We start from the raw sequence: 214,793 nt of genomic DNA, 5'->3' as shown, positions 1-214,793 counted from the left end.
TGAACTGAATTTTCTCCTTTTTGCTCTCATAGTTCCACTAATTTAAGATTAAAAATTAAATTTTAACAGTGGCCCTAATTCTGGGGAGTATTATATTCGGTCATAGTGTGTTATTAAAAAGGGACGTCGCTGTTCAAAAGCTTAATCCATTGTCAGAAGGATTGAAACCCCCTTCTGTGATGAAGTGAGTACGCCAACCTACACGGTTCAAAAGCTTAATCCATTGTCAGAAGGATTGAAACGCTCTCCCGCGTTTTTGCGGGATCGGCAAGCCAATTTAAATGCATATTCCATTGCTAAATAATCTGAAATCGCTCCCGCATCCTGCGGGATGGACAAGCCAGTTCAAAAGCTTAATCCATTGTCAGAAGGATTGAAACCGGAAAACTAGAGTTACCATTACAGTCAGTCGATTAGCGTTCAAAAGCTTAATCCATTGTCAGCAGGATTGAAACATGGGAGCAATGTGACCAATAATAACATATGGGCTGAGTTCAAAAGCTTAATCCATTGTCAGAAGGATTGAAACAAATACACACACTATGTCAGTAAGGGCAACAGATTTGTTCAAAAGCTTAATCCATTGTCAGAAGGATTGAAACGCTCTCCCACGTTTTTGCGGGATCGGCAAGCCAATTTAAATGCATATTCCATTGCTAAATAATCTGAAATCGCTCCCGCATCCTGCGGGATGGACAAGCCAGTTCAAAAGCCTAATCCATTATCAGAAGGTTTCAAACACCCTCCCACATCGACAAGCCACATAAAATATTTATGCCCTAAATTGCTACTCCCTAACACTCAATCCACCGTCCATTTCTCCAGCAACTTCTTGGTGGTATTCGCCACATAGCGATTGGGGTCCGATAAAAGTCTTTCCAAATTTTTATAAACAATAGGATTGGCCATGTTCGGAGCCGAAAATAGCTTATAAACATAACCCAAGGCTGTGGCATTGAGCTGCCCGGCTTGGTAGTAGCCCAGGAGTTGGATTAGCACTTGGTCGTATACAGTTTCGGCCTCTGCCAGTTTCCATAGCATGTCCAGCTTTTTTAGATCGTCCAACTGGGGTATCTGGTTTACGAATGCTAGTTGGCTTCCCTCCTTGCTGAGAGCCTGAGGGTGTATCGCTTCCATCGCCAGACTGGCCACTGTTTCGTTTGAGGAGGTCAATTGGGTCAATAGCCGATCGAAGAAGGGAACGGAATTCCCAGGATGATCCGCCACGTAGCCCAATGCCCATATGGGGTATATCGAGTCCTCGTTAGTCAATGCCAACCTCAAATAAGCCTCGCTGGCCCTTTCGGCTATTAAGGCTTTGATCCTACTTTGGGTGGGTCCGTAAACGATATGCCATAAGGTATAACAGGTATAAACCGCCTCACTGACTACATATTCACTCAAAGACTTCTGAGTCGCTCCTGTTTTACCATCGATGGTTTCGTCTGTTTCCACCACCAAGTCTTCCATTCCCAGCTCCCTAAAAATAGAATTCGCATCGGCTAAAATTCCGTTTAACTTGGCGTAATCTTCAGAGTCAAACGAGGTATGGTCTGTTTTGGTTAGGGGCTCGTTATCGATCAATTCAAAACGTTGATAGTTACCCACTCCATCCCAGAAAAGCCGGATATTCACCATCTTGCATTGCTCGGAGGTGCATACGGCCCTATTGACGTCCTGACTAAACCAATTTGAAAGTCCATTTTCCGACTGGCTTTCGGTAATAGTTATCTTCTCCAAAGAGTCTACAGGGTTAATAAAAACGTGCGTTAACAGCAGATCGTTTCCCGCAAATCCTGGAGAAATACCCATGTAATATAACAGAACAAGCCTTACCCATAACGGGGTGTCAAGCTTTTTAAGAAAACCATCGTACCATTTCATTTTAGCGTTCCTCTCTCTATTGAACATATTATTTCATGGCTCTCTTGATAACAGATCGATTTACAACGATTACAGACTCCATTTTACTTCTGCCCAATCTACTTCTTGAGGCAAGCGGTTAGAACCTGCGGCCATGGCGCCCAGTCGGCCTGCAGCTTCGCCCATCACAACCGAATTGCCCGTTACCCGATAGCTAGAGTGAGCGATAAAATCACCGCTGATACAGCGCCCAGCCATCATAAGTCCCTCCACATCCTTGGCAATCATGGCCCTTATGGGGATATCGTAGGGAACTGCCTTTACACCTCTATTATACTTCTTATTATTTTCATCATCTTTTTTGACAGAATGCACATCCACCCCAAAAGTAACCCTACACACTGCATCCTGATGCCGTGCTCCCTGTATGAGGTCCTCGGCTGTAACGGTATATAGCCCATGAATTCTACGACTCTCCCTCACACCAATTTGCTCGGCGGTAGATACAATTCGAAAATTCTGCCAGATACCACCCAATGAACGCAACCCATTGACGATTTGATGTACTTCGGCCCGGGCTTTAAGGGTGGCTAGGCTAATCTGCTTCGCATCATAGCCCAGATACCCATATTCATGATTGGCCATTAACATAAACAAATCCTGGTGTATGGGGTACAAACCAGGCAGACTATAAGAGGGCTTCACACCACTACGAATGATTTCGGCCTCGAGTCTTTTTTTGGAGGGCGACCGTAATTTACTATCCTGGGCATCGCGCACAAAGGGTTTGATATCCTCATAATGTACCCCGCCCACTAGGGCTAGTAGGCTCATGGGCTGTCCTTCGCCCTCACTACTGCCATAGTCATACCCACAGCCTGCCTGCTGTGCCACATCTCCATCACCTGTACAATCTATAAAAATTTTTGCTGCCCAGGCCTCCCGTCCCGACTTCGACTCGGTAAGCACATGGGTAAGTCGGCCGTTTTGCACGGCTGTAGATACCACTCGGGTATGTAAACGAACCGTGACGTCCGCCTCCACACAATAGGCCTCCAGGATGGCCTTCATGATTTCGGCATCAAAGGCATAGCTCGATCCACTATCTACCGTCCCTGCCCCTCCTAGCTGAGCCAAATCCCTTTTAATTTCGTTGATGAAGCCCGATTTATTTTGGTTATCGAGTATCCAGGTCAGGTTACCGGCGGTCCATACACCTCCGAGGCAGCCATGTACCTCTAGTAAGAGGGTCTTGGCTCCATTTCGTCCGGCCTCAATGGCAGCAGCTACGCCAGCTGGTCCGGCACCACAGACGATCACGTCGTAATCGCCCGCTATGGGAATGGTTCGCTGTGGCTCTACCAGCCCTTCCTTTTTTACTTCAGCAATGGCCTCACTGAATGGAAGAATAGCACCGAATAGTGCAGCGTTAATGAAGGTTCTTCTTTCCATGATGGTTAGGTCGTTTTTGTACTATTGGTTTGCCAGCAATCCTAAGGTTGAGGATTGAACTTTAAAAAACTTACTTATTTCCATGTTCACAGCTGATATCGTTTATACCTTCAATGGAGACCGAAGGAAAGTCCATCATCAGCGCAAGCGTAGAACCTATTGGGCAATGCTATCCTGGAGATTTTCAGAAGAAGTCATAAAAACTATTTAAAAAAAACAGCTTTATGACTTCTCTGAACACGTTCTATTTACACGACTTCATTCCATTTCACGGCCTTGGGGAGTCGGTTTGTTGCCGTCGCTTTGGCAGCAACTTTACCGGCTGCTTCCCCCATGGGCACGGCGTTCCCGGTAACTCTGTAGCTCGCGTGGGCATAAAAATCACCACTAATGCAACGGCCCGCCATCATCAAGTTATCGAAATCTTTGGCGATCAGGGAGCGCAAGGGGATCTGGTAGGGTTTCATTTTTACTCCTGAATTACTATACCCGCCCCCCTCGATCTTTTCAAGGGCATGGACATCGACGGTAAATTTAACATCACAGACCCCGTCCGGAAACTGAGCGCCCTTTAGCAAGTCTTCCTTCGAAAGCATATACAGGCCATGAATCCGCCGTCCCTCTCTTATCCCTATTTGGGCCGCGGAGGTGGCTATTCTCACATTCGACCATATTCCTCCTGTAGCTCTTAACCCTGCAATTACCTTATTAATTTCATTTCGCGCTTCCATGGTCGCCTTAGAAATCGCATCGGCATCTATGGCCGACACCCCATATTGGTGGTTCATCATAAGGGCTATGGTATCGGGCCGAATGGTAAAGAAACTCGGCATGCTGTAACTGGTGTCTATGCCAATTTTCATTATATCGGCATGTAACTTTTTCTTCCCTTCGGTGGTGGGCGATCCATTTCTTCCCAGGCCTCTTATATACCCTTCTTTTAACAGATCTGAATCTTTTAACCCACTCAAAATCACCATCAAAGACATCGGCTGAACCCTTCCTGTCGTGGGCTCTCCCATGTCGAATCCGCAGCCAGCGGTAGCGGCAAGGTCACCGTTACCAGTGGCATCGATAAACACCTTGGCTTTCCATGCCTCACGCCCTGAAAAGCTCTCGGTGGTAATGAAGTCGATTTGCTTATTTTTGTCTGAATATGCACCTGTTACCCGAGTATGCAGCCTTATCTCGACACCGGCCTCCCGGCACATTTCTTCCAAAACCCATTTCATTTGTTCCGCATCGTATTTCTTGGCGGTAAGTTGGGCGTCGGTCTGGTCTAGGCGATAGATAAGCTCCTTCATGATCCCACTCTTGTTTTCATGGTCAATGATATTGCTCAACAGACCTGAGGTCCAAATTCCTCCTAAACAACCATGCAGTTCAATCAAGGTCGTTTTGGCACCCGATCGAGCGGCACTTAAGGCCGCCGCAAACCCAGCAGGCCCCCCACCGCACACGATCACGTCGGTGTCCCGAACAACCGTCAGACTTTTCTTGGGTTCCTCCACCATTCCCTCTTTATTTTTCCGGGGAGTGGGCGATGCTCCTAATCCTATATTTTGCAAAAGCATGGGGCCAAATAGGCCTGCCTTAATTAGATTCCGTCTTTTCATCATTTAAGTCATTTCAAAAGTTGATACTAAATCAAAACCCACAAGATTAATCTTCCTATTCTATCCGCATTAGCGCTGGGATAGAAGCGACTGTATCGTATTATTTAGCCCAGAATACTTTGGTTCGGGGTTCCAGAGCCGAAATATTGTCAATATCGGTGGGTGTATTGATGTTACGGGTAATTTCTGTAACGGGGTATGGAAGGCGGGTGGCACTACCTGTGGGGTCGGTTACTTCAAACACCCCTGTCCTTCTTACGTCATTATACATTTCGATCGGTTGAAACTGATATAAGTAGATATACTTCTGCTTAATAATATCGGCTAAGGTAAGGGCATCACTTCCAGGGAATACTTTAGGTAAAGCCTTATAGGCATCCATTTTCTCATCACTCAGGCTTACCGACGGCCGGTAGTCGCCGGCATGTTTCAGGGCTAGGTCTACGGCCATTTCATAGGCGGCGTTGGCCTTCGTTTTATCCCCAAGCCGTAAGTAAGCCTCACTCTCTATGAATTTGAGTTCGACGAAGGTTAATAAAGGCATAGGGGAATCAAAATATTTCATAAGTTCGGGCTTAGAATAATAGGCTCCGTCCAGCCTCGGCTCACCAAAATCGGCTCTTGCCGTTCCGTTAGGAGCCGATATTATCGCCCCATTGACCTTGGTGAACCAAATGGCGGCACGTGGGTCATCGTCGGCCTTTCCACTTTCCCCAAAGCTGGCCATGCTATTGTAAATTCCATTTCCTACACTCGAGCCCGGCTGGCTATTATTGACCACCGAAAATGGGTTTCCATTGGTCTGGATATCTGCAAATTTTGAAAATATGAGACTCTCCGAATCACTATTGAATGACTGAGATATCGCAGCCAGGGCATTGTTGGCGGAGGTGGTGCCATCCAGATTACTGAGCCGATTATATAGCCTCGCTTTGAGTCCATAGGCCGTTTTGATCCATAAAGTTTTATCCCCTTCAAAATACATATCATCCATTTTGGGCACCAAGGGTCCAGAGTCCTTGCCGAGATTGACAATAGCCTCATCCAATATTTTTTGTATTTCGGCATATACCTGTTGGGATGGATCGAAAGACGGATTAATGATGTCGTCGCGAAGGGCCTCCGAAAAAGGGATATCGCCAAATAGATCCGTTAAAGTGGCCAGGTTCATGGCCCGTAACACATCGGCAATGCCTGCATACGTATACGCTTCGCTTTCAAGCGCTCTTTCTTTAATGATCGACAGATCGTTCAGCGCCAGATACCCCTGGTCCCACACCTGAGAGCCTAAGCCTTGTACATTTTGAAGTATATTATTCCCTAAAACGAAGGTATTGGCTTCCGATAGGTAATAGGAGTTCAGCGCAGTACCCCCACCGGCTACTTCAGTTACGTAGCTCATCTGCACCTGTGGTAGGATCGTTTTTAGCGGGGCGTCATTGACCTGATTAGGGTTCGTATCAATATCGTTCAATACCGCATCGCTACAAGAAGCAATAAAGAACAAGCTCATTACAATAAATATCTGTATTTTTTTCATCTTGATTCAGTTTTAAAATTTCAACCGTATACCTGCTCCATAACTTTTTGTTTGAGGTATTTGAGACACTTCAATACCTTGTGAATTTGGGTTGGCATAGGACCCTTCGGAGATATTCACCTCAGGGTCAGTGAATGCCTTGGTGATTATAAAGAGATTTCTCCCCGTGAAATAAATGGAGGCGTTGCTAATCTTGAGGTTCTTGATCCATTTAGATGGCAAATTATAGTTGAGGCCTAATTCCCTAAATCGGATAAAAGAGGCATCACTCAAGCTCGCTTCGGTATTGGGCCATAATCTGTTGAAGTAGTTAACATCCTTCTTGATGAGTATGTCGTTATCGCCTACAATTTCCACGGCTCCGTTGGCCACTGTGCCTTTCTTACCTTCGGGTACAAATTCCGTCTCCCGATCTCTTGTATCGCCGGCCAACCCTCTTCTTCTCGACTCGTTAAGCGAATGGTTGTATATCAGTCCTCCTTTGCGCCAATCGACTTGGGCGGTCAATCTAAACCCTTTGAATGAAAGGTTATTGATAAAGCTCATTTCAAAGTCAGGCGTAGGGGTACCTATTACTTTTTGTGTATTATTGATAATAGGCAAGCCGTAGTCTACCTTCGTTTGATCACTTTGATAGACGATCTGATTGCTTTCGGGATCTCTCAAATAGGAAGTACCTACAAACTGAGGATATACGCTGCCCACTTCCGCGACTAGCGTAACTACGCCACTCGAAATATTCACGCGCTGCGTGCCCCCATAAAGCTCCAATACCTTACTTTTATAGGTAGTAAAATTGGTGTTAAATTCCCATTTAAAATCTTTACTTTGGATGGGTATCAGCGAAAGTACCACTTCATGACCATTATTACGGATCTTACCGCCGTTCCTGATTTCATTGGAAGCACCGGTGGTTATCGCGACTGGCACATTAAATATTTGTCCGTCCGATTTGCCATCGAAATAGGTATAATCAACAGTAACCCTATCGTTAAAAAATCTGAAATCTCCACCTATTTCGAAGGTACGGGTATTTTCAGGTACTAAGCCGGGGTTGATCCGTGTAGCGCTTTGGGTCCAGCTTACTAATCCTTGGTAAGGAAAAACAAATGAACCTGGCCGGTTGGTAGTAAAACCCCTGCCGTTTACATAAATGGGCCCAGCCTGGCCAACCTCAGCCAGGGTCGCCCTTAGTTTGGCAAAAGAAAATACCGCTTTGGTTTGAGGTAATAGCTCCGTCACAATCGCACTGGCCCCTATAGAAGGATAGAAAAACGACCTGTTTCCAGTGGGCATATTGGATACAATGTCATTCCGGCCCGAGGCATTCAAATAGATTTTATCATTCCAACCAATGTTAATGTTCGAGTAAAACCCGACGATCCGTTGTCTGCTGGTGCTATTACTGCCTGTAATTAAAGTTGCATTGGCCAGATTGGGCCAGTTGCCCACTACCAGATTAGACCCCGTGGTATTAACACCCCTGTAATTGCTATCGTACACTTCATTACCGATGATGGCGTCAATATTCCAAACCTTATTGATCACTTTGTTATAATTCACAAACAAATTGGAATTCAATTGATTGGAGAATTTTGTATTCATATACAGATCCCCTCCGCTGGGTGGGTTGGTCCTACCGCGGGTAGCGAAGCCAAGCTCTCTGTAATCGTCGCTTATGGTGGTGTAATGGTCTACCCCTACGCGGTAATTCAAAGCCAAGTCGGGAGTCACCTTATAGTTGAGCAGGATATTCCCCATGGTCCGTTTGGTGTTTTCATTCCTAAAGGTATTATTGATGACCCAGTAGGGGTTATTTTGGGATACCCGGTAGAATATCTGCTGGTAGGGATCGCTAGGATCGGCATAGGGCTTACCCGCAAGGTTATAGGAAGGAGGTGTCTCGGTAACGCCCCTAAAAATATTATCATTGCCACCCAATTCCGGAAAATCGTCCACCTTGAGATCAGAATAATTAAAAGAAATGGAGGTGGTTAAGTTTTTCAGCAACTTCAAGTCCCCGTTGAACTTAATATTGTTTCGGGACATGGAGGAGTTAGGTACAATACCCTTTTGATCGTTTCTGCCTATGCCAATCATGAAATTCCCATAATCACCCGAATTCGAAAAGCTCAGATTTGAATTCATGGTATACCCATTTTGGAAAAACGCCTTATCATTATCATACACCGCCGGTTCTTCCTGTTGGCCTAGCTGGTTGGTATAGGTGGACATGGTGCTTATCCTAGGCCCCCATGTAAAAATAGAATTAGGGTTAAAGACTCCATTATCCCCCTGAGCGAACTCCATCTGGAGGTCTGGTAGCATGCCAATCTGATCGACACTGAAATGCGTGTCGAAGCTAACGGTAGGCTTTCCATTGCTCGCCGAACCATTTTTAGTCGTAATCACGACCACCCCATTGGAGGCCCTCAATCCATATAAGGCCGATGCAGCAGGCCCTTTTAGCACGTTCATGGTCTCGATATCATTCGGATTCAGGTCGATCACCCGATCCCCACCCGAAATCGGTAGGCCATCTATCACATACAGGGGAGCATTATTCCCTGACAATGACCGACTTCCCCTAATCCTAATTCCAGGCGACTTTCCCGGCATTCCACTATTAAGACTTACCGTTACACCGGCAACCTTTCCTTGAAGCCCTCCCAGTACGTTGGGATTCCCCGCACCAGACACGGCTTGCCCAGTGATTTGTTGGGTCGAATAAGTGAGGGACTTTTGCACCTTCTTAATACCAAATGCAGTGACGACCACTTCATCAAAAGTCTTGGCGTCAATCGCCAATTTTACTTCCACAAAGCTTTCTGCCCCGACGGTCACATCCTTGGAAATGTACCCTACAAAAGAAAATGTTAGAACCGCATCCTTGTCGGGCACCTCTATGTTAAAGCCACCTTCCACGTCGGTAAGTGTTCCTATCTGGGTGTTTTTTACCCGAATACTCACACCGGGCAGGCCCTCTCCCTTTTCGTCGGTCACACGCCCATTCACTACTTTTTTGGGAGCCTCTGTGGCAGGAGGATCGACTTTGGGAGCCGCCGTTTTGGGTTTGACGACGATCGTCTTATCTACGAGCTCATAAGTGAATGGCTGCTGGCGAAAACACTCCTCAAGAACGTCCTCAATGGACCCTCCTGTCACATTCATGGTCACAGGTTTGGCTTGTTTTAGCAATTCATCATTATATATAAATTGATAGCCACTGCGCTTTTTGATCATTTTAATCACCTGTTGCATAGGCGCTTTCTCCACAGACAGGGTTATTTTTTGCGAAAGTGCCGACCCGCTAACCTGAATACAGACGATCATAAGTAAGAGAGCAGATAATTTCATTCTGAGTAGCAGTTTAAGTGAAAGGGGAGTTTGTCTCCATCCACTTTTGAAGTGAAACTTTTTATTCATAGTTTTACATGGTTTGGGTTTAAAAATGTTTATGGTTAGCACTATATATTAATCTACAGGCCCATACTTCACCGATAGCGTTGCACCGCTATCGGTTTTTTTAGGTCTACAGTATTTTAAATCAATGTTTTTTCTCTTGAATAGAAACTTTGTTTCCTTCAATTTTAAACTTCAACTCTCCCGATAATTCTAACATTCTAAGCACATTCGACAGGCTCGTATTCCTAGAGATATAGGCCGTAAAATGTGTGTCAGGAATGGCATGTTCGTCTTCAAGTTCGATGTCATACCACCGTTTCAACTGCCGTAAAATCGACTCCAGACTTTCACTTTCGAACTGGAAATACCCATTCTTCCAGGCAACGGCTTGGTCGGGATCAATATCGATCACCCTAATATCCCCACTTCCTACTGCTTGCTGCCCAGGTTTTAGGGTTCTTTTATTAGCACCACTGCCCACTTTTACCGCACCTTCTAGCAGGGTAGTCCGATTGGCTCCTTCATTGGTATAGGCCATTACGTTAAAGTGAGTCCCCAATACCTCAATATCCGTCTGTAACGTACTTACTAAGAAAGGCTTGTTCGAGTCATGTTCTATTTCAAAATAGCCCTCTCCAGTCAACTTCACCACTCTTTTAGGGCCGTTAAAGGCGGTGGGAAAATATAGGGAAGATTCCGAATTGAGCCATACCTTGCTTCCATCTGGGAGGATCACATGGTACTGCCCGCCCACAGGCGTGCGGATGGTGTTGTAAGTTACCGGAGCTTTCTCCTCCACATTCAGCATTTCATACACCACCTGCCCCTGCCTTTTACTGATGCGTATCCCACCTTCCTGCTTAACCGTACCATCGGTCATATCCTCCAGCGAAAGGACCGATCCATCGGCTAGGGTTAAGGTGGCGTGATCCCCTCCAGGCAGTACATCATTTTTAGGTTCTGGGACCTGCTCCTGCGAAATATCAGAACGCTCCTTAGTATACGTATTTAAAACAAAAACGTAGCTAAGTACCATCAGTAGCACTGCGGCGGCCGCATATTTCCAGTATTTCCAGATACTCCATTTACTTCGATCGGAAGCCGTATGGAGCTCTTTAGAAATATTCTCCCAGGCTTGTGTTTTGTCGACGGTAGAAAAAAAGTAAAGGTCTTTGGACAAAGTCTCTTCATCTTCCAGCTCATCGAGCAGCCGCTGGTTATTAGGATCTTCTTCTAACCAGTTGCGCAGCTCCACTTGCTCGCTAAAGGTTAATTCCCCTTTTAGGTACCGAGCAATCATCTGTGCTTTTAAAAATTCATTTTCCATTGACCTTTCAAATTCTCTTACACTCCTAAGACGACTTCAAAATGAAAAGGGGTGAAAGACAACTATACTTTTTTTGTTTTTTTTTGAAGAATAAGAAGAGCGATCATCCTAGAATCAGTTTTAAGCTGCAAACGTCACGCCTTTATATATCATTTTGAGAGATAATTTTTATGGTATAAAGTACCATCTGATTGACGTTTAAGTTAGCGCTGTTACAGCGCTCCTGCAGCGCGTGAGCTAACCGGCCGAAGCACTGTCCTGCGGAATCCGCAGACTACAACTCAGCGGGTAGTATTTGCAAAAATACCAACAAGGCACTAGGTGCCAGCTTGAGTCTTAACAGTTGAAGTGCTCGCTGTTTTTGTGTCTTTACCGTATTGACAGACACTCCCAGTTCTTCCGATATTTCCAAATTTTTCTTTCCTTGCCAATAGCTCATTTCCAATACTTGCCTACATCCTGCGGGTAGATTCTCGATGGCATTGAAAATTTCGGACAATACCTCCGAACGAATTATTTCATTCTCTACCAACCTATCGTCTATCGGGTCGGCGTCCAACTGATCTCTATGCTTTTTAATCACCGTTCGGTGCTTCAACAGATCCATGCATGAATGGCGGACAGTCGTATATAAATAGCTCTTTATGGCATTTAACTCCCCTTGTACAGTATCTCTACCCTTCCAATAACTGATAAATGCATTTTGTACGATATCCTCCGCTTCTTCCTTATCCCCGATGAGCTTAAAGGAAAAATACAACAAACCCGGATAATTTTGGTCAAACAAAGTGGCAAAAGATAAATCATGCACTACACCGCCATTTGAACCTATTGGCATATCGTCCAATGAATTCATGATAGACAAGGTTTAAGAATAGTCGAGCAGCGATTTCAGCCTTCCACGACATCCCATCATTAATATATCTATAAAAGTACTAATTTTTATAAATATAACAACAAACTATTCGATATTACGTTGTCCGCCAATATTTAACCAAGGTATCACTTATCAGTACCACCATTCACGAAGAAAATACGTCCTTACCCCGTTCCCCTGGGGTAATGTCTGCTTACCGATACACAAATATGCAGGTCCCCCTATGCTTTTAGGGCTCACTCCTTCAAACGCTTCAAATCATATTCAAACACATGACCTAGATCGTCTGAGAAAAAAATAAGATAAGGATCGGAAGCAGAAAAGGCGGACTTACTGCTTGTGAGGTCCCCATTTTTACCGGTCGTATGCGTCTTTAGCCGCACCAACTCTTTAAATTCCCAGTTTTCGTTATTTCTAGTCACCTCATTGACCGAAATATGATATAGCCCATTGCTACGGTCTTTTACGGAGTGCATGGCATATATCCTTCCGTTTCGGATATGGTTGATAATGGGTCGGGAGGGCTGCTGGGGCTCAACAAGCGCTTGGTATGGAATATTGGACCAGTTCCCCGATGGAGAGCGGTAGCGGAAAACGAATTGAGGCTGGTGTACCTGATCAACGCTGTTCTTGGTAACCAGGGCCATGCTTCCATCCTCAAATACGGTGGCATTCAGATGATCATCTGCATTCTTATCGCCTTGCTCTATGACGATAGGCTTCGACCAGCTATTCACGGGATCCCGGTCCATATGTACACGTTCCATCATCGACTCAGTCTTTTGATTGGACCATATGACCGATATTTGATCTTTTAAACTTACGACTAGCGAAATATCGTCGGCATCTATATCCTGAGCCAACGGCTGCGGTGCCGACCAGGTAGCCCCATCCGCCGAATGCCATACCAGAATACTTTCGTTCCAATCGGAGGCCACCCAATACCGGCCATGAGAATCGTGGGTGATGGTGGCCGTCTCTATTTCCCGACAGCCAGCGGGCATTGGCAGGGTCGCAATTCCTTCGTGTATGTATTGTCCCTTAGCCTTGGAATAGCGCAGGTGGGCTACTTTCAACGCACACGCACCCACCAATAGCACATGCGCATCATCGCCATGAACATACACGTCGGCCTTGTTGGGCTGCCCCTTCCAAAGCGTATTGACCGACGACTGGGCCCGCCACTTGCTATCCTCTTTTTTCCAGAGCACGGGCCCCGCTCCATCGGCCACCACCAGCCACGACTGCCCGGCATGGGTCCACGACTTGGATTGGGGCTTGTCGGCGGTAGCATCCCCAAAGTTTACCGTTATGATTGGTTCCAAAAATATTTCAGGGACTTGATCCTGAGACAAACATGTCAAAAAAATAAGGAATAGCCCAATAGGCTGCAACAAAAGCGTAATCATTGGATAGGTCTAAGGGTTTTTAATAAGTAGTATAGTTATATACTCCAAATCGATCGATTGATACCAGTAGCCGATCCTTTACTTTTCAGACACCCCAACCTCCAGGCTCGTAGCCACCTGTAGTTGATACCAATCCCCCCCTTTCTTCATGACCATATTTCCTAGGTTCATGTAAAATGTTAGCCTACTCATGCATAGGAATGGAAAATCTCACGAGTATTCCTGAAGTTAGTAGAAGCAGACGTCAAGCAATTATATAACAACCAGATGACCAGGGCCATTACAGCCGATAGCTATTAGTAACGGAACCAGTCAGCTATAGTTCCTGTAATCAATCCTACTTCAATATGAAAAACCTCGTACTAGCGCTATTCTTTATCCTTCCTTATTCTGTTTACTCACAAGGTTTTATGCCAGGCTTCGATCGATTTTCGGGAAGAAAGACGGCCTATATCACCCTAAAAGATGGTCAAAAAATTGAGGGAAATATTAAGAAGATCAAACGAAAAAAGGGAAGCTTTCGGAAAATAAAAATTCTGAACGAAGGTAAAAAAGTGGAGTTTTCTCCAGATAACGTGGCTACTATGTACCTACCCGCCGATGGCCTCGAACGGCTCGCCCAAAGGCTGGATTATCTCGATAATGCAGCTACCTATAGCAATATGAGTTTGAATATGAAAACCATTAGTGAAGGATATGCCTATTTCGAAAGTACCGAAGTGATGGTTAACAAAAAAAAGACGCGACACTTAATGATGCAGCTGGTGAATCCGCATATGGGTAGTAAAATGAAAGTTTATTTTGACCCCGTAGCCAAAACGACCATGAAGGTAGGAGGTGGCATAGGACCGTCATTCGGTGGCGTAGATAAATCCTATTATTATAAACTGGGAGATGCCCCAGCAAGAAAAGTTCAAAAAAAGAATTATAAAAAAGAACTCAAAACAATGTATGGTGACTGTCCTACACTCCTTTCAAGGCTATCAGAAAAGCTTACCTGGTCAGGACTTGCAAAAGATGTAGATGAATACAGTCGCTGTGGTAATTCGGATGTCGTTTCGAAGTAAATACTACTCTGGGTGACGTGCTGTATGCAATCCTTGAAAAGGGACCAATTGGCACCATGGTCGCAATAAAAATGGATAGCCAACAGATATTATGGGAATACCTTTTGGAATCTTCGAGCGGGGGTTATTATCCAGAAACCATTAGAAATTTAATGTATGCACAAAATATGGTCCTGATTGACCAATCGGCAGGGATCGTGGGTATTGACGCCCAAACGGGTAAAGTAAGTGGTGTAAGCATCTATTTCGATGGTTTACTGGAAGGTCGTTGTATCGTGGTACTGAAAAGTGGTAAAACCATTCCGGCTCAATAGGGATCGATACGGATATCGACGCCGATACGATCCATTCAGCTCGGTATGCACTGAAAGTTGATACATGATTCAACGCCTTTCCTTATCGGTTTCTAAACAGCTTAAAACTAGCGTAGGAAATTACAAAGCCAGCGAGGCCTGCCAGCATGGCCAGGGCGGTGCCCCCTATAAAGTATTGAAGAAAATTAACATGAATCGATTCCAAGGTTAGGTCCTGAAAAGTGCTGAGCTGGACGCCATTTTTATAAAATAGCCCCCCGAAGCGGTAACTTCCATAAATGATCAGCGGAATCATGGGAGGAAGGCTGATATTGGCGGCAATCAGGAAGAGCACTTTATTCATCCTGAAGTAAATGGAAAGTGGAATTCCTAGTAATAACTGGAACCCCCAAATGGGCAGTATACCTATAAAAAAGCCGAAGCCGATAGAGATCGCCTTATTGAAGCTACTCTCCTCGGGCTTAAGGGCCTCTTGACGAATCATGGACCAAATGCCCTTTTCCAGTACGGTCTTTACGAGCCTTTTGGGCAGATAATAGAGTAAAGTAAGCGTTACCAGATATGTATTCAAAATACTGATCCGGCTAAAGTCCCGGAAAGGCCTGAAATGCGACACCCGCTCGTCCTTATCGTAGATAACACGTATATCGACCGGCACCACTGGTACATCTTTCCAAGCCAGCTTGACGATCACCTCTATTTCGGTTTCGAACTTGGAGGTATAGAGCCTTGTCGACTGCAGGGGTTTGAGGGGGTACAGCCTAAAGCCCGTTTGGGTGTCAGGGAGGGTGATGCCTGTTTCAACTTTAAACCAGAAATTGGAAAACTTATTGCCGAACGAGCTCTTGCCTGGAACCCCCTCCTGCTGCATATTTCGGGCCCCCATCACCAAGGCCCCAGGAATGGCCTTGGCTTTTTGAATAAACAAAGGGATGTCGTCCGGAATATGCTGCCCATCCGAATCGATGGTAATGACATTATCGAAGCCTTGCCGAATAGCCTCCTCGAAGCCCAGGCGTAGCGCCCTGCCCTTGCCCTTATTGACCTCATGATGTAGAATCGTGATGTCGGGGTGGAGCCCTTCTAATAGGGCCAAGGTACGGTCCGTGGAACCATCGTTGACCACGATTACCTCCGCATGGTCGGCATGCTGAAGCACTCCATCGAGTACCCGAAGTAGCGTAAGCTGGTTGTTATAAGTAGGGATCAACACACAGCACCTGATATCCTTGAGGCTCATGGGTAGGAGTAATAATTAGGGCATTTAAAATAGGACTGCAGCACGGATCCTAAACGTACGACGATTGCATTTTGAAATAAACCGTTTCACCATAGACGCCGGCAGCAGAAACTTCCAAAAATTCGCCATCGTTAAAGTTGATTTCCAGGTTTAAAACCGGTGTCTCAGTGGGATTTACAATTTGCAAAAACTTACAGGTTTTCATCGATTTCATTCGAAGCTTTCTGCCGAGCTGTTGTTGCAATGCTTCTTTGACAAAGTCCATCTGCACCACCCCGGGCGTAATGGGGTTACCAGGAAAGTGGCCCAGATACACCGCATGATCGGCATTGAGCCTTATGCTCGCAGTAAGAGAGGTATCCGTTCCCGCTAGGTTTTCGATACTATATAGGTGATTTAACAGGGTATTCATGGTGTATTGTGTTTATAGAAACATGGTCCGTAGGCGCTAACAGCACCCCTTAAAAGTCGTTAAAAAGCCGTTCCTCCACGGGTCTGTTCGTATGTTGGTCATAAAATTTCATTTCTCTGCTATCTCCTCGACTTTCTAGAAAGGTTAATCCCTCTAAAATACCTGTTTTTTTGTTAAAGAGCAGAGAAATTTCCTTGTAAACTGACTTTAGGCGTTTATTTTTAGGGAAAAGCTTTACCAAATAGTTGGTAGAATTCTCCAAATAGGTCTTGTCAAACCCCTTGTCTTCAGTAAAATCCCCATTGATCAATCCCAGGATTAGCGAACGAATTTGCTGTGCCATCCGCCCTCCTTCCATCGATTTCTGTTTGGTACCATCTTTAATTTTCACCCTATCCCCATTGATCAAGATCGTGTAGCTGGTAGGGCTTCGTTGCTCCCAGCGCATACGATCCTTCTTTTTAAAATAAAATACACCGCTAGACTTCTGCGTTCCCTTTAGAAGGGCTATTTGTTTTTCCTCGGTAAACTTAGCCTCGATGGTATTGGTCTTTTGTGCCGAAGCTTTTAGGAAAGCCACCAATTGCTGAGGGTTTTGAGCAGGCTTGTATTGTTGTGCCCAGCTGGGCAGGCACAGCAATAACAAGCCAAAGATCCAGATCTGCTTAAGATACATAAGGGGAAGTTTTGGTAACCCAGTCTAGGGTTTCTATCGCTATTTTTTTCTGTTCGCAATGCGCTACAATATCGTCAATGGCATCGGCCGTCACCGCCCTGTCGTCATGTAGCAAAATGATGTCCTTCTTTTTGATCTTGACCAATATCCGTTCTATCAACGCATATTTATTTTTGGCCTGAGTGTCGAGGCTCCTTAGCGACCAGCCTATCGAGAGCATCCCCATATCCTGGAGCACATCGGCATAGCGGGGGTTGGTGACCCCGAAGGGGGGTCTAAAATAATGCGGTACCTTGCCGGTTATCTGCTCTATTACCGCATTGCACCGTTCCAGATCGGCACGCAGGCGTTTTCTAGAAAAAAAGCCTATCAGATAATGATGACTATAAGAATGGTTGGCCACTATATGACCTTCGTCCACCATCTGCCTAATCAGTTCGGGATGCTGCTCGGCTTTTTTACCAATAACGAAAAAGGTAGCCTTCACTTCCTGTTCTTTGAGGGCAGCCAGTATTCGGGGCGTCTGCTCCGGGTCGGGACCATCGTCGAAGGTCAACGTCACGGAACTCCCTTTTCCTTTATGAATGGAGCTCAGGAAATAATTGGCCTCAATATTAAAAACTCCATAGACGGTCAGCGCCACATAGGCGACAATCACCGCCGCGAGGATATAATACAGGAATTCCGACTGCCAAAAGACAAATCCTAAGACAACCAATGTGGCTGCAAATAGAAAGGTAAATATATTATGCTTCACAATTTTTGAGTAGTATAAGCCCCAGACTGTTAGCGCTTAAATTGTTGATGATCAATGTATACCCTATCCGACGATCCATCTGCATCATATCTATGGCCATATGAAACCCGAAGGCGGAGGCGGAAGGATACAAACCACTATAATCGAGATAGGTGTGCTGCCGAGTACCTGCAAAAACCTTGCCAAAGGAGTCTAAACCCTGCTGCTGCATGGACAATGGCGTCATCAACAGGTCGATAGCTGGATAAGACAAATCATGTTCCTTTAAAAAATCGAAAACAATAGCTCCTCGGTCTTCTGCTCCAAAGTGAACCTTTACATCGATAATAGCCACAGTGGCCTCGGCCACCCTGGTATCTAGCATAAAAAAGCTAGCCCCCGATGTCAACACGGGCAGGCTTGCAGTAAGCAAGTTCCGAGACACTTCTTCCAAGAACGGGATGCTTTCGTCGGCCGCTCCCACCAGTACTAATTCCTGCCCTTCGTCGAGCAGTAAGCGGGCGTCGATAAGGGCATGTTCGAATGACAGGGTATTTTGAGTATGGGTCATGTTATACCCGTGGTTCTCCAAAATAAGCGATATTTGGCCGGCGATCGTATTATGCGTCGACTGGATAAACGCCGTTGGAGGTAGCATTCCCGTCAAGGTTAATGTATTTGTCAAAAATTTCTCCGTTTCCAATAGGCACCCCAAACCAGTACCCACTACTATGCTGTTGGGCTGGCCAGCGTCGGCCTGTAGGATCACGTCCTTGGCTGCTGCTACAGACATACGAAGTATCTTGCCCATGCGCCGCAGCAGGGCTCCTTCAATATATTCCTTATAATTGGGAGCAATGACCTCCCCAGCAACAGACAGCGGCGAAAGATCGGCCGCAAATCCCTTTTGCTGAAAACTGGGCTGGTGGGTTATTGATGAAGCGGCCTTTATATAATGCACAGTATCCTAGATTTATTCTGGTTCATGGCTTTCTTTTTATAGACTAAAATCCCCGAATTCACCTTCCTTAAGCCATGAAAGGTGTCTCCTTCGCCTCTATCAAAATTAGTGATGTTTTTGATTGTCTCCTTCCTCCAAAATTATCTTTTTGTTCTTTTTAACTATAAATAGTCTCCTCAAGCCGCTCAATACCCATTACTAGAGAATACCAAGGAAGAATTATTACCCCCAAAGCCAAAGGAATTGGAAAGCACCGATGTCAAATCCTGGCCGGTTTGCAGTTCAACGATTGGAGACAGCCCTGTCTCGGCCAATGGCGTGCTGAAATTGAGGTTCGGCAACAGCATCCCGTCCCTTAGGGCCAATACCGAATAAACGCCTTCTATGGCGGCGGCGGCGGCCAGGGTATGGCCCGTATAAGCCTTGGTAGAACTAAAAGGAGGCAACTTATCGCCAAAGATATTTTGCATCGCTATCGACTCCGACAGGTCGTTATTCTTGGTACCAGTACCATGTACATTGATATAGCTCACCTCCTCTGGGAATAGTCCAGCCTTTTGCAACGCTTGGCCAATGGCCAGAGTGGCACCCTTCCCATCGGGAGATGAGGCCGTTTGATGATAAGCATCGGCAGCATTGGCCCAGCCTGTCAGCCTACAAATGGGTAATCGGCCCGTAATTTCAATACTTTTTTCATTTTCGAGTACCATAAATGCCGCGCCTTCTCCCAAATTCAAGCCTACACGCGCGTCGTCGAAGGGCTTACACCAGGCCTCATCGTAGATCATTAACGACCTAAAGCCCTGGATCGTAAACATCGACAGCGGGTCGACCCCTCCTACCAGCACCCGGTCGAGACGGCCCTGCTGCAGGAGTCGTGCACCTAGCATAATGGCATTGGCACTAGAGGAACAAGCCGTGGAAATGGTGTTAACATAGCCCGTAAGGCCTAAGTCCTGGGCTATGACCTCCATCGTATAACCGCTATCATGGGTAATGAGGCTTTTGAAGTCCACCTTACGCCCCTGAAGATACTGCTTATAAAACTGCTCCGTCTGGTCCATCCCTCCTACCGAAGTAGCCCCAATAAAGCCTGTACGCAAGGAAGGATGAGACGACTGCCCATCCCAGGCTTCTCTGGCGGCCACCATCCCTAAGAGACTGGTGCGCGAATAGTAGCCATTGGGTAAGCGGAGGCGCTGTAGCAACTCCTGATCGCTTTGCTTTACCGCCCCCACCAAAAGGCCTTCAGGAAGGGTTTCGGAATAGGTCGTCCCTATACCACTTTGGCCTTCCACCAAAGCCCGGCGGTTTTCTTCCACTCCGCAGCCTATGGCCGACACGATCCCTAATCCTGTAATACTAATTTTCGCTGCTGGTACCATGAAAGTTACTGGGCGGTTTTCTGCTGAATATAGGCGGCCATAGTATCTACTGACTTAAAGGCCGTCTTGCCTTCTTCGGGATTGACAACCTGTATTCCATAGAACTTCTCCAGAAGCACGATGAGCTCCAGCGCATCGATAGAGTCCAATGCCAGTCCATCAGAAGCGAATAGCAGGGTATCATCGGCGATATCTTCGACGGCTACATCCTCCAAATTCAGTTGCTCAATAATCTGCTTTTTTAATTCTTGTTTTATCTGATCCATGATCGGTACGTTATAATTTCGATATTGAAGGCATAGGCTGCCGGTAAAGTTCATTTATGGCGGCCAAAGGAAGGGATCCCCCTTTACCCGTCGATTCCTCGGCTTCGGCAAGGAACAAAAACACATCGGTTTCCGTATCGGTTACTTCCAGCCACCCTCCTATTACGGCCTGGCATCCTTGCTGAATATGGCGCTGGGCATATTGGATAAAGAAATCGGGATCGAAGGCTGGAAGAACCACAAAGATATGATCCCCATACCACTTCTGCTGAATGGCTATTTCTCCCAACACAATATTGGGAAGGGTATACACGAATAATGCTGGACTAGGGGCGGCATGGTCGGCATAGCTGGCCTGAAAACGCAGATCGGAACCGGCACTAGCATGGCGGTTGGCCAGCACCAAGTCGACCCCTTCCTCGGAATAGTCCATGGGCAAGTCCCCTTCATGCTTCAAAAGTGCCAAGGCCAACACTCCGGCCTGTGCGAGCTGATCCATTTTATGGAATTTGGGATAGCTAAGCCCTACGAAATTGTAGATCTGACGAAGCCAGGAATACTCCGGATCGTCTGTTTTGGCAAGAACCGGCTTTCCGTTCACCCAACAGTCTTCTTTATTTATATGGCAATAACCCTTTATAACAGTCATAATTTCCGAACGATTAAGGCGGCATTCCCCCCTCCGAATCCAGAGGCCGTTTTGATAAAAGTGTTAATGGGTCCTTTACAGTTTTCGGTGAGGATAGGTAACGGCTTAGAGGTACCCAGGTTTTCGAAGCCTTCGCTACGAACCATCAGTCCGTGGCGCATCATTTGCATGGTGGCGGCCGTTTCTAACACCCCGGCGCAGCCTAGGGTATGGCCAAAGTAACCTTTAAGACTCAGCGTAGGGCACTCCTGAAGCCCCAATCGGTTAAAGGCAATGGCCTCCATTTCGTCGTTATAGAGGGTAGCAGTGCCATGGGCCGACACTAGGTCGATATCCTCGGGCTGGCAACCTTGGCGCATTAGGGTGCGTCGTACGGCCCGCACCAGCCCTTCTCCGGTACGCGAGGGACCCGAGATATGGTTGGCATCGTTAGACGAGCTCCCTGCTAACAGCTCCAAAGGTGCTTCGGCAAAAATACTGCGGTCGTTACCCACCACTACGGCGGCACAGCCCTCCCCCAGGGTGATGCCCTTTCGGGCGGCATCGAAAGGCCGACAAGGCTTGTCACTAACGGCATATAAGGACTGAAACCCATTAACGACAAAGTCGGTTATCAGATCGACCCCGATGACGATCACCTGGTCAAACTGGCCGGCACCGACCAATTCATCTCCAAAATTGATCGCCTGAACCCCTGATATGCAGGCATTCGAGACGACTATAGGCTGATGAGCCAGTCCAAAATGAGTTTTAAACTTATTAAAAACGCCTCCAAAGGGATCGCGAATATCGGTATCCACTGCTCCTTTGGTAGCACTTACCACTACTTGAGTACGGGCACTCAGCATGATGGAGGGGTCCAGTTTCAACGCTACCTGCTGCATCCCTTCATATAATAGGCTCGTAAAGCGTCGGTCTTTCTCGATGGGATGAAACCGTGCCAAAAACAAGCCCTGGTGGTGCAGGCCGGCACCTGCCACCCAGGAAATTCCCGAACGGTTTTCTTTCAAAGCCGACCAGTTTTCCTCTGTGGTCGACCCCAAAGGGCTAATCATCGTTTCAGCGCCTATATAAATCATGGATATCGGTAGGTGGTTTTAGGACAAATGCTTTAATTTCCAATCTCTGTAAAAATCGGGGGTTAGCAGTTCCAACTCCCTGGTATTTTTGTCCAAGAATACTTGCATGGTACTACCGATGGCGCATATTTGCCCGGTTGTAATATTGATCACCTCATAGGAAAAAAGCACTTTGGCCGATTTAGCGGGTAGGTATTGTGTGATCACTCGTATTTTTTGGCCGTAATATACCGGAGCCTTATGCTCTATCTCCGACTTGACGATAGGAGTAAAATAACCTTTATCAAATATGGTGAGGTATTCAAGACCATATTCTTTTCCAAAAGCCTCTCGGCCATCTTCAAAAAATTTCAAATAATTCCCATGCCATACAACACCCATGGCGTCGGTTTCACTAAAGCGTATATCAATTTCTATCTCGGAAGAAAGCATCGTAAAGTTCTATAAAACGTAAGAGGTAAACAAGAATAGGCATTTTTTCTAAGTACGCCTATTATTTCGCTTTAAAAAAACCTTTCTAAGCAGCTACTTCGACAGCACTATTTTCATTTCACAACTTAGCAGGAGCACCTCCCCTACAAAGCTACTCCCCTTTACCATCACTATATTGTCTAATCGGTGGGTAGGCTCTACGATGGTTCGGATCGTCTGGCCCAACTTCGGCAAACTATGCACCTCAACCCGGGTGATCGATCCGATGTATCCCATTTTGGGCTCTCCTCCTGCCGCTGACTCCACCATGGAAAAGCCAGCTGCGCTGGTTTGTGCCACATTCTCTATCAAGGCACTCTCTCCTAGCACGTCTTTGCTAAGAAAAATATTGTCCGCCTCAATCAGGAAGGTGGATTCGAATCGGTGGGCTTCTACCGAAGTAAGGGCGTCTACCATTACAAAAGGAGCCCGTTGTGGGATAAGATCCGTAATATTCTTACTATCAATCATTTACTCGGTATTCAAAATAATTAAACCACTGTTCCGGATACGCTTGTACCTTTTCCTCCAGGGTTTGGACGTACAATTTAGCAATTTCTTCTGGTTTCATCTGCTGGTATATCGGTGGACTGGCACTCAGATGATAATGATATGGACCATTTTTATTGGCAAAAACGAAGGTTACGGGCGCCTGAAACTTGGACGCTATCAGGAAAGGACCTAACGGAAAACGAGCTTTGCTGGCCAGAAAATCCATCTCGATACATTTGGCACCTTCCAGATAACGGTCGGCATGAATGGCTACAAATTCGTTCTTCAACAGGGCATTACGGATAGATATGACGTGAGAAAGATCGTCTTTGATGGGAATCAACTGAAACTTAGGCCCTCCGGTCCGTTGCTTCATAAAGCGTTTGATACTCTCCACTTCTGCGTCTAGCATCACAATATGAATCATGGGGGTTATACGTCCTTCAAGGAGATTTCCGGCCGTTTCCCAGTTGCCCACGTGGGCGCTGAGCAAAATCCCCCCCTTGCCTGCCGCCAACATATCGCGGAGATACTCCTCGTTTTGGAAAATATGCTTAAAATGCTTGGTTTTATTTAATAGAAAGGCGGCTCGATCCACCATGATCTGGCCAAAGATATAGAAATTGGTGCGGGCCAGCTTCCTGGCTTCGCCCGAAGAATACTGAAGAAACTCTCTATAAAACCCCTCAATGGCCCTTCTAGGTTTTCGGGCGAAAACATAATAATAATAGGTCACCATCCGTAACAAGGCGTATACTACGGAAAGTTTGGTATGCTGAATAAAAAACAGGAATATCTGATAACCTGCCAAAAAACCTTTAGTCTTACCGTCCCAACGGCTCATGCCTTAGCGTCCTAGTTTCTTTTTTACAAGGTCGAAAAAATCGCCAAAAGTTACGATATCTTTAAAGTCCTCTCCCGTTACTTTGATGTTCAAATTTTCTTCAATTAGCACGACCAGGTCTACATAGTCGAGGCTATCCAAGTCGAGGCTATCCTTCAGGTTATTCTCAGCGAGAATAACGGCCGGGTCGACCTCGAACTCCTCCGATAGAAATCCACGGATTCCTTCAATCACCTCGTCGAAAGCTACTTTTTCATCATTTAAATACATGGCTGTAAAATTAATTTATTCTTACTAATAGTTTCTATCCCACATTAACTTTTACGGATTATTGTATTACAATCCTCGGAAAAGTTAATTTCTAGCCTGATTCGCTCCTTTGCCAATCAAACAAATAGCAAAAATACTACATTTCACCCCGATTCTTTAAACCGTTTACTCATTTATCTCATACATTGGCTCTGAACTACGACGTCTTACTCAGGCCTTCTTAACGATCAGTGTTGAATTAGTACCACCAAAACCGAAGCTATTGGACAAGAAACAATCGATTTTCTGTTCCTGAGTTCGGCTAATGATATTAATTTTGGCCGAGTCCTCATCGGGATTTTCAAAATTAATATTGGGTGCTACAAAGTCATTTTGCATCATCAGCAAGGTATATACTATTTCGCTGGCACCGGCCATCCAACATTCATGTCCCGTCATCGATTTGGTGGAACTAACCGGCACCTGGTCGCCGTAGACTTCGAATATAGCCTGTGCTTCACTACTATCGCCAACGGCCGTTGAGGTGGCGTGGGCGTTGATATAGTCGATCTGCTGGGCGGTTACCCCGGCTTGTTTCATCGCCATGCGTAAGGCCCGTACCTGGCCATCGATATTGGGGTTAGAGATATGCTCCCCATTGGAGGAGAAGCCATAGCCTATAAGCTCGCCTAAAATTGGCGCTCCCCGGCGCTTTGCCTCTTCATAGGACTCCAAAATAACGGTTGCCGCACCTCCACTCGGAATAAGGCCGTCGCGATCCCTATCGAAGGGCCTAGAAGCCCTTGTAGGCTCCGACTCTCGCACCGAAAAAGTACCAAGCCCATCGAAGCTACTCATGGCCTCTTTGTTAATTTCCTGCGCTCCGCCGCAGATGACCCTATCCTGAAGCCCCTGGCTGATCATCAGATACCCCATGCCTATGGAATGAGACCCTGAAGCACAGGCGGCACTAAGGGAGAAATTGATCCCTTTAAGTTTCAGGATCGTCGAGAGGTTCATATTTACGGTACTATTCATATTCTGAAAAATAGCCCCACTGCCTATCAAGGTCGTATCGCCTTTCTCTCTCACTTTGTCGTTGGCCTCTACCACTGAGGCAGCTGTACTATCGTTTCCAAAAATAATTCCCGTTTCGGTTTGCTCCAGAAAATCGACATCTAGCTGTGCCTGCTCCAAGGCCTCTTTGGTAGCCATATAAGCATACTCAGCAGGCTCATGCATGCCCATGCGCTGCCTTCTGGAAAGGTAAGGCTTTAGGTCGGGCTTGGGGACCATGCCTGTCAATGCCGACCGATAGCCGAAGTCCTTACGTTGCTGATCGAACACGATACCACTTTTGCCCGCATAAAGCGCCTTAGCGACCTCATCTAAGTTCGTTCCTAAACAGGAATAAATCCCTATGCCCGTAATGACTACCCTTTTGCTCATATTATGAATAAATGCCTCCGTTAATATTGATCACTTCGCCTGTAATATACGCCGCTTTTTCCGATACTAAAAAACTTACTAAATGGGCTACTTCCTCGGCCTGGCCAAATCGATTCATAGGAATCATCTGCTTAAGCTCTTGTTCGTTAAGCTCCTTGGTCATATCGCTCGTAATAAAGCCCGGTGCTACCGCATTGACGGTAATCTTCCGCTTGGCTACTTCCTGTGCCAAGGCTTTGGTGGCCGAGATGATGGCCCCTTTCGCCGCCGAATAGTTGGTTTGTCCCGCCACTCCTTTCATGCCCGACACCGAGGCCACGTTGACGATACGCCCTATCCTTTTCCTGAGCATCTGTTGAATGGCGTTTTGAGTGACATTAAATAGTCCCTTCGTCGACACGTCCATTACCTCATCCCAGTCGCTCTCGGGCATCCACATAAAGAGGCCATCGCGGGTTACGCCCGCGTTATTGACCAATACATGGATGTGTTTGTCGGGATTATTGGCCTTCCAGGCATCCAGAGCCTGATCGACCTCCTGCTTATATTGTACTTTAAATGGCAACAGCTCTCCATCACCACCTTGTTCCCTGATCTGCTGCAGGGTTTGCTCTGCAGCCTCCAGGTTACTGGAGTAGTTGACCAGTATATATAATTGGTGATCCATAGCGAGCCTTAGGGCAATAGCCCTTCCGATCCCCCTAGATGCACCCGTAATTAACGCACAATTCATAATTCAAAATGGGTTTCCTTAATCATTTCATATACTTCGGCAATATACTGCGCCTGGGGAGTGTCTTCCACTACAAAAGCGGCTTTGGTTCTGATCATAGCATACACCTTCTGTGCCTGGCTCGACAGACGCTCCTTTTCGTCGGCCGCTAGCAGGTCGATGGCCTGGCAAATCGCCATCAGATGAATAGACATCACCTGAAAGGAGTTCTCGATAACTTGCCTGGCCATAACGGCACTATTGGTTCCCATGCTTACAATATCCTGGTTATCGTTATTATTGGGAATGCTGTGCACATACATCGATCCACATAGGGCCTGGTTCTCGGCAGTAGTCGATGTCGCCGTAAACTGTACCCCTTGAAAGCCAAAGTTTAGCCCCCAGGTACCGGCATTCAAAAAAGGTGGAAAGCGGTTGTTGAGTTTGCTGTTCATCAAGAAGTTGAGCTGCCGCTCCATCAACATGGTCAGTTTGGTGAGTACCAGCTTCACCTTGTCCATTTCCAAGGATATGTAATCGCCATGGAAATTACCTCCATGGAAAACATTATTCTCCTCCGGGTTGACTATCGGGTTGTCGTTGGTGGAGTTCAGCTCATCTTCGACTATCTGTTGGGCATAATTCAACGTGTCGATGACCGGGCCGATTACCTGAGGAACACAACGTATCGAGTAGTACTCTTGAATTTTCCTTTCAAATTCACGTTTCTGTAGGGCAGTATCATCTTTAAAAAGCTCTTCACGATTCCGGATAAGGCCACTATCCCCTACGAAAGCGCGCATTTGGGCCGCCACCCAGCGCTGCCCTTCATGAAGCTTTACGGCATTCAGCTCCTTAGAGAAGGAGTCGTCGAATGCCTCTATGACCTCACTGAGCATGGCCGATGCCGCTACGCCCCAATGTACCAGCCGTTTGGCGTATATCAGGTTGATAGCCGCAATACCCGTCATACAGGACGTACCGTTAATAAGCCCCAGCCCATCGCGGAGTTTCATAGCTAGGGGCTTAATACCGAGCTGTTCCAAAACCTTAGCCGTGGGCTGGCGTATTCCTTGGTAGTACACATGCCCTTCGCCGATCAGGTTAAGACCCAGGTGAGAGAGCTGTACCAAGTCGCCACTCGCGCCCACGCTTCCGTGTTCGAATATTTCGGGAACGATCCCTTTATTGATAAAGAGTAAGAGCTGCTCCACTACCGCAGTGCTTACCCCTGAGTTGGCTTGCAAAAAAGCATTGAGCCGGGCAATCATCACACTACGTGCATAGGTTTCGTCCAAGGCTTTCCCTATCCCACTAGCATGGCTACGAATAAGGTTGTACTGTAGATTGTGCAGCTGGTCGGAGTCGATACGGTACTGAGCCATAGGACCAAAACCGGTATTGATACCATATATTATTTTATCTTTAGAAAATTCGGTTAGAAAATGAAAAGACCTGGAAACTTTATCTAAGGCATCTTCCGCCAGCACAACTTCCTCCTTATTAATGGCATACCGCTCGATATGAGCTAGGGAAATTTGATTCATTTATTCTTTCAAGTGTTAAATATGGCGTAAAATAAATCTTTTTTTACCGCTTTGTCAAACCAATGGCTCATTGGTCATGGTACATTAATAAGTTGGCGGGCCACTTACATTTGTTTAATTTTGCTCCGAACGCTCGACTATACATTTCATGCTTGGAGAACTCTTCGTAAAGTTAAATAAAGTATTATCCCAAAACAGACTCTCATTTTTCCTAGGCCTTTCGTTGCTTTTGGGAGTATTAGGCTGGGGAATGACACGCCTTCGTGTCACCGAAAGTATTTTTGAAACACTCCCTAAAGGCCAGGCGTTTCAGGAGTTCAACCAGCTAGTACAAACAAAGCATTTCATCAATCAAATTGTATTTTCTTTAGAATGGGAGCCCAATTCGGACCTTTACGAGGCTGAGGCCCTACTGACCGAGTTAGCCGATTCTCTGAGCCAGTGTACCTTATTGGCAAATATACGGACCACTCGACCAGAAGCACAGGAAAGCGTCTATAACTTTACACAAACAAATTTCCCACTACTCATCGACAGCGCCTATTACAGCGGCATAGTCGACAAAATACAGGAAGATACCGTATATAATGCCCTACAGGGGGTCAAAAATCAACTATTGGCTCCAGGAGGCGATTTTGTTAAAACATTCATGATTAACGACCCCTTGGGAATTGGCGCGAGCTACTACCAAGCCCTCAATAAAACCAATAATTCTGGCCAGGTGATTGTGGAAGATGGGGTGATGCTGACCGCCGACAGGCGGCAGATCTTGCTGACAGCCACCACTGCTTACGAATCGGGAAACTCCCAGCAGGACCTAGTCCTTCACCAATACCTACAGGAATTTTCTAAAAACTGGAAGGCCAACCATCCCCAGCACACCTTATCTTACTTTGGCACCTTTGAGATTTCGGCACGCAACGCTAGCCAAGTCAAAACCGACACGACCGTAACGGCCATTCTCTCGGTGATACTCATTCTTATCCTGCTTTTTGGTTACTATCGAATAAGATCTATCCCCCTATTGCTCACCTTACCAGGTATTTTTGGCGCTATGTTTGCGCTCGGGGTCATCGGTTTTATCAAGCCCAATATTTCGGGTATCTCCTTGGCTACCGGGGCCGTCATTTTCGGGATATTACTCGACTACGCCATCCACTTCTTTACGCATTACCGCCACGAAAGATCCATACCCCAAGTCCTGCGCGACATCAGCGCCCCCTTGCTCACAGGGAGCTTCACCACCCTTATGGCCTTTGGAGCCTTACTTTTCGCCAATTCTATCGTACTTCAGGATTTTGGCCTCTTTGCCGCCTTGGGGCTCTTTGGGGCCGCCCTGTTTACCCTAATAGTCCTGCCCATAGTGGTATCGGTTGTCGATATCGATTGGCCCGAACGAAAGCAGGCTACGCAGCCCTTATGGCTCCCCAAGCTACGCCCTGTCCCTACCTTGGGACTCCTTTTTCTGGGGACCCTATTCTTTCTTTATCATGCGCGCCACATCGAGTTCGATGGTCACTTTGATAACCTGAGCATCCAAGATGCCGACCTACAAGTTCGGGAAAATCAATTGACAGGCCTGAACCCGGAAAAAGAAAAAAGAATTTATCTGTTTGCCACCAGCTCAGACCCACAGCAGGCTGCCGAAGCCAACTATAGGGCCTATCGGAGACTTTCGGCGCTCAAGGATAGTGCCATCATCAGCAGCTTCCTTTCGGCTGGGGCGTTCATGATACCCGATAGCATTCAAAACCGCCGAGCGCAGCGTTGGAATAACTTTTGGAACTCAGCTAGAAAAGAACAACTATTCCGACAAATAGACCGGAGCTCCAGCCAAGTCGGATTTCAAGCAGAAGCCTTTCAAGATTTTAAAAACTGGATCGATAAGCCAGCAACGCGGATCCAGCACGATTCTATTTTGGTGCAACTAGGCCTAGACAATCTGGTAGACAAGCAGGCGGGAAAAACGACTTACATCACGCCCATTGTCGTCGAAAACCAAAATCTGCCATTCATCAAACAAGAGCTACGGAACCTGGCGGGAGTCACCGTTTTTGACCGGGCCGAACTAGCCGAAGACCTCGTGGCCATGGTAAAAGACGACTTCAACTACTTGCTAGCCCTTTCGGCATCCATTGTGTTCATCACTTTACTGCTGGTATATGGGCGCATCGAGCTGGCTCTGCTTACCTTTTTCCCTATGGTGATCAGCTGGATATGGATCCTGGGCATAGCCTCCTTGCTGCATATTCCCTTCAACTTCGTGAATGTGGTCGTAACTACGTTTATCTTTGGCCTCGGCGACGACTTTAGTATCTTTGTTACCGACGGACTTTTACAAAAGTACCACCACCGGCGCAACAGCCTACAGTCCTATAAAAGCGCCATATGGCTGTCGGGATTCACCACATTGATCGGTACCGGCTGCCTGATACTGGCCAAGCACCCCGCCATTCACTCCATAGCGCTCATCAGTATGCTGGGTATCGGTTGCATCCTGTTCATGTCCTTTATCGTACAGCCCGCCTTATTCCGACTGTTTGTCCAGGACCGAATCGAAAAAAAGAAGCCCCCCATCACCTTTTTACCCTTTCTGATCAGCGTGAATAGCTTCTGTTATTTTGTGGTCGGGTGTCTGATTTTACATTCTCATTTGGTCACCATACTATTGCTTCCCATCAGCAAGAAAAAGAAGCGTAGACTAATGAACCAGGCCTTGTCATTTTATGCTAAAACGGTAATATATTCTGGTCCCCATGTGCGAAAAAACTTAGAGGGGCTGCAAGAAATCGATCCGCAGAGACCCGTCCTGTTTATTGCCAACCACAGTTCCTTTCTGGACATACTGCTCACCATCATGATCAACCCCAGGCTCGTTCTGATGGTGAAAGGATGGGTTTATAAATCACCCTTTTTTGGCCCCATCATTCGATATGCTGGATACCTCTACTCCGACAACGGGCCCGAAAAAAACTTACAACAGGCCAGGGCTCTGATAGAGGACGGGTATTCCATTCTCATATTTCCGGAAGGTACACGTTCTAGCAACGGAGCCATGGGGCGTTTCCACAAGGGCGCCTTTCATTTGGCAACAGAGCTGAACATCCCCATTCAACCCATCCTTATTCACGGGGCATCGGAGGTTTTACCCAAAAACGATTTTCTGATTCGCTCTGGCACCTTAAACGTAAAGGTGTTACCGCCTATTCATCTGCAGGAGTCTCAGTGGGGTAGCTCTTTACGAGATAAAACGAAGAACGCTTCACAGTTTTTTAAGGAAGCACACCAATTGTACGCCCAAGAAAAGGAAACAACTACCTATCTTAAACCCAGGATATTCAGTAATTATGTATTTAAAGGGCCAGTTCTGGAATGGTACTTTAAGGTAAAATGGAAGCTGGAGGAGAAAAACTTCAGCTATTACAACTCCTTAATCGGAGACAGACGGCAGATTTTAGATATTGGCTGTGGATACGGTTACTTATCATTTTATTTGCATTACAAAGACCCTACCCGTACAATTTTGGGCCTGGACTACGACGCCGGGAAGATCAGTACCGCTCTGAATGCTTATAACAAGACGGACCAGTTGCAATTTGCCGAAGCCGATATCATGCATTTCGACTTGGGACAACGCGATGTCATTTTTTTGAATGATGTCCTTCACTACCTATCGGCCGATAAGCAACGGATTCTTTTGGAGCGTTGCCACCAGGCCCTCAGCCTCGATGGCCTGCTCATCATCAGAGATGGTATCACCGACCAGGCCGATCGGCACAAAAACACCAGCCGTACGGAACAGCTCTCGACGGGATTATTTGGATTTAACAAAAAAAGTGACGAATTCCATTTTTTCCATTCTCAAGTCATTAAGGACTTTGCCAGTAGCCATGGTATGGCAGCCAGTATGGAAGCCCATTCCAAGACTACTTCCAATGTACTTTTCGTATTGAAACGTACCAGTTACTAACTATTTTGAGCTAAATATAGGGTAGTATGTATCAATCCGTTATATTGAGAACCTAATCACAGAATTCGGGAAAGGCTTTTTGCCTTGAAAAATATGGAAGAATCTTTATCAAAAGAGTATGACTTCGTCATAGTGGGGAGTGGCTTGGGAGGGTTAGGCTGCGCTTACCTACTCGCCAAAGAGGGGAAGTCTGTAATCGTGTTAGAAAAGAACCATCAAATAGGCGGGAACCTGCAGGTATACAGCCGCGACAAGTCTATCTTTGACACTGGGGTGCATTATATTGGAAGCATGGATCCTGGGGAAAACCTATACCAGTTTTTCAAATATTTCAATATCCTAGACGAATTAAAGCTGCACCGACTCGATCAAGAAAAATTTGACGTGATACGGTTTGCCGATGGAAGTACCTATGAATATGCCCAAGGACATGATCGATTCCAGGAAAAGCTTATAGGCTATTTTCCTCAGGAAAAGGAGGCCATTACCAAGTACTGTGAGAAGATCAAAGAGGTTTGTCTGCATTTTCCTTTGTATAACCTGAGGGCCGATGGCGCCAACTATCAGTTCAACGAAGAGCTACTCCAGCTAAATGCCCACGACTATATTGCGGGCCTGACCGAAAACCCACGCCTCCGCAATGTATTGGCGGGCTCCAACCTGTTGTATGCTGGCTATAGGGACACCACCCCCTTTTATGTGCATGCCCTCATTATGAACAGCTACCTCTGTGGCGCCTACAAATTAATAGATGGAGGCTCCCAAATTGCCATCTTACTCAGTAGACGTATAAGGGAAATGGGGGGCGTGATTTGTAAGCGGAAGGAGGCTGTTGGTGCTTCTTACCATAGCAATGGATGTATTAGGGCCGTCAAGCTCAAAGATGGACAGGAAGTAAGGGGAAAGAACTTCATCTCTAACGTTCACCCTTCCAACACCATCGACATTTTTGGCGAAGAACGCTTCCTGAAGATGTACAAAAACCGCATCCGCAATTTGGAAAATAGCATTTCTACCTTTTTAGTACATATAGCCTTTGAGAAACGCTCCTTTCCGTACCTCAATTATAATATTTATCAGCATCATCAGGACGATGTATGGCAAGCCACTGAGCCTCAGCAGGACCTTTGGCCTGAGAGTTATTTCATATGCACACCTATGTCGCGAAAGGATCCTGAATACGCCGATTCCATGACGGTAATGACCTATATGAAAACCGAGGAAACCAGCAGATGGCAGGAGTCCTTTAGGACTGTGGCCGAATCGGGAGAGCGGGGAGCAGGCTATCAAGAGTTTAAAATTGAAAAAGAAGAACGGGTGCTTCGACATTTGGAAACCGTTTTCCCTGGTATTAGGAGTAAGATAAAATCGATTCATAGTGCCACCCCTCTTACCTTTAGGGACTACCTTGGCAACAAGGATGGCAGCCTATATGGGATCCGCAAAAGTGCCCTTAACCCCAGTCGAACGCAGATTAACACCAGGACAAAAATTCCTAATCTGCACCTGACAGGTCAAAATATATCTATGCACGGGATATTGGGTGTCACGGCAAGCGCCTTCGTCACTTGCTTTTCATTTATAAATAAGGAAAAACTCATTGATCAAGTAAAACAAGCTTAATCATGCAAGAAATAGATGTTCTAGTCATAGGGGCAGGACCCGCCGGTACGGTAGCGGCTTCCTATTTGGCCGGCAAAGGCTACAGGGTCACTATTTTAGAAAAGGAAACATTTCCGCGATTTCAAATTGGGGAGAGCTTACTTCCCTGTTGCATGGAGCATCTACAAGAAGCTGGATTGTTAGAAGCCATAAAAAAACTCGATTTTCAAAAAAAAACTGGGGCCGCCTTTATGCGGGGATCTCAGCGTTGCGAGTTTTATTTTACTGAACAATATACCAATGGCTGGAGCTGGACCTGGCAGGTAAAAAGGGCCGACTTCGACCTGGCCCTGGCCCTAGAAACGGAAAGAAAGGGTGTACAACTGTTGTTCAACTGCTCCGTGGAGACCGTTAGCTGCAGCGAAAAAAGGCAGCACATCCAATACCGCAACCCCGACAACCAACTTATTGACTTGGAGGCCCAGTTTGTGATCGATGCCAGTGGCTATGGAAGGGTACTTCCCCGCCTATTCAACCTGAGTCGCCCTTCGTCTTTTGTGCCCAGGGGAGCTATATTTTCACATCTACAAGACCCCCACAGGTCTACGGCCGAGAGCCAAAATATTTTCGTTCATGCATTTAACGACAATGAAGCCTGGCTATGGGCCATTCCTTTCTCCGACGGCACCACCTCGGTAGGCATTGTGAGTGAACAGGAGTACATCCGTTCCCTGTCAGCCGATCAAGGAACCGGGTATTGGTCCATTATTCGTAACTTCCCCGACCTTCAAGGGCGTTTTTCCGATGTCGATATGGTATTTGAACCCAAGGCTATTCTAGGCTATTCGGTAGGGGTAACGCGTATGTGGGGGCCTGGCTTCGTGTTAGCTGGCAATAGTACGGAGTTCTTGGATCCCATCTTCTCATCGGGAGTTACCTTCGCTACCTCATCGGGTCTTAGAGCCGCTAAGCTCACCCACCGCCAGCTGCAAGGAGAAAACGTCGACTGGCAAAAGGACTACGAAGAGGTGATTCAGGATGGTATCGATGTTTTTAGAAGCTACGTGACGGGTTGGTATAACGGAGACTTCCAGACCATCGTTTTTGCTAAAGAAATTGACCAGGGCTTTAAACAACAAATATGTTCGGTTTTGGCTGGCTACGTTTGGGATCAATCCAACCCCTTCGTCAAAAAACATGACACCATTTTAGCCACCTTGGCCAAGGTTATCCGCATCAAAGAAAGGATGCCCGACCCCTCCAATAGCCCTAAGCCCTCAGACCGATTGCAGTAGTTGTAACCCATGTTGACATCCCAGATAATGGTTGTACACCAATACATACTTAGGCGACGCTTCGGCGGCACGGCCCCTATTCAGCCAAGGGGTAGGAAGCTTGCAGCCTATCAACAGCTGCGTGGCTAGCCAGCAGGCATAGGACGACGAGGTAGGATACTCCCCTACCCTGTTTTTATACACATACAAAGGGAGCTGAGGGAAGCGTTGCTCATATACTTTGGTATACAGTCCATCGGTTCTTATATCGCCATTATTACCAAACACGAGGGCATCGATCTGGGTGGGCAACAGGTTGTTTTTTTGAAGAAATGCGTCTACCCACGCTAGCAAATCGGCTTCAGGCAAGTAGCAGGTCGCCTCTACATCCATAATAGCCGCCTTAGCGCGCTCTGTAGCCTCGGCGGCTAGTACGAACCAGGCAGTGCCCTCACCCGCTACCGTACCTGGAGTACCGCTCTCCAGCATATCCTCTGCCGATACTGCTTCCGTCTTGAAGCCACCTCTGAGCAGATCTATATTATAATTATAATCCGATATCTCATCGACGGCCCCTAATAGCAACCGGCTATTGTCCCCTGCGTCGAATCGCATGAGGGCATCTAGTATGGCATTCTCGAAGGCGATCCCTTCGTGGACGTGGGTAATATTATAGCCGGTAGTTTGAGTAATCAGGGCCAGGTTACCCGCTACCGCATTGGGGGTGCTCTGTACAAAATTGGTAGGCGTTAGCGTCCCCTCTTTGTACTCGACGATCTGATTGAGAAACTTCAGACAATCGTCGAGTCCACCATTGGCGGTAGCCAATATCACCGCTTCTACGGGCTCATTACGCTGTTGCAAAGTAAGGCCCATTCCCACACCCATACGCACCGACTTGCCCATGCGGCGCAACTGCCCCGAAGGGATAAGCCCAGTATAGGCAGGCTCCTGGGCTATAAATCGTCCCCCCACCTGTAAGTTGGGAATAGCATTTTCGAAGGACTCTCCGTCAACATGGTTGGGAGAGATACACCCCATATCCTCAATATAAATCATTATATGCCGTAATTTCTAAATTTCGGATGGCCCTGCCAATCCAGCTTCCTTTATAAAACCTTTTATCAGCTCACGATACGAATCGACGTTTCGAGTGAGCAGGGCGGGGCTCCAGTCCAATTCCTCGCCTATCAGCTGGCCTACCTGGGAAGCAACTTGCAGGCAAGCATTCCAATCGAGGAGTTCCAGCCTGGTCCTGCGTGCCAGATAATCCCGGATGTTGACCACCATTTCATGACGAACACAGTAAGGAATTTCTGCTAATATAAAGGGATATTCTGGATGAATCCTTTCTTTCCACTCGGGGCGGCTCACAGCGAGTTGAGCTACCTCCGGGCCGAGCATCCCATATTTCTGTGCCAAATGTTGTGCTACAGAAGGCTCCAGTCCATAATTCGTGGAAATATCCTCCCATATTTCGTAAGAATAGCCGTTGCCACCTTTCAAGATATGGCGTTCTGTAGTACAGGCTCTGGGATGCCCTAGTTGTCGGTCCACCTCGTCGATCGCGTCCTTGGCCATCAGTCGGTAAGTGGTCCATTTCCCACCCAAAAGACTGACCAAACCCGAGTCGGAATCCACCTCCACCTCATGATCCCTGACCAGGGTTTTGGTCGACTTCGCTTCTTGGGCCGATAGTAATGGGCGCAAGCCCCCAAATCCTGCCTGTATATCGGCTAAGGATACGGGTTTTTCCAGATATGGACTCAATGTATCAGCCAAATACTTCTTTTCCGATTCCGTCAATAGTGGCTCTTGGTCCAAATGGGTATACTCCGTATCGGTGGTACCTAGCATGGTTACGCCTTCAAAGGGAATGGCAAAAACCACTCTCCCATCGCTGGTCTTGGGTATAAGCATCGCACAGGAACTATTCAAAACCGCTGCGGGCAGGGATATATGAACGCCTTTGCTAGGCCTTAGCCGCTTTGCTAAGGATGGATTGGCCATCTGGCGTATCGAATCGGCAAAGGGACCCGTGCAGTTTATAACTTTTGCGGCATGGATTACGATATCCTCCTCAGTAAGCATGTCCCGGGCTACGACCTGTTGAAGCTTCCCGTCCAGATCTTTCTGAAAGGCCTGCACCTGCACATAATTGGCCGCTACAGCTCCAGCGTCCGCCGCCGACTGGGCCAGGGCGAGGCAATACCGTGCATCGTCGAGCTGGCCATCATAATACTGCACCGCACTATGTAGTTTTCTTTTGTTTAATGTAGGCATCTTTTGGAGTACCTCTTTTTTATTCAACCACTTGCTCTTTGGCAGGCTATCATTTACGGCAAACTGGTCATAGAGCCGCAAGCCTATAGTAAAGTACAGGCCCTCCAACCAGGAATTTACCGGAGTGAGCAAGGGAAGTGGACGGGCCAAATGCGGCGCATTACTTAAGACAATATGCCGCTCCTGAAGTCCATGACGCACTTGTTTTAGCTGCCCCAGGTCCAACTTTTTGAAGGCCTGATCCAAATAACGCACCCCGCCATGAATGAGCTTGGTGGAGCGGGAAGAAGTCTGACCGGCAAAGTCCTCCTGATCGATTAAGGCTACTTTGTAACCTCGCAAAGCGGCATCCAACGCACATCCAGTACCACTGGCCCCTCCCCCTATAATGCACAGGTCAAACTGTTCTGATTTCAAAAGACTCACTGCTGATTTTCTGTTCATGCGAAGATAGGGTTAGGGGGTTGGATGCGTCTAAGCAGCAAAAGTACTAATCCAAACCAGGTAACAGTTCTAAAAAGCCGAAAAAAAGGCCAATTTATAAAGTTTCGGAACTGCGAAATGGATTAAAGGTTCAAAATTGTATTAAAAAAGTGGTGACGGAGGTGATAATTCACCGTCTGTTCATAGGAAAGCTCGAAAAAAAGTATACTTTTGGATCGATCAATACTATTATTAATCAATTAAACCACACAACTAAAACATGGGCTTATTATCATTTTTAAAGGGCGTAGGAGACAAAGTTTTCAAAAAGGAAGAAGAGACCCCTACTCCGGCTACCGAACCGCTACGTGCCAGTGCACTACTTGCACATGTAAAATCCCTAGGATTGCCCTATAATGCCCTTACAGTCAAGACAACCGGCGACACGGTCACTTTAGAAGGTGAAGTAGCGGCTCAGGAAGATTCTGAGAAAATCTCGTTGGCAGTAGGTAATGTAGAAGGCGTACAAGTGGTAAACAACTTGTTGACCGTCGCTACTCCGGCTCCTGAGGCTACTTATCATACAGTGGAGAAGGGTGATACGCTTTCTAAAATCGCGAAAACAGTGTATGGCGATGCAATGAAATACCCCGTTATTTTCGAAGCGAACAAGCCAATGCTGCAACACCCCGACAAGATTTATCCTGGCCAGGTGCTTCGTATTCCTGCCTTGTAAGGAGAAATTTAAGTATAAAAAAAAGACGTCTAAAAAGACGTCTTTTTTTTATGCTATCCTAATAGGCTTACTGATTGTCTTCAGCGGCCATTACGTTAACAGCCAAAGTATGTTTCACTTCTTTATGAAGATCTACAATGGCGGTATAGCTACCTATCGATTTAACATCGTCGACAGTAATTTTCTTACGGTCGATGTCAAAACCTTTAGATTTAAGAATATCGGCTACCTGTGTATTGGTAACACGACCAAAAATACGGCCGCTTTCTCCTACTACGGTACGAATCTCAATAACCATTTCTCCGATAGCTGCAGCGATATCTTCTGCATCTTTCTTCAATTTTTCGGCTTTGTGAGACGCTTGGCGAACGTTTTCAGCCACAATTTTACGGTTCGACGCATTGGCCAACAATGCAAAACCCTGCGGGATCAGGTAGTTACGACCGTATCCTGCTTTCACAGAAACGATATCGTTTTTATAACCCACTCCGGCGATATCTGTCAATAATATGATTTCCATTTTCGTGCTCTTTCTAATTATTTCAATTGATCAGCAACGAATGGCATTAAAGCCAAATGACGTGCTCTTTTAATTGCTTGGGATACTTTGCGCTGATATTTCAAGCTGGTACCGGTAAGGCGACGTGGAAGGATCTTTCCTTGCTCATTCACCAATTTCAACAAGAAATCAGGGTTTTTGTAATCAATATATTTGATACCAGATTTCTTGAAACGGCAATATTTTTTGCGGTTGATATTCTTTTCAACCGGTTCGTTAACTAGTGACATAACTTAGGCTTCTTTAGTTTCGGTTGCTACTTCTTTCTTCTTACCAACAAGACCCTTGCGCTTTTTATCATTATAAGCCAATGCATGCTTATCCAAGGCAATGGTTAAGAAACGCAATACACGTTCATCACGACGGAATTCAGTCTCAAGAACATCCACTACTCCACCTTCTGGAGCAGAATATTCGAAAACCTGATAGAAACCTGAATTTTTCTTTTGAATAGGGTAGGCCAGCTTGCGCAATCCCCAGTTTTCTTCATGTACCATTGTACCACCATTCTGAGTGATAATCGTACTGAATTTTTCAACGGCGTCCCTTGCCTGGGCCTCAGACAAGATGGGAGTTAGAATGAACACCGTTTCATAATGCTTAGACATACGGTAATTGATTATTTGTTAAAATTACTTATAGCTCACTTCCAAGAGAATTGGAAACGAGGGTACAAAAATAGGGCTTAGAAAAATGATTTCCAAGCCCTATTGCATATTTCCTTGACCGTCAAGTTATTTCACCTGAAAATCGGCCTCTCCTATTTTAAAGCCTTCGCTATAAATCTCGATCACATATTTACCCGACTTCATGGGAATCCCCCCACGCCCATAGTAGATATCGACATTCTGGCCTGTATTATTGAACAATACTGTTTCCTTGGAGCTGTATATAACCTCCTGGCCGCCATACTTAAAGGCACCCGATCCGGTGGCCATATCGGACAAAACAGCCCCATCGGGATCTAGAATCCTCAAAAACACATCTTTCTGATTCTGCTTAGCTACTGCATTTTTAGATAAATTAAAACTCACCTTCAGCTTGTCGATACGCTTGGACTTGTATTTGCCTCCATCTCTCTCCTTGCCTTTCGACGACAGCGCATTGATGGAGATATTTTCGGCCCTGAGTGCCGAGGCGATATTCACCTTCTCCCGCAACTCCCTATTTTGTACCGAATAACTGGTAATCGAATCGGCTAGTTGCTGTTGGCTAGATTCTAAACCGGTCAGCTTTTCGGTGAGCTCTGCATTCTCCGACGTCACAACGCCCAACTGCTCTTTCAGCTGACTGATCTGCAAATCCTTCTCCCTTAAAACTGACTCATAAGACTTAATTTTTTTATCATAACTCGATGCTGAGAAATTAGCCAAATTCTTGATTTCCTTTTTATCACGTTCCAGCTGCCCTTTCAGTACCATCAGAGAGTCTACACTTCCTCCCAACTGCTGAATTTCGGCAATTCGTCGATCTAGCTCCACAGAGATAGAATCCAGCTTGGTTTTCACCAAAAGCACTTCCTCCGTTTTGGCAGTGATGATTTCATCTTTTACCTTATTTTCTCGCTTCTCGTGATATATAAAGTACACGAGTACCAAATTAAGGATCAACAAAACCGCCAGTGCCGCCCATAAAAGGGTTTTTCGATCTTGCTTTTGTTCCTGATTATAGTCCATAAAAACGATTATTTAAAAATTTATACTGGTAAAAGAACGAGGTTTTATTTAATTTGAAAAATCGCATGCATTAAAAATGCAATTAATGAGTAAAATTACAACTATAATAATCTATTTATCATATAAATACCATAATTTTAATGCCAGACATTGCCAAAAATATAGCTCAAATATGCTCAGAATTGGGGGGAAATACTAAATTAATAGCCGTAACTAAGACAAAACCGCTCCAAGACCTGTTAACAGCTTACGAGGCCGGATTCAAGAGATTCGGAGAAAATAAGGTCCAAGAGCTATGCAGCAAATACGAAAGCCTACCCAAGGATATCGAATGGCATATGATTGGACACCTTCAATCCAATAAGGTAAAATATATTGCCCCTTTTGTAAGCCTAATCCATGGTGTCGACAGCTTCAAACTCCTGAAGGAAATAGACAAGGAGGCCCGAAAAAACCAACGGGTAATAGACTGCCTCTTGCAAATTTATATTGCCGACGAGGATACAAAATTCGGCTTGTCTCCCCAAGAGGCTCATGAACTTATCCTTTCCGAGTCCTTCGCTAACCTAAGCCATATTCGGGTGATAGGCCTCATGGGCATGGCTTCGCATACGGACGATAAGGAAAAAATAGCCCAAGAATTCCAATCCCTCAAGGACTTATTTGAGGTCATCGCCCAATTACCCAACCTTCCATCCAACCTGAGTATGCAGGAGCTTTCGATGGGAATGAGCGGTGACTATCCCATTGCCGTAGCACATGGAAGCACCTTAGTGCGGGTGGGCAGTGCCATATTTGGTAGCCGAGCCTAAAACCTACCGGGCAGTGGCAGCATCTGAGCCGCTATTGCCCGGTGGCATTCTAACACGGTCCTTCTATGAAACCCTATCGCCCCACCAATAAGGCGCTATCCAAGACAGGCCTTACGCTTTCTCTAACGAAATCGAAACTCATAGCGGAACAGGGTTGCCCTAACTCTTTTATAAAAGTAGCGTTAGACTGGTCCCCATAGCCCCCTGAATAGGGGTTATAGTCCCCAAAATTGTTCAAAGCCCCCATCAGTAGGAGCCCAGGTACCCCCAGCGCATTGGCTAAGTGCGAAGGCCCACTGTCGAGCCCTATAAAATAAATGGCCTTTTCGATCACTGCGGCGGTCTCCAAAATCGACAGCTGCCCGGCTAAATTGATATAACGATCGGAAGTTACAGTGAGGTTACTCCTAAGGCCAATTTCTATGATGGTAATGTCATAATGACTCAATAACCATGCTAGTAATTCGTTCCAGCGCTCTGCCGGCCAATCCTTAGGGGCATAGTTCGACTGGCAATGCACCACCATATATTGTTGGGGTAGCCCCAATGAATCCCTCTTTTGCCAATGGCGAGGCTGTAGGGCCAGCCGGGGCTGATCGTCGATAGGGAAGCTTTCATTCCGTTCAAGCAAACCACCACACTGAGCAAACACTTGGAGTAAGTTGCCATATTCGAAGTAATTGCCCACGTGAATGTTGCGTGCTAAGGCTACGGGATTATCTCGAAACACCTGACACTTACTGCATTCATTATTGTTTTTGAACTGTAGTTCAAATACCCGATCAAAAACCGATGAGCCTAGTATAACCTTCCTTTGCGTCACACAGAATTCCTCAAAAACGGCATCTACCTGTGCATTCACTTCAACGAGCTCCCTGAATACCGGTTTGACAAACCACACCACATAGGCATGGGGATATCGCTGGCGCACCAGCCGGCTGATAGGCTCCGCCGCCACGATATCACCGAAGTGCTCGGTCCGGACAATAGCCACCAAGGGACGCCCTTTGGGCAACCTTTTTTGTAGTAACCAAAATTTAAATACCGATTGGTAACCATGAAGATAGGCCTTTGATATATGCAGATATTTATGATAGCGATGCGTCCAAAGCTGTTTAAATCTTTCTATAGTCATTTTTTGTCGTTGAAATAACGATTAACCTTAAAAACCCAATACAACCATTAGGAAGCTTTTGATCTGGCTATTAACTTTACCACCAAGCTAGCCAAGCTAAGGATATATTGACCACAAAGATTGAATAATCATCCCTAATATCCATTGCAAAACATAAATTGGCTAAAAAAACTATTAACCGTACTTCCCATTTATGAAATTTTTCATTCAGGCTGGAGGCCTGGTCGGGGCATTGGCCGTAGCCTTAGGAGCCTTCGGCGCCCATGCACTAAAAGCCATGCTAGAAGCCTCAGGCCGATCAGAAACTTTTGAGACAGCCGTTAAGTATCAATTTTATCATGCTATTGCATTAGTACTCATAGGTCTGCTATTACAGCGATCGGGCCCAGATGCCGCCAAATTATTAGGCTGGTCAGGAAATGCTTTTATGATCGGAGTGGTCATATTCTCAGGATCCCTATACGCCATATGCTTTACGGGCATCACCAAGTTTGGCGCCATTGCTCCCATTGGAGGGCTATTACTAATAGCAGGATGGATATTGCTCCTGCTAGCTGCTAGCAAAATTGCCTAAAAGCTTGTGGGCTGAAAAATAATTTCGGCCCACAAGCCCTAGCCCCTTGACAATGTAAACGGTCGCTGGGCATCTATTTTCAGAAATACGAACAGCAGTATGGAGAAAGACCATAAGGAGGAGCCTCCATAACTAAAAAATGGCAAGGGAATCCCAATAACCGGCATAAGGCCGATGGTCATCCCGACATTGATCATAAAGTGAAAGAAAATAATACCTGCGACACAGTAACCATACACTCGGGCAAAGCGACTTCGCTGCCTTTCGGCCAGCACCACCAATCGGCAAATTAGGGCCACAAACAGCGATACGACGATGAGCGTTCCTATGAAGCCATGCTCTTCGCCAACGGTACAAAAGATAAAATCGGTGCTTTGCTCGGGAACGAAATCGAACTTAGTCTGAGTCCCCTCTAGGAAACCCTTGCCTTGAAGCCCCCCCGATCCTATCGCAATTTTCGATTGAATAACATTCCATCCGTCGCCACGAGGGTCGGAATCAGGGTCGAGCAAGACCATAATACGGCCGCGTTGGTGCTTCTGTAATACGTTGTTCATAAAGAAATCTACCCCAAACACGAAGCCGATCATCAGTCCCCCCACCAGGAGCGTAGCCATAAGCCCCCCATTCCGTCGCGACAGCGTTGGCATCATCCAGATCACCCCTAGGGCAATTAACGTGATGACCCCAACAATATACCATTTGGCAAATAGTAAGGTAAGTATTAATAAGGCAGCGAGTACGATGCCAATAGCCGGAATGATCCCCGGCATTCCTTCCCGATACAGCACAATGGCGAAGGAGGCAAAGACAAGCATGGAGCCCGTTTCATTGGATAGCAAAATAAGCAGGGCGGGTAGGCCAATGATCCCTAGAATAGGATAGTAATCCTTGATACGTCGGGAGAGGCTAATAGCCGGATCACTTAAGTATTTGGCAATGGCCAGGCTAATTGCAAATTTAGAAAACTCCGCCGGTTGCAAGGAAAAGGCCCCTATCTTAATCCATGAACGCGAACCATTGATATTAGACCCTGCAAACAGTACCACCACCAACAGAAAAATGATAATGGCATATATGATAAAAGAAAAGGTTTCATAAAACTTATAATCGATCACCAAGATACAGATAATAAGCAGGGCTGCCGTACCGATCCACATCAGCTGTTTCCCAGCATTATTGGACAAGTCGAACATACTCGTCTGGGTCTCTGGATTATACACGGCCGCATATATATTAATCCAGCCTATAAACAGGCAAGCAATATAAATGAGTAATACCACCCAGTCTACATTTTTGGTAATCGGCTTACTTTCAGCCATATGCTTTCAGATTTCTATTTTAGTACAAAAATGCGTTAAGGAGTTTGCTTCTTGAGGGAGTCCGTCGCTACTGGCTTTTTCGCTACAGGCTTCTTAACTCCCGGCAGTATCACCTTTTTTATAAAGTTAGCATTGAGCATGCTCGTCTCTAGCGCTTTATTGGTGATGGTCCCTCTCAAATATTTTTCAATCACCAAATTGGCAATGGGGGCGGCAGCCGCGCCACCCGAGCCCGCATTTTCGACGAATACGGCAATGGCAATTTTGGGGTCGTCTACCGGAGCGAAGGCAATAAATATGGAATGATCGTCCCCCACCCGGTTTTGGGAAGTTCCCGTCTTCCCGCCTATGGTAATCCCTTCCACTCTGGAGCGACGTGCCGTTCCCGACTCCACCGCACCAATCATCCCTTGTATAACCGGCTCAAAATGCCGTGCCGCTATACCGGTTTCCCGCCGAATGGTGAAGGTAGTATCAATGGTATGGTTATCACCAACACTTGCTACCACATGCGGGGTATAAAAATATCCTCTATTTGCAATAATAGCGGCCACATTGGCCATTTTGATGGGGGTTATCAGAAGTTCCCCTTCTCCAATACTCAAAGAGTATATATTCGAAAACTTCCAGCGCCCCTCTCCTATTATCTTATCATAGTAATCCTTGTTAGGCAGGTTACCCCTGTACTCACCTGTAATATCAACGCCAAGTCGTTGTCCAATGCCAAACTTGCTCACATAGCCATACCACCTGTCCAGTCCTACTGCCGAAGCTTTGTAAGTATTTTTAATGTCATTATTATAAACAATGCGCCTAAAGACATTGTAAAAATAAGGGTTACAGGAATGCGCTACTCCCATGGCTACCGTCCCAGTAAATGGGTGATTATGGCATTTGATGGGTGATCCGGCATGCGAAAAACCACTGCTAGGCGTAATCACCCCCTCCTGTAGCCCTACCAGGGCTTGGATCAACTTAAAAGTGGAACCTGGCCTGTAGCTAGCCATTACCGCCCTGTTAAACAAGGGCTTGTAGGGATTCCTCGCTAAAGCGGCAAAATTTTTAGAAAAGTAACGACTAGCCAATAGATTAGGATCGTAAGAGGGCGCACTTACCATGGTCAGGATCTGTCCGGTCTTGGGCTCAATGGCCACAACCGACCCTACCTTGTTCACCATCAGGCTGTCGGCATATTGCTGAAGGTCCAGGTCGAGCCCAGTATGGAGGTTATCGCCGGCCACGGCCATCGTATCCAGAATCCCCCCTTTCCAGGGCCCCTTATACACTCCACTCACATTTTGCATGACAAACTTAATACCCCGCCGGCCCCGCAATTCTTTCTCATAGACTTTCTCGATGCCATTCTGGCCGATATAGTCTCCTTGTCGGTAATATTTCACCTCTTGTTTCTCCAGTTGCCTGCCGGTGATCTCACTTACATATCCGAGGGTATTGGCCAAAGTTGGGGTAGTATAGGTTCGTAAGGAACTCTTCACGAAGGCGAAGCCCGAATAGTCGACCATGATGTCCTGGATAGAAGCAAAATCCTCCTTAGAGAGCTGCCTTAGGAAAAGGGAAGGTTTCCTTCGGCTATAGGCGCTAGCAGCATTCATAAGGCTATCGAATTCGGAGCGTTCTAAACCCAACACCTGGCAAAAACGTAGGGTATCCGACACCTTAGCCTTATAAGGGGTCACTACCAGATCGTACACAGGGGTGTTGTATACGATTAACTTACCGTTCCGGTCGTATATCTGACCACGAAACGGTATTTCTATGACTCTTTTTATGGAATTACTAGATGATTCAATGGAATAACTCTCGTCCAAGACCTGTAGGTAAAACAAGCGAAGGAGGTAAAGAATACCTACTAAAGCAAAAAATCCAATGATGACAAAGCGACGATTTTCAAGCATTCTGCACTTACTATTCCAATTCTCTCAAAATTACACGAAGTTCGTGATATCGACAAACAATTCAAAGGCTTAACCAGACAAACGAGGGGGCTTTTTTCTAATAAGAAAATAACCCTAAGAAAACATGAAAACTTACCATGAGTCAACCGTCCATCGTCTGAGCAGCACTAAGGCTTAGGTACCACCAACACTACCTTTTCCTTATCCAATACCACGGCTCCATCGGGCATTCCCTTAGGTTTACGTACATATTTCTTTGGCGTCACTATAACCGGACATAAGCTGTCCGATTTTCGTTTAGAATGATAGGCCGCTATTTCGGCCGCACGTTCTATAACCGGTTCGGGGAAGTTTTTACCAGGCTGATACTTAATCACCACATGGCTACCCGACACATCGCGGGCATGGAGCCACAAATCTTCCTTAAAAGCGTATTGTTTGGTAAGCAGATCATTATTCTTCGCATTCCTTCCTATCAATATGGTAAAGCCCATAAACTCCACCTTTTTAAAGAGCTCCACCTCATCGGCAGTATGGACCTTTCCAGTCAATAATTGTTCATTCTTGATATAGGTTCGAAGCGCTCGGAGCATATCGATTTCATTGATCTCCTCAAGCTGACGTTGAAGCTTCTCCAACTCGCCTTGCCGATGCATGATACTGTCGTTCAGTCGATCGAGTTCTATTTTCTCATTTTTGGACTTACGGTAATATCCTTCCGCATTTTTCTGTGGACTCCAGTCTTTCTTTAGTTTAATTTTGATGGGTTGATCCCGGTAAAAATCATACAACTCCACCTGCTCCGTCCTGGGCGGAATTTGGTGTAAATTGGCCATGAGGATATGACCAATCTCCTCATTTTTGACCCCTTCTTCCAGCCGAACTAACTTCTCAAAAGTATTTTCAAGGTAATTTTCAGTTTGAACGATCCGCTTTTTTATCACCCGAACAATCTCCCCTTTCTCCTTATCGATCCCATTGAGTCGAACTTGCCGATAATAAAATTGATTTAAGCCCTCCAAGGGATCGTCATAGTGAACGCCTTCACCAGCCTCAGGCAAGGCAATCAGCGAAAAGGTGGGAACCATATCCACATCATAAATATAGTAATGGCCCTGCTCCATCTCTGCCAATAGGTTCTGCACCACCTGCCACTGTTGTAATGGATCCGGTATTCCTGCTAGCCTTTTTTTAAGAACGGCATTCACTAGCTTCCCAAAAGTTGGAAACAAGGACTTAAGCTGCCTGTCGGACTGCAAAAATGCCTCATAATCTTGTTCTAATGGGCGGTCTAAAGCCCCTAGTTGTATATTCTGATCGGCTATGAGTCTATTATTAAAAAGGCTGGTAACATTACCTTGATTACTGAATCCAACGATATTGGATCGGTTTCCAAACAATTTGAATACCAACACGGCGCCGGAGTCGCAGTCGAAACGAAGGGCACGCTCATTGAGGCAGACCCGAACCCGCTCGATCCGCTGGTTTTTGAATTCGTTGAAAAGGTTGACACTATTCCTCCGAGCCCGGTCAAACTTTTCAGGGAAACTAAGGCATGAAAAATCGGGCCGGAAGGTCGCTTTAATGAAGAATGGGTGGGTCAGTGTATCGCCATCCGGACCATCGCCAAAAACGACCAATAGTTCATTTTTTTCCTGACTAAAGGCCTCAATAAAATATTTGCCCGACAACTGTTGATGCAACTTAGGGGCCAACTTTTTTAAAAAATAATAATTCTGATGCAAGGTAGTACGAATGAATAAAAAGCGAAATCAATGATTTAATTTGTCTTCTAGGAGGTCCATCTCACTCATTACACGCTCTAGCAGGCCTTTTTCTCGTAGCCATTCGTCGTTATAATAGGTATTGAGGTAGCGCTCTCCCGAATCGCATATAAGGGTAACGATAGAACCCGTTTCTCCTTGCCTGCGCATATTTTCGGCTAGTTCCAGCACCCCACAAAAATTGGTACCCGTGGAGCCGCCAACCCGACGGTTGAGCTTACGGGAAAGCACCCGCATGGCCGCAAAACCGCTACAGTCTGGGACATTGATCATATAATCGACGATAGAGGGAATAAAGGACGGCTCTACCCGAGGGCGTCCTATGCCCTCTACCCGTGAGGCGGTGGGGCAAGAGGCAGCAGCATCGCCCGACTTCCAGTAGTCATAGAACACCGAATTCTCGGGATCCACCACGCAGAGCTTACTGCTATAGCGCTCATAACGGACATAACGGCCTATGGTCGCGGAGGTTCCCCCTGTGCCAGCCCCTACGACGATCCAGCTAGGAATGGGATGCGGCTCCCTGCGCATTTGCAAGAATATCGATTCCGCAATATTATTGTTTCCCCGCCAGTCGGTAGCCCTCTCGGCAAAGGTAAACTGATCCATAAAATGCCCCCCGGTATCGCTGGCGATCTGCCCCGATACGGCATAAACCTCAGAGGGGTGGTCTACAAAATGACAGCGTCCTCCATAAAATTCGATGGCTTGAATCTTATCGGTACTGGTGGTAGCAGGCATAACCGCTATAAACGGAAGCCCCAACAATCGGGCGAAATATGCTTCAGAAACGGCAGTAGACCCACTGGAGGCCTCAATAATAGGGGTGTTCTCCTTAATCCAACCGTTGCATAAGGCATATAAAAAAAGCGACCGAGCGAGGCGGTGTTTGAGACTGCCCGTTGGATGCGTAGATTCATCTTTGAAGTAAATGTCGATTCCTTCGAAAGCCGGCAGCTCTAGGGTAATAAGATGGGTATCGGCCGATCTTTGATAATCCGCCTCTATTTTTTCAATGGCTCCAACGACCCATTGCTCATTATTTTTTGGTTTCTGATTCATTTTCATGGTTCTTCGCAAACTCAAAGGCCCGATTATGGCTATTAATTCGAAGCAATTTAGTCGAATTCGTGCAAAACAACGATTTTATAATTACGTTCCCTCCCATTGTAGCGCTGTTTTGAGACCCATGGGGTCGGTATCGGGCACGATTGTAATACCAAACTAAAGTGCTCTTCCTGGACATATTAGAAGGTACAAAAATGGTAACATCAAAGTTTTTGGTCTTTATGATCAAGGGGAAGGGCATTTTCACTATCTTGACGACGAAACGTATTATTGACTACCTAAATTGAATTCGACCATAATGTTAGCTGCAAAAAAAGTTTATTGGGCATGTATCCTCATCTTTAGTTCTTCTGTTCTGTTTTCCTGTGACACACAAAACACAAAAGATGAACTAGTAGAATCGGATTCGCTAACCAACCATATAGCCGACTCACTCATGTTGGACGCGAAGACCAGGGACCACCTGTTATATAGGGCTACATTGGATTCCGTATACCAGTCTAACCCCCGTAATGTACTTACGGCGCTGATGCTTGGTAATGAACGTTTCAGTCAAAAAACCGATTTTTTACGCAAATCGGAGGAAGTTATTCCTGACACCGCACTCAGGAGAAAGCCCTTTCTGATATTGACAGATATAGACCTTCCCAGCTCATTGGAAAATATATTTGACCTTAACGAAAAAATGTTTTTGCAGGTGTCGAGTCCCGCTTGCCTTACCAACCCCAAACAAATGGCCGTTATGGAATATGCGGTTCAATATGCAGGTACTAAGGTCATTATGATATTGGCTCATAATAATAGTAAAATAATAGGTGCAGCCTGCGACAACGTGCAAACGGGCCTCTTTCCTTATATCACCAAGGAGCTTCAAAATGCCATGACCACCACCCAGGAGTTTGCCGATCGCTCCTCAGCCAATAAAGATTTTGTGGACCATGTAGCCAAAAACCAAGCTCAAATTTCGATCACCCAGATTATGTCTCAAAGTCCTCTCCTGAAGCAATTGGTCATGGACGGAAAAGTAGTAGTACTCAGCGCTTTTTATAATGATAAGACCGGAGTAGTAACCCCCTTAAAAGACAATAACCCACTCAATTCTCTGACTAAAAATTAATACGTATGGCTTTGCTTCTAAATGCGGAGGGGATGTTTCAACTCCCTCTTAGCAATCCAGTACTGATATTCTCATTGGTTCTGTTTATAATCCTTTTCGTGCCCCTTTTGCTCAACAAGCTTAGAATCCCTTATGTAATAGGATTGATTTTGGCGGGGGTAGTAATAGGTGAGCACGGGGCCAACTTACTGCGGCGCGACAGTAGCATCGTCCTATTCGGGACGGTAGGCCTTATATATATCATGTTTTTGGCCGCCTTAGAGATAGACATGAAGGAGTTCAAGAAGAACAGCGCCAAGAGCCTGGTCTTCGGAATCTTTACCTTTGCGGTACCCATGATCGTCGCTACCCCTGCGGCACGTTACCTGTTAGAGTATAGCTGGATGACCAGTATACTTTTTGCCAGTATGCTGGCCTCGCATACCCTGATCGCCTACCCAGTAGCTGCCCGATTCAATGTGCATAAGATCATGTCGGCAACCATCGCCGTGGGAGGGACCATTATTACGGATATCCTCTCCCTGCTGGTATTGGCGGTGATTGCCAAAATGAGTCAGGGCGAAATCAACCAAGCCTTCTGGGTGCGACTGGGCATATCGGTCGTTATTTTCGCTCTAATTGTCTGGTTTATATTCCCCATTATCGCCCGATGGTTTTTCAAGAGATTCGACGACAACATTTCCCAATATATTTTTGTATTGGCCATGGTATTCCTAGGCGCCTTCTTAGCCGAACTAGCCGGGATAGAGGCCATCATTGGGGCCTTTTTGGCGGGTTTGGCACTTAATAGACTAATACCGCACCATTCCCCATTAATGAACCGTATCGACTTCGTCGGAAACGCTCTTTTTATCCCCTTCTTTTTGATAGGCGTAGGGATGCTGGTGGACCTAAAAGTACTATTTAAAAGTCTGGACTCCCTGAAGGTGGCCGGTGTAATGACAGCCGCCGCCTTACTTTCGAAATGGCTGGCGGCCTATATTACCCAGAAAATCTACAAAATGAATGCCAACGAACGTACCCTGATCTTCGGCTTGAGTTCGGCCAGGGCAGCCGCTACCTTGGCAACGGTGCTGGTGGGGTATAATATCATATTAGGACAGAATGAGCTGGGCGAGCCCATGCGCTTGCTCAACGAAGACGTCTTAAACGGATGTTTGATCATGATCCTGATTACCTGTTCGGTTTCGTCAGTAGCTACCGCAAGGGCCGCGGCCAAGCTAGCTCAGGAGCAAGATGCTGGCAAAAAAGAGCCTAGCGATAAAGACACCCGCAACATTCTGATAGCGGCCTCTAAGGCCGAAACCATAGATCCCATGACCGAGCTCGCATTGCTGATGCAGCCTCGAAAACTTGAACAGAATATATTCGTATTGTCGGTAATAAGTTCGGACACCGACGACCGAGAGGCCGAGGAACGTAGATTCAAGACCTACCAGGATAGAATGGTGGCTACTGCAGCCGCTACAGACGTTATCCTGAACACCCTGATACGTTACGATGTCAATTTCGTGTCCGGAATTCAACACACCCTCGAGGAAAAAAGAATCCATGAAGTCATTATAGGTCAAGATAAAAGTAAATACGACGGCCTGTCGGCTACCGGGATCAAGTCTCAACGGTTACTAGACCGATGCCCACAGATCATATACCTCATACATGGCGTTCAACCCCTGAACACCATTCATAATATGACGGTGGTATGCCCCGACCAAGCCGATCTGGAGCCATCGTTTTTTATCCTAATGGAGCGCATTACCACCATTGCCAAGCAGCTCAACTGCGACTTACATTATTATGGAACCTCCCGTACCCTGGAGGCGCTCCGACGCCTCAATGAAGGCTTTAAGGGCCCGGAGGCCAAGTTTACCGAGTTCGACAACTGGAACGACTTCCTGATTCTTTCTAGGGAGATTAAGGCGGAAGATTTCTTCGTGATCATGTCGGCTAGGCCAGGCAACGTGAGCTATCACCCAGGACTGGCGGAGGTGCCTCGCTACCTGGCCAAATACTTCGGCAAATATAATTATCTGCTCATGTACCCCGACCAACGCTCCGACTTTTCTCAAAGCCCTTCCAATGAGTTTGAGCGCACAGGAGAGTTCCTACAACAGGGTATCACCCAGTTGGGTAAGACGGGAGATAAGCTGATAAAAAATATATTGAGACCGGAATAAGAAACGGTATAGCACTTTGGCCTATAAAATAAGGGCTAAAGCGCTATAACCAGCCCATCATAACCCAAGCGAACGTTTGGTGGGAGCTCTTGCTCCACCTCGGCATGCTTTCCCAGTTTATGGCTCATATGGGTAAGATATACCTGGGGGATGGAGAGTTTCTCTACCAAGGCCAAGGACTGAGCTAGCGTAAAATGTGATAAATGAGGTTGCTTTTGTAAGGTATCGAGTACCAGCACTTTGGTACCCTTTATTTTCTGTTGTTCTTGCTCCGAAATGTAGTTAACATCGGTGATATACGTAAAGTCACCAATCCTAAATCCAAAAACGGGAAGTTTATGATGCAGTACATCGATCGGGGTGATCGTCAGCTCTCCGATAGCAAAGGGATGATTTTGGATAGGATGCATTTCAAACTGCGGGACGCCGGGATATCGATATTCAGAAAAAGCATAGGCGAACTCCGTCCTAATCTGCTCCAAAACACAATCCCTTCCGTATAAAGGGATATCCATTCCCTGGAGGTGGTTAAAGGCGCGGGCGTCGTCGAGGCCAGCGGTATGATCCTTGTGGGGGTGTGTAAAAAGGATAGCGTCCAGCCGCTTCACTCCTGCCCGCAGCATTTGTGTCCGGAAGTCGGGGCCTGTATCGATCACCAGCGACTTGCCTTGGTGTTCGATCCATACCGAAACGCGAAGCCTTTTATCGCGCGGGTCCTCCGATTGACATACAGGGCACTCGCAGGCGATAACGGGTATCCCCTGCGAAGTGCCTGTTCCTAATAAGGTAATCTTCATGCAATTGCTCCTCCCTATTCTGTCAGATGTGCTACCACTTCTACCAAACGATCGAAGTTAAGCGGTTTCATTAGGGCGTCGTCGAAGCCAGCCTCTTTAAAGTCTTCTTCTGAGTAGTTTTTTGCATTTCCGGTAATAGCAACTATAGGAGTTTTGGCCTTTTTGGCATCAGAAAATCCACGAATGGTCCGTGCACATTCCATACCATCCATAATCGGCATGTTGATATCCAAAAGGATAATGTCAAAATCTTCCTTTTCAAGCAGCTTAATCACCTGCTCGCCATTTTTTACGGAGGTTATTTCGTAGTGTTGGAATTCAAGAATCTTCCTTGCCAGGTTTTGAATTACTGAACTGTCTTCGGCAATGAGTACTCGTTTTGTGTAGGACATATGATGAATCAGGTATTGGTTTTTAAAAATTTGCCAGGACAATTTAAAGATTTTTCAATCAACAACCCAAATCCTTGGCGGTATGATCTCAAAATTAGAACAAATATGTAAATAAATTTTCTATTGCTTCTCAAACCTAGATTTGAAATGTAAGTTTGCATAAAAATAGCGAATAATTCCATTAATATGTTTAAGAATAAACTGATCCGATACAGCACTGTGGCCATGGTGCTCGCCATACTGGCCTATTTTTTCGTTGAAAATTTTACAGGAAGGACCTCTGGCGACTCTATGGACGAACTTTTAGCGACCAACCCCCAGGCCTACGTTGATCAGATAATGAAAAAAAGAGCTGAAAAAGACGAACTTTTTAGAGATGGCGACGACTCCCCTATCGCCGACAAAGCGGCTTTTCACGGCCTACATTACTTTAAGGTCAATCCCGAATACCGGGTAAAAGCCAATGTAGTTCCTTATACTGGCGATGATCGGACCCTCAAGGTGCGCTATACCGACGGTACTGAAGATAATTATGAACGCTTTGGAATGGCTAACTTCACCATCAATGGCCAACCATTAAAACTGATGATACTGAAAAACGAAGGGAGCTTATCTATCCTCTTCAGAGATGAAACCAGTGGCAAGGAGAGTTACGGTGGTGGCCGCTACCTCGATTACCCCTTATCGAATCTACAAAATAATGTACTCACCATCGATTTCAATGAGGCCTACAATCCTTATTGTGCCTATCAGGAGAGCTTCGCCTGCCCCGTTCCTCCAAAAGAGAACACCCTGCCAGTGGCCATTTTTGCCGGGGAACAATACGAAGAAGCGATGCACTAGTAATGCCAAACGCATTGCCGTTGGTGAATCTATGCAAAACAATCGATGCGAGTCAGTACCAGTTTATGGTCAGAATAGCTAAATTTGCAAGAATAAAGTGTCACTAAAATAAGTTTATCCAAATAATTAATGACATCGTGTAGCGTCTGTTTTCGAGTCAGATCCAAGCACCCAGGATGTCTATGATTTAGAATTAAAAATGCATGAAAATCTCATATAAGTGGTTACAGGAGTTCGTTGATTTTAAAGAGTCACCAGAGGAAATAAGTAAAATATTGACTTCTGCAGGATTGGAAGTGGAGGGCATCGAGGAGATAGAGTCTATAAAAGGAGGACTTAAGAATGTAGTCGTCGGACAGGTGCTCACATGTGTAAAACACCCACAGGCCGATAGACTGAAGCTTACCACCGTCGACACGGGCCAAGGATCCCCCTTATCGATCGTATGTGGGGCTCCCAATGTAGCTGCCGGACAAAAAGTACTCGTAGCCACCATAGGCGCCGAACTCTATCCTTCGGGCAGTGAGACGCCATTGGTCATTAAAAAATCAAAAATTCGTGGGGAAGTATCCGAGGGGATGATTTGTGCCGAAGATGAACTCGGCTTGGGCCAGTCGCACGACGGCATCCTGGTACTACCCGAAGAAGTAGAAGTGGGCACTCCTGCTTCTACCTATTTGAGTATTAGCTCCGATTTTCAGATAGAAATAGGACTCACTCCTAACCGTGCTGACGCAGCCTCTCACCTAGGAGTGGCACGAGACCTGAAGGCGGCCTTAAACAAGCCTTTGACCCTTCCCAATATCGAAAACTTCACTATAGCACGCACCGACGCCCCAGTGGCCGTCCGTGTAGAAAACGAAGAGGCCTGTCCGCGCTATGCTGGCCTGACGATAAAAGGGCTGAAAGTGGGTGAATCACCTGAATGGCTACGCCAACGCTTACAGACCATTGGGGTAAGGAATATTAATAATGTAGTGGATGTTACCAACTTTGTTCTTCATGAACTTGGCCAACCCCTACACGCTTTCGACCTGGCCAAGGTGACCGGCAACGAGATCATCGTAAAAACCTTGTCGGAAGGAACCCGTTTTACGACCCTCGACGAGCAAGAACGTAAGCTAGCGGCCACCGACCTGATGATCTGCAACCAATCGGAGCCTATGTGCATAGCCGGGGTATTTGGCGGACTAGAGTCGGGCGTGACCGAAAGCACTACCGATATCTTTCTGGAATCCGCTTATTTCTCCCCTATTTCGGTGCGGAAGACGGCCCAGAATCATAGTTTAAAAACAGACTCTTCTTTCCGTTTCGAAAGAGGAACAGACCCTAACATGCCGATTTTTGCCCTAAAAAGGGCGGCTATGCTCCTGATAGAGGTGGCGGGTGGCGAAGTATCTTCGGAAATTACCGATCTTTACCCCCATCCCATCATGGACTTCCGGATTCCTGTATTGTACCGGCATATAGACCGCCTGATTGGCAAAGAACTAGGAAAGCAAACAATTTTGGACATTCTAGAAGGACTAGACATTACCGTGGCCGATACCACAGAGCTTGGCTTTACGGCTATAGTACCTCCTTATAGAGTGGACGTTCAGAGGGAAGCCGATATCATCGAAGAGATTCTCCGGATATATGGCTTCGACCAGGTGGAACTTTCCGACGCCTTGAGCTCCAGCTTTATTTCGGAATTCCCCACCAACGATCCTGAAAAGCTTAAACTTAGAATTGCCGAACAACTCGCTGCTAAGGGGTATATAGAGACTATCAACAATTCGCTCACTAAGCCCGAATGGCAGGCGTCGATAGCCGAAAGTATGCCTGGAGAGCCTGTAAATATACTAAACTACCTGAGCGTGGACCTGTCGGTAATGCGTCAGACCCTCCTCTTTTCGGGCTTGGAAGTCATAGCGCATAACGTAAACCGTCGACAAAAAGACCTTAAACTTTTTGAATTCGGGAAGATATATTTCCAGAAAGGAGAAAAATATTCTGAAAAAGAACAACTCAGCCTATTCCTTACCGGCCATGCAGGGGAAGAAACATGGATAGAAAAATCCAGAGACGTGGTATTTCATGACCTCTCGGGTATGGTAAGCCAGGTATTGGCAGTAATGAAAGTGAAACAATTGGAGCAAACTCCCGCCGACCCCAATATATTCAGCTATGGTCTCACTTACACGCTCAACAAAAAGCCCCTCGTTTCATTTGGGTTGCTTAAACCGGCCATCCACAAATTGGTAGATGTAAAAGTTCCCGTTTTCATGGCGGAGTTCGACTGGGACTTGCTGTTTAAGCAATACGACGGCATGGTCGCCTTCCAAGAGGTAGTCAAATTCCCAGAGGTACGGCGCGACTTGTCGGTAGTGGTCGACAAGCAAGTTACCTTCCAACAGTTAAATCAGTTGGCACGCAAAACAGAAAAGCAGTTGCTTAGATCGGTGAACGTGTTCGACGTTTATGAAGGAGAAAACTTAGGGGGTAAAAAATCCTATTCCTTGAGCTTTATACTACAAGACGAAAAACAAACGCTGACCGATAAGGTAATAGAAAAGACGATGCAACGTTTTATCACTACCTTTGAAAAAGAGCTACAGGCCACCATTAGAAAGTAACCATTGCTAAGCTGCATTTTTTCGTATGTATCTTGAGTTTTATTTGGAGAACCCTTTGAGCGCCATGTAAAATAAAAATGTACCTTATGGAGCCCAATCATCCACGTATTCTGGAGCAGAAATTGTCAGAATTTGAAAAGAAACTGGCCATCTTAATCAACATCAAAGAGACCCTTGATTGGACGGTACATGAGCTACAACGTGAAAATGCAGAGCTAAAGAAATCAAATCAGAAACTACAAGAAGAAACTAAAAATTTAAAGAAAAAATACAGTAGTTTAGAAAAAGACTTTAATAAGTCTAAAAGTTTCGCTAAAATTGTCACTAGTAAACTGACACCAACAGCCGGCATGGCCGAACTGAAAGCAACGGTTGAACAATATATTGAAGAGATAGATAAGTGCATATTAATGCTTGAAGATACCTTATGAAAAAGAACAGCATTTCAAATCCGGATGTTTCTGTTTTTATCAAATTCATGGATAAAGGCTTCAAATTGAGTGTCCCAGCGGACCAAGAACGCTATTATCGTGAAGGTTACGAGGTATTCATAGAACGTGTAGAACAGCATAAATCAAAGAAAAACGGATATGATGATATCGAGGCAATTGGATTAACGGCAATAGAATGCTTGGTAGCCCTACAGCGCATGCGTGAAGAAATGGACGGCCTTACAGAGGCCTTTCAAGGACGAATGGAGCGCATAGAAGAGACAGTTACCAGCGCCATTGAAAGTTAATATTTGATTTTGTAGTAATATAATATCCACGAATGCTAAGATATTTTTAGTCTAAACAATTCTCTTCTTGGTTCAATAGCTCCTTCAGCTCGACATGAATAGGCTTCTAGTCGGTTTATCCCAACTATTTGTAAACACTATTTAAAATGTCAAGTTCAATTATTTTCATTCTATTACTATCCGTTATCATCGCCGTCGGCGTGGGTATTATGGCGGGTAAATACATATTCAAGAAGTCCTTTGACCACTTGGAGAAAGAAGCGACCGATAAGGCCGCCGATATTATCCGAAATGCCGAAGCCGCCGCCGACAATATTAAGAAAGACCGCATCTTAGAAGCCAAAGAGAAGTACCTGCGATTGAAGGGTGAGTTTGAGGAAGAAGCCAACAAAAAAAGGAATATCCTGCAGTCGAATGAGCAAAAACTCAAGCAACGGGAACAGAACCTCAACCAAACGATTGAGCAAAATAAGAAGCGGGAAAACGAGCTAGAATCGCTTAAAAACGGCCTGAGCCAACAGTTAGAAGTAGCTAGCAAGAAAAAAGAAGAGGCCGAAAAACTTTTGCAACAGCAGGTTTCGCAGCTAGAAAAAATCGCTAACCTTACCGCCGATCAGGCCAGGGAACAGCTTGTAGATGCCTTAAAGGCCGAAGCCGACACCAGAGCCGGATCGTACGTAAAAAGTGCTATGGAAGAGGCACGCCTGACGGCCACCAAGGAAGCCAAGAAAATCGTGATCGAAACCATTCAACGCACAGCCGCGGAGCATGCCATAGAAAACTGTGTTTCGGTATTTAATATCGAAAACGACGACATCAAAGGAAAAATAATAGGTAGAGAAGGTCGCAATATCCGCGCCTTGGAAGCGGCCACGGGTGTGGAGATTATCGTCGACGATACCCCAGAGGCCATCGTAATATCAGGCTTCGACCCTGTAAGAAGGGAGATCGCCCGGCTCTCTCTCCACCGTCTGGTTCAGGATGGCCGTATTCACCCCGCCCGTATAGAGGAAGTGGTAGCCAAAACACGTAAAAACATCGACGATGAAATCGTTGAAATCGGCGAGCGTACCGTTATCGATTTAGGAATCCATGGCCTACACCCCGAACTCGTGAAAATGATAGGACGCATGCGCTTCCGGTCATCTTATGGCCAAAACCTGCTTCAGCACTCCCGTGAGGTAGCTAAGCTTTGTGCTACCATGGCCTCAGAGCTAGGATTGAACACGAAGCTAGCCAAGAGGGCCGGTCTACTCCATGATATCGGAAAAGTGTGGCCCGAGGAGTCGGACCTTCCACATGCTATCCTGGGTATGGAATTGGCTAAAAAGTACAAAGAAAACCACGAGGTCTGCAACGCTATAGGCGCTCACCACGACGAAATAGAAATGACCAGCATGCTGTCGCCGATCATCCAGGTTTGTGATGCCATATCGGGATCTCGCCCAGGGGCACGCCGCGAAATGATGGAGTCCTATATTCAGCGGCTACGCGACCTTGAGAATATGGCGATGGCCTTCGACGGGGTAGAAAAATGTTATGCTATACAAGCCGGAAGGGAACTCAGAGTGATCATCGATTCGGAGAATGTTTCCGATGAAAAAGCAGGCATGCTCTCTTTTGAAATTTCTCAAAAAATCGAAAAAGAAATGCAGTATCCCGGCCAAATCAAAATCACCGTCATCCGCGAAATGCGCTCGGTGGCTTATGCACGTTAATTAGAACCAACCCACATGAAATACTCACAGCTGACCAGTTCTCAGCGACTGGCCATAACCACGCTCGGCGAACTAAGAAAAGCAGGTTATTACACGATTTCAGTAAAGGAAGAGTTACGGCAAAACTTAATATCAAGGATCCGAAATAAGGAAAATAATTTCCCCGGAATATGGGGCTATGAGGAGACGGTCATCCCAGAAGTAGAAAGAGCCATTCTTTCTATGCATAATATCAATTTCTTAGGACTAAGGGGTCAGGCCAAAACACGTATTGCCCGGATGATGGTGCAGCTACTCGACGAGTATGTACCCTATGTGGCGGGATCCGACATTCACGACGACCCCTTGCACCCAATCTCCTATTATGCCTTGGCCCAGGTGAAGGAGCATGGCGAGGATACCCCTATTGCTTGGCTGCACCGGGACGAGCGCTATACCGAAAAGCTCGCAACCCCCGATGTGTCGGTAGCCGACCTAATCGGCGATGTCGATCCTATTAAGGCCGCTACCCTGAAGCTCCCGTATTCGGACGAAAGGGTGATACATTTTGGGTTGATCCCAAGATCGCACAGAGGAATATTTGTCATTAACGAACTACCTGATTTGCAAGCGCGTATACAGGTAGCCCTATTTAATATTTTGCAGGAAGGCGATATCCAGATTCGAGGCTTTAAGATCCGCCTACCTTTGGATATACAGTTTGTATTTACTGCCAACCCCGAAGATTATACCAATCGGGGCAGTATAGTCACTCCCCTAAAGGATCGGATAGAAAGTCAGATCGTCACCCACTACCCTAAGTCCATAGAAGTAGGGCTCAAAATTACCCAACAAGAGGCCTTTGTAAAAGAACAACAGTCCGAAATGGTAGAAGTGAACGACCTCTCCAAGATCTTGATTGAGCAGGTCGCTTTTGAAGCCAGAGAAAGTGAATATGTAGATGCTAAAAGTGGGGTATCGGCCCGACTAACCATCTCGGCCTACGAAAGTCTGTTGAGCACGGCCGAAAGAAGGGCACTGCTTAATGACGAAACCAAGACCCAGGTTCGTATTTCTGATATTTACGGGGTGGTGTCAGCTATCTGTGGAAAGGTAGAGCTGGTATACGAAGGCGAGGTAGAAGGCCCCGTGATCGTGGCTCAAAACCTCATCGGCAAGGCTTTAAGAACTCAGTTTTTAGCCTATTTCCCGGATCCTGAAAAAGCCAAAAAAAGCAAGATTAACCCCTATGCCAAAGTGGTAGAATGGTTTAGCAATGGCAATACCATGGAAATGCCCATGGACATGACCGACAGGGAATATGCCGCTCGCCTCCGAACCATCGATGGGTTGGACGACTTCGTAGATCTATTAAGTATTTCGGTACAAGAATCGGACCGACTGTTTATGATGGAATTTGCACTTCACGGCATGGCCGAATTCTCCTTGATTGGAAAACAATCTATGGACGAAGGAATCAAGTTTCAAGATTTGGTCAGTAGCATGTTCTCCGGGCCCGACGACGACTATGATATGGATGAAGACTCGGACGACGACCTCTTTTAAATAATCCTACTCGCAAAAAAGGCTCAGAATTCATTAGAATCTGAGCCTTTTTTAGGTTCTATACTTTTTACATTTTATTCTGGCTTGCCATCATCGTGAACGTTAGGCTCGCTGGTGTCTATTAGCAAATCGGGCACATTATTGACCTTAGCCCTCACCTTCGCTTCAAGTTCTTCCATCAGTTCAGGATTGTCGCGAATCAGCGCCTTTACCGAATCACGGCCCTGCCCGAGACGATTGCCGTCGTAGCTAAACCATGACCCCGATTTTTTGACGATTTCTAGCTCCACAGCTAGGTCAATGATTTCGCCTACTTTCGATATTCCCTCTCCGTACATGATATCGAATTCCACCACCTTAAAGGGAGGAGCCACCTTGTTTTTCACCACTTTTACGCGGGTACGGTTCCCTAGGATAGCGTCGGCACTCTCTTTTATCTGCCCTATTCGACGGATATCAAGGCGAACAGATGCATAGTATTTCAGGGCGTTACCCCCTGTTGTTGTTTCAGGATTACCGAACATTACCCCAATTTTCTCTCTTAATTGGTTAATAAAGATACAGCAGCATCCTGTTTTATTGATCACGCCAGTCAGCTTTCGCAGGGCCTGAGACATCAGCCTTGCTTGTAGCCCCATTTTACTATCGCCCATCTCGCCTTCCAATTCGGCTCGGGGTACCAATGCCGCCACAGAGTCAATTACGATAATATCGACGGCTCCGCTGCTAATCAGGTGCTCAGCAATCTCCAAGGCTTGCTCTCCGCTGTCGGGCTGCGAAATAAGCAAATTACTGGTGTCGATACCTAGCTTTTCGGCATATATACGATCGAAAGCGTGCTCAGCATCTATAAAAGCTGCTAGGCCTCCAGCCTTCTGAGCCTCCGCAATAGAGTGCATGGCCAGGGTGGTCTTACCCGACGACTCAGGACCATATATCTCTACCACCCTTCCACGTGGCAAGCCGCCTACGCCAAGGGCCAAGTCCAAGCCCAATGACCCTGTAGAAATAACGGGGACGTCCAAAACCTTGGTATCGCTCAGGCGCATTACGGCTCCTTTACCAAAGGTTTTATCGAGTTTCTCTAAGGTGGTTTGTAAGGCTTTTAGTTTGTTTTCTTTATCTGATGCTTGTGCCATATATGGTCAGGTGAATTTAGTTTGTGTAAATTAATTTCCGTATACATAACATCCAGTATCAGCACGTTAGGCCAGATGGATGCAACTGTAAATTTATTCCTTTTAATTGTATATTCAAGGCTATTCGGATATTAATAGCCAATTTTGATTCAAAAAATATCAATCATGGTAGGTTTTTGGATATTTTTAAGATCATAAAACTCTTTAGTTCTTCTAGGTAGGCTTTCCATGCTTTGCTAAGGCATTTCAGGTATTGGGCTGACGTCCATCATAATTTAAATATTCGGTCCACTTTAGCTTTGCACTCAATATTTATTTACTACCTGCCAATATTCATGATCATACTTATTTTCTTTATTGCACATTGGTATCTGTCCTTGCTCATGCAAACTTTCTTTTTACACAGATACGCTGCCCACAAAATGTTTACCATGAGTCCTTTCTGGGAGAAAACATTTTATATAGCCACCTGGATCTTTCAGGGCTCTTCCTTTTTGAGCCCCTATGCCTATGGCGTCATGCATCGCTTACACCATGCATATGCCGACACTGAAAACGACCCTCATTCACCTAGCTTCTCCAATAGTGTGATGGATATGATGTGGAAAACAAAAAACTACTATAATAAGATCGTCCACAAGACCGACACCATCGACCCTAAGTTTAAAAAAGGTGTGCCTAACTGGGTCCCTATGGAAAAACTTGGAGATATGTGGGTATCACGAATCGGTTGGGGCGTACTTTATGTGGTGTTTTACCTGCAATTTGCTACGGAATGGTGGATGTTTTTGCTATTGCCCTTTCATTTCCTGATGGGCCCTATCCATGGCGTAATTATCAACTGGTATGCACACCGCTATGGGTATGTAAACTTTAAAGTAGACGATACCGCAAAGAACTTACTTCCTTTCGACTTTTTGATGATGGGCGAATCGTATCATAACAACCACCATAAATATGGTGGCAGGGCCAATTTTGGATTCAAATGGCATGAATTTGACCCTACTTATCCGTTTATTTTATTATTAAATAAACTTAAAATTATTAAGCTGAAGCCTAATAATGACCTGAACTATATGTAATCCATAAAATAACGACTAATTTGCTATCCAGAGTTTAGAGCGTCGCTCTAGGCTCTGGATTTTTACTATAAATTAGAATACATTGAAGAAAGCATTTTTAGTCTTGGGTGTTTTACTCATTGGGTCGGGCCTCTATTATCGGGAACTACTGAGCTATGGTTACATGCAGGCCAAGGGACAATTAGACATCATCTGGAATGTGGTACCTGTGGAAGAAGTTCTTCAGGATCCGAGCTTTCCGGATTCACTAAAAGCGCAAATTCGACTGATCGAGGAAATCAAGCAATTTGGCGTGGACTCCTTGGGCCTTACCCCTTCCGACAACTACACGACCTTCTACGATCAAAAGGGCAAGCCACTGATATGGCTAGTGACCGCTTCTGAAAAATACCGTATCAAAGCATACAAATGGCATTTTCCTATCATAGGGAGTTTCCCTTATAAGGGCTATTTCGATTCTACCAGAGCGGTGTCGGACGAACTAGTACTCAAAAATAAAGGCTATGATACTGATATTGGGGAGGTATCGGCTTGGTCTACACTAGGATATCTTAAAGACCCCATTCTATCGAGTATGCTTACCAAAAGTGAGGGAAGCCTGGCCAATTTAATCCTCCATGAACTAACGCATGGTACGTTATTTGTAAAAAGCAACTTAGAACTCAATGAGAATTTAGCAAGTTTTATTGGTAATTATGGGGCTGAACGGTTCTTGATCTTTAAATATGGACCCGACTCTAAGGAACTTAAAAATTATAGATTTAGTAAAAACTATAATGAAGCCTACGCCCAACATATGCTGCGAGGCAGTCAGATTCTGGATAGTTTATACGACAGTTTTGAAACACAAAAGTATTCGGAAATCACAAAGGACTCCTTGAAACACAGCGCCATTGCGGCGATAGTATCGAATATAGATACATTGCTAAATGGAAAAATGGCGTTATATAGTCGTAAAAATAACGAAACGAGGGAGCTGCCGAATAATGCGGTTTTTATTTCCTATAAGACATACAGGTCCCAACAGAAAATATTTAAGAAGGAATTTGAAGAAAAGTATGACAGTAATTTTAAAACTTACCTCAATCAGCTCAAATCCATACACGACTCACCTTAAAGAAATATAATGAAAAGATTAAGTATCATCGGCCTACTGGTTGTCCCTATACTGTGCCTGTATGCCTTCACGCAAAGAGACGAATACCGCGTGGTACCTAACAATAGCTTCGGTACTGGCGAAAGGGTAGAATACCGGGTGCATTATGGCTTTATCAATGCGGCGGAAGCCAAGGTCGACATCGCAAAAAACGTGTCTACGGTGAGCAACCGACCTTGCTATCGGATCAACGTATTTGGCAGAACTGTAGGGGCCTTCGACCTTATTTCACGGGTAAGAGATACTTGGCGCTCCTATGTAGACACCACGGCGATTTTACCCCTGATGTTTCAGCGCAATATCCAAGAAAACAAATACCGAAAAGAGGAAACCGTACTATTTAACCATGGTAAAGACTTGGCTATTTCGACCATTAAAAATGAAACCAAGACCTACCCTGTCCCCAATAACGTTCACGACCTCATCAGTGGGTATTTCTTTTTGCGAACCATCAATTTTGACCGGGTAAGCGAAGGGGATATTATTGAGATGCCCACCTTTTTCGATGGCAAGACTTATAAGTTAAAGGTGCGGTATGTTGGGAAAGACGTGATTAATACCAAATTTGGACGAACCAAGGTATTACGCCTCAACCCTCTGATACCCGACAATAAGTTTTTTAAAGGTGAAGGGGCCATGCGATTATGGGTATCGGACGACGAGAACAAAATCCCACTAAAGGCCGAGGTAGAACTCGCCATTGGTTCCTTGGAAATGGATATCAAGGCCTACAAAGGCTTGAAAACCGACCTCAAGTTCCAGTAAAATGCCCTTCGCCATCGCATGAGTGTGGGAATAGGGAATGACATCCGGTTATTAGAAATCTTAATAATAGGAACTGCTTCGGCGGCAAAGCTTGCATAAAAACTGGAAATAGAAGCTATCGGTGGAGATTCGAAATCAAATAGTTTTAGGTCTTTGGAATTCCTTTGCAGATAGCGATCGATCAGAAGGGTACGGGCGTTCCCCCTCCGGCCCACTGTGTCGGAGGCGTTAAATAGGTATATGGCATGTCCCATCGATTCGACAATCAATATACCGGCATGGATCTGCCCCGCTAGGCATGCATATTGAATACTGACACGCACCTTTGCCAGACTTACAATGCGCCGCAACGACTCATAGGCCCGAGGATGTACGCCTATGGTCGGGGCATGATATTTCTTAAACAGTTCGATGAGTGGATTCATATCGGTAGAATCTACTATGGACCATCCATACCTATTTGCGCTCCTTAAGTTTCTGCGGCGATCGGCAGTATATAGGCGCCCGCTGCTCCCCTCAGCGATACGCAGCCAATGCGTATGCTCCAATTCCACATTTCCTACGAGTAATGAGCGTCCCTTTTCGGACGCAAGCGCTGCTCCATGGTATGGAGAAAAGGAATAGCTAGAGATATAGGAATAATGACGGACCATAGCCGATACGAATTGCTTCAAAACATCGGCTGCTATGGCCTCTTGAGCGAAGACACCCAGATATTGGCAGAAGTAGGGTTGAGATACCACCCAATGCCCCCATTTTCGTCTTAAGGGTATGGGCATCACCAGGGAATATCCTGTCGAACCACCGACGACCAAGGCTTCCCAGCGCTCACATACCCGATCCAAATACCAGCTAAAGGCATATAGGACTCCTTGCCGGCTATGGGAGATTAACCGATCCCATTGGGCGTCGTCGATTGCAGCTCTAGGTACCCTTCTGATATCCATAACTACCCCGGGTTATTCCCCTCACAGGGGCGAGTACTCATCTTACTAAAGATTACTTAAAGTAGCTGCGAAGTTTTTGTAAAGTTTCGTCCACATCGGGGGTTTCATCCATAAGTAAGTTGATACTCTGGATGGAGTGAATCACCGTACTATGATCGCGGCCACCAAAATGATAGCCAATCGATTTTAGAGGCAATTCAGTATATTCTTTGGCCAGAAACATCGCCAGCTGACGCGGATATACTACTTCTTTTTTGCGGCTCTTACTCTTTAAGTCGGCAATAGATATTTGAAAATAATCGGCGATGACCTCCTGAATGGTGTCGATGGTCACCTCTTTATTTTCATTCATAACGATATTCTTCAGCGTATTTTTCGCTAGCTCCACGTCAATTTCACGCCGAGTAAGGGAGGCCTGCGCCATCAAGGATACGATTACCCCTTCCAATTCTCTAACATTAGAATTGACACTATGGGCAATGTACTCGATCACGTCGAAATCGATCGCTATGCCTTCCGACTGAATTTTTTTCTGGATAATGGCTATCCTCGTTTCGTAATCCGGCGTCTGCAGATCGGCCGTCAAGCCCCATTTAAACCGTGACAATAGACGATCCTGCAGGCCTTGCAATTCTCTAGGAGGGCGATCACTCGTCATGATGATCTGCTTACCTAGCTGATGCAAATGGTTAAAGATATGAAAGAAAGTATCTTGTGTCTTCTCCTTGCCCGAGAGGAATTGTACGTCGTCGATCGCTAGTACGTCCACCTTCATATAGAAATCGGTAAACTCCTGTAAGGTGTTGTTTTTGATGGAGTTTATAAACTGATTGGTAAACTTTTCGGAAGAGACATACAGGACCATCTTGTTGTCAAAATGATTCATAATGTAATTTCCTATGGCCTGAACTAGGTGTGTTTTCCCCAATCCTACCCCACCATACATCATCAAAGGGTTAAAGGAGGTAAGCCCAGGGCGCTGTGCTACGGCAAAGCCTGCTGAGCGTGCAAGGCGGTTACAATCTCCTTCTATAAAGTTATCAAAAGAGTAATTGGCGTTCAAATAGGTATCCAAATTCATCGAATCTTGGTCCTTTCCCGAGCCATTGACTCCTTTACGGGGGTCGGTACCAAAGTTATCGGGCCCGGCATAATGAGCAGACTTAGGCGCCGATACGTTCATCGTGAGGGGTTGGTGACTATCGTTGCCCTTATCGACAATGATAGAATACTCCAATAGGCCATCCCGGCCAATGGCATAGTCCAACGCCTTGCGCAACAAATTTACATAATTATCCTCCAGCCATTCGTAGAAAAACTGGCTTGGAACCTGAATCGTCAACACTTTACCAATGAGTTTTAACGGACGTATGGGCTCGAACCAAGTCTTAAAACTTTCTTCGGGAATGTGTTGCTGGACTACCCTTAAACAGGCATCCCAGATCTGATCAACTTCTCTATATGTAGTTACTCTTTCCAATGTATGAATTCCAAGGCCTTGATGTTAAAACTTAAAAGGACGGCAAAGATATAAAATACCTGCATGCCAAGACGAAATGATTTTCAATTTAACATGCTGAACGGGCTTAAACAAGTTTATTTTTTGTTTGTATCGGTACGCTAGCATCAATTTTTTCCTAAATTAGCCCCATGACCCGCATAAAAGTCAAATATTACTTTTTATAATACCATTGCCGATCTAAGGAAATATTATATTCATAAGCTCAATAACACGATTTATGTGTTTAGATTCATCAATAAGCGAGTTTTCGGTACCCAATCCCGGAGATTGGCAAAAAAAAGCCGAAGCGGAATTGCACAAACCCCTATCTCAGCTTACCCCCTGGGAGATTGGTAGCGGCGTGCTCTCCGATCGTTACTATAAAAAACTATTCCTGACCGAAGCCCAGCTACATTTTAATCAACAGGCGCAAAAAAAAACCAAGGGTCTGGTTCAAGTGATTCCCGTCCGTAGTTTTGACATGGCAGTAATACACCTGGAAAATACTCATATGACGGAGATGGGTGGATTATGGCTAGACTATACCACTTGGTCAGCCGAGCAACGAAAGACCTTCCTCGAGAAGCGTAAGGCTATACCACACCTCACGGTGTATGCTCTGGCTAGCGAGGGCCATGAAGTATGGATGGGCACCGAGCTCCCCACATCGTCGCCCGGGGGCCATGCGATAGACCCTTTGGCACTGTGGATGAGCCAAAAAACTCCCCATTTGTCGTACATGGACAGGCTGGCACAGGCGCTAAAAACGAAACACCCACCGGGCTTTTTCAGCTTTATGATCGATGGGCAAATATATGAAGCCGCCGGAGGCGATCCGGTTTTGGAACTAAGCCTGATTACCGCTGCATTAGTCTTTTATCTCGACTTTTTTACCGACCGAGGCATCCCCCCACAGTCGGTTCTTGAGGCTGCATTCTTTACGATATCGATAGGGCCAAATTATCTGTCAGAAATAGCCAAAATCAGGGCTTTAAGAGTCCTGGTCAATCAAATAGGCCGATACTATGAAATTCCGCCGGCAGCCATCAATCCCTATATTGTCGGGTCATGCTCGGAACGTTACTATAAAGCTTCGGAGTCCTATTTGAACCTGGCAAGGATGACTACCCAAGCCATGAGTATCGCCATGGGCGGCTGTGATGCCATCTTGATGCCCGCTGCACAGGTCGAGCCACCATCAGCCGGACTGACGTTACCTCAAAATATCCCCTTGCTCTTAGGTTATGAGGCAAAAATTGGCCACATCGTCGACCCAACTGCTGGCGCTTACTTGTTTGAGCAAATGACCCAAGGAATTAAAGAGGCTGCATGGAGACAATTTTTGGACTGGGAGTCCTACGGCGGTATCCTGCAGGCCTTCGACTCGGGCCTAGTGCGTGCTAAGCTCGATGAAGCATGGGAGCGACAATTATCGGCGTATTCGCCCGACTCCTCCACGATACCGGCCCCTAAACCCCTATCCCAACAAAAGCCTCACAGTATATACCTAGTACCCAGGAGCTTTTCTTCCAAGACTACAAACCTATGAAACCCGATTTTCGTCACGACCCATTCCTATCATCATCGGAGCCCAAAGACGGGTATAGATTAGCGCCTAGGTTAGCATTTGCCTGCTATGATGCGGGTATCCCGCCTTACCTACGAGGCCCCTATGCCTCCATGTATATAGAACGCCCCTGGACCATCCGGCAATATGCTGGTTTCTCTACGGCAGAAGCTTCCAATACTTTTTACAAAAATAATTTGAAAGCGGGTCAAAAGGGACTTTCCGTGGCCTTCGACCTCCCCACGCATCGGGGGTATGATTCCGACCATCCACGTGTGCCGGGCGATGTGGGTATGGCAGGGGTGGCCATCGACACCGTAGAGGACATGAAGATTCTCTTCCAGGACATCCCCTTGGACGGCATGTCGGTATCGATGACCATGAATGGTGCCGTAATTCCCATTATGGCTTTTTATATCGTGGCCGGAATGGAACAGGGTGTAGCCCTAGAACGGCTGACGGGGACCATCCAGAATGACATCCTCAAAGAATTTATGGTCAGAAACACATACATCTATCCTCCCGAGCCGTCGATGCGCATTGTAGGCGACATTTTTGCTTATTGTACCCGGTTCATGCCACGCTTTAATACCATCAGCGTGAGTGGGTATCATATGCATGAAGCCGGGGCTCCCGCCCATATGGAGCTGGCCTATACCTTGGCCGATGGTTTAGAATATCTGCGTGTAGGCATCAAATCGGGCATGAAAATCGATCAGTTCGCCCCCCGTGTGTCCTTCTTCTGGGGCATAGGCATGAATCATTTCGAAGAAATAGCCAAGCTACGGGCGGCTCGACTGCTATGGGCCAGGATAGTGAAACAGTTTGACCCCGAATTAGAGAAGTCCATGGCCCTCCGTACCCATTGCCAAACGAGTGGCTATAGCCTTACCCAACAGCGCCCTTTCAACAATATTGCCCGTACCACCATAGAGGCCCTGGCCGCTGTGATGGGCCACACCCAGTCGCTACACACCAATTCATTCGACGAGGCCTTAGCCCTTCCCAGTGAATTTACGGCCGAAATAGCCCGTAGCACCCAACTCTACCTACAAAATGAAACGGACATCTGCCGGGCGGTCGATCCATGGGGAGGCTCGTATTATATGGAATCGTTAACCGAAAAGCTAGCGTCACAGGCTTGGGAGTTGATAGAAGAAGTAGAAAAAATGGGCGGGATGACCGCCGCTATAGGGCTGGGAATCCCTAAAATGCGTATCGAAGAAGAGGCTACCCGAAAGCAAGCCCGTATAGATAAAGGCGAGGAGGTCATAGTAGGTATTAACGAATTTCAATCCACCGAAAATAACGCCTTCGACCTCTTGGACATTGACAATAAATCGGTGAGAGAAACCCAGATCAAAGCGCTCACCTCCATCAAAAACAGCAGAAACAACCAAGAAGTCCAACGCGCCCTAGACGAACTCACCCGAGCCTGCGAACGCTCAGGGGGGCAGGACATGACTTCTAATTTACTATATTTAGCGGTGGAAGCAGCCAAAAAAAGGGCTACTTTAGGAGAAATATCGGATGCCATGGAAAAACGATTTGGGCGATACCAAGCTACCACCCGAAGTGTGTCGGGGGTGTACCATTCCGAGCTTCAACAAGACAAAGACTACCAAACGGCTTTGGAATTGGCCAGTAAATTTGCCCGACTAGAGGGTCGGCAGCCCAGGATACTTGTGGCTAAGATGGGCCAGGACGGCCACGACCGAGGGGCTAAAATTATTGCCACAGGCTTTGCCGACCTAGGCTTCGACGTCGACATTGGGCCGTTATTTCAAACTCCGGCCGAGGTAGTAAACCAAGCCCTGGACAACGACGTCGATGTAATTGGCATTTCTAGCCTCGCTGCAGGCCACAAAGCCATGATTCCCGCCCTAATGGAGGAGTTGTCGGCTCACCATCGAAAAGACATACTCGTCGTATTGGGAGGAGTTATCCCCCCTGGCGACTATGAATTTCTATACAAGCTGGGTGTAAAAGGTATATACGGACCAGGCACGGTCATGACCCTTGCAGCGACGGATATCCTGCAACAGCTGCTGCTGTCAGAATAGGCCTAGGACTTACGCCCGGGCCCGACCCAATAAAATAGAGGTACAATTCCCACCAAAACCGAAAGAATTGGAAAGTGCCCAGTTCAGGGGCAAGGCTTGGCTCTGCCCGCGCACCAAAGCGGTTCCAATACCAGCTATGGGAGCCTCGGTATGAAGACTGGGATATACCTCCCCATGACCTAGTGAGAGCAAACTAAAGATAGCTTCAATAGCACCAGAGGCTCCTAGGGTATGTCCGGTATAGGACTTGGTAGAGTTAAAGTGGGGCAAGTCGCCAAATAAGGTTTGCAAAGCATGTAGCTCTACCTCATCGTTGTTTACGGTTCCAGTACCATGGCTATTGACGTAGTCGATTTGCGGCGCGGTGAGTTGGCCTACTGCCAAAGCCTCTCGCATGGCACGCAAGGCCCCCACGGCCTCCTCCGACATGGCCGAAGCATGATGCGCATCGTTGGCATTGCCATAGCCGGCCACCACACCATAAGTCCTCTTGTCGGCCAACACCGAAGCGGCTTCGAGTACCAGATAGCCCGCACCTTCTCCGAGGTTGAGGCCATCTCGGGACTGGTCGAAAGGCTTAGTAGGCTGCGACGACAGTATTTTAAGGGCATTAAAACCATTGACTGTATACTTGGCGAGGCTATCCACCCCACCTACAACGGCACGCTTGGCTCGGCCTGAGCGTATGAGTCGCGCACCGAGCATAATGGCGTTGGCAGAGGACGAGCAGGCTGTGTTGATGGTATTGGTAAACCCAGTAAGCCTGTGTTTAGCGATTATTTTCATGGCATGGGCCGACCCACTATATGAAGCTAAAAAGCTCGACCCAGACGACTGTAGATTGGCGTCGGCATAGAGCTGGTCGGTAAGGCACATCCCCCCTACTGTACTAGCCGAAATAAAAGCGGTATCCGAATGGCTAAGCCGCTCTGGTGATAGGCCTGCGTCGTGTACGGCCTCCTCAAAAGCCAGCTCGGCTAGTAAACAGGTACGGGTATATCCCATATTTGAGCCTATCTTGAGGCGTTCCATCAGCTCTTGATTAGAAAGAGGCACTTCGGCAAAGGGCATATCTTCTACAAATACCGACTCGAAATACCGAGCCTTCCCTATCCCCGACTGTCCCAATTTCAACCGCTGGTGATTGGCCTGTACATCGGTCCCTAGGGCAGTAACAACCCCCATGCCTGTCACCATTACCTGCTCCATCATCAGACCGTCTTTGAATGAGTCATGATGTATTCGGCCATATGATTGACGTCGACCAATATTTTTCGTCCTTCTGCAGGATTGGTAATTTTGATACCATACTCCCTTTCTAAGAGTACTACCAGCTCCAAGGAGTCGATGGAATCCAGACCAAGCTCACCACCAAATAGGGGCTCGTCGTCTTTGATATCTTCTGCTTTGATATCGAGAAGGTTAAGATAGGTCACTATTTGACTCTTTAGTGCCACCTTTAAATGATTTACGTCCGTCATATTTAAATATCGCTTTTCTTACTAAATGAATGATAAGGTCCAGACCAGAAAGGCCTGGAGGTTAGATTATTTTATCAATTTTCAATTTTAAAAAACTCCCTAATTGGCAAGCTACAATAAACCCTCCCAAATACAAGACTACCGACTGGAGGTCCTGCCAACTCCCTCCTTTCAGAAAGAGTACATAAAAACCCTCTAGGCACCAGTGCAAGGGAGAAAATTTAGCGGCCATCTGCATATAGCTGGGCATAACAAAAATAGGAACGAGTATTCCGCCAATAGCTCCCAAAATAATGATCGATACCGCCCCAAACCCATTGGCTTGTTCCTGGGTTTGAGCCCATGAACCTATTAAAAGGGCATAGCTTACCGCAGCCAGGCTACTCATCAACACCACCACCCCTGCCGCTATAATATTGTCGGGAAGTGCCAGCGCAGGAAGGTCTATCATGGGTAGCAGATACATTCCCATGCCAAAAGTAACTAATACCTGCAAAATGGCAACTCCCACATAGACCACAATTTTGCTGATCATCACCAAGGCGAATGACGTTGGCATGGTTCTTAACCGCATAAAACTCCCATTATTTCTTTCTTTCACCAGGTTCGACCCTAGTGATACTACCATAAAAAACATGGCAAAGATGGTCCAAGCAGGTACATTATGCTGGGTAGCATTGGGAACTACGGTACTATTTCCGTTCATGGCCACTATAGGCTCTATTTGTACCCTGGTGCTTTTCATTTTTTCCTTGAGGCGGCTTTCCTTACCCGCTATGTCCATTGCTGAGTACATTTTTGACACCATTAGGGTGTTTTCAATCTCTCCCATAAAGGTATAGAGCATCCCTAGTACCGATTGGGCATAATTTTCTTGTAGCACCGGATCATGAAAAAATTGCAAGGTAGGCAAGGCGGTGTCCCCTCTATGAAGCGAGTCGGAATCCAGCCCCAAATCCTGTAGTAAAATTTGACTCACCTCATCGGCGTTGGCCTGTAGCCCAGCCGTAAATCCTGTGGGGATATACAAGGCCAACATTTTTCCTCCGGCGAGCAGTTCCTCCCTTACCGAAGCTTGAGTGACTCCTACAGGCTCATCGATTTCAAAAAGGCCCGACTCCCGAAGCAAGTGCACCAACTGTTCGCCCTGAGCACCATGGTCGTCATTGACTACCACCATTGGGATTTTGTTTTCATTCACCACCTTATAGGCACCATCCTGAATGACGGTAATGATTCCTACCAACAAAAGGGGCATCACAAAAAGTAGCATGAGGCCAATCCTGTCGTTTATTAGCAACAAAAACTCCTTCTTTAAGGAGGCGTATAATTTGTACAGACTCATTGGTCGCGGAAGGCAGCGCCAGTTAATTGTAAAAATAATGCTTGTAAATTGGGGGCTTCATGATTTTCGAGTAGACCTCCGGTAGTACCTTCGACAACCAACCTTCCATGGTCGATCAACGCAATTCGATCACAGATCTCCTCAGCCTCTGCCAAATGATGCGAAGTATATATGATGGTAGCCCCCCCTTGTTTTAATGTTTTCAAATAACGGACAATCGCCTCTTTACTTTGGACGTCTACCCCTACAGTAGGCTCGTCTAAAAATAAATATTGGGGGCGATGAATAATCCCAATGGCCAAATTGAGACGACGTTTCATCCCTCCCGAAAAAGTGGAAACGGCTTTATGGGCCACCGTCGAGAGCCCCAATACTTCTAACAGTTCGTCGCGTCGAGGTCCCAAATATGCGGCTGGTATGTTGTACATAGCGCCAAAATAATCGAGATTCTGCTTGGCTGTAAGCTCTTCATAAAAGGCAAAATCTTGGGGAACAAACCCAATCACCTGCCTTCTCTCGATTTCAGAAATTGGCTGGCCCTGGTCAAAATATCTTATACTTCCGGTAGTGGCGGGTATTATACCACATAATATGGATATCAGGGTGGTCTTACCCGCCCCATTGGGCCCTAATAGCCCATAGACAATCCCTTGGGGTATGGACAGACTCAGATCCTTCAGGGAGAAGGTATCACTTTTCGGATACAGTTTACATATATCAGCTAATTCTATTCCCAGATGATTTATCATGCCCCCCCTCTCAGTAACTTAATTTTAGCTTTTGAAGGCGCTTAAAAGCCTCCTTTTCTACTTCCCGGATTTCTAGCAACCTATCGGCGATCTCCTCAAAATCCTGCTGCTCCGTGAGACGACCTTTGTACACACCGGCCATTTTTATGGCACTGCTCCTCCACAAATCGCCCGATAAAGTAAAAGCTTCGGATATCTGAGACACACGGTCGTCGTGCAGGATAGCCCCAGCTTGTTCTAAAAACGCTCCATACAGGAATCGAAACCCTCCTCCACCGGTGCCGATTTCCTCTTGCATACGCACGATTTGCCCCAAGTATAAAGAGGCCTTGCGCAGCCCCAATTTATTGCGCCATTTACGAATTTGATTGGATGTATGCCTAATGCCATCTACTCCAGCTACGCTGCCAGGAATGTACAACATATCCCGTACGTTTCGTTTAATCCCCTTCACTACAGCCTTACGGATGGTAGCGTCCGAGACGATGCCCACCCGTTCGGGATAATAGATATGTCCTTTGGGTGCAAAGGTACCTTTGGCGAACCGTACCTTGGTCAGTTCCTCCTCGGTCAAGGAAGTAGTAATTTCCATAACGGGGTCACTCACCAAGAACCGCCCATCTTCCTTCCCAAAAACGATTAGATTATGGGCATTGAAATGAAACCGGTATTCTTTGGGAAAGTAAGGTAAATGAAATACGCCCACCTGGCACCCTATAGGAATATTGTCTTGGACTTTTTGGTCTAAAAAGGCTTGTGCCTTCTGTTCGGAACTAAACTTCTTGTGGGTAATAGGAACGCCTAAAGCCTTACAGGTCCGCTTAAAAATGGCCCCTGGCATGGTTCTAAATGAAATTGCCGGACCATTATTGACGGTTAAAAAGGGAATCTGAATATAAAACAGACCCGACCCCATACCAAAAGCCAGGGGTTCGGTCATAAAATCCAATCCATGATGCCGAAGCAATGCGGTAGTAACGCCATTCTCACAATGAGCCGCCTGAACGTGTTGAAATGCGGGGCTCTCTAAATCAGTTTCCAATAGACTATCCTTTAAAATTCTTTAACTCCTCCAATGAAATTTCAAATGCTTGGGCATAACGGGCTAGCTTCTTATCGCTCATACGCCCAAATACCGAGGGTTTCATATGTCGTTTGATAAAGAACGGCCAAAAGCCGGTGTAGCCTGATAGAACGGTAAGGTCCATCAATTTTAATTCCATAAAGTATACGATAGGGCTAGCCTCTCCTGCTGCCACGGCCTTGCGGGCCGCTTCAATTCGGATATTGACTTCATCCCAGGCACTATCCAAGGCCTCTTTCTTAACGTCCCATCCCCTACTGAGTGCGACTTCATACTGGCCCTTGTCGTTCTTAACATAGTATACTTCCCGGGTAAACTGGTCCAGGGCACTGGGGTCTTGGGGTACCTCGTCTTTTTTCATATACACACAAATTTACCAAATAATGAGCCTACCAAAGAACGTCGCCTACGATGGACTTCAAGACGTATCCGTAGCTAAGGTACTAACAAACGGTCAGCAGACAGAACATATAAGAAAAACGTGAACTCTCAGGCACGGCCAGCAATATTTTCTCGCCCTTCTTCAAGGCGCCGCTATTAAAGATGGCTTCCAGCATCATATAGATCGATGCAGCACCGACATTCCCTACTGAAGCCAGGTTGGTAAACCATTTCTCTTTAGGGATGGGGATGCCATTCTCGGTAAAGAAATCATCGATTTTATTTTCGAAGAAGTAACTAGACAAATGGGGTAAAAAGTACGCCACATCCTTCATGTCCACACCCTTCTCAATCAATATTTCCTTCAATTTTGTAAAACCAAGTTTCACAATTTTTTCACCCAACAACTTTACATCTTGCTTAATACTCAAAATAGACTTCTCTATTAGCTCGTCGGACGGAATATCTTTATAACTCTTTAGCGTTCCATTACTCCCTTTTTCGGCTCCCATATACATACAAGCCTCTTCGGTATTGGCATAGGAACATCCTTCTATCCATTCTATTTTGAGGGAAATCCCATCTGGATTTGGCTTGTTTTCTACGAGGAAGGCCCCTGCTCCATCGGACAACATCCAGCGTAAAAAATCTTTATCAAAGGCGATTATCGGGTTTTGCTCCAGTCGGATCAACTGCTGGACCTCGTCTTCAAACTGATCGGCCTTCAGCACGGGCGATAGGCGCTCTGAGGCACAGGCTACCGCCTTTTTTTTGTCCCCAACTTTCACGGCCATATAGGCGTACTTAAGGGCATGCATCCCTGCACAGCACACTCCCGATGGCGACACGACTTCGATGGCGTCTAGCTCGGGCAGATACCCATGGACCATTACTGCATGCGAAGGCATGAGTTGGTCGGGGCTCGAGGTAGCACAGCATAGCAGGTCCACCTCTCCTATTTCTTTTGACTCCGGCTCAAACAGGCCTTTCACTGCCGCGGCAGCCATTTCTGCATTGGTATGGGTAGGGTTACCTTCCCGATCCAAAGCATAAAAACGTCGTTTTATCCCGTTATTTCGAAGAACAATCGACTTGGACTTGGACGCCTTGCCATTGATATAGCCCAAATAGGTCTCCATATCTTCGTTTAACACCCCTTCATTTGGTAAAAACTGAGCAACACGGGTAATATATGTATCTGACATTCTTATTTCGTTTCTAAACCTAAATAATAGTTTTTCCTCCTATTAATGGACTTCTGCGTCCAAGGAGCAATTAATAGCCGATAGATGGTCACCAACACGGGTGCCACCATAAATAAAGCGACTAGCAGGTAATATTTAAAAAAATTGACCCAAAACTTTCTTTTTTCAGGACTACTACCCTTTGTAATGATCAGCTTGGCCCAAATCTTAAATAATTTTTTGGCGCGCTCTTCTATAAAAAGGATATCAGTCGGGATCTGGATGTCCCCTTTCTTCAGTAGCTGGTCCTGCATCCCATCAAAATTACCTATTTCTAGTCGTTTTTCTACAATAACACCCAATTCCTTTGCAGACGCTATATCTAAATCGCTGACGCCCGGTTTAGGAAAAATCCCCCATTTACGATCCTTCCGGCCGGTCAACATCCAATGAAGTATTGTAACAACGCTCACAAGATTAGCTGCACGGTCCATAAGCGGTATATTGCCAATAAGCCGCCCCCCAGCACCTTTTATATGGCTCTTTACGCTTTCTTGCGCATTAAGCCACATGTTCCTACCAGCAATAAGGGTTAGGATTGGGGTATTTTTGACGAGGGATTTAAAACACTCGGACTTCAATACGGCCGTCGCTGGTAATGATGGAGACAAGTACCATGGCTGATAGGCCAAGATAATTAAATCGTATTGTACTTCCTTGGGGCTATAGGGCTTTATTGCTATCTCATCTTCCAAGACGCAAGCCGGCATGAGATCGAAAAATTCATCCTGAGTCCATGGGAATGGATAAGGCTGCAGGGGCTCAACTTTCCAGTGCTCGATTTGACTGGTACCAAAGGCCGACAAGAATTGCCCTAATATCTCATCCATCTGGCCCGACTGTGTATAGCTAATAGCCAGTATTTTACGCATTATACTCTAAGATTTATACCCTACGGCCTTAATTCGGCCTTATTTAATTGTTTAGTTTGGTCAGCATAGTCCATTATAATGGATTGCATCGATCGATCTAAAGATGAAAAGCCGGAAGAAATGACCTTTGCATCTTCATCGATATTTTTATTATATTTCAATATAGCCGGAGCATGCTCCTGAACCGTTAGTCGTAAGAAACGCAGCTCCACCTCTTGGGGATGCCCGGCAATGGCCGCTTCAAGAAGCGCCCTTCCTTGTTTAAACATCTTTAATTTCGCTCCAACGGTCTTTTCGAAATCGGCTTGCTTCATCAGTAAGGCTCCTCGATAGGCATCTTTATGGGTTAAGCCCTTTGAGGCGCCGAGTGTGTTCAGCATTTTTTGCATATCCTGAACCCGAGGTCCCGACAACACCTCATAATATGCTAGCTTATTGAAGGAGGCCTGTCCAACTACATACGAACCTAATACACAAAGGAGCACTATTCCGACTATCAATCGCCTAAAAATACTCATTTTAGTGTTTTATTTTACATTCCAGGATGGTATGGTAGCTATCGCCAATAAGCGGGTAGGTTTCTACCACTTCAAAACCTGCAGTGTCGAGCAGTTCTTTCATATCGTTAAGGCGATACATCTTGCTATTGCCGTTAGCCATAATGGTAAAGTATAGAGAAGTGGCCACCAGGCTGTATTGTGCCGCCGGGAAATTTTGATTATCGAAAAATGGCTCTAAAATATACAGGGTGGTATCCGCTGTGGAGGCTTGATGCGCGTTTCTGAGGATGGTTAAAATCTGCTCTTTTGAGAAACAGTCCAAAAACTGGCTCATCCATATGGCATCGGCACCAGGGGCAATTTTCTGGGCGGAGTCTAGCAGGTCTATCTCCCGGAAAGAAATCCGGTCGGACAAATCCTTTTCTTGAACATTTTGCTTGGCTACGGCCACCTGAACCGGTAAATCATGAATGGTAACATGCACTTGGGGGTCGAATTCCGCGCAGGCTATGGACCACTTGCCCGTATTACCACCTACATCGTACAGATTCCGATGTTTTTTCTTAAAAACAATCTTCAAAGCCTCGGGGAATGCATTGTCGGAATAATAGTGATCGAACTCGAACCAGGACTTCTTGGCAGGCTCGGGGAGTTTAGAAAGCCCCTGATATATGGTAGGCCAGTCGCCTAGGACCTTCAACCCTGCCGGTTTCTCGGTCTTAAAGCTTTCGGTCATTTCCTTAGCCCCCAAATAACACACATCATTCATAAAGTTGGTGTTTACCCGGGTCATTTCATCTTTCAAGAAGAAGAAGCCAATTTTTGAGATACGAACTATCGTCCCTTCCACCTCGACTACGCCAAGGACCTCCGCCGATTCGATCAGCAACGTAATGGTGTACTCAGAAAGATCCATATCCCGAATAATAGACGCTATCTCGACGCCCTTCCGGTGTGAGCTGATGTACTCCAGCACGCCAAGGTCCCGCATGGCTACCATGGCTTGAAAATACATAGGTCCAAAAGCGATCTTTTGGGCCTCAAATTTGGCTTCAATTGCCGATAATTCCTTTTTCATTTATTATTGACTAATACTATTCGTTCGATACTGTTCTGTCCTTAAAGCGACGTTGAAACTTCTTTTTCTTGAGATCTTCCCGGTGCCAGATGATATTTTTACCTAATGTTCCTCTAAACCGTTCAAAGAAATTCTCTTTTTCAGACAATTTTACGAAATCCTTTTTAATTGACCTCATAGAATCTATACAGGGTTCATAAGTATCCATTTTTCTGATGGTATCTATAACCATGGGTAAGCTGGCTATAGGCAGGTCAAATTTCTTTGTAAATTTCTCCATAAAACTGTTCTGGAATGGGTCGGTGGCCAATGCCACGTGCTGGAAGCCCAGCTCTTTGGCCAATCGATAAGAATAGTACACGTTTTCGGTACTATGCTCGGCTTGGCTTTCCATGAAAATATGCTGTGGATCCACTCCCAAGCCCTCAGCATAGGAAGCCATTATTTTGCTTTCCACAAACCTAGTCGCCACTGCCCCACCCGAAAAAATAATATTATCGGCATATCCTTTCTGGTACAGGAAGTTGGCCCAATGGATGCGCAATTGCAGGATTCTATTCCATGAAGTCCCCGAGTAGGGGTATCCTGGCACAATAATGGCATCATAAGGGCTTTCTTGACGATGTTCATGGAAGGATTTTGCTGCCCGTTTGTACAGGATTTTGGCACAGCTGGAGCAGTAAAATAATAGCAAAATTAAGAGTATACTTCTCATGGCCCTTAATAAAATAGACTGTGAACAGAATGATAAATCCGTCCACAGTCTTGACTTAATAAATCAAAAAACTCAGCAAGGTTTAGTCCCTGCTCAATTAAATTGTTTGCTCCATTTTTTATAATTTGAACCAATCTCCTTATTAAGGTTGTATACCGCCCCGGCCCAGTAATTTCGGAACCCGAAGCCACCAGCTTTCCCTTCCATATGTTCGGTATAGATCACCTTCTTAGTGCTGAGATCAATAAAAGTTACCCAGGCAGTCAATCGCTCGTCGGTTTTGCTCAGATTTTCGGCAATATACACGACTCCAATACCCGACTTTTCACTTAAGTTATAACCGGCTACGGCTTTTTTAACTTGGTCTTCAGTAATCGTATGGGCCTCCTCGGTGATGTTACCCTCTACCTCTGCCGATTTGTTAAATGCTACCATATCTTCTACTTTCGACTGATACTGATCCGACTTTAGTTTCAGGGGTTTTTCGAGGGAAAACTTTTTGGGCTCCGCTTCAATCAATAAATTCCAGCTATTGATATGCTGGTTTTTAATGGCAGTAGGATCGGTAAAACCGGCTTTACCAACATATTTGGCATGTGTAAAATCCACTCCTAAAAATACCACATTGGCCTTTCCATTAAAAAGGTCGGCCATGGTGGACTGAGCAAAAAGCTGTGAGGATACTAGTAAGGCGGTAAGAATAAAGGAAAGCTTTTTCATGGTTTTCATTGCTTCTTGGTTGTGAATAGTAGTATTAATTTAAAATATGCATAACCATCATTTCTGGCACTTGTGTTGGTGCTTCCCCGCAATCTGGCTGGGCCATGCTAGGGAGTTCTGATGGTAATCAAAGATAAATCAATTTTTCAGGTTTGCGTTTCTCCTGTTTGTATAATCTAAAGGAAAGTTCGTCAGTGGTAATAAATGACAGATAAGGGGTAACTCGCAAACGCGATTTGAAGAGAGAAAGTAACATATTGCGAAAGTCATCTCGCTGCAAGTCCATAGAGAGTAGGATGGTAACCTCATCGTTACCATAATTATCTTTACTCACCACGATCTGGTAGAGGTCTATTTCCTTGACCATGTCGAGCACGTCGAATAGCGCTGGCGGAAAGATGGTGGTTCCTTTGAATTTGATCATCTGTTGCTTTCGGCCTACAACAGGACCCAAACGAGGACCGGGACGCCCACAGCTGCATGGACTATAGTGAACATGGCATAAGTCTCCAGTCCTATATCGTAAAAGTGGCATGCCCTCTACGCCGAGCGTACTGACCACTACTTCCCCCAAGGCTCCATCGGCCACCGGTACCCCATAGTCATCCACTACCTCCAATACCAGCAGATTAGGATTCAAATGCCCCCCCTTTCCTTCGGCACACTCAGTAAATGCGGCACCCATTTCGGTAGAGGCATAGGTAGAGAATAGCTGTACATCCCATTCGCCGGCGATACGTTTCCCCAATTCGTTCAACGAAAAGTCGGCCTGACGGATGGGTTCTCCTATGCATATAATGGCCTTTACACTACTATTTTTATAATCTATGCCGTTTTCAACTGCATAGGCAATCAGCTTGGGGATAAACGATGGAATGGCGATGAGCACGGTAGGCGAAAACCGCTGAATAGATTCCCATTGCAAATAGGGTGCCCCCGGCCCTACCCGTACCATCCCGGCCCCTAGCCTCCTGGCACCCATCCAATAGGCTAAGCCAGCCATAAACCTTTTGTCGATGGTAGTCATGAGTTGATAGATGTCCTTTTCCGATCCACCGGCACAGTGGAAAGATGCGGCCTCATTATTGGCTAGTCGTTCTATGTCGGCATCGGTCAGGTAAAAGGCCACAGGGTCGCTCAAGGTGCCTGAGGTAGTCACAAAATCGGCTACGGCGGTCTTGGGCACACATAAAAAGTCGTCGTTATACCTCGCCAAGTCGTCTTTGGTAGTAAAGGGGAAGTCCGACAATTCCTCGAGGGTAATGGGCCGGTTGCTATCCAGCTGGAATTCCTGAAATATCCGGCGATAGTATGGTGATTCTTTTCCCAAATACCGAATGAGTTCATTCAATTTTTGGGTCTGTTGGGCTTTATAATCTCCTATATCCATGTTTTCCTAGAGTTTTGATAGGCCTAAAGTTTTTCTTTACAAGCGAGGATCTTCTCCCGAATAGTTGCCGTTTCATTGGCCGAAGACGTTTCGTAATTCAGAGCGTGGGAATAAAATTTTTCTGCTTCAGAAAACTGTTTTTTAGCATAAAAATAATCACCTAAAGCCAGGTAAGTCAAGAAACTATTCGGGTTTTGATCGATAAACTGCCGTTGCTCTTCCGGACTAAGTTCGAAGGCCACGCCCATATTGGCCAGCCGGTTTATTTTGTGTCTGGTCGCCTTGTTTTCCTCGTACTGTTTGAAAGCCTCTTGATTTAAAAACGGGTCGGAAGGAACCGTCAAGGAATTATCTAACAGCTCCCCTTCGGCTTTTGAAAACACCTTTTTCAGGTCGTAAGCCAAGTATGCTCCTAGCTGATAGGGCGAGCTAGAAACCCAAAAAGTATGCTGGGTAGGCTTAAACACGATAGAATGATGAGCAATGAGTTGGTTAAGGGCCTTAGGATTGCCATATCCTATAAATTCGTCATTCAGCCCATTTTTATCGCGAAGGATATGGGTCGCTTTTTCAACATCGATCGGTACCGATCCATCCAGTAATTCCTGCATTCTTTTAAAGCGGTAATTGGAATCACTCGATCGGATGTTTTGGATATTAGCCGAATCTCTTCTGAAAGTTTCGCTTTGGTAGTGATTGGCACATACCAAAAGGTCGTCCGACGTGTCGTATACCCCCATTTTGGAGGGCGACTTTTCGATAATCACCGTTTTGTTGTCTTGAGCTGAGGCCACCAAAAGGGATTCGGAAACGAATGTCTCTCTCTTTTGGGCAATAGCCACGGCCTCCTCGATATTGGCGGCATACTGAAGTATCTCCCTGGCCAATAAAGAGATCGGGTCTTTGGCACCATAGGGTATATCCGACTTGGAAGCATTTAAAGTCACGGCCAATCCCTTTTCATTCATTCCGGATACCACACCAGTAAGCCCAGCCCAAGCATAAGAAGCGAAGCCATACCCCTTGTCGGGCTTAACAAACACCAATAACTTATCCTCGGCAAAGGCATCGCCCATATAAAAATCAAAGTTTCGACCTACCAACAAGCTAGAATCCGCCGAGAGGGCATTATTGACAGAGAAGGAAGTACAACCCACCATATTAAGGTCGGTGAGCGCATGGCCGATGTCGTGGGCGGCATGGTAGTTGAGGATACGGTAATACTTGGGACCAATATAATCGAATCGATCCGAGAAGGACTGGCTTACACCATATATTTCGTCGAGGTTTTCTTGGGGTACATATTTATAAATATCCTTATTGAACCATGCTACAAAGCCTTTCAACACCTGTAAAAAACCTGAATTCGGAATTAGTTCGTTGATTTGATCGACAAAGGCGACTTCCTGTTTCTCCATAAGCTCTTTGGCCAAAATTCCGTAAATGAGCCCTCTTTCATAGGGAGCTCCCTCCAGATACATTTCCCAAACCCCATACTCATTTTTCTTTAGCCAATTGGGGCCTATAGCATAATGGTCGGGACCTATGCGCTCCCGCTTATAATCTTGTAGTCGCTTGGAGGCATCGATCGTAGGAGTTGGCAAATGAACCCGCCAGATAAAAAGACCAAAAAGAAGCCCTAAGCTTAGCACAAAGACGAGCAAGCCCAGGAGTATTTTATTAAGAAGTCTATTTTTTGGGGACGGCATCATTATAAGTTAACAGCAAGATTTTAGCAATATGACCAAGTAAACGGTTGGAGTATTTAATATTTACTTACTTTAACGGTAAAATTAAGAATAAAATGGCAGTGACCTTCATTAAGAAATTGGGAAACACTTCCCTTTTGGGTTGTTGGGAAATTGAGGAAAGCTTGTCACAACTCAAAGAAGGGCTATCCCAAGACGCTCTCGCCGGCTATATGGATTCTAACAAATGGTCTGAAAAACGACAACTAGAATGGCTATCGGTCCGGCAGCTTCTGAGCCAAATGACAGCGATGCCTGAAACAATCCTTTACGACCAACACGGCCGACCGTACCTGGCCAGTGACCGGTACCATATATCCATTTCTCATTCGGCTCACAAAGCCGTTGTGCTACTGGGGAAGACCCGTCCTGTTGGCGTCGACGTTCAGATCATGAAGACGAATACGATACGCGGCAGTCATTATTTCATTAACGACCAAGAAAGGACTTGGCTAGGCCCCAAGGATGCTATAAGTCATCATGTGATATGGTCGGCCAAAGAAACTATTTTTAAGTTTTATGGTCAAGCTGAGTTGTCAATACTTAGCCAAATAGAAATATGTCCCTTTCAACCGGAACAATTTGGCCTACTATCGGCTTATATTCATGATTCGATTCATAAAACGAAGTTACACATTCATTATGAAGTGATGGGTGAATATGTCTTAACCTATATCCTTTCTTAATTCGATCGAACCTATTTTAAATACTCCACATAAAGCAATTGCAAGCAATGCAGAAACGATTCCTGACGCTCTTATTTAGCTGCCTCATCACCTCTCTATCGGCACAAACTCCCCCCGGTGAAATTTATCAGAACATAAAAAAACTCAATGTATTAGGCTCCGCCTTGTATATAGCGGCCCACCCCGACGATGAGAATACCCTTATGTTAGCCTATCTGGCGAAAGACCGTCTCGTACGCACAGGCTATATGTCCTTGACGCGCGGGGATGGGGGCCAAAACCTGATAGGCTCCGAGCAGGGCTATAACATCGGGCTGATCCGCACCCAGGAACTGCTAGCAGCGCGTAAGAACGACGGCGCCGAGCAGTTTTTCTCTAGGGCATATGATTTCGGATATAGCAAAACCAGGGAGGAAACGCTTAAGTTTTGGGATGAAGAAAAGGTTTTGGGCGATGTGGTATGGATGATTCGCAAGTTTCAGCCCGATGTACTCATCACCCGTTTCCCACCCGACCCCCGAGCAGGGCATGGGCATCATCAAACATCGGCCTATTTGGCAGAAAAAGCCTTTACCCTGGCTGCTGACCCCACCTCCTACCCCGAGCAATTGAAGACCTACCCAGTATGGCAAGCCAAACGCCTGGTATGGAATACCTATACACCGGGCTTCACCAATCGCAAGCCCTCCGATACGGAGCAGGACTTCATCGGCGTCGAGTTGGGCGATTACAACCCTTTACTGGGCAAGGCATATACCGAAATTGCGGCGGAGAGTCGTAGCCAGCACAAAAGCCAAGCTTTTGGTGCCGCTCCAGCCCGGGGACAAAGAGCTGACTACCTGCTACATACCAAAGGGGAACGGGCAAAAACCAATCTCTTTGATGGCATCGACCTCACTTGGAACCGAGTCAAAGGAGGAGCAGCGATTGAAAAACTGGTTCAGAAAGCCCTTGACGGATTTGACATAAGCGCCCCAGAAAAATCGATTCCTCAACTGATAGCCATTTATAAAGGCTTGCAAAGGCTCGATGAGGGGGACAAATACGTCAACCAGAAGAAAGAAGAAGTAAAGGAATTGCTAGTACAGTGCCTAGGGCTTTGGTTCGAAACCAACCCCACGACCTACTCCGGCGTAGCAGGCAAGCCTGTAAATCTTAAAATGACCGTTGTAAAACGATCGGCATATCCGGTGCAACTGTCCAAGGTTTTTTGGACCGGTATGAAAGCCGACAGTGCGATAAACCTGTCTCTGGCCAACAATGAGCTGGTGAGCTTGGAGCGTACTACCGTTCTGCCCGTAAACCTGCCAATCTCTCAGCCCTATTGGATAGAAAAACCACTAGACAAGGGGATGTTCAATATTCCGAACCAAAAAGATATAGGTTATCCCGAAAATCGTTCCAAGACGATTTCCACCTACACTTTCATGATAGATGGGCAACCATTCACTTATCAAAAAGCTTGGGAATATAAATTCACCGACCCTGCCGAAGGTGAGATCTATCGTCCATTCGAAATACGGCCTTTGGTTACCGTCAACCTGGCCGATCCAGTAATCGTTTTTCCTGATGCGAGCCCCCGAGAAGTTCTGGTAACCGTTCAAGCTCAGGCGAAGGCAGTTCAGGGAAAAGTTTCGCTGACACTTCCTTCTGGTTGGAAATCGACCCCTGCCGATTATAGTTTCGACCTTCCTGAGCAGTACCAGCAGGCTTCCTATAGCTTTCAGGTGAGCCCTACCGACCAGCAGCAGAACACCTTTTTGAAGGCTCAGGCGACAGTCTCTGGCCGCCAGTACGACAAATCTATTCGGTCGATATCTTATAGGCATATCCCTACTCAGACGTTATTTCCAGAGGCAGAGGCCAAATTGACGAAGATGGATATTCACACCACTGCTAAACATATCGGCTATATAGCGGGAGCCGGCGATGAAGTCCCCTCGGCCTTGCGACAAATAGGCTGCCAAGTGACCATGCTCGATGAGGCCGAGCTATCCAAAGACCTGTCCATGTACGACGCCATTGTGGTGGGGGTGCGTGCCTATAACACAGAGACTCGCTTGGGCCACTATCAGGCGAAGTTGATGGAATATGTTAAAAATGGGGGAACGATGGTGGTTCAGTATACCATTCCGTCGGGTCTTAAGGTATCGGAACTAGGCCCTTATCCACTGACGACGGGAAGGGACCGGATCACAGAAGAGGATGCCACCTTACACTTTTTGAACCCCAAGCACCCTGTATTAAATATTCCCAACAAAATTACTCAGAAAGATTTTGACGGCTGGATTCAGGAGCGAGGGCTATATTTTGCTCAGACCTGGGACAAGCAGCATTATGAGCCTATCCTTGCTGGGCACGACACCGGTGAGGGCGACTTAGACGGCGCACTCTTATATGCCCAATACGGCAAGGGAGTCTATATCTATACCGGCTTATCCTTTTTTAGGGAGCTTCCTGCAGGGGTAAGCGGAGCCTATAGGCTGTTTGCCAATATTATATCGGCAGGCCAGCCTTAAGTCGGCAGCAGGCGGAGGGGTATTATTTAATATTCTTCCGTCTGTTTCTTTGAAAATCCTCCAACACAAATCCCCCCAGACCGTCGAGGTTACTATAATAAGCCCGCCCGTTATTCACCTTAGTAAAATCCTGAACGAACTGCTTCAGATAAGGGTCGGAGGCGATCATAAAAGTAGTGACAGGAATATCTAGCTTTCTGGCCTGGGCCGCTAGCGTGAGGGTTTTATTGATAATCTTACGGTCGAGCCCGAAGCTATTCTTATAATATTTGATCCCTTCTTTGAGGCAGGTGGGTTTTCCATCGGTGATCATAAAAATCTGCTTGTTACGCGTTTTCTTTCTACGTAGCAAATCCATGGCCAGTTCCAGACCCGCCACGGTGTTGGTATGATAGGGCCCCACCGACAAATAAGGAAGGTCCTTGAGTTGAATCTGCCAGGCATCATTTCCAAAGACGATGATATCTAGCGAGTCTTTCGGGTACTTCGTACGTATTAACTCGGCTAATGCCAAGGCAACTTTTTTGGCCGGGGTGATCCGATCCTCCCCATACAGTATCATCGAGTGACTGATATCTATCATCACGACGGTGGAAGTCGTCGATTTCTGGTCTTTCTCTATCACCTCCAGATCGTTTTCTAGGAGCATAAAGTCGCCTATCCCATGATTGACTTGTGCATTTTTGATAGACTCCGTCATGGCAATTTGATCGAGGGTATCGCCAAACTGGAAGGAGCGTATCTCACTACTAAGCTCATCGCCCACCCCTGTAAAGGGAGTCTGGTGCCTTCCACCATTTTTGGAGCGTTTTAGCTTTCCAAATATTTCTTCTAGAGCGCTTTTCCGGATACCCTTTTCGGCCTTTGGGGTCATTACCAGCATCCCTCCATCGCTACCCTGTTGCTCACGGATATACCCTTTACTCTTGAGGTCTTCGAAAAAATCGCCTATCCCATACCGATCATCCGTTAGGTGATGCTGCCGGTCGAGTTCGCTGAGCCAGGCCATCGCTTCGCTCACCTCCCCAGAAGTTAGCAACAGTAATTGCTGGAAAATTTGATACAACTGATCGAATTTGGAGTTACCTCCTGCCGGACTGGGCACAAAATTGGAAAATATATGACCTTTCATAAGATAAGATGGTAATGCGAAGGATTGGAAATGCATACGGCTACCCTCAAATATAAGAAAGTAGCCGTATTACCAAAAAATAAAAGCGCTTAGGCTTCTGTAGCACAATATTCTTCAAAAGCCATTTGAAGGTGTTGGGCAATCATTTCGGCCGAGCGACCTTCTATATGATGACGCTCTACAAAATGGATCAACTCCCCATCCTTAAACAAGGCGACTGCTGGAGACGATGGTGGGTATGGCAAGCAATATTCTCTCATTTTGGCGGTAGCTTCCAAATCGGCACCAGCAAAAACGGTAGCCAATTGGTCGGGCTTCACTTCACTGCGTTCCAATGAAGCTCTTACACCTGGACGTGCAGCACCAGCCGCACAGCCACATACCGAGTTGATCACAACCAAGGCAGTACCTTTCATATTCTGCATGAAATTGTCCACCGCTGCTTCTGTCGATAGATCTTGAAAACCGGCATCTACCAATTCGGCCTTCATAGGGGCTACTAGTTGGGGGGGATACATATTTTTGCTTATTTATAGTTAAAGAATTATTTTTTTGATCCGTGCCTAGGCAACGGACGTTCTTGTAGTTTGGAGATACTATTATCACATAAAGCCAAGCTCCAACTTGGCCTCTTCCGACATCATTTCTGTCGAATACGGCGGGTCGAAGGTGAGCTCTAGACTTACATCGTTGACGCCAGGCACCTCCCTAATCTTTTCTTCTACTTCTCCAGGAAGCGTACCCGCAGAGGGACATGAAGGGGACGTCAGAGTCATCGACACATAGACGTTATTGACGGGAAAGATTTTCAAATCATAAATCAACCCCAATTCGTACACATCTACAGGGATCTCTGGATCATACACCATTTTAATGGCTTTAACGATCTCTTCACGTAGTTCAGCTTCTGTCATTATATTTTTAATTAATTAGTGCACTCTAAGACTACTCCACAGCCTGGAAAGCGTAGGCATATGCCCGCATTTGTTTCACCATGGACGCCAAGCCGTTGGACCGGGTCTGGGCTAGGTGCTGATGCAAGCCTATCTCTTTTAAGAAATACAGATCTGCCTTGGCGATATCCTCCGGACTCTGATCCGACAATACCTTTACCAACATACTCACCAGTCCACGAACAATAATGGCATCGCTGTCGGCTACAAACTGCAAACGGCCATCTTTCATATAGGCATGAAGCCAAACCAAAGATTGACAACCCTTTATGATATTCTCTTCAGTCTTGTATTGGACGTCCATGGTAGGCAACTGCTTTCCCATGTCGATAATATATTCATATTTGCTTTCCCAATCATCAAAAAGCTCAAAATCTGAAATTAACTCGTCTTGTACTTCTTTTATGGTCATATTTTATAAATTCTAAATTTGAGGAAGACCCGTAACGGTCAAATGGCCCAAAGTCGGCTAAAGCTTACCCCAGCATTCGTTTCACCTTATGCAGGCCACTGATTAGGGCGTCTATTTCCTCAATTGTATTATAAACAGCAAAGGAGGCCCTGGAGGTTCCAGATAATCCAAATCGTTGCATCAATGGCTGCGTACAATGGTGGCCCGTACGGATAGCTATACCTTGCTGGTCGAGCAAAACGCCAATATCCTGATGATGGATACCGTCCATTACAAAAGATAATACACTTACCTTTTGCTTGGCTTGGCCCACAATACGTAGCCCAGGAATATCGGCCATGGCTTGTGTGGCATAGGCTAGCAACTCATTTTCGTAAGCCGCAATATGCTCTTTTCCTAACTGATTCACATAATCGAGGGCAAATTTGGATGCCACGGCGTCGGCGATATTAGGGGTACCCGCTTCAAACTTATAAGGCAATTCGTTATAAGTGGTTTTCTCGAAAGTTACCTCCTTTATCATCTCCCCTCCCCCTCTATAAGGAGGCATGGCTTCTAGCAGGCTTCTTTTTCCATACAAGGCTCCTATGCCTGTAGGCCCATAGATCTTATGCATGGAGAAGGCATAAAAGTCGCAGTCCAGGGCTTGCACGTCTATCTCCAAATGCGAACAGGCCTGGGCCCCATCGATTAGCACCTTCGCACCCACCGTATGGGCCTGGTCAATAATCTGTTTAATAGGATTGATAGTCCCCAAAGCATTAGAAACATGCACGACCGACACCAGCTTGGTATTTTCACTGAGCATTTGCTGATAGGCCGCCATATCCAACTCCCCTTCTTCATTGACAGGGATCACCTTTAGTATACAGCCCTTCTCTTCGCAGAGCATCTGCCAGGGTACAATATTGGAATGGTGTTCAAGGGTACTAATGATGATTTCATCGCCTTTACCAAGGAAGGAACGACCGAAGGTTTGAGCCACCAAATTGATACTATCGGTAGTCCCATAGGTGAATATGATCTCGTCGGACGAACTGGCATTTACAAATTGCTGCATGGCCTTTCGGCTATCTTCAAAAGCCGCGGTAGCCTTTTCGGCAAGGTGGTGAATGCCTCTATGAATATTGGCATTATAATGCCCATAATACCCCGCCAAGGCATCCAATACCTGCTTTGGTTTCTGAGTCGTAGCCGCATTGTCGAGATAGACCAACGGCTTGCCGTTAACGACTTCGTTCAGTATAGGAAAATCGTTTCTTACGGCAGTTATATCGAGCGTCTTAAGCATCCTTATGGTATTTTAGTAAGAAACCCAACCCAAAGAATCAGGTTGGGTTCAATTATTTTTATCCACCCGGGGAAAACAGAAATAATACCTCCAGGTTTTATTTGTTGGTCAACTTGTCCGAAATAACTCCTTCCAAGTACTCCCGGATCGAATCTATTTTGATTTGCGACACGACGTCGGCACAAAAGGCAAACATCAACAACGACATGGCCTCCTGGCGCGATATACCCCGTGATCGCATATAGAATAAGGCTTCCTCGTCGATCTGTCCGGTGGTAGTACCATGGGTACATTTTACATCATCGGCCCATATTTCCAATTGAGGCTTGGTGTTCATCGTAGCCTCTGGCGAAAGCACGATATTCTTACAGGACTGGAAAGCATTGGTTTTTTGGGCATCGGGCCTTACAAATATTTTTCCATTAAATACGCCTTTAGACTTATCCCTAAGGATCCCCTTATACAACTCATTACTTTCAGAATTGGGCTTAAGGTGATCGGCAACAGTATGGTTATCGACATGCTGGGTGCCATCGGGGAAGTAAAGGCCATACATATGGGCATCGCAATGCTCGCCATTGATACGAATATGAAGGTTGTTCCTTACGAATTTGCCATTAAGGGTCACCGTAGCGGCATAGAAATGGGAGTTGTCGAGCATAATCACCTCGGTGGTACCGACATGATAGGCCTGATCGCTCTCATTTTGCACTTTATAGTACTCCACGTGAGCATGTTGGCCCATATGAATTTCGGTCACTACGTTCGTAAAAGAACGCTGCTCCCCAACGGTTCTAAAAGCCTCAGCAAACTTTACCTGGGCGTTTTCGCCTACGGCAATGATATTGCGTGGCTGTGAACCTACGTGCTCCTGACGTGCATCGGAGATAAAACGCAAAATTACGGGATGTTCTACCACTTGTCCTTTAGGAACATGGATAAACACGCCATCGGCCGCAAAAGCCGTATTTAAAGCAGTAAAGGCATCGGAATCCCCTTCTACAGCGCTAAAATAGCTATTCACCATTTCAGGGTCCTTTTGATAGGCTTGCTGAAGGGATGAAATGACGATCTTGTCGGAAGTAGAAATAATCTGCGAAAGGTCGGCATCGTAATGCCCATTCACAAAATACAGAATATTAGCATTCTGATCGGGGATGTTCAAGGAGGCCAAGTCTTCGGCCGTCAGTGTGCTTGGCGCATTGAAATGGTAGCTTGCACTGACCAAATCCTTCACATTGGAGTATTTCCATTCCTCATTTTTACGAGTGGGAAAGCCCAATTGATCGAAAACTGCTATGGCTGCACGTTTTTTCTGGTGAAAGGCCGTAGAAGCCTCGCCATTGATCGTGGCCTCACGGGCATGAAAATCGGCGACCAGTCTCGTTTTTAAATCTATAGTATCAGTACTCATTGGAATTCTAAAATTGTATTGGTTGAAAACAGGCAGACATTCGAGGGATATGGCATCCCTACTGGAAACCATGTTATCCTAAAGCCTCCACTTCTTCCTTGATCCAATCGTAACCCTTTTCTTCCAGCTCCATGGCCAATTCTTTGGTACCCGACTTTACGATCCTTCCTTTGTACAATACATGAACGTAGTCAGGGACGATATAATCCAGCAGACGCTGATAATGGGTAACTACAATGGCCGAGCGCTCCGGCGAACGTAGGGAGTTTACTCCTTCCGCCACGATTCGAAGGGCATCGATATCCAAACCAGAGTCGGTTTCATCAAGAATGGCCAGCTGAGGTTCTAATACTGCCATCTGGAAAATTTCATTTCGTTTTTTCTCTCCACCCGAAAAGCCTTCGTTGAGTGCTCTTTTGAGAAGGGAGTCATTCATGCGTACCAATTTGGCTTTTTCACGAACCATTTTCAGAAATTGCGCAGCATCTAAAGGATTTTCCCCTTTATATTTACGAATTTCGTTTACAGCCGTTTTCAAAAAGTTGATCGTCGTTACACCCGGGATCTCTACAGGGTATTGAAAAGCGAGGAATATCCCTTCTGCTGCCCGTTCTTCAGCGGCCAATTCCAACAAATCGACGCCGTTGAAGGCTACAGAACCGGCTGTTACCTCGTACTCTTCCCGGCCTGCTAATACAGAGGCTAGGGTACTTTTTCCCGAACCATTAGGCCCCATGATGGCATGAACTTCACCGGGTTTCACTTCCAGATTGATTCCTTTCAATATTTCTTTACCTTCTATAGAGGCGCGCAATTCATTAATTGAGAGCATAACTTATGTTGTACTTGATATATAGTTCTTGGTAATTTACCGCAAAAGTAGCAACCTTTGGTCGTAAATTAAAATCAGAGAAATTAACTACTACTACCTTTCAGTCAAAAGTTAAACGGTAAATACCTCCGCTGCGTTCCCCATTCGCTAGATATTACCGAGGGAAGATGGTAGTAGAGCATTAACCAGCAGGCCAGTCGGAATCAATTGAGCCGGTCGCGACCTGCTTTCCTATATCCCTACTGGAGTGGTGCATAAAAAACACTTCGCTGTTAGCCTATTAAATTTCAGCACCGATAGCGGAGCTTTTTTTCCTGGAATTAATAAATTCAAATACCTTAGCATCCTGAAGTATAAAGTTCGTCGCTCATGAAAACTGCTAAAACCCTAAAAGAAAATATAGGCATTACCTCCGAAACGGGTACCCTACGCAAACTTCTAATCCATAGCCCCGATAGAGGCCTGGGCAAGGTGGTCCCTTCCAAGGCTCAGGACTGGCTCTTCGAGGACATTGTACACCTGGACACCATGAGGAGGGAAGAATACGACTACTATGTTAAAGTGCTCCTCTACTTTTTGGATCCAGAGAAAGTGAAGGGAAAGCTTAAGGATATCGACTCCGACGAGTCCCGTTCTTTCTATATCCCGGGGTCTAAGGATTACTTTAATTCTGACAAAGTTATTGACTTTCAAAAACTTTTGGCCGACATTCTTACCGACCCTACTACCCGCAGCAATCTTACCGCCGCAATCTGTGGCATAGAAAAGTGCACCTATCTCACCCAACAAAAATTGCATGAATACGACCCCATAGAGTTAGCCACCATTTTTATTTCTGGATCCCTATCCGATAAAAAAATGCTATTCGCTCCATTGCCCAATCTTATTTTTATGCGCGATATCGGGATCGTGATCAACGACCATATACTTCTGAATAAACCGGCAAAATCGGCCCGTACCCGGGAGTCTATTCTCGCCCAGACGGTATTCTTCCAGCACCCGATGTTTGAAAAATATAGGGATAAGATTATCGAGATCCCCGAAAATGAGCGCCATTTCCTTTTGCCCGACGACGAAAAAGCCAGCGATTTTCAGCGTTGTACCCTGGAGGGTGGCGACATCATGATGGTAGCACCCAAACATCTGTTGATAGGCTGTAGCGAGAGAACTTCCATATTTGCCGCCCAACAGGTAATGAAAATTCTTTTTGAAAAAAATGTTGTGGACACCATCACGATCATAAAAATCCCTAAGAAAAGGGACTTTATGCATATCGACACTATTTTCACCCAGGTCAAAAAGAACATTTGGGTATTACTGAGCAGCCTGGCGCGAACGGGGGATGAAGCCAAAAAGAAGGATGTATTGCATTTCTTCGCACAAAAAAAAGAGGATCAAGAATTCAAAATATTGCAATTCTTTAAGGGCCTGGAGAATAAACCAATAGAGATAGACAATCTTGAAGACCTGCTCACCGACATCAGCCGAAACGACCTGGGTTGCGACGAAGAGGTAACCTTTATTTATTCAGGAAACAGAGAATTCCCCTTTGGAGAACGAGAGCAATGGACCGACTCCTGTAATTTGCTGGCCATCAAGGATGGGGTGGTGATCGGCTATGACCGAAACGACAAGACTTTGGAGGCCTTTAGGGACAAGGGCTTTCGCATTATTGCAGCGAAAACACTGCTCGAAGCTTTCGAAAATGGAAGCCTTACACCAGACACACTCACCAATACTTTTATAACCCTACCGTCGGCCGAATTGTCGCGTGCTCGTGGTGGCTCGCATTGTATGAGTATGCCCCTGCTGAGGGACTAAATTATTTGCAAAGGCAAAATTAAGCTAGTAAATTGCAATACGTACTGCCCCTCAGCCCACTGCCGCTAGTAGCCGTTCCGGCAAGCTCAATTTACCAATACCTTTTCTCTGACTAAACATCCATTTATATGCGCCATATATCGTCTACAGCACAGATTCAACCACAATCTACCTCCCGAATTTTAATGATTCGGCCGACCCAGTTTGGCTTCAACCAGCAAACGGCCGATAGCAACGTATTCCAACACCAGCAGGCAGGGCAACGGACTCAAGAAGAGATTAGCACTTTGGCGCAAGCAGAATTTGACCTGATGGTATCTCAGCTACAGATGGCGGGCGTAGAGGTGAAGGTTATCGACGAACTGGAAGGCGATAGGAATCCAGATGCCGTCTTCTCTAATAACTGGATAAGCTACCACCAAAGTGGCCGTGTGGTGCTCTATCCCATGTTGGCAGAAAATAGAAGATCGGAGCGAAGGTTGGACATCGTTGAGCAGTTGCGAAGCGACTACCATATAGAGGAGGTCATAGACCTCACTCATTTTGAAAAAGACGGCAAATTTCTGGAAGGGACCGGGAGCATGGTCCTCGATAGGCGCTACAAAATCGCCTACGCCTGTCTCTCTCAGCGAACACACTTAGAGGTTCTACAGGCATTTGCCGAAAAGCTAGACTATGAGGTAGTTTATTTCCATGCTACCGACGACCTAGGAAGGCCCATTTACCATACCAACGTAATGATGTGCATAGGCGATATCTTTGCGGTAATCTGTCTGGAAGCCATCCACAACCCCGACGAACGGCAGCGGGTACGCCAAACGCTAGAACAAACCAACAAATACCTGATTGAACTCTCCTTGGAGCAGATCAAGCATTTTGCTGGGAATATGCTGATGGTACGCAACCGCCGCCAAGAGAAATTCTTGGTCATGTCCACGGCCGCATACGATATACTCACCGATCGGCAGCGTAGCATTTTGAACGACTATGCCCGGATACTACATACCGATCTGAGCATTATAGAACGCTATGGGGGTGGCTCGGCGCGCTGTATGTTGACGGAGAATCATTTGCCACGTTCTTAAACACAAAAAAGCGGATCAAGTGATCCGCTTTTTTGTGTTTCTAACCCTTAATCCTAATTAATCCTCCAAATCTGACTTTACTTTCTCTACTTTTGCCTTCGTATCTGCCTTAAAAGCTTCCCATTTATCGGCAGTTTTTTCTTCTAAGTTATCCCAGGAGTCTTTAAGCTCGGCCTTTTCTTCGTTCAGTTCGGCTTTCCGTTCTTCCCATTTGGCCTTTTCTTTGGCTGTGGCCTTGTCTATTTTTTTATCTACCTCTTCCAGCTTGGCATCTACATCGTCCATAGCATCTTTCAAATCGGACTTTAGTGATTCCTTGTCTGCTTTCATTTCGGCAGTAAATTCGTCATGAGCATCCTGCATATCGTCACCGGCATCTTCCATAGTCTCTTGAGCCGAGTTTTTGGTTTCTTGTGAACAACTGGTCATGGTTAACATACCAGCAAATAATATAGTCGAAACAAATAAGGTTAACTTTTTCATTTTTTCGGTGTTTAGTCAAACGTATGAATCTATCTTAGATTCGTAGATTTGATAAAAAAGGTAAAAAAATACGGCCAACCCGCTTTTGCCCCCTATATCTGGGGAAAATGTGGCATCCCGACCCCGAATACTGTGGGAGCGTCGCACACATAATGGGAAAGAAAGGGTCAAAGCAGCCTGTGAGGGCCGTCGATAGGGAACAAAAGTTGATACTATCCGGATTTATAGGCAATTTTACCGGATAATACTTCTACTCTACTCATGGCTCACTCCTTTTTAACTCAAATAACCCCATTACTGCTTTTTGTACTTTTAAGCAATAGGTCCTTCGCTCAAACCGACACCCTAGCTACCACCCATCACCTCGAAGAGGTAAAGGTTCAGGCCTTTGCCAGCAGTTCGAGCCCCCTGCAAACCACCGCTACCGTGGGTATCTTAACTTCAAAAACGTTTTTACGACTACCTGCCAATACCTGGGTGGCTGCAGTAAACACTGTACCTGGCGTACGCATGGAGGAGCGCTCCCCCGGAAGCTATCGATTTTCTATTCGAGGTAGCTTGATTCGCTCCCCCTTTGGTGTTCGTAACGTCAAATTTTATTGGAACGGAATTCCCTTTACCGATGCCAGTGGTAACACCGCCATCAATTCCCTAGACTACGGGGCCATTAACCATATGGAAATAATAAAAGGGCCAGGCAGCAGCTTATATGGGGCCGGAACTGGCGGGGTAGTGCTGCTTCAGAGCGAGCCCAGCGGGACTGATAACCACCTTAGTCAAAGCCTACAATTCGGGAGATATGGATACCTCAACAACAGTACGGAAATCCAGTTGGGAGCTACTACGATTCAATATGGCCATACCCAACAAGAGGGATACCGCAGCCAAAGTGCTATGACCCGCGATGCCCTCCGCATTAATAGCAGCTTTGATGTAGGCCAAAAGGGCCGCCTATCGATTTTGGGCATGTACTCCGACCTCCATTACCAAACACCGGGCGGAATTAACCTTACCCAATACCAAACCGACCCAACACTCGCTAGGCAAGCAACGGCCACCATCCCTGGCTCAGAGAGCCAAAAGGCAGGCATTTATAGCAAAGTAGCACTTTTGGGATTTAATTATCGGCTCAGCTTGGGCAAACAATGGACACAAAGTTCGGCGTTGTATCTGAGCACCACCGACTTCACCAATCCTTTTATCACCAACTATGAAAAACGAAACGAGGTAGGTATCGGAGGAAGAAACTTGTGGCAATACCGTCGGGCCATAGGCAACGTAGAATTGGCCTGGACCAGTGGCTTTGAATGGCAGTATGGAAAATCGGCTCAAAAGAATTTTGATAATGAAGCAGGAACTCCTACTCAAATACAAACTGCCGAAGATATTGGTAGCAAGAATTTATCGGTATTCACTCAGTTAGAAACCGTGCTGGGCCACGGCCTCACCCTGAATACCGGACTAAGCTATAATTACAATCAGTATTTGTACGAAAAATTCCATCCCCTCCCTTACGCCAACGAGCAAAAAACAATAAAGGGCATATTTGCCCCTAGGGTGGCACTCAATAAGGTAATCGATCGGCAGTGGTCGGCCACCTTATCCTATAGCGAAGGCTTCTCCGCGCCCACCCTGCAGGAAATCCGCCCTTCGGCCGGTGGCTTCCGTGCCGACCTCAACGCCGAAAAAGGATCGAACTTCGAGCTCAGCCTAAGAAGAGAAGGGAAAAAATTATCGGCGGAGGTGAATGCCTATCATTTTGCCCTAAAGGAAACTATTGTCAGCCGCAGCGATTCCACTGGTTCCGAATTTTTTGTTAATGCCGGCAACACGAGGCAGAATGGGATAGAGTGGCGCGTCAGCTACTCGCTTTTTGAGGGCAAATCCGTCCATCTACAACTCTGGACGAGCGGAAATGGCACCCATTACACCTTTAGGGATTATTCCCTTGGTGAAAGCTCATACCATGGAAACAGGCTTCCAGGCGTACCGGCACTGACCTTGACCTCCGGATTAAATGCTAGCCTCCCATTTGGTTTCGCTGTGTTTGCAACGCATCAACATGGAGGGAAAGTATACCTCAACGACGCCAATACGGTAGAGAGCACCCCATATGACCAGTGGATCGCCAAACTAACTTGGAAGAAAGAGTGGGGAAGGCATTTGAGCACCGAATGGTCCGCCTCTGTTGAAAAGGTATACGCTGATATATACAGCTTAGGTTACGATTATAATGCCTTTGGAAGTCGCTATTATAACAGTGCACCAAAAAACAATTTCTGGACTGGCCTTAAATTGGGCTGGCGATGGTCCAAAAAATAACCCGATATTCCATGCATATCTACATCCATATTCCTTTTTGCAGACAGGCCTGCTACTATTGTGACTTTCATTTCAGCACCAATCAGCAGTCGAAGCATGATATGGTTAAAGCCATCATCAAGGAATTAAGGCTACAGAAGCACTATCTACCGGCTACGCCAATTGAAACCATTTACTTTGGCGGGGGCACCCCTTCCCTGCTCAGTGCCAGCGAAATAACAGAAATCCTGGATGCGATAAAGGAAAACTTTAACCTAAGAGAAAATCCTGAAATCACCCTGGAGGCCAATCCCGACGACCTTACTCCAACCAAATTATCGGAGCTAGCCACCACCGGCATCAATCGCCTTAGCATAGGTATTCAGTCCTTCTTCGACCCCCACCTGAAGTCCCTCAATAGGGCACACAATTCATCTGAGGCCCTCAGTAGCGTTCGATTGGCCCAGCAACTGGGCCTTACCAATATTTCTGTAGACTTAATATATGCCATCCCACACCCTAGCCACGAGGTGCTGTACCAGGACCTACAGCAGGTTATTGGACTGGGTATTCCTCATATTTCGGCCTATTGCCTGACGATTGAGCCGAAAACTACTTTTGGCAATTGGTTAAAGAATAAAAAAATGAGTCCGATCGATGAAAGCTATGCCGCAGAGCAGTTCGAGATATTGGTTCACGAGCTTGACCAGCAGCATTACCAACAATACGAAATTTCGAACTTCGCTACCAAAGGGCATTATAGTAAGCATAATACGGCCTACTGGAAAGCGGAGCCATATTTGGGCGTAGGGCCCAGTGCCCATTCTTTCAATGGCCTGTCCCGTAGCTTCAATGTAGCCCATAATACCAAATTCCTACACGCCATACAAAACGGAGAGATACCAGCAACCACCGAAATCCTGTCCTCGGCCGACAAAACAAACGAATACCTGCTTACAGGCTTAAGAACCATGTGGGGAGTGCGTTACGACCGGCTTATGCAGCTATCTCAAGGACAATTTATGCAAGAAAGAGAAGGTAAACTCGCCCAGCTTTTAAAGGAGAACCTGGTGGAAGAAAAGGAATTGGGGATAGTAATAACGCAAAAGGGCAAATTATTTGCCGACAGAATCGCCTCTGAATTATTTATAGATTAAACAAGTAAGGGGCCGACACCCCATGTATCGACCCCTCCTCAAATGCCTACCGTCTGAAGCTTATTAGGCTAGTAGCTCGGCCGACAGGGATATTTCGGCATTTAGGACGGCTGAAATAGGACATTCTTTTTTGGCCTTTTCAGCTATTTCTGAGAATTGTTCCTGCGAAATCCCCGGCACCTTCGCTTTAAGGTCGATATGGCTTTTGGTGATTTGGCCCAAGGATGGATCTAACGTCACTGTTGCGGTAGCATCGAGTTCATCGGCAGTAAAACCCGCTCCATTCAGCTCAAAGCTCAGCTTCATAGCAAAGCAGCCAGCGTGAGCCGCTGCGATCAATTCCTCAGGGTTGGTACCCTTTCCATCGGCAAATCGGGTGTTGAATGAATATTGTGTCTTGTCTAGAACGGTACTCTGGGTGCTCAGTACGCCAGTACCTTCCTTTCCTGTTCCGTTCCAAATGGCAGTCGCTTTCCGGTTGATCATAGGTCTAATCGTTTGAATTATGGTTTGATTGATCTCTCTAAACAAAGATAAAAGCTTGGGAGATATACCCAAGGTTAATTTTTTACAATTTCTATGCCCAATCCTAAACCCCAATGTATAAATTTGTCGAAACAGGATGGAATAAAGACATTGGTATCATTTTTTGTTAACGGACGTTAAGCAAATTAAACAAATGAGACGCAAGACCGTCCAACCTGCGTTATTGAAAGGATTTTCTCACCATTATTCACTACAGTCATGAACAAAAAACTTATCCCATTGCTCGTTATAATTGCCGCAATCTTTCAAGCCTGCTCGGGAACTCAGGGACCAATTGGTCCGCAAGGACCTCAGGGAGAACCCGGCGACGCTTATTTAGGCCAGGCATTTGATTTAACAGGAGTGAACTTTAATGCCAATGAAAACTATACCTATGGCATTCGCTATGCCGACGCCCAGATCAACGTTCTAGAATCAGATGCCTTGTTGATCTATATCCGCTGGGATGACGTTGAAGTCGATGGCCAGATGCTTCCTACTTGGAGACTGTTGCCTCAAACCGAATTCGTAGACAACGGCACCTTGGTGTATAATTTCGATCGTACCAAGGTCGACTTTTCTATTTTCCTCTCGGCCAACTTCAATCTTAATACCCTATCTAGTGTATGGACCCAAAACCAGACCTTCAGGGTAGTAGCCATACCTGCCGACTTCGCTTTGCGAACTTCAGAAGCTTTGGACTACTCCGACTATGAGGCCGTAAAAGAAAGGCTTCAATTGGATGAAAGTAAAATCCCTACGGTAACGGCGCTCTAATTCTGAAGTAGCCTATCGCTGATTTCATAGCAAAAAACTGCTGATTCGACTCTGAACCCGTAGTTTTTTGCTTTGAAGAGTAAATTACAACTGGCCCAAACCCCATAAGAATGACCGCTAAACTCCTTTCCTATAAGAAAATCCCGGGATTGATCCTCATCATTGCACTTTTTGTTTCTGCCGCTGCGATGGGACAAGACTTCCAGAAGCAGATTGAGACCCACCGGCAGGCCTATCTGAAAGCCTTTCTTACCGACTCAAACTCCCCGCTCAGGAAAAGAGATTTAAAAAAAATACATTTCTTCGAACCCGACAGTACCTTCCGGGTAGAGGCGACTTTTTACCCTAGCGAACTAGCCACCCCTTTGTCCATACCCACAACGGCCGGTACCACAAAGGATTACATTCCTTATGGAAGGCTAGAATTTGAGCTTCAAGGACAAACCTATAACCTCACCGTCTACCAAAGCTTAGCCTTAATACGTAAGCCGAAACTAGGCGGATACTTATTTCTGCCGTTCAAAGATGCAACTAATGGAGGCCTGTCTTATGGAGGTGGTAGGTACCTAGACCTAGAAAAGGAGGATATTAAGGATAACCGTTTTGTGCTCGATTTCAACAAGGCATATAATCCCTATTGCGCGTATCAGTCGGGCTATAGCTGCCCCATTCCGCCAAAGGAAAACCATATGTCGGTAGCTATATTGGCTGGCGAACAAAATTATGGCAAAGCCCACCGCTAGTTCAGCGGCGGGTGGGTCACGGGCTTAGTGGGTTTTAAGCCAGCCTGTGATACTCATGCGCGGTTGATGACTTAGTAACACTTCATGCTCTAGCTCGCAACTTCTAAAAAAAACGCACTTCCCATTGGTAGGGGTTATGAGTTGCTCAGTATGAGGATGATACACACAAAGTTCGCCACCGTCGCCCGGTTGCCAACTCTCGTTGAGGTAGGTTATCATCGAAAATGCCCTGGTATTATTATCCTTAAACTGATCGAGGTGTCTTTTATAAAATGCCCCTGGCTGATACAGCGCATAATGGAATTCGTATCCAACGATACCGGTATAGCAGGTCCTGTTGAGAAACTCGATGTAGGTGTCCACCAAATCCAGAAAAGCATTCTCATCTTGATTTTGATGGCTCCTGTCGAGCCAATATATCTTGTCTCTCCGGCGCTTTTTATCTTCAACTAACTTGGCATTATTACCTACCCCGGCATCCCGGAGGCGGTTTTCCTCCTGCAAATTCAGTAGGTTGTTCTTCATTCTCAACGCCAAGTCAGGGTCAAGAAAGGATTCCACGATGCCGACTCTTTCTTCCAGAAAACTGTCGACTAAACGTTCAAATTTCGACTGCAATAAATCAACGAATAACCATCTGGCGACCTGCCAAATATGACGCAAGTTATGCTTTATTTCAATTGAAATTTCATCCGGAATCCGCTTTATTTTCAACCTGGTTTTCAGCCATCGTCACCGATGTTCCAAATATAAAATTGCGCGTTGGGAACCCACCATAAATCTACTAGTCGGCTAGTTTCGAGAATCCTATAGGCATTTCCGAAAGCTTGGTTCCTCCTTTAATACCAAAATCCAGCGTACGGATAGGGAAAGGAATCATAATACCGTGTAGATCATAGGCTTCCTTAATGCGTATGATGGCCTCCGACCCTACGTGCAAATAGACCATTTGCTCGGGAGAACGCACCCAAAGTCGAAGGGCAAAATTAATGGAACTATCTCCAAACTCTTCATAGAAAAAAGTATTATCAGTAGGCGTCATCAACCCCTCAATATCTTTTACGGCCTCCAGGGTTATTTCTTTAACACGACGCAGATCTTCCCCATAGGAAACCCCTATACGAATGTCCATTCGCCGCTTACCCAGCAGGGAATAGTTCTCAATAGGGTTTTGTAAAACTTCTTTGTTGGGTATTATTACCATTTGCCCTTGAAATGTTTTGACGATGGTGTCCCTCAAGTTCACATCTTCAACCCTACCCATGTACCCCCCTATTTTAACGATATCACCGATGACGAGGGGACGCCGGAAGGAAATAAAAACACCTGAAATAAAGTTGGCTGCTACATCTTGAAAGGCGAAAGCCAGTGCCAAACCTACAATACCAGCCCCTGCCAATACGGAGGTTACGGCCTTGTCCAGGTTAAGTACACTTAGGACCGTAAAGAGGGTAACGCCTATAAAGAAAACCTGCACCATAGACGAAAAAAGGCCTGCTAAGGAGCGATTCGGGGATATCCTTCGAAATAGAGATTCGGTCATTTTTTTTAGCCATTTAGCGACTAAAAAACCTAAAACCAAAATTATAGCTGACAAGAACAGATTAGGCATCATTTTGACTAATCCATTGAACCAAGTGTTAATCTTTTTTTCAACTAAATCAATAGCCGATTGTAAATCTAAGATAGAAAGGAATAGTTTGTTCATAATAAGTGTAAGTATAAAAGGTATTCAGCTACCAAAGCTTGGAAGCATCAAAGTGACCTATGGGCCCCAAGAAGGCATTTGCACATCTGGCATTCAAAGCAAATAATATAAACAAATTATCTTAAATTTATCTCATTAGGCATCGAAACTAATTACAAAAGTAGTACCAACTCCTAGCTTGGAGCGGACATCTAACCGTCCCCGATGCGCATGAACGATATTCATGGTGGTAGCCAAGCCTATTCCCATTCCATTTTTTTTCTTGGTAAAATATGGCTCGAATATTTTGTCTAAATTCTCTTCATCGATCCCCGAGCCATTATCAGTGAATAACACTTGAATGCTCCCATTTTGATAGCTAGTCTGAATTTTGAGTAATCCTTTTCCTTCTTCCATGGCTTCTACTGCATTGGTAATCAAATTAAGGAAAGCCATTTGTAACGAGATCTTATCGACGGGAAGGATTATATCACGCTTATGGAAGTTGTTTTCAATGGAGATTCGCTTGAGTGTCATGCGGTCGTGAGCGGCAGAGAGGGCTTCTTCCAATATTTGATGTACCGAATGAGGCTCCAAATTGATATCCATCATGTTGCTAGGCTGCAACAACTGGCTGATCAGGTCATTGATACGCGTACAATTGCGCTTGATGATCTGAGTATAAAATTTCTGGTCTTCGTCTTCCAATTCCATTTCGAGCTGCTCGGCCGATAGGTTTACATTGGTGAGCGGATTACGCACCTCATGGGCAAGCATTCGCACCAGTCGACCCGTTAGCGCCATTTTTTCGACAAACAGCTTCTCCCTTTCCATCTGCTTACGGGCGGTAAGGTCATGTAGCCGGCCTTGTATATAAGGTTGACTACCATTTGCCTCCAAAGAGGCAGAAAACAGGCAGATTTTTTTTTCGGTCTCGCTGTCTGCATGCAGTACTACTTCCCTATCTTCTACAAATCCATGAGGGATTTGCGTCCAGATGTCCTCAAATTGCTCATCGGCAATCAGATCTCGAATATTTTTGGTACGTAGTATATCCCCCTTCATGCCCGTTAGGGTGGACGCTGCCGGATTACAGTCCGTAATATTCCCTTGCAGATCCGTTAAGAAGAGGAAATCATTGGATTCTTCAAAAATCCTACGGTAGCGTCGTTCGCTGAGTCGAAGTGCTGAGAGTACCGCAGTACGTTCTAAGGCATAGCGGATACATCTCTCTAATTTTTCAGCATCCAGTTCGCTTTTTACCAAAAAATCGGCAGCACCGAGCCGCAGTGCTTCCACGGCCACCTGGGTATCACCCCGCCCGGTGAGCAAAATGATGGGTTGCTCGCAACCAATTAATTGGGCATGGTTGATCAGATCGATACCCGTATATTCGCCCAATAGATAGTCGAATAGATAGATATCATAAGCCGTTTCGTCCAGATGTTTCTCGGCTTGCTGGTAGGTTTCACACCAGGTAATATTAAATTCCCAATGTTTTAGGGCCTTCAGATATTCGCTCGTCAGATAGTAATCATCTTCGTCGTCGTCGACCAAGAGTATATTTATGATTGGGGCCATGCTGTAATGGGGTACTTAAAACAATGAATTAATCCACTTCGGTGCACTATAGAATATGTAGGAACCAGCACGCACCTGATCCACCACTTGGGTGAATAGACTTAGGCTTGTCGGTTTGGTAATATCACCTCGAAGGTCGCTCCTTGGTTGGGCACCCCCTGGGCCGAAATCGTCCCATGATGTCTCTCCACCACTTTCTTACAAACCGATAGCCCTATTCCGGATCCTTCAAATTCAGAACGGCCTCTTAGCCGTTTAAAAATCGTAAATATTTTTTCTGCATGATTATTGTCAAAGCCTATACCATTATCTTCCACCACAATTTTGTAGTAAGTGATTCCCTTCAATAATTTCCCCTCACTACTACCCAATTCAGGCAGCTTGGAGCAAGCTATCTTAATGTGGACAGGTACCTCGGTCTTAGAAAACTTTAAACCATTATTAATCAGATTAATAAATAGTTGGGACATCTGTGTGGGAATTGCCTCAATAGTCGGTAAGGGTTCTATCTCAACCTTGGCATTTTTCTCTTGGATCAAAAGTTCCAAATCGTTCAGGGTGTGCTTAACGATTTCGTTCAGGTCGGTACTTTGATAGGCATCGGCAGCACTAGATACGCGCGAGAATTCCAACAAATTATTGATCATTTGTTGCATTCGCCTGGTGGCGTTCAATATTCTGTCCAGATAGAAAATCTTTTCTCTGTCACTTTCCTCTTGCGATGAAGCACTGAGCCGTTCTCCAAAGGACACGATTTTCCTGAGGGGCTCCTGCAAATCGTGAGAGGCCACATAAGCAAACTGCTCCAAGTCCGCATTGGAATGGTTAAGATCGGCCACCTTCCGCTCGAGTTCACCCTGGATCTCCCTTAAAGTTGAAACATTGAAAATGGTCGCCGTGGACACCCGGTTTCCGGTATGCTCATCGGTATTGGTATACCCTTTCAGATAGAGGTACCGCTCCTGCCCATCCACCCCCAACACCCTAAACTCTAACATATAGTCGGCATCATAACTGGGTAGCGCTACTAATAGGCGCTCTACTATGTCTCTATCGTCGGGATGGATATGACTCATAAAAAACGAACGATCTGCCGGTAAAAAGTCGGATTGATAACCTAGCAATTGATAAAGGCCATCGCTCCAGACCATCTGATCCGTTTCAAAATCCCACAACCAGCCTCCAAACTGCATGGTTTCCTCTGCCAAAGACCATACTCCTTTCCAGGCACTATCCGCCAGCTTTGACTGCGGGGTTACCTCGATTTTTTTAATCCACACCACGAGTCTGCCTCCTATTAACTCGGGCTTGGAGAGCCCTCCTCTGAGTCCTGATGACGGGAAGTCAAAGGTAAAGAGTTCGTCCGTGGTCCATTCCCGTTCTAAGTAGGATGGTGGGCATAGTAGCTTAGCCGACAAGCCTTTTAAGGATTCTATCCCCCAAATCCGCTCTGCGGCTTTGTTGGCATACACACATTCCCATGCCAAGGCATCGGCCGACTTTTGAAACACCACCAACCCTTGATTGGCCACGTCGATCGTCTCAAGCAATAATATGGGGTCAAAAGTATCGTTCAAATCGTTCCTAATTTATGCATTAAAAATAATGGACTGTCCTATCCAATCTTGATCAGATATCGAACTGTTTCATTTTATTGTACAAGGTCTTTCTATCAATATTGAGTAAACGGGCTGCCTTACTTTTATTGAAATTTACGTCTCGTAACACTTGCATAATCATATCATATTCGGCCTCACTAGCCACCGTTTTTAGGCTTGGCTTGGAGTCCGCTGCATCCACTCCATAGTCATCTTGTGGTAGTGTTTCGGTGGTAGCAGTGCTGGAGGATATGGATACCACATCGTCCTCTAAAACCTGTATTTTCTTAAAGTTTACAATTTCGAAGGGAAGGCTTTTTTCTTCTATCAACTCCCCGTCCGACAACAACGTAGCTCTCTTGATAACGTTTCGTAATTCGCGAAGGTTACCTGGCCAGGTATAGTTCATAAAGTCCTGAATGACCTCCTTGGAGAACCCTTGGATATTTTTATCGAGCTCCTTGTTAGTAGCCTTTAGGAAACCCTCCGCAAATAGGATCAAATCGTCCTTGCGATTTCGTAGGGCTGGAACCTCAATCGTGAATTCGTTGAACCGATAGTATAGGTCTTCCCTAAACTTACCATTTCGGGCGGCATCGAGCAGGCGTTCGTTACTGGCCACGATAATACGAACATCGAGATCTATCTCTTTTGACCCTCCTATTCTCCTCATTTTTCTTTCTTGCACCACGCGTAGCAAGGCAACCTGAATGTCGTAAGATAGATTGGATACCTCATCCAAAAATAGCGTTCCGCCATTGGCCAACTCGAAATGCCCTACTTTGGTTTGAAGTGCCCCTGTAAAGGCCCCTTTTTCATGACCAAAGAGCTCACTGCCTGCCAGGTCCTTAGAAATAGCCCCACAGTCCATAGCCACGAAAGGCATATCTTTTCGTTTCGATCGGTTATGGATTTCGTGAGCAATGGCTTCTTTACCCGAGCCACTTTCCCCATAAATAATAACGCTAAAGTTGGTGGGCGCCACCAGATCGACCTGTTTGAAAAGGTTATCGGAAACGGCACTCTCACCCATGATATAGCCAGGCTTAGTCCGGGCCGACATTTTACGGGTAGTCCTACCCGACGGCTTATTGGTAGGAGAAGGTTCCGACGGCTCATCTGTAAACTCTTGCTGGTGGCTTTGGCCTACATCTTCTAAGGCTTTGTTGACGGTCACGAGTATCTCATCGGGAAACAAGGGTTTAGTGATATAATCGTAGGCCCCTAGTTTCATTACATTGACTGCGATTTTGATATCGGAGTAGCCAGTAATGACCAAAACCGGCATTCGAGGGTTCTTACTTTTGATGCTTGTCAATAGCTCGGTACCCGTAATGTCGCCAAGTCGAAAATCGGTCATGACCAGGTCCGGTGATACTTTTTCAATTAAGGCCAAGCCATCCTTACCGTTATGTGCCGTTTCGACCAAAAAATTATTTTTGGACAGAAACCGCTTCAATAAGAAACAAATATCTGGTTCGTCATCTACTACAACTATTTTTTTCATAAATGTTAAGTAAAGTATATGGTATGGTTAAATGGTAACCCTCAAACGGGCCGTTGGTATATTGAGCTGTTCCCTATATTTGGCCACGGTTCTACGGGCCACGGAATAGCTCTTTTCTGCTAGCATGTCTGTTATCTGCTGGTCGTTATAGGGATGACGTTTATCTTCTGTTTCCACTATCTCGCGAATCGCCTCCTGAATCTCTCTATTCGAAACTTCCGTTCCGTCTTCATTAGTAACCCCTTCGGTAAACAAATCCTTGAGTAAAACGATGCCAAATGGCGTCTGAACATACTTATTAGTGGTCACTCGGGACACAGTCGATATGTCCATATTTATGATTTCGGCCACATCTTTAAGAATCATAGGTCTTAATTTCTTAACGTCACCTGTCTGGAAATACTCGAACTGTAGCTTGACTATGGCCTTCAAGGTACTTAGCATCGTATTTTCTCGCTGCTTTATGGCATCAATAAACCATTTGGCCGAGTTCATTTTATTCTTAATAAACTGGTTGGTGGCTTTGTCACGTTGCTCAGCAGGCATTTCAGTAAAGACCTTATTCAGTCTTAACGCTGGACTGTTGCCCCAGGTAAGTTGTACCTCTATCTCGTCATTATCGCCATACCAAAGCATAAAATCGGGCTTGATACTCTCATTCACCAAAGAATCGTTCCTTAGTCCAGAGGCCGGTTTGGGATTGAGGGTCGTAATGACGTGCAGGGCTTGTTTGAGGGTATCTTCATCGATGGAATGCACTCTCATTATTTTATCATAATTCCTAGACCCAAGTTCATCAAAAGTGTCTTTTAGAATTTGATAGGCATACTTCCAAGCCTCATCATGATTCTCAATTCTCGATAGCTGAAGCAGGAGGCATTCGCGTAAGTCGCTAGCGGCTATTCCGGCAGGGTCGAGCTGCTGAATCACCTTCAGCATCGACTCCACTTCTTCGGTATCGATAAACATACTATTGGCGAATGATATATCGTCGGCGATCACATCGCAGCCTCGTCGCAAGAAGCCATCCTCATCGAGGGAGTCTAGTAAAAAGTCGGCAATGAGCTGTTGACGATCGTCGAGTTTAAGGAAATGGACCTGCTGCTTCAGGTCATCTCTGAAAGAAATATACTCCACCATAGGCCTGGTATAGAGCTCATTATCTGCCGATTGGTTGTTGGCATACGTTTTATAGTCTGGTATATCATCGTCCCGGAACTCATCCCAATCGTAATAATCCTGCACGGAAACTTCTTCGCCACCGGTGGCTTCTATCTCGAAGTCGTCGGTGGGCTCTTCTTTGGTATTCTCTTCCTTACCCTCTTCCAGAATTGGGTTTTCTTCTATTTCTTCCTTAATTCTCTGCTCCAGCTCCATGGTAGTGAGGTGTAGCAAATTCAACATTTGAATTTGAAGCGGGGAGTACTTTAGCGTTTGTTTTTGCGTCTGTGTCTGTCTTTGCATAAAACAATTATAAAATTTTGTATTAATCTATTTTAATGCTGCCCATTTGGCTTACCTGATCCGCAAGGCTGTCGTCCTCGCCTATTACTGGGCTTTATCTTCTCTAAATTTACAACACTTTGCTTTATCAACTTAATCATGCCCCATATAAATATCCTAAAGTGGGAAAAATTATCTACAGCGTGCGCAGTTTGTTGCCTTCTCTAAAATGCTCCATTTTACCCAACCATTCTTTCCTAGTTATATCATTTAAGACAGGATCATGATCGGTCGTGCTGGGCCTTAACCCCATATATCTGTCTAACAGACAGGCAGTGTACTGGGATGGAACTATATAAAATCGACAACCACCAATGCTCTGCCATTTTTACAAAATAATGTACTAATATCGATTGCCCAGTACAAGCGCTTAGAAGGAACTCTATGACCTAACGTGGCTTTTCGATATTATTAGCGTATATAACAAAATACTTGCCACCCGTCCGGCACCCGCTTCCGAAGGTCAACCTGTCAGGCCCTGTCCTACTCACTCCACTTCTTCGAAATCGAATCGATTTAACGGCTTGATGCCACATAAGGGTACCTTGCGAATCGGTACAAGTACAAAGATGAGTTACAACAGAAATCCCGAAAAGCATTAAAAATGCATATATTTGTTGGCGACAAAGCCGCAGGACACCTTCATTTATTAACAGTTTAGTAAATCACCATATGAACGAGAGGCAGATTTTAATGGCAGATGACGATGCCGACGATCGATTTTTAGTCCAGGCTGCCTTAGAAGACATTCAAATAAAAAATCCGCTGGTTTTTTTTGAAGATGGTGAAAACCTTTTAGAGTATTTGCTAGAAATAGAGCCTGACCAATACCCTGCCCTTTTACTTCTAGATCTTAATATGCCTAAAAGGGACGGCAGAGAGGTATTAAAACTACTTAGGACCAAAAAAGTCTGGGATGATATCCCGATCATCATTTTCAGCACTTCCAACGCTCCCGACGATATCTATTCGGCCTATGAGTTTGGTGCTAATTCCTATTTGGTCAAACCGTCGAGTTTCGAAGGACTGAAGAGTATGTTGCGTGCCATATGCAAATTTTGGCTTGCGGTACATTGCCAAGATGAATCTTCAAAAAATGCCTAGCTGAGATTTCTAGTACTAAAAAAGCAGCCAAATTTGATGTTTGACTGCTTTTTATATTTCCCTAAAATGAATTTCCCCTATGCTTTAGAAAGTAAGCTAGAAGCATTTTTATCAATAAACCACAGCAAGTTTCCACGCTCCGGGTTAATAATCTGTGAGGGATATTGGGTCCTGTTAGGCGGCCCTTCTAGCACTTCCTTTAACGCTGGAGCTTTACCCGCTCCCGCCAGGGCGAAGGCCACGGTAGCCGCTCGATTGACGATAGGGGCCGTCAAGGTGATCCTTACCATCTGTTGAGGCTCCAAAAAATAGCTATCCACCCATTTATCTTTTTCCTCTATGACCTCGGTACCAGGAAAAAGCGACAAGGTATGGCCGTCCTCTCCCATACCCAGAAGTACCAAGTCGAAAGTAGGCCCAGTTTCTTTAAAATAGCCTTTTAATACTTGGGTATAATCGGCAACGGCCTCTGCGGGAGATAGCTCCGTTTGCATGCGATGCACCTGGTCGGGCCTTACAGGAACTAGGCTTAATAGTTCGTCGAACGCCATTTTTGCATTATTGCGCTCGTCGTTATACGGAACGAACCGTTCGTCTCCCCAAAAGAAATGAATTTTTTCCCAAGGAATGCTATTTTTATAAGGCTCGTTGGCCAATATTCTAAAAAGTTGTTTTGGCGTGCTGCCACCCGACAAAACAAAGGTATAAATTGGTTTTTGAGCCAGAACGTTTTTAATATCCTGGTCTATAAAAATAGCCAAAGCTTCGTTAAGGCTTGCAGTATCTTCAAATGTTTTAATATGCTTCATTTAGGCATTGTTTTGTACGGTATTGATCCAGCTATGCCCATCGCGAGCCAAAAGGGCATCGGCGTCGTCGGGCCCCCAGCTATCGGGAGCATAATTTGGAAAATCCTGAGGCTTGCGACCTTCCCAAGTTTCTAGGATAGGCATTATTACTTTCCAGGCCGACTCTACCTGATCGGCTCTCATAAACAAGGTGGCATCCCCCTCCATCACGTCCAACAATAAGGTTTCATAGGCCTCTGGTGCATGCTCGCCTCCAGATTCCTCATACCCAAACTTCATGTCGACCGGATCCAGGTTCATACTCTGGCCGGGTCGCTTTACCTGAAAGCGTATGCTGATATCCATATTGGGTTGAATGCTGATCGTCAACCTATTGGACCTCCAGCTATCGGCCGACTCGGACGGAAAGGCATAATGGGGAGCTGGCTTGAATTGGATGGTAATATGGGTATCCTTTTGGTTCAGATACTTCCCTGTCCGCACATAGAACGGGACCCCTTGCCATCTCCAGTTGTCGATATAGAACTTGGCGGCGGCAAATGTCTCAGTGGAAGATTGCGGGTTGACGCCATTTTCTTGACGATAGCCTACTACCTCGTTCCCCTTTTTCCAGCCAGGCCCATATTGTCCTCGTACGGCAAAGTCGTGGACCTCGTGGTGTTGGATTCGGCGAATGGCATTGAGCACATCCACTTTTTTATTTCTTATTTCGTTGGCTTCAAAGGATACGGGCGCTTCCATAGCCACCATACAGAGGATCTGCAAGATATGATTCTGAACCATATCCCGGAGTGCCCCCGAATGCTCAAAGTATCCTCCACGCCCCTCCAAACCTACACTTTCGGCTGCAGTGATCTGAACATGGTCGATGTAGTTACGATTCCACACCGGCTCAAAAAGTGCATTGGCAAAGCGCAGTGCTAGGATATTCTGAACGGTTTCCTTACCTAAATAATGATCGATCCGGAATATCTGTTCCTCGGCAAACATACCGGTTAGCAAGGCATTCAGCTCATGCGCACTCGCCAAGTCATGCCCGAAGGGCTTCTCCACGACGATGCGAGTACTGCTGGTGTCGGAGCAGATTTTGAGGGCTCCTAACTTGGAGGCGATAGATGGCACCAACTGAGGAGCGACGGCCAGATAAAAAATCACATTCGGATGGATTCCCCATTCTAGTTCTTTCTCTTTGACCATATCGGTGATCAGATGGTAGGCTTTTTCGTCGTCGCCGTCCATTTGTAAATAGCTCACATGCTCCTTGAAGTCTTTCCAGTGGCCATTTTGTTTTCCCTTTCGTCTCGAAAATTTAGTAATACCTTCCAAAAGGTGCTCTCTATAGGCGTCATTGGAATAAGGGCTACGACCTATCCCCGCAATGGCGAAGTGATCGGGCATCCAGTCATCCAAGAATAAGTTATAAAGCGCAGGAGTAAGTTTTCGATAATTAAGATCGCCACTACCTCCAAAAATAAACACGATGGACGGGCCTGGGCGTTTGTTGGTTTGCATAGTCATTGTATGTTACTTTCCCCATTCGGTATGGAAGGAACCTGATATATCGGTACGTTGATAGGTATGAGCTCCAAAGAAATCTCTTTGAGCCTGTACCAAATTCGTTGGCATTTTCTCGGAACGATAGGCATCGAAATAGGCCAATGAGGCCATTAATGCACTGGTAGAAATTCCGGATAAGGCGGCCTGAGAGACCACTTTACGCGTATTCACTACGGTACTATTGACGATATCGGCGAGTTCTTGGTCCAACAAAATATTGGAAAGCGTTGGCGATTTGGCAAAGGCCTTGCCAAAGACTTCCAATAAGGAGGAACGAATAATGCACCCTCCACGCCAAACATCCACCACTTTAGGAAGCGGGATATCCATCTGCATTTCTATAGAAGCTTGAGCCAACATGGCCAGCCCTTGAGCATAGCTCAATATAGTACCAAAGTACAAGGCATCTTGTACTTGATTAATCCATTCTTGGGTAGAAGCGGGTGACGATTTGTAAGGATCGGGGTACATCGTCGAAGCCGTTGTTCTTTCTTCTTTATAACTCGAAATAGTCCTCATGGCGACCGCCGCATCAATAACGGGTACCGCCACGGGCAGTTCCATGGCATCCTGAGAAGTCCATTTGCCGGTCCCCTTACTACCCGCCTTATCAGAGATTACATCTAGGAGCCTGCCAGAGCCTTTGTCGTCGTTTTGCAAGAAGATTTCGGTCGTAATTTCGATTAAGAAGGATTGTAGTTTGCCTTCATTCCATTCTTTAAAGACTTCATGTAACTGGTCGTTATCTAACCCACCATGCTTCAATAAGGAATAACTCTCACTGATGAGCTGCATAATGGCGTACTCAATCCCATTATGGACCATTTTCACATAATGTCCAGCACCCTTTTTGCCCAAATAGTCAACACAGGCTGTGCCGTCTACCTTTGCTGCAATGGCCTCTAACATGGGACGTACCAGGTCGTATGCGGCTGCATTACCTCCAGGCATCATACTAGGGCCGAATCGTGCACCTTGTTCACCACCGGAAACACCCATACCCATAAACTGTATGCCTTTATCCTGAAGGTACTCTACCCTCCGTAGGGTATCGGTATGATGCGAGTTTCCCCCATCTATGATCACATCGTCGGTGTCCAGCAATGGAAGTAGCGACTCAATAACATCATCTACTGGCTTTCCCGCAGGAACCAGCATCATAATTTTACGAGGAGTCTGCAACAGACCGATCATTTGTTCCAAATCCTGTACTCCTTTTACCGTAGTACCAGGAGTGGCCGATTGTTCCAATGCCTCATTTTTGGATTGATCCTTGTCAAATCCTATTACCGAAAAACCATGATCGGCCATATTAAGTAACAGGTTACGGCCCATTACACCTAAGCCAATCATTCCAAAATCATACTGCGTATTTGCCATAAGGGGAGATTGTCAGTTAAAAGAATTGCAATATTATCATTTTCATATGTAAATTGAAAAGTATCAACTCACTATACGTACCATAATATCGATATTTGCTAAAATATTAAAAAGAAGATATTTTATGTCTTTACAATATTAAAATAATACAATTTATAAGTTTTATTCTACTAATCTTAAAATCGATTTGTAAGAGATGCAATCAACTATTTAGGGATAGCATCCTTATCTATTGGCTAAAATTCTGAAGCTTTTGGGACCAATCGTAGGCAGCGTAATCCAATGAATACCCACGCAGATCTTGTTCCATCACCTTAGAAATAATATCAAGGATCCCCTTTCGCCCACTAAAATCTCCCTGGTACCAATAAAGTATTTTATTGGTAACTACTTTCTTTTCCTTCTCCACGATGGTCGTTTCCGATAGCAAGAAATTCTTCATGGCTAGGTTCAATTGCTCCTCAAGTTTGTCGGCAGTATAGTAAGCGATGGGCGGACAGCTCGCGGCTCCGCAGTTTAGGGCAAAATGAATTCGATAGTCGACCCGCTCTACGGCCCATTTTTTGATAGGCTTTCCCACAAACCATTTAGGCAAATAACCCTTAGCCCATTTGACCCTATATTTCCTAAGTATGCCATGTTCTATATCGTCCAAACTTAGGGGAACGCCCGCTATATAAATGGATTTACTCGTAAAGATGGTAGGATTACTTAGTTTTTCACGACTGGCTAACAGCTGGAAATAGGCATTATAAATATTTATCCAAAACACTTTTTTGGCGGTATCGTCCTCCAGTTCGGCCAAAATCGATGTTTGAGGGAGATCTGCCAATGTTATTTCCAGTCCCTTGGTTTCCTGCTCCGTTTTTACTGCAAGTAACAGTTTTCCAGAAAGGGCCAAAAGATGCGATGGCTTTTGGAGGTTCCTAGCCTCGGAGCGCATAGTGACCAACCATAAACAGAGAAACAAGGCTCTGTATAATCCATAACGACGAGGCAGGATTACATACTTTGTAAAGGCTATATGGTCACTTAGTTTCATTGCTATTACCAACCATAAAAATAAGTTCTAGGTTCTCAAACTCCCTTTTTTAGCTTTTTTTTATTCCCTTAGAGCAAATTCCGCAAGAAGATTGATCGCCCCCATCTAGGAATAGCTAGACGGGAGACTTGTGTATGTTCTAACTAAGGATTGGCCGCGAAACTGCCACGCATCGCTACCGATCTATCGAGTATATCGGTAGCTTGCAGGATTTTCTCTTTCAAAAAGAGTGGATAATTGGGGTTCTCCGCTAGGAATGCTCGGGCCAATAAGGAAGCTTCCTTGGAGGAATGCCCACCAAAGGTGTGGTCCATCCATCGGGTTGGAAAAAAAATGTCTCCGGTAAGCTGGATCTCCTCTAGGAGCTCCATGGATGGAGTAATGTATTGGAGCGCAGCCTGTTGGCGCAAGGGATGGTGTAAGTAGCCCAGAGCCGCCAACACCCATCCTTCTTTTTCTCTGTTCTTGGCCTGTTTCAAGGATTCAAAGAAGGCGTCTCTTACGGCAGCATCAGGGTCTAAGGCTGGCATCATAAACTGCAACTTACCCCTTCTATCGGCGTTTTCGACCTTCGCCAATTGAGTCTTAAGTATGTCTCTGGCCCTAGGCTCGTCCAGCAATGCTATTTGACAGGCGAGAAAAATAAGGTTATCCTCCGAAAGTACCAGGTCCTGAACGACCAATTTACCATTCCATAGGGCAGTTAACTTACCCACCGCGTCTTTGGAATAAGCCATGTTTTGATATTTGCTAAAGAAAGCCTTCTTCAACCCTTTATCTTCCGCTTTTAACATCGACGACCAAAGATTGGATTCGAGTTTCACTTGCAATGCCAGGCGCTGGTCCTCCGTCAAGAAATTCCACCAGGTGGTAGACAGAACCCCTAGGGCATAATCGATCAGCAGTGGGTCCTTTTCCTGAGCAATTACAGTCAGCAGCCCTTCCGCCATTGGTACGGGAGCCAACCCCTGCCCCCTCAGGAAGCCTTCCCATATATTGATCATGGTGGCGCCACGAAAAACGGGATCCTTAAATTCAGAATAATGGTTCAGGAAGAATTGAGTACTCGGGGTGTCGATAGGGAAATACCCATAAGCCTTGCCATCGGCATTCGGATACGTCAGATCACCCTGCTTAGCCGGCCAAACGGGCTCTCCTCCCATGATAAGGTCAAAATCCAGGATCTTTGAACCTTCTAAACTCCGGATATTCGTTTTGAGCGGTTGCTGCCATATCCGGCTGTCTACCGAATCGGGCACCTGGGCAAAATGAACCTGGCCATCGCCAACCTGTAGGCCATACTGTGGCATACCGCTGGTTTTGACCCACACCTGGCTCCATGCTTGCATGTCCAGTGGAGTCTTTTTATCGATAATCCCTATCAAATCGTCCCAACGTGCATTGCCGAAGGCGTATTGATGGAGGTATTCGCGCAGGCTCTCCCGCATCAAGTCCTCACCGATTTTCTGTTCCAACTGCTGCATCACAATAGGTGCTTTGTGATAAATAATAGAGCCATACAGGGTCCCAGCATTTTTTAGGTTACCCAAGTTTTGCATGATCGGGTTAGCACCTTGGCTACGGTCTACCTGATAAGCTGCAGGAAAATGTGTCAATAAAAACTTTAACTGATGGTTTATCTCGGGGAAGGTGGGATGAACGATCTTAGCGGCCATAAAGTTGGCAAACACCTCTTTCAGCCAGACGTCGTTGAACCAGTCCATCGTAACCAGATCCCCGAACCACATATGTGCCGACTCATGGGCTATTACATTGGCTCTAGCAAGCTTTTTAGTTATGGTAGCATTTTCATCCAAAAATAGGGAAGACTCATTATAAAAGACTGCACCAGGGTGCTCCATTCCTCCATATTGAAAAGAAGGGATTAGGGCCAGGTCAAATTTGGAAAATGGATATTCGATTCCAGTATACTTTTCGAGCCATTGTAAGGATTGGTCGTGTAACTCAAATATCTCTTGTAGGTTTCTAGCCACTTTCACCGAATCGGTTTCCCGGTAATACATCGTCATTTCACGTCCCGATAGGGTCCTGGTAGCCTTGCTAAACCGGCCAGTAGCAAATGCCAGGAGGTAGGAACTAATGGGCTCCGTCTCCTCGAACTGATAAGTCCATTCGGTATTTCCTTGTTTCCGCTTTTTTAGGGCTTCATTCGCCACTGCTTCCCATCCTGCAGGCGTATGCAACGTAAGGGAGTACCGGGCTTTTAGATTGGGCTGATCGAACAAAGGAAGGCAAGTAGAGGCTCTATCGGGTACCAAGAGGGTATACAAATACTCCTCATTCCGATTGAGGGAGAGGTCGCCGGCTGTAAACGCTATCTCCACTTCATTTTCACCTTTGTTAAGTTGTCCTTCTTCTATAATGATATGACCATTTTCAACCCGATAACGCAAGTCCTTCCCCTCTTGCTTAACGCTTTCGACAAAGTTAGGATCCTGGCTAAAATCCAGTACCAACGGCTTAGACTCATCCTTCATCAGAAAATCAACTTTTAACATTCCCCGGATAGAGGCCTGTAGGCTGTCGGGAATCCACAGTTCCACCCCATAGCGAATACTATCCAATTGCCGTTTCCGCTCCTTTTGGAGCTCAAAAGACACCCCTTGTTCGGGGAGTTGAACCGCTGAACGATGACAACCGAATACTACTAATAATAAGCCAAAGCCAGCTATAGTACGCAAGGACATAGGAAATAGAATAAATAAATTTTCAAAAGAAATAAATCACGAATATCCGCATTCCCGATTATTTCGCCAGCATAAAACCCCAATATATTATCGGAATACTTACTTGTGAGAGCTCCTTGAAGCAATGCGTGACGCCCCCCTCCCCTCGATTCGCTTATACAAAAAACCCCCGATTCAACCTTTGAACCGGGGGAGAATATCACAGATAGGTGTTTACTCCTTACTCGGAGTCACCTCGGCATTGGTGGATTGTGTAAATAACATTTGTGTAGGATACGCAAACTCAATGCCACGTTCTTCAAACGCTTTGAAGATATCGAGGTAAATGGCTTGTTGCTTATCCATATAAACGCCATAATCGGGACTTAGAACGTAATAGACGAATTCGAAGTTAAGGCTGAAGTCTCCATAACTAGAAAAATGCCCCCTATCGAACTGAATAGCATCCTGCCCTTCAATGATCTGCCTCACGATACCTGGAATCGCCTTCAACTGCTCATGTGTGGTTTGATAGGTTACGCCCAAGCTGAATACGATTCGGCGGCGTTCCATCCTTTTAAAGTTGTGCAGCCTCGAATTGGTCAGATCGGTATTAGAACAAACGAGCTGCTCCCCACTCAGGGTTTTGATTCGGGTCGTTTTTATACCTATGGCCTCAATAACCCCATTTTTATCGTCGACAACTACGAAATCGCCAATTTCAAATGGCTTATCGAAGAATATCACAAAATAGCTAAAGAGGTCGCCCAGAATGGCCTGTGCCGCCAAGGCTATGGCAATACCCCCAATCCCCAAACCGGTGATCAGTGTGGTGGCATCATATCCTAGATTATCTACAATAAAAATCCCTCCCAAGACCCAGATCATCGTCGTCACGATGGTTATGAGCCCACTGGCTTGTTTTCTCTTGGCTTCACTATTGTCTTTGGTATCCAAAAAGGTATAAACAAACCTGCGGAAGGTGGCACCGATAGCGCGTAACACGAAATAAGCAAAAGCTACCAAATAGGCGATATAGGCGATCTGCTCTACTCTTTCAGGTAACTTCAAGGAAGTAATGGCGACGTAAACCGCCGATATATATAGAATAGGCACTGCGGAATCGCTCACTTGCTTTATTAGGAAGTCGTCCCAAGTGGTGGTAGTGAGTGCCGACCACTTTCTTAGTCTGCTTAGAATATAAAGTTGAAAAATTTTTATAACCAAAAAACTAAGTGCTAAAAGTAGCAGCACTTTCCCTAATTCCATGACTGTGTTACCCCAAACCAGGGTATCCATAAAGTTGTTCATATGTACTTGTATAAATTGATATACCGACAAAATCAGACCGTCGGAAATATTAATAAAGGTGATAAATTCAGCAATTCGAACAGTTTATACGCCGTGTCCACTCCTAGGAATGCACATCGCCGTAATATACGATTAGAACTACTACTAGGAAGGGCGTAAAAACTATACCAAAACCCTGTTAACCTAGGACATTTCCCATATACCCATACAGATTCTTATAAAAGTGCCAGTATTTATGGTATCGTCAGGAAGTCATCGCCGAATCTGCAACCTTGTCAGTCCATGTAAACTTAGCTCCAAATCAAGTTTACTGTTTACCAACCAACATACTTGGGGGGAGCAATACCCTGTAAACGGAGATAAACAATCATTTGCGCCCTGTGATGGGTAAGGTGATCGTTAATTAGAAAGAAGATTCTCCTTCTGGTCATCTTTTGTCCTGCAAAATCAACTTCTTCGGAGAGTTTATCCGCTGGGAAGCTAGCAAAAGACGCCTGGGCATAATCGAAGGTCTGATTGACCAATTGAATGAGTTCTTTTTTCCCCTTCCCATTATAATCCTTGGCAGAGAAAGAGGCAGGCTTCTGGGCTATAAATTTGGAGGTTAGCCAGAGGATATTATCGGACAAATGCACTATTTGAGCACTGAAATCCATTTCTTCAGCGACGGGTTTAAAGCCAAATTCGGATTCGGGCAAGGCTTCTACAACGGCTAAAGTATAATTTCGGGCATTTTCCCATCGCAATAGCTCGTCTTTAATAAAGGGGTCAGAGGGGGGCTGTTGTGCCAAAGCGGGGAATGCAACTAAGAAGAATAGGGCTAGAAATTGATACATCATCAGGATTTAAAAGGTGTTAAATCTATTCAACAGGATTCGATGTAAGGCAAGTTCAACTTAGGGGCAAAAAAGAGCGTTCAAAATAAAAAGCAGGTGCAAAGCACCTGCTTTTATATAATTAACCCTCCTTTATAAAGCCCAACTAGGAGTTGGACCTATATAAACCTTAGACTAGAGCATGTTAGATTGGTCACAGATTATTTTTATCTTTTTGTATTTTTTTTCTTCACACCCTCTTTCTTTTGACATGGTATTGCCGATCGCTACGGGACCAAATAGCCTATTTCGAACAGCCGAAGGTATTAAAGTGTCATCTACCCATTCTTTACACCAATTCTGAGTTCAAATGCGCAATTTATTTTTTTATTTGTTTTTACTGGGTATGTTACCCCTTCATGCACAGCCCCCGGTGCAGCCGGAGTTCACCCAGGAGGTAGCCACCCATTTTACAACGATGGGCGAGCAACCTGCTGGAAGCGTAGCGCGCATCCAGACCACGCCTCACCTTGTGGCTGATGCCAACGGACAGGTGTATAAGTTCGAAACTGGCAACTGGATCCTTATACCAGGACAGGCTGCACCAAAAGAACCCAAAGTATCCAGTAAGGAGGGGGAGATTTTAGCGCAAACCACTTATCGAGGAAAAACGATTGTGGGCACTCCCAAAGGACTGTTCTATAATGAAAAGGGACTCTTAACGCGGATACTACCTTCCGACGAACGTTATAGTTGGTCGCCACGGCAAGTGGCCGCCCTAGTAGTCGACGTTCACGGGGACCTTTGGTTTGGCTCTCAGGAGGGTGTTGGCAGGCTATCCGATGGAAAGTGGTCCTTGTTTACGGGCAAAGAGGGACTACCTTATAATCAGTTCACTTGTGCTAGTGCTAGCCCCGACGGATCGGTTTGGTTTGGTACCAAGAGAGGAGTCGTAATAGCCAGAGGGGACACATTTGCCTATCGAGCCAGCCAACGTTGGCTTCCGGACGACTATGTAAATGACCTGGCCATCGACCAACAAGGAACGGTATGGATCGCGACGCGGCAAGGAATTTCAAGGATCGAATTCATTCCGATGAGCTACGAAAAAAAAGCAGAATATTTTACCAATCAAGTAGAAACGCGTCATAATCGAATGGGCTTCATTGCCCAAAGTGAACTCCAAGAGCGTTATAACCTAGCCACATCACAATTGGCTATTTCTGATAATGACGGCATGTATACGGCCATGTATGGAGCCGCCCAGGCGTTTCGATATGCGGTGACGGGCGAAGCCGAAGCTAAGGAACTCGCCGTTCGTAGCTTGAAGGCTTGTAAATGGCTGAGCGATATTACTCCCGAAGCGGGCTTCCCGGCAAGGGTCATAATCCCTACTGATTGGCGCGAACCCGTTAATGAGCAATATAGTAGAGCGTACAACGCTAAGAAGCAACTATCCGACCCGCAGTGGAAAGACATCTTCCCTCGCTTTCCTAGAAGCAAAGATGGTAAATACCTATATAAATGCGATACCAGCTCCGATGAACTGGCCGGACATTTCTTTTTTTATGGAATTTATTATGATCTGGTTGCCGAAACTGAAGCCGAGAAGCAGGAGGTAAGGGCGGTAGTTGGTGATATCATGGATCATTTGCTTCGACATGGCTACAAACTCGTCGACTACGACGGGAAGGTAACTCGCTGGGGCGATTTCTCACCAGAATACTTCCACTCCGTATATGGTTACGACCAGAGGGGCCTCAACTCCTTGATGATGCTTTCCTTCCTGAACGTTACCAAGCATATTACAGGCGATTCCAAATACGAAGATGCCGCCAAGGTGCTTCGTGATCGGCACAATTACCATATTTTTGCGCTACATCCTAAGGAATACTTCCCAGCCGAAAACGTGGTGCCCTGGGATAATAATCTTTGCTTAATGAGTATGTACGGGCTGTTTAAATATGAAACCGACCCTTCGTTACTATTGATGTACAGACAATCGCTAGAGAATGCTTGGCTGCATATGAGCAAACAAAAAAATGCCTTTTGGGATATCATTTACGAATCGCAGGCCAATCGTTTCACTGATTTGGTGGATCAAAAATTATTTGACAGAAAAGACCTGTTCACCAAAAATCACCTTTATGCTCCTTCGGTGGTTAGGGACTATTACCGAGCCTCCAACCACAACCCTTATATCGCAGAGAACCTAAAGAAAGTGCCGTTGGACCTGATTGGCTATGCCATGCCCAACGATCATCGGCTCGACGTTACCCTGGATCCCACTCCGGGCCAAGGACCCAAAAAAGGATGGCGCAGCGACGGTTTTGCCCTAGCTATCGATGAAAGAGGCCATGTGCGTCAGGATCGGGATGCCTTCGACCTTAATTTGACCGAAGGAGACGGCTATTCCGAGCATGAAGGAACCTTCTATTTGTTACCGTATTATATGGCACGTTATCACCATTTGCTAGGAAAGTAAAGTCGCTGATGGCCTTATTCGTAAAAAGCCTCTATTCTGTTGATAGGAATAGAGGCTTTTTGTCTTTATTTTTTTGTGAATCCTAACTAACCATTCCATCTCACCCCGCTTACACAATACATTTATTACCAAATATATAGCATTTTCAGGGTCGAAAATAGTCTTTTAATTTTCATAAAAAGAATTAGAATCAGTCAAAATTTTATCCAGAAGCATTTCGTAATGCACTGGCAATTTCTATATTTACGAAATATTAATTTCTTAACTAAATCCTTACGTGTACGCATGAGCAATATTACCTATTTAGTACCTGCATTGGGCTTAATTGGCTTGCTGGTAATGTTTTTTAAGAGAGGTTGGGTAATTCGACAAGATTCGGGTGACCCTACCATGAAAGATATATCGGACGCTATTGCCGCTGGTGCATTAGCGTTTTTGAGGGCCGAATGGCGCGTACTCATCATTTTCGGTATTATAGTCAGTATATTGCTAGGGTATAGCGGAACCTTGGTAGCTAATTCCAGCGTATTTATAGGTGTTTCCTTCCTTGTTGGAGCCTTTATATCCGCTTTTGCCGGGTATATGGGTATGAACATCGCCACGAAGTCGAATGTACGCACCACCCAAGCGGCGCGGACCAGCCTTAGCAAAGCCTTAGATGTCTCCTTTACTGGTGGATCGGTCATGGGTATTGGAGTAGCGAGCTTAGCAGTACTAGGACTGGGCGGCTTATTTATCATTCTATATTATGCGTTTGTTGGCGACAGTACCGACGTCAATGGGCTGGCCATGGAAAAAGTACTGGAAGTTTTGGCAGGCTTCTCTCTGGGTGCGGAGTCTATCGCCCTATTTGCCCGGGTAGGCGGAGGAATATACACTAAAGCGGCCGATGTCGGTGCCGACTTGGTAGGAAAAGTGGAGGCAGGAATTCCGGAAGATGACCCTAGAAACCCCGCTACCATTGCCGACAACGTGGGAGACAACGTTGGCGACGTGGCTGGCATGGGTGCCGACTTATTTGGCTCCTACGTCGCTACCATACTGGCTACTATGGTTTTGGGCCGTGAAATCGTCTCTCAGGGCGACAATTTTGGAGGAATTGCCCCCATTCTCCTGCCAATGGTCATAGCCGGTGTGGGTCTGATAGCATCCATTATCAGCATGCTTTTCGTTAAAATCAGCTCTGAAACAGGGAATGTTCAAGGAGCCCTTAACCGTGGCAACTCGGGTTCCATACTCCTTACACTAGTCATTTCGTATCCCTTGGTGCTTTGGATGCTTCCTGAATCCACCATGACCATTCGCGGGGTTGAGTTTACGGCCATGGACGTTTTCTATGCCATTTTGCTCGGTTCTATTGTTGGAGCTATCATGTCGGTAGTTACGGAATACTATACCGCCATGGGCAAACGACCTGTGCAGTCCATCGTCAATCAATCGTCCACGGGTCACGCCACCAACATTATCGGTGGGTTGTCGGTCGGCATGGAGTCGACGGTCATACCCACTTTGGTTCTGGCAGCAGGGATCTTTATCAGTTATGAGTTCGCAGGTTTGTATGGGGTGGCAATCGCCGCAGCTGGCATGATGGCCACCACGGCTATGCAGCTCGCTATAGATGCCTTTGGCCCAATCGCCGACAACGCGGGAGGAATAGCCGAAATGGCACACCTGCCCGAAGAGGTACGCGGCCGTACCGACATCTTGGATGCCGTCGGGAACACCACTGCTGCTAGCGGGAAGGGCTTCGCTATTGCTTCAGCGGCCCTCACTTCCTTGGCCTTGTTTGCAGCCTTTTGTGGTGTTGCAGGGATCAACTCTATTGATATTTACAAGGCCAATGTACTGGCGGGCCTATTTGTGGGAGCTATGATTCCCTTTATATTCTCCTCCTTGGCTATAGCAGCCGTAGGCCGAGCCGCCATGAAAATGGTAGAAGAAGTCCGGAGGCAGTTCAGAGAGATACCCGGTATACTAGAAGGTACCGCTAAGCCGGAGTACGATAAATGTGTAGATATTTCTACTCAGGCATCTATTAGAGAAATGATAGCCCCAGGGCTTATAGCGCTCATCGTCCCGGTGCTGGTAGGCTTTATCTTTGGCCCCGAGGTGCTGGGTGGAACCCTGGCCGGCGTAACTGTTTCTGGAGTACTGATGGGTATATTCCAAAATAATGCTGGAGGGGCTTGGGACAACGCCAAAAAATCTTTTGAAAAGGGAGCAGTTATTAATGGGGAAACCTTTTACAAAAAATCGGAACCTCATAAGGCAGCCGTTACAGGAGATACCGTAGGCGACCCCTTCAAAGATACCTCGGGCCCGTCTATGAATATCCTAATCAAACTAATGTCGATCGTATCTTTGGTAATTGCTCCGCATATTGCCATAGAGGGAGGCCACCAAGCCGAGGTCCTAGAGGTACAGCCTACTATCATGGCTACGGAGGGCCGCATTTTATCGGTGAATGGCCTTCAGCTTAATATGGCCTCCGAAGGACAACCTGTAGAAGAAAGCCTGGTCAATTTCATTACTTCCGATCAGGAAGTTGACAAAGAGACTTGGTTCGAGTTCGACCGTTTGCTTTTCGAAACGGGCAGTGATCGACTAAAACCCGAGTCGGAAGAACAGCTAGAGAACGTAGCTGAAATATTGCGCGCCTATCCCACTACAGAAATAAAAATTGGTGGGTATACCGATAATACTGGCGACGCCGTCTCCAACCTAAAGCTGTCTACCGATCGTGCCCGCTCGGTAAAAATGGCCCTAGTCGATCTGGGAATCAAGAATTTACGGATCGAATCGGAAGGCTATGGAGAAGAGCACCCAGTGGCTTCTAACGAAACCGGCGATGGCCGAGCCATGAACAGAAGAATTGCAGTACGTTTAACCAAAAAATGATATTTGTTAACTATGCACCACGGCCCCGTCATCGATCCGATGGCGGGGCTTTTTTTGATTCCTTATAGATATCAAAGATAAAATAGTACCGATCCTATTTCCCACAAAGAATGTGCCCATCTGAAGTAGAAAACGGAATTTTGTAGGAACGAAATAGCTCATTATCAAGTTAGCTGTCTATAATTTTGAATAAAGACGCACATGAGCAACAAACGATATTCCTATATCATCCTAATACTTGGAATCTTAGCAACCATCAGTCCTTTTTCTATTGACATGTATCTTCCTGGATTTCCTGCGATAGCAACGGATTTAGGAACGACCATAGAAAAAGTACAACTTTCACTTACCAGTTATCTTATTGGAATTAGCGTTGGTCAGTTGATTTATGGCCCCTTGCTCGATCGTTTTGGACGGAGAAACCCTTTGATAGGCGGATTAATTATTTTTGTTTTGGCCTCTATCGGCTGCGCTTTTACACATTCGGTAGAGTCCCTGATCCTTATGCGCTTTTTACAGGCCCTTGGAGGATGTGTAGGCCTGGTAGCTTCACAGGCCTTGGTTAGTGATATTTTCCCAGCTGGCAAAAGGGCTGAGGTTTTCTCTACCCTTACTTTGGTCATTGCCGTATCCCCCATGATAGCCCCTACCCTTGGTGGCTACGTTACCGTGAGTATGGGATGGCACTGGTTGTTTATCATCCTAGCGCTATTGGTTAGCCTAGTGATCGCCGCAATCTATTTTTTCCTACCCAATGGCAAGTTAGCCGACCCATCCGTGTCGCTTCAACCTAAGCAAGTACTTAAGGGCTATGCTACCGTCATAAAGCAACCACAATTTTTGGTTTACACCCTTGCAGGGGGCTTAGCTACGGCCGCACCTTTTGCCTATATCGCCGGCTCTTCCGACGTGTTTATGAACCAATATGGCCTCAATGAGGAGCAATATGGTTGGGTATTTACGCTGCTTGCCTCTGCAATGATTGGGGCAACCCAGTTAAACCGATTTATTCTGCGCAGATTTACCAGCCAACAAATCATCCGGACGACCCTGTATGTACAAGGTACCATCGGGGTATTTTTGGTAATAGGAGTATGGGCGCATTGGTTCAATTTGTACGGACTTATTGGAACGATGTTTCTATTCCTGATGGGGCAAGGGCTGACAGGCCCTAATACAGCGGCCTTGGCCTTGGCACCATTTAAGAAACACACGGGCAGCGCTTCGGCCTTGTTGGGTAGCTGGAGGATGGGCGCTGGTGGGTTTATTTCGGCCAGCGTAAGTATGCTGCACAACCAAACAGCCCTGCCTATGGTAGGCCTTATGGCCCTGTGCTCGCTGGGTGGACTGGCTATTCTTATGGCGGGCAACCACTCCTTACAATCCAACCATACCGTAAGTTCGATGAACATTTAAAGGGCAGCCGAACATTTTTATAGGCATTTAAAAAGCTGTCATATAAAGCATAGAAAAAGGGACTACCGATCGTCAAGATCCATAGTCCCTTTTTTTATGCTACCAGTGAAAGGCTAAAACCTATATAGTCCCACTCACTTAAAGCCTGATGCTTACTTGGCCTTGTATTTCTCTTGATACTTTTCGTAAAGCCTCTTTTGCTTATCATCAAGATTGACCTTTGCACCGCGAATAAAGGCCATTTCGATGCCATTACCACGCATGTCGAGCAAGTCGCCGGTAGATACCAAAAGGCTGGCGTCTTTGCCTACCCCTAGGGTTCCTACCCGTTGTGATACTCCGGCAATTTCTGCTGCATTTTTTGTTATTAATTGTAAAGCTTCTTCGGAACTCATATCGCTAAAACCAGCGGCTGTGCCGGCCAAAAATGCCAGATTCCGCGTTCTCCACCATTCACCAGCATAGGTGATCGCAACTTTTACGCCGGCCTGATGTAATTTGCCAGGCAAAGCATAGGGCAGATACACCGGTTCGTCTGGATGGCCAGGAAGCCGATGCGTAGGGTTAACGATCACTGCCACGTCGTTTTCTCTTAAAAATTCAGTGATCTTGTAGGACTGATTCCCTCCAGCGATTACAATGCGCTTGATACCATAACTTTGGGCAAACTTCACTGCCTCGATGATATCTTTTGCCAAGTCGGCCCTAATATACAAATTGGACTCGCCTTTTAACACGGGCTTCATGGCTTCTAAACGCAGGTTCACTGGCATGGGGGCCTTCAACTCGGCATAGGCCTTGGCTTCAGAGAATGTTTGCTTTAGTAGGTCCACAACCCCCTGCCGCCGTTCATTGCGCTTGGTTAGTTCCGACTGATCTTGAGTATGTATGGCCGTCGAAGCATACGATGGCCACGACAACCATACCCCGTCGTCCTTACGAAGTACAGCGTCCTCCCAGTTCCATCCATCGGAATAAAACAAGGCGGAGCTGCCTGAAATGATTCCCCCTTCGGGAACCGCTTGTGACAGCAAAATCCCATTTGAACGCAGCGTTGGGATGATCTCAGAGTCGGTATTATAAGCCACCAATGCACGAATATGAGGATTCAGGTCTCCTACTTCATAATAGTCGAGCGTAGCCCTAACCGATGCTACTTCTTTTAATCCAACGCTAGTATTGAGCGATATGATACCCGGATATATTTGCTTACCGGACACATCTATTTGCTCCCCTTTTTTGGCGCCGGTCGCATTACCTATATAGGTGATTTTTCCATTTTCAAAAGTAATAGCGCCTTTCTCAATGACGGTCCCATCCCCTACATGAATGGTCCCCCCTACTAAGGTCGTAGCTCCTTTTTGTGTTATACCCGGGGCGGGATTCTGTGCCCAAGCCCCCGTAAACAGCCAACTGGCTATCATGAGGTGACAGGTTGCCCAAATTTTTGCTTGATATTTCATTATAACATTTCTTTAAAATTCTCTAGAGTATATACTTGATGGTATTTCAAGGGCTATTCGGCCGCTTCATCCAGATCTTCACAATGCCACATTTTCGGTTTCACCATTTGAGGTTTCTGAGTGGCTTTGCCCTGATCCTTATCTGCCATCATTTTTTGTGTTATTCTGGCTCTTTCCGTATCCATTTCGGCTTGTTTAGCCTCATCGAGCTTCCGATCAAAATAAAAGGCCCCCTCTATCATGGTGAAGTCGGGGCGTGCATAGATCGATAATGGATGGTCGTTCCATAGGACCAAATCGGCATCTTTACCCACTTTCACGCTTCCCATTCTGTCGTCCAGATGTAGCAGTTTGGCGGGGTTAAGCGTCACCATTTTCCAGGCCTCTTCCTGGGGGACGCCTCCATATAACACCGTTTTGGCCGCCTCTTGATTGAGCCTACGGGCCATTTCGGCGTCGTCGGAGTTAATGGCTACCGTCACTCCTTCGTGGTACATCAAGGCTGCGTTATAGGGAATAGCCTCTTTTACTTCCATTTTATACGCCCACCAGTCGGCAAAAGTAGATCCTCCGATTTTGCGATCCGCCATTTTGTCGGCGAGTTTGTACCCCTCCAAAATGTGTGTAAAGGTATTCACCCGAAAGTTCAATGAATCTGCTACATGCATCAGCATATTAATTTCGGACTGCACATAGGAGTGACAGGTAATGGCGCGCTCGTCGGCCAATATTTCGGCGAGGGCATCTAGCTCCAGATCGCGACGTGGTGCTACGACCCCATCCTTTTTGGACAGTTTATTATAAGCATCCCATTGTTGTGCATACTCTTTGGCCCTAATGAAATGATCGAAGTACACTTGTTCTACCCCCATGCGGGTTTGTGGGAAACGGTAGCGCTGAACGTCTCCCCAGTTCGACTGCTTGACGTTTTCCCCTAAGGCAAACTTGATAGACTTCACCTGTGGCAATAAAAGGTCCTTGAGGCCCCCACCCCATTTCAGCTTAATCATGGCGCTCTGCCCGCCTATCGCGTTTGCTGAGCCATGAAGTAGCTGGGAGGCGGTAACCCCACCCGACAGCTGGCGGTAAATATTCACATCGTCGGGGTTGACAACGTCGCTCATCCTTACCTCTGCTGAGCTACTTTGCCCCCCTTCATTTACAGAAAATAAGGCGATATGGCTATGTTCATCGATAATACCACTGGTGAGGTGCTTCCCTTTTCCATTGATAACTTTAACGCCAGAAGCTACTTGTAGCCCTTTTCCTACTTTGGCAATTTTTCCGCCACGCACCAATACGTCCGTTTCTTCTAGGATCCCTTCTTTTTCATTGGTCCACACCGTAGTGTTCTGAATAAGGACATCCTGTGCCTGGGGGACTTCAAGGTTTCCATATCCAGCTAAAGGATACCAGATGGCTCCCGTAGGTGTTGTAGCTGGCTTTGTTGTATCTTTTGGGGCTTCAGCCTCAAACGCCGATACCAAAGGTGCCGACCAGGTGATGGTCTTTCCATCGGCGGTAAGGCCCTCGCCAACGAATCCCTTAGCATCTTTCCAACCCGTTAGCCTTACGGATTGGTCTTTTCCATGCTTGAACGACAGGGTTAAAAGCTCGTTTTTCAGCTGTACTTTGGGAGTGATTTTCGAACTATCCAGGGTAGTAATGCTGTAGTTCGGCTGCTCAGCCTTTCCACCAATTTTCAACTTTCCGCTGGGCTGGTTGTCTATCACGAGGTTGTACGTCCCGCGGATATCGGCTAGGTCAGTAGGAGTCAAAATATAGCGCTGGCCCTGAATCCAGTTTTCATAAATAATAGTACCCGACTCGAACAGGTCGGATGAGGTTACCAGAAAACTAGCTATTTTTCCTTTTTCTAGGGTTCCCAGTGATTTTTCGGCTCCTATGAGCTTGGCAGGCTGAACGGTCAGCGCCTCTAAAGCTACAGACTTGCTCAGTCCCTGATCTATGGCCAATCTTAGGTTTTTCCAGAAATCTGATTTTTGCTTGAGGCCCTGCATAGTCAGTGCAAAAGGGATTCCCGCTTCGGCAACATAAGCCAGGTTTTTTGGGGCCAACTCCCAGTGCTTGAGCTGTGCCAACGATACCATTTCTGAATCCCAGGGGTCAGTCAGATCGTAGGCACTCGGGAAATCGACCGGTAAGAGTAAAGTAGCTCCGGTATTCTTTATTTCTTCTAAGCGCTGATATTCGTCTCCGCTTCCTTTAATAATATATTGGATGCCAAATTCATCCCCAAGTTTATCGGCCCTTAAGAGGCTATACTTATCTGTGGTTTCAAAAAAGGATGGCAGTTTCTTGATTTGATTAAAAGCCTTTAATGACAAATTGTCTCCTTCATCCCGCTGGCTCTTTTCGTACCATTGGGCATCATAATAAGTTTGGCGCAACAAGGCTGTGGCTCCCATTACCGAAGAGGGATAAGTTTGGGTGGAACTTCCTTTGCTAAAAGAGAAATGAGCCGACGCTTTTTCCTGTAGCAGCACCTTGGTAGCGGGCAGGTCTGCCAGTGTTACTAGGGCGCCACTCCCTCTTACGATACCATCATGAGCATGAATAAGAGCGGTTCCAAATCCTAATTTTCGCAAACTTTCCGCTTGCTGCTGGCTAGGAACAAATTGCAGACTGGCATCTATCTCGGGTTGAATGGCCTGGTTCCAACCGAAGGCCCCCTTTTTGTTGGACTCCAATTGAGGCGTTTGCCTACCTCTGGACCGGGCTGGCATCTGTACGGCTGGTAATCCGTAATCGGAATCCAGGTCGATCAGCGAAGGGTAAAGGAATTTTCCTTGCAAATCGACTACTACGGTTCCTTGAGGTATAGCTACCTTTGGTCCTATAGCCTTAATGACTCCTCCTTCTATCAGGAGCGTCCCATTTTGAATGGTCTGTTGCGGGTTTACGATAATTGTGGCATTGGTGAAGGCATATCTTCCTGCACGTTCATCGTAAGCTCCATTTCTTGGGAAGGTTTGCTGTCCATAGCTATATTGCATCAGCAAAAAGCAAAAGACTAACTTTGATAAATGTTTAAACATGTTCAAAAATTTTTATTTGGTATTTGGGTGACAAGTTAGTACGAATTGTACAAATTAATTCCTAATCTCGTACGAAAAATATTGTTTTCTTCGATTGTACTTTCAATTTATACTTTTTCCATCTTTTCCTTTTATTATATTCATACCTATACCCGGTAGATTAGCTGATATGTCGACTCAAAGCCAAGAAAAAGAATTAGCCGCCAAGGCTGCGGTCCAATTCATAACCAATCATCAGATCGTAGGACTTGGTACAGGGTCCACGGCCTATTATGCCATTATGGAGATCGGCCGTTTGGTTCGTAATGGTATGAATATCAAGGCCATTCCCACCTCCAAGCACACCCAACGCCTCGCCATGGAGCAGGGAATCCCATTAGTGGAAATAGCGGCGTTGAGCGCTATTGACCTGACTATAGACGGCGCCGACGAGTTTACAGCTGAGGGCCTGCTAATTAAAGGAGGTGGTGGCGCTTTACTTCACGAAAAAATAATCGCTTCCCTTTCTAAAACGAATATCATTATTGCCGACTCCTCCAAAAGAGTCGATAAACTGGGTCAGTTTAGGGTGCCAATTGAAGTGATTCCGATGGCATGTGGTATGGTCCTAAACAAACTACGGGCACTAGCCGGTCGAGGAACCCTTCGCCAGACAAACGGGACGACATTCTGTACCGATGAAGGCAATTATATTCTCGATGTTGATTTTGGGTTGATCGACGATCCATGTGCTTTAGCTCAGGAACTCGATGGCCTAGTAGGTGTTGTAGAACATGGCTTGTTTTTGAACACTACTACTACCATTTTGATGGGACAAGGAGACTCCGTATTACGCTTCGACCGCCAAAAGAAGTAAATATCCGCCCCCCTCCGACTTGTTTTTCCTGAATGTAACCCGTTATTTTAAGCTTATAATAACCATTCTATTTAGACCATTATCCCATGACATTCGACGAATTTAAGGCTAGTATGACCTCCTCCACTCCTCCTGCCACCTTACCTCCATTATTAAAAGCCTTATGGCACGATGGGAATGGGGACTGGGAAGCTGCCCACCAAATAGCCCAGAGTAAGGAAGGAAATCCTTCTTATGACCGTATCCATGCTTACTTGCACCGCGTAGAGGGGGATGAATGGAATGCCGGATACTGGTATCGCCGTGCTGGATCGAAAGTTTTTGCCGGCTCGCTTCAGGAAGAATGGACGGCTTTAGTGCAGCAGCATCTACAATAGACTGTCGAAGGGGGTACAGGAGGATCTTTAGCCCCAAAACATAAGGTTATTTCCTTATATCCTTACTACATTAGAAAAAAACCTTATATTGTATCGACATAAGCTAATAACCTTATAAATCCCTGTTAATCCCCCACCGCATATGGCCCATAAATATGCCGTAATAACCGCCGACATGGTTCATTCCACTCAGTTTAGCTCGGAACAAACAGGGAGCTGGCTTGAGGAGCTCCTTACGATACTAGGCCAACTCCCCCAGCTGGACTGGGCCTTAAAACCAGAGATATACCGGGGCGATAGCTTTCAAGGAGTATTAAGGAAGCCCCACCAAGCCATGCATGCGGCCTTAATAGGAAGGGCTTATATGAAAGCACGAAAAGCCAAACAGGCCAGTCTCGATCTTCGAGTAGCCATAGGGATCGGCCCAATAGACCATCTCACCGATCGCCCGGGAAGCTCAGATGGAGAGGCCTTTAGGCTCTCAGGCAAATTGGCCGATGAAATCAAGAATCATCAGGCACGGATAGGCCTAGCCACACAGCCCAGCCAACCCCTTCTACAGGTCATATCCACCCTCCTGGAACCCATAGTAGAAAGCTGGACCGTAGGACAGAGTGAACTGGTATTGGAATTATTACAAGGACATACCATTACCCAAATTGCCAACAAGCTGGGCATTAGCCAATCGGCAGCTAGCCAACGAGCCCGTGCAGCCAGCTGGTGGGCCATAGAGGACCTTTTAGAGCGACTCCCCGCATTATTCCCCCTGAAACCGACAAGCCTATGACCGAGCTCTTAGCCTTATTAGCCGCCCATATTTTGGCTGATTTTTACTGGCAACCCACGACATGGGTCGTTCAAAAACGAGCCAAAAGCTTTAAGTCTCGTTTTTTTTACTACCATATTGGAGTAGTACTAGTCGCCTCATACGTGCTTTTGGGATATTGGGCCAACCCATGGCCCGCTATTGGCCTAGCAATAGCCCATGGAATAATCGATCTGGTCAAACTGCATTTCGACAGGACTTCCAGCACCAAGTGGTTTATAGCCGACCAAGTCCTTCACTTGCTCAGTATTCTCACTGCGGCAGGGATACTCACAGGACATACCCAGCTGGCAATAAACAACTTAATGGAATGGTATAGGCAACCCACCTACTTGGCCATACTTGCCGGGGTGCTGCTCTGCCTGAACCCGGTCTCTTTTTTAGTAGGGATGCTTACGAAACCCTGGCGGATCGAATTGGAAAGGCTCGTCCCTGAAGCCGACGACAATTTGGCCAATGCTGGTCGATGGATCGGTATGTCCGAAAGATTATTAATATTTATTTTCGTACTCATCAGCCAGTTTTCGGCCATTGGTTTCCTTATTGCCGCCAAGTCCCTACTTCGCTTCAACGACAAAGCGAGCGAAAGCATCCCAAGTGCTTATATCACCAAAAAATCGGAATATGTATTGGTAGGCACCTTGATGAGCTATACCTGTGCGATCATTTTGGCCCTACTGACAAAAATATTTCAAAATATTTAGTGGGGACATTAAACCAATGTGCACTAGCCTCCTCTAACCCTACAAGAAAACTAAAAATAAAAACCGATGAAAAAAGGATTGATGATCATCATGCTTGCCATGGCCAGCATGACCGCATTTGCACAACGCCCAAACAATAGTGGAACTGCCGAAGAAAGGGCCGAAGCTCAAACGAAAAGAATGACTGAAAGCTTAAAACTTTCAGAGGACCAACAAAAGCAAGTGTATGCTTTGACCCTAGACCGGATGCAGTCTATGGAAGAAATGCGCAAGTCTCAAAGCATGGACCGCGATAAAATGAAAGCGTCCAATGAGGCGTATCAAGCGAAAATGAACGAGATCTTAACCCCTGAGCAGCAGGAGCAACTAAAAACTATGAACAGCGACAGACAAGGACAAGGTGGAGGCCGCAAGGGTAAACCCAGAAGCTAACATTCCGTTCTATGCTCAAAACGTAAAAAAAGCCACTAAATGTGGCTTTTTTTACGTTAATACCATTCAAATTAACTATTTCTGCAGTTGAGGTTTCTCTGAGCCACTCAGTAAAAGAGCAGCACCTATTCCCAATGGAACGAGCAAAGCGGCCATACCAAAAAATGGAACATAACTAACTTTGGTCATCACAGGAACCAACCAGGTAGTCACTAAAACCCCCAAAACGGCACTCGTACCGCTAATACCTGCGAGCGTCCCCACCGACTTCCCTGAGAAGAAATCTGAAGGCAAGGTTTGTATGTTTCCAATAGCGATTTGAAAGCCCATTAAAGCCACAAAAATGGCTAGCATAGCTTCCTCGGCAGAATGCACGAACGCACTGGCAATTAACGCGGGGAGCATGATGATCCCCCCCAAGGTGATACATATCTTCCGGGCCTTAATTACGGGCCAGCCCTTACGGATCAATAAGCCCACCAACCAGCCACCACCGAGGCTTCCTATAGCCGCCCCTACATAAGGGAACCAGGCGAAGGCACCAATTTGCTTGATATCGAACCCAAACTGATCGTGAAGGTAAATGGGCAGCCAGCTAATAAAGAGCCACCAAATAGGATCTAAGCAGAAACGAGAAAGAATAACCGCCCATGACTGTTTGTACCCTAACATTTCTTTAACAGAGAGGGCCTTTTCCGTGTCTTTTACGGCAGGTGCCTGGCCATCGAGAATATACATCCTCTCCGACTCAGAAAGCCAAGGGTGCTTATCGGGAGTGGCCTTGTTAATGATCCACCAGGGGATCACCCAAAGCAATCCTAAGGCACCAATTAAAAGAAAAGTACCACGCCAGCCGATACTTTCGTAGAAATAGGCTATTAAAGGAGCGGAAATAACCGCTCCCAATGATGCACCTGAATTGAATAATCCCTGAGCAAAAGCCCTTTCCCTGACAGGAAACCATTCGGCATTGGACTTGGTAGCCCCCGGCCAGTTGCCCGCTTCGCCCAAGCCCAATAGGGCTCTAAAAAGGGCGAAACTTCCTAGACCTCTAGCTACTGTATGCAAGGCCGCGGCTATTGACCAAATCGTGATAGAAATAACAAAACCAACACGGGTGCCTACTTTATCGAACAGCCGCCCCGATATACTTTGGCTAATACCGTAGGCGATCATAAAAAACGATACGACTACGGCATATTGCTCCTTATCGAGTTGAAGGTCCTCAGCAATGCCGGGCCACATAACGGCCAAGGCGTTCCTATCGATGTAGTTGATAATGGTGGCAATAGCAATCAGCGCTATGATCCACCAACGTAAGCCACCCACCTTTTCTTGTGTGCCTTCCATGGGGGTTGGGGAGTCAGTACCAGGATCGGTAGATGTTACATTTTTCATTGAGAGAGAATTAATTGGTTAAAGAATTGCTTTTTTCGGCCTCTTCGACAACGGGCATAAAATCTTCCCGGATAGGACTAAATACATCGATAAGCACCCCTACGGAAGTACATACGGCACCATGGGGCGCATGTGGGGGAATATAAAACGCATCCCCTTTTTGTAGGACTTTCTTTTCGGAGTCGATCGTTACCTCGAACGAACCACTCTCTACATAGGTAACTTGGCTATGAAAATGATCGTGGATAGGGCCAATACTCCCTACCTGGAACTCCACTTTGACCAACATAATTTGATTATCGTAGGCCATAATTTTCCGCCGTACACCTTCTCCTACTACTTCCCAATCCAACTCCTGATCGTTGATAAACTTATCGCTTTTGTAATTCATGATTAATATTGATTAAATTGTTTTTTATTAATAACCTGGATTTTGTGCTATCAATCCGTTTGTAATATCGAGCTCCCGTTGCGGAATAGGATAGAGGAGCCTAAAGTCGGCCACGTTCACCGAGCGACCAATGGCTACAAAATGCTTTTTCATAGCGTCCAAAGCGATCCCCCAACGTAATAAGTCGTACCAACGGTAATTTTCGAAGGCCAGCTCTACGCGTCTTTCGTTTTGTATAGCCAGTCTACGGGCCGTCTGATCGGGCAATTGCTCCAAGGTATAGCTTTCCAGACCCGCTCTTTTGCGAATGGCATTCAGGTTGCTTAGTGCATCCGTTGGACTGGTACCGAGTTCATTCAATACCTCCGAGTACATCAACAGTACATCTGCATAGCGCAGTACGATCCAGTCGGTTCCTGAGTCGCGACGGCTTCCTGAGTTGGAAGCATCTGGAAACTTATTGACGAAAGCCGTAGCACCCGTCCCTGTAATGGAAGTGGTATATCGTACCGCATCCGACGAAGAATACATGCTTAAAAGATCGGTCTTGGGCTGTAAACCTCTGGTGGCTCCATCCTTAGAAAAATCGTAAGAGAACCCTTGACCTTCTCCATTGGCCGATGAACGGTAGCGAATGGCGAAGATAATCTCATTGTTCATTTCCATCCCCGAGCTAAATACATTGGCATAGCTAGCCAATAAGCTATAAGACTTTGAACTAATCACTTTTTCTAAAGACGTTTTGGCCGAAGCGTAGTCCTTTTTGGTCAGATAAACCTTGGCCAGTAAGGTCTGAGCTGCTCCCTTGGTGGCTCTACCCAGGCTAGCGGCTTCCCAGCTCACGGGCAGATTGGCCTCTGCGAGTTGAAGGTCGGCAATTATTTGCTCATAAACCACATCTTTGGATACCCTTTTAAAAACTTCGGTATCATTGACGAGTACAGGCACTAAGGGCATGGGAATGTCGCCGAATAAACGTACCGAATTGAAGAGAGTCAGGGCTCTGACAAATTTGGCCTCTCCTTCAAAAGCCGCCTTTTTAGTGGCATCCGTTACGTTAGGAAGGTATTTGAGAACGATATTGCAACGGGCCAAGGTCGCATAGGAAGTCACCCAAAAAGTATTCACAAAGTCATTGGAAGCCGTTTCACTAAAATTTTCGATGGCCGCCCACTCCCCCTCCAAATTGGCTGGGGAGATATTATCGCTACGTAGTTCGGTAAGCTGGATTTCGGCAGGGGTAACGAGTTGCAAGGCACTGTAAATATTCAATACCCCAGTTTCTACTTCCCCAGTGGTTTTAAAATAATTTTGCTCTACCAAAGACGACTCGGGCTTTAGGTCCAAAAATGTTTCGGTATTACAACCCCAAACCAGCAATAAGGTTACAATATTGATTAGAGATATCCTTTTCATATTGAGTTTGTTAAATTGTTCTTATTAAAGATCGATATTGATTCCCAAGGTAAGGGTGCGTGCGATGGGGTAAGCCCCTTTCTGCCAGCCCTTTTTAAGAGGGTCACTTTCAAAATCGGGAGATATCCCCTCTGGGTTGAGACTGGTATAGTCCTTAGCCATGCTGAATATTAAGTTGGAAGAACTCGCATAAATGCGCAAGCCACTCAGACCAATTTTCTTTGAAACTTCCACAGGCACCGTATAACCAATATTAAGGTTCCTCAAGGCCACATAAGAAGCATCCTGAACATTGTAGTCGGTCTCCGTTTTGACCCGGGTAAATGCCTGCTCTTCGGGCGTATAGTTTAAGTAAGACGACACAGAAGCGGTAGCATATTGCGTTTCATAATAGTTGGGGTCTATATTATAAATTTTAGCCCCATGCGATCCCTGCCATACCATACTCATATCGAAGGCCTTGTACTTTATGGTGTTGGTAAGCCCCCAGGTAATTTTCGGATAAGGGCTACCTAGTACTTTACGGTCATTGACGTCAATCACCCCATTTCCATCGATATCCTTCACGAAAATTCGTTCGGCGGCAACCCCTATTGGCCAATAGTCAGTACCTTTTAGTGAAACTTCCTTCACGGTCTCATAGCCATAGAACTGTACCAAAGGCTCTCCTACCCGCGCTAAGAAATAATTGTTCCGTTTGGTATCCCCGTTACTAATCAACTGCTGGCTGCCTCCAAAGTCCTTCAATTCATTCTTCACTTTGGCGGCCACGACATTCGTAGTCCAGGAAAAATTGGGCTTTGCAATGATACGACCAGTAAGCTCTAGCTCCATTCCACGATTGGAAACCTTACCACGGTTCACCCAATACCCGTCGAATCCGGTAACTCCTGAGATTGGTAAATACAAAAGTAGCTGGTCGGTGGTGGATTCGTACACGTCGACGGTAGCCCTAAGCCGATCGTTGAACAATCCAAGATCTATACCCCCATTGACCGAGAAAGTTCGCTCCCAACCCAAATTGGAGTTGGCATAGGACGATACGTTGAACCCAGGCACTACGGCTTCGTTGCTTCCCAAAATGGCCCCACTAGGCGAAACGGTAGCAAAGGCTCTGTAGTTGCCTATATTATTATTTCCAGTAGCACCATAGCTTGCCCGAATCTTCAGATCACTAACAGTTTGGCTGTGGACTAAGAATGGCATCTGGCTTACCCTCCATCCTAAAGATGCCGAAGGAAAATATCCCCAACGGTTGTCGGCTCCAAATCGCGAGCTACCATCCCAACGGGAACCAATAGAAACCAAATAGGTATCATTAAAAGAGTAGTTTACCCTTGCCAATGCCGAAAGCAACCTATTTTGTTCTCTTAGGGTAGACAAGGCCGTAGCCGTTCCCGCATTTAAAGTTTCTATATTGTCGGTGGCAAAATTGGACGCCGACGCCGAGGCAGTATTAGTTACCGTTCCTTGAGCAGTCCAACCCGCTATCGCATCGAATTGGTGTTTTCCTATTGACTTTTTATAGCTAAAAACATTTTCGTTAAGCCAGTCGATGATACGACTGTTGCTATATTGGCCTAATGTACTAGCCTTTGCAGCCGCAGTTCCTTGAATCAGTTCATCCACTCGTGCCCAGGAGGTCCTGTAAAAGTAGTTATCCAACTGACGGGTGTACACCCCTAAGGACGTTCTGAAGCTTAAACCCTCCAGGATATCCCAATTTACAAAGGTGTTGGTCAGCGTTCTTAATTCAGTATTGTATTTGTTCTGACCCTTTATTTGTATATACCCGTTGTTATCGCCGGTAGCCGACACATTCGCCAACCCTGTTGCCTTATAGAAACTGTTACGAGTGGGGTCAAAATCGCGCTGGTGGAAGTTGGAACCTACTGGTTTACCACTCACTAAGGAAGTTGCCTCATTATGGTAAAGGGGCATCCAAGGGGCTATAGAGCGGATACCATCGTGGATGGAGATAGGTGTTTCGTTTTGTTTGGCGTAGGAAGGGTTGATACTTACCCCCATTTGAACCCTATTACCAAGCTTAAAATCTACATTTGCCCGCAGGTTAAATTTGGTATAATCATTACTCAAGACGACGCCTTTATCCTTAAGCACTCCTGCAGACACATAGAACTTGGCGTTATCATTACCTCCACGGGCGTTGACCTGATAATTCTGAAAGTTCCCCTTCCTAAAAATCAGATCCTGAGGATCGGTATTGGCATCGTACTTTTGAGCCAAGAGGATCTTGTCGGACAACACCTCATTATTATCTTCTTTTACAAAATTAACCCATTCGTCCAAGCTAGGAATATCGAGCCTTTTCACAGTCTCTTTAGTACCCCCACTTATATTAAAACTGATTTTTGTTTTACCCGACTTACCCGATTTGGTAGTTACAATAATGACTCCATTGGCCCCTCTAGAACCATAAATCGCCGCAGAAGCAGCATCTTTTAGGACTTCAATGGATTCCACATCGTTCATATCGATGGCCGAAAGGTCAGTGGGAACTGGGTATCCATCCACCACTATCAGCGGGCTGGTACCGGCCGTAATGGAGGCTGCTCCCCTAATCTGAATGGTAGGAGCCGAGCCCGACTGGGCATTGCTTGTCTGAATTTGAACCCCAGCCATTTTCCCAATCAAGGCTTGGTCGGCCCGGGCTACCGGAATTTGATTCAGGTTTTCATTTGTAACCTTGGCAATAGAACCAGTCATATGGGACTTGCGCTGGGTACCATACCCCACCACCACCACTTCGGACAGCGTTTGGTTTTCTTCAACCATTTTAATCTCAAACTGAGACCGATTCCCCACCAGCATTTCCTGGGTTTCGAATCCAATATAACTAAAAACTAGGGTAGCATTTTCGGAGACTCCCGCTAGCTCAAACTTACCTTCGGAGTCCGAAGAAGTTCCTTTAGTGGTTCCCTTACTCGTAATGGTTACCCCCGGTAGCGCCTCTCCCAGCGCATCGGTAACTTTGCCAGTAATGATACGATCCTGAGCGGAGGCCATCAAGACCTGCAACACCCCAAGGATAATCAAACTTAATAGGCGAATTGTACAATACTTTTTCATCGGTAATTGCATTTAGTTCGTAAAAATTATTTAGCACAGGTTTTACTAGTATTCTTTCAGAGTAGGTTGAGTTGGTAGTAGCCCTTCCAGCTGAGGGTGCCGTCGGGCAGGCTAAGACTATGCGACTGTCCGCTGGCAGCATCGTTGTTAGCGACGGCAAGTCTGATTTTATGGCCAGAATTCAGCCATACGTCTACCACCGTAGCCACGGCAGTGTCGTATATTATTTTCGCTTCTTTGACGTTACTTTCGGCTCCTGAGGCGGTTTCGGCCGTCGGGTCAAAATGACCGTGAGGTTCTATCACCGAAAGGAAAGTCCCACCTTTGGCCCACTGTTGCCGTACGATCAGGGCCGGCTCGGGGCGAAGATTGAAGTCGGGGTCATTAGCCCCCACCCTTGCCAGTATGACTTGTGTGGCCGTGTCGGTGGCTGTTGTGACCGAATAAAACCGACTGTCGTTCAGCCAAGTGAGGGTAAATGCAGAAGCATTGGGCTTGGCCTCGGCTTGCTTCCATAAGTGCTGGTATCCATTGCTTTCTCCTAACGTGGTCTGCACCTTGGTAGCGGCCTGATAAGGTAAATTCGTTTTGATTAACTGTCCTTTATAGTAAAAAGGAAGATCGTATTGATGCTTTTGAGCGGATAGTACCCTAAAGAGGTCCAAAACAATAGGCTTGTCTAAAGTACTGTCGTTGAGCATCAACAGCGTCCGTTGCAGCGTCACATCTTTGTACGCTGTTGCCGCTTTGGCACTGATAATCTGTTGGTTGGCATCGCTAAGATCGGCAAAATACAGCTGGCCCGATTCCTTTTCGGCCACCGCCTCCTTACCTCCAAAATGAGAGGCTTCATCCACCACCACCGTATTATGAGCAATAGTCTGCATGGCGAAGCTGTGATTTTCGGGCAGGTATCGTCCGCCAAACTTGGGCTCTACATTCAAGAAGCGAGCCGCTCCATAGTCGGTCAATATTTCATTTCCATCATCATAAAGCGCCAGCATCAACTTGTCGTAATGCCCATGAGAAAGGCCATGTCCTGTAAATTTGAATACTAGGCTCGTCTGTTGCTGTTGCACGCCATTGCGTAAAATGGCTATTCCTCCGTCTCGGCCCATAGGGCCATCCGAAAATATCACCGATTTACGCTCAAAATGAGGCGATTCCGACCCCAATTGTTTATCCAACTTGGCAATCGCCAATCCACCTTTATTGAGCAGAACCCTACCCTGTTGGCGGATCATATCCAATAAAGTCGCATCGGCACCGTACCTTTGGAACACAATGGAAGCAGCCGTTACTAGCTCTCTGGTATCCCAGCCTTTTTCCTTTAGGGCATCATTGATGGGTATAAATTTACCGTCAGAATTAGTCTGTTGAAGCGCTGCATAAAAGGCTTTTTTAAGGATTTGATTCCGGTAGTCGAATATCTTCCTTTCGGGTTGGTTCATCTCAATCGCCTGAGCAAAGAGAAAGAAAGGCAAAAGGGCATAGCGGACGTAATAGGGACCTTCCGTGTAATAACCATCGGGCGAAAAAAGCGTATTTAGTTGGGCTAAAAATCCTCCTTTTCCGTCCTTTTTGGTTCCCAGGATCGCTTTTTCAACGAGCTCCTTATCTTTTAAAACGAAGCCAGTCATGCCTACCGCCGAAACTGCCCATACCCCGTGATTATGCACTAGGTTAAACCATGACTCAAGATCTCTGGTGAGAAAGGTAGCCAATGGACGAAAAACGGATGATTCTATTTGGGACCTTTCCGCCGGAGTCAATTCACTATAAACAGCATCATACCCTTGTACACTATACGCAACCCAATTACAATCATTTAAAGCCTGATGAAAGAGCCGTCCTGGAGACGATCCTTTGGCTTGTGGATGATTTTTAAGCGTGGGTATTAGCCTGCTATATTGCAACAAAATATCCTTGACAAACTTTACATACCGCTGATCCTTGCTCACCGAATAACATATTCCGGCGGCTTGAATAGCCTGATAGTTTCGTTTATGCTGTTCATGCGAATAACCTCCGGCGGGGTCCTTAGGAACGGGTACATCCATAGGCTGGGCAATGGCCCCATCGGCCAATTGCTTGAGGTCCTCATAACTCTTATCCAAAAGCGCAAACTGGCCCAAGGATTGTTGTATTTGAGAGGCATCCGAAGGATCCATCAAAACAGACCCTCGCTGTGCTACTGCACCACTCAAGCCCAAAAGCATACAAAAACCTAAATAGAATAACCGCATTTCCTACAATTGTTATTTATTAAAACACTAATTCAGGGCATCCTTATATAAAGTAGGTACCCCCATTGATTTCCATAGAAGATCCGGTTACGAAGCTAGCATCGGAAGAGGCCAAAAATAGTACCAATTGAGCAACTTCCGCCGCCTGACCTTCCCTACGCAAAGGAGTCATTCCGGCTACTTTCTCGCGAACTTCCGATTTGGTAAAGGTATCGTGGAAAGTGGTGGCAATCATCCCTGGCGAAACAGCGTTAACCCGAATGCCCTTAGGCCCTAGCTCCTTGGCCAACCCTCGTGTGAAGGTCAAAACCGCTCCCTTGGCTGTTGCATAGGCAATGGCACCAGGCCCACCCCCATCGCGGGCTGCTTGTGAAGAGAAGTTAACGATAGAGCCACCCTTACTCATAAACGGAACGGCATACTTGCTGACCAAGAAAGCCGATTTTAGGTTTACATCCATTACAAAATCCCAGAACTCCTCATCCATTTCTTCAATGGTCTTGCGGGCCACGAGTCCCCCAACCACATTGACAACGATGTCGATCTGCTCGCCAAAATGCTCTACACAAGTGCTTACCATTTTTTGAACTTCCTCGGCATTGGTCATATCCCCTTGAAAGGCAATCACCTCTCCTTGAGCGTCCTCTATGGTTTTTTTGGTTTGGTTCGCCTGATCGTCCGAACCAAAATAGTTGAAACAAACTTTAGCTCCAGCTTGTGCGAGTAATATAGATACTTGACTACCTATGTCACGACCGCCACCGGTTACAATGGCTACCTTACCTTTTAAGTTATTCATCTTTATAAATATAAATTGTAAAAAATAAAATTCTCAGAAATTCTCTATTAACACCCCACCCGATATTACGCCGATGTCCTTGCCATCGGTGGCGCCTCCTATCAAAATGGAGGGCTGCTTCAGGCGATAGTCAAAGGCCTTAGGGTTTTCGAACTGCGCCGGCACCGAAGTGATATGATGCTGCGGAATCGGGTAAAAAGACTCGATACGGCCCGCTTCATAAAAATTGCAATTCGAAAGGGTATTGATCGCCCATCCATAATCTTCGTAGCGAATGGCCCGTCCAGCTCGTCCACTATTATTAAAAATACTATTGCGTATATCGGTACATTGTACCCCCATCACCTTAAGCACATGCCCCAGTTCTACATTCCCTACGGCATCGAAAGTACAATGGTCTACGGTTAAAAATGGGCCTAAGGTACTTTCATCGTTGCCTCCCCGATACAGATCCAAGGCACCCGTCAAAATATTTTTAAAGAGACAGTTCTCGATAATAACGTATTCGGCATTATAAATACCCTTATCATCCTTTTCAGAAGCCAAACTCAGCACATCGCCCGAAATATTATAGAACTGGCAGTTTTTGAATTGAACGGTGTCAGCATAAGTACCTTTTGTGGCCCTAAAAGCATTTTTTCGGCTATCTGCCAAGTTTGCAAAGGAACAATCTTCCACAAACAAATTGTAATGCTCGATCATAGGCCCGTCGCTGGTGCGTATAATGCAGTCGGCCACGCCGCTATCAGAAGTCCCATTAAAAGATATCCCTTGCATGTTCAAGTGCCCCTTGTTTTCGATAATAAAGAAGGCAAAATTTCCTCCTTCCCCTTCAAAACGAACTTCGGGCCGAGTCTTATAACCAACCTTTGAACGTAGGGTTAAGGATTTATTGACTTTGATACTTTTTGATAATCGGTAAGGACCATTATCTGTAAGCTCTATTATATCACCATCGGCTGCCTCACCAAAAGCGTGATTCAGACCATCGGCTGTGGTAGACAAAACGGGAATGATACGTGCCTGCTTAATAGCTACGGGTCTGTCTTTCTTAAACCAACCGGGACCGACCGAATTCAGGTTGAATGAGGCTGGCAGATCCTTTACAGTCCCAGCTCTCAGGACGCCAGGCAGATCAGCAGACTGACGTTTTTGACCTGTCAAGTCCGTTTCTACCTCTTTAAATGAATTAAATGACGCCAGTTTTTTGTCCGGAAATGGGAAAAGCAGCCCATCGGAATTCTTCACTAGCTTCATATTGCTCGCCTCTATTCCTTTGGCAATTGGCTTCCCCGCAGTTTGAAGGAGGTTACCACTAAAGACAATACCCTTGATATCGGTGTAAATATGGAATATTGAGTCCGCCTTAGGCGCATAAAAAACGTTATTGACAAACCTTACCCCCTCCGGATCGGCTATTCTTTCCAGGTCTTTACCCGCTCCAAGCTCTATATGATCGCAGTTGACAAAGGTGTTGTAGGCGATCGTTACATCTTTTACCTGGTGGTAGCGGTTTATTGGTGAATTGGGAACTGCATTCATAATGGTAAGTGCCGAACGGAACCTGTCCCCTTTTAGGTCTGCAAAATAATTATTCGTAATGGAATGGCCAGCATTGATCACCCGCACGCCACCGGTATGTGGCTTATTATTTCCTAAGAAGTAATTGCCCTCTATCCGATTTCTATTCCCATGGCGTAACACCAGCCCCCCTTCGCACTCCACGAATCGATTGCCCCTCACCACATTATCGCAGGACTTAATGGATACAATTTCTACTTCGCCGTTACAACGGTAAAAGTAATTATCTTCCAATATGGTACGCGAAGAAGTCAACGAATAGGTAGAAACACCAATACGGATCGTCTCCCCACCATTAGACCCCAACCTGGGTCTGGGTCCAAAGAAATTATGATCGATCCGATGGTAATTATTCTGATTTCTCTCATCATTGAGGTTTACCGCCATGGTAACCCCACCGTTTTTCTTTCCTGCTATATAATTATGATCGAACCGGTTGTGTTGGCCATATAACTGAATCCAGGTATCCTCGTCGAACCGATCGGGCTTGTTATACTCCTCAATCACACAAGCGGTTACTCTGCTATTGAAAGCTAGTTTATTAGCGTTTTCTCTAAACTCAATAACACTTCCTTTGGAGGCATAGCCATTGCGGAAATATAATCCCGAAACCACCAGGTAATTGCCCGACAGGCGGAGGGTCGAATTTCCCTCCATAAAAACCTGACCCATTTTCTCGGCCATTAATACGATGGGCTGGGTGGCTGTGCCCGTTGCGCTCAATACAAGGGCGGCATTGGACCATACTCCTGCTGTCATCAACAAGGTGTCGCCTGGCTGTAAGGACTTGGCTGCCTTATTATAGGAGTCTATATCGGTTACACGAATCGACTTGGTGAAGCCAACACCGGACTTCATCAGCAGCAAAACAATAAATACAGTAGTAGCTAGACCTTTCATATATAGTAAAAGTACAATTTTTCTAAAACTTTTCCCTCACTCCTCTATCCTTTGTATAACTTAAAGCTAGTAGGCAAACATGACTTTTCCCAATATTTATTTGTTTTATTTCCATCAAATCAAGGGAAATTCTACCGAGAACGTTTCCGGCAACGTTCTCGGTAATGAATTTTTTTTCTAAAAAAAATATTATTTTAATAACAACTTATCTCTAAAAGATCATACCTTGCCTAAAGGAGCAATTTGACAGTATCGTCAAGTGGCCTAACTTTCGTGACTACTCTTAGAATAATACTTAAAATTGTGATATTTGTATCAAGAATAAAATCCATTCAATATGAACCGATCAGGATACCGCCCCGACAAACCGGCCACGATTAAGGACGTGGCCCGAGCCTTAAATATTTCCATCTCTACGGTATCGAGGGCATTGCGGAATATGCCCGACGTGAATCAGGACACCCGACAGGCGGTCTTGAGGAAGGTGGAGGAACTCGACTACCAGCCCAATCAGATAGCACTTAGTCTGATCACTCAAAAAACCCATACAATAGGCGTTATCATTCCTAACTTGGACTATTTTTTCTCTATGGCGGTGAGAGGGATAGACGATATGGCCTTAGAAACAGGCTATACCGTGATGATCTGCCAGTCCAATGAATCCTTTACCCGTGAGATGGTCAATACACAAAGACTCATGAAGGGGCATGTAGATGGGCTTATTGTCTCTAACGCGAGCGACTCCATCAATACTGAACAATACGAAAGGCTATTGGCTAAGAATTTCCCTATTGTATTTTTTGATCGTGCGAATGCGCAACTCAATGCTACCAAGGTTATTCTCGACAATATATCGGGTGCCAGCCAGGCGGTAACCCATCTGATAGAGCAAGGCTGCCGCCGGATTGCCTATCTGGCCGGGCCGGCCAACCTTTCCATTAGCCAACAGCGAATGATTGGCTACAAGGACACCCTGCAAAAATTTGGTTTGACCATTGACGAGTCTTTAATTGTCTACAGCGAGTTTGATAGAGATTTTGCTTATCGGTCCACTTTAGCTTTATTGGAACGCCCTGACCGACCCGACGCGATCTTTGCTGTGAGCGACAGATTGATCGTAGGGGCATTATTAGCCATAAAAGAAAAAGGAATAAAAATACCTGAAGACATTGCGTTGGTCGGCTTTAACGATGAGCCAGTGGTTAGCTTACTCAGCCCGCCTATTTCCAGCGTAGCCCAATCGGCATTTGATATGGGTCGGTTGGCTGCCAAATTACTCGTCGATCAGCTTAATAGTGATCATGTTCTACCCCCACAAACCATTATGTTGAAACCGACCCTTAAGAAACGAGCTTCCTCTATCAGGCGTTTCGACCCGCCTATAGGTTGAAACTAATAACCAGATATCCACATTTGTAAAGCCGTATCCTATTGAAAATTTAGAGGAGATTTTAAGTATAACCCAACGGTTTTAGACTTTGGAGTCCCTAATACTGAATAAGCCAACACCCAAGGTCTCAGTACCGATTCTTTGGGAAGGCCATTCTGTAACTATCCTCACCACTCTAATCCAAACGGCAGCTTATATGTCTATCGATCTAAATACTTATGAGATCTGGTTTATAACCGGCAGTCAGGACCTATATGGCGAATCGACCCTAAAAGAGGTGGATCGGCATGCACAGATCATCGCTCAGCACCTGCACGAACACCCTCAAATGCCCGTTAAGGTGGTGTACAAACCTGTGGTAACAAACCCTGAACAGATCGTATCGATATGTAAACAAGCCAATGCCACGCCAAAATGTATCGGGCTGGTCGCTTGGATGCACACTTTTTCCCCAGCAAAAATGTGGATTGCCGGGCTAACCGCCCTCCAACTCCCCTTGCTACACCTGCACACCCAGTACAATAGAGATATTCCATTTGGGCAGATCGACATGGACTTTATGAACCTGAATCAGTCGGCTCATGGAGACCGAGAATTTGGATTTATGCTCTCTCGTATGCGTCGCAATAGGAAGGTAGTGGTAGGGCATTGGCAAAGTGACTCGGTGGTGGAGCGGATCGATGTTTGGGCTAGGGCAGCAATAGGACGCCATCGGATGCAAACCATGAAAATCGTACGGTTCGGCGACAATATGCGCCATGTGGCCGTTACGGAGGGGGATAAAGTAGCGGCAGAAATTAAATTTGGCTTCAGTGTCAACACGCATGGTGTTGGCGATTTGGTACGTGTGATACGGGACATCAGTGATGAGGCGGTACAGCGTTTGCTACAGGAATACGAATCAAGCTACCAGCTTATGGATAGCCTAAAAAACAAGGGAGCTATGCGTAGTTCCTTAGTAGAAGCCGCAAGAATCGAACTTGGACTGAAAACCTTTCTGGAAGATGGAGGCTACTCCGCCTATACCAATACTTTCGAAGACCTGCATGGGATGTGCCAACTTCCAGGTATTGGTTCACAGCGCATGATGGCCGCTGGCTATGGCTACGGTGGCGAGGGTGATTGGAAAACGGCCGCCATGGTCCATTTGGGCAAGGTCATGTCCAGTGGCAAGACCGGCGGCAACTCTTTTATGGAAGATTATACCTATCATTTCGACCCTGCCAACCCCATGGTGCTGGGTTCACATATGTTAGAAATATGCCCGAGCATAGCTACAGGAACCGTCAGCTGTGAAGTACACCCACTAGCCATTGGGGGTAAGGATGATCCGGTTAGGCTGGTATTCAATGGATCCCCCGGCCCCGCCCTCAACGCCTCCTTGGTCGATATGGGCAACCGTTTCCGATTGATCGTTAACGAAGTAGAGGCGCTGCCTGTGACCGTACCATTCCCCCACCTGCCCACGGCTAGGGCCCTTTGGAAACCACAGCCGAGTATGGAAGTAGGGCTTCAGGCCTGGCTATTGGCGGGCGGCGCACACCACACGCTCTACAGCCAAAACCTGACTACCGAATATTTTATAGACCTTTCGGAAATGCTGGACCTGGAACTAGTAACGATAGACCAAAAAACGGAAATAGAATCGTTTAAGGATAGACTAAGGATCAATGAGCTTATTTATCGCTAGGCCGTGTTTGCAAGCTCTACTTTTCAGGACATTCCTGAAGGTTGCGAGCTAGCCCCATTGGATCCATAACCCTACCACCGCAATCCCTAAACAAAGCGGGGAGAATAACCGAGTATCTAATCTTCCAAAGTCAGTATGCTTTACTTTTTTAAATAATCCGACATATTTAAAATCGCCAATGGCCCTCATGAGAAATACCCATGGGATAATCCATCCTACATTGCGGGAAACCCAGGTAGGGAGTCCTAGTACGGAAAGTCCACCTTCTAACCAATAAAATATCCCAAAGGATATCAAAGCCGTACCGACTAGGGCACTATCTATCTTTTTGGGATTTAATACTCTTTCTCCCGTTTCTGTTGTAGGCAAAGAGGCAGCATAGCCGAAGGTCCCACCGAACACCCAATGGAAATGAATGGCGCCTAAAAGGAAGAAAACGATACTAAGAAGTATACTTAAAATCAAAACGATAGCGTGTAGGTATTGACCAAAGTTACAAAGATGACATGGCATGCACATCTAAAATAACCTCATATACGAATCATTCAATATTTTAACCAAAATAACATATAATTATAGTAGTTCAGGCATCCCCCAGGCTTTATTGCTAAAATCATTCCTTGCTCCTATATGCTCAAATACTTACTACCAAGCCTAGCACTTGTCTGCAGCCTGACTGCCCATGCTCAAAAAGGCATCCTGATAGAGGCAGAAAGCTTCCAAAGTCAAACTAAAGCCGAACAACGCAAGTGGACATTGGTCCAAAATGACGACCTCAATCCTAGTGGCGGGGCCTACCTCAAATGCCTCCCCGACACGCGAGTGACCCATGACGATAAACTGATAGTCGGTGAAAACTTCTCCAACCAAGCCGGCGCCTTAGCTGTATTGACCTATCAGGTCAACATCGATGAACCCGGGCGGTATTACGTGTGGGTGAGCGCCTACTCCCAAGGTACCGAAGACAACGGGATCCATGTGGGTATAAACGGTCAGTGGCCCGCGTCGGGCCAAAGAATGCAATGGTGCGAGGGGAAGAACCAATGGACCTGGGAGAGCAAGCAACGGACCGAAAAGGTCCATTGTGGAGAGCCTTTTCTCATATATCTGGACATAGAAAAGGCCGGCAAACATACCATCCATTTTTCTATGCGTGAAGATGGCTTCGCTTTCGATCGATTCCTTTTGACTAAAGACAAGGACTATAACCCTGGCAATATTTAATATTTACCCTGAGACAATCAAGCCCCATCAAGCTAGCCGTATCCTAGCTTGATGGGGCTGAGTATTGCCTAACGGTACACTTAAATAACAGGCCTTGAGTAGCCATTCAGCACTACTTGGTAACTTTTCTCGCCGCCTTTTTCAGCTTTCCTGCGAAGGATTCACTGACGGAGTCGGGACGAAATTTCAACTTAGAAGGCGATTCATCAAACAGTACTGCATACCATACCAGGCCACCAAGATAACATCCAGCTTCATTGGCATGATTGGCATCCAAGGCTAGCTTTTTGTCCTTGTCGTACCGATAGCCCGAATGTAGCGAGTTGGTTTGATCGGGAAGGGAAGGATATTGTGCCTCTGAAAAGTTAAAGGTAGGATCGGGCTTATAAGCCGTTTTGGGATCGGAATTCACCTTCCAAAAAGCATCCCCAACCGGGAACAGCTCCACCCCCAACTCATTAGCTACCGTATGATACGATGCCCTCGATTTTTGCCACATCTCTAGGGCATTCTGTGCATGCTGTTTATCGGCTATTTGTGTGAATTTTTTGGCATCGGTACGGTAAGGCCAGGTCTGCTGCATAACGACCCGGGCATTGGGCTGTATCGATTTGATCAGTTCATACAGGTTTTTTGCATAGGGGCGATAGGTGCTAACATCCCCGGTGTTCATGGAGTTTTGTTGAATGGTAACCACATCCCATGTTCCTTCAGAAAGCAGCTCCCGGAGCGACTTGCCTCCATAGGCTTTTCCTTTCGGATCTTGCGGATCTTTTTCGGCGGCCGCGGCTATCTCCCAATGACGTTGCAAGGAGCACCCACCGAGTTCGGCACGACCAATTTTCAAAGGGTGGCCTCCTTCGGCAGCGAGTTGGGGAAGATAACGGGTAGCATTTTGAGAAAAACTATTTCCAATCAAGAATAAACGAAGTGTATCGGTGTTACTTTTACCCCACGGGCTTCCAAAACTTGATGCCGACAGAAATAAGCCGAGTATTGTAATGAGGAAAATTAACTTTCCTGGTTGTTTTTGATAGAGTTTTGAATTCATTGGACAAAATTAAAGACTGAATACTGATAGCTTAATCAAGAACCTAACTGCATAAATCTACTTATTTTAACTTATCAGCATGACCGACCCTATGGGCTAATGGGGGATATTGGGCCATCGAAGCTACCACTAGATCGACCATCTCGACTTACGCCACTCAGTCTGCTCCTCCTTGGTTAAAAACGTCCAAGCTACTAACCGAGTCGATTTATTGCCCGTACCCATGGGAATGGTCTCGACCTGTACGGCTCCATATTTATCTAAGTTGCTATAAATACCCTTCAAATTGGATTGTTTGGACACCAAAGTCGAAAACCAAAAACAATTTTTGGAATACTTAGCACTTTCACGAATCATATTATGTACAAACTTGTACTCCCCACCTTCGTATATCAGTTCGTTACTTACCCCTGCAAAGTTCAGCTGGGGAGTGCTCACTTGCTTGTTGGTAAGGTTCTTTAGTTTTCTTTTGGTTCCTTTGGTAGCCTCTTCAGCGCTGGCATGAAAAGGAGGGTTGCAAATAGAGATATCAAATTTTTCTTCTTTACCAATAACCCTAAAGAAAACATCTGTTTTGTCGGTTTGGAGCCTGCATTCGATTTTACCTTGTAGGGAGGCATTGGCTTCAACAATTCGCTGTGCTGAATCGATAGATTTCGGATCAATTTCGGATCCTATAAAATGCCAGTCATACTCCGTAACCCCAATAATGGGATAAATACAGTTGGCCCCTACCCCAACATCGAGGCAGGTGAAGTTTTGTCCGACCGGAATTCTACCAAAATTGTGAACGGCCAGCAAATCGGCCATATGATGGATATAATCGGCTCTTCCTGGTATAGGAGGGCATAAATTCTCTTCCGGAAAATCCCAATAAGTCAGACCATAATAATGGTAAAGAATAGCTCTATTCAATAGTTTTACGGCCAAGGGACTAAAAAAGTCCACTGAATCCTGTCCATATTTGTTAGGAGCAATATGATTTTTCAATTCGGGAACACAAGCCAATAATGCTTCTAAATCATACCTTTCTTTGTTTTTGTTGCGGGGGTGTAATCGGGCTTTTTCTTGCTGGCTTTTATTGGCGGACATGCGGCTATTGCTGAAGTAAATGATCGGTAAAAAATCTTTCTTTTGAAGAATACAAAGTGTAGACAAAAGTAAAGCTAATAAAAAGGAACGGCACTTAAACCAATCGCCCGTGGCAAAATTAGGAATTGGCTATAGCCTGATGGCGGGAAGCTCCCTCTCTCCTAGGCGATTGCAAGGATATCTACCCCTTATAAATCTCCCCTCCTTTCCTTGTTTTCATCGACTCTATGCCCGCTATGCTATAGAGAGGGCTATAAATAGCCGTAGCCAGGCCCCCAGGAATCGTAAAGACGACAAACCCTGAAAAACCCAGCTACATGACCCCATTGGAGGAGACGCTATATCTTCCTTTATAAACGCTCTATGTATACATAAAAGGCAGAATAAACCTCTTCATTTTGGTCGATCATATAAGAGTACATATCAAAATCACCCTTCGGGAGATCAACCTCAAAGCGGGCAAATTGCTGCTGATCATCCACCTTTTTCTCTAGTTCTCTATCACCTATTTTGATCTTCATCTTCTGAATGGCCAGGGCCTTTCCAGGTTTGTAAGGACTTCCGCCTGGCACGGCTTGGCCGGCGGGAGCCACGGCATTCACCGCCAGCGAACTCTCCTTAGGATATCTACGAAGCTCTATTCTGTAACGACCAGCCTCATGACTTTCCAGTGCCCAAAAGCCGTTTCCACCCTTTGCCGCACGTACCATATTCTGGTTCCATGCGGGGTACGGCTCATCCCCTACGTGGAGGTCATGAGCCGTAAGTGCGGTTACTTTTTCGTAGGGTGAGCCCACAATTACCCGACTAAACTTTTCGGCCCGTACAGATACCCGTTTCCACCATTGCTCATAGGCTTCTTTTAACTCAGCAACCTTATCGGGAAACTGGTCGAAGAGATTGTTACTCTGTCCCGGATCTTCCTTAATTTTATAAAGCTCCTTGCCATTTACAAACCTCCAGTCCTTGGTCATCACTGAATACTGCTTGTATTTCACTAAGAACTCCTCGCGTTGCACGTCGGAGACCATCACACGGTCGGGCCAGTTGGCTACCTGCCCCTTCAGCAAGGGCACCAGACTTTTACCATCGATATTCAATCCTGAAGGCAGTGGGACCTTAGAAAGCTCAAGCAGGGTGGGTAGCACATCGGTATAGGAGGTAAGTTCGGTAATGCTACGTCCCTGAGCCAGGCCTCCCTTGGGCCAATGCATATAAAAAGGTACCCTATGGCCCCCGTCGTAAGGAGAGCCCTTCGTTCCGCGCATCTGGGCATTAAAGCCAGATACCACCTCCTGGTTTTTACCAAACTTTACCCCTGCAGCGGTGCCGTTGTCGGTCATAAATATAAAAATGGTGTTGTCATATAATCCTTCCTTCTTAAGCTTATCGATGAGCTTACCAACCTGCTCATCGATATTGGTAATCATCCCATAAAAATTGGGATTGGGGATCTCCGGATTATTACGGTATGGCTTACTATACGCATCGGCCACATGATATGGACCGTGTGGTGAATTGGTAGGTATATAGCAAAAGAATGGCTTCGTTTTATTGTCCATTATAAACTTACTGGCTTCGCCAAACCAGATATCGTTACAATAGCCTTCAAATTTTTTGGGGGTACCATTATGGAAATAGACGTCATCGAAATAGTCGTTATTCCAATAATCGGGAGCCTGGGTAACGCCCCCTCCTCCGTGGATCAGCACCTCATCGAACCCACGATCTTGAGGTCGATAGGGATAATTATCACCCAGATGCCACTTTCCAAAAATACCCGTTTTATACCCAGCCTGTTGTAAGAGCTGAGGGAGGGTCGTTTCTTCTTTGGCTAACAGCTGTCGCCCCAATATGGTATGCCACACACCCACGGTATTACAATATTTACCCGTAAGCAACCCCGACCTAGAAGGGGCACAAGTGGTAGCCACATGAAAATCGGTGAACCGTATGCTATTTTCGTATAGTTTATCTAGATTAGGCGTTTTAATATTTTTGTTGCCATGGGCCGCTATGTCACCATACCCCTGGTCGTCGGTGAGCACCATGACAATATTGGGCTGCTGCGCCTTGACCAGCACATTTGTTAGCAGCAGAACGATAAGTAATGGATAGGCAATCTTCCAAGTGTTTAGACGCATGTTAAATAAAATTAGTTAATACTCCTGAATACTATATTATTCCTTAAAGATGATTTTCTTTTCGTCTCTGACAACCTCTACTTCCAACAATTCAGACATCGTTTGCAATAGTTCGTCGAGATTATTGGCCATAAATGAGCCCATCAACCTTCTATTGCCGAGTGACTCGTTATATATTTCAACTTGTACCCCATAGGTATCTTCCAACATTTTCCCTACTTCCGTCAAACTTAAATGATCAAAAACGAAACGTTTCTGGTCCCAGATAGATTGGTTTGAGCTTTCAATCGATTTGACGGGAGGCTGGTCCCCCTTAAACATCACCAGCTCACCGGGAGCCATCAACATTTCTTTATGAGTATTGTCGACCTGATAATCCACCCTTACCTTCCCCTTCTTAAGGGCTACCGTTGCCATTTTTTCCCTAACCTCTACCGAAAACTCGGTTCCTAATACTACTACTTCAAAGTCCCGTTCCGTCTTTACCACAAAAGGATGATCTTCGGGGGTATGTTCCACTGCAAACCTTGCTTCGCCAGCTAACTGCACCTCCCTTAGTCCTCCTTGGAAGCCCCAGCGCGGGAATTGCACTGACGAACGTTCTAAAAGTGTAACATGGCTGCCATCGGGGAGTACAAACGACTTCTGCTCCCCCGCTTCGGTCGTATAGCTCTGATAGCGAATTTGATGCTGCAATAAAAGTATAGCTACCGACGCCACTAGCAACACAGAGGCTACCCACTTCCCATAGATCGGCCAATTGGAGCCGGGCACCACCGTTGATTCCTCCACGGCTTTATCTCCACCAACAGGGTTCTGTCGGATAAAGTCTTGATAGATCATCAAATCTTTGTCTGTATTAGGCGTATAGATGGCCTGCTGCATTTCCCATTCCTCCAACCACCGGTAGTAACACTCCTGATTCTCTTTCGACTTTAACCATAGGTCTATTTCCCTTCTTTGGAAAGCTGTAACCTTATTGGCAAATTGTTGGAAGATTATATCCTTTGTAATGATCATATCCTAAATTCAAACGAAAAGCCAGACTTATAACCCCAAATTGAATACCCATAGCAGACAAACCCAGTAGTCGGCCATGCCCTTTCTTATCATCCCCAGTCCCTTGCTAATATGCGATTCAATGGTTTTGGTAGACAATCCCAGTTCTAGCGCAATTTCTTTGTACCGCTTCCCTTCGAACCTGTTCATTAAGAATATTTTACGACACTGAGGAGGAAGTTGGTCTACAAGCTCCTGAACCCGATTATAAGTCTCTTCATATTGGGTAATTTCGTCGGGCTGGACCACTTTCATCAAATCTTGATAAGAGGTAAAATCCATATGGCTTTGTTGGGTAAACTCGGTCCTTAACTGCGTGTAAGCTTCGTTTCTAACACTTCTAAACAAGTAATATCGAAAGGAAGAATTTACCGAAAGATACGAACCATTTTTCCAAAACTTACAAAAGACATCACTGACAATATCCTCGGCTTTTTCCTTCGAAAATACAAAGCGTAATGCATGGTTGCATAAGGGTTTATGATATTTTCTGAAAAGATATTCACAGCCCACCTCTGGACTTACCTCGAAAGCCTTTCTAATTAAGGTCTCATCATCCAAAACGATAGCAGGAATATCTTCCTGCTCCACCTCAATGGAAGTATAAACAGAACGATGCATAGTGGAAAATGAATTCGTGATGGCCATAACACTTGGTAAGAAGTCAGAATGTTTGGTATATCTGTAAGTTAACAAGACTCAAAACCGCAAAAATACCCTGAGCTTATTGTCATTATTTTTGATTTTAATTGTAATTAATCGATCATAAAAGCTAAAGTGAGAAATTCCGGGCCATTACAACGGTCGGTTATCAGCATAAATTTCATTTTTAAAAAGTATGTTTCCAGTTCAAAAAGCCGACCGCAGACTGCTAGTAAAACAAATCCATGTAAAATTAAAACATTTACAAGAACCCCAGACTCCTCAGGTAGTATTGGCCAGGGTACCGATCGAGTGCAATTTTTAATTTGGAGGGAAGAACGGTGATTTTTGTATTTTTGAGTTACTTTAAGTCTTCTATATTAGCTTAAAATATGCCCTTTTTGTACAAAATCATAGACCAAAGCGAACTGGTAAGTTCTCCGATGAAACCAACAAAATTAGCCCTTATAATTTGCCGGGTCCTATGGTTGGTACTACTGGCAGGCATCACGCCGGTTAAGGCTCAAATAGAATCTCCAGACAAATCCCCAAAGATCAGCGAAAACATGGCCGCCTCCTTTGGAAACGCCGACTCCCTCCTGCGAGGTCTTAAGCTGGCATATAACCAGGCCGTACAACAAAATGACCCGCTTGAAAGTGCGGGCTATTTAAAAAAAATGGGCAAGCTGCTCTTTGAAACGGGTCATTATCCTCAGGCTCTAGACAACCTGTTGCGTGCCGACGAGATATACCGAAAAAAAGGAAACACAGATCTACTAGCGACCAACCTAAACCTGATGGGGCAAGTCTACTACCGTAGCCGACAGAGTAGCCTAGCCCGAAAGATGTTTGATGAAGCCCTCACCAAATTCACCCAGGTACAGAACTTGACCGGCGTCGCCGAAATATATGGCCGTCTAGGGCATTTGTATGAAAAAGAACAGGCCTATGACAGCGCCTTTATTTTCCAGCATAAAGCCCTGGCAAGCTATCAAAAGGTAGGACAATACGAAGGGGTAGCCAAAATATATGAAAACTTAGGAAGCATTTTCGAAGACTTGGAAACCTATGATTCGGCCTTTTACTATTTTAACAAAGCCTACCATTTGAACGAAAAAAAAGGACATATGAAGGCGCAAATAGAGGTACTTAATAACCTGGGAGACATCCTGCGAAAGACGGGCAAATACCGGCAAAGTCTAGAGTTTAGCCGAAAAGCCCTAAAACTAGCCATCGATAAAAAAGAACATTATCAGATCTCAGGAGCCTATAACGACCTTGGGAAAGCTTATAATTTGTTAAATCAAAACGATAGCGCCTATTATTATGTAGCGCTAAGCCGGTCGTATGAAAACCAGATCTATTCGGAAGAGAGTAATATGCAAATCGCCATGCTAAAAACGCTTTACGATATTGGTCAAAAAGATGTGATGATCGAAAAGCTCACCCAGCAACAAACGGTCCAGAATCTGATTATGATGACGGTGGGCGTGGTGATCCTATTGCTCTTGATCGTTGCCGGTTTGGTAATCAGTCGGCAGCGGTTAAAAATAAAGAATGAACAGATTCTTCATGAACAGAAAAACAGTGTTTTACAGGCAAAAAACGAACTAATAGAAGCTGAGTTAAAAAATAAAACGCTGGAGGAGTCCAATTTAAAACAACAGCTTGAAACAAAATCGGTAGAACTTAGCAGCTATACCTTACATGTGATTCGAAAGAATCAGATATTAGCCGACATCCTTAGTAAGCTCAATGAACTGGTGAAGGAAGACCGGCGCGATCAAAAAAAGCAAATGAAAGCCTTGGCTGGCCAAATATCGGATAGCCTCCAAGATGAGCGGCATTGGGAAGAATTCCGATCTATTTTTGAGCAAGTACACCAATCATTTTTCGACAAACTAAAGGAACAGTCCGATTCCTTAACGTCCAACGACCTGCGGTTAATCGCCCTGATCAAAATGAATATGACCTCAGGGGACATGGCCATCCTCTTGGGCATCTCCCAAGATAGCCTAAGGGTAGTTCGACATCCGTTACGTAAAAAACTAAATCTTCAGCAAGGCGAAAACTTATCCAACTTTATCCAATCGATTTAAAAGGCATAACACTGGATTAATACAATCTTAACATAAGGATAATGGAGCCTGATAAATTCACAATGCACTGTCAGTAAGTAAATTAACCACTATAAAACCATTTTGTTGCCTTCTTGTAACGCAAAAAACAACCCTGTTGCCTTTTTGTTAACGGACAGAATTTGCCTTTCGATTTCCGTCCGCCCACCTTCGTTCTACAGTCGGCTCAAGCCCCAATTTTGAGCAAAACCAATCGAACACGTAAACGAAGGACATGACGCATAAACTACTTTTACTAGTCTTATTTTCCACTTTGGTCACCAGCACGCTACAGGCCACACAGATCAAAGGAGTACTCCTAGAGGCCGGGACTGGTGAACCCGCCATCGGAGTGGCTATCATGATAGAAGGTACGGAGTACAACGACGTATCGGGACTTGATGGTAGCTTTAGTATCGAGGGATTACCCATAGGAACCTATCACCTGATAACCCGGCATATTTCCTATAAGCCCCTGCAGCATAGCCTTCATATTTCGGGAGGTGGAGTGGTAGCCCTCCAACTGGAGCTGGAGCCCGCCGAGGGATTGGCCCTTGACGAACTGGCGGTAGTAGGCAAGCGAGACGGCTCAACAGACAACTTTGCGCGGTCCATAGAAAAAAACGCAAATCAGGTGATGAACATTATCTCTGGTAAGGCCATCCGCGTTTCTCCAGACTTGACGGTCGCCAATGTCATTCAGCGCATGTCGGGGGTATCCATAGAGCGCAATAGCAATGGAGACGGCCAACACGCCATCTTAAGAGGCATGGACAAGCGGTATAATTATACCTTGGTCAACGGGGTAAAGATCCCCAGCCCCGACAACAAGTACCGCTACGTACCACTGGACATCTTCCCTTCCGACCTACTGGAGCGTTTAGAGGTCTTTAAGGCCTTAACCCCATCCATGGAAGGAGATGCAGTAGGGGGTGCCATCAACATGGTGATGAAGGATGCCCCCAACAGCCGATTAGCCTCTGTTAACCTTTCTACGGGCTATAGTGAACTCTTCATGGATCGTAAATTCATGACTTACGACTATAAAAATATTCAGAGCAAATCGCCATACGAAATTAACGGCACCCAATACAATGCAGTTCCCAACGATTTTTCGAAGGCATCTGTCCAATATAAGAACCACAACCCTCTACCCAACTTACTGGGGAGTATTTCCATCGGCAATCGCTACCTTCAAAATAAGCTGGGTGTTCTGCTGGCAGGAAGTTACCAAAATACCTATAGAGGAAGTAATAGTGTGTTTTTTAATTCGGAAGCCGTTGATACCCTACGTGGAGAAACCCTGACGAAACTCAATGAACGTCAATATTCCGAACAGCAGATACGCTATGGTATACACTCCAAATTAGACTTCCGACTATCCCCCCAGCATAAGTTGCAGTTCTATAATGCTTTTATGAATCTGACGAACGTGCAGGTACGCGACACCAAAATCACCCAGCTCACCATTGGTGGATACGACCCCGTGCAAGGAAATGCCACGCTGGGCTATTCGACCAAGTCGAGGTTTACAAAACAACAGATTTATAACAGTACCCTTCAAGGGAGCCATGATTGGCACAACCACCTTCATCTGCAATGGTCGGCGGTATATTCCAAAGCTACAAATACTACCCCAGACCTAGCCTTTATACCTCTAGCTGGAGTAGAAAAGAACTTCGTTTCCAGTAGGACGACCGTCGACGACGCCTATCGCCGTTGGGAACATAATTCCGATCGAGACTTTGCGGCTTACCTCAACGTTCACTATCGCCTCATGATCCGCAAAATGAACTGGACCTGGTCGGCGGGCGGACTGTACCGTGATAAGGCGAGAAACAATTTTTATAATAACTATCAACTTCGGCCCAGCGATTTATTTGCTCAGTATGGGACAGACTTCACCGAGTATACACAAATAGACTGGAAAGTACAAAATCCTCGTGGTGCAGTGGCAACGGCTCTTACTTACGACGCTTCTGAGAAAATATCGGCGGGGTACTTGCAGTTCCAGGGAGAAACGAAGCGCTGGGAGGTAGTGGGCGGCATGCGGGTAGAGGCTACCAACCAAGGCTATTCCATGCGCTTCCCTATAGGCGAGGGAAGGCCTACAGGCACTCAGATCTATACCGATTTGCTCCCCAGCCTCCATCTAAAATATAAACCCGACGACCACACCAACCTAAGGGCCTCCTACTTCAGATCCCTGAACCGACCCGGTTTTTTTGAAATTGTACCCTACCGAATCGTTAACGAGGACTATCAGGAACGAGGGACTCCGGACCTTAAACATGCCATCGCCGATAACTTCGATCTGCGGTACGAGCTCTTTCAAAAGGCCGCTGAGCAGTTTATGGTAGGGCTTTTTTATAAACATATCACCAATCCGATAGAATATACTTTACAGCGGGATGCTATTCGAGGGCAGGATATATTTTATGCCCCAGGAAACTTTGGCAATGCCAATAATTACGGAATTGAAATAGACTATATCAAGTATTTCAAACGCTTTGGAATTAAAGCAAATTACACCTTTACCCATTCCAAAATTACCACCCCAAAGTCCAAGCGTATCAGGAACGAAAACGGGGACTTAGAAACCGTCAGCATCATGCAATCGCGCCCCCTTTATGGGCAAGCGGGTCATGTGGCCAACCTGGCCCTGTTACTCAATAACCCTCAAAAAGGCATCAATGCACAGATAGCCGGGTCTTATACCGGCGACAGGATCAATACCGTCTCACAATTTTTAGACAACGATTTATGGCAAAAAGGATTTATTCAAATGGATGCCTCATTTGAAAAGAACTTCCCCAATGGTTTTGGGGTCTTTGCCAAGGCCAACAACCTCCTCAATACGCCTATGGAAGTGTATATGAATAATACCAGTGAGGTCAACGATAGGGTGCCCTATCAGAAACATGCAGGAAAAACCCTCATCCGAAAAGATTACTATCAAAGAAGCTATTTGTTAGGCATACGATTTAAACTCTAAAGATTACAAATCAACCAATTTACAAGACAATGAAAATCAATCAATTGCTAGCCTCTACGGCCCTCCTTATTTCTATGCTCTCCAGTTGTTCCAAAGACGACTCCCCCGCCCCTTCACCATCGGAGCCGGAGGTAAACGAATCGGTATCTGGGGAGGTGTCGGGCATATGGACCAAAGGAAAAACCTATAAAATTACGGGCCATATTCAAATTCCTGTAGGCAAATCCCTTACTATTGAAGAAGGGGTAACGGTACTGTTTAGCGATTCGGTAGTAAAGCCCGAGTTGGTAGTACATGGCAACCTCTATAGCATGGGAACCAAAGAAGCACCGATACTATTTACCGTTCCCGATGCTTGGAAAACAACCAATACCTTTGGGAATTTGTGGGGAGGCCTCATTGCCGGTCCCGAATCGGCTGAGATTCTAATCGACCATACCATATTGGAATATGGAGGAGCGGTTACTGCCGAAGAGTCTCCTTCCGTGAAGGCAGGGCTCTACAAAGCCGAAGCCGGCGAACACGTTCCTGTATTATACTACCCCAATGTAGCTGGTAAACTAGTCGTACAAAATAGCATCATACGACACTTTAACGAAGATGGATTCTATATTGAAGGGGGTAAGGTCATTGTGTCCAACAACTACTTTTATACGACTGGTTTTTCTGGTGGCGAGGCCATCAACATCAAGTCGGGAGTACAGGCTGACGTGGCCTTTAATGTGGTGTATAGCCCCAATACCAATGCTATAAAACTATCGAATTCGGGAGACCGCACACCACAAGCTTACGTAGTAGCCTATAACAACACCATTCTTAACGCCGGCTGGAGACGGCCTACCATTAAAGGAGGGTCTATTTGGTTAGAAAAGGGAGTTCGTGCCGACGTCTATAATAATTTGCTGGCCAACGATAGGTTTGGGATCAAAAGAGACGCCGGAAATGCAGAGGATGCCAGGTCCATCATTTCAAATACCCTCTATTACGGCTTCGATCAAACTACGACCGACCAGTTTCAGCCTAGCGAAGAGATTGTGAAGGGTATCAATGATATTATTTCTACAAAAGCGGGTGAAAACGATCCTAAATTCGTAAACTATCCCTTGTCGACGTCTACCCTCAATACGACCTTCGACCCGGCTTGGGATTTCCATTTGCAAGCGGGATCCCCAGCCCTAGGAAAGGGTAAGACCGATTTTAACCGTCAATATTCCGAAGGCATTACCCTAAATGGTAAGTCCTACTCATCCCCGGCTCCTGCCAATTATATTGGAGCCCTCGGAACCAAATAGTCCTTATTTATTCATTCATCAAAAGGGAAGGCCCGTCAAGAGAATTGACGGGGCTTTCCTTTTAGCATATCCATTACCATGCTGTATAATATTAAAACAACTTTTGTCGGTCTGGCTGGTTGGTCATACCTGCTCTTTTCATGCGGCTCAGATAAGCCGACGGAAACAGCCTCAAGCCAACAGGATACCCTGTCGATCGTGGAGCCATTGTACATCAGTGACCCTGTCGACTTCGATACCGACGATCCAGCCATCTGGGTCAACCCCGCCGACCCCAGCCAAAGCCTGATCATAGGCACCGACAAAGACCAAAATGGTGGACTTTACGTATTCGATTTAAAAGGAAAAATAATCCCTGAAAAAACAATAAAAGGCCTTAAACGACCCGACAATGTAGACATAGCCTATGGTATGCCGTTACAAGGGGTACCGACCGATATTGCCGTAACCACGGAACGTTTTACCCATAAATTGAGAATATATTCCTTGCCCGACATGAAGCCCGTTGACAACGGCGGTTTAGAGATGTTTGAAGGCCAAACGGGCAAATACGAAAGAGATTTGATGGGAATAAGCCTCTATAAGAAACCTACTGGCGAGCTATATGCCATCGTTGGCCGTAAGTTTGGCCCTACCGATGGCTCCTACCTATGGCAATACCTTTTGGAAGACGATGGCAAGGGAATGGTTAAGGCCACCTTAGTTAGAAAATTTGGCAAGTTTAGTGGTATCAAAGAGATTGAGGCCATAGCAGTCGACAACCAATTGGGTTATATATACTACTCCGACGAGGGAGTGGGTGTACGGAAATACTATGCCGACCCGCTCCAAGGCGACCAAGAGCTGGCACTTTTTGCTCAAACAGGCTTTGCCGAAGATCACGAAGGCATTTCCATATACAACCGCTCCGACTCCACGGGGTATATTTTGGTTTCGGACCAAGGAGCGAATCGTTTTCAGATTTTTAGCCGCGAAGGGGTAAGCGGCGACCCCCATCAGCACAAATTACTTAAAATGGTTAAGGTGAGGGCCACTCATAGCGACGGCTCCGATATGGTATCCGTTCCCCTTAACCCCGACTTCAAACATGGCTTATTTGTGGTAATGAGCGACGACAAGACTTTCCACCTCTACCGCTGGGAGGATATTGCAGGGAAAGAGCTCCAATCCATCACGAATTAGCCAGTTCCTATCCCAGGCTCTTAGCTCGCGTCAATAATCGAATAATATAGTGGAAAGCTGTGTGACACTTTTCTCAAAATTAAAAATCATCAAATGGTCTCCTTGTATAAATCCCTCCTTCGGGCCTCAGCGCTTTTACTGATAGCCGCCTCCCACACCTTCGCTCAAGTATATGTCGTGGGGGTCGATATCAATCAAAAAAAAGATTTAAAAGTCATTGAAATGTTAGCCCTTGAGGACACCGTGGTGTCGCCATTGATTAAGGTTGCCATTGATTATGGGCAGAAAAGAATTTGAAGGAAAAATAACCGATAGCGCTGGGAAACCCCAGTTATTCGCTTCACTGGTCGAGGCCATCAACCTACTGGAAAACAATGGATGGGAAATGTTTGACCACTCCATTACCCTAAAAGGAAGAGGGTTTTTATACAGGTATTATTTCCGAAAAAAAGAATCGTAAAAGAAACCAGCAAACCCAGATTAATGGTGCTAAGAAATGGTCAGAGTAGAATAACCTTCCATTATGCCTTATGGTGAGCGCGGATAGAAATTCCGAGTTAATCATTAACATTAATCATTATTCAATGAAAGTAAAACTGTTGGCCTTTGCCCTTCTGGCCTCTTTGAGCTGCAAGGCTCAAAAATTTTTCGTTGCACCTACTGAAAAAGGTTTCGAAAGCAAAATTATTGACAAAATGAAGTACAAGGGGTACCAACTGGTAGACCAAAAGCAAGACGCCGACTACCTTATCGAATGCCTCGTCGATGGCCAGTACAAGGCTGTCAAATTTGGGAGTATGTTTAAGGGCTTCGTCAAGATTTCTGATCGTAAAACCGGCCAGGAATTGGCCAGAACGAAGGAGGTTGGCAAATCTCCTTCCGTCTATAATGGTTTTCAGGCCGGCCCCAAAATTATGGCCGTAATCGCCGAAAAGTACCTCATAAAGACCATCGATTCCGCTATCACCAAATAGCCAAATTAAAGTCCCCCCTCCTCCAACTCTTTTCGTATAAGGCATTAGGTAACGAGGGGGGGGGAAGACCACAACCGTACAGGACCATTTCACAAATTGACCTATGGCACCTGTACGGTTCTTGAAATAACCCCAATCTCAAATACACGATCCTCCGAATCCGCCATAACGATACTGGAGCCAAATCCAGTCAGTCGGGTTGCAACATCATCTGGTTCATTGAGATACCCATTTCCAATTTTGTTAGGAATAGCTTAACTTTAAGGAACATCGTCAGCAGATTAGCATCTGGAACCCCATCTACGCACCCCTATGTCCGATACCACCACAGAGCTATTGAGAGGGCTCAACGACCAGCAGGTATTACAGTCTCGCCATAAACACGGGGAAAATAAGTTAGAAGATCGTAGCCAGAATGGCTTGGCAGAGGCGATCCTAGGCCTTGCCAAAGAGCCCATGTTACTCCTTTTGGTTGCGGCTGCTACCCTTTATTTTCTAACGGGTGCTTGGGGAGAAGGCCTGTTTATGTTAGGTGCCATAGTAGTCCTTTCCACTATTTCAATTTATCAGGATCGCAAGACACAAAATGCGCTCCACCAATTAAAAAATCTTACGCAAGGGCAGTCGAGGGTCATTCGCAACGGGCAGGCTATCCGTATCTTATTGGAAGAAGTGGTAATAGGTGACACGCTAATACTGGAAGAAGGAGACCGGATCCCGGCCGATGGCTCCATAGTAGAGGCCCACGATTTTTCGGTCAACGAATCGATCCTCACGGGCGAATCTATGGCGATCGTAAAAAACCAAGAAGCTGAGCCCGTTTTTCAGGGTACACTCGTTAGCAGTGGACGCGCGCTTATCGAAGTTACGGCCATAAGAAACAATACAAAACTCGGAAAGATTGGGGTAAGCCTGGACCTGATACGGCAAACCGCTACCCCACTCCAGATTCAGATCACCGATTTCGTCAAGAAAATGGCTATTGTGGGAGGCATAGTCTTCTTAATCGTCTGGGGTATCAACTTTTTACTTTCAGGACAAATCTTAGATAGTTTATTAAAGGCCCTGGCTCTTGCAATGAGCATATTACCAGAGGAAATCCCAGTGGCTTTCACCACATTTATGGCCTTAGGTGCCTGGCGTCTGGCGCAGCATGGTGTCATCGTCAAAAGAACGCAAACCATAGAAACCCTTGGCAGTGCCACCATTATCTGTACGGACAAGACGGGCACTATCACCGAAAACCGAATGGAACTGGTAAAGCTATATACGCTAGGAGGTGATCATTTACAAAGTCCTAAAAGCCCATTGGACGAAGAGGGGCACACCCTGCTCTCCATGGCGATGTGGTCCAGTGAGCCGACTCCCTTCGACCCCATGGAAAAGGCCTTGCATGAAGCGTATCAGAAAAGCATACCGGTCGATCTTAGGCCCCATTACAAATTGGTACACGAGTACCCCCTCGAAGGTAAGCCTCCCATGATGACCCATGTATATGAAAGCACATCGGGCGATCGCATCATAGCAGCCAAGGGGGCACCTGAAGCCATTGTGCGGGTTAGTAAGCTGACCGCAGACGAGAAAAGGCGCATCCAGGATAAGCTCCAGGAACTCGCCGGCCAGGGATATCGGATATTAGCCGTAGGCCAGAGCCTTTTTCTCAAAAGTACTTTCCCTGACAAACAACAGGATCTTTCTTTTCAATTTCTGGGATTGGTAGCCTTTTACGATCCTCCTAAGGCGAATATTAGATCGGTATTCGAATCCTTTTATAAAGCGGGCATACAGGTAAAAATCATCACTGGCGACAATGCCACAACCACACAAAATATCGCTAGAAATGTTGGATTTAAAGGAGTTGAGTCCGTACTACTTGGAGAAGATTTATTAAAAATGGATGAGGCTACCTTGAGGCAAAAAGTCATGGATACTCAAATTTTTGCTCGGATGTTCCCAGAAGCAAAACTAAAGGTGATCGAAGCGCTTAAAGCCAATGGCCAGATCGTCGCCATGACCGGCGATGGAGTCAATGATGGTCCTGCCCTAAAGGCCGCTCATATTGGAATCGCCATGGGAAGGAAAGGCACTGAAATAGCGAAACAAGCCGCATCGCTAATATTGGTAGAGGACAATCTAGCCAAAATGGTGGATGCTGTGGCCATGGGCCGAAAAATATACCTGAGCCTCAAAAATGCCATCCGATATATCATCTCCATTCATATTCCTATCATCCTGACGGTCTTTATCCCCTTGGCCCTGGGTTGGATATATCCGAGCATTTTCAGACCAGTTCATATTATTTTCTTCGAGCTTATCATGGGCCCTACCTGCTCCATTATCTATGAAAATGAGCCTATGGAAAAGGGTCTTATGGCCCAAAAACCAAGACCTTTCACCTCTACCTTTTTTAGTCTAAAGGAATTGTCGGGAAGCTTTTTACAAGGGATAGGCATCACTTTGGGACTGCTACTTTTGTATCAATATGCGGTAGGACAATCCTATAATGAAAACTTAACCAGATCCATGGTTTTTTTAGGACTTATTTCGGCCAATATATTTCTGACGCTCGTTAACCGCTCCTTTACCTATTCGCTATGGCAAACCCTGCATTACAAAAACAACCTGATGCCAGTGATTATAGGAGTTACCATTCTGATCACCGCTTTGATCTTTGGCATTCCAGCTGTCACTCATTTTTTTAGCCTTGAAGCCGTAACCATACGGCAACTGATGATTAGCTGTGGAATTGGGTTTGTTTTTACGACTTGGTACGAAGGGGTTAAATATTATGTTCGAAAACGCAAGCAAACTCCATCCATAGGGAGTTAAAAAGAGTAAAGCCTGTCCGTTCAATTGAAGTTGAACTTACAGGCTTACTACCATCCATCATACTTAATTATTTTAGGATTTTCTCCACAATTATAGGCTCTCCTGGACTTTCCACCGTAAAGAAATAGATGCCATTGGGCATATCTGAAACGTCCTGCTTCAACTGGTTGCTCCCATCATGTATATAGGCCGACCAGGTCTTGATCCGGATACCGAGAATATTGGTTATCGAAAACTGCACCTCCCTTTCCTTGTCAGAAACCAGCCCATAGGTCATTTCAGGCCCGTTGAGTAAGGTCTGACAATGGGTTAATGCGAAGGTAGGTTGAGCATCCAAATTCTTAAGGTATATCATCCTGCTAAAACGGCTGGTACCATCCATTTCTTCCATTTTTAAGCGGTAATAGTACCCCCCTACTTTTTGGGAAACGACGTCGTCAGTAAAATCATAATAACCTGCTGTTGTGCCATAATTCTGAGAAGGAACGAAGGTAACCGCCTTAAAGGCTACGCCATCTAGGCTCCTTTCCACATGATATCCCAGCATCTGACTTTCATTATTTGTTTGCCATTTAAGCCGATTCCGGTTGTTTTCATAGGAGCCATTAAAGGCGATAAGATCCACTGGAAGAGCAGTTTGGTCGGCAAACATGACGGCATAATCTTCTACCTGGCCGTCCACAGGGTTAACGCAGGGATCGGAGGTTGGTGAACCAAAAATGGTTGAAATGACGCGCATACGCAAAAGCGTATTGAAGGTTGGGGTAGCGGTAGTAGTAAACCGCATATAAGAATAAGAACTGGAAGTGGCATAGCTCACCGGACCACCTGCAAAGGCAGCCCCACCCGAGCTAACGACCAATTCGGAGCCAGAAAAGACCCCATCGCCATTATAGTCTATAAAAACCCTAACATGTTCATATACTATATCGGCCTCTACAGCAGAATAGTTCCCGACGGTCATGCCAACATCATAGGTAGTACCAGGCTCTAAATAGGTGATTTTGGAGCAAGAAAAATCCATATATCTGGCGTTATCAGCAACGGCATTGCCAGAGGAATGACTAATGGTATTTAACCCAAAATACCTAATCCCACCCTTTCCTGGGGCTCCCGTGGGTGTCGGGCAGGAGGCGGTATTGATGGCAGGGTCGCCAATGATGATAGAATTGGGTTTTGACAAGTTAACGACCCCATCTACCAATAAATTCACATCGTACGTCCCAGCCGTGGCATAACTTACGGCCGGTTGGGCCAAGGTAGAGGTTGTTGGGCTGCCCGCCTCAAAAGTCCAGTTTCTAGAGGAACTATTCGAAGATTTGTCTTTAAACGTGATGGAACCACCCGGACAACCAGCCACCGGATTCACAATATAATCGGCGGATACCGGTAACGTACAGCCCACCAGACAGGCACCCGCAGTGTTAATTTCTGCACTGATGCTCATTTTTGAAGCGGCCGACCATTCAGTGGTATAGTTAACCGTAGGGGCCATAATATAAGGAGAACCCGCCGTATCATGCATTGAACCCAGGTTATGCCCCATTTCATGGGCGGCTAGGACCTGCAATCCCACCATATTACTAGTATAATCTTGAAGAATTTGATACATGCCACGGCAAAGGGTACCCACATAGGCATAACCTACTGTCGTCCCATCAAAATCGCGATTGGTCCATAAAGCAGCCATATCAAAAGCAGTACCAAAGCCAGTGGTTTGTCCCCAGTTGGCAAAGCGAGGAAGAACCACGTTAGGATCGGTCGAAGTACTCGTTGGAAGTAAAGGATCCGTCGAATTTAGCTCACTAAGGTATTGTGCCACAATACTGATTTCCAGATTATCGACGAATTCGTGTCTAAATAATACCCTCAGCGACTGAACAATGGAAATATTTCGATTGGCCACCGTCGCAGCATCCCCATATTTGGCCACCATTGACGAATCCGAAGCGATAGCTAGTTTGATGGTTTTACAACCGTCGGCCAACTTTCTTTCGCCATCTGGCGAACCCACCTCTTTGGCCTTTTTCTTGATATCATCAACAGCACAGCTGTATTCACCGTCTTCGATTACATCGTCCTGGGCATATACCAGCATGAGCTGATGGTCCGTCTCCCCATTTACATTTTGAGCCTGCTCAACGACCCAGTTTTTACCCGACTTGGTAATTCCGGCCATTAAAAATCCATCTCCTATCGTGAGCGCCATCGAGGACTTTCCATCCGCGCTATGACCCGTGAAAGTCTTTACCCGTGCTATAGACGTTCTCGTGCCATTTAGCCCAGCAACTACCTCCTTGTAGTCTTTAGCTAGCAATTGATTTTCCGTAAAATAATACAGACCTCCTATTTCATGGGGCAGCTCCAACCTTAGGGTATCATATTGCTGCACGGATCGATAGGCCTCCTGCAGGTCTACCTTAACGAATTGATGTCTTTTAAACTTAGTATCGAGTGAAACGCCGTTAGTCGATATGGCGGGTTTAAAAATAATACGGTGCTGTCCATATCCGATGGTACTGAGCAGACAGACAATAATTAGAGGATAGAAATTTTTCATATAAATCGTTTATTGAGGGTGATGAGGTATAAAACAATCTTACTCTAATAGCGCATAATCAACGTGTAAGCATTTGGCCAATTAAATGTCGAAAAATACGATACTTTGTATACGACTACAATTCTGTTACTTATACACCAATTATTATTGGCCACTTCTAGTTTATAAACAGAGAGAATCTCAATAAATGTAACAATAAAATCCTATTAAAATGATAACTTTTATTAGAATTCAAAAGTCAATTTATAAAAAAAAACAAAAATGACTTCATATATTTTTGACTATACAATTTTCAATGTTTTATTAAATATCATATCACCCAAAGTTGACAAGGAACTACCTAAGCGAAGTCTATTCCTGCTGAATCCCCTCGGCTTTTACAAATCGCCTAGAATGTCCTTTGTATACCATCCAATACAAGCCTACTGGAAGCTTCGAAATGTCCAGAGTAGTCCCCCTAGGCCCCTCCGTCATGCTAAGGGAATGAACCTTCCTACCCGAGCTATCATAGACCTTTATAGCATTCTGATCTATAGCTTCGTCTGTAGCTATAGTTAGCTCAGTCCTCGCGGGATTTGGATGGAGGATCCACGACTCACTTTCCCCCTCCAATTGAATGGATTGTAGAGTAGAATAAGAAAATGCTCCGTTATAGTCCAACTGTTTTAACCGGTAATAAGACGTGTTGGGTAGTGGGTAACGATCCAACCATTCATAGCTTTGGGATTGATGGGTAGTCCCAGCACCGGCAATTCTCGATAACCTATGCCAATTAATAGCATTTGTCGATCGTTCTATTTCAAAATATTCGTTCTGCAATTCGGATAAGGTGGACCAATGCACCTGGACTAGATGATCGTCCGTTTCTAAAACCTTAAACTCCTCCAATGTGACCGGAAGCGGGGTACCCTCCATATTGGCCTGGTGTTCGAACCAGGTAAACCCCTGCACCTGAATGCCCGACAGCCAAGGGTAGGTACCATCGGTATAGCTTTCCCGATACCCTTTGGTCAGCGTCGGGTTATGAAGTGTACCCTCTACCCAGGACAGGTACGGATCTCGTACCGCATCATGGTGAGTCCCTGGATAAGTATGCAGGTAATTATACATATTATTGGAGTCGGTATCTCGTGATTTAAGCAATAAAACGATGTTACTTGGCACCCCCGATTTTGCTATCCAATTTAATCTTTCAATGGTCCAGTTAAAAAAATTACCGCCATAACTGAAGGGTGTAGGGCGGTAATAGGTTAACAAAATATGATCGGCCACGCTGGCTATTTCCTCCATTTGAGCCTCAGACGAATAGGTGTGCACCAACCCTGTGCTTCCTTCCCCTCCTATATAAGCCTCACAGACAAGCGCATCCCCCGTACTTCCTACGGTAGCCTCACATAGGTCCTTAATACCATTCAGCTGACTCATGTATGATTCGTAGCTAGGACAGGAACCATTGGTGGCTTCATTATAAAACTCACATTCATAGGTTATCATATCCAATTTCTCAGCACTGCTGACGCCACCACAATCATTATAGTCTTGAATTTTTTCGGCTGTGGCTAGGGATCCCACATTTCCACTTACCAGGACGATCCCAGCGGTATGCGCCTTGGCTACAAAACCCTGTAGGGCCGTCATGTCGGCAGTAAACGATCCGCAAGAGGCTGTAAGGATCTGATACATATTGGTACAAATCAGGTAATTAAAATCGTTGGCGAGGGCATAATTAATCAAGGCATCTTCGGCGGCTACATTGCCCAAAACAGTAGTTTTGAACTGCGTGACCCATAGGCCTCTGTAAGCCTGTGTTGGTTCTGGCAATTGCCCATAAACCGTAGCAGTGCCCAACAGAAAAAAGAATAGAGGCAAATAAAATTTCTTGTTCATAATTGAGGTAGGGCTGAACTTGTCATGGATCGTACCCATGCTATGGGTAGAATAGGCCCACTACCCTTCCAAGCCACTGTTGGTGATACATAATCGACTGCATATTCTAGATGAACCAGTCCTATAAGAGAAGTCCATACCAAGGGGCACCAGGCTATTTGATCCCCTGTCCCTAACGTTCTGATGGTGAAGCGAATTTAAATATAAATATTCTTTAGGGATTTTTAACAAAAAGAGAAGACTGATTATCCTTTAATTTTTCACTAAACTTGTTATGGTAACGAGCAGATTATACAAAAAAATGTCAAACACATACGAGAATAGTTCACTACAGGACAAATTGGACATGGCAAAATTCGACCTTACCGGAATTATCTTATACACGGTAAACTATAGTCGTTGTGTGGAATTTTATAAAAACACCCTAGAACTGACCATTTTGTTTGAGGCGGATGGGCTTACTTGCTTTGAATTTGGGAATGCTTATCTGATGGTGGAATGGGATGACGAAACGAATGGAACAATAAACGAGTCGGCCCGGCACAAAACTTGCCTGAGAATGAATGTGCCCAATGTAAAGAAATATACAAATAGACTAAAAGCAAGACATGTAGCGGTGGATTATCAGGAACATCCTTGGGGAACAATTGCAAAATTTCTGGACCCCGACGGAAACTTATGCGCCTTTAAGGATAGTAAAAAATTTGAAGAACAAATCGCTGAGTACAAACGTAAAGCTTTGAAAAACTAAAAATTTCAACCAGCCAGAACAGTACCAGCCATTAAATACGTGCGACGACTGTGGCCTACGGCCCCTTAAATTCTATTAATTTAAATACTTTATTCCACTTGAGCTAAGGTGATTGTTTATAAGAACAGGCGAGCCAACGCGTCATAAAGGTGCTTAGTACGGTCATCCTAAAATCATTGGCAAATACCAGTAGCCTGGTTCGTTCCAAAATATATTTTTATTGAATACTCTCATTTTTTGATTATGATTTAGACCGCGCTAGCGGCCTACAGCTTATTTCAATTAAAAAGCTGCGCCGACTACGAACTACTCCCCTGCAATTTGTTTTCGTTAGCCCGACTCCGTCACACATTTACCCTTTTTAGACTCATATTGATCATCAAAATGTCGTCAAATCAATTGATTTTTGCATAGGCAAGAAAAAAAACTGAGCCCGACTGGGAGTACTTGTTCCAATGCTGTAAAGGATAGGCGCGTGACTGCCTGGAGATCGTGAGGAACAAAATTGATTTCTGTGGTAAGCTGCATATTCATTACCGTACCCTTCTATATGTTAACAATACGGATGGGGTCCGAGCCTTTTTTGACAGCTGCAATCCGAAGTATCCCTTTCATCCCTTCCATTTTGGTAAGGGGATACATAGTACTACCAAAAAGAACGGCGGCATACAGGCCCAATAAATAAAGATATGAATTTTATTAAGAAGCATTATGGCTGGATGATCGTCGCCCTACTCGCTATATTCCCAATGTTTATCCTTTCGAATAGGCTGGATATCCTTACGTCCGACGGCCTTTCCATTACCCTAATAGAAGGAGCCAGTAAGGAAGGCAAATCCACTCTGGAAATGTTATACCATATATCTGGGGAGTTTGCCATACGATGGATGACGGCCGTACTTACCTGTACCCCATTTTTTATCCTATTTGTCGGACAGGCCATGGGCATTGCTACGGCGGTATGGAGTTTGATACATTTTATAATTTTTATATGGGCTGAAGGCTTCCTAGAGACCTTCAGCCAAGCCAATTATATAGCAGGATTCGTTGCCGTTTTGGTTTTAATCCCCTTATTGTTTACTTCAAACAGGAAGTCGATGAAGGCGCTAAAAACAAATTGGAAAAAACTTCAAAATCTAAGCTACCTGGCTATCCTGCTGAGCCTTTTACATGTGGCCATTTTAGAAAAAACCTGGGCGATCTACGCCATTCTGGTCGGTCTGGGATTCGTAATTAGAATCCCAGCTATTAAGCACAGAATCATCGCATTTCGAAAAGAAAGAAAAAGCAGTAAGGTTTAAAGTAGTTAAGACAAAATAAACGAACTTATCATGAAAATAGCAGTAACATCGGCAAGTGGACATTTAGGAAAAGCCATTGCACAAAAGCTGATAAAAGAATTAGGAAAAGACAAAGTGATTGGCATAGCCCGCACACCTGAAAAGGCGCAAGACTTGGGGATCGAAATCCGGAAGGGAGACTACAATAATCGCGCGGATTTTGATGACGCCTTGGAGGGCATCGACGCGGTACTGTTGGTATCGGGAATGGATGAACCCAGCAAGAGGATTCAGCAGCATAGAAATGTAATAGAAGCCGCGAAACATAATGGCGTAAAAAAAATCGTGTATACCAGCATCGTAGGCGACGAAGAAAAGAACGCCTTTAGTCCGGTGGTGCAAAGTAACCGGCAGACGGAAAAAGACGTCCAAAGTTCTGGACTGGAATGGGTGATAGGCAGAAATGGCATATATATAGAACCCGATCTGGAATACCTAGCTACCTATATTAAAGAAGGAGAGATCAGAAACAGTGCCGGCGAGGGAAGATGCGCCTATACCAGCAGAGGGGAATTGGCCTATGCCTATGCCAAAATACTGATGGAAGAAAAGCATCAAGGACAAATATACAACCTAGTAGGGGAGCCAATTACCCAGTCCCAACTGGCCGACTATATCAATCAAATATACCAAACGAAGCTCATTTACAAGGCCGTTTCCATCGATGCGTATGCCGAAGAAAGGAAAAAGGAACTCGGAGCGTTTTTAGGGACCGTTATAGCGGGTATTTACGAGGGGATTAACCAAGGCGCCAACGAGGTTAACTCCGATTACCACCGTGCGGCAGGACGACCTCATCGTTCGCCCCAGGAAATGATACAGTCATTTAAAAACGCCTAGATTGAGCGAACAAACAACTATGAGACAAGGCAAAGGGTTCGTGAATTCCAAACGAACCCTTTTTTATTTTTCTTATGTCGATTTAGCTACAGCTACTGATTGTCCCAAGAATTTTCACTACCCAGTGACCATAAATGGCCTATATCCTTAAAAGATATGATCGGTCGATGACCACCTATTTTAGTATTCCACAAAGGTAATGGGGTCTCCGAAGCTCCTTTTTGGACCTGGATGGCTATAAGCAAGGACACAAGGCTAAATGGAGCAACCGGAATACCTGGACTTATAAAGCCATTGGCCAATAATTTTTCCTCAACAAATTGCTTGGCTCTTGGAACATCTTCCTCAGACAGGTGTTCAATGATCATGGATATATGTATCACTAACATTTGCAGGTAAGGAGCTCGGCAACATCCGCAATTTCTATTTATTGATCGGCTAATACCTGCCGATAGGACGCCTACGGATTTGTTTTATGGTAGTAAAACAAGAAATTACAAGACTTGTCAAACTTCACTCCCTTGCCCATCGATTGGACTGAGGGCCCATAGCCGCAAATGGAATGGGCATGAGTCCTATGCTTTCTAGATAACTACCATTATAAAATGTGCTCAGGCCTTTCCCTTCGCTGTTAATAGTGGTATTATTATCTTGTATCTGGAGCGACTTATCCCTCATTAATACTTTCTCACAATCTACTAGTAAATTGTTGATCACCGTGTTGACATCCGGATTTTCCTGTATTCTCTTAAGGGCAGGATACCGGGACTGATACAGCTCCGAATGAATATCCACCTCCTCATATAATTTCTTTTTCACCGCAGGCGAATCCAACATTTCCAACCATCTTTTTTCACCCCAGGTTGAAAAACTGACAGCGGCTGGACATTTATAAAACAGATTATTTTCTACGAGATTTTCCTTTCCGCCATGAATTTGAACCCCAGCAAAATCACGTGTCCCGCATTTTTCAAAAATATTGCCATAGATAGTAAATCCACAAATCATATCGTCAAGCCTTACACCTGCTGCACCGTGCCGGGTGCCTCCAGCAATATTGGCCCAATGGTTATATTTAACGACATTGCCCCGGAATGATGGATTAAAAAAAACGTCCATCCCACCTTGATCATCGGACTCGTTGACCACATGGCTTATCTGATTGTATTCCACTACCATATCATTTCCTTCCAATCGAAAGGCGGAGGAGGAGGAAAAACGAAAACGGTTGTGACTCATGCGCAGGCCACACCCCGCAGCATAGACTGCTGGCTCATAGGTTTTTTTAAAAAGTGAAAAATTTTCAATAATGGTATGCGTTACAAAATGTTCGCCTGCGAGCAGCATTTTACGATTCCCCCCCTTCATCCTAATACCCCCGCAGCCCAATGTCCTGAGTAGGCAGCTTGATATACCATTTCCCTTCCCCTCCAACAGATGTATACCATCCCTCCCAAACCTTTCGATACGACAGTCGGCAATAAGGCTGTTTTCACAGTGCTGCATGCGTATTGCACTGCCTCGACCTTCCTCAAACGCCAAACCGTGTAAGGTGAAATTTTTGCAATCCTGCACTTCCACCATAAAAGGACTAGAAAAAACCGACAAACTAACCTGCGCTTTGGAGGGATCTACACCGGTGGGCGGATACCAGTACAACAATCCCGAAGTCCTATCCAGGTACCATTCACCGGGCGTATCTATTTCACAAAAAAGGTTTAAGCCAAAATACCGAAGGCTATCTTTGTAACCATAACGATGATATGGCTCTTTGATATGAATGGACTGCGTCAAGGTGTCGATACTGGCTACTTGCTGAAACTCCTCACTCCAATCCCAATACCAGTACCCTCCAAGCCGAGGATCGCCTTCCTTGGCCCAACGATTCTGTCTCTTTTCAAGGAATTCGAACGCACCCTCTTTGGTACCAATTTTTGCTACATAGGTTTCGGGAAGTGCCGTTTTACCCCTTACTTTCCCGGCAGTAGTAAAGCCCTCGTTTGGCCAACGTGCTAGGGTTTGTACTTGATTATTACAGAATAATTCGGGACGCATCCCCAAATGAGTGGGATCTCCATAATCGGTAATACCGATTGATGCCAGGTCTGTCACGAAAACTTTCCCAGCCACAGCCGGATCCAATTTTAACAACGCCGCTTTATCCTTCAGCACCTTCCACTTTTTCAGTTTTTTACTTCCTAAAAAAACGGGCTCCTGACCTTCTACTGCTTGATAAACGACTTTGGCTGTTTCACTACCAGAATCCTCTGCCGAAAACAAAATTGGGTGATCCAGCTGGTATAGCCCTCCTCCAACATAAACAGTAACGGACTGATCTCTATGATCTCGACGTAGTTCTCGTACCTTATCCCTAGCACCTACCATCGACCGTAGTGGTGCTTTTTTTGTCCCAGGATTGGCATCAGAGCCTTTAGGGGAAATATATAACTGGATTTCGCCGACCGATGATCCGTCGTCAGTAGTGGTGGCGGCTATATTGGCCCGTCGATGAGCAAGAAGCTCCGGTATTGGAAAAAGTACAGCATAGCAAATTGTCAAAAACAGTATTTTTACTTTCATGGGTAGGGTGTCTTAGAACTTCCGTTAAAGCCTGATTTTTGGAATATATGATGTGATGACTGTGGACACCAAAGATGGTAAACACCTCCTTAAATTTTGAATACTTTAAAGTAAAGCAGCCTATTGAACTGAGCAGATATACGTCCGTCCACCATATAAACACTCTGACTGCTGTAATATACTCAGATTACGAAAAACTAGATTATCAGAGATTCAATATTCAAATACCTCAGGTATGGTTATAAATTGGCTAAATCTTATTTCAAAAACGATATGGCACAGATACCCCTCGGCATCCCCTTTTCTCAGCATAAAGAATGGAATGAGCTAAAGAAGGATAAAACCATCTTCTTGGACGTTTAATCGGATAAAATTAGGCATACAGCCTGGAGCGTTTGAATAGAAAAGAAAGAAACATCATTGCCCCCTCGTGATATGGCTCTATAAGCATTGATTGTAGCACGGTACGTGGCACGGTTGGAGGAATGCTCCGAGGCGTTTGTGCCTCAATTTACAAAGAAGTTAAGTACAGTCTGAATGGTGGGTTTGAATGGATCTTGACACGGATCTATACCATCCTGCCCCCTCGCCCATTTCCAGCTCCGCTATACAACAAAAAGTCACCCGTTAAGGTGACTTTTTGTACTTAAAATAAGGAGTGGAGAAGATGGGATTCGAACCCACGACCTCTTGCATGCCATGCAAGCGCTCTAGCCAACTGAGCTACATCCCCGTGCTATTGGGGTGCAAATATGCACCCCGTTTTTATCTTTTACAAGTATATGACTAATAAATATTAAATAAAAATACCCTATTTCTCTTAAGTATTTGATTTACAAATCGAACCCACAAAAAATAGTTCCGAAACAGATTACTTACCCCCTCCAAAAAACTTAGCGACTAGCCATAATATGAGCCCTAGGACGGCTACGACCATGATCACCCCGGTCCATACCCCTCCTTTAAAGATAGTACCTACGAATTCGCAACTGCTAAGGGCTAGTGAGAGAAAGAATAGAATTAATAAGTTTATTTGCGTTTTCATAGCGTTCAATGTTTAAGTGGTTTATCCTACTTAAACAAATTCTATACCAATGAGCCCCTTTTCTTAAAAATCAATCGGAATCAAGTTTTTATGATCATGATATAGCAACTTTTCGAAGAGTAGCACTGTCGCAGCCGCATCTCCTTGGGCTCTGTGGCGGTTATCGAGGGCAATCGACAGGCTTTCACAGAGATTACCGAGGCTATAGGATTTAAAACCTGGGAAAATTTTTCTACTAAGTTTTACGGTACAAAGAAGGTCTCTTTCGAAATATTCCTCAATATTCAAAAACTCCCTTTTGATAAAATTATAGTCAAACCGAGCATTGTGGGCTACAAACCAGGCATCTTTGGTGAGCTCTCTTACCGAATCCTGGATCTGCTCGAAGATGGGTGCATCGGCCACCAAGGCGTTATCGATACCAGTGAGCTGGGTAATAAATGGAGGAATATAAGTTTGGGGATTGATCAGTGAATGAAAGGTATCCACTACTTTTTGACCATCATGCCTAAAAACGGCTATTTCGGTCATCCGAGCCCCGGCGCCGCCCCCGGTGGTTTCTATATCGACAATAGCATACATGCGCAAAAACTAAAATAACTTAAATCATAATAATGACAAGAGAAGGCCTCTCTAAGATGAGCCCATGAATCGGGAGAGTGGATTTTCCTGGTACATATACCCGTTTGGGATCCCCCCACTACCGGACCATTTCGAAGGAAACAGGCAATACATAGCGGTAAGCCGATGGCTGGCCAGCAGCCCTGCCCGGTAGCCAGTTGGGCATATTGGTCACTACCCTCAAAGCCTCCTGATCACATCCGTAGCCAATCCCCTTTATCAGCTCTACCTGACTCACGTTGCCGTCAGCACCCACCGTAAAGCCTACAAACACCCTACCCTCCACGGCATATTTTAAGGCCATAACTGGATAGTTAATTTCACTTTTGATATAGGTCATCAGGGACGTCATCCCCCCTGCGAAGCTGGGCTTCACCTCCCATTCGTTAGCCTCCACCCACCCCTGATAGGACTCAGGAAGTAGGGCTAGTTCGGTCTCCTTTTCCACCAATGGGGGCCCCAATATAGGTTTTGCAGTTCCTAATGCAGGCCTATTGGGCTCATCTGTTATTACATTGGGCTCCACGGTGTTGTCATGTGGCTGCTGTTGCTGGGAATTATCGTGCTCAAGAGGCAGGGGGCGAATATCGATATTATGAAGCTCCATCTCAAAACCTATGGCATCATCTTCGAGTAGCGGGGTAAGCCGGGCATATAGATCGGGCAATAGAATCACCAACAAAAAGCAGGTGACTCCAAGCACCAAGGAGCGCTGAATGGTTTTGCCATACCCTTTCCTAAGATCATAGGCCCCATATTGCTTGTTTCGCCCTTCGAAAACCATGTCGGTAAGAGTCTTCTCCTCTTCTAGGAGCGCTTTTAAGTCGGCGTTCAGATTTTGGAGGACTTCGGGGCTGGCCTCCTCCTTGAGGAGATCTATGACCTGCTCGAAGGCCTCCCCGTCCCACAGCCGTTCCTCGGCCTCACAAGCCAAATGATCCAACAGCTCTTCCATCAAGGCTGGGTTCACTTGGCCTTCAACCAAATACTTCCGTAAAAGTGCAAGTCGATTGTCGTGTAGGCGAATCATAAAGTCCGATTAAAAGATGATCATTGCCTGGAAGGCCTACTTAGAAGTAGCGACCTTAGGCGCCAACAACAGCTTAAGTGCTTCTACGAAGCGCTCTAAGTCGTCGGTCTTAGCCTGTGCCATTTCCGTACCAGGGGAGGTCAAGCTATAATATTTTCTGGTTCGCCCGTCCACTTCTACCGATTCGGTCAGCAAGAGGCCCTCTTGCTCCAGCTTGTGCAAAACGGGATAAAGGGCTCCAAAAGTAAGCGCAATAGCCCCTTGGGTCCGGTCTTTAACCTCCTGGGTAATTTCATACCCGTACATTCGGGAGTGCTCTGACAACAAATTGAGAACGATAGTCTTCAGTGTCCCTCTTACAAATTCATTACTGGTCGTCTTCTTTTCCATATCAAATTACATTTAAAACAAATATATAATTATTTGATATATACTACAAACAGCACAAGAAAAAAATAATTAAGACTCCTCCTCTTCTATTAGGGGAATAGATCGGTTAATACGTTCCTCTAAAGAAATAAAAGTTTCGGTGCGCTGTATCCCGGCAACCTTTTGTACTTTATCGTGCAAAATTTCACGTAAATGTCCCGTGTCTCTACACACTATTTTAACGAAAATACTGTAAATCCCGGTAGTATAGTGAATATTGACCACCTCAGGAATTTCCTCCAGGGCCGACGCCACCTGTTCGTATAAGGAGCTTTTGTCTAGATAAACGCCCAGGAAAGCGCTAATGTCCCAGCCCAGCTTTGAGGGCTCTATCATCAATTGAGAACCTTTCACGATCCCCAGCTGTTCCATTTTCTTCATACGCACATGAACCGTTCCGCCCGACACAAAAACCCGCTTCCCAATTTCGGTATAAGGCAGGGCTGCGTTCTCAATCAGTAAGGCAAGGATCCTTAGATCGGTGGTATCAATATCAGAATATTTATGCATAAGTGGCTACAAAATTGAAGTTTTGTCAATAAAAGTAAGGAATTTCTGCCATAATTGTAAATTTAGATAAATTTTAATGAAAATATTTTACTTTTAAATTGTTTGACTTAAATTTGCATCATCAATCGAGAAAAGGAAAACGTTCCTCTCCAAAATTGATCTACTTTGTAGGGTGATGAAATTGGCAGCCATGCCCTCCTGTCTCGGGGGTGGTGATCAAGGGAAAAACGCAGTATAATGCCGGCTCATGCCGACTGGGGTGGACCACCAACAGTATTTGTACCGTAGCTAACCTCACCGTGGGTGGTTCGAATCCCCCTCCTACAGCAAAAAAAACTTGACAAACGAATTTTTTCGTATTAGTTTTATTTGGTTTTTAGTTTGTTGATGAAGTGTAATTTGACACGCGGGTTCACCTTTGAAACCCGCGTGTTTTTTTATACGAACAACCAACAGGCTAGCTTTCAGCACTTTACAAGCCACTCCACCGCTTCTACCTTACGCTTCTTTTCTTCCTTGTTCCAACTAAGGAGTAAGCATCATATTCTTAAGAATTTTATATTTTGAAGTTTTAGTCGGCTCAATTCAATATTTTTGATGACTTTTTTTAGAAAAAATTACTATTTTTTTACAAAAAAAATTAAATCTGTAGAAATTAAATTTCGACCTATCGCCAGAAACTGAATCAATTCCGAGAGTTGTGAAATGGGGGGGATAAACTCTCAACTATAAAATTCAGTCGATCTAGAACAAAAGAATCTCCAAAATAAACTGGAGATCAAATGCGCTTTCCTCTTAATAATTCGACTCTTCACAGGATACATATAGCCTTAATAGCAGTAAGTCCGTGTTCCTGAACAACCTATTTACAGATAAATAATCGTCAGTTTGACATTTTTTCAACGAATTCCCCAAAAAATACCAGTAGATTTTATAATTTAACATATTAATATAGGTAAAGGGTTGTAACAACGGCCTATGCCAATCCGATTGTACTATTAAGAACATAACAGACAGCCATATGAGCAACAGAAGAAATGCCATAAAAACAATGGCACTCCTCATGGGAGGAGCGCTATCAGCCCCCACCCTTTTGGCCATGGATCGTTGGGCAGCTGCAGAAGGCAACCCTCCTAGAGGGAACCTCGCCCTCGAGGCAACTGATCTAGCTTTGATAGCGAGCGTGGCCGAACTGATCATCCCCGAGACCGATACGCCAGGAGCGACGGCAGCAGGAGTTCCCGAATTTATCGTGATGATGTTACAAGATTGCTATCATCAGCCCGAGCAAGAGAGCTTTAAGCAAGGCCTTGATCGACTCCGTGCTGAGAACTTCCTAGCCATGAAGGAGCCACAGCAAATAAGCCTACTCCAACGAATAGAGCAGGAAACGATGCAGGAGATGAAAAAGCGGAATGTCAAGCAAACTAAAATGGGCGATAACGAAGATCGGGAACAGATAGACAAAAAGGCGGTGGGACTCCCCTTTTGGCGTCTTATAAAAGAGCTTACCCTCTTGGGATACTTTACTTCGGAGCAAGGCCTTACCACCGCCTTCGATTATGTTCCCATCCCTGGGCGTTTTGAATTAACAACGCTTAAACCTGGTCAAAAAGCCTTCGCTTATTAATTAAAAAAACGGCAATGAATCTTAACTTAAATATACAAAAGACGCACCGGTTCGACGCCATTGTGGTAGGATCGGGCATGACGGGTGGCATGGCCGCCAAAGAACTTACCGAAAAAGGGCTGCAAGTGCTGATGATCGAGAGAGGTAAGGAGCTTAAACATGCCGAAGATTACGAAACAGCCATGAAAGCACCTTGGGAGTTTCAACATCGGGGACAGATCCCCAATATATCGGCCGAGGAATTATGGTCCAACAATCGCTTTGGAAAGCTTGCCAATGAGGAAACAGGACCTTATTTTACCAATGACAAAAAGAATCCATTTATAGAAAAACGCCCCTTCGATTGGATAAGAGCGTACCATACCGGTGGAAAATCGATGCACTGGGGGCGCCAGTCGTACCGGTGGAACCGCCAGGATTTTGAAGCCAACGCCAGAGATGGAATTGGCGTCGATTGGCCCATTCGTTATGAGGACCTTGAACCCTGGTACGATCATGTCGAAAAATTTGTAGGAATTAGTGGCCAAAAAGAAGGCTTGGAAGTGTTGCCTGATGGCCAGTTTTTACCGGCTATGCCTATGCATGCTCCAGAGGCTCATTTTACCAAAGCCATGAAGACCAAGCTAGGAAGGCCCGTAACGATAGGCCGGGTAGCCAACCTGACCAAGCCCCAACCCATACACACCGAGCTTGGCCGTGCTTCATGCCAGTACCGGAGCAAATGCTCCAGAGGCTGTCCTTATGGCGCTTACTACAGTTCCTTATCGGGCTCTATACCTGCCGCCCGTAAGACAGACCGTCTGTCGGTATTACACGATAGCATAGTCTCTGAAATCATTATAGACCCCAAGACCTCCAAGGCGAGCGGAGTGCGGGTCATCCACCAACATACCCTGGCGGTTGAAGAATATTATGCTAAAATAATCTTCTTAAATGCGGGTTCGATGAATACGGCCGCTCTGCTTCTAAACTCCAAATCGGACCGCTTCCCCAACGGACTGGGCAACGACAGCGACCAAGTGGGCCGCAATATTATGGACCATCATTTAGGTGTTGGCGCCAGTGCTTCGGTGGAGGGCTTTAAGGATAATTACTTTTTTGGGCAAAGACCCAACGCCCTTTACATCCCCCGATTCAGAAACTGGGGAAAGGACAAGCAACAATTCTTGAGAGGCTATGGCTACCAAGGAGGAGCTGGTCGGCAAGACTGGAAAAGGGGTATCGGAGCCCAAGGCTTTGGCGCCAGTTTCAAAGAAAACCTATCCTACCCTGGCTCCTGGTCTATCGGTTTCGGAGGATTCGGCGAGGTACTACCAAATCCCGAAAACCGGATGTATCTAGATGCCTACAGGAAGGATGCCTGGGGGATACCCCTTATCGTATTCGATGCGGCCTTTGGCGAGAATGAAATAGCCATGCGTAAAGATATGATGAACTCTGCCGCCGAAATGTTAGAACTGGCCGGCTTTAAAAACATCAGCACCAACAACCGACAAGACACTCATTTGGGGCTAGGGATTCATGATATGGGAACGGCGCGTATGGGAAAAGACCCTAAAACCTCCGTCCTCAACAAATTCAATCAGGTTCACGACTGTAAAAATGTCTTTGTTACCGATGGAGCCGCCATGACCTCCTCCTCCTGTGTCAATCCGTCCATCACCTATATGGCCCTTACGGCGCGTGCTGCCGATTATGCAGTTTCGGAACTCAAAAAACAAAATCTATAAAAACGAAAGAAGTTAGAAGGAAGCTTTTATTACTTAAAACCTAATCATATGTCTGAACTTACTCGTAGGAATTTTATAGTGGCCGGTGCTGGGTTGACGGCGGCCAGTATTTTCTCATCATCCGTATTCGCCCTCAATAAGCCAAAAGAGAAATTGGGAGTCGCCCTGGTGGGTCTCGGTTACTACAGTACTGACCTGTTGGCGCCCGCCTTACAACTAACCCAAAATTGTTATCTGGCAGGTATTGTAACGGGAAGCCCCGACAAGGCCGAAACATGGAAGAAAAAATACAATATTCCTGAAAAAAATATTTATAATTATAAAAACTTCGATCAGATAGCCAATAACCCAGATATTGACGTAGTATATGTGGTGTTGCCGCCATCTATGCACGCTGAATATACCATACGCGCAGCGAATGCTGGGAAACACGTTTTTTGCGAAAAACCCATGGCTCTAAATGTATCGGAATGCGAAGCGATGATCAAGGCCTGTAAAGACAACAAAAAAAGTTTGTCGATCGGCTACCGTTGCCAGCACGACCCTAACACCCAGGAGTTCATGCGTATGGCCAGGGAAAAGCCCATGGGCAAGGCACGGCTCGTGTCCTGCGCAGCTGGGTATTTCGATGGACGTACGGCACATTGGAAGCAGAAGAAGGCGATGGGAGGTGGTTCTATGTACGATATGGGGGTTTATGCCCTTCAAGGGGCACGGCTGGCCATTGGAGAGGAGCCGATCCTGGTAACCGCCCAGCATATCAACAATAGACCCGATATATATCATGAAGTCGATGAGACCACCGCTTTCCAGCTTCATTTTCCGAGTGGAGCCTTGGCAACTTGTACGGGAAGCTTTGGTATACAATCCAATTTCCTGAAGGTAGACTACGAAAAAGGGAAATTGTTCATCGAGCCGTTTTCGTCGTATCGAGGCAATAAGGGAGTCAGTACTTTAGGAGAAATAAATTTTCCGATCGAAAACCAACAAGCCCAGCAAATGGACGACGATGCATTAACCATCATGCAGAATCGCCCCCAAATGGTCCCTGGAGAGGAAGGCATGCGCGATATACGGGTGGTAGAAGCCATCTATCAAGCGGCCAAGAAAGGAGGAAGCGTTAAGCTAGCGTAAGGTGAAGGGCAGGCTTGGTTGCAATACCAGAAGAATTATTAATATAAACATCCCCAATTTACATGAGTAACGAACAAATTAAAAAGTACCGCAACCAAGCCTACCAACATCTCACCAACGAATTACTCCCTTTCTGGGAGAACCGCTGTGTCGACAAAGACAATGGCGGCTATATCACCCATTTTGACAATAACGGAAACGACTCTGGAGAGGATGAAAAATCCTTGATTGCACAGTCCAGAACGGTTTATACCTTCTCAGCAGCCCACCGTGCCGGCTACGGCGATGGCCGCTATGCCGAAATAGCCAAGCATGGCGTCGATTTTTTGATCGATAAAATGTGGGATTCGGAACATCAGGGCTTTTATTGGCTGATGAACAGGAAGGGAGAAGTACTCATTGACGAAAAAATTGTATATGGCCACAGCTTCGCCATCTACAGCCTGAGCGAATACACCTTGGCCACAGGGGACCCTAGAGGGCTGGAATATGCTATAAAAGTGTTCGACCTATTGCAAATTCATGGTGCCGACATTCATTATGGCGGATATTTCGAGATGTTCCATAGAAACTGGGAGCTAAAAGGAGAGGGCCCAGCTGGGGGCGACCGCAAGACCCTCGACGCTCATATGCACTTAATGGAAGCATTTACGACCTTATATGAGGCCAGTGGCCAACAGGTTCATAGAAGGAAACTAACCGAAATGATCGATCTATTAATCGATAAGATCATGCACCCCGTACATGGAACGGGTATCCCACAGTTTTGGGCCGACTGGAAGGTGGCCCCCCAAATAAAGTTTGATATCATCTGGGGTTGGGATCGCTTCTCGGAGGATGGCTTTAAGTCGGCATCCGAAGACAATACCAGTTATGGACATAATGTCGAGTTTGCTTGGCTGCTCATGCACGCCTTGGATATACTCAATATTCCCTATAGCCAATATCAAACCCAGCTCCTCAAATCCTTTGACCATGCGGTTGCTTATGGCATTGACTGGGAATTTGGCGGAGTCTTTGTAGAAGGTTCGCATAGCGGGGAAGTTTACGATAGAGAAAAGGAGTTTTGGCAACAAGCCGAGGTCCTTATCGGGATGCTGGACGCTTATCGGGTATATGAGGATCCGAAATATTTGAAAGCCTACGATGCCACCCACCAATTCGTATTCGATCATATGATTCACGCCTCGGTTGGCGAATGGCTCCCCTTGCTTTCGCGCCAGGGCCAGCCTATTTGGAACCATATGAGCCATTCCTGGAAAGTCAACTATCATTCGGTGAGGGCTATGGTCCAAAGTATCATTCGACTCGACAAACTCATTGCCCGGTCGGCTTAGTTCAGTGTGCCGCCCTTCAAGAAAGCAACCCCTTAGGGAAAAACTTACTCACCTGTGGCTATAATAATTCACGAAGATCCCAGTTTCTATCTGAAGCAATAAAAACATAATGCATTGTATTACAACAGTTTAACAATTTTCTCACCCATCCTTCAAAACTCAAGCATAGGCATTGGTACAGTTTATTTAGGTTTATGTGCATCGGTTGTAACAAATAGGCCGAGTATTTTAAACTTAAATCTAAATAGCTATGAGCGCATTCACGCAACAGATAAAAGGAAACTGGAACGAGTTGAAAGGGAAACTTAAACAAGAATACGGAGACTTGACCGACGATGATTTGACGTATGCAGAAGGAAAAGAAGATGAGCTTTTAGGAAAGCTGCAGCAAAAGCTTGGAAAAACCCGGGCGGAAGTGGAGTCGGAAGTAGATAGACTTTCGAACAGCTAAAAAAGCTCGATAAGAAAAAGCCCTGCCAAAACGGAGAACCGTTCTGTCAGGGCTTTTTCTTATAATAACCCGAAGGACAAAATACGCCTTAGGCTTTCAAATAGTCTTTTTGTTTCATGATCCGCTCGAACATCTTATGCTCATGCTCCGAATTGAAGATTGTGAAAGGAAGGTAAATGAACTGGCCTTTAGATATCACCAACACATAACCTTCTTTGTCCTTATAGGCATCCTGAATCTGCTCCCACTTCATGATACTACCCTCCTTCTGATTGATTTTCATCAATATTTGTCTGCTGTCTATTTCATATTGAAACTTCTCGAACATCGGCTTATACTGGGCCAGTTGGGTGATGCCAGCAAACTGTATGAGCCAAAACAACACATATAATATAGTAGCCACCACGACGGTAATGTAGATCCATAGGTTTGGATATACCCCGGTAAGATTCAAAATGGCATTAATCAAGATCAAGGCCATTGGAATAAGGGACCACTTGTACTGCGACTTTAGAAAATGAAGCATGGCCAAGCCAATATATTTTTTCGCAGGCAGGGCATACTTTTTGGTGCGAACCGCCGCTGGGTTCGAGGGCATTTGATAAACTGGCTGGTGTTTATTTCCGGAGACTTTGGCCATAATGTTACTATTATTAATTAATTCAATTGCATGCTTTAGATCTTCTCGCCTGTCCTCCATTTGAGAACATCAAAAACGGTAGAAACACGGATAAAAACCGTAATTCAAACACAAAGTTAGAAAAAAGCCAGGTACTTATTCAGAAAGCTTGGGAAATAAAAAGCCATTACGATAATTTAGAGTAATTTGCAGGAACCATGAACCGGGTAGCTCATTTATGTCGAAACCCACCCGTTCATATATATTTTACGAGGAACATACTACCAACTTAGCCGGTTTAAATTAGTATCAATGAGTTTTTTATTCCCTTCCTTTCTTTGGGGGTTATTGGCTGTGGCCTTGCCCATAGCCATCCATTTTTTCAATTTTCGAAAAACAAAACGGGTTTACTTCTCGAATGTGTCGTTTTTGAAGGCAGTGGATACCCAAACCAAAAGTATTAGAAAAATAAAGCACTGGATTGCCTTACTGACCCGTATATTGGCCATCATCGCTTTGGTATTGGCCTTCGCCCAACCCTATTTCCCGCAAGAAAAGAAATCCCCCACCACCGCCAATTCGATAAGCAATATTTATATCGACAATTCGATGAGTATGCAAGGAGAGCTTAATACCAAAAGGTATCTCGACGTGGCTAGTGGGAATATAGAGGACCTAATGAGTAAGCACCCCAACGCCAACGCCCTGCAGCTCACCACCAACGACTTCGACAGTGGAGAACAAAGCCTTGCCAATGCCAATCAAATAAGAGACCGGCTCACCACTTTGGAGTTGTCTACTTCAGCTCGCACGTTTGAGGAGGTTTTTAATAGACAAAAAAATAGTATCGGCCGGCATCATGCAGGGCCAGGAAACCAGGTCTATTGGTTTTCGGACTTTCAAAAAAGTACAGCTGGAAACCTGGCAGAGTTAAAAGTAGATTCGACCGCATCGATTCATATTGTACCAATACAAGCTAAGAATCAGAAAAATGTGTACATCGATTCGGTATGGCTAAGTACTCCATTTATAAGAGAAGGACAAAATAATAGCCTACAGGTAAAAGTGAACAATTCGGGTTCGGAGTCAGTAGAGAACCTGGTACTTAAGCTGGCCTTGGACAACACCCAGGCATCGACTACGGCGGTGAGTATCGCTCCTAATTCCAGCACAACCGCTAGTTTTAATTTCAACGTAGCTAGCAAAGGGGATAAAATGGGCACAATCTCCTTTGATGATTATCCAATTATTTTCGACAACACTTTTTATTTTGTACTCACCGCATCGCCTAGGATACGCATCCTGCATATGATGGGTGAATCGGCTAATGTAAAGGCCATTGGGCAAGTATATGCCAACGACAGTCTATTTGACTTTCATAGCCAGTCTATTTCGAGTGTGGATCCCGGCATTATTGCTACCCACGACTTGGTGATTCTAAATGGGGTCGACCAGATAAGCACCTCCGTAAAAGCGGAGCTACAACAACTGGTTAAGACTGGCGGAGGGCTGGCGATAGTACCATCAGCGGCTCCCAACCTACCGCTGTATAAGGATATGTTACAACCCCTCGGGCTACGAAGCTTGGCTATGAGCAGCAGCAAGGAGCCTATACCACTCAAAGCACCCGACCGAAACATTCCCTTTTTCAAAGATGTATTCGAAGCCTCCAGGCAGTCGGATCCTAATGTGGACATGCCCGCGGCGCAATCCGTATGGAACTGGGGCCAAACGGGGCATGGGCTGTTGACATTCCGCAATGGCGAAGCCTTTTTAAGTCAGTCGGGAAGTGGAAATGGGCATTATTACCTTTTTGCGAGTCCCTTAATGTCCACTTATAATGGATTGGCCGAACATGCCCTATTCGTTCCTATCATGTATAAATTAGCCGCGATGAGTGTGCGATCGAGCCCCCTGTCCTATACTTTCGACCAAAGTCCAGTCGTTCTCGACATAGACCGTCCCGATTCCCCCAAAGAGGTATTGTATACGCTTAAAACTAAGGATTCTGAATTAATACCCGCTCAAAGGATGGTAGGCAATAAGCTGTATCTGGAGCTACCCCATACCCATGATATAAAAACCTTGGAACCTGGATACTACCAACTTCACGATGAGAGCGGCCAGCTTACTACCTTGGCGTTCAATTATACCAAAGCCGAATCGGAACTACAGTATTATACCACCGACGAGCTACGGGATATATTCAGTACCCAAAAGAATGTGACGGTATATGATGGAATTGACGATACTGCCTATAAATCGGCCTTTGCCAGCAACCATGAGCCAAGCGCGCTATGGAAATATTTCTTATTCGCTTGTCTAGGCTTTCTGTTGCTAGAGGTGCTATTCTTACGTTTTTTAAAGGAATAAAACCAAAATATAGAGAAATATGCGTCTAGCGCTGTAAAAATCTTTCTGTTTCTGAGATTTTAAGCCAATTTTGTGTTTAAAATCTAAAGAACGAAATGCTTTCATCCCGAATAGGAATTTTAGGGGGCGGACAGTTGGGATTGATGTTACTTCAGGCTGCTATAGACTGGAACCTCGACATTCATATCCTTGACCCCGATGCCCACGCACCGTGCAAGTCCATAGCCCCACATTTTCAACAAGGGTCTCTGCAAGACTTTGAGACCGTGTACGAGTTTGGTAAAAACCTCGATATCATCACCATAGAAATAGAGAAGGTCAACGTAGAGGCCTTGGAAAAACTAGAAAAGGAAGGGAAGAAAATCTATCCTCAACCGGCAGTAATTCGCAAGATCCAGGACAAGCGAATACAAAAGCAATTCTATGCCGACCATAATCTCCCTACGGCCGATTTTATTTTGACCGAAGATCGAAATGACGCCGCCAAACATGCCGACTTCCTGCCCGCTTTTCACAAGCTAGGCAAGGATGGCTATGATGGCCGAGGCGTTCAGCGTATCCAGACTGAGGAGGACTTTGCCAAGGCCTTTGACCAGCCAGGACTTTTAGAAAAATCGGTAGACTTCGACAAGGAGTTGGCGGTAATCGTAGCCAGGAATGCTCAGGGAGATGTTAACTGCTTCCCGAGTGTTGAAATGGTCTTCCACCCTGAGCACAATCTGGTAGAATACCTTTTTGCTCCAGCGGAGATCGGTGCCGATGTAGCCCAAAAGGCCAAAGACATAGCCATTGCTACGGCCGAGGCCCTGGGCATTGTGGGGATATTGGCCGTTGAACTCTTCCTCACCAAGGATGGTAATATATTAATTAATGAAGTAGCTCCTCGGCCGCATAATAGCGGCCACCAGACCATTAGAGCCAACGCCACCTCCCAGTACGAGCAGCATTGGAGGGCCATCCTCGGCTTACCCCTCGGCGATACCCTAGCCCTGGCCCCCTCTGCGATGGTCAACCTGTTGGGTGAAGATGGCTATGAGGGACCCGCCGTGTACGAAGGTATGGAAGTTTTACTCGCCACTAAGCAGGTCTACCCATTTCTATATTGGAAGGCTATTACGAAGCCTTTTCGCAAAATGGGGCATGTTACTATTTTGGACCAGGACATCCCCTCCTTAAAAAAGAAGGTCGCGTTTGTCAAGAATCATATTAAGGTAAAATCGAAATAAAAGGTACTCCTCGTTGAGTACCATTCAATAAAACACATCTGAACTTAACATATAAAACGATGGTAGGAATAATCATGGGTAGTATTTCGGACAGGAAGGTCATGCAGGAAGCTGCGGAAGCGTTGTCGGAGCTTAATATCCCTTACGAAATGGAGATCGTGTCGGCGCATCGCACCCCCGAACGGATGCTTGAATATGCCGCTACGGCCAGGGAAAGAGGACTTCAGGTGATTATTGCTGGTGCAGGAGGAGCGGCTCATTTGCCAGGGATGGTAGCTGCCGTAACGAGCCTACCGGTCATTGGAGTTCCGGTTCACTCCAGCAACTCTATAGATGGGTGGGACTCCATACTTTCGATACTACAAATGCCATCGGGAGTTCCTGTAGCCACCGTAGCGCTGAATGGAGCAAGAAATGCAGGTATACTGGCAGCCCAAATATTGGGGGCTTCAGACTCCGATATTGGCAACCGGCTCGATGAATTTAAGCTAAACCTAAAGAAAAAAGTGGCTCAAATGAACGAGGAGCTGAAAAATTAACGTTAGTTAGAAGACAAAAGTCTACACATTATCAACTCATTACTCGTTAAACTAAATACTCACTAGCACCCTATGGAAGATCAATTCCCAAAAAAGAGAAACGTTCGTCCGACTGAAAAATCCAATTTACCAATCATCACCCTGTCTGTGTTGGTATTATTGGTATTGGCCATCTTGTATATAGGCTACGAATACATTACCGACGATGCCTCTAGTTCGGAGGAGCTCACGACAGTGGTGATGGAGCCCGAATCGGAACAAGAAGCATTCGCCGACGATCAACCCATCGACGAACCAGCGCGTGTACAGACGAAAGAAATAAGTAAAGAACCTGAGCCAGCTAAGGTGGAGCCCGCCAAAGAGGAACGTCCCAAAGTGAGTGCTTCTTCAATAGGGGGTAAAACCATTTCACATAAGGTAAAAAGCGGTGAAACCTGGACCAGTATTGCTGCACAATACAACCTCAAATTGGCGACTTTACAGGGCCTTAACGCCGATATTTCCTCCTTAAAGGCCAACACGACCACCCTATCGGTTCAGGTAAAAGACCTTCATACCGTAGGGCCTGGAGATGTACTCCGGGTGGTGGCCTCTAAATACGGCGTTTCTAAGAGCGCATTGATGAAAGCCAACGGAAAATCTAAAGACTATGCCCAACGAGGAGAAAAATTAGTGATCCCGTTCCCGAGCAAAAAATAAGTAGAAGTACATAAAAAAATCCCTACCCAATCATTTTAAAATGAATTGGGTAGGGATTTTTACTTATATGGGTTTAGAAACGGCCGCCCCCTCCCCTTCCCCCTTCGCCACGAGGCCCACCCATTCCTGGGAAGTCGCCACGACGGTCGTTCTCTCTAACGGGCATCTTTCCGAAGTTCCGTAAGGTATAGGTGAAGGTCAACATCGCATATTGGGTCAACACCGTGCTCGTTAAGTCTTGAATATAGGTTTCGGTAATGCTCCGGCTAATGCTGTTGTTCTGCTTGAGGATATCAAATACCGACAACTTTAACTCTCCAGCATTGTTCTTTAGGAATTTCTTACCAATACTAGCATTCCATAGGGTAAAGTTCTGATTATACCCTTCCCCAAGGCCTCGGTACGACTGGTTGTTGAAGTCGGTACGAAACACAAAGCCCTTTCCAAAAATCCAGTTAACCCCTCCTGTTATCCCTTGCGTGAAATAATTATTATTCAGAGTGGGCTGAATCGTATTTCGCACTACATTGTAGTTGGCAGAATAGGAAAGTGTAAAATCTAAATTCTCGCTGATATTACTGCTCACAACAAGCCCTTGGCTAGCGGCATAGGTATTAGAAAAGTTAGCAACATCGTTGACAAGTCCAGGAGAGCGGGTATAGTTAAAACCGGTGGTTAAATTAACATTGAGCTTGAGGGGAGCCACTGGCTTGCCGTAAGCAAAGAAAGACCGAGCATTCCAGCTTCCATCCAAATTGACCGGCGATGTCAGTTTGGATCCCTTCTCCAATACCAGCCCATTGGGCAATTCCGTGGCTTCGTTAGCAATAAAAGTCGAATTTACGATGGCGTTATTGGTTTGAGTCACGTATAGCATCGCATTAAAACTGAATGGGACATCGGCCCCAGCCTTAGAGTATCGCATACTTACCCGGTTGCTATATTCTTGTTTCAAATCGGGATTACCAGCCGTCAACGCTAAAGGATTGCTATTATTGACCACATTTTGCAACTGAGTGATAGATGGTTGGTTCGTAGAGCTCCTATAAAAGGCCCGAAATTGAGTCCCTGATTTGGATCGATAGGAAAGCATCGCATTGGGCAAAAGATTGGTGAAAGTTTGATCCACTTCTGTCTGGTAAGGGGCCAGCTGTTGGCTATACAAACCCGTATTCTGGAAATCTACTCCGACGTTGGCAAACCAACTTCCCATACGTAGGCGGTACCCTAGGCCAGCCCTGTTGGTAATATAGCGATTGTCAAAATTATTGGTGAGTAGCGTGTCTAAGTCCGTATATCCACCGCCATCGGGGGCCATGTTATAGGTATCTTTCATAGAATTGCTGTTGCTTAAGGTCAAGCCATAATTCAATTGCAATTGTCCATTTTCTCCTAGAGGCTCGGTGTAGTTCAAATTCCCTCCCAGTGTTAGCCCTTTCGAGTTGGTATGGTTCTGCTGATCGATGGTATCGCCAGGAGTTCTTGTATTATTGTAATATATGTTTTTAGAATACAGCTCATTATCCCCAGTTTTGTCATTCATACTGGTAGTCGCATTGAAAGAAAAGGTACGGCCGCGTTTTTCGAAAGAATGACGCCATAAAACACTATTTGAAAAGTTATAGCCCTTATTCAGACCATCACTAAGTATATCCGATGCATTGAGTTGGGTGCCATCGGCTAGGTCAGTGGTTCCAGCAGTGACACTACCCGACTCATTGTTTTGAAAGCTTAACGTGGGAGTAACTATCAAAGAGTTTTTATCGTTGATTTTATATTCTAACCGAAAATCAAGACGGTGATTCATATTTGTACTCGACGAGGTACTATTCTCGTTGTAAAACTGATTGTTAAGACCATCGTCTAGGAAATACTCCTGCTGTAGAACTTGCTTATTGGTGTTTCCGGTACGATTAAAAAAGTAACTGCCAGTCAGTTCCATTTTTGGCCCTAGTTTGTTGGAGTAGTTCAACCCATATGAATTGGTACCGGTAAGTCCGCTTTGGTTTCCAACAAGGAAGTTACTGCTTCCACCACCTCCTCCGCGTCCGCCTCGGCCACTACTCGATGAAGATGAAATACCCAGCAGATCTTGGCTAGAGAAATTCTGCATATTGATATTATTGCTAAGGCCTACGAGGGTAATACGCTGATCTTTGTTAAAATAACTCACGTTCCCCCCTGCCTGGTAACGGTCGTCGAGGCCATAGCCTGCATACACTTTCCCAAACTGGCCATTTCTCTTATCTACTTTCGTGACGATATTGATCGTCTTTTGCCCATTTCCATCATCAAACCCAGTAAACTGTGCTTGGTCGGTCAGCTTATCAAAGACTTCGATTTTGTCCACTATTTCGGCAGGAATAGTCTTCAGTGTGAGTGTGGCGTCTTCGCCAAAGAACGGCTTTCCGTCTACAAGTACCTTATTGACGGTTTCACCATGGGCGGTGACCGTGCCATTTACCACCGTGATTCCTGGCATTTTCTGAATCAAATCTTCAGTGCTAGCATCGGGATTGGTTTTAAAGGCGGCGGCATTGTATTGGGTAGTGTCGCCTTTTTGCTCCATGGCTGTTACCTGCCCTACCACCTGAACCTCTTTAAGGTTGGACGCCACTTCCTGAACCAAGATAGTACCCAACCGAAGCGATTCGTTTTTGAGGCGAATCACCCGGCTGACCTCCTGGTAACCCAAATAAGAAATTTTTAAGGTATAGCTACTAGATGCCGACAAATCAGACACTAGAAATTTCCCGTCCTTATCGGTAGTGACATATACTGGCTTGGCGCCTGTGGCTGCTCCGGTAACCGACACATAAGCCCCCACCACGACCGATTGGTCGGCGCTATCCTTCACCATTCCCGATACGGAGAGGTTATTGGATTGGGAAAGGGCAGGAAGAGCCGTGGCTAATAATAATAAAAGTAAAACAGATGTAAATGGTCTCATAGTTCGATCTGGAATAGTATGTGCTTTAGAGCCCACCGCAGCCCATAAGTTTAACCAGCTAGACTCCCTTTATATTGGGAATCGATCAATTGGGCATAACGCTCGACGAACTGACCCAGAACGACGATGAATTCATCTACCTTATTTGAGCCATTTTTTAAGCAAATCTGGATATTGACTGAGGAAAACCTTATAGGCTTCTTCGAGGGCGGGCAGGGCTTGAGGCAGACTACTCCTATCGTCTGACTTCAGCTTCCATTCGGCATCTCGGGCTATTTCGGCTACCTGAGATACCCCTACTGTACCGGCACTTCCCTTCAAAGTATGTAGGTGGCTTTTTACGGTAGCGATGTCGCCGGCGGCATAGGCGGTTAGGGACTCAGCGACCAGTTCGCCCGACTCCGCCACAAAATCTTCGAAGACAGAAAGCACCAAATCCTTCCCTCCAATATTACTCAGTTGATCGATAATCTCCTTATCCAAAACGGGTACCGCCGGAGCCTCCTGCACAGCAAGGGTCGACTTATCGGAACTAGACTGCCCTTTAAAGCCGATCAATTCTTTCACCTTTTGGATCAACAAATGTGCTCGAATGGGCTTCGCCAAATAATCGTCCATTCCTTGGCTGATAAATCGTTCCCTATCCTCTTTCATAGAATAGGCAGTCATGGCGACTATGGGCGGCAGCTCCGGAACCCTTTTCCTGATTTCCTTGGTGGCCTGCACTCCGTCCATATCGGGCATCTGAATATCCATAAATATCAAATCATACATACCCGATTGATCCAGATATTTGGCCTCTACTTTATCAATGGCACTGAATCCACTCTCTGCTAATACTACCTGACAGCCACTTTTCTTCAATATTTCCATGGCCACCTTTCTATTGACGGCATTATCGTCGACCAGCAATATGGTGGGGTTAGCCGCTAATAAAACATTTTCTATGGATTGGTTTTCGGTGCTTTCGTTATTTTCAACCAGCGCTCCGGTAGTCTCCTGGGCTTCGAAGGTAAACCAAAAGGTGCTTCCAACCCCGATGGCCGACTCCACCCCGATTTGTCCCTGCATCAATGCGGCTAGTTGTTTACTAATGGATAGCCCCAGGCCGGTACCACCGAACGACTTCTTTGAAGAGTTATCGAGCTGGGTGAAGGAGGTAAACAGTATTTGCCTATCGGTGGCACTAATACCAATCCCCGAATCATGAACTTCAACCTTCATTTTCACACGATCCTCTGACTTACTTACGAGGCTCAAATTGACCCGTACGGAACCTTTCTCTGTAAATTTCAAGGCATTAGAAGTCAGGTTCGACATGATCTGCAAGAGGCGCGTCTGGTCGGCAACCACAAAGGGAGGTACGTTGTCGGCAATATGATAGGTTAAAGTATTCCCCTTATTTTTGGCCGCTTGGCCAAACAAAGAGACCAGCTTCAATAATAACTCATTTACAGAAAGTGGGGCCTCATTCAATACCATCTTCCCTGCTTCTATCTTCGACAAATCGAGGATGTCGTTAAGGATATTCAGCAAGGTTTCCGAGGAGCGCTTAATTGTCATTACAAAATCGCGCTGCTCTTCATTGAGTGCCGACTCTCCCAACAGGTCAATCATCCCGATAATTCCATTCATGGGAGTTCTGATTTCATGGCTCATATTGGCCAAAAAGCCTTCTTTCACCTTCAAAGAATGCTCAGCCTGTTCTTTGGCTTTTAGGAGTTCTAGCTCATTGCGTTTGAGCTCGGTGATGTCCCTTGCCAGGATGGCCACTTCGGAAGTATGGCCTTTGTCATCGACAAACATCAGCATATTAATCATAAACTGTCTCTCTGTACCATCCTTCCGGTGCATAGAAATTTCGAAATTCCGAAGACTTTTGGTCCGACGGATCCTAAATAAGGCCGCTAAAATGAGCTTTTTGTCGGCAAAAAATTCTGTCAAGTGGTGCCCAATAACTTCTTCGGGCAGGTAGCCCAGCCGCTTCAGGATAGACTGACTGACCATGGTTATCTTCCCATCCCGGTCGATGCGACAATAGATGTCCTGTAGGTTCTCAAAAATCCCTCGGAAAAGCTCTTCACTATGCCTCAGCGATAGTTCGGCCTCTTTACGGCGGGTGATATCCCGCGCTATTCCAGACACCTCCTCTATCACCCCTTCGGCATAGCGGATGGGGTTCAAATAGAACTCTAGCCACATTTCTGGACCTTTGTTCTCATTGATTTTAAATTCAAAATATTGTGGCTCCCCCCTTAATGCCTGGCGATATTTACTCTCCAGGATCCTTCGGTTGGCATGGCCCACCATACGCCACCCAAATTTTTCGGGAGTAACCTGCAAGGTAGGCCGAATACCAATTTGTTTTTGGATAAGATCGGCATAATTACTGTTGAAAGAAGTAAGCTGCATGGACTTATTGACAGACCATATCAGGTGCGAACTACTATCGAAGATAGCATTTAGACGGGCCAAGTACCGACTCAGCTCCTCTTCACTTTGCTTTCGAGCGATAGCCAATGCCACCTGTCCTGAAATAAACTCGAGCAATTCCAAGTCCCTAGCACTAAACATTTTGGGATCGTCATAGGACTTCACCCCAATAATTCCCGTTACCCGATCCCCTATTCGTAGCGGTACGCATAGAAGCTGCTGGGGAGTTACCCCATACAGATACAGGCTGTTGGTCTTCGCTAGCTCTTCTATATCAGTATCTGAGAGGAACAAGGGCCTATTGGATGCTATAGCATATTCGGTAAGCCCATTCCCAAGCCTACGCCGGGTGAAACGTACATTTCCTTTAAAGTACTGATCTACATAATAGGGAAAGTATAAATAGCTTTTATTGGGGTCGTAGAGGGCAATAAAGAAATTTTTGACGTCAATTATTTTCCCAAGTTCGTCATGAATGGCATGATAGAAATCATAAAGGTTAGGGGTGTTAATGGTCCAATTGGCTATGCTGTAATATAGGTTTTGCGCCTTTTCCGCCCGTATTTTCTCCGTATAATCATTGAGTATACAGCGATAGGCTATAGGCTTCCCATTATCATAACGACAGTTAACGCTCCCTCTAACAAATATTTTTTTTCCCGCCTTACTCTGGAAGACGGCCTCAAAATTAGGGTTAGACTTCCCCTCACGAATATCTACTAACTGCAAGTTCACCTCATCGAGATGCTGCGGGTGAATAATGTCGGTCATCTGCATGGACGCTATCTCATCGACCCGATATCCCAGTACTTCCCTCCAGGCTTTATTTACAAAAATAAACTTCCCATCCATCGCCACGAGTTGTATCAGATCGCTGGTATTGTCTACCAGATCCTGCAATTGGGAGTTCGACTTGGTAATGGCCGATTCCATCCTAGTCCTTCTGGTGATATCGTCGCCTATAAGTGTGACTCCCAGCATGGTACCTCCGTCTGTCTGAATGAGCACCGAATTTATCGAAAAGGTCCTGACCGTACCTTTCTTGGCTAGAAATGGTATTTCTCGCTTTTCCAGTTTCCGTTTGCCCAAAAACCCCTCCTCCAACATCTGCCTTATTTCATCTTCATGGTCATGGGGCACGAGCTTGTCAAAAATACTTTTCCCTATTAACTCCTCTGGCTCCCATCCGGTTTTATTCAGGGTATGGGCACTCACCTGTTTGATCCGAAAATCGGGTGTTATCGTAATGCCTATCAGGTTTAGATGTTGTAAAGTGGCATGCATCGTTTGCCAATTGGTGTGTGATGATATCAATTCCATAAGTTCCGCGCATTCAGATTTTACAGGTACTTCATTTCATAATTCGCTAAATCTACGAATTAAGCCTTAATTTTGAATTGTGAAAACGAATTATAAAAAACAGAACGACGGGAAAGTTAGAGCCAAGAAGCATTTAGGCCAACATTTTCTAAAAGATAATCATATCGCCCAGCAGATTGTGGATGGGCTAACGAGCCATATGGGCTATAAACAGGTACTAGAAATAGGCCCTGGGATGGGAGTACTCACCAAATTATTACTTGAAAAGGATGCTTATCAGACTTATGTAATAGAAATTGACCGGGACTCCGTGGCGTATTTAAAACTACACCATCCCGAGCTTACGCCTAGAATATTGGAGGGCGATTTTCTTAAATACGACACATCGGAGGTATTACCAGAGCCCTTTGCCATCATAGGGAATCTTCCTTATAATATTTCTTCACAAATATTTTTTAGGGCCCTTCAGATCAAGGACCAAATCCCCGAGATCGTGTGTATGCTTCAAAAGGAAGTTGCCGTCCGTATCGCTTCTGGCCCGGGCAATAAGGACTATGGTATTTTGAGTGTACTGCTCCAAGCCTTTTACGACATCGACTACCTGGTATCGGTTCCCCCAGGGGCTTTCGACCCTCCTCCTAAGGTGCAGTCGGGGGTGATCAGGCTAAGACGCAACACCACCCAGCAACTCGACTGTGACGAGAAGCTCTTTTTTACGGTAGTTAAAACGGCCTTTAACCAGAGACGTAAGACCCTTAAAAACGCACTAAAGCCATTGGTAGACCTGCCCGACGATCCCTTGCTCACCCTGAGAGCGGAGCGTCTTTCGGTACAGGATTTTATTACACTTACCCAGATGGTCGACCAGGCTATGAAAACCGACGTCCCCTAAACACCCCCATAAGACTCAACACGCCTAACGCTATTCAATATGAATTTCGAACTAACCAAAGAATATGTAGAACATATAGAAGAACTAATTGAACTCAAAAACCGGGATGCTATACGTGCTGAACTGGAGGACTGGTATCCGGCCGATATCACCCAGCTGCTTATAGAACTAGAAACGGAGCCTGCAAAATACCTGATCACTCAGCTGGACACCCAACCGGCGGCAGAGATTCTCGCTGACCTCGATCCGAATGATAGAAAGGAATTCTTAAAGCATTTTACCTCCGAAGAAATCTCCCGTTATGTCAACGTTTTTGACTCTGACGATGCGGTAGATTTGCTCAACGAGCAACCTATTCGGATCAGAGAAGAGGTGATCGCACTATTAGAAGATCGGGAACAGGCCCGATTTATACTCGATCTGCTACATTACGATGAAGATGTAGCTGGTGGTTTAATGCAAAAAGAGCTTGTTAAAGCCAATGTAAATTGGAATGTTAACGAAACCATTGAGGAGCTTCGCCAGCAGGCCGAGGATGTGGGCAGGGTGTATACCGTATATGTGGTCGACGATTATGGCAAGCTACTGGGCACATTATCACTCAAGAAGATAGTATTGGCCCATAAAAACACCAAAATCGAAAGCTTATATGAAAAGGACGTCATTTATGTAGAAACCTACAGGCCTGCCGAAGAAGTAGCCGAACTGATGCAGCGCTACGACTTAGATGCCTTGCCGGTCGTAAACGTCCAGGGCAAATTATTGGGCCGTATCACCATCGATGACGTCGTCGATTTCATTACCGAACAAGCCAGCTCTGGAACCATGGCCATGGCGGGTATCACTGGCGAAGTGGAAGTAGACGATACCATATGGGAGCAAACCAAGGCTCGCCTTCCATGGCTGTTAGTGGGTATGATGGGCGGAATATTGGCTGCCAAATTTATCAGCTTCTTCGAAGGAGACCTCAAAATGGTCCCGGCTATGGCCGCTTTTATTCCCATCATTGGGTCGACGGGCGGGAATGTGGGCATCCAAACCTCCTCGATCATCCTGCAAAGCCTCGCCGAAAAGTCAGGGATGGACGACTCCCTTACCCAACGGCTTATTAGGATGTTTGCTGTGGCCTTTATCAATGGTATTATTATAAGTTGTATCGTTTTCGGCTTTAACCTGCTGATAGGAAACGAAATAAAACTGGCTATCGTAGTGTCTACAGCCCTTTTATCCGTGGTATTTCTGGCCTCCTTTATGGGAACTATTACGCCTATTTTTTTAAACAAAGTAGGCATTAACCCGGCGGTAGCATCGGGTCCATTTATAACCACCGCCAACGACCTGATAGGCTATGGAGTTTACTTTGGGATTGCCCATGTACTATTGCAACTGTAGTAGTAGACGTATCCATCGTTGAAGGGATGGGTATCGGACTATTAGCAATCGCTAAGACTAATTGGAATTCGGAGGGCTAATCCCCCTTCCGAAGTTTCCTTATACCGATTACTCATGTCCTGGGCCGTTTCCCACATCGTTTGTACCACAATGTCGAGGGAGACTTTCGCCGCCCCAGGCTCACTTTGCAGCGCCAATTGGCTGGCAGTAATAGCCTTTATAGCTCCCATGGTGTTGCGTTCTATACAAGGGATTTGGACTAAGCCTCCAATGGGGTCACAAGTAAGCCCCAGATGATGTTCCATGGCTATCTCGGCAGCCATCATACATTGCTCTACAGAGCCTCCCAGCACCTGCGTCAACCCTGACGCCGCCATGGCCGAGGACACGCCGATTTCGGCTTGGCAGCCACCCATGGCCGCCGATATGGTGGCTCCTTTTTTAAAAATACTGCCAATCTCACCCGCAACGAGCAAAAACCGAACGATCGATTCCTCATCACCATCACAAAATAGTAAATAATACTGCAGTACCGCAGGAATAACCCCCGCCGCACCATTGGTTGGAGCCGTTACCACCCTACTAAAAGAGGCGTTTTCTTCGTTTACGGCCAAGGCAAAGCAACTAACCCAATCGAGGGTATACTTAAACCCTGTACCCTGCCGCCGAATGGCTTTTACCCAATCGTCATAAGGCAAGGGTTCGCTCGTACCCAACAACTTGGCACTCAACGCAGCGGCTCTCCTCGTTACCTTTAAGCCCCCAGGCAGAATTCCTTTTCGCTGACAGCCCGAATAGATACTTTCGGCCATGATCTGCCAAATATGCAATAATCCCTCCCTCACTTCACTTTCCGACCGCCAAGTAAGCTCATTGGCCAATACCAATTCCCAAATCGACAAATTGGACTCCCGACAACCTTCCAACAGATCGTCCCCTTTATTAACCTTAAAAGGAAGAGGATGATCGGGCGTGGTAATAATCTCTTCGTGCTCCTGAATAACAAAACCACCGCCTACCGAATAATATACCTTTTCAATCGTAAGCCCATCGACTAACTCCACCTTAAAGCGGAGGGCATTCGGATGAAAAGCCAGCGATTCTTTATAAAGGAATAAGATATCTTTTTTGATGGTAAAAGGAATAGGATGTAGGCCTAAAAGGCTTATCTCACCCTGCTGCGCAATATCCGAGAGAATACCGGTAATGGCATTACAGTCTATGCTTATGGGATCATACCCGGCCAATCCGAGCACCAGGGCCTTGTCGGTACCATGTCCAATGCCCGTCTTGGCTAAGGATCCATATAAGTGCACCTGCAACGCCTTCACTCGAGCTAACCCGTGCAGGTGCTCCAACTCCTCCAGAAACTTTTGGGCGGCACGCCATGGCCCCAATGTATGGGAACTGGAGGGTCCAACACCAATTTTAAAAATATCAAACACAGAAATTTGTTCGTCTGTCATCACTAAAGGAGTTATTCGATGTTGCATCAGTAACACGATGCAATATACTACAATTCCGGGATCAGGCAGCGAGCCCTATAGTGGAGGGTCTGCAAGGATAGGAAACCCTACTTCAATCAAAAAAATGCATTCAGGTGTTCCCCTGCTCCGTGGTTTTCTTAGATTTGTCTAAAACTCAAAGAATAGCCTTTAAATATGATTGCATTGATCCAACGGGTGCGCCACGCTTCGGTGAGCATCGACGGTAAAGTAGAGAGTCAGATAGGTCATGGCTTATTAATACTCCTAGGAGTAAGCCAAGCCGATAGCCAAGAAGATGTAGAATGGCTCAGTAGAAAGATTATCGGCTTGCGTATTTTTAATGATCCAGAAGGAAAAATGAATTTGAACCTGGCCTCTATAGCGGGTGAGATCCTTCTGATCAGCCAGTTTACCCTACATGCCAGTACCAAAAAAGGCAATAGGCCTTCTTTTACCGAGGCCGCGCGGCCCGAAGTGGCCATCCCCCTCTATGAAAGTATGAAAAGGCAATTGAGCCAGGAACTAGGAAAACCCATTGCCTGTGGTCAGTTTGGCGCCGACATGCAAGTGTCACTGCTTAATGACGGTCCCGTGACCATACATATTGATTCCAAAAACAAAATTTAAATATAAACCATGACCATTCAACAAGCGCAGTCGGATGTGGACGACTGGATAAAAAAATATGGGGTTCGCTACTTTTCAGAGCTTACTAATATGGCCATCCTTACTGAAGAAGTGGGTGAGCTAGCCCGTATTATGTCGAGAACCTATGGAGATCAGTCCTTCAAAAAAACGGATCTGGCCAAAGACTTAGGGGACGAAATGGCGGATGTATTATGGGTATTAATCTGCCTAGCCAACCAAACGGGGATAGACCTCACCGAGGCTTTCGAAAAAAACATGGCAAAAAAAACGGCCCGAGACAAGGACCGCCATAAGGAGAATGACAAACTAAAATAGGAGTTTACTAGCGGTCCTATTGAAAAGAGAGGCTGCCCTTTTGGGACAGCCTCCTTTATAATTCTTACATATCCAATAATAAACGCATTGGATCTTCGAGCAGTTGCTTCACTCGTACCAGGAAGCTAACCGAATCTTTACCATCGATGATACGGTGGTCATAAGACAAGGCCAGATACATAATAGGTCGAACTACTATCTCTCCATTCACGACCACGGCACGCTCCACAATATTGTGCATGCCCAAAATAGCCGATTGAGGGGCGTTGATAATAGGGGTTGACAACATAGAGCCAAACGTACCACCATTGGTAATGGTGAAGGTACCACCCGACATTTCGTCTAAGCCCAATTTACCATCTCGCGCACGTACTGCAAGGCGAACAATTTCCTTCTCTATTCCCGCAAAGGATAGAGTTTCAGCATTCCTAATCACCGGAACGACCAACCCTCGAGGCGTAGAGACTGCCACTGAAATATCTGCAAAATCGTTGTATATCAACTCATCACCATCCATGTAGGCATTGATGACCGGGAAGTCTTGCAAGGCTACAGAAACTGCCTTTACAAAGAAGGACATAAACCCTAGGCCGACTTCGTGTTTCTCTTTGAATTTCTCTTTGAACTTGCCTCTCATGTCCATCACAGGCTTCATGTCCACCTCGTTAAAGGTGGTAAGCATGGCGGTTTCGCTCTTCACAGCCACGAGACGACGTGCAATCGTTTTCCGAAGCGACGACATTTTTTCGCGACGTTGGCCACGCTCACCCGCAACAGCCTTAGGGGCAGGAGCAGGAGCTGCCTTAGGTGCGGGAGCCGCCGGTGCAGGCTTACTTCCAGCCTTCAGGGCATCTTCCTTCGTCACTCTTCCACCTGGTCCTGAACCATTAACGTCTTTAGGATCGATCCCCTTTTCAGCCAAAATTTTGGCAGCAACGGGCGATGTATGCTTATCAGAGAAGCCCTTGTCGGCCGCAGGCGCAGACTGGCCACCCGCTGGAGCTTCGGCTTTAGAAGCCGCAACGGCACCGCCGGCACCTTGCTCTATCACGCAGATAACCGCCCCTATTTCGAGGGTATCTCCTTCGTTGCCCACAATTCGTAGGACTCCAGAAGCCTCGGATGGCAACTCAAAGGTCGCTTTGTCGGACTCTAACTCACATAATATTTCATCGACCTCCACTTGGTCTCCATCTTTTTTGTTCCAGGAAGCTATGGTCACCTCAGTGATAGATTCACCAACGGCCGGAACTTTCATTTCGATGGATTTAACTTCAGCGGGAGCAGCGGCAGCTGACGCAGCAGGCTGAGTCTCTGCACTTGGAGCAGCCTCTTTGGCGGGTTCCGCCGATTCACCCGATTTGTCGATCGTGGCTATCAGTTCACCAATGCCAAGGGTATCGCCCTCTTGTGCTTTTATATGCAATATACCTTCCGCTTCAGCGGTAAGTTCAAAAGTAGCCTTGTCAGAATCCAAGCCACAAATCACCTCATCCAACTTCACAAAATCACCGTCGTTCTTGAACCAATTTCCTATGGTTACCTCAGTAATAGACTCGCCAACGGGCGGTACTTTTATTTCAATTTCAGCCATTTTTACGCGATCTCGTTATCGTAGTAAGTGTCCTAAATATATAAATTAAGCTTCGAAAGCCTTTCTAATAATTTCTGCCTGCTCTTTGGCATGGATTTTTGAGAACCCTGTCGACGGAGAAGCACTGGATTCCCGAGCTACTACCTGTAGCGGTTCGGGACCTACGTACATCCGCAACATAAACGTCCATCCACCCATGTTGAATGGTTCCTCTTGTACCCAGTACAGCTTAGCATTCTTATATTTACTAAGATGTGCATCTATTTGTTTCTGCGGAAACGGGTGCATCTGCTCTAGTCGTATGATCGCCACATCGTCGCGCTTATCGGCTTGTTGCTTTTGGTATAGCTCATAGTGTAGCTTCCCAGTACACAATAACACCCTGGTTACCTTGGCCGGATCGGCATAGTCGTCACCAATCGTTTCTTGAAAACGACCATTCACCAATTCATCCATAGACGACATGCACAAGGGATGACGTAACATCGATTTCGGAGACATCACCACCAACGGTTTCCTGAAGGGGAAATGGAGCTGCCTGCGCAGAAGATGGAAAAAGTTGGCCGGAGTCGTAACATTGGCCACTATCAAATTATAGTTGGCACAAAGCTGCAGATACCGCTCAGGTCGGGCATTGGAATGCTCGGGTCCCTGGCCTTCATATCCGTGAGGTAATAGCATCACCAGGCCTGTCCAACGGTCCCATTTGGTTTCGCTAGAAGTAACGAACTGGTCGATAATTACCTGGGTACCATTAGCAAAGTCACCAAACTGAGCTTCCCAAATTACCAGGGCATTGGGGTTAGCCATTGAATATCCAAATTCAAATCCCAACACACCATATTCCGACAATAAGGAATTATAGATCATAAAACGACCTTGGTCCTCCTGAATATGGCTTAAGCTATTATAAGCTTCATTGGACTCTACATCCTTCAAGACGGCATGCCGATGGGAGAAAGTACCTCTCTGCACATCCTGTCCACTCAGTCGGACGATATTGCCCTCGGTAAGGATCGACCCATAAGCGAGCAATTCGGCGGTTGCCCAATTGACCATCTTTTTCTTAAAGATCATCTGATCCCTATCCTTCAAAAGCTTATCGATCTGTTTCAATCGATTAAAGCCTTGAGGGGTTTTGGTAAGGGCCTTACCAATTTTTTCTAACACCTCTAGGGGCACCCCTGTCTCTGGCGACAGCTCAAAATCTTCGGGCTGGGCCTTCCTAAGGGTATGCCACTCCTGTTCCAGTTTGGGTAAAGTATAGGGTAGTGCTTTTTGCTTCACCATATCCAAGCGTTCTTGCAATAACTGCTTGAACTCCTTATCCATTTTACTGGCAATTTTGGCGTCAACATCTCCACGTTCAGCCAGGGTTTTCTGGTAAATCTCCCGGGGATTCTGATGCCCATCGATGGCTTTGTATAATACCGGCTGAGTAAACTTAGGCTCATCGGCTTCATTATGGCCATGGCGGCGGTAGCACACCATGTCGATAAATATGTCTTTGTTGAATTTCTGGCGGTACTCTACAGCCAGTCGCATACAGAATACCACGGCTTCGGGATCGTCTCCATTAACGTGCAACACGGGAGCATCCACAATCTTCGCTATGTCGGTACAATAGATACTCGACCGGGCGTCACTAAAATCGGTGGTAAAACCAACCTGATTATTAATGACGAAGTGAATGGTTCCACCAGTATAGTACCCCTTAAGAGCCGACATTTGAGTCACCTCGTAAACGATACCTTGTCCGGCAACGGCCGCATCACCATGTATCAAAATAGGCAACACCCTATCATAATCACTGTCGTACATTCCATCAGCACGTGCTCGGATATACCCTTCGACAACGGGATTAACCGCTTCTAAGTGAGAAGGGTTAGGGGCCAGCTTAAGATGAACTTTATGACCTTCGGGAGTAGTAACCTGGCTATCGAAACCCATATGGTATTTCACGTCGCCGTCACCCCATACCTGATCGGGCATGTTTCCTTCAAACTCATTAAAGATCTGCCCATAGGTCTTTTGCATGATATTGGCCAGCACATTTAACCGTCCACGGTGTGCCATCCCAATCATCACCTCAACGACTCCCATTTTTGCGGCAGTGCTTATCAAGGCATCTAAAGCAGGGATGGTCGTTTCCCCACCTTCTAGGGAGAAACGCTTTTGACCTAAATATTTGGTATGCAAGAAGTTTTCGAAAACAACCGCCTCGTTAAGCTTTGAAAGGATATGCTTTTTCTCATCTATAGAGAAATTCATATCTAGCGCTTCCTTTTCTATTTTCCTTCTTAACCAACCTTTTTGCTCCCGATCACGAATGTATAAATACTCGAAACCAATATTTTTGGTATAAATAATAGTTAAAGAATCGACAATTTCTCTTAAAGTAGCAGGACGGCCAAAGACCTCTATCCCCGCTTCAAACACAGTATCCAGGTCCTTCTCCTCCAAATTAAAGTCTGCAATGTCCAACTGAGGCTTGCGGTCTTTACGTTTTTGGATGGGGTTGGTGGTCGCCAACAAATGGCCTCGTGACCTAAAACCACGAATGAGATGGACCACTTCCATTTCCTTTCTGGTTTGGGTAGAATCCACCTTCCCTCCTCCCGCAGGTTCTGCTCCATTTGGAGAGCCATTGACGGGAAGAGTGGCTGTGTCTGAGAATTTCTGAGAAAACTCAAAACCTTCAAAAAATTTCTGCCAGCCCGCATCTACAGAAGCGGGATCTTGCTTATAGGAATTATATAAATTCTCAATGTAAGCGCCTTCGGAATTTGCTATATACGTGTATTTATCCATCACAAATGTGATTATTGCTTTTGACCGACAAAGTTAAGAGAGTTATGCTTACAACGAACAAAAAATCTCCATTTTACCGCCCTAAAACTAACTTTCGTTTAATGTTTACTTTAAAATTTCTGAAACCCTACCGGTGAGGGTATAAACTTAAGCATCAACTCATGTATTCCTTGTGGCCCTTGGGTGTTGTACAGGCTTTGTTCGGTTTGTCGGGTACTAAAAAAATACCCAAACCGTACGTTCCTGCCGACCTGTAGTTCTGCAGACAGCTGAAGATAATCTACAGGTTGATCTGCAAACTGGGATTTTCCTCCCACCCTGTAAGAAGCGCCGACCCCTATCTTTTCATGAACCCATAGTTTAGCACCAAAATCGACCCGTAAGGAATATTGCTTTTCCTGAACGACCATGGCGTAGGGAAGTAACAGGAGGTCCTCAGCCAGGTCGTAGCTCCCACCAGCCTTAATGTACAAAGGCCTCCTATAAAAAAATGCCACCCGTTGGTTGCCAAAGTTCTGATTTAACAACTCAGGTTTGGAGATACCCAGATAAAAATTATTCGAAAACAATCGTGCCCCAACACCAAAGCTCCCTAAGGCGCGGTTGTTGCCACTGGCGCCAATATCTACGATTGGCAGCACGTTGATCCCCCCTTGCCCTCCTAAGGAAAGCTTCCAAATATCCGACATGTCCAAATGATAGGCCACAGAGCCATAAACGCCCGTAGTAGTAAAATAGCTGGTTTGATCGTTTAGGGCCTGAAATCCAATACCCCAACGCCCATTGCTCGTCAGGCCGTCGGCGGCGAAGGTCTGGCTAGATGGCGAATTCCGAATCGTAAACCATTTCCTTCGGAATAAGGCCGTCATATTAAAATCGCCTCGGGCACCGGTAAAAGCCGGGTTAATCGCCATGGGATTCTGGAGATACTGCTCATACATTACTTCCCTTTGAGCCGAGACTTCACTCAGGGATAGAGCCAACAAAAGTACCCCTAAAATTTTCCTCATAACTTCTGGTAAACCAATATGAATGTACAAAGGTGACGAATAAAGGGAGGCAAGCCCCCCAAAACAATAATAGATTAAAAATCGTAACCTAAGGTCACATAAGGTATTGGCTTGTTCGTATAGCCGTTGTCTACCCCCCAGGCATAATCTAGTTTTACATAAAAACCGAATAAGGTAGAACGGGCCCCTAATCCATACCCCATCAAGTACGGATTATTAAAGTCCGTTACCGTAGCCCTAAAGGGATCTCCATCGACGCCGATAATCTGCGTGTTTAAGTTGTTGTTCTCGCTAAAGGGTCCTTTGCCCGTCCAGGCCGTACCAATATCTCCAAAGCCAATAATTTGGAAGTTTCGTAGGAAGCTGGAGGTAATGGAGCCCCTGTAGAGATACTTAATCAGAGGAATGCGTAATTCGGCATTCAGGAGCATGTAACTGGTTCCAGAGAGTTTATTAAGATTAAAACCTCTCAAATTAGTAGCAAAATCGGCAAAGAAGATATCTCTGTTGTCGATGGTAGGACCAAAATTAAGGGGGTCGTTGGTGGCGCGACTGTCCTGACGGTTAGAGATCCAGTTTTCCATCCCCCCCAATATGCTCTGCTTTGGAGCCTTGCCTGCCGAATGGCTGGCCGCGGCACGGATAGCAAATATGATGTCTCTATGCACCTTTTGATAATGCCTGAAATCTAGACTTATTCTGTTAAAGCTTTCATTGCTATTGGTTAGTCCCAGCTGGTTGTCATAGCGGATTTTGAAGCGGGTCCCCTCCAACATATTGACGCCCCGTACACGGGTGTTGTCAAATACATATTCGGTGCGAACGCCACCATAACTAGAAGCAAGGTCGGGATTAGCCAAGATATATACATCGATCATTCGAGTCGAAGAATACATAGGGGATACGGTCAGGCGACTGCTCTCGGAGAATGGGTAAGAGAAAGAAAGCATCACTTGGTTAAACTTATATTTCTGAGGGGAGCCTTCCGCTTCCATATATAGGCTTTTCCGATCGACCCTTAGGCCAAAATCAATCCTATTGGTATTGTTCCAATACTCGGCATACAAATCTAAATTCTTAAAAGTAGAATTAACAAAAAGCCCAGCCTTGATCACGTGATTCTCTAACAGGTCGTTCATGGCTATATTTTGGGAATACCCAAATCCACGGATAGGATCTATTCGCCAATCGGAGTTGGTGTCGTTATTAATAAAGAGTCCCTTATAAGGATATGGGCCTTTGATGGCGATATTTTCCCTTACCGGCCTGCTTCTGGGCAAGCTTGAAGGCACATTGGCGAAGGTGCCCCTGCGTGAACGGCTCTCAAAATTCTTGAGTACATCCTCATCGAACTCATAATGGTCGGTATCCACCTCTCCATCACGGAGTACTAAGGTTTCCTTTTCGGGAGCCACGGCCACGCTATCCTTATTAACCCCTTCCGACGCTACTGGCTTGGCTGCTTCTACTTCAGCAGACTGGTATAGCGAAGGCGAATCCAGGCTAGTATTCAAATTGAAATTATTTTGATAGGCCACCTGATAGTTGCCCTCATATAAATAAGTATAGGCCAAGGCCCCCGTTCCGGTAGCCAAAACATCGGCCGAGCGAATACCAAAAATATAATTGGTCAACTGGGTCGATCTTGAACCTACCCGGTCGAACCTGTATAAATTACTGATCCCTTTTATATTGGACAAATACACTACTTGTTGCGCATCGGCATAGACGGGTTGAACTTTGGCTTGGTTCGAGCCTTCTAATAATAAGGGAATTGAACTGGATCGAGGGGACCCATCATGTTCAAATATGGACAGATAAGGGCTTATCTGCTTAAAGGTCCCCTTGCCCACCACCAGTGAATCGGTAGGCCGATTGCTGGCAAAGACGATCTTACGAGAAGAGCCATTCACAAACCTAGGGGATAGGTCATCAAAGATATCGTTGGTCAATGGTAAAGCTGAAGCCCTGGCTATACTCACCAAAAATACGTCGTTCTGCCCACCCTTGTCGGCACTTACGGCCAGCATGGTACCATCCTGGGAGATATCCATTTCATTGATTTGATCCAACCCCCGCAAATTCCTTTTAAGCTTAATTCTTAATTTCCGGCTATCGATATTTTCGTAGACATACAGATTATTCCGATCATTTTCTTTGGCCATAATGGCCAACAAGTTCTTCTTTGTCCACCCTATCAAAGGTGCTTGAACACTATTCCTTGCACCCACCGCATCGGCTTTGCCCTGGCGAATTATTTTTTTCTTTTTGGTCTCATTATCTACAATACTTACCCGATAACGGCCATTTTTAACTTCACTAATAGCCGTCCATTTATTGTCCAATGATACCTTCGCCTCAATCTCCTGACTGGACTGCCCGAAATCATCTAGCTTCATTGCCCAAGTCGGATTGGGTTTTACGTAGCCAGCCTCTGCTATTTTATTTTTTTGCACGTAATAATCTTTCCAATCTCTTAAGAAACGGTTGTAAGAGGGCGTCCCCAGGGTACTGGAAATACTAGACTGTTCGTTGCGAATGATACGTGTCAGATTGAGAATATCCGATATTTTCTCTTTACCATATCGTTCTACTACATAGTTCCAAATAGACTGGCCGATAAGTGTCGCATCCTTCCCCGTCATGAGGGTAGGTTTTCTAACCTTACGGTTCAAGAAGAAATCGCGCATATAGTCGCTAAGTTCTGGCGACCAACCTTCGGAAATATAAGCGGCGGTACCGGACATAAACCATTCGGGGACCGTAAGCAAAAGAGAGTTCTGCAGCGCTTCCCGCATATTCCCTCCATATAACATATCGTACACGAAGAGGAGGCTAATATCGTTGATCAGCTTATTCTTAAACCCTGCCTGATCGCCGGTATAGGCTACTTCAATGCGAGACTGGGCCAGGTCGAGCTTATTATCGTCCAGATTGCCCTCCGTGGACAAGCCCATATTGCTCTGTTCTAGCTCAGCAGGAGAATTATAAAGGAATATTTTAACTCGGTTGTAGGGAGTCCAACCCAGCAAGTCGGTAATTCGGTCAAACTCCGTTTCGGCATGCTGAGCGGTAAGTTTGGCCAATTCAGTTCCACCTTGATGGTGGTAAATTTCGAAGTTTGTGGTCCGGAATACTTTCCAGTTAAACTTTTTGTATTGAATCCTATTCTTACCAAACGTTTCCTGAGACGGGTAACGTTGAGCGTAAACATTCGTAAATAGGCCGATAAGGA

The 214,793-nt window shown here is 45.7% G+C and carries 172 protein-coding genes and 1 tRNA gene (1 of these 173 running past the window's edge); 64 read left to right on the top strand and 109 right to left on the bottom strand.

Going from position 1 to position 214,793, the window contains the following annotated elements; genetic code table 11:
• Window positions 1–801: 801 nt before the first annotated feature.
• The 8 genes from CLV98_RS11305 to CLV98_RS11270 all read right to left on the bottom strand — a co-directional run bounded on the left by CLV98_RS11305 (window position 802) and on the right by CLV98_RS11270 (window position 13,405).
• Complete coding sequence (locus tag CLV98_RS11305) at window positions 802–1,911, bottom strand: hypothetical protein (RefSeq protein WP_146202262.1); 1,110 nt, start codon at window positions 1,909–1,911, stop codon at window positions 802–804.
• Between the two features lie 42 nt (window positions 1,912–1,953).
• Window positions 1,954–3,315 (bottom strand): FAD-dependent oxidoreductase, encoded by a 1,362-nt coding sequence (locus CLV98_RS11300; RefSeq protein WP_109674408.1) that lies wholly within the window; start codon window positions 3,313–3,315, stop codon window positions 1,954–1,956.
• 248 nt (window positions 3,316–3,563) lie between these two features.
• Window positions 3,564–4,934, bottom strand: a complete 1,371-nt coding sequence (locus tag CLV98_RS11295; protein WP_229203321.1) for an FAD-dependent oxidoreductase — start codon at window positions 4,932–4,934, stop codon at window positions 3,564–3,566.
• Window positions 4,935–5,031: 97 nt separating this feature from the next.
• Window positions 5,032–6,471, bottom strand: coding sequence for a SusD/RagB family nutrient-binding outer membrane lipoprotein (locus CLV98_RS11290; RefSeq protein ID WP_109674406.1), 1,440 nt, complete (start codon window positions 6,469–6,471; stop codon window positions 5,032–5,034).
• 12 nt (window positions 6,472–6,483) lie between these two features.
• Window positions 6,484–9,828, bottom strand: coding sequence for a SusC/RagA family TonB-linked outer membrane protein (locus CLV98_RS11285; protein WP_158281233.1), 3,345 nt, complete (start codon window positions 9,826–9,828; stop codon window positions 6,484–6,486).
• A gap of 190 nt (window positions 9,829–10,018) precedes the next feature.
• Window positions 10,019–11,203 carry a FecR family protein gene (locus tag CLV98_RS11280; RefSeq protein ID WP_109674404.1) on the bottom strand — a complete coding sequence of 395 codons (1,185 nt, stop codon included), beginning with the start codon at window positions 11,201–11,203 and terminating at the stop codon, window positions 10,019–10,021.
• Window positions 11,204–11,477: 274 nt separating this feature from the next.
• Entirely contained in the window at window positions 11,478–12,059 is a 582-nt protein-coding gene (locus CLV98_RS11275; protein WP_109674403.1) for an RNA polymerase sigma-70 factor, read from the bottom strand.
• Between the two features lie 257 nt (window positions 12,060–12,316).
• On the bottom strand, window positions 12,317–13,405 hold the full coding sequence (locus CLV98_RS11270; RefSeq protein WP_146202261.1) for a hypothetical protein: 1,089 nt from the start codon (window positions 13,403–13,405) through the stop codon (window positions 12,317–12,319).
• Window positions 13,406–13,836: 431 nt separating this feature from the next.
• Between CLV98_RS11270 and CLV98_RS11265 the strand changes: the two genes are divergently transcribed.
• Window positions 13,837–14,556: a hypothetical protein gene (locus CLV98_RS11265; protein ID WP_109674401.1), complete on the top strand. Its 720-nt coding sequence runs from the start codon at window positions 13,837–13,839 to the stop codon at window positions 14,554–14,556.
• A gap of 56 nt (window positions 14,557–14,612) precedes the next feature.
• Window positions 14,613–14,870 carry a hypothetical protein gene (locus CLV98_RS11260; RefSeq protein ID WP_146202260.1) on the top strand — a complete coding sequence of 86 codons (258 nt, stop codon included), beginning with the start codon at window positions 14,613–14,615 and terminating at the stop codon, window positions 14,868–14,870.
• Between the two features lie 82 nt (window positions 14,871–14,952).
• Here the strand turns inward: CLV98_RS11260 and CLV98_RS11255 are convergent, their stop codons facing one another.
• From CLV98_RS11255 to flxA, 16 genes are all read right to left on the bottom strand, one after another.
• On the bottom strand, window positions 14,953–16,110 hold the full coding sequence (locus tag CLV98_RS11255; protein ID WP_109674399.1) for a DUF2062 domain-containing protein: 1,158 nt from the start codon (window positions 16,108–16,110) through the stop codon (window positions 14,953–14,955).
• A gap of 49 nt (window positions 16,111–16,159) precedes the next feature.
• Entirely contained in the window at window positions 16,160–16,522 is a 363-nt protein-coding gene (locus tag CLV98_RS11250) for an ApeI family dehydratase (RefSeq protein WP_109674398.1), read from the bottom strand.
• A gap of 49 nt (window positions 16,523–16,571) precedes the next feature.
• Entirely contained in the window at window positions 16,572–17,198 is a 627-nt protein-coding gene (gene lolA2, locus CLV98_RS11245; protein WP_109674397.1) for a flexirubin biosynthesis/transport protein LolA2, read from the bottom strand.
• A complete protein-coding gene (locus CLV98_RS11240; protein WP_109674396.1) occupies window positions 17,188–17,955 on the bottom strand; it encodes a polysaccharide deacetylase family protein in 768 nt (255 codons plus the stop codon). The genes lolA2 and CLV98_RS11240 overlap by 11 nt, the downstream gene beginning before the upstream one ends.
• Window positions 17,945–18,895 carry a beta-ketoacyl synthase chain length factor gene (locus CLV98_RS11235; RefSeq protein ID WP_109674395.1) on the bottom strand — a complete coding sequence of 317 codons (951 nt, stop codon included), beginning with the start codon at window positions 18,893–18,895 and terminating at the stop codon, window positions 17,945–17,947. Before CLV98_RS11235 ends, CLV98_RS11240 begins: the two co-directional genes overlap by 11 nt.
• A 185-nt stretch (window positions 18,896–19,080) precedes the next feature.
• Entirely contained in the window at window positions 19,081–20,280 is a 1,200-nt protein-coding gene (locus tag CLV98_RS11230) for a beta-ketoacyl-[acyl-carrier-protein] synthase family protein (RefSeq protein ID WP_109674394.1), read from the bottom strand.
• Window positions 20,281–20,285: 5 nt separating this feature from the next.
• A complete protein-coding gene (locus CLV98_RS11225) occupies window positions 20,286–20,546 on the bottom strand; it encodes a phosphopantetheine-binding protein (protein ID WP_109674393.1) in 261 nt (86 codons plus the stop codon).
• Window positions 20,547–20,556: 10 nt separating this feature from the next.
• Complete coding sequence (locus CLV98_RS11220) at window positions 20,557–21,195, bottom strand: hypothetical protein (protein WP_109674392.1); 639 nt, start codon at window positions 21,193–21,195, stop codon at window positions 20,557–20,559.
• Window positions 21,192–22,274, bottom strand: coding sequence for a beta-ketoacyl synthase N-terminal-like domain-containing protein (locus tag CLV98_RS11215; RefSeq protein ID WP_109674391.1), 1,083 nt, complete (start codon window positions 22,272–22,274; stop codon window positions 21,192–21,194). Before CLV98_RS11215 ends, CLV98_RS11220 begins: the two co-directional genes overlap by 4 nt.
• An 18-nt stretch (window positions 22,275–22,292) precedes the next feature.
• Entirely contained in the window at window positions 22,293–22,706 is a 414-nt protein-coding gene (locus CLV98_RS11210; protein WP_109674390.1) for an acyl-CoA thioesterase, read from the bottom strand.
• Between the two features lie 93 nt (window positions 22,707–22,799).
• Window positions 22,800–23,216 carry a hotdog family protein gene (locus CLV98_RS11205; RefSeq protein WP_109674389.1) on the bottom strand — a complete coding sequence of 139 codons (417 nt, stop codon included), beginning with the start codon at window positions 23,214–23,216 and terminating at the stop codon, window positions 22,800–22,802.
• The gene (locus tag CLV98_RS11200; protein WP_109674388.1) at window positions 23,209–24,081 is read right to left on the bottom strand and encodes a lysophospholipid acyltransferase family protein; all 873 of its coding nucleotides are present in this window, start codon (window positions 24,079–24,081) and stop codon (window positions 23,209–23,211) included. The genes CLV98_RS11205 and CLV98_RS11200 overlap by 8 nt, the downstream gene beginning before the upstream one ends.
• A gap of 3 nt (window positions 24,082–24,084) precedes the next feature.
• Window positions 24,085–24,351 carry a phosphopantetheine-binding protein gene (locus tag CLV98_RS11195; RefSeq protein ID WP_109674387.1) on the bottom strand — a complete coding sequence of 89 codons (267 nt, stop codon included), beginning with the start codon at window positions 24,349–24,351 and terminating at the stop codon, window positions 24,085–24,087.
• Window positions 24,352–24,561: 210 nt separating this feature from the next.
• Window positions 24,562–25,779, bottom strand: a complete 1,218-nt coding sequence (locus tag CLV98_RS11190; protein WP_109674386.1) for a beta-ketoacyl-[acyl-carrier-protein] synthase family protein — start codon at window positions 25,777–25,779, stop codon at window positions 24,562–24,564.
• Window position 25,780: 1 nt separating this feature from the next.
• Window positions 25,781–26,512, bottom strand: coding sequence for a flexirubin biosynthesis SDR family reductase FlxB (gene flxB, locus CLV98_RS11185; RefSeq protein WP_109674385.1), 732 nt, complete (start codon window positions 26,510–26,512; stop codon window positions 25,781–25,783).
• The gene (gene flxA / locus CLV98_RS11180; protein ID WP_109674384.1) at window positions 26,509–28,038 is read right to left on the bottom strand and encodes a flexirubin biosynthesis tyrosine ammonia-lyase FlxA; all 1,530 of its coding nucleotides are present in this window, start codon (window positions 28,036–28,038) and stop codon (window positions 26,509–26,511) included. The genes flxB and flxA overlap by 4 nt, the downstream gene beginning before the upstream one ends.
• Before the next feature lie 148 nt (window positions 28,039–28,186).
• On the opposite strand from flxA, the gene CLV98_RS11175 reads away from it, so the two are divergent.
• From CLV98_RS11175 to CLV98_RS11165, 3 genes are all read left to right on the top strand, one after another.
• Window positions 28,187–32,008: a trifunctional MMPL family transporter/lysophospholipid acyltransferase/class I SAM-dependent methyltransferase gene (locus CLV98_RS11175; RefSeq protein ID WP_109674383.1), complete on the top strand. Its 3,822-nt coding sequence runs from the start codon at window positions 28,187–28,189 to the stop codon at window positions 32,006–32,008.
• A 93-nt stretch (window positions 32,009–32,101) separates the two neighbouring features.
• A complete protein-coding gene (locus CLV98_RS11170) occupies window positions 32,102–33,631 on the top strand; it encodes a phytoene desaturase family protein (protein WP_109674382.1) in 1,530 nt (509 codons plus the stop codon).
• Window positions 33,632–33,633: 2 nt separating this feature from the next.
• Window positions 33,634–34,905 carry an NAD(P)/FAD-dependent oxidoreductase gene (locus tag CLV98_RS11165; protein WP_109674381.1) on the top strand — a complete coding sequence of 424 codons (1,272 nt, stop codon included), beginning with the start codon at window positions 33,634–33,636 and terminating at the stop codon, window positions 34,903–34,905.
• On the opposite strand, the gene CLV98_RS11160 is transcribed toward CLV98_RS11165, so the two are convergent.
• The gene (locus CLV98_RS11160) at window positions 34,888–35,943 is read right to left on the bottom strand and encodes a beta-ketoacyl synthase chain length factor (RefSeq protein WP_109674380.1); all 1,056 of its coding nucleotides are present in this window, start codon (window positions 35,941–35,943) and stop codon (window positions 34,888–34,890) included. The genes CLV98_RS11165 and CLV98_RS11160 overlap by 18 nt on opposite strands.
• 15 nt (window positions 35,944–35,958) lie before the next feature.
• Window positions 35,959–37,611 carry a glycerol-3-phosphate dehydrogenase/oxidase gene (locus CLV98_RS11155; protein WP_109674379.1) on the bottom strand — a complete coding sequence of 551 codons (1,653 nt, stop codon included), beginning with the start codon at window positions 37,609–37,611 and terminating at the stop codon, window positions 35,959–35,961.
• Window positions 37,612–37,870: 259 nt separating this feature from the next.
• On the opposite strand from CLV98_RS11155, the gene lysM reads away from it, so the two are divergent.
• Window positions 37,871–38,326: a peptidoglycan-binding protein LysM gene (gene lysM, locus CLV98_RS11150; RefSeq protein ID WP_109674378.1), complete on the top strand. Its 456-nt coding sequence runs from the start codon at window positions 37,871–37,873 to the stop codon at window positions 38,324–38,326.
• Between the two features lie 67 nt (window positions 38,327–38,393).
• Here the strand turns inward: lysM and rplI are convergent, their stop codons facing one another.
• The 4 genes from rplI to CLV98_RS11130 form a co-directional block, all read right to left on the bottom strand.
• Window positions 38,394–38,846, bottom strand: coding sequence for a 50S ribosomal protein L9 (rplI, locus tag CLV98_RS11145; protein WP_109674377.1), 453 nt, complete (start codon window positions 38,844–38,846; stop codon window positions 38,394–38,396).
• Between the two features lie 17 nt (window positions 38,847–38,863).
• Complete coding sequence (rpsR, locus tag CLV98_RS11140; protein WP_025761962.1) at window positions 38,864–39,115, bottom strand: 30S ribosomal protein S18; 252 nt, start codon at window positions 39,113–39,115, stop codon at window positions 38,864–38,866.
• Window positions 39,116–39,118: 3 nt separating this feature from the next.
• A complete protein-coding gene (gene rpsF / locus CLV98_RS11135) occupies window positions 39,119–39,493 on the bottom strand; it encodes a 30S ribosomal protein S6 (protein WP_109674376.1) in 375 nt (124 codons plus the stop codon).
• Between the two features lie 126 nt (window positions 39,494–39,619).
• Entirely contained in the window at window positions 39,620–40,561 is a 942-nt protein-coding gene (locus tag CLV98_RS11130) for a DUF8428 domain-containing protein (protein WP_109674375.1), read from the bottom strand.
• Window positions 40,562–40,701: 140 nt separating this feature from the next.
• Between CLV98_RS11130 and CLV98_RS11125 the strand changes: the two genes are divergently transcribed.
• Window positions 40,702–41,373, top strand: a complete 672-nt coding sequence (locus CLV98_RS11125) for a YggS family pyridoxal phosphate-dependent enzyme (RefSeq protein ID WP_109674374.1) — start codon at window positions 40,702–40,704, stop codon at window positions 41,371–41,373.
• Window positions 41,374–41,446: 73 nt separating this feature from the next.
• On the opposite strand, the gene CLV98_RS11120 is transcribed toward CLV98_RS11125, so the two are convergent.
• On the bottom strand, window positions 41,447–42,508 hold the full coding sequence (locus CLV98_RS11120; protein ID WP_109674373.1) for a glycosyltransferase family 9 protein: 1,062 nt from the start codon (window positions 42,506–42,508) through the stop codon (window positions 41,447–41,449).
• 193 nt (window positions 42,509–42,701) lie between these two features.
• On the opposite strand from CLV98_RS11120, the gene CLV98_RS11115 reads away from it, so the two are divergent.
• Window positions 42,702–43,082, top strand: coding sequence for a DUF423 domain-containing protein (locus CLV98_RS11115; RefSeq protein ID WP_109674372.1), 381 nt, complete (start codon window positions 42,702–42,704; stop codon window positions 43,080–43,082).
• A gap of 38 nt (window positions 43,083–43,120) precedes the next feature.
• On the opposite strand, the gene rodA is transcribed toward CLV98_RS11115, so the two are convergent.
• The 4 genes from rodA to CLV98_RS11095 all read right to left on the bottom strand — a co-directional run bounded on the left by rodA (window position 43,121) and on the right by CLV98_RS11095 (window position 49,166).
• A complete protein-coding gene (rodA, locus tag CLV98_RS11110; protein ID WP_109674371.1) occupies window positions 43,121–44,404 on the bottom strand; it encodes a rod shape-determining protein RodA in 1,284 nt (427 codons plus the stop codon).
• 35 nt (window positions 44,405–44,439) lie between these two features.
• Window positions 44,440–46,320 (bottom strand): penicillin-binding protein 2, encoded by a 1,881-nt coding sequence (gene mrdA / locus CLV98_RS11105; protein ID WP_109674370.1) that lies wholly within the window; start codon window positions 46,318–46,320, stop codon window positions 44,440–44,442.
• Between the two features lie 167 nt (window positions 46,321–46,487).
• Complete coding sequence (locus CLV98_RS11100) at window positions 46,488–48,035, bottom strand: NFACT RNA binding domain-containing protein (protein WP_229203320.1); 1,548 nt, start codon at window positions 48,033–48,035, stop codon at window positions 46,488–46,490.
• A 57-nt stretch (window positions 48,036–48,092) separates the two neighbouring features.
• Window positions 48,093–49,166: a PLP-dependent cysteine synthase family protein gene (locus CLV98_RS11095; protein ID WP_109674458.1), complete on the bottom strand. Its 1,074-nt coding sequence runs from the start codon at window positions 49,164–49,166 to the stop codon at window positions 48,093–48,095.
• A 442-nt stretch (window positions 49,167–49,608) separates the two neighbouring features.
• On the opposite strand from CLV98_RS11095, the gene CLV98_RS11090 reads away from it, so the two are divergent.
• Window positions 49,609–50,289 carry a carbonic anhydrase gene (locus tag CLV98_RS11090; RefSeq protein WP_158281232.1) on the top strand — a complete coding sequence of 227 codons (681 nt, stop codon included), beginning with the start codon at window positions 49,609–49,611 and terminating at the stop codon, window positions 50,287–50,289.
• 5 nt (window positions 50,290–50,294) lie between these two features.
• Window positions 50,295–52,466, top strand: coding sequence for a cation:proton antiporter (locus tag CLV98_RS11085; RefSeq protein ID WP_229203319.1), 2,172 nt, complete (start codon window positions 50,295–50,297; stop codon window positions 52,464–52,466).
• Between the two features lie 35 nt (window positions 52,467–52,501).
• On the opposite strand, the gene CLV98_RS11080 is transcribed toward CLV98_RS11085, so the two are convergent.
• Together CLV98_RS11080 and CLV98_RS11075 are read right to left on the bottom strand one after the other, a co-directional pair.
• Window positions 52,502–53,263: an MBL fold metallo-hydrolase gene (locus CLV98_RS11080; protein ID WP_109674367.1), complete on the bottom strand. Its 762-nt coding sequence runs from the start codon at window positions 53,261–53,263 to the stop codon at window positions 52,502–52,504.
• Between the two features lie 14 nt (window positions 53,264–53,277).
• Complete coding sequence (locus CLV98_RS11075) at window positions 53,278–53,655, bottom strand: response regulator (RefSeq protein WP_109674366.1); 378 nt, start codon at window positions 53,653–53,655, stop codon at window positions 53,278–53,280.
• Between the two features lie 186 nt (window positions 53,656–53,841).
• Between CLV98_RS11075 and CLV98_RS11070 the strand changes: the two genes are divergently transcribed.
• The 6 genes from CLV98_RS11070 (at window position 53,842) to CLV98_RS11045 (ending at window position 61,118) form a co-directional block, all read left to right on the top strand.
• The gene (locus CLV98_RS11070) at window positions 53,842–54,498 is read left to right on the top strand and encodes a DUF1684 domain-containing protein (protein ID WP_109674365.1); all 657 of its coding nucleotides are present in this window, start codon (window positions 53,842–53,844) and stop codon (window positions 54,496–54,498) included.
• A gap of 203 nt (window positions 54,499–54,701) precedes the next feature.
• The gene (gene pheT / locus CLV98_RS11065) at window positions 54,702–57,116 is read left to right on the top strand and encodes a phenylalanine--tRNA ligase subunit beta (protein ID WP_109674364.1); all 2,415 of its coding nucleotides are present in this window, start codon (window positions 54,702–54,704) and stop codon (window positions 57,114–57,116) included.
• 86 nt (window positions 57,117–57,202) lie between these two features.
• Window positions 57,203–57,547: a hypothetical protein gene (locus CLV98_RS11060; RefSeq protein WP_109674456.1), complete on the top strand. Its 345-nt coding sequence runs from the start codon at window positions 57,203–57,205 to the stop codon at window positions 57,545–57,547.
• Window positions 57,544–57,855 carry a cell division protein ZapA gene (locus tag CLV98_RS11055; protein WP_109674363.1) on the top strand — a complete coding sequence of 104 codons (312 nt, stop codon included), beginning with the start codon at window positions 57,544–57,546 and terminating at the stop codon, window positions 57,853–57,855. Before CLV98_RS11060 ends, CLV98_RS11055 begins: the two co-directional genes overlap by 4 nt.
• A gap of 146 nt (window positions 57,856–58,001) precedes the next feature.
• A complete protein-coding gene (gene rny, locus CLV98_RS11050; protein WP_109674362.1) occupies window positions 58,002–59,573 on the top strand; it encodes a ribonuclease Y in 1,572 nt (523 codons plus the stop codon).
• Window positions 59,574–59,588: 15 nt separating this feature from the next.
• A complete protein-coding gene (locus CLV98_RS11045) occupies window positions 59,589–61,118 on the top strand; it encodes a magnesium chelatase ATPase subunit I (RefSeq protein ID WP_109674361.1) in 1,530 nt (509 codons plus the stop codon).
• A gap of 74 nt (window positions 61,119–61,192) precedes the next feature.
• Here the strand turns inward: CLV98_RS11045 and recA are convergent, their stop codons facing one another.
• Window positions 61,193–62,257 (bottom strand): recombinase RecA, encoded by a 1,065-nt coding sequence (recA, locus tag CLV98_RS11040; RefSeq protein ID WP_109674360.1) that lies wholly within the window; start codon window positions 62,255–62,257, stop codon window positions 61,193–61,195.
• Window positions 62,258–62,592: 335 nt separating this feature from the next.
• Here recA and CLV98_RS11035 point away from each other — a divergent pair, with 335 nt between their 5' ends.
• The 3 genes from CLV98_RS11035 (at window position 62,593) to CLV98_RS11025 (ending at window position 65,260) form a co-directional block, all read left to right on the top strand.
• On the top strand, window positions 62,593–63,339 hold the full coding sequence (locus CLV98_RS11035; RefSeq protein WP_109674359.1) for an acyl-CoA desaturase: 747 nt from the start codon (window positions 62,593–62,595) through the stop codon (window positions 63,337–63,339).
• 82 nt (window positions 63,340–63,421) lie between these two features.
• Window positions 63,422–64,456: an aminopeptidase gene (locus tag CLV98_RS11030; RefSeq protein ID WP_229203318.1), complete on the top strand. Its 1,035-nt coding sequence runs from the start codon at window positions 63,422–63,424 to the stop codon at window positions 64,454–64,456.
• Window positions 64,457–64,465: 9 nt separating this feature from the next.
• Window positions 64,466–65,260 carry a DUF3108 domain-containing protein gene (locus tag CLV98_RS11025; protein WP_109674358.1) on the top strand — a complete coding sequence of 265 codons (795 nt, stop codon included), beginning with the start codon at window positions 64,466–64,468 and terminating at the stop codon, window positions 65,258–65,260.
• Here CLV98_RS11025 and CLV98_RS11020 read toward each other — a convergent pair.
• Window positions 65,224–66,207 carry a GNAT family N-acetyltransferase gene (locus tag CLV98_RS11020; RefSeq protein ID WP_109674357.1) on the bottom strand — a complete coding sequence of 328 codons (984 nt, stop codon included), beginning with the start codon at window positions 66,205–66,207 and terminating at the stop codon, window positions 65,224–65,226. The genes CLV98_RS11025 and CLV98_RS11020 overlap by 37 nt on opposite strands.
• A gap of 52 nt (window positions 66,208–66,259) precedes the next feature.
• Window positions 66,260–67,687: a chromosomal replication initiator protein DnaA gene (dnaA, locus tag CLV98_RS11015; RefSeq protein WP_109674356.1), complete on the bottom strand. Its 1,428-nt coding sequence runs from the start codon at window positions 67,685–67,687 to the stop codon at window positions 66,260–66,262.
• A 259-nt stretch (window positions 67,688–67,946) separates the two neighbouring features.
• Between dnaA and CLV98_RS11010 the strand changes: the two genes are divergently transcribed.
• Both CLV98_RS11010 and scpA read left to right on the top strand, forming a co-directional pair.
• Complete coding sequence (locus tag CLV98_RS11010; RefSeq protein ID WP_109674355.1) at window positions 67,947–69,257, top strand: methylmalonyl-CoA mutase family protein; 1,311 nt, start codon at window positions 67,947–67,949, stop codon at window positions 69,255–69,257.
• Entirely contained in the window at window positions 69,254–71,338 is a 2,085-nt protein-coding gene (gene scpA / locus CLV98_RS11005) for a methylmalonyl-CoA mutase (protein WP_109674354.1), read from the top strand. The genes CLV98_RS11010 and scpA overlap by 4 nt, the downstream gene beginning before the upstream one ends.
• A 9-nt stretch (window positions 71,339–71,347) precedes the next feature.
• On the opposite strand, the gene CLV98_RS11000 is transcribed toward scpA, so the two are convergent.
• The 14 genes from CLV98_RS11000 to CLV98_RS10935 all read right to left on the bottom strand — a co-directional run bounded on the left by CLV98_RS11000 (window position 71,348) and on the right by CLV98_RS10935 (window position 84,501).
• Window positions 71,348–72,550, bottom strand: a complete 1,203-nt coding sequence (locus CLV98_RS11000) for a beta-ketoacyl-[acyl-carrier-protein] synthase family protein (protein ID WP_229203317.1) — start codon at window positions 72,548–72,550, stop codon at window positions 71,348–71,350.
• Window positions 72,550–72,819, bottom strand: a complete 270-nt coding sequence (locus CLV98_RS10995) for a phosphopantetheine-binding protein (RefSeq protein ID WP_109674353.1) — start codon at window positions 72,817–72,819, stop codon at window positions 72,550–72,552. Before CLV98_RS10995 ends, CLV98_RS11000 begins: the two co-directional genes overlap by 1 nt.
• Window positions 72,820–72,880: 61 nt before the next feature.
• A complete protein-coding gene (locus tag CLV98_RS10990; RefSeq protein ID WP_229203316.1) occupies window positions 72,881–74,164 on the bottom strand; it encodes an ABC transporter permease in 1,284 nt (427 codons plus the stop codon).
• Entirely contained in the window at window positions 74,161–74,913 is a 753-nt protein-coding gene (locus tag CLV98_RS10985) for an ABC transporter ATP-binding protein (protein ID WP_109674352.1), read from the bottom strand. Before CLV98_RS10985 ends, CLV98_RS10990 begins: the two co-directional genes overlap by 4 nt.
• Window positions 74,914–74,923: 10 nt before the next feature.
• Complete coding sequence (gene darH / locus CLV98_RS10980) at window positions 74,924–75,955, bottom strand: BtrH-related acyltransferase DarH (protein ID WP_109674351.1); 1,032 nt, start codon at window positions 75,953–75,955, stop codon at window positions 74,924–74,926.
• Window positions 75,956–75,959: 4 nt separating this feature from the next.
• Window positions 75,960–76,358 carry a flexirubin biosynthesis protein DarG gene (gene DarG, locus CLV98_RS10975; RefSeq protein WP_109674350.1) on the bottom strand — a complete coding sequence of 133 codons (399 nt, stop codon included), beginning with the start codon at window positions 76,356–76,358 and terminating at the stop codon, window positions 75,960–75,962.
• Between the two features lie 82 nt (window positions 76,359–76,440).
• On the bottom strand, window positions 76,441–77,583 hold the full coding sequence (gene darB, locus CLV98_RS10970) for a dialkylresorcinol biosynthesis protein DarB (RefSeq protein ID WP_109674349.1): 1,143 nt from the start codon (window positions 77,581–77,583) through the stop codon (window positions 76,441–76,443).
• Window positions 77,584–77,585: 2 nt separating this feature from the next.
• Window positions 77,586–78,494 carry a hypothetical protein gene (locus tag CLV98_RS10965; protein ID WP_109674348.1) on the bottom strand — a complete coding sequence of 303 codons (909 nt, stop codon included), beginning with the start codon at window positions 78,492–78,494 and terminating at the stop codon, window positions 77,586–77,588.
• 20 nt (window positions 78,495–78,514) lie between these two features.
• Window positions 78,515–79,012: a hypothetical protein gene (locus tag CLV98_RS10960; RefSeq protein ID WP_109674347.1), complete on the bottom strand. Its 498-nt coding sequence runs from the start codon at window positions 79,010–79,012 to the stop codon at window positions 78,515–78,517.
• A gap of 1 nt (window position 79,013) precedes the next feature.
• Complete coding sequence (locus CLV98_RS10955; protein ID WP_109674346.1) at window positions 79,014–80,072, bottom strand: methyltransferase; 1,059 nt, start codon at window positions 80,070–80,072, stop codon at window positions 79,014–79,016.
• 16 nt (window positions 80,073–80,088) lie between these two features.
• Window positions 80,089–80,787, bottom strand: coding sequence for a YdcF family protein (locus CLV98_RS10950; RefSeq protein ID WP_229203315.1), 699 nt, complete (start codon window positions 80,785–80,787; stop codon window positions 80,089–80,091).
• A 93-nt stretch (window positions 80,788–80,880) separates the two neighbouring features.
• Window positions 80,881–81,516: a hypothetical protein gene (locus tag CLV98_RS10945; protein ID WP_229203314.1), complete on the bottom strand. Its 636-nt coding sequence runs from the start codon at window positions 81,514–81,516 to the stop codon at window positions 80,881–80,883.
• Between the two features lie 118 nt (window positions 81,517–81,634).
• Window positions 81,635–82,897, bottom strand: a complete 1,263-nt coding sequence (gene flxY, locus CLV98_RS10940; RefSeq protein ID WP_109674345.1) for a flexirubin biosynthesis putative acyl-CoA ligase FlxY — start codon at window positions 82,895–82,897, stop codon at window positions 81,635–81,637.
• A gap of 23 nt (window positions 82,898–82,920) precedes the next feature.
• Window positions 82,921–84,501 (bottom strand): C45 family autoproteolytic acyltransferase/hydrolase, encoded by a 1,581-nt coding sequence (locus tag CLV98_RS10935; RefSeq protein WP_229203313.1) that lies wholly within the window; start codon window positions 84,499–84,501, stop codon window positions 82,921–82,923.
• Between the two features lie 200 nt (window positions 84,502–84,701).
• Between CLV98_RS10935 and CLV98_RS10930 the strand changes: the two genes are divergently transcribed.
• Window positions 84,702–85,331, top strand: coding sequence for a 4'-phosphopantetheinyl transferase family protein (locus CLV98_RS10930; RefSeq protein WP_146202259.1), 630 nt, complete (start codon window positions 84,702–84,704; stop codon window positions 85,329–85,331).
• 47 nt (window positions 85,332–85,378) lie between these two features.
• Window positions 85,379–87,850 (top strand): PIG-L family deacetylase, encoded by a 2,472-nt coding sequence (locus CLV98_RS10925; protein ID WP_109674342.1) that lies wholly within the window; start codon window positions 85,379–85,381, stop codon window positions 87,848–87,850.
• A gap of 22 nt (window positions 87,851–87,872) precedes the next feature.
• On the opposite strand, the gene CLV98_RS10920 is transcribed toward CLV98_RS10925, so the two are convergent.
• The 7 genes from CLV98_RS10920 to sufC form a co-directional block, all read right to left on the bottom strand.
• Window positions 87,873–88,982, bottom strand: a complete 1,110-nt coding sequence (locus CLV98_RS10920; RefSeq protein WP_109674341.1) for a vWA domain-containing protein — start codon at window positions 88,980–88,982, stop codon at window positions 87,873–87,875.
• Between the two features lie 89 nt (window positions 88,983–89,071).
• Entirely contained in the window at window positions 89,072–89,500 is a 429-nt protein-coding gene (locus tag CLV98_RS10915) for a BrxA/BrxB family bacilliredoxin (protein WP_109674340.1), read from the bottom strand.
• Window positions 89,501–89,584: 84 nt separating this feature from the next.
• On the bottom strand, window positions 89,585–89,896 hold the full coding sequence (locus CLV98_RS10910; protein WP_109674339.1) for an SUF system Fe-S cluster assembly protein: 312 nt from the start codon (window positions 89,894–89,896) through the stop codon (window positions 89,585–89,587).
• Between the two features lie 31 nt (window positions 89,897–89,927).
• On the bottom strand, window positions 89,928–90,347 hold the full coding sequence (locus CLV98_RS10905; RefSeq protein WP_109674338.1) for a SufE family protein: 420 nt from the start codon (window positions 90,345–90,347) through the stop codon (window positions 89,928–89,930).
• Between the two features lie 64 nt (window positions 90,348–90,411).
• Window positions 90,412–91,638, bottom strand: a complete 1,227-nt coding sequence (locus tag CLV98_RS10900) for a cysteine desulfurase (RefSeq protein WP_109674337.1) — start codon at window positions 91,636–91,638, stop codon at window positions 90,412–90,414.
• Between the two features lie 97 nt (window positions 91,639–91,735).
• The gene (gene sufD / locus CLV98_RS10895; RefSeq protein WP_109674450.1) at window positions 91,736–93,052 is read right to left on the bottom strand and encodes a Fe-S cluster assembly protein SufD; all 1,317 of its coding nucleotides are present in this window, start codon (window positions 93,050–93,052) and stop codon (window positions 91,736–91,738) included.
• A 73-nt stretch (window positions 93,053–93,125) separates the two neighbouring features.
• The gene (sufC, locus tag CLV98_RS10890) at window positions 93,126–93,884 is read right to left on the bottom strand and encodes a Fe-S cluster assembly ATPase SufC (protein WP_109674336.1); all 759 of its coding nucleotides are present in this window, start codon (window positions 93,882–93,884) and stop codon (window positions 93,126–93,128) included.
• Window positions 93,885–94,253: 369 nt separating this feature from the next.
• Here sufC and CLV98_RS10885 point away from each other — a divergent pair, with 369 nt between their 5' ends.
• Together CLV98_RS10885 and ctlX are read left to right on the top strand one after the other, a co-directional pair.
• Window positions 94,254–95,705 carry an arginine deiminase family protein gene (locus tag CLV98_RS10885; RefSeq protein ID WP_109674335.1) on the top strand — a complete coding sequence of 484 codons (1,452 nt, stop codon included), beginning with the start codon at window positions 94,254–94,256 and terminating at the stop codon, window positions 95,703–95,705.
• 128 nt (window positions 95,706–95,833) lie between these two features.
• Entirely contained in the window at window positions 95,834–96,790 is a 957-nt protein-coding gene (ctlX, locus tag CLV98_RS10880; protein WP_109674334.1) for a citrulline utilization hydrolase CtlX, read from the top strand.
• A gap of 57 nt (window positions 96,791–96,847) precedes the next feature.
• Here ctlX and CLV98_RS10875 read toward each other — a convergent pair whose 3' ends face one another.
• Window positions 96,848–97,273 carry a hypothetical protein gene (locus CLV98_RS10875; protein WP_109674333.1) on the bottom strand — a complete coding sequence of 142 codons (426 nt, stop codon included), beginning with the start codon at window positions 97,271–97,273 and terminating at the stop codon, window positions 96,848–96,850.
• A 261-nt stretch (window positions 97,274–97,534) separates the two neighbouring features.
• On the opposite strand from CLV98_RS10875, the gene CLV98_RS10870 reads away from it, so the two are divergent.
• Both CLV98_RS10870 and hemW read left to right on the top strand, forming a co-directional pair.
• Window positions 97,535–99,595 (top strand): TonB-dependent receptor, encoded by a 2,061-nt coding sequence (locus tag CLV98_RS10870; RefSeq protein ID WP_109674332.1) that lies wholly within the window; start codon window positions 97,535–97,537, stop codon window positions 99,593–99,595.
• Window positions 99,596–99,606: 11 nt separating this feature from the next.
• Window positions 99,607–100,731: a radical SAM family heme chaperone HemW gene (gene hemW / locus CLV98_RS10865; protein WP_109674449.1), complete on the top strand. Its 1,125-nt coding sequence runs from the start codon at window positions 99,607–99,609 to the stop codon at window positions 100,729–100,731.
• Window positions 100,732–100,794: 63 nt separating this feature from the next.
• Here hemW and CLV98_RS10860 read toward each other — a convergent pair whose 3' ends face one another.
• Entirely contained in the window at window positions 100,795–101,217 is a 423-nt protein-coding gene (locus CLV98_RS10860; RefSeq protein ID WP_109674331.1) for an OsmC family protein, read from the bottom strand.
• 258 nt (window positions 101,218–101,475) lie between these two features.
• Here CLV98_RS10860 and CLV98_RS10855 point away from each other — a divergent pair, with 258 nt between their 5' ends.
• Both CLV98_RS10855 and CLV98_RS10850 read left to right on the top strand, forming a co-directional pair.
• The gene (locus CLV98_RS10855; protein WP_109674330.1) at window positions 101,476–102,033 is read left to right on the top strand and encodes a hypothetical protein; all 558 of its coding nucleotides are present in this window, start codon (window positions 101,476–101,478) and stop codon (window positions 102,031–102,033) included.
• A 110-nt stretch (window positions 102,034–102,143) separates the two neighbouring features.
• Window positions 102,144–102,776: a DUF1684 domain-containing protein gene (locus CLV98_RS10850; RefSeq protein WP_229203312.1), complete on the top strand. Its 633-nt coding sequence runs from the start codon at window positions 102,144–102,146 to the stop codon at window positions 102,774–102,776.
• A gap of 24 nt (window positions 102,777–102,800) precedes the next feature.
• On the opposite strand, the gene CLV98_RS10845 is transcribed toward CLV98_RS10850, so the two are convergent.
• The 6 genes from CLV98_RS10845 to rpoN form a co-directional block, all read right to left on the bottom strand.
• Window positions 102,801–103,394 carry a 2OG-Fe(II) oxygenase gene (locus tag CLV98_RS10845; protein ID WP_109674447.1) on the bottom strand — a complete coding sequence of 198 codons (594 nt, stop codon included), beginning with the start codon at window positions 103,392–103,394 and terminating at the stop codon, window positions 102,801–102,803.
• Between the two features lie 166 nt (window positions 103,395–103,560).
• The gene (locus CLV98_RS10840) at window positions 103,561–104,484 is read right to left on the bottom strand and encodes a mechanosensitive ion channel family protein (protein WP_109674329.1); all 924 of its coding nucleotides are present in this window, start codon (window positions 104,482–104,484) and stop codon (window positions 103,561–103,563) included.
• Window positions 104,485–104,619: 135 nt separating this feature from the next.
• Window positions 104,620–106,044: a hybrid sensor histidine kinase/response regulator gene (locus tag CLV98_RS10835; RefSeq protein ID WP_109674328.1), complete on the bottom strand. Its 1,425-nt coding sequence runs from the start codon at window positions 106,042–106,044 to the stop codon at window positions 104,620–104,622.
• A gap of 101 nt (window positions 106,045–106,145) precedes the next feature.
• Window positions 106,146–107,621 carry a sensor histidine kinase gene (locus CLV98_RS10830; RefSeq protein WP_109674327.1) on the bottom strand — a complete coding sequence of 492 codons (1,476 nt, stop codon included), beginning with the start codon at window positions 107,619–107,621 and terminating at the stop codon, window positions 106,146–106,148.
• A 52-nt stretch (window positions 107,622–107,673) separates the two neighbouring features.
• Entirely contained in the window at window positions 107,674–109,149 is a 1,476-nt protein-coding gene (locus CLV98_RS10825) for a sigma-54-dependent transcriptional regulator (RefSeq protein ID WP_109674326.1), read from the bottom strand.
• A 27-nt stretch (window positions 109,150–109,176) separates the two neighbouring features.
• Window positions 109,177–110,613: an RNA polymerase factor sigma-54 gene (rpoN, locus tag CLV98_RS10820; protein ID WP_109674325.1), complete on the bottom strand. Its 1,437-nt coding sequence runs from the start codon at window positions 110,611–110,613 to the stop codon at window positions 109,177–109,179.
• A 711-nt stretch (window positions 110,614–111,324) separates the two neighbouring features.
• Here rpoN and CLV98_RS10815 point away from each other — a divergent pair.
• The gene (locus CLV98_RS10815) at window positions 111,325–111,756 is read left to right on the top strand and encodes a response regulator (RefSeq protein WP_109674324.1); all 432 of its coding nucleotides are present in this window, start codon (window positions 111,325–111,327) and stop codon (window positions 111,754–111,756) included.
• A 77-nt stretch (window positions 111,757–111,833) separates the two neighbouring features.
• On the opposite strand, the gene pgl is transcribed toward CLV98_RS10815, so the two are convergent.
• The 7 genes from pgl to CLV98_RS10780 form a co-directional block, all read right to left on the bottom strand.
• Window positions 111,834–112,565, bottom strand: coding sequence for a 6-phosphogluconolactonase (gene pgl, locus CLV98_RS10810; RefSeq protein ID WP_109674323.1), 732 nt, complete (start codon window positions 112,563–112,565; stop codon window positions 111,834–111,836).
• Entirely contained in the window at window positions 112,566–114,077 is a 1,512-nt protein-coding gene (zwf, locus tag CLV98_RS10805) for a glucose-6-phosphate dehydrogenase (RefSeq protein WP_109674322.1), read from the bottom strand.
• Window positions 114,078–114,089: 12 nt separating this feature from the next.
• A complete protein-coding gene (gene gnd / locus CLV98_RS10800) occupies window positions 114,090–115,502 on the bottom strand; it encodes an NADP-dependent phosphogluconate dehydrogenase (protein ID WP_109674321.1) in 1,413 nt (470 codons plus the stop codon).
• 229 nt (window positions 115,503–115,731) lie between these two features.
• Window positions 115,732–116,544 (bottom strand): DUF547 domain-containing protein, encoded by an 813-nt coding sequence (locus CLV98_RS10795; protein ID WP_109674320.1) that lies wholly within the window; start codon window positions 116,542–116,544, stop codon window positions 115,732–115,734.
• A gap of 143 nt (window positions 116,545–116,687) precedes the next feature.
• Complete coding sequence (locus CLV98_RS10790; protein WP_109674319.1) at window positions 116,688–119,252, bottom strand: M1 family aminopeptidase; 2,565 nt, start codon at window positions 119,250–119,252, stop codon at window positions 116,688–116,690.
• A 213-nt stretch (window positions 119,253–119,465) separates the two neighbouring features.
• The gene (locus CLV98_RS10785; protein WP_109674446.1) at window positions 119,466–120,542 is read right to left on the bottom strand and encodes a mechanosensitive ion channel family protein; all 1,077 of its coding nucleotides are present in this window, start codon (window positions 120,540–120,542) and stop codon (window positions 119,466–119,468) included.
• 314 nt (window positions 120,543–120,856) lie between these two features.
• On the bottom strand, window positions 120,857–121,381 hold the full coding sequence (locus tag CLV98_RS10780; RefSeq protein ID WP_109674318.1) for a DinB family protein: 525 nt from the start codon (window positions 121,379–121,381) through the stop codon (window positions 120,857–120,859).
• Between the two features lie 346 nt (window positions 121,382–121,727).
• Between CLV98_RS10780 and CLV98_RS10775 the strand changes: the two genes are divergently transcribed.
• From CLV98_RS10775 to CLV98_RS10765, 3 genes are all read left to right on the top strand, one after another.
• Window positions 121,728–123,842 (top strand): two-component regulator propeller domain-containing protein, encoded by a 2,115-nt coding sequence (locus tag CLV98_RS10775; RefSeq protein WP_109674317.1) that lies wholly within the window; start codon window positions 121,728–121,730, stop codon window positions 123,840–123,842.
• A gap of 285 nt (window positions 123,843–124,127) precedes the next feature.
• Window positions 124,128–126,740, top strand: a complete 2,613-nt coding sequence (locus tag CLV98_RS10770) for a sodium-translocating pyrophosphatase (RefSeq protein WP_109674316.1) — start codon at window positions 124,128–124,130, stop codon at window positions 126,738–126,740.
• A 201-nt stretch (window positions 126,741–126,941) separates the two neighbouring features.
• Window positions 126,942–128,156 carry a multidrug effflux MFS transporter gene (locus CLV98_RS10765; RefSeq protein WP_109674315.1) on the top strand — a complete coding sequence of 405 codons (1,215 nt, stop codon included), beginning with the start codon at window positions 126,942–126,944 and terminating at the stop codon, window positions 128,154–128,156.
• Window positions 128,157–128,308: 152 nt separating this feature from the next.
• Here the strand turns inward: CLV98_RS10765 and CLV98_RS10760 are convergent, their stop codons facing one another.
• Window positions 128,309–129,619, bottom strand: coding sequence for an amidohydrolase family protein (locus CLV98_RS10760; protein ID WP_229203311.1), 1,311 nt, complete (start codon window positions 129,617–129,619; stop codon window positions 128,309–128,311).
• 53 nt (window positions 129,620–129,672) lie between these two features.
• A complete protein-coding gene (locus CLV98_RS10755; RefSeq protein WP_109674314.1) occupies window positions 129,673–132,678 on the bottom strand; it encodes an amidohydrolase family protein in 3,006 nt (1,001 codons plus the stop codon).
• A 169-nt stretch (window positions 132,679–132,847) separates the two neighbouring features.
• Between CLV98_RS10755 and rpiA the strand changes: the two genes are divergently transcribed.
• From rpiA to CLV98_RS10730, 5 genes are all read left to right on the top strand, one after another.
• Window positions 132,848–133,534: a ribose-5-phosphate isomerase RpiA gene (gene rpiA / locus CLV98_RS10750; protein WP_109674313.1), complete on the top strand. Its 687-nt coding sequence runs from the start codon at window positions 132,848–132,850 to the stop codon at window positions 133,532–133,534.
• 86 nt (window positions 133,535–133,620) lie between these two features.
• Complete coding sequence (locus CLV98_RS10745) at window positions 133,621–133,911, top strand: hypothetical protein (RefSeq protein ID WP_109674312.1); 291 nt, start codon at window positions 133,621–133,623, stop codon at window positions 133,909–133,911.
• A 142-nt stretch (window positions 133,912–134,053) separates the two neighbouring features.
• A complete protein-coding gene (locus CLV98_RS10740) occupies window positions 134,054–134,698 on the top strand; it encodes a hypothetical protein (RefSeq protein ID WP_109674311.1) in 645 nt (214 codons plus the stop codon).
• Window positions 134,695–135,441: a DUF3307 domain-containing protein gene (locus tag CLV98_RS10735; RefSeq protein ID WP_109674310.1), complete on the top strand. Its 747-nt coding sequence runs from the start codon at window positions 134,695–134,697 to the stop codon at window positions 135,439–135,441. The genes CLV98_RS10740 and CLV98_RS10735 overlap by 4 nt, the downstream gene beginning before the upstream one ends.
• 66 nt (window positions 135,442–135,507) lie before the next feature.
• Entirely contained in the window at window positions 135,508–135,873 is a 366-nt protein-coding gene (locus CLV98_RS10730) for a DUF4890 domain-containing protein (protein WP_109674309.1), read from the top strand.
• A gap of 75 nt (window positions 135,874–135,948) precedes the next feature.
• Here CLV98_RS10730 and CLV98_RS10725 read toward each other — a convergent pair whose 3' ends face one another.
• Genes CLV98_RS10725 through CLV98_RS10695 form a run of 7 tightly spaced genes read right to left on the bottom strand, consistent with a single transcriptional unit; the run spans window position 135,949 to window position 147,694 of the window.
• Window positions 135,949–137,271: an MFS transporter gene (locus CLV98_RS10725; RefSeq protein ID WP_229203310.1), complete on the bottom strand. Its 1,323-nt coding sequence runs from the start codon at window positions 137,269–137,271 to the stop codon at window positions 135,949–135,951.
• A 10-nt stretch (window positions 137,272–137,281) separates the two neighbouring features.
• Window positions 137,282–137,662 (bottom strand): cupin domain-containing protein, encoded by a 381-nt coding sequence (locus CLV98_RS10720; protein WP_109674308.1) that lies wholly within the window; start codon window positions 137,660–137,662, stop codon window positions 137,282–137,284.
• 27 nt (window positions 137,663–137,689) lie between these two features.
• Window positions 137,690–139,078: a RagB/SusD family nutrient uptake outer membrane protein gene (locus CLV98_RS10715; RefSeq protein WP_109674307.1), complete on the bottom strand. Its 1,389-nt coding sequence runs from the start codon at window positions 139,076–139,078 to the stop codon at window positions 137,690–137,692.
• A gap of 24 nt (window positions 139,079–139,102) precedes the next feature.
• On the bottom strand, window positions 139,103–142,168 hold the full coding sequence (locus CLV98_RS10710) for a SusC/RagA family TonB-linked outer membrane protein (RefSeq protein WP_158281231.1): 3,066 nt from the start codon (window positions 142,166–142,168) through the stop codon (window positions 139,103–139,105).
• A 56-nt stretch (window positions 142,169–142,224) separates the two neighbouring features.
• Window positions 142,225–144,414 (bottom strand): alginate lyase family protein, encoded by a 2,190-nt coding sequence (locus tag CLV98_RS10705; protein ID WP_109674305.1) that lies wholly within the window; start codon window positions 144,412–144,414, stop codon window positions 142,225–142,227.
• Window positions 144,415–144,457: 43 nt separating this feature from the next.
• Complete coding sequence (locus CLV98_RS10700) at window positions 144,458–145,213, bottom strand: SDR family NAD(P)-dependent oxidoreductase (protein WP_109674304.1); 756 nt, start codon at window positions 145,211–145,213, stop codon at window positions 144,458–144,460.
• Window positions 145,214–145,246: 33 nt separating this feature from the next.
• A complete protein-coding gene (locus tag CLV98_RS10695) occupies window positions 145,247–147,694 on the bottom strand; it encodes a polysaccharide lyase 6 family protein (RefSeq protein WP_109674303.1) in 2,448 nt (815 codons plus the stop codon).
• A 337-nt stretch (window positions 147,695–148,031) separates the two neighbouring features.
• On the opposite strand from CLV98_RS10695, the gene CLV98_RS10690 reads away from it, so the two are divergent.
• Together CLV98_RS10690 and araA are read left to right on the top strand one after the other, a co-directional pair.
• On the top strand, window positions 148,032–149,084 hold the full coding sequence (locus CLV98_RS10690) for a LacI family DNA-binding transcriptional regulator (protein ID WP_109674302.1): 1,053 nt from the start codon (window positions 148,032–148,034) through the stop codon (window positions 149,082–149,084).
• Window positions 149,085–149,280: 196 nt separating this feature from the next.
• Window positions 149,281–150,774 (top strand): L-arabinose isomerase, encoded by a 1,494-nt coding sequence (gene araA, locus CLV98_RS10685; RefSeq protein ID WP_109674301.1) that lies wholly within the window; start codon window positions 149,281–149,283, stop codon window positions 150,772–150,774.
• A 48-nt stretch (window positions 150,775–150,822) separates the two neighbouring features.
• Here the strand turns inward: araA and CLV98_RS10680 are convergent, their stop codons facing one another.
• Window positions 150,823–151,239, bottom strand: a complete 417-nt coding sequence (locus tag CLV98_RS10680; RefSeq protein WP_109674300.1) for a DUF3995 domain-containing protein — start codon at window positions 151,237–151,239, stop codon at window positions 150,823–150,825.
• Window positions 151,240–151,404: 165 nt separating this feature from the next.
• Here CLV98_RS10680 and CLV98_RS10675 point away from each other — a divergent pair, with 165 nt between their 5' ends.
• Entirely contained in the window at window positions 151,405–151,998 is a 594-nt protein-coding gene (locus CLV98_RS10675; RefSeq protein WP_158281230.1) for a hypothetical protein, read from the top strand.
• Window positions 151,999–152,110: 112 nt separating this feature from the next.
• On the opposite strand, the gene CLV98_RS10670 is transcribed toward CLV98_RS10675, so the two are convergent.
• From CLV98_RS10670 to CLV98_RS10650, 5 genes are all read right to left on the bottom strand, one after another.
• Window positions 152,111–153,049 carry a DUF4886 domain-containing protein gene (locus tag CLV98_RS10670; RefSeq protein ID WP_109674299.1) on the bottom strand — a complete coding sequence of 313 codons (939 nt, stop codon included), beginning with the start codon at window positions 153,047–153,049 and terminating at the stop codon, window positions 152,111–152,113.
• 129 nt (window positions 153,050–153,178) lie between these two features.
• Complete coding sequence (gene rlmF, locus CLV98_RS10665) at window positions 153,179–154,141, bottom strand: 23S rRNA (adenine(1618)-N(6))-methyltransferase RlmF (RefSeq protein ID WP_109674298.1); 963 nt, start codon at window positions 154,139–154,141, stop codon at window positions 153,179–153,181.
• Window positions 154,142–154,491: 350 nt separating this feature from the next.
• Window positions 154,492–156,285, bottom strand: a complete 1,794-nt coding sequence (locus tag CLV98_RS10660; protein WP_109674297.1) for an arylsulfatase — start codon at window positions 156,283–156,285, stop codon at window positions 154,492–154,494.
• A 36-nt stretch (window positions 156,286–156,321) separates the two neighbouring features.
• The gene (locus CLV98_RS10655) at window positions 156,322–157,305 is read right to left on the bottom strand and encodes a FecR family protein (protein WP_109674296.1); all 984 of its coding nucleotides are present in this window, start codon (window positions 157,303–157,305) and stop codon (window positions 156,322–156,324) included.
• 27 nt (window positions 157,306–157,332) lie between these two features.
• Window positions 157,333–157,992: an RNA polymerase sigma-70 factor gene (locus CLV98_RS10650; protein WP_109674295.1), complete on the bottom strand. Its 660-nt coding sequence runs from the start codon at window positions 157,990–157,992 to the stop codon at window positions 157,333–157,335.
• A gap of 395 nt (window positions 157,993–158,387) precedes the next feature.
• Between CLV98_RS10650 and CLV98_RS10645 the strand changes: the two genes are divergently transcribed.
• The 7 genes from CLV98_RS10645 to CLV98_RS10610 all read left to right on the top strand — a co-directional run bounded on the left by CLV98_RS10645 (window position 158,388) and on the right by CLV98_RS10610 (window position 169,375).
• Window positions 158,388–160,085, top strand: a complete 1,698-nt coding sequence (locus tag CLV98_RS10645) for a tetratricopeptide repeat protein (RefSeq protein WP_229203309.1) — start codon at window positions 158,388–158,390, stop codon at window positions 160,083–160,085.
• A 253-nt stretch (window positions 160,086–160,338) separates the two neighbouring features.
• The gene (locus CLV98_RS10640; protein WP_109674294.1) at window positions 160,339–163,098 is read left to right on the top strand and encodes a TonB-dependent receptor; all 2,760 of its coding nucleotides are present in this window, start codon (window positions 160,339–160,341) and stop codon (window positions 163,096–163,098) included.
• Window positions 163,099–163,127: 29 nt separating this feature from the next.
• On the top strand, window positions 163,128–164,390 hold the full coding sequence (locus CLV98_RS10635; protein ID WP_109674293.1) for a right-handed parallel beta-helix repeat-containing protein: 1,263 nt from the start codon (window positions 163,128–163,130) through the stop codon (window positions 164,388–164,390).
• A 78-nt stretch (window positions 164,391–164,468) separates the two neighbouring features.
• Complete coding sequence (locus CLV98_RS10630; protein WP_109674292.1) at window positions 164,469–165,572, top strand: phytase; 1,104 nt, start codon at window positions 164,469–164,471, stop codon at window positions 165,570–165,572.
• Window positions 165,573–165,665: 93 nt separating this feature from the next.
• Window positions 165,666–165,869: a hypothetical protein gene (locus tag CLV98_RS10625; RefSeq protein ID WP_109674291.1), complete on the top strand. Its 204-nt coding sequence runs from the start codon at window positions 165,666–165,668 to the stop codon at window positions 165,867–165,869.
• Between the two features lie 287 nt (window positions 165,870–166,156).
• Window positions 166,157–166,546: a hypothetical protein gene (locus CLV98_RS10615; RefSeq protein ID WP_146202258.1), complete on the top strand. Its 390-nt coding sequence runs from the start codon at window positions 166,157–166,159 to the stop codon at window positions 166,544–166,546.
• A gap of 312 nt (window positions 166,547–166,858) precedes the next feature.
• The gene (locus CLV98_RS10610) at window positions 166,859–169,375 is read left to right on the top strand and encodes a cation-translocating P-type ATPase (RefSeq protein WP_109674288.1); all 2,517 of its coding nucleotides are present in this window, start codon (window positions 166,859–166,861) and stop codon (window positions 169,373–169,375) included.
• A 67-nt stretch (window positions 169,376–169,442) separates the two neighbouring features.
• On the opposite strand, the gene CLV98_RS10605 is transcribed toward CLV98_RS10610, so the two are convergent.
• Complete coding sequence (locus tag CLV98_RS10605) at window positions 169,443–171,935, bottom strand: M12 family metallo-peptidase (protein ID WP_109674287.1); 2,493 nt, start codon at window positions 171,933–171,935, stop codon at window positions 169,443–169,445.
• A gap of 351 nt (window positions 171,936–172,286) precedes the next feature.
• Complete coding sequence (locus CLV98_RS10600; RefSeq protein ID WP_158281229.1) at window positions 172,287–173,822, bottom strand: T9SS type A sorting domain-containing protein; 1,536 nt, start codon at window positions 173,820–173,822, stop codon at window positions 172,287–172,289.
• Window positions 173,823–174,123: 301 nt separating this feature from the next.
• On the opposite strand from CLV98_RS10600, the gene CLV98_RS10595 reads away from it, so the two are divergent.
• The 3 genes from CLV98_RS10595 (at window position 174,124) to CLV98_RS10585 (ending at window position 176,753) form a co-directional block, all read left to right on the top strand.
• The gene (locus tag CLV98_RS10595; protein ID WP_109674441.1) at window positions 174,124–174,573 is read left to right on the top strand and encodes a VOC family protein; all 450 of its coding nucleotides are present in this window, start codon (window positions 174,124–174,126) and stop codon (window positions 174,571–174,573) included.
• A gap of 689 nt (window positions 174,574–175,262) precedes the next feature.
• The gene (locus tag CLV98_RS10590; protein WP_109674285.1) at window positions 175,263–175,874 is read left to right on the top strand and encodes a ferric reductase; all 612 of its coding nucleotides are present in this window, start codon (window positions 175,263–175,265) and stop codon (window positions 175,872–175,874) included.
• A gap of 30 nt (window positions 175,875–175,904) precedes the next feature.
• Window positions 175,905–176,753: an SDR family oxidoreductase gene (locus CLV98_RS10585; RefSeq protein ID WP_109674284.1), complete on the top strand. Its 849-nt coding sequence runs from the start codon at window positions 175,905–175,907 to the stop codon at window positions 176,751–176,753.
• Between the two features lie 92 nt (window positions 176,754–176,845).
• On the opposite strand, the gene CLV98_RS10580 is transcribed toward CLV98_RS10585, so the two are convergent.
• The 8 genes from CLV98_RS10580 to CLV98_RS10550 all read right to left on the bottom strand — a co-directional run bounded on the left by CLV98_RS10580 (window position 176,846) and on the right by CLV98_RS10550 (window position 182,968).
• Window positions 176,846–177,121, bottom strand: coding sequence for a hypothetical protein (locus tag CLV98_RS10580; RefSeq protein ID WP_109674283.1), 276 nt, complete (start codon window positions 177,119–177,121; stop codon window positions 176,846–176,848).
• 145 nt (window positions 177,122–177,266) lie between these two features.
• On the bottom strand, window positions 177,267–179,333 hold the full coding sequence (locus tag CLV98_RS10575; protein WP_109674282.1) for a right-handed parallel beta-helix repeat-containing protein: 2,067 nt from the start codon (window positions 179,331–179,333) through the stop codon (window positions 177,267–177,269).
• A gap of 659 nt (window positions 179,334–179,992) precedes the next feature.
• Window positions 179,993–180,066, bottom strand: a tRNA-Ala gene (locus tag CLV98_RS10570).
• A 138-nt stretch (window positions 180,067–180,204) separates the two neighbouring features.
• The gene (locus CLV98_RS23690) at window positions 180,205–180,378 is read right to left on the bottom strand and encodes a hypothetical protein (RefSeq protein ID WP_170120676.1); all 174 of its coding nucleotides are present in this window, start codon (window positions 180,376–180,378) and stop codon (window positions 180,205–180,207) included.
• 63 nt (window positions 180,379–180,441) lie between these two features.
• Window positions 180,442–180,960, bottom strand: a complete 519-nt coding sequence (locus tag CLV98_RS10565; protein ID WP_109674281.1) for a 3'-5' exonuclease — start codon at window positions 180,958–180,960, stop codon at window positions 180,442–180,444.
• A gap of 118 nt (window positions 180,961–181,078) precedes the next feature.
• The gene (locus CLV98_RS10560; protein WP_109674280.1) at window positions 181,079–182,029 is read right to left on the bottom strand and encodes an energy transducer TonB; all 951 of its coding nucleotides are present in this window, start codon (window positions 182,027–182,029) and stop codon (window positions 181,079–181,081) included.
• A gap of 36 nt (window positions 182,030–182,065) precedes the next feature.
• On the bottom strand, window positions 182,066–182,419 hold the full coding sequence (locus CLV98_RS10555; RefSeq protein ID WP_109674279.1) for a PadR family transcriptional regulator: 354 nt from the start codon (window positions 182,417–182,419) through the stop codon (window positions 182,066–182,068).
• Between the two features lie 69 nt (window positions 182,420–182,488).
• The gene (locus tag CLV98_RS10550; protein ID WP_109674278.1) at window positions 182,489–182,968 is read right to left on the bottom strand and encodes an Lrp/AsnC ligand binding domain-containing protein; all 480 of its coding nucleotides are present in this window, start codon (window positions 182,966–182,968) and stop codon (window positions 182,489–182,491) included.
• Window positions 182,969–183,989: 1,021 nt separating this feature from the next.
• On the opposite strand from CLV98_RS10550, the gene CLV98_RS10545 reads away from it, so the two are divergent.
• From CLV98_RS10545 to CLV98_RS10525, 5 genes are all read left to right on the top strand, one after another.
• On the top strand, window positions 183,990–184,598 hold the full coding sequence (locus CLV98_RS10545) for a gluconate 2-dehydrogenase subunit 3 family protein (RefSeq protein WP_109674277.1): 609 nt from the start codon (window positions 183,990–183,992) through the stop codon (window positions 184,596–184,598).
• A gap of 14 nt (window positions 184,599–184,612) precedes the next feature.
• A complete protein-coding gene (locus tag CLV98_RS10540) occupies window positions 184,613–186,328 on the top strand; it encodes a GMC oxidoreductase (RefSeq protein ID WP_109674276.1) in 1,716 nt (571 codons plus the stop codon).
• Between the two features lie 48 nt (window positions 186,329–186,376).
• Window positions 186,377–187,462, top strand: a complete 1,086-nt coding sequence (locus tag CLV98_RS10535) for a Gfo/Idh/MocA family protein (protein ID WP_109674275.1) — start codon at window positions 186,377–186,379, stop codon at window positions 187,460–187,462.
• Window positions 187,463–187,524: 62 nt separating this feature from the next.
• Window positions 187,525–188,799 carry a beta-1,2-mannosidase gene (locus CLV98_RS10530; RefSeq protein WP_109674274.1) on the top strand — a complete coding sequence of 425 codons (1,275 nt, stop codon included), beginning with the start codon at window positions 187,525–187,527 and terminating at the stop codon, window positions 188,797–188,799.
• A 250-nt stretch (window positions 188,800–189,049) separates the two neighbouring features.
• Window positions 189,050–189,250, top strand: a complete 201-nt coding sequence (locus CLV98_RS10525) for a CsbD family protein (protein WP_109674273.1) — start codon at window positions 189,050–189,052, stop codon at window positions 189,248–189,250.
• Between the two features lie 88 nt (window positions 189,251–189,338).
• On the opposite strand, the gene CLV98_RS10520 is transcribed toward CLV98_RS10525, so the two are convergent.
• Complete coding sequence (locus tag CLV98_RS10520) at window positions 189,339–189,890, bottom strand: YcxB family protein (RefSeq protein WP_109674272.1); 552 nt, start codon at window positions 189,888–189,890, stop codon at window positions 189,339–189,341.
• A gap of 291 nt (window positions 189,891–190,181) precedes the next feature.
• Here CLV98_RS10520 and CLV98_RS10515 point away from each other — a divergent pair, with 291 nt between their 5' ends.
• The 4 genes from CLV98_RS10515 (at window position 190,182) to CLV98_RS10500 (ending at window position 194,706) form a co-directional block, all read left to right on the top strand.
• The gene (locus tag CLV98_RS10515) at window positions 190,182–192,242 is read left to right on the top strand and encodes a BatA domain-containing protein (protein ID WP_109674271.1); all 2,061 of its coding nucleotides are present in this window, start codon (window positions 190,182–190,184) and stop codon (window positions 192,240–192,242) included.
• A gap of 95 nt (window positions 192,243–192,337) precedes the next feature.
• Window positions 192,338–193,468 carry a 5-(carboxyamino)imidazole ribonucleotide synthase gene (locus CLV98_RS10510; protein WP_109674270.1) on the top strand — a complete coding sequence of 377 codons (1,131 nt, stop codon included), beginning with the start codon at window positions 192,338–192,340 and terminating at the stop codon, window positions 193,466–193,468.
• 59 nt (window positions 193,469–193,527) lie between these two features.
• Entirely contained in the window at window positions 193,528–194,007 is a 480-nt protein-coding gene (gene purE / locus CLV98_RS10505; RefSeq protein ID WP_109674269.1) for a 5-(carboxyamino)imidazole ribonucleotide mutase, read from the top strand.
• 72 nt (window positions 194,008–194,079) lie between these two features.
• The gene (locus tag CLV98_RS10500) at window positions 194,080–194,706 is read left to right on the top strand and encodes a LysM peptidoglycan-binding domain-containing protein (RefSeq protein WP_109674268.1); all 627 of its coding nucleotides are present in this window, start codon (window positions 194,080–194,082) and stop codon (window positions 194,704–194,706) included.
• A gap of 73 nt (window positions 194,707–194,779) precedes the next feature.
• Here CLV98_RS10500 and CLV98_RS10495 read toward each other — a convergent pair whose 3' ends face one another.
• A complete protein-coding gene (locus CLV98_RS10495; RefSeq protein ID WP_109674267.1) occupies window positions 194,780–197,656 on the bottom strand; it encodes an outer membrane beta-barrel protein in 2,877 nt (958 codons plus the stop codon).
• 141 nt (window positions 197,657–197,797) lie between these two features.
• Window positions 197,798–201,409, bottom strand: coding sequence for a PAS domain S-box protein (locus CLV98_RS10490; protein ID WP_109674266.1), 3,612 nt, complete (start codon window positions 201,407–201,409; stop codon window positions 197,798–197,800).
• Window positions 201,410–201,488: 79 nt separating this feature from the next.
• Between CLV98_RS10490 and rsmA the strand changes: the two genes are divergently transcribed.
• Together rsmA and mgtE are read left to right on the top strand one after the other, a co-directional pair.
• Window positions 201,489–202,301 carry a 16S rRNA (adenine(1518)-N(6)/adenine(1519)-N(6))-dimethyltransferase RsmA gene (gene rsmA / locus CLV98_RS10485; protein WP_109674265.1) on the top strand — a complete coding sequence of 271 codons (813 nt, stop codon included), beginning with the start codon at window positions 201,489–201,491 and terminating at the stop codon, window positions 202,299–202,301.
• Window positions 202,302–202,340: 39 nt separating this feature from the next.
• Window positions 202,341–203,693, top strand: coding sequence for a magnesium transporter (gene mgtE / locus CLV98_RS10480; RefSeq protein ID WP_109674264.1), 1,353 nt, complete (start codon window positions 202,341–202,343; stop codon window positions 203,691–203,693).
• Between the two features lie 41 nt (window positions 203,694–203,734).
• Here the strand turns inward: mgtE and CLV98_RS10475 are convergent, their stop codons facing one another.
• Window positions 203,735–205,159 carry an L-serine ammonia-lyase gene (locus tag CLV98_RS10475; protein ID WP_109674263.1) on the bottom strand — a complete coding sequence of 475 codons (1,425 nt, stop codon included), beginning with the start codon at window positions 205,157–205,159 and terminating at the stop codon, window positions 203,735–203,737.
• 195 nt (window positions 205,160–205,354) lie between these two features.
• Between CLV98_RS10475 and dtd the strand changes: the two genes are divergently transcribed.
• Both dtd and CLV98_RS10465 read left to right on the top strand, forming a co-directional pair.
• Window positions 205,355–205,807 carry a D-aminoacyl-tRNA deacylase gene (dtd, locus tag CLV98_RS10470; RefSeq protein ID WP_109674262.1) on the top strand — a complete coding sequence of 151 codons (453 nt, stop codon included), beginning with the start codon at window positions 205,355–205,357 and terminating at the stop codon, window positions 205,805–205,807.
• 9 nt (window positions 205,808–205,816) lie between these two features.
• A complete protein-coding gene (locus CLV98_RS10465) occupies window positions 205,817–206,143 on the top strand; it encodes a nucleotide pyrophosphohydrolase (RefSeq protein WP_109674261.1) in 327 nt (108 codons plus the stop codon).
• A gap of 64 nt (window positions 206,144–206,207) precedes the next feature.
• Here the strand turns inward: CLV98_RS10465 and odhB are convergent, their stop codons facing one another.
• The 4 genes from odhB to CLV98_RS10445 form a co-directional block, all read right to left on the bottom strand.
• Window positions 206,208–207,737 (bottom strand): 2-oxoglutarate dehydrogenase complex dihydrolipoyllysine-residue succinyltransferase, encoded by a 1,530-nt coding sequence (gene odhB, locus CLV98_RS10460; RefSeq protein ID WP_109674260.1) that lies wholly within the window; start codon window positions 207,735–207,737, stop codon window positions 206,208–206,210.
• A 45-nt stretch (window positions 207,738–207,782) separates the two neighbouring features.
• The gene (locus CLV98_RS10455) at window positions 207,783–210,548 is read right to left on the bottom strand and encodes a 2-oxoglutarate dehydrogenase E1 component (RefSeq protein WP_109674259.1); all 2,766 of its coding nucleotides are present in this window, start codon (window positions 210,546–210,548) and stop codon (window positions 207,783–207,785) included.
• Window positions 210,549–210,658: 110 nt separating this feature from the next.
• The gene (locus CLV98_RS10450) at window positions 210,659–211,558 is read right to left on the bottom strand and encodes a PorP/SprF family type IX secretion system membrane protein (RefSeq protein ID WP_109674258.1); all 900 of its coding nucleotides are present in this window, start codon (window positions 211,556–211,558) and stop codon (window positions 210,659–210,661) included.
• A gap of 74 nt (window positions 211,559–211,632) precedes the next feature.
• Window positions 211,633–214,793: the 3' portion of a BamA/TamA family outer membrane protein gene (locus CLV98_RS10445; RefSeq protein ID WP_109674257.1), read on the bottom strand. Its footprint extends 49 nt past the window's final position; 3,161 of the gene's 3,210 nt are visible here — the last part of the coding sequence; the start codon falls outside the window, past its right edge; its stop codon occupies window positions 211,633–211,635.

Origin of the sequence: Dyadobacter jejuensis, assembly GCF_003149085.1 — a bacterium.
Lineage (GTDB): Bacteria > Bacteroidota > Bacteroidia > Cytophagales > Spirosomataceae > Dyadobacter > Dyadobacter jejuensis.
The sequence above is the reverse complement of the archived record's forward strand: the minus strand, read 5'-3'. Positions and strand labels throughout refer to the sequence as shown.

Bases quoted from the DNA above. Each gene is read 5' to 3' on its own strand.
- CLV98_RS11305 (WP_146202262.1), bottom strand. From the start codon at position 1,911: ATGTTCAATAGAGAGAGGAACGCTAAAATGAAATGGTACGATGGTTTT.
- CLV98_RS11300 (WP_109674408.1), bottom strand. From the start codon at position 3,315: ATGGAAAGAAGAACCTTCATTAACGCTGCACTATTCGGTGCTATTCTT.
- CLV98_RS11295 (WP_229203321.1), bottom strand. From the start codon at position 4,934: ATGATGAAAAGACGGAATCTAATTAAGGCAGGCCTATTTGGCCCCATG.
- CLV98_RS11290 (WP_109674406.1), bottom strand. From the start codon at position 6,471: ATGAAAAAAATACAGATATTTATTGTAATGAGCTTGTTCTTTATTGCT.
- CLV98_RS11285 (WP_158281233.1), bottom strand. From the start codon at position 9,828: ATGAAATTATCTGCTCTCTTACTTATGATCGTCTGTATTCAGGTTAGC.
- CLV98_RS11280 (WP_109674404.1), bottom strand. From the start codon at position 11,203: ATGGAAAATGAATTTTTAAAAGCACAGATGATTGCTCGGTACCTAAAA.
- CLV98_RS11275 (WP_109674403.1), bottom strand. From the start codon at position 12,059: ATGAATTCATTGGACGATATGCCAATAGGTTCAAATGGCGGTGTAGTG.
- CLV98_RS11265 (WP_109674401.1), top strand. From the start codon at position 13,837: ATGAAAAACCTCGTACTAGCGCTATTCTTTATCCTTCCTTATTCTGTT.
- CLV98_RS11260 (WP_146202260.1), top strand. From the start codon at position 14,613: ATGGTCGCAATAAAAATGGATAGCCAACAGATATTATGGGAATACCTT.
- CLV98_RS11255 (WP_109674399.1), bottom strand. From the start codon at position 16,110: ATGAGCCTCAAGGATATCAGGTGCTGTGTGTTGATCCCTACTTATAAC.
- CLV98_RS11250 (WP_109674398.1), bottom strand. From the start codon at position 16,522: ATGAATACCCTGTTAAATCACCTATATAGTATCGAAAACCTAGCGGGA.
- lolA2 (WP_109674397.1), bottom strand. From the start codon at position 17,198: ATGTATCTTAAGCAGATCTGGATCTTTGGCTTGTTATTGCTGTGCCTG.
- CLV98_RS11230 (WP_109674394.1), bottom strand. From the start codon at position 20,280: ATGGTACCAGCAGCGAAAATTAGTATTACAGGATTAGGGATCGTGTCG.
- CLV98_RS11225 (WP_109674393.1), bottom strand. From the start codon at position 20,546: ATGGATCAGATAAAACAAGAATTAAAAAAGCAGATTATTGAGCAACTG.
- CLV98_RS11220 (WP_109674392.1), bottom strand. From the start codon at position 21,195: ATGACTGTTATAAAGGGTTATTGCCATATAAATAAAGAAGACTGTTGG.
- CLV98_RS11215 (WP_109674391.1), bottom strand. From the start codon at position 22,274: ATGATTTATATAGGCGCTGAAACGATGATTAGCCCTTTGGGGTCGACC.
- CLV98_RS11210 (WP_109674390.1), bottom strand. From the start codon at position 22,706: ATGCTTTCTTCCGAGATAGAAATTGATATACGCTTTAGTGAAACCGAC.
- CLV98_RS11205 (WP_109674389.1), bottom strand. From the start codon at position 23,216: ATGATTGATAGTAAGAATATTACGGATCTTATCCCACAACGGGCTCCT.
- CLV98_RS11200 (WP_109674388.1), bottom strand. From the start codon at position 24,081: ATGAGCCGTTGGGACGGTAAGACTAAAGGTTTTTTGGCAGGTTATCAG.
- CLV98_RS11195 (WP_109674387.1), bottom strand. From the start codon at position 24,351: ATGTATTTAAATGATGAAAAAGTAGCTTTCGACGAGGTGATTGAAGGA.
- CLV98_RS11190 (WP_109674386.1), bottom strand. From the start codon at position 25,779: ATGAGCAAAAGGGTAGTCATTACGGGCATAGGGATTTATTCCTGTTTA.
- flxB (WP_109674385.1), bottom strand. From the start codon at position 26,512: ATGAATTGTGCGTTAATTACGGGTGCATCTAGGGGGATCGGAAGGGCT.
- flxA (WP_109674384.1), bottom strand. From the start codon at position 28,038: ATGAATCAAATTTCCCTAGCTCATATCGAGCGGTATGCCATTAATAAG.
- CLV98_RS11175 (WP_109674383.1), top strand. From the start codon at position 28,187: ATGCTTGGAGAACTCTTCGTAAAGTTAAATAAAGTATTATCCCAAAAC.
- CLV98_RS11170 (WP_109674382.1), top strand. From the start codon at position 32,102: ATGGAAGAATCTTTATCAAAAGAGTATGACTTCGTCATAGTGGGGAGT.
- CLV98_RS11165 (WP_109674381.1), top strand. From the start codon at position 33,634: ATGCAAGAAATAGATGTTCTAGTCATAGGGGCAGGACCCGCCGGTACG.
- CLV98_RS11160 (WP_109674380.1), bottom strand. From the start codon at position 35,943: ATGATTTATATTGAGGATATGGGGTGTATCTCTCCCAACCATGTTGAC.
- CLV98_RS11155 (WP_109674379.1), bottom strand. From the start codon at position 37,611: ATGAACAGAAAATCAGCAGTGAGTCTTTTGAAATCAGAACAGTTTGAC.
- lysM (WP_109674378.1), top strand. From the start codon at position 37,871: ATGGGCTTATTATCATTTTTAAAGGGCGTAGGAGACAAAGTTTTCAAA.
- rplI (WP_109674377.1), bottom strand. From the start codon at position 38,846: ATGGAAATCATATTATTGACAGATATCGCCGGAGTGGGTTATAAAAAC.
- rpsR (WP_025761962.1), bottom strand. From the start codon at position 39,115: ATGTCACTAGTTAACGAACCGGTTGAAAAGAATATCAACCGCAAAAAA.
- rpsF (WP_109674376.1), bottom strand. From the start codon at position 39,493: ATGTCTAAGCATTATGAAACGGTGTTCATTCTAACTCCCATCTTGTCT.
- CLV98_RS11130 (WP_109674375.1), bottom strand. From the start codon at position 40,561: ATGGACTATAATCAGGAACAAAAGCAAGATCGAAAAACCCTTTTATGG.
- CLV98_RS11125 (WP_109674374.1), top strand. From the start codon at position 40,702: ATGCCAGACATTGCCAAAAATATAGCTCAAATATGCTCAGAATTGGGG.
- CLV98_RS11120 (WP_109674373.1), bottom strand. From the start codon at position 42,508: ATGACTATAGAAAGATTTAAACAGCTTTGGACGCATCGCTATCATAAA.
- CLV98_RS11115 (WP_109674372.1), top strand. From the start codon at position 42,702: ATGAAATTTTTCATTCAGGCTGGAGGCCTGGTCGGGGCATTGGCCGTA.
- rodA (WP_109674371.1), bottom strand. From the start codon at position 44,404: ATGGCTGAAAGTAAGCCGATTACCAAAAATGTAGACTGGGTGGTATTA.
- mrdA (WP_109674370.1), bottom strand. From the start codon at position 46,320: ATGCTTGAAAATCGTCGCTTTGTCATCATTGGATTTTTTGCTTTAGTA.
- CLV98_RS11095 (WP_109674458.1), bottom strand. From the start codon at position 49,166: ATGAATCAGAAACCAAAAAATAATGAGCAATGGGTCGTTGGAGCCATT.
- CLV98_RS11090 (WP_158281232.1), top strand. From the start codon at position 49,609: ATGTTGGACGCGAAGACCAGGGACCACCTGTTATATAGGGCTACATTG.
- CLV98_RS11085 (WP_229203319.1), top strand. From the start codon at position 50,295: ATGGCTTTGCTTCTAAATGCGGAGGGGATGTTTCAACTCCCTCTTAGC.
- CLV98_RS11080 (WP_109674367.1), bottom strand. From the start codon at position 53,263: ATGAAGATTACCTTATTAGGAACAGGCACTTCGCAGGGGATACCCGTT.
- CLV98_RS11075 (WP_109674366.1), bottom strand. From the start codon at position 53,655: ATGTCCTACACAAAACGAGTACTCATTGCCGAAGACAGTTCAGTAATT.
- CLV98_RS11070 (WP_109674365.1), top strand. From the start codon at position 53,842: ATGTTTAAGAATAAACTGATCCGATACAGCACTGTGGCCATGGTGCTC.
- pheT (WP_109674364.1), top strand. From the start codon at position 54,702: ATGAAAATCTCATATAAGTGGTTACAGGAGTTCGTTGATTTTAAAGAG.
- CLV98_RS11060 (WP_109674456.1), top strand. From the start codon at position 57,203: ATGGAGCCCAATCATCCACGTATTCTGGAGCAGAAATTGTCAGAATTT.
- CLV98_RS11055 (WP_109674363.1), top strand. From the start codon at position 57,544: ATGAAAAAGAACAGCATTTCAAATCCGGATGTTTCTGTTTTTATCAAA.
- rny (WP_109674362.1), top strand. From the start codon at position 58,002: ATGTCAAGTTCAATTATTTTCATTCTATTACTATCCGTTATCATCGCC.
- CLV98_RS11045 (WP_109674361.1), top strand. From the start codon at position 59,589: ATGAAATACTCACAGCTGACCAGTTCTCAGCGACTGGCCATAACCACG.
- recA (WP_109674360.1), bottom strand. From the start codon at position 62,257: ATGGCACAAGCATCAGATAAAGAAAACAAACTAAAAGCCTTACAAACC.
- CLV98_RS11035 (WP_109674359.1), top strand. From the start codon at position 62,593: ATGATCATACTTATTTTCTTTATTGCACATTGGTATCTGTCCTTGCTC.
- CLV98_RS11025 (WP_109674358.1), top strand. From the start codon at position 64,466: ATGAAAAGATTAAGTATCATCGGCCTACTGGTTGTCCCTATACTGTGC.
- CLV98_RS11020 (WP_109674357.1), bottom strand. From the start codon at position 66,207: ATGGATATCAGAAGGGTACCTAGAGCTGCAATCGACGACGCCCAATGG.
- CLV98_RS11010 (WP_109674355.1), top strand. From the start codon at position 67,947: ATGTGTTTAGATTCATCAATAAGCGAGTTTTCGGTACCCAATCCCGGA.
- scpA (WP_109674354.1), top strand. From the start codon at position 69,254: ATGAAACCCGATTTTCGTCACGACCCATTCCTATCATCATCGGAGCCC.
- CLV98_RS11000 (WP_229203317.1), bottom strand. From the start codon at position 72,550: ATGATGGAGCAGGTAATGGTGACAGGCATGGGGGTTGTTACTGCCCTA.
- CLV98_RS10995 (WP_109674353.1), bottom strand. From the start codon at position 72,819: ATGACGGACGTAAATCATTTAAAGGTGGCACTAAAGAGTCAAATAGTG.
- CLV98_RS10990 (WP_229203316.1), bottom strand. From the start codon at position 74,164: ATGAGTCTGTACAAATTATACGCCTCCTTAAAGAAGGAGTTTTTGTTG.
- CLV98_RS10985 (WP_109674352.1), bottom strand. From the start codon at position 74,913: ATGATAAATCATCTGGGAATAGAATTAGCTGATATATGTAAACTGTAT.
- DarG (WP_109674350.1), bottom strand. From the start codon at position 76,358: ATGAAAAAAGACGAGGTACCCCAAGACCCCAGTGCCCTGGACCAGTTT.
- darB (WP_109674349.1), bottom strand. From the start codon at position 77,583: ATGTCAGATACATATATTACCCGTGTTGCTCAGTTTTTACCAAATGAA.
- CLV98_RS10965 (WP_109674348.1), bottom strand. From the start codon at position 78,494: ATGCGTAAAATACTGGCTATTAGCTATACACAGTCGGGCCAGATGGAT.
- CLV98_RS10960 (WP_109674347.1), bottom strand. From the start codon at position 79,012: ATGAGTATTTTTAGGCGATTGATAGTCGGAATAGTGCTCCTTTGTGTA.
- CLV98_RS10955 (WP_109674346.1), bottom strand. From the start codon at position 80,072: ATGAAAAAGGAATTATCGGCAATTGAAGCCAAATTTGAGGCCCAAAAG.
- CLV98_RS10950 (WP_229203315.1), bottom strand. From the start codon at position 80,787: ATGAGAAGTATACTCTTAATTTTGCTATTATTTTACTGCTCCAGCTGT.
- CLV98_RS10945 (WP_229203314.1), bottom strand. From the start codon at position 81,516: ATGAAAACCATGAAAAAGCTTTCCTTTATTCTTACCGCCTTACTAGTA.
- flxY (WP_109674345.1), bottom strand. From the start codon at position 82,897: ATGGATATAGGAGATTATAAAGCCCAACAGACCCAAAAATTGAATGAA.
- CLV98_RS10930 (WP_146202259.1), top strand. From the start codon at position 84,702: ATGGCAGTGACCTTCATTAAGAAATTGGGAAACACTTCCCTTTTGGGT.
- CLV98_RS10925 (WP_109674342.1), top strand. From the start codon at position 85,379: ATGCAGAAACGATTCCTGACGCTCTTATTTAGCTGCCTCATCACCTCT.
- CLV98_RS10920 (WP_109674341.1), bottom strand. From the start codon at position 88,982: ATGAAAGGTCATATATTTTCCAATTTTGTGCCCAGTCCGGCAGGAGGT.
- CLV98_RS10915 (WP_109674340.1), bottom strand. From the start codon at position 89,500: ATGTATCCCCCCCAACTAGTAGCCCCTATGAAGGCCGAATTGGTAGAT.
- CLV98_RS10910 (WP_109674339.1), bottom strand. From the start codon at position 89,896: ATGACAGAAGCTGAACTACGTGAAGAGATCGTTAAAGCCATTAAAATG.
- CLV98_RS10905 (WP_109674338.1), bottom strand. From the start codon at position 90,347: ATGACCATAAAAGAAGTACAAGACGAGTTAATTTCAGATTTTGAGCTT.
- CLV98_RS10900 (WP_109674337.1), bottom strand. From the start codon at position 91,638: ATGCTTAAGACGCTCGATATAACTGCCGTAAGAAACGATTTTCCTATA.
- sufD (WP_109674450.1), bottom strand. From the start codon at position 93,052: ATGAGTACTGATACTATAGATTTAAAAACGAGACTGGTCGCCGATTTT.
- sufC (WP_109674336.1), bottom strand. From the start codon at position 93,884: ATGCTCTCAATTAATGAATTGCGCGCCTCTATAGAAGGTAAAGAAATA.
- CLV98_RS10885 (WP_109674335.1), top strand. From the start codon at position 94,254: ATGAAAACTGCTAAAACCCTAAAAGAAAATATAGGCATTACCTCCGAA.
- ctlX (WP_109674334.1), top strand. From the start codon at position 95,834: ATGCGCCATATATCGTCTACAGCACAGATTCAACCACAATCTACCTCC.
- CLV98_RS10875 (WP_109674333.1), bottom strand. From the start codon at position 97,273: ATGAAAAAGTTAACCTTATTTGTTTCGACTATATTATTTGCTGGTATG.
- CLV98_RS10870 (WP_109674332.1), top strand. From the start codon at position 97,535: ATGGCTCACTCCTTTTTAACTCAAATAACCCCATTACTGCTTTTTGTA.
- hemW (WP_109674449.1), top strand. From the start codon at position 99,607: ATGCATATCTACATCCATATTCCTTTTTGCAGACAGGCCTGCTACTAT.
- CLV98_RS10860 (WP_109674331.1), bottom strand. From the start codon at position 101,217: ATGATCAACCGGAAAGCGACTGCCATTTGGAACGGAACAGGAAAGGAA.
- CLV98_RS10855 (WP_109674330.1), top strand. From the start codon at position 101,476: ATGAACAAAAAACTTATCCCATTGCTCGTTATAATTGCCGCAATCTTT.
- CLV98_RS10850 (WP_229203312.1), top strand. From the start codon at position 102,144: ATGACCGCTAAACTCCTTTCCTATAAGAAAATCCCGGGATTGATCCTC.
- CLV98_RS10840 (WP_109674329.1), bottom strand. From the start codon at position 104,484: ATGAACAAACTATTCCTTTCTATCTTAGATTTACAATCGGCTATTGAT.
- CLV98_RS10835 (WP_109674328.1), bottom strand. From the start codon at position 106,044: ATGGCCCCAATCATAAATATACTCTTGGTCGACGACGACGAAGATGAT.
- CLV98_RS10825 (WP_109674326.1), bottom strand. From the start codon at position 109,149: ATGAAAAAAATAGTTGTAGTAGATGACGAACCAGATATTTGTTTCTTA.
- rpoN (WP_109674325.1), bottom strand. From the start codon at position 110,613: ATGCAAAGACAGACACAGACGCAAAAACAAACGCTAAAGTACTCCCCG.
- CLV98_RS10815 (WP_109674324.1), top strand. From the start codon at position 111,325: ATGAACGAGAGGCAGATTTTAATGGCAGATGACGATGCCGACGATCGA.
- pgl (WP_109674323.1), bottom strand. From the start codon at position 112,565: ATGAAGCATATTAAAACATTTGAAGATACTGCAAGCCTTAACGAAGCT.
- zwf (WP_109674322.1), bottom strand. From the start codon at position 114,077: ATGCAAACCAACAAACGCCCAGGCCCGTCCATCGTGTTTATTTTTGGA.
- gnd (WP_109674321.1), bottom strand. From the start codon at position 115,502: ATGGCAAATACGCAGTATGATTTTGGAATGATTGGCTTAGGTGTAATG.
- CLV98_RS10795 (WP_109674320.1), bottom strand. From the start codon at position 116,544: ATGAAACTAAGTGACCATATAGCCTTTACAAAGTATGTAATCCTGCCT.
- CLV98_RS10790 (WP_109674319.1), bottom strand. From the start codon at position 119,252: ATGTCCTTGCGTACTATAGCTGGCTTTGGCTTATTATTAGTAGTATTC.
- CLV98_RS10785 (WP_109674446.1), bottom strand. From the start codon at position 120,542: ATGAACAACTTTATGGATACCCTGGTTTGGGGTAACACAGTCATGGAA.
- CLV98_RS10780 (WP_109674318.1), bottom strand. From the start codon at position 121,381: ATGATGTATCAATTTCTAGCCCTATTCTTCTTAGTTGCATTCCCCGCT.
- CLV98_RS10775 (WP_109674317.1), top strand. From the start codon at position 121,728: ATGCGCAATTTATTTTTTTATTTGTTTTTACTGGGTATGTTACCCCTT.
- CLV98_RS10770 (WP_109674316.1), top strand. From the start codon at position 124,128: ATGAGCAATATTACCTATTTAGTACCTGCATTGGGCTTAATTGGCTTG.
- CLV98_RS10765 (WP_109674315.1), top strand. From the start codon at position 126,942: ATGAGCAACAAACGATATTCCTATATCATCCTAATACTTGGAATCTTA.
- CLV98_RS10760 (WP_229203311.1), bottom strand. From the start codon at position 129,619: ATGAAATATCAAGCAAAAATTTGGGCAACCTGTCACCTCATGATAGCC.
- CLV98_RS10755 (WP_109674314.1), bottom strand. From the start codon at position 132,678: ATGTTTAAACATTTATCAAAGTTAGTCTTTTGCTTTTTGCTGATGCAA.
- rpiA (WP_109674313.1), top strand. From the start codon at position 132,848: ATGTCGACTCAAAGCCAAGAAAAAGAATTAGCCGCCAAGGCTGCGGTC.
- CLV98_RS10745 (WP_109674312.1), top strand. From the start codon at position 133,621: ATGACATTCGACGAATTTAAGGCTAGTATGACCTCCTCCACTCCTCCT.
- CLV98_RS10740 (WP_109674311.1), top strand. From the start codon at position 134,054: ATGGCCCATAAATATGCCGTAATAACCGCCGACATGGTTCATTCCACT.
- CLV98_RS10735 (WP_109674310.1), top strand. From the start codon at position 134,695: ATGACCGAGCTCTTAGCCTTATTAGCCGCCCATATTTTGGCTGATTTT.
- CLV98_RS10730 (WP_109674309.1), top strand. From the start codon at position 135,508: ATGAAAAAAGGATTGATGATCATCATGCTTGCCATGGCCAGCATGACC.
- CLV98_RS10725 (WP_229203310.1), bottom strand. From the start codon at position 137,271: ATGAAAAATGTAACATCTACCGATCCTGGTACTGACTCCCCAACCCCC.
- CLV98_RS10720 (WP_109674308.1), bottom strand. From the start codon at position 137,662: ATGAATTACAAAAGCGATAAGTTTATCAACGATCAGGAGTTGGATTGG.
- CLV98_RS10715 (WP_109674307.1), bottom strand. From the start codon at position 139,078: ATGAAAAGGATATCTCTAATCAATATTGTAACCTTATTGCTGGTTTGG.
- CLV98_RS10710 (WP_158281231.1), bottom strand. From the start codon at position 142,168: ATGAAAAAGTATTGTACAATTCGCCTATTAAGTTTGATTATCCTTGGG.
- CLV98_RS10705 (WP_109674305.1), bottom strand. From the start codon at position 144,414: ATGCGGTTATTCTATTTAGGTTTTTGTATGCTTTTGGGCTTGAGTGGT.
- CLV98_RS10700 (WP_109674304.1), bottom strand. From the start codon at position 145,213: ATGAATAACTTAAAAGGTAAGGTAGCCATTGTAACCGGTGGCGGTCGT.
- CLV98_RS10695 (WP_109674303.1), bottom strand. From the start codon at position 147,694: ATGAAAGGTCTAGCTACTACTGTATTTATTGTTTTGCTGCTGATGAAG.
- CLV98_RS10690 (WP_109674302.1), top strand. From the start codon at position 148,032: ATGAACCGATCAGGATACCGCCCCGACAAACCGGCCACGATTAAGGAC.
- araA (WP_109674301.1), top strand. From the start codon at position 149,281: ATGTCTATCGATCTAAATACTTATGAGATCTGGTTTATAACCGGCAGT.
- CLV98_RS10675 (WP_158281230.1), top strand. From the start codon at position 151,405: ATGCTCAAATACTTACTACCAAGCCTAGCACTTGTCTGCAGCCTGACT.
- CLV98_RS10670 (WP_109674299.1), bottom strand. From the start codon at position 153,049: ATGAATTCAAAACTCTATCAAAAACAACCAGGAAAGTTAATTTTCCTC.
- rlmF (WP_109674298.1), bottom strand. From the start codon at position 154,141: ATGTCCGCCAATAAAAGCCAGCAAGAAAAAGCCCGATTACACCCCCGC.
- CLV98_RS10660 (WP_109674297.1), bottom strand. From the start codon at position 156,285: ATGCGTCTAAACACTTGGAAGATTGCCTATCCATTACTTATCGTTCTG.
- CLV98_RS10655 (WP_109674296.1), bottom strand. From the start codon at position 157,305: ATGATCATTACAAAGGATATAATCTTCCAACAATTTGCCAATAAGGTT.
- CLV98_RS10650 (WP_109674295.1), bottom strand. From the start codon at position 157,992: ATGGCCATCACGAATTCATTTTCCACTATGCATCGTTCTGTTTATACT.
- CLV98_RS10640 (WP_109674294.1), top strand. From the start codon at position 160,339: ATGACGCATAAACTACTTTTACTAGTCTTATTTTCCACTTTGGTCACC.
- CLV98_RS10635 (WP_109674293.1), top strand. From the start codon at position 163,128: ATGAAAATCAATCAATTGCTAGCCTCTACGGCCCTCCTTATTTCTATG.
- CLV98_RS10630 (WP_109674292.1), top strand. From the start codon at position 164,469: ATGCTGTATAATATTAAAACAACTTTTGTCGGTCTGGCTGGTTGGTCA.
- CLV98_RS10625 (WP_109674291.1), top strand. From the start codon at position 165,666: ATGGTCTCCTTGTATAAATCCCTCCTTCGGGCCTCAGCGCTTTTACTG.
- CLV98_RS10615 (WP_146202258.1), top strand. From the start codon at position 166,157: ATGAAAGTAAAACTGTTGGCCTTTGCCCTTCTGGCCTCTTTGAGCTGC.
- CLV98_RS10610 (WP_109674288.1), top strand. From the start codon at position 166,859: ATGTCCGATACCACCACAGAGCTATTGAGAGGGCTCAACGACCAGCAG.
- CLV98_RS10605 (WP_109674287.1), bottom strand. From the start codon at position 171,935: ATGAAAAATTTCTATCCTCTAATTATTGTCTGTCTGCTCAGTACCATC.
- CLV98_RS10600 (WP_158281229.1), bottom strand. From the start codon at position 173,822: ATGAACAAGAAATTTTATTTGCCTCTATTCTTTTTTCTGTTGGGCACT.
- CLV98_RS10595 (WP_109674441.1), top strand. From the start codon at position 174,124: ATGTCAAACACATACGAGAATAGTTCACTACAGGACAAATTGGACATG.
- CLV98_RS10590 (WP_109674285.1), top strand. From the start codon at position 175,263: ATGAATTTTATTAAGAAGCATTATGGCTGGATGATCGTCGCCCTACTC.
- CLV98_RS10585 (WP_109674284.1), top strand. From the start codon at position 175,905: ATGAAAATAGCAGTAACATCGGCAAGTGGACATTTAGGAAAAGCCATT.
- CLV98_RS10580 (WP_109674283.1), bottom strand. From the start codon at position 177,121: ATGATCATTGAACACCTGTCTGAGGAAGATGTTCCAAGAGCCAAGCAA.
- CLV98_RS10575 (WP_109674282.1), bottom strand. From the start codon at position 179,333: ATGAAAGTAAAAATACTGTTTTTGACAATTTGCTATGCTGTACTTTTT.
- CLV98_RS23690 (WP_170120676.1), bottom strand. From the start codon at position 180,378: ATGAAAACGCAAATAAACTTATTAATTCTATTCTTTCTCTCACTAGCC.
- CLV98_RS10565 (WP_109674281.1), bottom strand. From the start codon at position 180,960: ATGTATGCTATTGTCGATATAGAAACCACCGGGGGCGGCGCCGGGGCT.
- CLV98_RS10560 (WP_109674280.1), bottom strand. From the start codon at position 182,029: ATGATTCGCCTACACGACAATCGACTTGCACTTTTACGGAAGTATTTG.
- CLV98_RS10555 (WP_109674279.1), bottom strand. From the start codon at position 182,419: ATGGAAAAGAAGACGACCAGTAATGAATTTGTAAGAGGGACACTGAAG.
- CLV98_RS10550 (WP_109674278.1), bottom strand. From the start codon at position 182,968: ATGCATAAATATTCTGATATTGATACCACCGATCTAAGGATCCTTGCC.
- CLV98_RS10545 (WP_109674277.1), top strand. From the start codon at position 183,990: ATGAGCAACAGAAGAAATGCCATAAAAACAATGGCACTCCTCATGGGA.
- CLV98_RS10540 (WP_109674276.1), top strand. From the start codon at position 184,613: ATGAATCTTAACTTAAATATACAAAAGACGCACCGGTTCGACGCCATT.
- CLV98_RS10535 (WP_109674275.1), top strand. From the start codon at position 186,377: ATGTCTGAACTTACTCGTAGGAATTTTATAGTGGCCGGTGCTGGGTTG.
- CLV98_RS10530 (WP_109674274.1), top strand. From the start codon at position 187,525: ATGAGTAACGAACAAATTAAAAAGTACCGCAACCAAGCCTACCAACAT.
- CLV98_RS10525 (WP_109674273.1), top strand. From the start codon at position 189,050: ATGAGCGCATTCACGCAACAGATAAAAGGAAACTGGAACGAGTTGAAA.
- CLV98_RS10520 (WP_109674272.1), bottom strand. From the start codon at position 189,890: ATGGCCAAAGTCTCCGGAAATAAACACCAGCCAGTTTATCAAATGCCC.
- CLV98_RS10515 (WP_109674271.1), top strand. From the start codon at position 190,182: ATGAGTTTTTTATTCCCTTCCTTTCTTTGGGGGTTATTGGCTGTGGCC.
- CLV98_RS10510 (WP_109674270.1), top strand. From the start codon at position 192,338: ATGCTTTCATCCCGAATAGGAATTTTAGGGGGCGGACAGTTGGGATTG.
- purE (WP_109674269.1), top strand. From the start codon at position 193,528: ATGGTAGGAATAATCATGGGTAGTATTTCGGACAGGAAGGTCATGCAG.
- CLV98_RS10500 (WP_109674268.1), top strand. From the start codon at position 194,080: ATGGAAGATCAATTCCCAAAAAAGAGAAACGTTCGTCCGACTGAAAAA.
- CLV98_RS10495 (WP_109674267.1), bottom strand. From the start codon at position 197,656: ATGAGACCATTTACATCTGTTTTACTTTTATTATTATTAGCCACGGCT.
- CLV98_RS10490 (WP_109674266.1), bottom strand. From the start codon at position 201,409: ATGGAATTGATATCATCACACACCAATTGGCAAACGATGCATGCCACT.
- mgtE (WP_109674264.1), top strand. From the start codon at position 202,341: ATGAATTTCGAACTAACCAAAGAATATGTAGAACATATAGAAGAACTA.
- CLV98_RS10475 (WP_109674263.1), bottom strand. From the start codon at position 205,159: ATGACAGACGAACAAATTTCTGTGTTTGATATTTTTAAAATTGGTGTT.
- dtd (WP_109674262.1), top strand. From the start codon at position 205,355: ATGATTGCATTGATCCAACGGGTGCGCCACGCTTCGGTGAGCATCGAC.
- CLV98_RS10465 (WP_109674261.1), top strand. From the start codon at position 205,817: ATGACCATTCAACAAGCGCAGTCGGATGTGGACGACTGGATAAAAAAA.
- odhB (WP_109674260.1), bottom strand. From the start codon at position 207,737: ATGGCTGAAATTGAAATAAAAGTACCGCCCGTTGGCGAGTCTATTACT.
- CLV98_RS10455 (WP_109674259.1), bottom strand. From the start codon at position 210,548: ATGGATAAATACACGTATATAGCAAATTCCGAAGGCGCTTACATTGAG.
- CLV98_RS10450 (WP_109674258.1), bottom strand. From the start codon at position 211,558: ATGAGGAAAATTTTAGGGGTACTTTTGTTGGCTCTATCCCTGAGTGAA.